The 228,319-nt window shown below is 69.0% G+C and carries 215 protein-coding genes and 13 pseudogenes (2 of these 228 cut by a window edge); 120 read left to right on the forward strand and 108 right to left on the reverse strand.

The window, feature by feature from the left end; all coding sequences use genetic code 11:
- The 10 genes and pseudogenes from ACFT32_RS03520 to ACFT32_RS03565 all read right to left on the reverse strand — a co-directional run.
- A pseudogene (locus ACFT32_RS03520) lies at positions 1–230 on the reverse strand (SAM-dependent methyltransferase); its annotated part reaches 595 nt to the left of the window's first position; the annotation flags it as partial.
- A gap of 60 nt (positions 231–290) precedes the next feature.
- Positions 291–1,520, reverse strand: coding sequence for an acyl-CoA dehydrogenase family protein (locus ACFT32_RS03525; RefSeq protein WP_382485338.1), 1,230 nt, complete (start codon positions 1,518–1,520; stop codon positions 291–293).
- A gap of 87 nt (positions 1,521–1,607) precedes the next feature.
- The gene (locus tag ACFT32_RS03530) at positions 1,608–2,264 is read right to left on the reverse strand and encodes a GAF domain-containing protein (protein ID WP_382485340.1); all 657 of its coding nucleotides are present in this window, start codon (positions 2,262–2,264) and stop codon (positions 1,608–1,610) included.
- On the reverse strand, positions 2,264–2,890 hold the full coding sequence (locus ACFT32_RS03535; protein WP_382485342.1) for an ATP/GTP-binding protein: 627 nt from the start codon (positions 2,888–2,890) through the stop codon (positions 2,264–2,266). Before ACFT32_RS03535 ends, ACFT32_RS03530 begins: the two co-directional genes overlap by 1 nt.
- Positions 2,880–3,284 (reverse strand): DUF742 domain-containing protein, encoded by a 405-nt coding sequence (locus ACFT32_RS03540; RefSeq protein ID WP_382485344.1) that lies wholly within the window; start codon positions 3,282–3,284, stop codon positions 2,880–2,882. Before ACFT32_RS03540 ends, ACFT32_RS03535 begins: the two co-directional genes overlap by 11 nt.
- Positions 3,284–3,775 (reverse strand): roadblock/LC7 domain-containing protein, encoded by a 492-nt coding sequence (locus ACFT32_RS03545; RefSeq protein ID WP_382485346.1) that lies wholly within the window; start codon positions 3,773–3,775, stop codon positions 3,284–3,286. The genes ACFT32_RS03540 and ACFT32_RS03545 overlap by 1 nt, the downstream gene beginning before the upstream one ends.
- Before the next feature lie 60 nt (positions 3,776–3,835).
- A complete protein-coding gene (locus ACFT32_RS03550) occupies positions 3,836–5,185 on the reverse strand; it encodes an ATP-binding protein (protein WP_382485348.1) in 1,350 nt (449 codons plus the stop codon).
- Positions 5,186–5,446: 261 nt separating this feature from the next.
- Positions 5,447–6,052: an ATP-binding protein gene (locus tag ACFT32_RS03555; RefSeq protein ID WP_382485350.1), complete on the reverse strand. Its 606-nt coding sequence runs from the start codon at positions 6,050–6,052 to the stop codon at positions 5,447–5,449.
- Positions 6,053–6,339: 287 nt separating this feature from the next.
- Positions 6,340–7,527, reverse strand: coding sequence for a helix-turn-helix domain-containing protein (locus ACFT32_RS03560; RefSeq protein ID WP_382485352.1), 1,188 nt, complete (start codon positions 7,525–7,527; stop codon positions 6,340–6,342).
- A gap of 106 nt (positions 7,528–7,633) precedes the next feature.
- The gene (locus tag ACFT32_RS03565; RefSeq protein WP_382485354.1) at positions 7,634–8,275 is read right to left on the reverse strand and encodes an HAD family hydrolase; all 642 of its coding nucleotides are present in this window, start codon (positions 8,273–8,275) and stop codon (positions 7,634–7,636) included.
- Positions 8,276–8,451: 176 nt separating this feature from the next.
- Here ACFT32_RS03565 and ACFT32_RS03570 point away from each other — a divergent pair, with 176 nt between their 5' ends.
- Complete coding sequence (locus tag ACFT32_RS03570; protein WP_382485357.1) at positions 8,452–8,820, forward strand: ATP-binding protein; 369 nt, start codon at positions 8,452–8,454, stop codon at positions 8,818–8,820.
- On the opposite strand, the gene ACFT32_RS03575 is transcribed toward ACFT32_RS03570, so the two are convergent.
- Genes ACFT32_RS03575 through ACFT32_RS03590 form a run of 4 tightly spaced genes read right to left on the reverse strand, consistent with a single transcriptional unit; the run spans position 8,761 to position 12,375 of the window.
- A complete protein-coding gene (locus ACFT32_RS03575; RefSeq protein WP_382485359.1) occupies positions 8,761–10,191 on the reverse strand; it encodes an amidase family protein in 1,431 nt (476 codons plus the stop codon). The two genes, ACFT32_RS03570 and ACFT32_RS03575, sit on opposite strands and share 60 nt — an antisense overlap.
- Positions 10,188–11,396, reverse strand: a complete 1,209-nt coding sequence (locus ACFT32_RS03580; protein ID WP_382485362.1) for an MAB_1171c family putative transporter — start codon at positions 11,394–11,396, stop codon at positions 10,188–10,190. The genes ACFT32_RS03575 and ACFT32_RS03580 overlap by 4 nt, the downstream gene beginning before the upstream one ends.
- On the reverse strand, positions 11,393–11,899 hold the full coding sequence (locus ACFT32_RS03585; RefSeq protein WP_382485364.1) for a hypothetical protein: 507 nt from the start codon (positions 11,897–11,899) through the stop codon (positions 11,393–11,395). Before ACFT32_RS03585 ends, ACFT32_RS03580 begins: the two co-directional genes overlap by 4 nt.
- 35 nt (positions 11,900–11,934) lie before the next feature.
- Positions 11,935–12,375 carry an XRE family transcriptional regulator gene (locus tag ACFT32_RS03590; protein WP_382485366.1) on the reverse strand — a complete coding sequence of 147 codons (441 nt, stop codon included), beginning with the start codon at positions 12,373–12,375 and terminating at the stop codon, positions 11,935–11,937.
- Between the two features lie 862 nt (positions 12,376–13,237).
- On the opposite strand from ACFT32_RS03590, the pseudogene ACFT32_RS03595 reads away from it, so the two are divergent.
- From ACFT32_RS03595 to ACFT32_RS03615, 5 genes and pseudogenes are all read left to right on the forward strand, one after another.
- Positions 13,238–14,134 (forward strand): annotated as a pseudogene (locus ACFT32_RS03595) (helix-turn-helix domain-containing protein).
- Positions 14,135–14,136: 2 nt separating this feature from the next.
- Positions 14,137–14,832 carry a hypothetical protein gene (locus tag ACFT32_RS03600; RefSeq protein ID WP_382485368.1) on the forward strand — a complete coding sequence of 232 codons (696 nt, stop codon included), beginning with the start codon at positions 14,137–14,139 and terminating at the stop codon, positions 14,830–14,832.
- A 157-nt stretch (positions 14,833–14,989) separates the two neighbouring features.
- The gene (locus tag ACFT32_RS03605; RefSeq protein WP_382485371.1) at positions 14,990–15,631 is read left to right on the forward strand and encodes a WhiB family transcriptional regulator; all 642 of its coding nucleotides are present in this window, start codon (positions 14,990–14,992) and stop codon (positions 15,629–15,631) included.
- Entirely contained in the window at positions 15,628–17,268 is a 1,641-nt protein-coding gene (locus ACFT32_RS03610; protein WP_382485373.1) for a hypothetical protein, read from the forward strand. Before ACFT32_RS03605 ends, ACFT32_RS03610 begins: the two co-directional genes overlap by 4 nt.
- A complete protein-coding gene (locus ACFT32_RS03615) occupies positions 17,265–17,456 on the forward strand; it encodes a hypothetical protein (protein ID WP_382485376.1) in 192 nt (63 codons plus the stop codon). The genes ACFT32_RS03610 and ACFT32_RS03615 overlap by 4 nt, the downstream gene beginning before the upstream one ends.
- A 151-nt stretch (positions 17,457–17,607) precedes the next feature.
- Here the strand turns inward: ACFT32_RS03615 and ACFT32_RS03620 are convergent, their stop codons facing one another.
- Positions 17,608–17,745, reverse strand: coding sequence for a hypothetical protein (locus tag ACFT32_RS03620; protein ID WP_382485379.1), 138 nt, complete (start codon positions 17,743–17,745; stop codon positions 17,608–17,610).
- A gap of 29 nt (positions 17,746–17,774) precedes the next feature.
- Here ACFT32_RS03620 and ACFT32_RS03625 point away from each other — a divergent pair, with 29 nt between their 5' ends.
- The 4 genes from ACFT32_RS03625 (at position 17,775) to ACFT32_RS03640 (ending at position 21,612) form a co-directional block, all read left to right on the forward strand.
- On the forward strand, positions 17,775–18,371 hold the full coding sequence (locus ACFT32_RS03625) for a plasmid mobilization protein (RefSeq protein WP_382485381.1): 597 nt from the start codon (positions 17,775–17,777) through the stop codon (positions 18,369–18,371).
- A 17-nt stretch (positions 18,372–18,388) separates the two neighbouring features.
- The gene (locus ACFT32_RS03630) at positions 18,389–20,128 is read left to right on the forward strand and encodes a relaxase/mobilization nuclease domain-containing protein (protein WP_382485383.1); all 1,740 of its coding nucleotides are present in this window, start codon (positions 18,389–18,391) and stop codon (positions 20,126–20,128) included.
- A gap of 382 nt (positions 20,129–20,510) precedes the next feature.
- A complete protein-coding gene (locus tag ACFT32_RS03635; RefSeq protein ID WP_382485386.1) occupies positions 20,511–20,954 on the forward strand; it encodes a hypothetical protein in 444 nt (147 codons plus the stop codon).
- A 79-nt stretch (positions 20,955–21,033) separates the two neighbouring features.
- Entirely contained in the window at positions 21,034–21,612 is a 579-nt protein-coding gene (locus ACFT32_RS03640) for a hypothetical protein (protein ID WP_382485388.1), read from the forward strand.
- 234 nt (positions 21,613–21,846) lie between these two features.
- Here the strand turns inward: ACFT32_RS03640 and ACFT32_RS03645 are convergent, their stop codons facing one another.
- From ACFT32_RS03645 to ACFT32_RS03670, 6 genes are all read right to left on the reverse strand, one after another.
- On the reverse strand, positions 21,847–22,317 hold the full coding sequence (locus ACFT32_RS03645; RefSeq protein ID WP_382485391.1) for a hypothetical protein: 471 nt from the start codon (positions 22,315–22,317) through the stop codon (positions 21,847–21,849).
- A 492-nt stretch (positions 22,318–22,809) separates the two neighbouring features.
- Positions 22,810–23,631 (reverse strand): DUF317 domain-containing protein, encoded by an 822-nt coding sequence (locus ACFT32_RS03650; RefSeq protein ID WP_382485393.1) that lies wholly within the window; start codon positions 23,629–23,631, stop codon positions 22,810–22,812.
- Positions 23,632–23,646: 15 nt separating this feature from the next.
- The gene (locus ACFT32_RS03655) at positions 23,647–23,937 is read right to left on the reverse strand and encodes a hypothetical protein (RefSeq protein WP_382485395.1); all 291 of its coding nucleotides are present in this window, start codon (positions 23,935–23,937) and stop codon (positions 23,647–23,649) included.
- A gap of 103 nt (positions 23,938–24,040) precedes the next feature.
- On the reverse strand, positions 24,041–24,394 hold the full coding sequence (locus ACFT32_RS03660; protein ID WP_382485397.1) for a DUF317 domain-containing protein: 354 nt from the start codon (positions 24,392–24,394) through the stop codon (positions 24,041–24,043).
- Positions 24,395–25,059: 665 nt separating this feature from the next.
- On the reverse strand, positions 25,060–25,284 hold the full coding sequence (locus ACFT32_RS03665; protein ID WP_382485399.1) for a hypothetical protein: 225 nt from the start codon (positions 25,282–25,284) through the stop codon (positions 25,060–25,062).
- 176 nt (positions 25,285–25,460) lie between these two features.
- Positions 25,461–26,027 carry a 2'-5' RNA ligase family protein gene (locus ACFT32_RS03670; protein ID WP_382485401.1) on the reverse strand — a complete coding sequence of 189 codons (567 nt, stop codon included), beginning with the start codon at positions 26,025–26,027 and terminating at the stop codon, positions 25,461–25,463.
- Between the two features lie 549 nt (positions 26,028–26,576).
- Here ACFT32_RS03670 and ACFT32_RS03675 point away from each other — a divergent pair.
- Positions 26,577–27,182, forward strand: coding sequence for a dihydrofolate reductase family protein (locus ACFT32_RS03675; protein WP_382485403.1), 606 nt, complete (start codon positions 26,577–26,579; stop codon positions 27,180–27,182).
- Positions 27,183–28,036: 854 nt separating this feature from the next.
- Here the strand turns inward: ACFT32_RS03675 and ACFT32_RS03680 are convergent.
- From ACFT32_RS03680 to ACFT32_RS03755, 16 genes are all read right to left on the reverse strand, one after another.
- Positions 28,037–28,525, reverse strand: a complete 489-nt coding sequence (locus ACFT32_RS03680) for a hypothetical protein (protein ID WP_382485405.1) — start codon at positions 28,523–28,525, stop codon at positions 28,037–28,039.
- Between the two features lie 30 nt (positions 28,526–28,555).
- A complete protein-coding gene (locus tag ACFT32_RS03685) occupies positions 28,556–29,428 on the reverse strand; it encodes a DUF317 domain-containing protein (RefSeq protein ID WP_382485408.1) in 873 nt (290 codons plus the stop codon).
- The gene (locus ACFT32_RS03690; RefSeq protein ID WP_382485409.1) at positions 29,425–30,654 is read right to left on the reverse strand and encodes an acetyl-CoA carboxylase biotin carboxylase subunit family protein; all 1,230 of its coding nucleotides are present in this window, start codon (positions 30,652–30,654) and stop codon (positions 29,425–29,427) included. Before ACFT32_RS03690 ends, ACFT32_RS03685 begins: the two co-directional genes overlap by 4 nt.
- Positions 30,655–30,701: 47 nt before the next feature.
- Complete coding sequence (locus ACFT32_RS03695) at positions 30,702–30,989, reverse strand: hypothetical protein (protein ID WP_382485412.1); 288 nt, start codon at positions 30,987–30,989, stop codon at positions 30,702–30,704.
- A 32-nt stretch (positions 30,990–31,021) separates the two neighbouring features.
- On the reverse strand, positions 31,022–32,257 hold the full coding sequence (locus tag ACFT32_RS03700; RefSeq protein ID WP_382485414.1) for an MFS transporter: 1,236 nt from the start codon (positions 32,255–32,257) through the stop codon (positions 31,022–31,024).
- On the reverse strand, positions 32,254–32,733 hold the full coding sequence (locus ACFT32_RS03705) for a regulator (protein ID WP_382485416.1): 480 nt from the start codon (positions 32,731–32,733) through the stop codon (positions 32,254–32,256). The genes ACFT32_RS03700 and ACFT32_RS03705 overlap by 4 nt, the downstream gene beginning before the upstream one ends.
- Positions 32,730–33,572 carry a winged helix-turn-helix transcriptional regulator gene (locus ACFT32_RS03710; protein WP_382485419.1) on the reverse strand — a complete coding sequence of 281 codons (843 nt, stop codon included), beginning with the start codon at positions 33,570–33,572 and terminating at the stop codon, positions 32,730–32,732. The genes ACFT32_RS03705 and ACFT32_RS03710 overlap by 4 nt, the downstream gene beginning before the upstream one ends.
- Before the next feature lie 43 nt (positions 33,573–33,615).
- On the reverse strand, positions 33,616–34,029 hold the full coding sequence (locus ACFT32_RS03715) for a hypothetical protein (protein WP_382485421.1): 414 nt from the start codon (positions 34,027–34,029) through the stop codon (positions 33,616–33,618).
- A 152-nt stretch (positions 34,030–34,181) separates the two neighbouring features.
- On the reverse strand, positions 34,182–34,580 hold the full coding sequence (locus ACFT32_RS03720) for a hypothetical protein (RefSeq protein WP_382485423.1): 399 nt from the start codon (positions 34,578–34,580) through the stop codon (positions 34,182–34,184).
- Positions 34,581–34,595: 15 nt separating this feature from the next.
- Positions 34,596–35,048 (reverse strand): hypothetical protein, encoded by a 453-nt coding sequence (locus ACFT32_RS03725; protein ID WP_382485426.1) that lies wholly within the window; start codon positions 35,046–35,048, stop codon positions 34,596–34,598.
- Entirely contained in the window at positions 35,045–35,530 is a 486-nt protein-coding gene (locus ACFT32_RS03730) for a hypothetical protein (RefSeq protein WP_382485428.1), read from the reverse strand. Before ACFT32_RS03730 ends, ACFT32_RS03725 begins: the two co-directional genes overlap by 4 nt.
- A 359-nt stretch (positions 35,531–35,889) precedes the next feature.
- Positions 35,890–36,642 carry a hypothetical protein gene (locus ACFT32_RS03735; protein ID WP_382485431.1) on the reverse strand — a complete coding sequence of 251 codons (753 nt, stop codon included), beginning with the start codon at positions 36,640–36,642 and terminating at the stop codon, positions 35,890–35,892.
- A gap of 21 nt (positions 36,643–36,663) precedes the next feature.
- The gene (locus ACFT32_RS03740) at positions 36,664–37,371 is read right to left on the reverse strand and encodes a hypothetical protein (RefSeq protein WP_382485433.1); all 708 of its coding nucleotides are present in this window, start codon (positions 37,369–37,371) and stop codon (positions 36,664–36,666) included.
- A 19-nt stretch (positions 37,372–37,390) separates the two neighbouring features.
- Positions 37,391–37,876 (reverse strand): hypothetical protein, encoded by a 486-nt coding sequence (locus ACFT32_RS03745; protein WP_382485435.1) that lies wholly within the window; start codon positions 37,874–37,876, stop codon positions 37,391–37,393.
- A complete protein-coding gene (locus ACFT32_RS03750; protein ID WP_382487021.1) occupies positions 37,873–38,433 on the reverse strand; it encodes a DUF4913 domain-containing protein in 561 nt (186 codons plus the stop codon). The genes ACFT32_RS03745 and ACFT32_RS03750 overlap by 4 nt, the downstream gene beginning before the upstream one ends.
- Positions 38,434–38,669: 236 nt before the next feature.
- On the reverse strand, positions 38,670–39,425 hold the full coding sequence (locus ACFT32_RS03755) for a DNA-methyltransferase (protein WP_382485437.1): 756 nt from the start codon (positions 39,423–39,425) through the stop codon (positions 38,670–38,672).
- 516 nt (positions 39,426–39,941) lie between these two features.
- On the opposite strand from ACFT32_RS03755, the gene ACFT32_RS03760 reads away from it, so the two are divergent.
- From ACFT32_RS03760 to ACFT32_RS03805, 10 genes are all read left to right on the forward strand, one after another.
- The gene (locus ACFT32_RS03760) at positions 39,942–41,060 is read left to right on the forward strand and encodes a C40 family peptidase (RefSeq protein ID WP_382485439.1); all 1,119 of its coding nucleotides are present in this window, start codon (positions 39,942–39,944) and stop codon (positions 41,058–41,060) included.
- Positions 41,061–41,151: 91 nt separating this feature from the next.
- Positions 41,152–41,466, forward strand: a complete 315-nt coding sequence (locus tag ACFT32_RS03765; protein ID WP_382485441.1) for a DUF6112 family protein — start codon at positions 41,152–41,154, stop codon at positions 41,464–41,466.
- Positions 41,466–42,158 carry a hypothetical protein gene (locus ACFT32_RS03770; RefSeq protein ID WP_382485444.1) on the forward strand — a complete coding sequence of 231 codons (693 nt, stop codon included), beginning with the start codon at positions 41,466–41,468 and terminating at the stop codon, positions 42,156–42,158. Before ACFT32_RS03765 ends, ACFT32_RS03770 begins: the two co-directional genes overlap by 1 nt.
- A gap of 16 nt (positions 42,159–42,174) precedes the next feature.
- Positions 42,175–43,554, forward strand: a complete 1,380-nt coding sequence (locus ACFT32_RS03775; protein ID WP_382485447.1) for an ATP-binding protein — start codon at positions 42,175–42,177, stop codon at positions 43,552–43,554.
- A gap of 81 nt (positions 43,555–43,635) precedes the next feature.
- Positions 43,636–45,108, forward strand: coding sequence for an SCO6880 family protein (locus tag ACFT32_RS03780; protein WP_382485449.1), 1,473 nt, complete (start codon positions 43,636–43,638; stop codon positions 45,106–45,108).
- A 105-nt stretch (positions 45,109–45,213) separates the two neighbouring features.
- The gene (locus ACFT32_RS03785) at positions 45,214–45,675 is read left to right on the forward strand and encodes a DUF6238 family protein (RefSeq protein ID WP_382485451.1); all 462 of its coding nucleotides are present in this window, start codon (positions 45,214–45,216) and stop codon (positions 45,673–45,675) included.
- A gap of 28 nt (positions 45,676–45,703) precedes the next feature.
- On the forward strand, positions 45,704–47,218 hold the full coding sequence (locus ACFT32_RS03790) for a VirB4 family type IV secretion system protein (RefSeq protein ID WP_382485453.1): 1,515 nt from the start codon (positions 45,704–45,706) through the stop codon (positions 47,216–47,218).
- 87 nt (positions 47,219–47,305) lie between these two features.
- Positions 47,306–47,806 (forward strand): hypothetical protein, encoded by a 501-nt coding sequence (locus ACFT32_RS03795; protein WP_382485456.1) that lies wholly within the window; start codon positions 47,306–47,308, stop codon positions 47,804–47,806.
- A gap of 514 nt (positions 47,807–48,320) precedes the next feature.
- Positions 48,321–49,166, forward strand: coding sequence for a hypothetical protein (locus ACFT32_RS03800; protein ID WP_382485459.1), 846 nt, complete (start codon positions 48,321–48,323; stop codon positions 49,164–49,166).
- A gap of 54 nt (positions 49,167–49,220) precedes the next feature.
- Complete coding sequence (locus tag ACFT32_RS03805) at positions 49,221–50,270, forward strand: hypothetical protein (protein WP_382485461.1); 1,050 nt, start codon at positions 49,221–49,223, stop codon at positions 50,268–50,270.
- Between the two features lie 191 nt (positions 50,271–50,461).
- Here the strand turns inward: ACFT32_RS03805 and ACFT32_RS03810 are convergent, their stop codons facing one another.
- Positions 50,462–52,738, reverse strand: a complete 2,277-nt coding sequence (locus ACFT32_RS03810) for a hypothetical protein (RefSeq protein WP_382485463.1) — start codon at positions 52,736–52,738, stop codon at positions 50,462–50,464.
- Between the two features lie 520 nt (positions 52,739–53,258).
- Between ACFT32_RS03810 and ACFT32_RS03815 the strand changes: the two genes are divergently transcribed.
- The 16 genes from ACFT32_RS03815 to ACFT32_RS03890 all read left to right on the forward strand — a co-directional run bounded on the left by ACFT32_RS03815 (position 53,259) and on the right by ACFT32_RS03890 (position 65,184).
- Complete coding sequence (locus ACFT32_RS03815; RefSeq protein ID WP_382485466.1) at positions 53,259–53,603, forward strand: hypothetical protein; 345 nt, start codon at positions 53,259–53,261, stop codon at positions 53,601–53,603.
- Positions 53,604–53,615: 12 nt separating this feature from the next.
- Positions 53,616–54,113: a hypothetical protein gene (locus ACFT32_RS03820; RefSeq protein ID WP_382485467.1), complete on the forward strand. Its 498-nt coding sequence runs from the start codon at positions 53,616–53,618 to the stop codon at positions 54,111–54,113.
- A 99-nt stretch (positions 54,114–54,212) separates the two neighbouring features.
- Positions 54,213–54,638, forward strand: a complete 426-nt coding sequence (locus ACFT32_RS03825) for a hypothetical protein (protein ID WP_382485470.1) — start codon at positions 54,213–54,215, stop codon at positions 54,636–54,638.
- The gene (locus tag ACFT32_RS03830) at positions 54,635–55,474 is read left to right on the forward strand and encodes a relaxase/mobilization nuclease (protein WP_382485472.1); all 840 of its coding nucleotides are present in this window, start codon (positions 54,635–54,637) and stop codon (positions 55,472–55,474) included. The genes ACFT32_RS03825 and ACFT32_RS03830 overlap by 4 nt, the downstream gene beginning before the upstream one ends.
- Positions 55,475–56,141: 667 nt before the next feature.
- A complete protein-coding gene (locus tag ACFT32_RS03835) occupies positions 56,142–56,900 on the forward strand; it encodes a hypothetical protein (protein ID WP_382487022.1) in 759 nt (252 codons plus the stop codon).
- On the forward strand, positions 56,897–57,556 hold the full coding sequence (locus tag ACFT32_RS03840) for a hypothetical protein (protein ID WP_382485474.1): 660 nt from the start codon (positions 56,897–56,899) through the stop codon (positions 57,554–57,556). The genes ACFT32_RS03835 and ACFT32_RS03840 overlap by 4 nt, the downstream gene beginning before the upstream one ends.
- Before the next feature lie 15 nt (positions 57,557–57,571).
- On the forward strand, positions 57,572–57,976 hold the full coding sequence (locus ACFT32_RS03845; protein WP_382485477.1) for a hypothetical protein: 405 nt from the start codon (positions 57,572–57,574) through the stop codon (positions 57,974–57,976).
- Positions 57,977–58,250: 274 nt separating this feature from the next.
- Positions 58,251–58,634 (forward strand): hypothetical protein, encoded by a 384-nt coding sequence (locus ACFT32_RS03850; protein WP_382485479.1) that lies wholly within the window; start codon positions 58,251–58,253, stop codon positions 58,632–58,634.
- Positions 58,631–59,434: a DUF317 domain-containing protein gene (locus ACFT32_RS03855; protein ID WP_382485482.1), complete on the forward strand. Its 804-nt coding sequence runs from the start codon at positions 58,631–58,633 to the stop codon at positions 59,432–59,434. The genes ACFT32_RS03850 and ACFT32_RS03855 overlap by 4 nt, the downstream gene beginning before the upstream one ends.
- Before the next feature lie 28 nt (positions 59,435–59,462).
- Positions 59,463–59,807 carry a hypothetical protein gene (locus ACFT32_RS03860; RefSeq protein WP_382485484.1) on the forward strand — a complete coding sequence of 115 codons (345 nt, stop codon included), beginning with the start codon at positions 59,463–59,465 and terminating at the stop codon, positions 59,805–59,807.
- A 2-nt stretch (positions 59,808–59,809) separates the two neighbouring features.
- Entirely contained in the window at positions 59,810–60,655 is an 846-nt protein-coding gene (locus ACFT32_RS03865; RefSeq protein WP_382485486.1) for a DUF317 domain-containing protein, read from the forward strand.
- 74 nt (positions 60,656–60,729) lie between these two features.
- On the forward strand, positions 60,730–61,347 hold the full coding sequence (locus ACFT32_RS03870) for a hypothetical protein (RefSeq protein ID WP_382485488.1): 618 nt from the start codon (positions 60,730–60,732) through the stop codon (positions 61,345–61,347).
- Between the two features lie 26 nt (positions 61,348–61,373).
- The gene (locus ACFT32_RS03875; protein ID WP_382485491.1) at positions 61,374–63,164 is read left to right on the forward strand and encodes a type IV secretory system conjugative DNA transfer family protein; all 1,791 of its coding nucleotides are present in this window, start codon (positions 61,374–61,376) and stop codon (positions 63,162–63,164) included.
- 336 nt (positions 63,165–63,500) lie between these two features.
- Positions 63,501–63,872: a hypothetical protein gene (locus ACFT32_RS03880; protein WP_382485493.1), complete on the forward strand. Its 372-nt coding sequence runs from the start codon at positions 63,501–63,503 to the stop codon at positions 63,870–63,872.
- Positions 63,873–63,916: 44 nt separating this feature from the next.
- Entirely contained in the window at positions 63,917–64,561 is a 645-nt protein-coding gene (locus ACFT32_RS03885; RefSeq protein ID WP_382485495.1) for a hypothetical protein, read from the forward strand.
- A 125-nt stretch (positions 64,562–64,686) separates the two neighbouring features.
- Positions 64,687–65,184: an alpha/beta hydrolase gene (locus tag ACFT32_RS03890; protein ID WP_382485497.1), complete on the forward strand. Its 498-nt coding sequence runs from the start codon at positions 64,687–64,689 to the stop codon at positions 65,182–65,184.
- 134 nt (positions 65,185–65,318) lie between these two features.
- On the opposite strand, the gene ACFT32_RS03895 is transcribed toward ACFT32_RS03890, so the two are convergent.
- On the reverse strand, positions 65,319–65,534 hold the full coding sequence (locus ACFT32_RS03895; RefSeq protein ID WP_382485500.1) for a hypothetical protein: 216 nt from the start codon (positions 65,532–65,534) through the stop codon (positions 65,319–65,321).
- Between the two features lie 371 nt (positions 65,535–65,905).
- Here ACFT32_RS03895 and ACFT32_RS03900 point away from each other — a divergent pair, with 371 nt between their 5' ends.
- The 4 genes from ACFT32_RS03900 (at position 65,906) to ACFT32_RS03915 (ending at position 70,609) form a co-directional block, all read left to right on the forward strand.
- Positions 65,906–66,784, forward strand: coding sequence for a hypothetical protein (locus ACFT32_RS03900; RefSeq protein ID WP_382487024.1), 879 nt, complete (start codon positions 65,906–65,908; stop codon positions 66,782–66,784).
- The gene (locus ACFT32_RS03905; protein ID WP_382485502.1) at positions 66,781–68,052 is read left to right on the forward strand and encodes a DNA cytosine methyltransferase; all 1,272 of its coding nucleotides are present in this window, start codon (positions 66,781–66,783) and stop codon (positions 68,050–68,052) included. Before ACFT32_RS03900 ends, ACFT32_RS03905 begins: the two co-directional genes overlap by 4 nt.
- The gene (locus ACFT32_RS03910; RefSeq protein WP_382485504.1) at positions 68,052–69,176 is read left to right on the forward strand and encodes a DnaB-like helicase N-terminal domain-containing protein; all 1,125 of its coding nucleotides are present in this window, start codon (positions 68,052–68,054) and stop codon (positions 69,174–69,176) included. The genes ACFT32_RS03905 and ACFT32_RS03910 overlap by 1 nt, the downstream gene beginning before the upstream one ends.
- A 65-nt stretch (positions 69,177–69,241) precedes the next feature.
- A complete protein-coding gene (locus ACFT32_RS03915) occupies positions 69,242–70,609 on the forward strand; it encodes a DUF317 domain-containing protein (protein WP_382485506.1) in 1,368 nt (455 codons plus the stop codon).
- A 387-nt stretch (positions 70,610–70,996) separates the two neighbouring features.
- Here ACFT32_RS03915 and ACFT32_RS03920 read toward each other — a convergent pair whose 3' ends face one another.
- From ACFT32_RS03920 to ACFT32_RS03935, 4 genes are all read right to left on the reverse strand, one after another.
- Positions 70,997–72,283: a metallophosphoesterase gene (locus ACFT32_RS03920; RefSeq protein WP_382485509.1), complete on the reverse strand. Its 1,287-nt coding sequence runs from the start codon at positions 72,281–72,283 to the stop codon at positions 70,997–70,999.
- Between the two features lie 753 nt (positions 72,284–73,036).
- Positions 73,037–73,249, reverse strand: coding sequence for a hypothetical protein (locus ACFT32_RS03925; protein WP_382485512.1), 213 nt, complete (start codon positions 73,247–73,249; stop codon positions 73,037–73,039).
- 511 nt (positions 73,250–73,760) lie between these two features.
- Positions 73,761–74,318 (reverse strand): pyridoxamine 5'-phosphate oxidase family protein, encoded by a 558-nt coding sequence (locus ACFT32_RS03930; protein WP_382485514.1) that lies wholly within the window; start codon positions 74,316–74,318, stop codon positions 73,761–73,763.
- Between the two features lie 124 nt (positions 74,319–74,442).
- Positions 74,443–75,132, reverse strand: coding sequence for a FadR/GntR family transcriptional regulator (locus tag ACFT32_RS03935; RefSeq protein ID WP_382485516.1), 690 nt, complete (start codon positions 75,130–75,132; stop codon positions 74,443–74,445).
- Between the two features lie 220 nt (positions 75,133–75,352).
- On the opposite strand from ACFT32_RS03935, the gene ACFT32_RS03940 reads away from it, so the two are divergent.
- From ACFT32_RS03940 to ACFT32_RS03965, 6 genes are all read left to right on the forward strand, one after another.
- Positions 75,353–75,883: a flavin reductase family protein gene (locus tag ACFT32_RS03940; RefSeq protein ID WP_382485518.1), complete on the forward strand. Its 531-nt coding sequence runs from the start codon at positions 75,353–75,355 to the stop codon at positions 75,881–75,883.
- 63 nt (positions 75,884–75,946) lie between these two features.
- Entirely contained in the window at positions 75,947–77,119 is a 1,173-nt protein-coding gene (locus ACFT32_RS03945) for an acyl-CoA dehydrogenase family protein (protein WP_382485520.1), read from the forward strand.
- 34 nt (positions 77,120–77,153) lie between these two features.
- Positions 77,154–77,999 (forward strand): fumarylacetoacetate hydrolase family protein, encoded by an 846-nt coding sequence (locus ACFT32_RS03950; protein WP_382485522.1) that lies wholly within the window; start codon positions 77,154–77,156, stop codon positions 77,997–77,999.
- Between the two features lie 50 nt (positions 78,000–78,049).
- On the forward strand, positions 78,050–78,970 hold the full coding sequence (locus tag ACFT32_RS03955) for a VOC family protein (RefSeq protein WP_382485524.1): 921 nt from the start codon (positions 78,050–78,052) through the stop codon (positions 78,968–78,970).
- Between the two features lie 23 nt (positions 78,971–78,993).
- A complete protein-coding gene (locus tag ACFT32_RS03960; protein ID WP_382485526.1) occupies positions 78,994–79,368 on the forward strand; it encodes an antibiotic biosynthesis monooxygenase family protein in 375 nt (124 codons plus the stop codon).
- 568 nt (positions 79,369–79,936) lie between these two features.
- Positions 79,937–81,061, forward strand: coding sequence for an IS30 family transposase (locus ACFT32_RS03965; RefSeq protein ID WP_382485529.1), 1,125 nt, complete (start codon positions 79,937–79,939; stop codon positions 81,059–81,061).
- Between the two features lie 16 nt (positions 81,062–81,077).
- On the opposite strand, the gene ACFT32_RS03970 is transcribed toward ACFT32_RS03965, so the two are convergent.
- A complete protein-coding gene (locus ACFT32_RS03970) occupies positions 81,078–81,830 on the reverse strand; it encodes a transposase family protein (protein ID WP_382487026.1) in 753 nt (250 codons plus the stop codon).
- A 217-nt stretch (positions 81,831–82,047) separates the two neighbouring features.
- On the opposite strand from ACFT32_RS03970, the gene ACFT32_RS03975 reads away from it, so the two are divergent.
- From ACFT32_RS03975 to ACFT32_RS04000, 6 genes and pseudogenes are all read left to right on the forward strand, one after another.
- Positions 82,048–82,908, forward strand: a complete 861-nt coding sequence (locus ACFT32_RS03975) for an MBL fold metallo-hydrolase (protein WP_382485532.1) — start codon at positions 82,048–82,050, stop codon at positions 82,906–82,908.
- Positions 82,909–82,957: 49 nt separating this feature from the next.
- Positions 82,958–83,596: pseudogene (locus ACFT32_RS03980) on the forward strand (transposase family protein); the annotation flags it as partial.
- Between the two features lie 233 nt (positions 83,597–83,829).
- Entirely contained in the window at positions 83,830–84,477 is a 648-nt protein-coding gene (locus ACFT32_RS03985; RefSeq protein ID WP_382485534.1) for a hypothetical protein, read from the forward strand.
- A 23-nt stretch (positions 84,478–84,500) separates the two neighbouring features.
- The gene (locus tag ACFT32_RS03990; RefSeq protein WP_382485536.1) at positions 84,501–85,151 is read left to right on the forward strand and encodes a hypothetical protein; all 651 of its coding nucleotides are present in this window, start codon (positions 84,501–84,503) and stop codon (positions 85,149–85,151) included.
- Between the two features lie 131 nt (positions 85,152–85,282).
- The gene (locus ACFT32_RS03995) at positions 85,283–86,392 is read left to right on the forward strand and encodes a hypothetical protein (protein WP_382485538.1); all 1,110 of its coding nucleotides are present in this window, start codon (positions 85,283–85,285) and stop codon (positions 86,390–86,392) included.
- Between the two features lie 241 nt (positions 86,393–86,633).
- Positions 86,634–86,813 (forward strand): annotated as a pseudogene (locus ACFT32_RS04000) (IS5/IS1182 family transposase); the annotation flags it as partial.
- 13 nt (positions 86,814–86,826) lie between these two features.
- Here the strand turns inward: ACFT32_RS04000 and ACFT32_RS04005 are convergent.
- Positions 86,827–87,630 carry an IclR family transcriptional regulator gene (locus tag ACFT32_RS04005; protein WP_382485540.1) on the reverse strand — a complete coding sequence of 268 codons (804 nt, stop codon included), beginning with the start codon at positions 87,628–87,630 and terminating at the stop codon, positions 86,827–86,829.
- An 88-nt stretch (positions 87,631–87,718) separates the two neighbouring features.
- Complete coding sequence (locus ACFT32_RS04010) at positions 87,719–88,213, reverse strand: VOC family protein (protein WP_382485542.1); 495 nt, start codon at positions 88,211–88,213, stop codon at positions 87,719–87,721.
- 106 nt (positions 88,214–88,319) lie between these two features.
- Between ACFT32_RS04010 and ACFT32_RS04015 the strand changes: the two genes are divergently transcribed.
- The 3 genes and pseudogenes from ACFT32_RS04015 to ACFT32_RS04025 all read left to right on the forward strand — a co-directional run.
- A complete protein-coding gene (locus ACFT32_RS04015; RefSeq protein WP_382485545.1) occupies positions 88,320–89,162 on the forward strand; it encodes a fumarylacetoacetate hydrolase family protein in 843 nt (280 codons plus the stop codon).
- A 544-nt stretch (positions 89,163–89,706) separates the two neighbouring features.
- On the forward strand, positions 89,707–90,561 hold the full coding sequence (locus ACFT32_RS04020; RefSeq protein ID WP_382485548.1) for an oxidoreductase: 855 nt from the start codon (positions 89,707–89,709) through the stop codon (positions 90,559–90,561).
- Positions 90,562–90,651: 90 nt separating this feature from the next.
- Positions 90,652–91,380: pseudogene (locus tag ACFT32_RS04025) on the forward strand (helix-turn-helix transcriptional regulator); the annotation flags it as partial.
- A gap of 265 nt (positions 91,381–91,645) precedes the next feature.
- On the opposite strand, the gene ACFT32_RS04030 reads toward ACFT32_RS04025, so the two are convergent.
- Entirely contained in the window at positions 91,646–93,235 is a 1,590-nt protein-coding gene (locus tag ACFT32_RS04030) for a bifunctional 3-(3-hydroxy-phenyl)propionate/3-hydroxycinnamic acid hydroxylase (protein ID WP_382485550.1), read from the reverse strand.
- A gap of 741 nt (positions 93,236–93,976) precedes the next feature.
- Between ACFT32_RS04030 and ACFT32_RS04035 the strand changes: the two genes are divergently transcribed.
- Positions 93,977–94,732, forward strand: coding sequence for a CoA transferase subunit A (locus ACFT32_RS04035; protein WP_382485552.1), 756 nt, complete (start codon positions 93,977–93,979; stop codon positions 94,730–94,732).
- Positions 94,732–95,376, forward strand: coding sequence for a CoA transferase subunit B (locus ACFT32_RS04040; protein WP_382485555.1), 645 nt, complete (start codon positions 94,732–94,734; stop codon positions 95,374–95,376). Before ACFT32_RS04035 ends, ACFT32_RS04040 begins: the two co-directional genes overlap by 1 nt.
- Before the next feature lie 92 nt (positions 95,377–95,468).
- Here ACFT32_RS04040 and ACFT32_RS04045 read toward each other — a convergent pair whose 3' ends face one another.
- The 4 genes from ACFT32_RS04045 to ACFT32_RS04060 form a co-directional block, all read right to left on the reverse strand.
- Entirely contained in the window at positions 95,469–96,569 is a 1,101-nt protein-coding gene (locus ACFT32_RS04045) for an alcohol dehydrogenase catalytic domain-containing protein (protein ID WP_382485557.1), read from the reverse strand.
- 22 nt (positions 96,570–96,591) lie between these two features.
- The gene (locus ACFT32_RS04050) at positions 96,592–97,575 is read right to left on the reverse strand and encodes a hypothetical protein (RefSeq protein ID WP_382485559.1); all 984 of its coding nucleotides are present in this window, start codon (positions 97,573–97,575) and stop codon (positions 96,592–96,594) included.
- 42 nt (positions 97,576–97,617) lie between these two features.
- Positions 97,618–98,364, reverse strand: coding sequence for a dienelactone hydrolase family protein (locus ACFT32_RS04055; RefSeq protein WP_382485561.1), 747 nt, complete (start codon positions 98,362–98,364; stop codon positions 97,618–97,620).
- Positions 98,365–98,477: 113 nt separating this feature from the next.
- Entirely contained in the window at positions 98,478–99,455 is a 978-nt protein-coding gene (locus ACFT32_RS04060; RefSeq protein ID WP_382485563.1) for a TAXI family TRAP transporter solute-binding subunit, read from the reverse strand.
- 158 nt (positions 99,456–99,613) lie between these two features.
- Here ACFT32_RS04060 and ACFT32_RS04065 point away from each other — a divergent pair, with 158 nt between their 5' ends.
- Positions 99,614–100,069 carry a MarR family winged helix-turn-helix transcriptional regulator gene (locus ACFT32_RS04065; RefSeq protein WP_382485566.1) on the forward strand — a complete coding sequence of 152 codons (456 nt, stop codon included), beginning with the start codon at positions 99,614–99,616 and terminating at the stop codon, positions 100,067–100,069.
- Position 100,070: 1 nt separating this feature from the next.
- Here the strand turns inward: ACFT32_RS04065 and ACFT32_RS04070 are convergent, their stop codons facing one another.
- The gene (locus tag ACFT32_RS04070; RefSeq protein ID WP_382485569.1) at positions 100,071–101,615 is read right to left on the reverse strand and encodes a DUF4038 domain-containing protein; all 1,545 of its coding nucleotides are present in this window, start codon (positions 101,613–101,615) and stop codon (positions 100,071–100,073) included.
- A 155-nt stretch (positions 101,616–101,770) separates the two neighbouring features.
- Positions 101,771–102,571 carry an SDR family NAD(P)-dependent oxidoreductase gene (locus ACFT32_RS04075; RefSeq protein WP_382485571.1) on the reverse strand — a complete coding sequence of 267 codons (801 nt, stop codon included), beginning with the start codon at positions 102,569–102,571 and terminating at the stop codon, positions 101,771–101,773.
- A gap of 74 nt (positions 102,572–102,645) precedes the next feature.
- Here ACFT32_RS04075 and ACFT32_RS04080 point away from each other — a divergent pair, with 74 nt between their 5' ends.
- Together ACFT32_RS04080 and ACFT32_RS04085 are read left to right on the forward strand one after the other, a co-directional pair.
- Complete coding sequence (locus ACFT32_RS04080) at positions 102,646–103,101, forward strand: MarR family winged helix-turn-helix transcriptional regulator (protein WP_382485573.1); 456 nt, start codon at positions 102,646–102,648, stop codon at positions 103,099–103,101.
- A 78-nt stretch (positions 103,102–103,179) separates the two neighbouring features.
- Positions 103,180–104,154 carry an Lrp/AsnC family transcriptional regulator gene (locus ACFT32_RS04085; protein WP_382485575.1) on the forward strand — a complete coding sequence of 325 codons (975 nt, stop codon included), beginning with the start codon at positions 103,180–103,182 and terminating at the stop codon, positions 104,152–104,154.
- A 184-nt stretch (positions 104,155–104,338) separates the two neighbouring features.
- Here ACFT32_RS04085 and ACFT32_RS04090 read toward each other — a convergent pair whose 3' ends face one another.
- The 4 genes from ACFT32_RS04090 to ACFT32_RS04105 all read right to left on the reverse strand — a co-directional run bounded on the left by ACFT32_RS04090 (position 104,339) and on the right by ACFT32_RS04105 (position 109,538).
- Entirely contained in the window at positions 104,339–106,759 is a 2,421-nt protein-coding gene (locus ACFT32_RS04090; RefSeq protein WP_382487028.1) for a DHA2 family efflux MFS transporter permease subunit, read from the reverse strand.
- Between the two features lie 246 nt (positions 106,760–107,005).
- A complete protein-coding gene (locus ACFT32_RS04095; RefSeq protein WP_382485578.1) occupies positions 107,006–107,380 on the reverse strand; it encodes a DoxX family protein in 375 nt (124 codons plus the stop codon).
- A gap of 63 nt (positions 107,381–107,443) precedes the next feature.
- Positions 107,444–109,054, reverse strand: coding sequence for a CocE/NonD family hydrolase (locus tag ACFT32_RS04100; protein WP_382485580.1), 1,611 nt, complete (start codon positions 109,052–109,054; stop codon positions 107,444–107,446).
- Between the two features lie 37 nt (positions 109,055–109,091).
- Positions 109,092–109,538, reverse strand: a complete 447-nt coding sequence (locus ACFT32_RS04105) for a MarR family winged helix-turn-helix transcriptional regulator (protein WP_382485582.1) — start codon at positions 109,536–109,538, stop codon at positions 109,092–109,094.
- Positions 109,539–109,748: 210 nt separating this feature from the next.
- Here ACFT32_RS04105 and ACFT32_RS04110 point away from each other — a divergent pair, with 210 nt between their 5' ends.
- From ACFT32_RS04110 to ACFT32_RS04155, 10 genes are all read left to right on the forward strand, one after another.
- Positions 109,749–110,696 carry a fumarylacetoacetate hydrolase family protein gene (locus ACFT32_RS04110; RefSeq protein ID WP_382485585.1) on the forward strand — a complete coding sequence of 316 codons (948 nt, stop codon included), beginning with the start codon at positions 109,749–109,751 and terminating at the stop codon, positions 110,694–110,696.
- A gap of 229 nt (positions 110,697–110,925) precedes the next feature.
- On the forward strand, positions 110,926–111,786 hold the full coding sequence (locus tag ACFT32_RS04115; RefSeq protein WP_382485586.1) for a hypothetical protein: 861 nt from the start codon (positions 110,926–110,928) through the stop codon (positions 111,784–111,786).
- The gene (locus ACFT32_RS04120; protein ID WP_382485588.1) at positions 111,786–112,808 is read left to right on the forward strand and encodes an NAD(P)/FAD-dependent oxidoreductase; all 1,023 of its coding nucleotides are present in this window, start codon (positions 111,786–111,788) and stop codon (positions 112,806–112,808) included. Before ACFT32_RS04115 ends, ACFT32_RS04120 begins: the two co-directional genes overlap by 1 nt.
- A gap of 13 nt (positions 112,809–112,821) precedes the next feature.
- On the forward strand, positions 112,822–113,154 hold the full coding sequence (locus tag ACFT32_RS04125; RefSeq protein ID WP_382485590.1) for an indolepyruvate ferredoxin oxidoreductase subunit alpha: 333 nt from the start codon (positions 112,822–112,824) through the stop codon (positions 113,152–113,154).
- 2 nt (positions 113,155–113,156) lie between these two features.
- Positions 113,157–114,341 carry an FAD-dependent monooxygenase gene (locus tag ACFT32_RS04130; RefSeq protein WP_382485593.1) on the forward strand — a complete coding sequence of 395 codons (1,185 nt, stop codon included), beginning with the start codon at positions 113,157–113,159 and terminating at the stop codon, positions 114,339–114,341.
- 19 nt (positions 114,342–114,360) lie between these two features.
- Complete coding sequence (locus ACFT32_RS04135; RefSeq protein ID WP_382485596.1) at positions 114,361–115,056, forward strand: class II aldolase/adducin family protein; 696 nt, start codon at positions 114,361–114,363, stop codon at positions 115,054–115,056.
- Positions 115,053–116,147 carry a cupin domain-containing protein gene (locus tag ACFT32_RS04140; RefSeq protein ID WP_382485598.1) on the forward strand — a complete coding sequence of 365 codons (1,095 nt, stop codon included), beginning with the start codon at positions 115,053–115,055 and terminating at the stop codon, positions 116,145–116,147. Before ACFT32_RS04135 ends, ACFT32_RS04140 begins: the two co-directional genes overlap by 4 nt.
- Positions 116,144–116,980 carry a fumarylacetoacetate hydrolase family protein gene (locus tag ACFT32_RS04145; RefSeq protein WP_382485600.1) on the forward strand — a complete coding sequence of 279 codons (837 nt, stop codon included), beginning with the start codon at positions 116,144–116,146 and terminating at the stop codon, positions 116,978–116,980. Before ACFT32_RS04140 ends, ACFT32_RS04145 begins: the two co-directional genes overlap by 4 nt.
- The gene (locus ACFT32_RS04150) at positions 116,970–117,707 is read left to right on the forward strand and encodes a maleylpyruvate isomerase family mycothiol-dependent enzyme (protein ID WP_382485603.1); all 738 of its coding nucleotides are present in this window, start codon (positions 116,970–116,972) and stop codon (positions 117,705–117,707) included. Before ACFT32_RS04145 ends, ACFT32_RS04150 begins: the two co-directional genes overlap by 11 nt.
- A 34-nt stretch (positions 117,708–117,741) precedes the next feature.
- Positions 117,742–118,392, forward strand: coding sequence for an MBL fold metallo-hydrolase (locus tag ACFT32_RS04155; RefSeq protein WP_382485605.1), 651 nt, complete (start codon positions 117,742–117,744; stop codon positions 118,390–118,392).
- 99 nt (positions 118,393–118,491) lie between these two features.
- On the opposite strand, the gene ACFT32_RS04160 is transcribed toward ACFT32_RS04155, so the two are convergent.
- On the reverse strand, positions 118,492–119,694 hold the full coding sequence (locus tag ACFT32_RS04160; RefSeq protein WP_382485608.1) for an MFS transporter: 1,203 nt from the start codon (positions 119,692–119,694) through the stop codon (positions 118,492–118,494).
- Between the two features lie 546 nt (positions 119,695–120,240).
- Here ACFT32_RS04160 and ACFT32_RS04165 point away from each other — a divergent pair.
- Positions 120,241–120,927, forward strand: coding sequence for a hypothetical protein (locus ACFT32_RS04165; protein ID WP_382485610.1), 687 nt, complete (start codon positions 120,241–120,243; stop codon positions 120,925–120,927).
- A 111-nt stretch (positions 120,928–121,038) separates the two neighbouring features.
- Here ACFT32_RS04165 and ACFT32_RS04170 read toward each other — a convergent pair whose 3' ends face one another.
- The 5 genes from ACFT32_RS04170 to ACFT32_RS04190 all read right to left on the reverse strand — a co-directional run bounded on the left by ACFT32_RS04170 (position 121,039) and on the right by ACFT32_RS04190 (position 126,038).
- Positions 121,039–122,472, reverse strand: a complete 1,434-nt coding sequence (locus ACFT32_RS04170; RefSeq protein WP_382485612.1) for an aldehyde dehydrogenase family protein — start codon at positions 122,470–122,472, stop codon at positions 121,039–121,041.
- Positions 122,469–123,608 (reverse strand): NAD(P)-dependent alcohol dehydrogenase, encoded by a 1,140-nt coding sequence (locus ACFT32_RS04175; RefSeq protein WP_382485614.1) that lies wholly within the window; start codon positions 123,606–123,608, stop codon positions 122,469–122,471. The genes ACFT32_RS04170 and ACFT32_RS04175 overlap by 4 nt, the downstream gene beginning before the upstream one ends.
- Before the next feature lie 124 nt (positions 123,609–123,732).
- A complete protein-coding gene (locus ACFT32_RS04180) occupies positions 123,733–124,275 on the reverse strand; it encodes a hypothetical protein (RefSeq protein ID WP_382485616.1) in 543 nt (180 codons plus the stop codon).
- Positions 124,272–125,015, reverse strand: a complete 744-nt coding sequence (locus ACFT32_RS04185; RefSeq protein WP_382485618.1) for a hypothetical protein — start codon at positions 125,013–125,015, stop codon at positions 124,272–124,274. Before ACFT32_RS04185 ends, ACFT32_RS04180 begins: the two co-directional genes overlap by 4 nt.
- A 222-nt stretch (positions 125,016–125,237) precedes the next feature.
- The gene (locus ACFT32_RS04190) at positions 125,238–126,038 is read right to left on the reverse strand and encodes an IclR family transcriptional regulator (protein ID WP_382485621.1); all 801 of its coding nucleotides are present in this window, start codon (positions 126,036–126,038) and stop codon (positions 125,238–125,240) included.
- A gap of 113 nt (positions 126,039–126,151) precedes the next feature.
- On the opposite strand from ACFT32_RS04190, the gene ACFT32_RS04195 reads away from it, so the two are divergent.
- The 3 genes from ACFT32_RS04195 to ACFT32_RS04205 are packed head-to-tail and all read left to right on the forward strand — an operon-like array spanning position 126,152 to position 127,772.
- A complete protein-coding gene (locus ACFT32_RS04195) occupies positions 126,152–126,433 on the forward strand; it encodes a nickel-binding protein (protein WP_382485624.1) in 282 nt (93 codons plus the stop codon).
- Entirely contained in the window at positions 126,426–127,388 is a 963-nt protein-coding gene (locus tag ACFT32_RS04200) for a TAXI family TRAP transporter solute-binding subunit (RefSeq protein WP_382485627.1), read from the forward strand. The genes ACFT32_RS04195 and ACFT32_RS04200 overlap by 8 nt, the downstream gene beginning before the upstream one ends.
- 15 nt (positions 127,389–127,403) lie before the next feature.
- The gene (locus ACFT32_RS04205) at positions 127,404–127,772 is read left to right on the forward strand and encodes an antibiotic biosynthesis monooxygenase family protein (protein WP_382485630.1); all 369 of its coding nucleotides are present in this window, start codon (positions 127,404–127,406) and stop codon (positions 127,770–127,772) included.
- A gap of 585 nt (positions 127,773–128,357) precedes the next feature.
- On the opposite strand, the gene ACFT32_RS04210 is transcribed toward ACFT32_RS04205, so the two are convergent.
- Together ACFT32_RS04210 and ACFT32_RS04215 are read right to left on the reverse strand one after the other, a co-directional pair.
- Positions 128,358–128,492 carry a hypothetical protein gene (locus ACFT32_RS04210; RefSeq protein WP_382485633.1) on the reverse strand — a complete coding sequence of 45 codons (135 nt, stop codon included), beginning with the start codon at positions 128,490–128,492 and terminating at the stop codon, positions 128,358–128,360.
- A 71-nt stretch (positions 128,493–128,563) separates the two neighbouring features.
- Entirely contained in the window at positions 128,564–129,559 is a 996-nt protein-coding gene (locus ACFT32_RS04215; protein ID WP_382485636.1) for a fumarylacetoacetate hydrolase family protein, read from the reverse strand.
- A 120-nt stretch (positions 129,560–129,679) separates the two neighbouring features.
- On the opposite strand from ACFT32_RS04215, the pseudogene ACFT32_RS04220 reads away from it, so the two are divergent.
- A pseudogene (locus ACFT32_RS04220) lies at positions 129,680–130,112 on the forward strand (hypothetical protein); the annotation flags it as partial.
- A gap of 206 nt (positions 130,113–130,318) precedes the next feature.
- On the forward strand, positions 130,319–130,654 hold the full coding sequence (locus tag ACFT32_RS04225; RefSeq protein WP_382487097.1) for a hypothetical protein: 336 nt from the start codon (positions 130,319–130,321) through the stop codon (positions 130,652–130,654).
- Here ACFT32_RS04225 and ACFT32_RS04230 read toward each other — a convergent pair.
- The 6 genes from ACFT32_RS04230 to ACFT32_RS04255 all read right to left on the reverse strand — a co-directional run bounded on the left by ACFT32_RS04230 (position 130,605) and on the right by ACFT32_RS04255 (position 135,574).
- Entirely contained in the window at positions 130,605–131,456 is an 852-nt protein-coding gene (locus tag ACFT32_RS04230; protein WP_382485639.1) for an NAD-dependent epimerase/dehydratase family protein, read from the reverse strand. The genes ACFT32_RS04225 and ACFT32_RS04230 overlap by 50 nt on opposite strands.
- 101 nt (positions 131,457–131,557) lie before the next feature.
- Entirely contained in the window at positions 131,558–132,517 is a 960-nt protein-coding gene (locus tag ACFT32_RS04235) for an amidohydrolase family protein (protein ID WP_382485642.1), read from the reverse strand.
- A gap of 104 nt (positions 132,518–132,621) precedes the next feature.
- On the reverse strand, positions 132,622–133,164 hold the full coding sequence (locus tag ACFT32_RS04240; RefSeq protein ID WP_382485645.1) for a VOC family protein: 543 nt from the start codon (positions 133,162–133,164) through the stop codon (positions 132,622–132,624).
- Positions 133,165–133,212: 48 nt separating this feature from the next.
- Complete coding sequence (locus ACFT32_RS04245; protein ID WP_382485648.1) at positions 133,213–134,448, reverse strand: NAD(P)/FAD-dependent oxidoreductase; 1,236 nt, start codon at positions 134,446–134,448, stop codon at positions 133,213–133,215.
- A gap of 5 nt (positions 134,449–134,453) precedes the next feature.
- Positions 134,454–134,648, reverse strand: coding sequence for a ferredoxin (locus ACFT32_RS04250; protein ID WP_382485651.1), 195 nt, complete (start codon positions 134,646–134,648; stop codon positions 134,454–134,456).
- Positions 134,645–135,574, reverse strand: a complete 930-nt coding sequence (locus ACFT32_RS04255; protein WP_382485654.1) for a fumarylacetoacetate hydrolase family protein — start codon at positions 135,572–135,574, stop codon at positions 134,645–134,647. The genes ACFT32_RS04250 and ACFT32_RS04255 overlap by 4 nt, the downstream gene beginning before the upstream one ends.
- Positions 135,575–135,627: 53 nt before the next feature.
- Here ACFT32_RS04255 and ACFT32_RS04260 point away from each other — a divergent pair, with 53 nt between their 5' ends.
- Positions 135,628–136,593, forward strand: a complete 966-nt coding sequence (locus tag ACFT32_RS04260; protein ID WP_382485657.1) for a LysR family transcriptional regulator — start codon at positions 135,628–135,630, stop codon at positions 136,591–136,593.
- A 181-nt stretch (positions 136,594–136,774) separates the two neighbouring features.
- Complete coding sequence (locus ACFT32_RS04265; RefSeq protein WP_382485660.1) at positions 136,775–137,302, forward strand: cupin domain-containing protein; 528 nt, start codon at positions 136,775–136,777, stop codon at positions 137,300–137,302.
- Positions 137,303–137,374: 72 nt separating this feature from the next.
- On the opposite strand, the gene ACFT32_RS04270 is transcribed toward ACFT32_RS04265, so the two are convergent.
- Positions 137,375–139,003, reverse strand: a complete 1,629-nt coding sequence (locus tag ACFT32_RS04270) for a bifunctional 3-(3-hydroxy-phenyl)propionate/3-hydroxycinnamic acid hydroxylase (protein WP_382485663.1) — start codon at positions 139,001–139,003, stop codon at positions 137,375–137,377.
- An 11-nt stretch (positions 139,004–139,014) separates the two neighbouring features.
- On the reverse strand, positions 139,015–139,998 hold the full coding sequence (locus ACFT32_RS04275) for an amidohydrolase family protein (protein WP_382485666.1): 984 nt from the start codon (positions 139,996–139,998) through the stop codon (positions 139,015–139,017).
- Positions 139,999–140,191: 193 nt separating this feature from the next.
- Between ACFT32_RS04275 and ACFT32_RS04280 the strand changes: the two genes are divergently transcribed.
- A complete protein-coding gene (locus ACFT32_RS04280; protein ID WP_382485669.1) occupies positions 140,192–141,010 on the forward strand; it encodes an IclR family transcriptional regulator in 819 nt (272 codons plus the stop codon).
- A 706-nt stretch (positions 141,011–141,716) separates the two neighbouring features.
- Here the strand turns inward: ACFT32_RS04280 and ACFT32_RS04285 are convergent.
- Entirely contained in the window at positions 141,717–144,071 is a 2,355-nt protein-coding gene (locus tag ACFT32_RS04285; protein ID WP_382485671.1) for a SpoIIE family protein phosphatase, read from the reverse strand.
- A 566-nt stretch (positions 144,072–144,637) separates the two neighbouring features.
- A complete protein-coding gene (locus ACFT32_RS04290) occupies positions 144,638–144,763 on the reverse strand; it encodes a hypothetical protein (protein ID WP_382485674.1) in 126 nt (41 codons plus the stop codon).
- Positions 144,764–144,940: 177 nt separating this feature from the next.
- Between ACFT32_RS04290 and ACFT32_RS04295 the strand changes: the two genes are divergently transcribed.
- The 11 genes and pseudogenes from ACFT32_RS04295 to ACFT32_RS04345 all read left to right on the forward strand — a co-directional run bounded on the left by ACFT32_RS04295 (position 144,941) and on the right by ACFT32_RS04345 (position 157,767).
- Entirely contained in the window at positions 144,941–146,806 is a 1,866-nt protein-coding gene (locus ACFT32_RS04295; protein ID WP_382487030.1) for an APC family permease, read from the forward strand.
- Between the two features lie 115 nt (positions 146,807–146,921).
- Positions 146,922–148,760 (forward strand): putative nucleotidyltransferase substrate binding domain-containing protein, encoded by a 1,839-nt coding sequence (locus tag ACFT32_RS04300; protein WP_382485677.1) that lies wholly within the window; start codon positions 146,922–146,924, stop codon positions 148,758–148,760.
- A 313-nt stretch (positions 148,761–149,073) separates the two neighbouring features.
- Complete coding sequence (locus ACFT32_RS04305) at positions 149,074–149,529, forward strand: MarR family winged helix-turn-helix transcriptional regulator (protein WP_382485680.1); 456 nt, start codon at positions 149,074–149,076, stop codon at positions 149,527–149,529.
- Between the two features lie 135 nt (positions 149,530–149,664).
- Complete coding sequence (locus ACFT32_RS04310; protein ID WP_382485681.1) at positions 149,665–151,026, forward strand: DUF3533 domain-containing protein; 1,362 nt, start codon at positions 149,665–149,667, stop codon at positions 151,024–151,026.
- A 48-nt stretch (positions 151,027–151,074) separates the two neighbouring features.
- Positions 151,075–151,449: a winged helix-turn-helix transcriptional regulator gene (locus ACFT32_RS04315; RefSeq protein ID WP_382485684.1), complete on the forward strand. Its 375-nt coding sequence runs from the start codon at positions 151,075–151,077 to the stop codon at positions 151,447–151,449.
- A gap of 49 nt (positions 151,450–151,498) precedes the next feature.
- Positions 151,499–152,600 (forward strand): annotated as a pseudogene (locus tag ACFT32_RS04320) (PP2C family protein-serine/threonine phosphatase); the annotation flags it as partial.
- Between the two features lie 332 nt (positions 152,601–152,932).
- The gene (locus tag ACFT32_RS04325) at positions 152,933–153,067 is read left to right on the forward strand and encodes a hypothetical protein (protein WP_382485686.1); all 135 of its coding nucleotides are present in this window, start codon (positions 152,933–152,935) and stop codon (positions 153,065–153,067) included.
- Between the two features lie 66 nt (positions 153,068–153,133).
- Positions 153,134–153,805, forward strand: coding sequence for a DUF998 domain-containing protein (locus ACFT32_RS04330; RefSeq protein WP_382485689.1), 672 nt, complete (start codon positions 153,134–153,136; stop codon positions 153,803–153,805).
- Positions 153,806–153,891: 86 nt separating this feature from the next.
- Positions 153,892–155,964: a glycosyltransferase gene (locus ACFT32_RS04335; RefSeq protein WP_382485691.1), complete on the forward strand. Its 2,073-nt coding sequence runs from the start codon at positions 153,892–153,894 to the stop codon at positions 155,962–155,964.
- Positions 155,933–156,637, forward strand: a complete 705-nt coding sequence (locus ACFT32_RS04340) for a response regulator transcription factor (protein WP_382485694.1) — start codon at positions 155,933–155,935, stop codon at positions 156,635–156,637. The genes ACFT32_RS04335 and ACFT32_RS04340 overlap by 32 nt, the downstream gene beginning before the upstream one ends.
- A 23-nt stretch (positions 156,638–156,660) precedes the next feature.
- The gene (locus tag ACFT32_RS04345) at positions 156,661–157,767 is read left to right on the forward strand and encodes a sensor histidine kinase (RefSeq protein ID WP_382485696.1); all 1,107 of its coding nucleotides are present in this window, start codon (positions 156,661–156,663) and stop codon (positions 157,765–157,767) included.
- A gap of 83 nt (positions 157,768–157,850) precedes the next feature.
- On the opposite strand, the gene ACFT32_RS04350 is transcribed toward ACFT32_RS04345, so the two are convergent.
- From ACFT32_RS04350 to ACFT32_RS04365, 4 genes are all read right to left on the reverse strand, one after another.
- A complete protein-coding gene (locus ACFT32_RS04350) occupies positions 157,851–159,056 on the reverse strand; it encodes an MFS transporter (RefSeq protein WP_382487032.1) in 1,206 nt (401 codons plus the stop codon).
- Between the two features lie 249 nt (positions 159,057–159,305).
- Positions 159,306–160,655 carry an amidohydrolase family protein gene (locus ACFT32_RS04355; protein WP_382485697.1) on the reverse strand — a complete coding sequence of 450 codons (1,350 nt, stop codon included), beginning with the start codon at positions 160,653–160,655 and terminating at the stop codon, positions 159,306–159,308.
- Between the two features lie 47 nt (positions 160,656–160,702).
- Positions 160,703–161,635 carry a VOC family protein gene (locus ACFT32_RS04360; protein WP_382485698.1) on the reverse strand — a complete coding sequence of 311 codons (933 nt, stop codon included), beginning with the start codon at positions 161,633–161,635 and terminating at the stop codon, positions 160,703–160,705.
- 262 nt (positions 161,636–161,897) lie between these two features.
- Complete coding sequence (locus ACFT32_RS04365; RefSeq protein WP_382485636.1) at positions 161,898–162,893, reverse strand: fumarylacetoacetate hydrolase family protein; 996 nt, start codon at positions 162,891–162,893, stop codon at positions 161,898–161,900.
- Positions 162,894–163,014: 121 nt separating this feature from the next.
- On the opposite strand from ACFT32_RS04365, the gene ACFT32_RS04370 reads away from it, so the two are divergent.
- Entirely contained in the window at positions 163,015–163,920 is a 906-nt protein-coding gene (locus tag ACFT32_RS04370) for a LysR family transcriptional regulator (RefSeq protein ID WP_382485699.1), read from the forward strand.
- A 312-nt stretch (positions 163,921–164,232) separates the two neighbouring features.
- Here ACFT32_RS04370 and ACFT32_RS04375 read toward each other — a convergent pair whose 3' ends face one another.
- The 9 genes and pseudogenes from ACFT32_RS04375 to ACFT32_RS04415 all read right to left on the reverse strand — a co-directional run bounded on the left by ACFT32_RS04375 (position 164,233) and on the right by ACFT32_RS04415 (position 175,477).
- A complete protein-coding gene (locus ACFT32_RS04375; protein WP_382485701.1) occupies positions 164,233–164,547 on the reverse strand; it encodes a hypothetical protein in 315 nt (104 codons plus the stop codon).
- 242 nt (positions 164,548–164,789) lie between these two features.
- A pseudogene (locus ACFT32_RS04380) lies at positions 164,790–164,927 on the reverse strand (amidohydrolase family protein); the annotation flags it as partial.
- Between the two features lie 542 nt (positions 164,928–165,469).
- The gene (locus ACFT32_RS04385; RefSeq protein WP_382485703.1) at positions 165,470–167,233 is read right to left on the reverse strand and encodes an RICIN domain-containing protein; all 1,764 of its coding nucleotides are present in this window, start codon (positions 167,231–167,233) and stop codon (positions 165,470–165,472) included.
- A gap of 235 nt (positions 167,234–167,468) precedes the next feature.
- Complete coding sequence (locus tag ACFT32_RS04390) at positions 167,469–169,346, reverse strand: RICIN domain-containing protein (RefSeq protein ID WP_382485706.1); 1,878 nt, start codon at positions 169,344–169,346, stop codon at positions 167,469–167,471.
- Positions 169,347–169,401: 55 nt separating this feature from the next.
- A pseudogene (locus tag ACFT32_RS04395) lies at positions 169,402–171,165 on the reverse strand (amylo-alpha-1,6-glucosidase).
- Between the two features lie 54 nt (positions 171,166–171,219).
- Positions 171,220–172,062, reverse strand: a complete 843-nt coding sequence (locus ACFT32_RS04400; protein WP_382485709.1) for a carbohydrate ABC transporter permease — start codon at positions 172,060–172,062, stop codon at positions 171,220–171,222.
- Positions 172,059–173,033 carry a carbohydrate ABC transporter permease gene (locus tag ACFT32_RS04405; protein ID WP_382485711.1) on the reverse strand — a complete coding sequence of 325 codons (975 nt, stop codon included), beginning with the start codon at positions 173,031–173,033 and terminating at the stop codon, positions 172,059–172,061. Before ACFT32_RS04405 ends, ACFT32_RS04400 begins: the two co-directional genes overlap by 4 nt.
- A gap of 31 nt (positions 173,034–173,064) precedes the next feature.
- Entirely contained in the window at positions 173,065–174,309 is a 1,245-nt protein-coding gene (locus ACFT32_RS04410; RefSeq protein WP_382485713.1) for an extracellular solute-binding protein, read from the reverse strand.
- A gap of 109 nt (positions 174,310–174,418) precedes the next feature.
- A complete protein-coding gene (locus ACFT32_RS04415) occupies positions 174,419–175,477 on the reverse strand; it encodes a LacI family DNA-binding transcriptional regulator (protein WP_382485716.1) in 1,059 nt (352 codons plus the stop codon).
- 914 nt (positions 175,478–176,391) lie between these two features.
- Here ACFT32_RS04415 and ACFT32_RS04420 point away from each other — a divergent pair.
- The 3 genes from ACFT32_RS04420 (at position 176,392) to ACFT32_RS04430 (ending at position 178,511) form a co-directional block, all read left to right on the forward strand.
- Complete coding sequence (locus ACFT32_RS04420) at positions 176,392–177,330, forward strand: ATP-binding cassette domain-containing protein (protein ID WP_382485718.1); 939 nt, start codon at positions 176,392–176,394, stop codon at positions 177,328–177,330.
- A complete protein-coding gene (locus ACFT32_RS04425; protein ID WP_382485720.1) occupies positions 177,327–178,172 on the forward strand; it encodes an ABC transporter permease subunit in 846 nt (281 codons plus the stop codon). Before ACFT32_RS04420 ends, ACFT32_RS04425 begins: the two co-directional genes overlap by 4 nt.
- A gap of 120 nt (positions 178,173–178,292) precedes the next feature.
- Positions 178,293–178,511: a hypothetical protein gene (locus ACFT32_RS04430; RefSeq protein ID WP_382485722.1), complete on the forward strand. Its 219-nt coding sequence runs from the start codon at positions 178,293–178,295 to the stop codon at positions 178,509–178,511.
- 79 nt (positions 178,512–178,590) lie between these two features.
- On the opposite strand, the gene ACFT32_RS04435 is transcribed toward ACFT32_RS04430, so the two are convergent.
- Positions 178,591–178,755 carry a hypothetical protein gene (locus tag ACFT32_RS04435; RefSeq protein ID WP_382487100.1) on the reverse strand — a complete coding sequence of 55 codons (165 nt, stop codon included), beginning with the start codon at positions 178,753–178,755 and terminating at the stop codon, positions 178,591–178,593.
- On the opposite strand from ACFT32_RS04435, the pseudogene ACFT32_RS04440 reads away from it, so the two are divergent.
- Positions 178,733–179,032 (forward strand): annotated as a pseudogene (locus ACFT32_RS04440) (histidine kinase); the annotation flags it as partial. The gene ACFT32_RS04435 and the pseudogene ACFT32_RS04440 sit on opposite strands and share 23 nt — an antisense overlap.
- 357 nt (positions 179,033–179,389) lie before the next feature.
- On the opposite strand, the gene ACFT32_RS04445 reads toward ACFT32_RS04440, so the two are convergent.
- From ACFT32_RS04445 to ACFT32_RS04465, 5 genes are all read right to left on the reverse strand, one after another.
- Positions 179,390–180,100, reverse strand: coding sequence for a GntR family transcriptional regulator (locus tag ACFT32_RS04445; RefSeq protein WP_382485725.1), 711 nt, complete (start codon positions 180,098–180,100; stop codon positions 179,390–179,392).
- 136 nt (positions 180,101–180,236) lie between these two features.
- Positions 180,237–181,076 carry an amino acid ABC transporter ATP-binding protein gene (locus ACFT32_RS04450; protein WP_382485727.1) on the reverse strand — a complete coding sequence of 280 codons (840 nt, stop codon included), beginning with the start codon at positions 181,074–181,076 and terminating at the stop codon, positions 180,237–180,239.
- A complete protein-coding gene (locus ACFT32_RS04455) occupies positions 181,076–181,882 on the reverse strand; it encodes an amino acid ABC transporter permease (protein ID WP_382485730.1) in 807 nt (268 codons plus the stop codon). The genes ACFT32_RS04450 and ACFT32_RS04455 overlap by 1 nt, the downstream gene beginning before the upstream one ends.
- A 34-nt stretch (positions 181,883–181,916) precedes the next feature.
- A complete protein-coding gene (locus tag ACFT32_RS04460; RefSeq protein WP_382485733.1) occupies positions 181,917–182,789 on the reverse strand; it encodes a transporter substrate-binding domain-containing protein in 873 nt (290 codons plus the stop codon).
- Positions 182,790–183,177: 388 nt separating this feature from the next.
- Complete coding sequence (locus ACFT32_RS04465) at positions 183,178–184,044, reverse strand: LysR family transcriptional regulator (RefSeq protein WP_382485736.1); 867 nt, start codon at positions 184,042–184,044, stop codon at positions 183,178–183,180.
- A gap of 70 nt (positions 184,045–184,114) precedes the next feature.
- Between ACFT32_RS04465 and ACFT32_RS04470 the strand changes: the two genes are divergently transcribed.
- The 6 genes from ACFT32_RS04470 to ACFT32_RS04495 all read left to right on the forward strand — a co-directional run bounded on the left by ACFT32_RS04470 (position 184,115) and on the right by ACFT32_RS04495 (position 191,150).
- On the forward strand, positions 184,115–184,711 hold the full coding sequence (locus tag ACFT32_RS04470; RefSeq protein WP_382485739.1) for a short chain dehydrogenase: 597 nt from the start codon (positions 184,115–184,117) through the stop codon (positions 184,709–184,711).
- Positions 184,712–184,959: 248 nt separating this feature from the next.
- Positions 184,960–186,204 (forward strand): NAD(P)/FAD-dependent oxidoreductase, encoded by a 1,245-nt coding sequence (locus ACFT32_RS04475; protein WP_382485741.1) that lies wholly within the window; start codon positions 184,960–184,962, stop codon positions 186,202–186,204.
- Between the two features lie 150 nt (positions 186,205–186,354).
- On the forward strand, positions 186,355–187,269 hold the full coding sequence (locus tag ACFT32_RS04480) for a dihydrodipicolinate synthase family protein (RefSeq protein ID WP_382485744.1): 915 nt from the start codon (positions 186,355–186,357) through the stop codon (positions 187,267–187,269).
- A complete protein-coding gene (locus ACFT32_RS04485) occupies positions 187,269–188,375 on the forward strand; it encodes a proline racemase family protein (protein WP_382485746.1) in 1,107 nt (368 codons plus the stop codon). Before ACFT32_RS04480 ends, ACFT32_RS04485 begins: the two co-directional genes overlap by 1 nt.
- The gene (locus ACFT32_RS04490; RefSeq protein WP_382485749.1) at positions 188,375–189,865 is read left to right on the forward strand and encodes a gamma-aminobutyraldehyde dehydrogenase; all 1,491 of its coding nucleotides are present in this window, start codon (positions 188,375–188,377) and stop codon (positions 189,863–189,865) included. The genes ACFT32_RS04485 and ACFT32_RS04490 overlap by 1 nt, the downstream gene beginning before the upstream one ends.
- A gap of 217 nt (positions 189,866–190,082) precedes the next feature.
- Positions 190,083–191,150 (forward strand): proline racemase family protein, encoded by a 1,068-nt coding sequence (locus tag ACFT32_RS04495; RefSeq protein WP_382485751.1) that lies wholly within the window; start codon positions 190,083–190,085, stop codon positions 191,148–191,150.
- A 64-nt stretch (positions 191,151–191,214) separates the two neighbouring features.
- On the opposite strand, the pseudogene ACFT32_RS04500 reads toward ACFT32_RS04495, so the two are convergent.
- The 5 genes and pseudogenes from ACFT32_RS04500 to ACFT32_RS04520 all read right to left on the reverse strand — a co-directional run.
- A pseudogene (locus ACFT32_RS04500) lies at positions 191,215–192,121 on the reverse strand (transketolase); the annotation flags it as partial.
- Between the two features lie 145 nt (positions 192,122–192,266).
- Complete coding sequence (locus ACFT32_RS04505; protein ID WP_382485754.1) at positions 192,267–193,421, reverse strand: substrate-binding domain-containing protein; 1,155 nt, start codon at positions 193,419–193,421, stop codon at positions 192,267–192,269.
- A gap of 166 nt (positions 193,422–193,587) precedes the next feature.
- Positions 193,588–194,814, reverse strand: a complete 1,227-nt coding sequence (locus ACFT32_RS04510) for an ABC transporter permease (RefSeq protein WP_382485757.1) — start codon at positions 194,812–194,814, stop codon at positions 193,588–193,590.
- Positions 194,814–196,382, reverse strand: coding sequence for a sugar ABC transporter ATP-binding protein (locus ACFT32_RS04515; RefSeq protein WP_382485760.1), 1,569 nt, complete (start codon positions 196,380–196,382; stop codon positions 194,814–194,816). Before ACFT32_RS04515 ends, ACFT32_RS04510 begins: the two co-directional genes overlap by 1 nt.
- A 204-nt stretch (positions 196,383–196,586) precedes the next feature.
- The gene (locus tag ACFT32_RS04520; RefSeq protein WP_382485762.1) at positions 196,587–197,381 is read right to left on the reverse strand and encodes an IclR family transcriptional regulator; all 795 of its coding nucleotides are present in this window, start codon (positions 197,379–197,381) and stop codon (positions 196,587–196,589) included.
- A gap of 181 nt (positions 197,382–197,562) precedes the next feature.
- Between ACFT32_RS04520 and ACFT32_RS04525 the strand changes: the two genes are divergently transcribed.
- From ACFT32_RS04525 to ACFT32_RS04550, 6 genes are all read left to right on the forward strand, one after another.
- On the forward strand, positions 197,563–198,525 hold the full coding sequence (locus tag ACFT32_RS04525) for a cyclase family protein (protein WP_382485764.1): 963 nt from the start codon (positions 197,563–197,565) through the stop codon (positions 198,523–198,525).
- Entirely contained in the window at positions 198,525–199,592 is a 1,068-nt protein-coding gene (locus tag ACFT32_RS04530; RefSeq protein WP_382485766.1) for an NAD(P)-dependent oxidoreductase, read from the forward strand. Before ACFT32_RS04525 ends, ACFT32_RS04530 begins: the two co-directional genes overlap by 1 nt.
- On the forward strand, positions 199,589–200,545 hold the full coding sequence (locus ACFT32_RS04535) for an NAD(P)-dependent oxidoreductase (RefSeq protein WP_382485768.1): 957 nt from the start codon (positions 199,589–199,591) through the stop codon (positions 200,543–200,545). The genes ACFT32_RS04530 and ACFT32_RS04535 overlap by 4 nt, the downstream gene beginning before the upstream one ends.
- Before the next feature lie 2 nt (positions 200,546–200,547).
- Entirely contained in the window at positions 200,548–201,435 is an 888-nt protein-coding gene (gene gnd / locus ACFT32_RS04540; protein WP_382485770.1) for a phosphogluconate dehydrogenase (NAD(+)-dependent, decarboxylating), read from the forward strand.
- Between the two features lie 78 nt (positions 201,436–201,513).
- Entirely contained in the window at positions 201,514–202,962 is a 1,449-nt protein-coding gene (locus ACFT32_RS04545; protein ID WP_382485772.1) for an MFS transporter, read from the forward strand.
- A gap of 67 nt (positions 202,963–203,029) precedes the next feature.
- On the forward strand, positions 203,030–205,141 hold the full coding sequence (locus ACFT32_RS04550) for a multicopper oxidase family protein (RefSeq protein WP_382485774.1): 2,112 nt from the start codon (positions 203,030–203,032) through the stop codon (positions 205,139–205,141).
- A 105-nt stretch (positions 205,142–205,246) separates the two neighbouring features.
- Here the strand turns inward: ACFT32_RS04550 and ACFT32_RS04555 are convergent, their stop codons facing one another.
- Positions 205,247–206,719 (reverse strand): gluconokinase, encoded by a 1,473-nt coding sequence (locus ACFT32_RS04555; RefSeq protein WP_382485776.1) that lies wholly within the window; start codon positions 206,717–206,719, stop codon positions 205,247–205,249.
- A gap of 225 nt (positions 206,720–206,944) precedes the next feature.
- On the reverse strand, positions 206,945–208,195 hold the full coding sequence (locus ACFT32_RS04560; RefSeq protein ID WP_382485777.1) for an MFS transporter: 1,251 nt from the start codon (positions 208,193–208,195) through the stop codon (positions 206,945–206,947).
- A gap of 293 nt (positions 208,196–208,488) precedes the next feature.
- Here ACFT32_RS04560 and ACFT32_RS04565 point away from each other — a divergent pair, with 293 nt between their 5' ends.
- The 5 genes and pseudogenes from ACFT32_RS04565 (at position 208,489) to ACFT32_RS04585 (ending at position 213,957) form a co-directional block, all read left to right on the forward strand.
- A complete protein-coding gene (locus ACFT32_RS04565; RefSeq protein ID WP_382485779.1) occupies positions 208,489–209,373 on the forward strand; it encodes an NAD(P)-dependent oxidoreductase in 885 nt (294 codons plus the stop codon).
- A pseudogene (locus ACFT32_RS04570) lies at positions 209,370–209,680 on the forward strand (SDR family NAD(P)-dependent oxidoreductase); the annotation flags it as partial. The gene ACFT32_RS04565 and the pseudogene ACFT32_RS04570, both read left to right, overlap by 4 nt.
- A 547-nt stretch (positions 209,681–210,227) precedes the next feature.
- The gene (locus tag ACFT32_RS04575; RefSeq protein ID WP_382485781.1) at positions 210,228–210,989 is read left to right on the forward strand and encodes a hypothetical protein; all 762 of its coding nucleotides are present in this window, start codon (positions 210,228–210,230) and stop codon (positions 210,987–210,989) included.
- A gap of 580 nt (positions 210,990–211,569) precedes the next feature.
- On the forward strand, positions 211,570–213,297 hold the full coding sequence (locus tag ACFT32_RS04580; RefSeq protein WP_382487034.1) for a P-loop NTPase fold protein: 1,728 nt from the start codon (positions 211,570–211,572) through the stop codon (positions 213,295–213,297).
- A 339-nt stretch (positions 213,298–213,636) separates the two neighbouring features.
- Entirely contained in the window at positions 213,637–213,957 is a 321-nt protein-coding gene (locus ACFT32_RS04585) for a hypothetical protein (protein WP_382485783.1), read from the forward strand.
- An 876-nt stretch (positions 213,958–214,833) separates the two neighbouring features.
- Here the strand turns inward: ACFT32_RS04585 and ACFT32_RS04590 are convergent.
- Complete coding sequence (locus ACFT32_RS04590) at positions 214,834–215,799, reverse strand: pirin family protein (protein ID WP_382485785.1); 966 nt, start codon at positions 215,797–215,799, stop codon at positions 214,834–214,836.
- A gap of 58 nt (positions 215,800–215,857) precedes the next feature.
- On the opposite strand from ACFT32_RS04590, the pseudogene ACFT32_RS04595 reads away from it, so the two are divergent.
- The 3 genes and pseudogenes from ACFT32_RS04595 to ACFT32_RS04605 all read left to right on the forward strand — a co-directional run.
- Positions 215,858–216,119, forward strand: a pseudogene (locus tag ACFT32_RS04595) (hypothetical protein); the annotation flags it as partial.
- Positions 216,118–216,501, forward strand: a complete 384-nt coding sequence (locus ACFT32_RS04600) for a MarR family transcriptional regulator (RefSeq protein ID WP_382485786.1) — start codon at positions 216,118–216,120, stop codon at positions 216,499–216,501. The pseudogene ACFT32_RS04595 and the gene ACFT32_RS04600, both read left to right, overlap by 2 nt.
- Positions 216,502–216,551: 50 nt before the next feature.
- Positions 216,552–216,914 (forward strand): tetratricopeptide repeat protein, encoded by a 363-nt coding sequence (locus ACFT32_RS04605; RefSeq protein WP_382485788.1) that lies wholly within the window; start codon positions 216,552–216,554, stop codon positions 216,912–216,914.
- A gap of 100 nt (positions 216,915–217,014) precedes the next feature.
- Here ACFT32_RS04605 and ACFT32_RS04610 read toward each other — a convergent pair whose 3' ends face one another.
- Positions 217,015–218,424, reverse strand: coding sequence for a PepSY-associated TM helix domain-containing protein (locus ACFT32_RS04610; RefSeq protein ID WP_382485790.1), 1,410 nt, complete (start codon positions 218,422–218,424; stop codon positions 217,015–217,017).
- Positions 218,425–218,603: 179 nt separating this feature from the next.
- On the opposite strand from ACFT32_RS04610, the gene ACFT32_RS04615 reads away from it, so the two are divergent.
- Together ACFT32_RS04615 and ACFT32_RS04620 are read left to right on the forward strand one after the other, a co-directional pair.
- Complete coding sequence (locus tag ACFT32_RS04615; protein ID WP_382485792.1) at positions 218,604–219,248, forward strand: peptide deformylase; 645 nt, start codon at positions 218,604–218,606, stop codon at positions 219,246–219,248.
- 186 nt (positions 219,249–219,434) lie between these two features.
- Positions 219,435–221,027, forward strand: coding sequence for an ABC-F family ATP-binding cassette domain-containing protein (locus tag ACFT32_RS04620; RefSeq protein WP_382485794.1), 1,593 nt, complete (start codon positions 219,435–219,437; stop codon positions 221,025–221,027).
- A 61-nt stretch (positions 221,028–221,088) separates the two neighbouring features.
- On the opposite strand, the gene ACFT32_RS04625 is transcribed toward ACFT32_RS04620, so the two are convergent.
- Positions 221,089–222,519 (reverse strand): dihydrolipoyl dehydrogenase family protein, encoded by a 1,431-nt coding sequence (locus ACFT32_RS04625; protein ID WP_382485796.1) that lies wholly within the window; start codon positions 222,517–222,519, stop codon positions 221,089–221,091.
- A gap of 119 nt (positions 222,520–222,638) precedes the next feature.
- On the opposite strand from ACFT32_RS04625, the gene trxA reads away from it, so the two are divergent.
- A complete protein-coding gene (trxA, locus tag ACFT32_RS04630) occupies positions 222,639–223,025 on the forward strand; it encodes a thioredoxin (protein ID WP_215116988.1) in 387 nt (128 codons plus the stop codon).
- A 113-nt stretch (positions 223,026–223,138) separates the two neighbouring features.
- Here trxA and ACFT32_RS04635 read toward each other — a convergent pair whose 3' ends face one another.
- The 3 genes from ACFT32_RS04635 to ACFT32_RS04645 all read right to left on the reverse strand — a co-directional run bounded on the left by ACFT32_RS04635 (position 223,139) and on the right by ACFT32_RS04645 (position 226,632).
- A complete protein-coding gene (locus ACFT32_RS04635) occupies positions 223,139–224,575 on the reverse strand; it encodes an aldehyde dehydrogenase family protein (protein ID WP_382485798.1) in 1,437 nt (478 codons plus the stop codon).
- A gap of 257 nt (positions 224,576–224,832) precedes the next feature.
- Positions 224,833–225,882, reverse strand: a complete 1,050-nt coding sequence (locus ACFT32_RS04640; protein WP_382485800.1) for a LacI family DNA-binding transcriptional regulator — start codon at positions 225,880–225,882, stop codon at positions 224,833–224,835.
- An 81-nt stretch (positions 225,883–225,963) separates the two neighbouring features.
- On the reverse strand, positions 225,964–226,632 hold the full coding sequence (locus tag ACFT32_RS04645) for a TetR/AcrR family transcriptional regulator (protein ID WP_382485803.1): 669 nt from the start codon (positions 226,630–226,632) through the stop codon (positions 225,964–225,966).
- A gap of 131 nt (positions 226,633–226,763) precedes the next feature.
- Between ACFT32_RS04645 and ACFT32_RS04650 the strand changes: the two genes are divergently transcribed.
- Entirely contained in the window at positions 226,764–227,327 is a 564-nt protein-coding gene (locus tag ACFT32_RS04650) for an NADPH-dependent FMN reductase (protein ID WP_382485804.1), read from the forward strand.
- Positions 227,328–227,411: 84 nt separating this feature from the next.
- Here the strand turns inward: ACFT32_RS04650 and ACFT32_RS04655 are convergent, their stop codons facing one another.
- Positions 227,412–228,319, reverse strand: partial view of an XdhC family protein gene (locus tag ACFT32_RS04655; RefSeq protein ID WP_382485806.1) — the 3' portion only. 217 nt of this gene lie beyond the right edge of the window; only the last 908 of its 1,125 coding nucleotides appear in the window; its start codon lies off the right edge, out of view; the stop codon is at positions 227,412–227,414.

Below are 228,319 nucleotides of genomic sequence, written 5' to 3' on the forward strand. Positions count from 1 at the left end.
GCGGGGGGGGGGGGCGGGGGGGGGGGGGGGGGGGGGGGGGGGGGGGGGGGGGGGGGGCGCGGGGGCCGCCCCCCCCCCGGGGGGCGGCCCCCCCCACGGCCGGTCCTGGCCTCGATCCCGGGCCGCCGTCCGGTCTGGGAACGAGGGGTGGGCCCTGCCACCGGAGAAAGGGGGGCCGGTGGCAGGGGGCCGGGCCCGTGCACGTCAGTGGAAGTCAACGGGGCTGCCATGCACGGGGGGTCAAGGGTGGGTCGGAGTGTTCAGGCGGGGGCTGGTCGGGGGTTGGTCGGCTACGCGGTCTCGGCGGCGTGGCGGTCGGACCACTGGATGTGCGCTGTTCCCAGGGCGGCTTTGGCGAGGTGGATGCGCTGGAATTCGCCGGTGCCGGCGGGTGGGTAGGTGTGCTGGATGTCGCGGAACAGGCGCTGGAGCGGGTAGTCGGCGTCCAGTGCGCGGGCGCCGTGCAGTTCCATCGCGTCCTGGGCGCTTTGCGCGGCGAGCTGGTGGCCGGTGTGCTTGGCCCCGATGAGCTGGCTGTCGCAGGCCAGGCCACTGTCGAGGAGGTGGACGGCGCTGTAGGCGGTGGTCATGGCGGTCTGGAGGCGACCCTGCATCTCGCCGATGCGGTGTTGGATGACGGGCTGGTCGGACAGATGCCCGCCGTAGCGGCGCCGGGTGCTCAGGAACTGCACGGTGGTCTGGACGAGTGCTTCGTGGATTCCGAGGCTGAGGGCGGTGAGGTTGGAGCGGCCGTAGAGGATGCTGGCGCTCTGCGCCACATACAGGCCTTGGCTGACCTCGCCGAGGACGTTGGCGGCAGGGATGCGGACCCGGTCCAGGATCAGGCGCCCGGCCGAGAAGCCGTGCAGGCCCAGTCGCGCCCGGTGCTCAGCGACGGTTACCCCCTTGCGGTCGTTCTCGACCAGGAACGCGGTTAGGGCCTGCGATGTGGGAACACCGGGCAGAGCGGTGCGGGCGACGACCAAATGGAGGTGGGCCAGGTGGGAGTTGCCGATGTGGAGCTTCTCGCCGGTGATGACCCACTCGTCGTCCCCCACCCATTCAGCGGTGGTCTCGATGCCGCCCATGTGACCGCCGGCGTCCGGTTCGGTGACCGCGATCGTCAGCAACGCTGTGCCGTCGGCCACCTGCGGGAGCCACCGTTGCTTCTGCTCCACCGTGCCCCAGTGCTGGAGGGCCCCAACGGGGATCAGGGTGGCCTGGAGGATCGCCGCCGCCGAAGCGGAGACCACCCCGAGGCGATGGATCAGCACGGTCTTGGCGACATGCCCCGCCTCCATCCCCCCGTACCCCTGCTTGGGAAGGGTCACTCCGAACCAGCCCCTGTTGGCCATGAGTTGGGGCAGCTCGCGCTCCACCTCGTGCGGGGAGGCCTCCATGAGCGGCACCCGAGCAGCAACGTGGTCCGCGGCGAACGCATCGGCCTCGCACCACAGCTGCTCGTGGGCAGCGGTCAGGTAGGGGCGCAGTTCTGGGGGTGTGGTGTCGGTGGCGGTCATGGTCGTCTCCCTCTCCCTGTGCGGAGTGCAAGGCGGCGGCCGGGTCCCCGGTTGTGGGGGTGCCGGGTGGGGGGGTGATGTTGGAACTCAGCGCGCGGACGTACCTGAGGTGAGGGCGTGCATGACCTCGGCGGCGTCGGCCTTCACGGCCTCCAGGAGGCGGCGTGCGTCGCTGCGGGGCCGGGCTTCGGGGTCGATCGCGCACACGGTGCCCAGCGTGATGCCGGTCTCGGCGTGGATGAGCGGGGCGCCGAAGTAGGAGCGGATGCCCACCGCATCGACCACGAAGTTGCCGGAGAAGCGTGGGCTGGCGTGCACGTCGGGCAGGGGCAGCGCCTTCCTGCGTTTGACCACGGCGGGGCACCAGCCGTGATCGCGGTTCATGGTGCGGCCGAGAATCAGATAGCCGCTGTCCGGCGGCGGGTTGTGCCGGCCGACGAAGGTCTGCTCGGTCAGGAAGACGTTGACAAAGGCGTAGAGCATGCCGGTCGTCTCGGCAAGATGGGCCGCGAACTGGTCCATCAGGTCATCCGGCCCGGTGGGCACGCCGAGGCGCTGGATCAGCTCTTCGCGGGCGCGTTGCTCGGCCATCGCCTGGGCCGTGGCCGAGCTGACCGTCTCCTGCCCCGCGTGGATCGCGCCCGGGCCGGAGACGAATACCTCCTGCCGGGTGGGGACGGGCTGTAATCCGGGCTGGCGGCGGGCGAGTGCCGGTGCGTGGGTGGCGGGCGTGTGAGGCGTCATCAGGCGTCCAGGTGAGTGAAGGCAGGAGCCGGGTTGGGATCCGCTGGGGTGTGTGCGAGTGCGTGGTCGACGAGGCGGAGCAAGACCTTGACGACCGCTGCGGGCACTCGGGCGTCGACGGTCACGACGGGGATGCGGGGGGCCAGGGCCAGGGCCTGGCGGATCTCGCCGAGGGGGTAGCGGTGGGCGCCGTCGAACTCGTTGACGGCCACCACGAACGGCAGCTCTGCGCGTTCGCAGAAGCTGAGCGCGTCGAAGCTGCTGGCCAGGCGGCGGGTGTCGGCCAGTACCACCGCGCCGACAGCTCCGCGGGCCAGGTCGTCCCACAGGTCCATGAACCGGTCCTGGCCCGGCATTCCGAACAGCATCAGCTCGATCGGCATCGGGACATCGAAGGTGACCCGGCCGAAGTCGAATGCCACCGTCGTGGTGCGCTTCTCCGCCACGCCGTCCAGGCTGTCGGTGGGAGCGCTGGCCTGGGTCAGGTACTCCTCGGTGGACACCGGTTCGATCTCGCTGATCGCGCGCACAGTCGTGGTCTTGCCGACTCCGAAGCCCCCCGCGATGAGGATCTTCAACACGGACGGGGCCTCTGGGAGGGCGCCGTCGGCCGGTTCAGCCGGCATGGCGGACGAGGCCGACACGGAGTGCCTCCAGGAGCTGTCGGGGCGGGCGATCCCCCACCGGGGACGGGGAGTCGGTAGGCGTATAGGCAGCGGTGGCGAGCGACACCACCAGGACGCGGGCGTCGACGAGGTCGGAGATGAGGACGCGGGTCGCGCTGAGCGGGAGGCGGATGGTGCCCGCCAGCTCGGCCAGCGACCGGCGCCGCTGCCGGCACAGCAGCACGATCTGCTCGTACTCCCCCTCCCTCAGTCCCGCTCCCGCTCTGCCGTTCCCGGCTTCCAGCTCGGTTTCCGGGCTCATCCAGTGCCGGGCCCGTGCACGGCCCCGTGTGACGAGGTAGGGCCGGACGAACGCGGGATCGGGTGGCGGGGTGTGGCGAGAGGGCCTGGTCATCAGGCGCTGCGCACGGGCGCGAGCATGTAGGGGGCGAAGCGGTCCACCAGGACGCCCATCTCGTATCCGACCGTCGTCACATTGGCGTCCGGTCGGGCAATGACGGCGAGCACGGTGTCGACTACGCCCTGCGTGTTGCCCGGATGGGTTGGGAAGGCCACGCTTTCTCCGGCGATCGACGCGAGGATCACGGCGTCCTCACGCTCGACGAGTACCAGCTTCAACGCCTCCCTGCCGCCCGTCGGGCCCGGGATGCTCTCGCATAGGGAGGCCAGCGAGCCCAGGGTGGCCGCCCACGTGTCGGCCCAGTCCCTGTGGACGTCACTGTCTACCAGCTTCAGCCCGTCCCGCGAGATCAGCAGCGTGTGCGTGACACCGGGCACGTTCTCGACGAAATCCGTCAGCAGCCCGGCCATCTGCGCCAAAGCCTCCTGCCCAGGCGCAGCAGCCGCCACTACGCTGCCTTCGGGGTGGGTGGTGTCGTAGGTCATGGGACTCGCTCCTGCCGATAACGGACCGGCCTCCGGCTCGGGGCCAGTCAGGGGTGGGGGTTAGGAGTGCGTGGTCGGAGGCCCGGAAGGACCCGAGGAGGCGTCCGGCCTGGCCGCGGGGGCGGTGTGGTCCTGAGCGCGGGCGGCTTTGATGCCGTCATGGAACGCACCCGCTAGGCCGTAACGCGGCCCCGTGGACGGCGGGTTGGCACGAGAGGGGCGGCCGGGCCGCTCCGGCGACCCACCGACCACACGCTGAGGCAGCGGGGGAGCCTCCAACGTCTTCCGGATCCGAGCGGCCGACGCCGCCTGCGCCTCCGAGGCAGAGGCCTGGTTCGCCCGGCCCGGCGCGGATGCCTGCGCGGGCGTGGCCGCCGGGGTGGCGGTCGGCGGCCCGGCAGGAGCGGCGGCCACAGGAGCCGGCATCGTGACGAGCAGCCGTTGCGGGACCACGACCAGGGCGGTCGTCCCCCCGGTCATGTTCTCCGTCAGCTTGACGGATATCCCGTAGTTGCGGGCGATCAACGCCGTGGTCAGCAGGCCGAGCCGTCCATCGCTGACCTCGGCACTCACATCGACCTGATCCGGTTCGGCCAGCAGACGGTTCCACCGCGCCCGGTCGGTGTCACGCATCGGAATCGCGACGCGGTCCTCGACCTCGATCGCCAGCCCCTTGGCCACCCGCTGGGCCCTCAGCTGCACCTTGCTGGCCGGATCGGAGAACTGCGTCCCGTTCTCGACGAGTTCGGCCAGCAGATGCGTCAGGTCAGGACCCACATGCCGGGGAAAGCCGAGCTCGATACCTACCGCTCCCTGGGTGACCGTCACCCGCGAGTAGTGCAGGATCTCCTGGACCGCACCCCGCAGAACCTGCATGACCGTCACCGGCTCCCGCGCACTGCGCAGCGACCGCCCACCGGCAACCGCCTTGCTCTCCACCCAGCGGCGCATCCTCGTCACCAGGTGATCGAGCCTGTAGAGCGTGTCCAGCTGGTCAGGATCCTCAGTCCGGTCCTGCAGATGATCGAGCATCTCCAACGCCCGGTCGATCAACGCGTGCTCGCGCTTGGAGAACTGGTGCAGCATCGACAGCAGAACCGCCGACCGCGATTCTTCCCGCACCCGGATCATGGAGGCAACGGCCTGCAACTGCACCTCACCCAGCCGCTCCACCACCTCATCCGCCTGGCCCGTCTCCCCCAGCAGCGGAAGGCTGTCGGGCAGGGCCGGTGTGCCGCCCCGGCACAGCTCGTCCGCCGACCACACCACCGCCTTCTCCAGCGCCTCTGCCGCCTCAGTGACCTGCCGTAGCTGGGCCTGATAGATCCCCTCAACGGCCCTGGCCACGGTCCGCGCTCGCACCGGCCCGACCACGGCGGCCACCAGCAGTCCGCCGGTCAGCCCGGCCAAGAGCCATCCAGTTCCGGCGTGGACGGTTTGCCAGGCTAGGACGGCGCCGCACAACACGGCCAGGACGATCACCAGAGGGGCAGCGACCGCCAACCGAACCTGCTTCAGCACATCGTGGTCTGTATGCGAGCGGTTCCGTGGGCGACGGTGCGTGGCCGGGCGGGTCGGGGACACGCGGGCAGGCATGGTGGATTCCTCAAGAGTCGGGTTCCAACAAGGTGAAATAGAGTGCAAGCAAGTGGAGGTGTTCGCCCCTCCAAGTCAGCGGTCGGCTGACTGCATCCGCACCTGGACCGTCTTCCCACTGTCGACGTCGGGTGTCCCCCAGGTGATCTCGCCCCCGAGGGCTCGTACGAGCCCGAGCCCAGATCGCTTCTCCGCAGCGACCGCCTCAGTGAAGCCTTCGAACTTCGGGTTCGGATCCGATACGCAGATCACCAGGTTTTCGTCCTCATCGAGGACCAAGGCAAGCTCGACGCATCCCTGCGCGTTAGCCGCAGCGGCGTATTTCACGGCGTTGTCCATCAGGACAACAACGACGATCAGGGCCTCGTCTAGGTCGCCGGCCCAACGCCAGGTCGTAAGCCACGTGCGAGCATGGATCCGGGCCAGTCTCACAGCTGTGCGCTGTAGAGACCATCGACGCGCGAAGTTCTGCGGGCGGCGAGCTAGGGGACCGGACGCGGTATGCCAAGACGTCACCTTGACCTCTTCAGCCTCAATCGGTTCGTCGTCCGCCGGAGGAAAGGCCAGGGCGACGCTCACCATCTGTCTCACAGGAAAACCCCCTGATTCGGCATCGGCGGGCAGACCCGAACCTCTCTGCGAGTTCTCGCCCGGCCCGCAGCTCGTGTTGGCGGCGGTCATGCAGCAGCGCATTCGCTCCTGCATCCGCACGTGACGACCTGCCACACGCGACCACTGCTGCGGACTACGACGTTTCCCGCCGCGCGCAGGGTCTTGTTGACAGCACCGCAGCCAAAGCACGCCTCACCGTGTAGTCGGGCGATGCTCACGCGTCCGACGACGACCGATTGGGTGGGCGAGAGTACGTTCGACATCCCCGACTCCCATCTGCTGGCTCCTGCGGGTGCAACAGATGGTGAGGGTTGGGAAGTACGACAAGTACCCCTACAGGGGGTAGTCGGGACTGCTCAGGTCGCAGCGCACCACTCGGCGAAGTTGGTGAGGGTCTCGGAATCGGCCCGCTTCAGACGGCGCAGCGTGGCGGCGTCTTCACGAACCCACGGGTGTTCCCGGGTGTGCTGGGGAGCAATGTGCCGGGCGACCTTGAGTGACTCGAAGGAGTCTTCTGCGAGCCCGGACCACAGTTGTGCACGGGCGAGTTCGATGTAGAAGCCGGAGCGCCTCTCGGCTGGCAGGTCTCGGGGAGGCTTCCATTCATCGGCAACATCGAGGGCACGGCCAACGTGCTCGTCGCCGAGGCTGACAGCTACGGACACCTCATGGATGCGGACGGAGTCGGGCCCGAAGGCCGTGCCGTAGTACACGTGCTCGTGCACTTGATCCGCCAGAGCACGGGCCTCTCTGAGGTGCGATACCGCGGCCTCCTTGTTGCGTACTCGGCCGGCGATGACCGCGGCCCGCATGTGGAGTGCCCCCCGGGCCGCCACCTCAGTCCTGCTGACGGGCGAAGGAACGGAGTCCAAGGCCTGTTCCAGGGCTTGCAGCCCTGATGTATAGCGACGGGAGGCGAAAAAGGTCTCTGTACGTACGTAGGCGACGGATGCAGTCAACAGCGGATCGTCAGCTTCGGGGGCAGCCCAGCGCATGAGTTCGATAAGGCGGGCAGAAAGGTCGTGAGCCCCGAACTTATAGGCGACAGCGTCCGCGGATCGGTAGGCCCGGACCAGGAGCTGAGCCAGCTCGGACCGTTCTTCTTCGACGGACAGATGGTACGCACGAGAGAGATCGACGAGCATCTCGGGGATCTTGCGGGCGATCCGCGTGTACTGGGCTCCCAGCCGCCACCTGCCGACCTCGTTGACAGCTGACCGCAGCTCATGCACAGGACGAAGCGGCCCGTCCTCGGGAAGGTCGTACGCCGCGAGGGAGGCCGAGATCGCAGGGAGCGAGTCGTGGACGCGGGTGTGAGTCGGAGCGCGGTCGGTGCGCAGACGAATGGGGTCAACTCCGAGGGCGTCCGCGATGGACTCGAGCGTGGCGTCGCTGACACCACGCTCCCCTCGCTCGATCTTGCGAATGGTGCCCAGCGCCACGCATGAGGTTTGTGCAAGCTGCTGCTGCGTCATCTTCGGACGCATGACGCTGCGGTAGTAGGCGATTCGTGCGCCGACTCCGCCCTTGCCGCCTGTGGACATACCGACTCCAGTTCCACCCTTCCAGATGCGAACCGTACCCGAGTAGTTGCCCTGCGTGCACATCAGTACGGCGGTCAACACTTCGACGGAGGAGGTACGTTGTTGGTCAACGTCCAACGATGGCGGTGAGCTGAGTAAGGCTGTCGATTCGCCAGTCCGACGCCTCTACGACCTCGCCGGAGTCCGCCCAGAGGTGCCCCCATGGGCCGCGGCGAATGTGCGCCGTACGCAGCCCGGCCGCCTTCGCCGGGAAGATGTCGCTGGCCGGATGGTCACCGACATACAGAGCGGTGCTCGGAGCAACCTGAGCGGCCGACAGTACTCGTTGAAAGAACTCCGGCTGGGGCTTTGCCACGCCCAACTCCCCTGAGGTGATGACGAAGTCCGCCGGAAGGTCCAAAGCACGCAGCAGCTCGCCCGCACGAATCGTCTGATTGCCAGCGACGATCACGCGTGTACCCAGTTCTCGCAGCGAGGACAGCGCCGGGCGGACATCGTCGTAGAGGTCACTCTCGTCCAGGTACTCACCACGGCCGGCGGCTTCTCGCGCGTTGTACTCGGCGGCCAAGTCGACGGCCGGTCGCGCGAGGCGGATGGCATCGGCGTTATCGCGCCCCTGGGCGACCACGGCCCCGACGAGCGCAGACAGGGTGTGCCGAGGAATGTCCAACCAATCCGCCCAGGAGGCCCAGTAGCGATCGTCTCGGGTAATCGTCTCGCCGACGTCGAACACGATGGTCTCAATCACCCTTGGAGCGTACGAGGCGGCGCCTCGACTTCGGCCCTTGGGCAGGTCCTTCTACTCAACCACACGGGTGATTGCCATCGCTGAGTCGTGCCCGGCATGGTCCCCCTCGGGGCCCGGTGGCGTCACCGCCGAGAACGCCTGCCGGGTCTACTCTCGAAAGGTTCGCTGGTCCCCGCTTGTGCTGCGCCCAAGCCCTGCACTGGCTCCACGCCAGCGCATCGGTCATCCTGTTCGGCCCGGTCGGCGTCGGCAAGACGCACATCGCCCAGGCCCTCGGCCACCTCGCGATCCGTCAGGACGCCCACCTCCGCCTAGCCAAGGCCAGCCGGATCCTGGCGGAGCTGGAAGGCGGCCACGCCGACCGCACGTGGGAGAAACGGATCCGCGAACTCGTGCGGCTCGATGTCCTCAGAGTCGCTGGCAAGGCCATCGGCATCCTCCGCTGCGGCCCGGTCCGGGCCATCCGCAAACGGGTCCACGCTTACTCAACGCACCTGGGTCGGCATTCCAAGGAAAGGCAGCAGTTCTTGAGCCAGGGCGATTAGGGATCGGTCGTCGTACGCCGGGCCGACAAGCTGCACGCCGATCGGGAGACCTTCCTCGTTCCGCGCAACAGGTACGACCAGGCTGGGCAGGCCGATGTGGCTGGTGAGATTGGCCCAGCCGGTCTGGTCGAAGAAGCTCCGCTCGATGCCGTCGACCGAGAGCGAGCGGCTGCCTGCTGGGATCGCCGGGGTGGGCGCGGCCGGCGTGATGAGGACATCGTGCTCTGCGTCGGCGAAGAACCGCTGCCAGGTCCCCCGAAGCCGGAGGCGTTCCTCGTTAGCGCGGAGCCAGGCGCGGTGTGTCTGCGTCCGGTGGCGCAGAACAGCGGCCCGTGGGCTTGCATCATCGCCCGGAAGGTCTCGCGCTGCCGCGAGCTCGGCCGCGCCGGACTCGTCGTCGGTGGCGGCCGTCGCGGTGGCGTGGAGGAGCTGCTCGAACAGTCGGAGGGAGTCGGCGAAGCTGACGGGCCCTGCGGTGCGGCGGATCTTCGTGCCGGCGGCGGCCAGTGCCTGCTCGACGGTGTCGAGAGCCTGGGCCGTCGCGCGGTCGACGGGACAGCTCGGGTCCTCGGCCCACACCGCGACGCGGAGCTGGCCGATCCCTCGGCGCGCGGCAGGCAGCCGGACGAGCCATGGACTGTTCTCGGCGGGCGACGGTGTCGTGAGTGCGTCGAGCAGCAGGCCGAGGTCACGAGGGTGGCGGGCCAGCGGGCCGGGGGTGAGCATGTCGCTGCTGGTGATCCACCCCGGCGGGCGCGGGATGTGGCCCCGGGCTGGGACGAGTCCGAGTGTGGGCCGCAGGCCGTAGACGCCGCAGTAGTGGGCCGGAAGCCGGAGCGAGCCGGCGAGGTCGCTGCCGAGGTCGGCGGGAGTGAGGTGGGCGGCGACGGCCGCAGCCGGGCCGCCGGAGGAGCCGCCGGTGGTGTGGTTCGGGTCGTGCGGATTGAGCGTGGGGCCGAACAGGCTGTTGTTGGTGTGCAGGTCCTGGCAGTACGCGGGCATGTTGGTCTTGCCCATGATCACGGCGCCTTGATGGCGGAGCCGAGCAACGGCGTCGGCGTCGCGCGCGGGGACGTGATCCGCCAGATCCTCCGCACCACTGGTGGTACGCAGGCCGGCCGTCTCGAAGCTGTCCTTGATCGTGATGGGAAGACCGTCGAGAGCCCCACTGTCCTCGTTGTGGGCGCGGCGTTCGTCGGCTGCCTGCGCGGCGGCCCGGGCAGCGTCGTCGTCGCGCGTGATGACGGCGTTGACTTGGCTGGTGTTGATCTGGTCGAGGTGGAGGTCGAGCAGCTCGCGGCTGGAGATCTCTCGGCGGTCCAGCGCCTGGAGCTGGACGTGAGCGGGCTGGCGGGAGAGGTCAGTCGTCATGTGGAGACTCGCTCAAGGTGGGGGGCTCGGGCGGGTTGGCGGGGCAGGTGACGTGCGACGTCGAGGAGGGCGTCGATGTCGTCCATCGGGCGTACGGTCTGACGTTCGGCGTCGGCGTAGTCGGTGAGCTGGTCGGGCGCTGGACGGGTGCCTTCGGCTCGGGCAGCGATGCCGGCCATGATCTGGTCGGCCGTGACGGCGGCGGATAGCTCCTGGCCGTGAAGCCCTCGTGCTCGGTGGTGGTCTTCGCTGCTCTGGCGGACTGCGGCATCGAGGTACTGGCGGATCACGAATCGGCCGTCGTGGATCTCGACTGCCCGCCGGTAGAGCTTGATCGCGATGCTGCGGAAACGTCGCCGCTGAGCCGGATCAACTCGGTCGACCGGCAGTTGGATCTCGGGGGCTTCGGTGTAGAAGGCCAGCCACAGGGAGCGCAGTCGGTAGTAACTGCGGTACTGCTTGATCCGGTAGTGAATGCCTTGGGCTTGGTCACTGATCGTTGGGACGAGCCAGCCGATGAGCGTGAGCATGGCGCCGACGTCACCGCAGGTCCAGGCGAAGCCTTCCCAGTTGGCGAGGGAGGTGTCGAAGACGCCGGCGATCACATTGCCTATACGGACCGCGCTGTATCCGAGCGTGACGGTGGCGCCGAGGGCGACGAGCCGCAGGCCGAGTCGGACGGACCCACGAGGGCTGCGGCGGGCAAGGCGCCAGCAGGCGCGGGCGAGGAACAGCTCTCCAACGGTGTAGGCCGTGACATACAGGGTGAGGTACGCGGCGTACCAGTCGTCGTGGGCGTAGTACAGCGTGAAGTCGACCGGTCGCTGCGCGCTGGGCGTCAGCAGGGCGAACAGCACCAGCAGTCCTGCGATCACCGCGAAGCCTGCCATGAGCCAGTTTCGGCTCCTCCTGCGGGCGACTTCGGGCGGTGACCCCCAGTAGGTCAGGACCACCTGCTGGCAGGCCAGCAGCGCGACCACGCATCCCTGCGCCAGGGGCACCGAGAGGTTGACGGTGCCGAGCACGTGGTCGAGGTACTGCCACATCGGCGTGATGGAGAACAGGAACGACAGTGCGGACAGCAGGAAGACGGCGGCCAACGCAGTGGAGGCGGGGTCTCGGCGGCGTGTCGGGACATCCCGCAGGAGGCAGAGGAAGCCGAGAGCGGCGACGATCAGCGTGACCGGGTGGAGCAGATCCTTCACTGCTGTGCCTCCCGCCTGCGCAGCAGTGTGTGGGTGACCCGGTCTTGGACCGGGTCACCGGAGGCTTCGTCGCTGCGCAGCCAGCGGTCGATGATCTGGCGCTGGAGCAGCGAGGCGAGGGATTCCGTTTCCCGCTCTTCGGCTTCGTCGTACTTGGTGCGGCCCAGCATCATCTGCACGGTGGCCGGGTCCACGCTGGTGATGAAGGCCGGCGACAGGGCGGCGACGGGGCGGGTTTCGTGGTGGCCGAGCAGGAGGTGGCTGAACTCGTGGGCGATGATGTGGTCCTGGTGGAAGCGGCTGGTCCGCGGGTCGTAGAACACGTGGACGGCACTCTCCGTGACAGCGCAAGCCCCACACACCGAGGGCGCCTGCTCCCGGGGCTCCAGGATCACCGTCCGTCCTGTGCGGCGTGAGACCTCGCCGCACAGATCGCGGATGTTGGTGACGTGCGGGAGTTCGGCCAGGAGGTCGGGCTGACTCCTCCTGCGGGCAGACCACATTGCATTTCCTTGATCATTTACTGAACTGAAGCCGTTTACGTACCAGTTGAGGGCGGCAACCCCTCTGACTTCCGCACGCTGTCGACGATCCCCAGGACGGCATCTTTTCCATCCGCGGACACGTCAGAGAGGCGCAGAAGTACGTTCTTGATCTTCGAATCGCGAATCAGGGCGAGCAACTCAAGCTCCTGAACGGTCTTTTCAGCGACACCTTCGTCGAACCAATAGGCGGGGTCCACTCCGAAAAACGCTGCGAGCGCTTCCAGATGACGCTTCGTCGGATTGTCCCGCTGCCCGGTCCGCAGGAGCCACAGGTACTGACCGGATACTGTCCCGAGCCCGCGCTTTGCCATCAGCTCGGCCACTTCGGCATTGCTGTACGGACCGCGATCGGGTGGGTGCACCGTGTCGAACAGGCGGTTTAGCCGGTCCATGAGCCCTTGGGGGCTCACCTGGCCTTCGGTCGACTCTTCCATGATCCTTCCCCGGCGGGTTTCATCGTCACTCTAACCAGGCTACCCCGCGATAAACACCAGTTTGACGACCCGATCCCGCGTATGGAAAGTTCTTCCACACCAGCGCGTTTCCGCGTGGCCTGCACAACCGGCTTCAGCCTGACTATTTCCGCCGGAACGGAGCCCGCCGGGCAACGTGTCAAAAGCCACATGCGTCACGTCTGGTATGCAGGGTCTTGATCTTCGACTGGAAAGCGCGTGGCGGCCGTGGGAACACCTCATCCACATCGCGGTTCCGTCCCGGGCAATACCAGGCACCCGCTCAAATACGGACAGATTGGCACGCTTCCAGTCTTCAGGCTGACTGCCGGAACAGAGCCCACGGGTATCGGGGAGCAAGTTGCGCCCGCCCTCGCGAGCACCTGCGGCCACGCATCAGCCGGTTACTTTCTGCAACCACTACAGAGTTTAAGAACCAAGTCTGGATCTTGACACGGGTCCGTGCGTATGTTCGTCGTCCCCGGGCAGCCCGCCCACGGCGACGAACATGAGGAGACCGCAAGCACGGACCGGACCCCGAAGGTCCACAAACAGCGACGGCGCCCGGGAGCGGTAACTCACGGACGCCGAACGCTAAGCGGCATACCCGCCCCGGCAAGGGCGGTGATTGCCCACCATCACCACGCTGAGTCCTTCCGAGGGGCGCGTCAGCGTGGCAACACTGCAAAGGGGAGTATCGCATGCCTCCTGTCCTGCGCAAAAGGCCCTTCGGCCTGGCCTGCGCGGCAGCCACCTCCGCCTCGGCGCCTCAGCACTCCGAACCGGACCGCACCATCCTGGCCCCGGCAAGCCGCCGGACCCGCCCGCTCGTAGGGAGCGGCCGATGAGCAGCGATGCCCGCGAGTGGGTGTGGGAACACAGCTCAAGCCGGGGGAACGCGCGCCTGGTCCTGCTGTCGATAGCCGACCGGGTACCCGACGAGCAGTGCGTGTCCTGGGCCTCGCTGTCCAGCCTGGCCGAGCGCACGCGCGCCTCCGTGTCCACGGTGCGCGAAGCCATCAGCCGCCTCCTCCTCGATGGTGAGCTGGAGCAGCACGATGACCTCACCGGCCCCCGGCGCAGCACGGTCTACCGCCTGCCCCTCGCCGCCATGGCCGCCGCCGCGCGGGCCTCGGAGGAAGAGCAGGAGGACAGTGACGACGCCTCACCCGATGAGCCCGAGGGCCTCCCGAAATTGCGGATCTCAGCCCTGCGACGGTACGGAATCCGCCCGCGCGAGGAGCCGGAAACCCCCGCGAGGGTCCGGAAACCGGCACTAGCGGAAACCGGCAGGTCCCGACGGAAACCGGCACCTCGACGTAGCGGGAACCGGCACAGCGATGTAGCGGAAACCGGCACACAGAACCGTAGTGAACCGGAATTGAACCGTAGGTACAGCAGTAGTGGTGCTGCCGTCCTCTCGGCTGCCGAGTGGCAGGTCGACCCAGCCAGCCACACCTGGGCTCGCCAGCAGGGACACCTCGACCGCCTCGGCGAGGAGGGCCTGCAGGCCGCCGACGCGAAGTGGCGCCTGCACCGAGCCGACTTCAAGCCCCGGCCCTCGGACGCCTGGGCCGCCGACTAGCGCTCCTGGGTCGCCCGAGAGCACCCCCCGGCTCGCCGGAGCATCTCCGCCGTGCCCGATGGCGGATTCCGACCAGCGCACGGCATGACCCGCGCTGAGGCGCACCAGGCCGCCCTCCTCGCTGCCCTCGACGAGCCGACCGGAACGGAGGGCTGACCGTGGACCGCCGCGAAATCGCCGCCCTGCTGGCCTACATCGGCCGACTCGACCCCCGCACCACCCGCACCGACCAGGGCGAGGCCCGCGACCAGCTAGCCCAGTGGCACGAACTGCTCGGTGACGTGCCGATGGCCACGCCGTACGGCTGGGACGCCCGTGTCGCCGCCCGCCAGCACATCCGCGTCTCGCCGTACCAGATCCTGCCCGCAGACGTCGTCCGCCCCTGGGAGAGCTACCGGCGCGACCGCCTCAGTCGGCACACCGACCCCACGCCGTCCGTCGACCCGGACGACCAGGCGGCCTGGACCGCCGAGCTGGTCGGCACCCGGCGCGCCGTCGCCGCCGGCACCGCACAGCCCGCGCAGTCCCGGGCGATCACCAGCGGTCGCGACGGGATCGACCCGAGGTTGGAAGCGAGGCTGCAGGAGATCGGTTCCTGTATCCCGCCCGCCGCCCGCGCCGCTCTCGCGCCCTACCGTCCCGCCCGAGCAGCACGAGAGGAGGCCGTCGCCCAGGGACAGAGCGACGCCCTCAGCGTCCACTGCGAGTGGTGCTTGGCCCAGCCCGGTGAGCCGTGTCGCCGCCGGAGGCTCGGCCCCGACGACGGACCACGGGGAACCACCCCGCGTGCCGCCCCGCACCCCGGCCGCCGCGACCTCGCCGTCGCCCAGCAGGCCCAGCCCGCGATGGCCTGACCGGCTCTCAAGGGTGGTGCACCTGTTCGGTGCACATCCACCACCACCGTCCCGCCCCGGCTGCGGCACCCGCCCTCGCGCCGCAGCCGGCACCCGACGCCGCACCCGCCGAGCACCGCGCCGGCCGGCCGGCGCGGCAGCACATCGGAGACCCGCCTTGCGCCACATCACCACCCACGACGCGCCGGCCACCGGCCTGCGCGGCATCGGAGACACCAGCTGGCACACCCGCGGAACGTGCCACGGCATGGACGTCGAGGACGCCGATGCGGTGTTCTTCCCCGGGCCCCGGGACCACGAGGAGATCGCGGAGGCGAAGGAGCTGTGCGGCTGGTGCCCCGTACGCCGCGAGTGTCTCGACTTTGCTCTGGAGAACGTCCTCAAGGAGGGCGTCTGGGGCGGACTCACCGAAGCGGAGCGGCGCCCGCTGCACGACGGCCTGCACCAGCGCCTGGACTACCGACGCGTGACCGCCTTCTTCCAGGGGCGCGACGTGCACCTGACCGAGGCCGAGCGCCAAGTCGTCGTCAATCACGCCTACGTCCGGGGCTGGCGGCCCGACCAGCTCGCCGCCGCCCTGCAGATCAGCCACAAGCACGCCCGCGACCTGCTCCGGCAGGCCGCCAACAAGGTCTTCGACCGCGACCGCAACTACGGCGTGCCCCGCCCCAAGAAGAAGCGGAAGAAGACCTCCAACGCCAAGGGCACCCCGACGCCCGTAGCTCCCGGCACTCAGCAGCCGGCAGGCGGCCCGGCAGCGTCGGCCTCGGCGCACGCCCCTCTCGGAAAGGCAGCATGACCCACGCCGTCCTCGCCTTCGGTGCCTCTTCGGACCATCCTCTCCTCCTGGCCGCCGTCGTGCCCGCCGCCCTTGCGGTCGCATTGACCGCCTGGACCGTCCGGCGCAGGGGAACCCGTTCGCAGAAGCGTCTCGGCGGCCCGGCGGTCAAGGTCGCCGCCGTTGCCGCCCTGGTCTGCACCGCCTACAGCGCGGACACGAGCTGGCGCTTCGCCGCTGACTACCTCGACATGGCCGGCACCGTCGAGCGGGCCGGCATGTTTGCCGCAGCCGAACTCGCCTTGTTCGCCACCGCGCTGATGGCACGGCAGAACCTCGCTGTCCAAGGCGCTCCCGGTCTGCCGGGCACGCTGGTCTGGGTGATCACCACGGTACAGGTGATCCCCGCCTACGCCGAGAGCGGCCCCATCGGCGGCACGGTCCGTGCCTTCGTCGGCCCGGTCATGGCGGCGATGCTGTGGCACCTGGCCATGGGCATCGAGCTGCGCCTGCGCTCCCCCGGCGCCGCCTCGAACGGGCTAATCGCCGTCCTGGGTCGGGAGGCACGCGAACGGCTGCTGTCCCGCCTGGGCATCGCCGCGCGAGACCGCGAAGCTGCGCAGATCACCCGGGACCGGGCCACCGCCCGCGTGGTCACCCTCGCCGCCCGCCTCGCCGAGCGCACACCCGAGCAGCAGCGAAGCCGCCGCGGTCGGCGGCTGACCCGACGCCTGTCGAAGGCGATCGGCAGGGCCTCGGTCGGCACCGACCCTCTCCAGCGGGCACAGCTGCTCGACCAGCTCGCCGCCCGCCGACACGCGCTCGCGCTCGCCACGGTCCCGCTTCCCTCTCCCTGGTCCCCCGCGCACAGCAGCGCATCGGTGGTCACGGTCCCCGCACAGCCAGCATCGAATGCGCCGGTCCCCGTCCCCAGTGCCGACGGTTCCGACGAGCCGGTCCCGGACCGAGGACCGACGGCTCAGCGGGGACCGGTCCCCGAGGAGGCGGCCCCGGAAGCCAAGGTCGGCGCAGGGACCGAGGGCGACGAAACGGGAGGTCTCGCGGGTACCAAGCCGCCTGAGGTCGGCGCGGTCCCGGGGACCGGACCCGCCGATCCGGAAGCCGCAGCACGAGGCGCCGGGACCACGGGGGCCAACCTCAATGTGCGAGAGGTACCAGCTCAGGGCGCAGATTCCCGCCGGGGACCGTACCTCGCGAAGTCGGGGACCGAGAGCACCGAGGACCGAGGACCGACCGCCACCCAGTCCGGGACCGAGACCACCCAGGACCGAGGACCGACCGCCACCCAGTCCGGGACCGAGACCACCCAGGACCGAGGACACCAGGTCCCGCTCCACCGGAAGCCGGCGAGGAAGTCCCGGACGAAGAACAAGGGCAAGCGCGCCCGGTCTCACTCTCCGCAGACGGAGCGCCAGCCACGTGAGCTGGGCGAGTCCGAGCGCCAGCTCGTCCACGAGGTACGTCCTCACGTTCCTGCCCTGCTCGAACGGGACGGCAACGGAGCGATCACCCGAGTACAGCTGCGCGAAATCATCCGCCGCGAGGGCCTAACCGGTGTCGGGAACGACCGAATCGGCCTCGTCCTCCAAGAACTGCGGAGCGAGGACATCACGACGACAAGGAACACCGCGCGATGAAGACCTGCCACCAGTTCAACACCGTCCGCGCGGAGTACGAGCGAGAGATCGGATTCATGGTCGCTCACTCCGAGCGGCACGCGGGCAGGCCGGCGGCGAAGTCCAGTGCGAAGCAGGCTGCCTCGGCGAAACAGCGGATGGCTCGCGCGCTCAACAGACACATCGGGCGCTGCCCCGAGTGCGGCTGAGCCGGAAAAACCCCAGTTCAAACCCCATACCCGTAGAGGTGGCCCGGATCCGTTCCGGGCCACCGCCCCGCTTAGGAGGTACGCCGTGATTCCGCGTCCACCTCGTTCTTCCGAATCCACCGTCGCCGAGGCCGATGCGTGGGCGGACGTCCTAGTCCGCCGACGACTCGTCCACGCCGTCGTCCGCACGCCGACCGGGCAGTGGCTCGTCCAGGACCGCCACGGCGGATCGGTCCACGTCCTTGCTTGCCCGGCCGACGTGCTCGCAGTGGCCGCAACCATCCAGCAACGCACCCACTCCATGAGGCCCGAATCCCGATGACGAACGCCAGCAAGAACAGCACCACCCCGGAACCTGCTCCCGACTCCAATTCGGTCTCAGGGCGAGCAAGATGGAGGTTCGGACACTCCCCCGAGGGGGCAGCGTCCGAACCTGTCCCCGCCCCTGGGGTGGCGGGGCCTGTCTGGCACCGGGGGGTGCCAGACGGGAAGGCTGCGACCGAGGGCGGATCGCAGCCACGAGCCGCCCACACGGGGCGGCCCAAGGGGCGAGCGCGTCCGCGCGACAAGAAGCAGCGCCGCGCGCACAGCGTCCGCCTCAACCCGTCCGAACACGCCCTCATCCAGACCGGAGCAGACGCCGTCGGCATGAGCGTGGCAAGCTTCCTCGCCTACGCCGGGCTAGCCATGGCCCGTGACCAGTCCCGTACCGCCGTCGCCATTGCAACCGAACGCGATGTGCTCACCGAACTGTTCGCGATGAGGCGGCAGCTCGGCTGGGCCGGGAGCAACCTCAATCAAGCCGCCAAGATCCTCAACTCCGGCGGCGACGTCCCCCAACTGACTCAAGTGATCGCCGACGTTCACCGGGCCGCCGACGCGGTGAGAAGGGCCGCCGAGAAGGTAGCCAACTGACAGACGGACGAGGCACCTTGATCCCGCAGATCCACAAGCAGGGCGCCAACACCTTGGGCCTGCTGTACTACCTCTACGGCAAGGGAACCCACGAGGAACACATCGACCCGCATCTCGTCGCGTCCTTCGACGGCATGTCGCCCGACCCCGGACGCGATACGACCGCGACCAAGAAGGACCTCGGGCAGCTGCTCGACCAGCCCCTCCATCTCCTCACCGCAGACCAGCGCCCCGACAAGCACGTGTGGCACTGCTCGGTGCGGGCAGCGCCCGACGACCCGATCCTGGCCGACGAACAGTGGGCGGACATTGCCCACCGCATCGTCGCCGCCACCGGCATCGATCCCGGCGACGGCGCGGGCTGCCGCTGGGCGGCCGTGCGGCACGCCGACGACCACATCCACATCGTTGCCACCCTCGTGCGCGAAGACGGCCGGCGCCCCGACCACCACCGGTCCGGTAAACGGGCACAAGCCGAAGCCCGTCTCATCGAGAAGGAAGTCGGCCTGCACCAGGTCGCACCCGGCGACGGCACCGCCGCACAGCGGCCCACCAGCGCCGAACGCCACAAGGCCAAACGCCAGGGCCGCGAGCGCACCGCCCGCGAGGAACTGCGCGAAACCGTACGGCGCGCGGTGACCGGCGCGACGAGCGACGAGGAGTTCTTCGACCGGCTCGCCGCCGCCGGCCTCCTGATCCGCAAGCGCGCAGCTCCCTCCGGCGACCTCCTCGGATACAAGGTCGCCCTTCCCGACGACCGCAACGCCAAGGGCGAACCGGTGTTCTACCCCGGCGCGCGTCTCGCCCCCGACCTCTCGCTGCCCCGCATCCGCGAGCGCTGGTCCGGCGACGCCCAGGACGTTCCGGCTGCAGGGCGGGAGGAAGCGATCCGTACGGGGCCGGGCACTCCGGCCGCCGCACGCCGCAGGACGGCATCGGCCGTCTGGCAGGCCGTACTTGTAGTCGAGCACAGCGACGATGCGGTCGCCGCCGCCCACATCGCAGCGGCCGGCGAAGTCCTGGACGCACTCGCGAAGACATCCGCCGCCCATACCCGCCACGAACTGCGCGACGCCGCAACGGCCTTCGAAAGGGCCTCGCGCTCGCACATCCGCGCCGTACGCGGGCACGATCGAGCACTGAGACAGGCCGCCCGCGACCTCGTCCAGGGCGGCCCGGCCCTCGGCCTCGGCGAGGACGGCGCCACCACGGCGATGGCGATCGACATGCTGTTCTTCCTGATCACCGCCGCCGCGCACTGGCACGCTCGCAGGGGCCACGCCCAGCAGGCCGAGGCCGCCACCCGGGCCGCAGAGCACCTGCGCACCGCCTACCAGGCCGCCGCCGCCCAGCCCCTCAGCGTGCTCTACCAGCGCGGTCGACGCCTGAGCCGGCCGATGCTCCAGCGGCAGACCGTACTGGTCCGTGAGGCGCTGCCGGAGCTGGCCGAGCAGATCCTCGCCGAGCCCGGCTGGTACGCCCTGGCCGCCACCATCGCGGAGGCCGAAGCCGCCGGCCACGACCCGGCCGCCCTCCTGTCCAACGTTGCCGCACGTCGCGAACTCGGCACCGCGGACTCCGTCAGCGACGTACTCGTGTGGCGGATGCGGCGAACAGCCGGCCTACCCGCCGATACCTCCCACCTGCCCGAGACCAGCACCGCAGGGCGCCGGTCCGCAACGCGCGGGACGACCACCGGGCCCTCCGCCCCCGGCAGGCTGCGCAGCGGTGAGGAGAACTCGCGTCAGACCCGGTAGGGCTGCCGGATGCCGGCACGCGGCCTCAGCACATCACCGAGAGGAGGGGGACAGCGCCACCGCTCCGCCCGCCATCCACAGCATGGTCATCTGCCACATCGGGCCTTGGTGGCGACCAGGCCCAATGTTGAGCCAGTAGACGTCGCGAAGTTGAGCAGTCGAAGGAGGCGACGGCGTGTCATCGGGCACACCGCGGCAACGCTGCAGTGCCGTATCGAGACACACATCGCGCCAACTCGTCATCTGGGCAGCCGAGAAGCCGAGTACCCCTGCCGAGCGTGCCGGAGGGGACTGTGGACTTTGTGAATTGAAACCGCCAGGGGCGTGGGGCACGATCATGAAACGCGCAGGACAAGGTGACGAGGTAGAGGAGGACGCCAGGGTGTTTCACCGAATACGCCGCCGTGCCAAGGAGCCGTGCGAGGCTCAGAGGCGGTTCGCCGAGCTGCACGCACAACTGCAGGACCAGGTCCCGCCCGGCTTCGGCGTACGGGCGCCTGAGCCGGAGCTCGCGGCGCCAGCCGCCGTCGGGGACGACTTCCTACCGCCGGAACTGCGCGTGCCGAGCCACGACCAGCTCAGCGGCAGGATGATGCCGTGGAAGCAACCCCTCTTCCTCGACAGCGAGATGGCCGCCTGCGCCGAGTGCGGCGCGTACCGGGACTGGCTCATCCTCTCCACCCGCGGCGAGATCTGGCTGCGCTGCAGGGCCGGCCACCAGCAGCAGGAGACCCGCATCGACACCGCCTGGTACAACCGGCACTCCGGGCCGGCGGACGCGACGCACGCCACGTTCGAGGAATGCCTGCGCCACCTCGGGCACTGACCCCCACTCCTACGACCCCACCGGGCCCTCGGGCCCGCACTGACCACCCGTCGCCTAGCACCAAGGGGTCAGTTCCGTCATGCGCGTTCGCGTCGCCACCATCGCCCTCGGGATCACCGCCGCCATCCCTTGCCCTGCCCGCCTGCTCGACCAGAGCGACCTCGGCAGCGGCTACCTGCCCGAACCGGAGCGTCCGGCCCAGCACGACGACGTCACCGTCCTCGGCTGCCCGGCTCTGAGTGAGCTGGGCGGCGACGCGGCGACCGGCGGCACGCTCACCTTCCCTCACAAGGCGAAGGCGGTCTTCGCCTACGGCGGCAGTTCCTCGGAGATCTCTGAGGACCTGTACAGCAACAGCGCGAAGAAGCTGTCCGACGGGGCCAGCCGGATCTTCGACGCCATGACAGGCTGCCCGACCTATCAGGTCATCGCGGGTGGCACGCCGATCGACATGGCCGCGCAGGAGCTGTCCGCACCCCACGGCATCGGTGACGAGCAGTGGAGCCAGCTCCTGACGTTCACCGCCGGAGGACGGAGCACCGTGGTCAAGCAGACCGCGATCCGCGACGGCAGCCTGCTGCTGATCGTCTCCGGCTCCCCCGCCCTCGTCGACCGCCACCTCGAGACGGTCCTCGCCAAGGCCATGACGACGGGCTGACACCGAATCGACTGCCCCGGCCGCCACCGTGCGGGGGCCCGACATACCGAAGCTTGCGAATTGGAGTTCACGCGGGATCCTTGAGTCGTACCTCGGTTGCATCAACGCAAGTATGCAGGCGAGCACCCTGCACCGGGCGAAACAGCGAGCGTGCGAGGTTCTCGCACAGCCAGGCAGATTCCGCGAACGGAGTCAGGAACTTGCCCGTGCGCTCGGGAATTCAGAAGTCGCGCGTCAGGCAATCCACGCCTCACCGTGTCGGTGCCGGTCCAACCCCACTGCTGAGAACTCGTCCTCTCCAGCGCGGGCCACTACGCCCAACCGCCGCAGCGCTTGAGAGATCGGACTGCCAACAGGCGGAAAAGGCTGTCCCTCCTCCATGTGGAGCGGTCCCAGCACTATGGTGCCGCCGCTCCACACGGCAGCCCGCTGCTCGCCTACGCCGCCGAAGTACTCAGCTTCCATGTACGCCACCGGCCCACCGGCTGACCAGGCAGCGAGGGTCTTCTCGAACCCACCCGGAAACCTCCAGAACCCCAACGTGCCGACACCGCTGCCGTCTGCGACGGAATCGAACAGCGCGTCCGTCATCGGCATCAGTGAAAGGCCCTGGCCGATCGACGCCAGTCGGGCGGCAGGCAGGTCCCGCGCCGCGCCACGCAGCGCCTCCCCATCAGCGATCACTGCTCGCAGGTCGTAACCCATCCCAAAGCCCCCTCCAGATCGGAGGCCCCATCTTGTCCCACGCGGCGAAGCGGAACCCGCACGGTACCGCCGCCCAGAACCACCACACCCCCAGCAGGTTCTCAGCGGAGCACCGGCAAGACCCCCCGAACCCGCTGGTTTCCGTACACGACCCGCCTGAGGCGCACCGTGCCCCGCGTCCATGCCCTTCACTGGCGACGCCACCATGCACGAAGCCCGGCCTCCCTGTATGGAGGCCGGGCTTCGTTGGGCTCGGCGAGGCGGGCGGGGCAGTGGGCGCCACTCCCACGTCGGGGCTCAGGGCCGAGGGGAACAACGGGCGTACTGCAGTCCGCCCGCCTCTTCCGTTCTGGCCGAGAGTGGAGTCTTCACCGTCCGGCGGTGAACACCTCCGCCCCCGGTTGGAGCGGGCGCGTGTCGGCGGACCAGTCGCATACGGCTATAGGCAAGCAGCCACCTCCGATTGGTAGGAGAGAACGAAGCGTCCGAGTCCTAGCTGGCCGGGGCGCGCAGGAGGCGCTCTCGGGTGGCCTCGGGCAGCACCCGGCGCAAGACTGGTGCGGTCGAGCTGAGGGACGCGGCGAAGGCGGCGACGAGATCGTGCGGGACGCTGGCGGCGAACGATGCCGCCCACAGACACGGTGCGCTGAGCGCGGGCTCAGCCCACGCCTGCCATCCTGCCGGTCTCGTCTCGTCGGCCTCGGCGGTCAGGGCGCGCGGGTCGGCGTCCTGGATGAGGGGCGGCACCTTACCGAGGCTGATGTGCGAGGTGAACGTCGGGTCCGTCGCTGCCGCTTGGGGCCGGTCGATGTCACGGATCCATCCGTGGGCGGCGACAGCGTCGAGGACGAGCTCGGATCCGGCAAGCTGCACGGCAGGCTGATTGCGGGCGTCGAGCGCGACGAGGAAGTCGGCCACCGCCTCGCCGGGAACTTCGCGGGTGAAGTAGGCCGACCATTGAGCGAGCGGGCTGCTCGCCTCGGCCCGGGCGGAGATCTGCCAGGCGATCGGCAGCTCTCCCAGGTGGAACGGCTCGTCCGCCAGGCTCCACTGGGCCCAGCACAGGGAGTCGGGGCTGATGTGCAGGACGGTGCTGCGCAGAACCTGACGGTCCTCCGGCGCCTCGCCCGGCTCGTGCCGTCCGCGGACAATCGTCAGGCTAGTCCAGCCCAGGTCGGCGAGCGCGTCGGCGACGACGTCGTAGAGGCGTCCATCATCACCGGCAAGGTGCCGCGGACCGACCCAGAATGCGGGCTGGCCGCCACGCGGGGTGGAAGGGTCGGGCGGGACATCGGGGTACAGGGGCGCCTCCAAGGGCTCGGTGCGTATCTAGTTGCCGCCGGCACGGCGGCGGGGACGGCGCGGGGGCGCCTGGACAGGGCCCTGCCACGTCAGGGCGATGGCGACCTCGGGCGGCAGGTAGCCCAGCTGTGCGGCCGCGTCCCGCCCTTCGGCGAGATAGACGACGGTCCGGCCGGTCTCGTCCACCGACTGCACGACCTGCGCCAAGCGGTGTGCCATCGGGAAGAACGGGTTCATGGCCTGGCAGACGGCAGCACTCCGGTCGCAGTCGGACAGCAGATCGATGAGATCGCTGACGGTCATCTCCGGGGACGTCACGAACAGCCTCCTGGGTTGCGGGGAAACGAGGAGCGTCAGAACGGGCCAGCCGTCGGTATAGCCGGCCGCTCACAGGACAGGCATCACACCTCGGTGTCCGCTGTCAGGGGCGGCGTGAGGTCTCCAGCACGCGCGCTACGGCGGCGGCGACGATGTCGGCCGGTGTCTCGGTGTCGAACGACAGCTGGTAGCCACGGACCTTGGCGGTGCCCGTGACGGCGATCTTCCATCCCTCGCCGTCAGTGCCCTGGCGGCCGAGCGGGAACCAGCCGAGGTAGAACCTGCCGTCCTTGGAGCCGACGTGCACGTCCCCGCGATCATCAACGATCAGATGGAAGTCCTCAGCGGAGAACTGGTCCAAGACCAGCGTCGGCTGGCCGGGGCCGAGCTGCCACTCCCGCAGCCGCAATGCTTCGACGGTGGTGGAGAAACCGGGGCCCACCGGGGCTACGGCCACAGGCAATCACCTCTCTGACCTGGGGTTTCTTACAAGGTCGTCTACGTTGACATGCCCTCGCACCCGTTGGCCAGTCTTTCCGCGACCTTTCCTATCTGCCCCCGGCGAACTGCTGGCCCTTGTCATCTTGTGGGATCTCAGATCCGGCTGCACAATCTCACGGCCCGCTTCATATCGACCGCACTTGTGAAGCGGGCTGTGAGACACCGCAGGTCAGCGGCTTGTCCGTCCGGCACCGTCTCAGCGACCGGCGAGGAAATGCAGCGGAGCTGAGACAGCGGGCCGGTGAAGCACCGTGAGACAGCCAGAACAGCGCAGGTCTCAGCACCGCCGCATGAAGCAGAGCCCGAAAACCTACACATCTGGGGATCTCAGACGGCGTGGCTACGTCTCACGGTCCTTGGCCATCTTGTGGCCGATTGGCCACGGATGTGAGACTTCTGGTCGCCCAACGTTGAGATCCCACACAAGCAGTGGTCGCCATCACCGTAGTTGGCGGGCCCCGGGCCGGTAGCGCTTCACTGAGCCCACGGTAACCCCGAGGTCGCACGCGGCTGCCTTCGCCCTGTCTCGGTAGGCGCGGTCAGCGCGGGCGATCATTGCCGGGGAAGGCCGGCTGGCGGCCGGGGTCTTCGGTGCGGAGCCGATCCCGTGTCTCTCTGACGTCAGTCGGCGCTGAACACGTGGGACGGGCCGCCGCGCCATTCCACCCGCTGCGGGTCGTCCAGGATGGCCTCGGGGGCGGTGATGCCTGCGCCTTCGAGGAACACCACCAGGTCGTGGTCGCTGTAGGCGGTGCCGAGGATCTCGTCCCGGCCGCTGCTGTGCACGGTGACCCTCCGGCCGCCCGAAGGGGAGGGCCGGTGCACGACGATCGGTGCGCTGGTCACGCCTTCCAGCGTGCCCGGGACGGCTCGATGAGCCAGTCAGCCCAGGGCATCAAGGAGTGTCGCCGGTCCGGTCGAAAGGCCGGTCGTCGCTCGCACCCGTCACCTGCCCCCGTCGTGGACCGCCTCTCGCACTACCCCGGCCTCGTAGTCTGATGGCGCGTCAGTGGGCGTGCGGGTCAGGCGGTGAGGTCTTTCCTGACGAGGGGCGTGAACGCGGTGGCCGACGCCTCCTGTTGCACGTCCACGCTGGGAGCAGCTCCGCTGGCCGAGGGGAGCCTGAGCGCTTTGACCTCGGAGGCGGGGAAGTCCTCCCGGGCCAGGCCGAGCGTCACGTGGGGCCAGAAGCCGTCCTCCACGATGTTCAGGTGCTGGGTGATGTCCTGCTGGATGCGGGCCAGCTCAGGGCTGTGTTCGACGCCCAGGCGGACTTGTTCCCCCTTTTGCACGGTGGCCTCGTCGTACCGGTAGGCCGGGTTCTTGGCCAGGGTCCAGCTGCCGTGGCGTACCTCGCCGGTCAGGCGGACAGCAGGCGCAGACCATGTTCCTTCGCTGATGAAGGAGCGGGCGTCGGCCAGTCTCCGGTCGTCCGCGCCGTGCAGGAAACCCAAGGTGATGTGAATGTGCTCCGGGTTCTGCGGATCGACGCGGTCCTGAAACCCGCGTTGCAGGTCGACAAGATCGTCCACCAGCTCGGACGGGACCCTCAGGCAGATGAACGCATTCGTCGTCCGGCCACTCACCATTGCTTTCCTCCGTGTTCACTCTCCACGCCCACAGCGGATTCCCGCCCGCGGGCGATCTCCTCACCTCGGCTTCACCATGCGAGCGCGCCCATCCTGAGCTACGGCCCTGGCCGTCAAGCGCCGGATCCGCCCGACCGAGGCGGACGAATGTCCCTCCAAGAAACCAGCCCCGCCGCCCCCACGCACCTCGGACCGTCACGCTGAGTTATGGGCCCAGCCCGCCGGTCGAACAATCCCCTGCGGATTGGCGCACGGCCTCGCGACGCCGTTGCGAGGCGACGTGAGATGTGGGCCCATGTAGTCCTAGGTTGCTCTAAACCGGCTCGGAGCGGCGAGATGTGGGGTGCCGGGGCGCGGTGACGCAGTGCGTCGACGACCTTCGGAGCGATTCGTTTCCTTGCCGGTGCCTCCGCCCTCCGAAGCAGTGCCGCTCCGCCAGCCTGATCGGCTGCAGCGTCATGGGCTTTCTGGTTACGCCACAGCGCGGGCCGATGAGTTTGTGGGTCCCGGCCGGTCCAAGCTCGTGACACCCCAGGAAAGGACACCGCCATGTCGGAGCTTCTCGTCGACTTCATCACCTCCCTCGATGGCTACGCATCGGGAGAGGGATGGCCCGGGTTCTGGGGCCTCGAGGGCCCGGAGTACCTCGCTTGGCTCGGCGAGCAGCCCGAGGCCACCTACCTGATGGGAGCGAAGACCTACCGCCTGATGTCGGGCTTCGCCGCAGGCGAGGTCCCGAGTGGCCAAGACGAGTTCAGGCCCGAAGAAGAGGCGTCCGTCGACGAGCTCACGCAAGCGTCCAAGGTGGTGTTCTCGTCCTCACTCGATGAGCCACTGACGTGGGCCAACTCCACGCTCGTCCGCGACGATGCCGTCGAGGCGGTCCGCGCCATGAAGTCGGATGGCTCGGGACTCCTCAGCACGATCGGCAGCCTCAGCCTGTGCCGGTCCCTGCTACGAGCCGGACTCGTCGACCGCTTCCGGGTCGTGATGCTCCCGGTGATCACCGGGGCCACGGGCGAAGAACGCATCTACGACGGCTATCCGGACGTTGCCCTCGAGATGATCGAGCACCGCACTTTCGACGGCCGCATCCAGCTGGTCGAGTACAAGCCTCGCGTGCTCGAGCACCCGCCCCTCGGCGTCCCTGCGTAACGTTGCCCCGTCCACCGGTCTGGATGGCCGCCCGGGGCCGGACTCGTTTATTCGGAACGTGGGTCCGTGGGGCGTGTTGAGCGGAACGGGACGGGCGGTTGCCCGCGTTCGGAGAACTCGACGAGTCCTGAGCAGACAGCAGGCGCCTTTCCTTGGAGGTGGGATTACGCCGTAGCGGGCGCGGGTGAGCACCGGCGAGGATGCCCACCCTGACCGCGGACCAGAAACTTGCCCCGCTCCGCTCCACCCGCGGTGTTCGGCGCGAGAGCGGCCATCGGGCTGCTGGGCGGGATGATCGGGCTGGACGGTGCCGAGTTCCCCCTGCCACTGCTCTTCAACCCCTTCGGGCTCGCCGCACTCTCGGCGGTCATCCTGAGCAAGGCGATGAGCCTGGTCGCGGTCGTAGCCGCGCTGCCCGCCCGGCTGGTGGCGGTCCCGGACGGCGAGGCCGCCGCCCGCTGGCCTGTCGCGGTCAACCTGCTGGCCGGCGCCCTGCTCGGTGCGGGGCCGGTGCGTACCCCCGGTCCACGTACTGCTGCCGCACGGCGACGCCCTCGGATCCTGTCACCGACACCTTGCCCAGCATCACGGCGCGGAGGGTCGCCGGGCAGCGACGAGGGCTCGATCACTGCGGCAGCCTCACGAGGCATCGACGTGTTCGAGGACGACAAAGCCCCTGGACTCCAAGCTATGGAATCCGGGGGCTGTGTCGCAAAGAGGGCGGGGTGGGGGTCAGCTCTCGGTGGCGTCGTCGGTGGGGCCGTCCGTGCGGCTGCGGCGCACCATGGCGAAGGCGCCTGCGCCTGCCGGGATCAGCACTGCCGCACCGCCGATCAGGGGTTCGGGACGAGGGCTCAGCGCGTGCGGGCCCCTGCGGGAGTAGCCGGCTGGGCTGGAGTGCTGCGCGGGGTACGGCCGGCTGCGCGCCTGGGCGCGGACGCGGCCCGGGCGCCGGGGAACCAGACGGCGGTGTACTGCTCGATGGCGTCGCGCAGCCCGGCGGTGACGGCTCCCTTCCACGGCGGCTCGCCGGGACGGTGGTGCTTGTCGAAGGTGCCGTACTGCTTGGTGTTCGGTGGGGTGTTGGTGGCTTCGTCGCGGCGGTGGAAGGTGCCGTGGTCAAGGAAGCTGAGGGCCACCGCGTCGATCTCGCCGCGGTCCGGGTGGACGACTGCCAGGCGCAAGCCGCCATAGGTGTCCTCGTAGATGGTGCGGCTGAAGTCGATCCGCAGCCGCAGGGGCGTACCCGGGACGGGGGCGGCGTAGTAGGTGTTGGCCACGACGGTGTGGTCGTGGAAGGGGAGGCACAGCTCGGCGAAGAACTCGGGCGCCATCAGGGACATGAGGGATCTCCAGTCGAGGTCGGGCCAGTGTCAGCGGCGTGGGCCGGGAAGGGCTGGCCAGCTGGTGGTGCTCCAGCGCGGGACGCTGGACGCGGGGAGCGCGGTTGGGCGGCGGGATGCGGCGGCCCGCTGCACGTCGAGCGGAGTGGGGGCCGGCGGGCCGGGCGGGATGATCGGGGTGAGCTGGGCCATCCCCTTGAGGTAGCTGAGGGTCTCCTCGCGCCATCGGGGCAGCGGGGCCGGGTCGGCGACGCACTCGGTGACGGCGGTGAGCAGGGCGACGGGGGTGTCGGTGCTGGCCGTGGCGTACCAGGCGGGCCGGTCGATGGACGTGCCCGCCCACAGTTGCCAGCGGGCGTCCCGTGTCGTCAGTTCGGCTTCCGGGTCGAGGTCGCCGGTGGTGAACTCCATGCTGGCGAGTCCGTCCGGGGCTTGGACCGCGAAGACGCCCCAGCGCGGTCGGTTGATCTCCCAGCCCTGTTTCAGGAGCGGGACGATGGCGAGGAAGGGATCGTGCTCGTCGACCCCGGAGACAGGCCGGGCGAGGTAGGCATCCGGCCCCTGCCCGTACACCGCGGCCAGGACGGTGGTGAACGCGGTCACGAACTCGGTGGGGACACGGTCGTTGAAGCAGACGCCCCATGTCGGCGGGCCGAACGGATCCTTGTAGGCGTTGATGCGCCAGAGCCCGTCGTCCTCGCCTTCGGGCAGGTAGCCCAGACGTACGCGCCGGTCGGGGGCGCTGACGTAGACGTTAGCGAGTTCGTCGTACTGGAGGTCCCAGCCCAGGTCGAGCAGCGGGGTGAGGGCGGGGTCACCGGTATAGGTGCTGCTCGCGAGGTGGCGCGGGGAGACGTAGACGTCGCCGTCGATGTCGCGGCGTGGATCGGGCCGGGTGTTCATCGGTCCGCCCTCGTCGTGACGGTGATCTCGTCGGCGGCGGTGTCGAGGCGCTCGGTGACCTCGGCGGTGTTGCGGCCGGTGACGTTGTAGAACCCGGCCCGGGCGGTGAACAGGTCGCCCTCGGGTAGCAGGACGAGCTGGTCGCCGATCTCGCGGAGCCACTGCACCTGGCGCAGCCAGGGGGTGTGGGCGGCGAACGGCTGGTTGATCTGCCGCTCCATGAGCGTGCCGGAGGCGTCCGGGTAGAGCATGCGGATGCCCGCGGCCCCGTGGCGGGTCGGGGTGAGGTCCGGGGCTCGACCGCAGGCGAGGTCGGCTGCGGCCTTGAGCAGGTCGATGCCGGTGGCGAGGCGGACGAGGTGGCCGATCATGTCGCCGCCGACGCGCGCGTTGACTTCGATCAGCCGGGGCCGGCCGTCAACGAGGCGCAGCTCGACGTGCTGCACTCCGTCGGTGATCCCCAGCGCCTTGACCGCGGCGACGGCGGCCGGGGCGACCTGTGCCACGAGCGGGTCCGCGGCATCGACGGTATGCCCGGTCTCGTCGAAGTACGGTGCGGGACCCAGGTGCTTGCGGGTCACGGCGACCGCCGTGGTGACGCCGCGGTGGGTGACGCACTCGACCGAGACTTCCGGCCCGTCGAGGTACTCCTCGACCAGGACGCCGGTGTCCTCGCGGCTGCGGCTCGCGCCGAAGGAGGCGAACGCGAAGGCGGCGGGCAGTTCTTCGGGCCGGTCGACGCGGATCACACCGATGCTTCCGGCGGACGCGGCGGGCTTGATGACAGCGGGATAGCCCAGCGTCGTCGTCGCCAGAGCGGCTTCCCGCAGGGTCCGCGCCTTCATTGAGGCGGCCGAAGGCACCCCGTGGCGGGCGAACAGGCTACGGGCGATCGCCTTGTTGCGACAGCCGCGCACTGCCTCGACGGACGTCGAGTACCTGCCGAACGCGCGGGCGAGGCGGGCGGTGGGGACGAGACACCACTCGTCCCAGGTAACCACGCCGGCGAGGTCGTGGCGGGCCGCCAGGCTCCGGGCAACAGTGAGCAGGGCTTTGGTGTCGTCCAGATCGGCGACGGCGTGGTCGACGATGTACGGCCTCTCCCACGTCGGCTCAGCGCCGGTGAGCAGGACAATGTCGTACTCGGCGGCCACCTGCTCAAGGCAGTAGCCACGGTAGGTCTCATCGCCGGGCGAGACGACGAGAACACGGGGGCGTGCGGACAAGAAAGGTTCTCCGAATTGGTGCGCGGCGGGATATGGGACGGGTCCTGTCAGTCGGCACGGCGGCGGCGCAGCTCGAACGCGCCGGCCCCCTTGGGGTGGGACCCGATCAACCGCCAGGCGTAGAGGGCGGTGACGTTGTTGCTCAGCCCAGCCACGCCGTACGGGAGCTGGCGGCGCAGGTCCTCGAACAGGTACTTCAAGCTGACCCGAGTTGCGCCAGCGGCCAGGCGTTCCAGGGCCTTGGAGACGAGCGGGTTGTGGGCGTCGAAGGCGTGGAACTGCTCGGTGATGGTGCGACCGGTCGCGCGGTGCGATCCGAGGGCGGCGATGGACATGCAGTTCTCCACAGGCTGGGGGCGCAGCGCGGTCAAGTGCGCAGGGCAGGATCGGTGCGTAGGCGGGCGAAGGCGCAGAACAGGCCGAGGGCCTGCAGCGCGGCGCAGATGGTGATGACGTGGCCCAGCGCGTCGGGCGAGGTGATCGCGGTCAGTACGCCGGCGATGGGGAAGGGCAGCAGGAGGATGAGGATGGTTGCCGACAGGGTGCTGGCGAACCGGTCGGGTGGGATCAGGCGGGAGCGCAGGGTGCGCAGGACCACCGTCATGCCGCCCTCTGCCGCCATCAGAACCGCGACCATGACCAAGTAGCAGAGGTAGTCGGGGGCTTGTGCGGCTGCGAGGCAGGCGAGTGAGGCGACGGCGGCGCAGGCTGCTCCGACCGGCCACAGGCCCAGGCGGTCGATCGCGAACCGGCAGAGTGTGACGCTCAGAAGCGTGGCTGCCGCGGCTGCGGACCAGACCAGGCCGACGGCGGTGGTCGAGTGCCCGAAGTGCTTGACGACGATCACCGGACCGGCGGCCTGGAGGAAGCCGATCGCGAGGTTGGAGAGGGTCAGTCCGGTCACGAGCCAGCCGAGCGCGGGCAGGGACCGGATGGTGCGCCACCCGGTGAGCAACCCGGCACTCGCGCCGTCCTTCGAAGCCCGGACAGGGGCATCGGACGAGGGCGGTGTGCGCAGGGCGAGCAGCGCGGCGAGAAGCGAGAGCACCGTGATCACCGCGAGCATCTGCGGCGGGCCCGTGAGCAGGAGCAGTCCGGCGAGCGCCGGTCCGGCCAGGGTCGCGGTCTGGTCGATCCCCAGCAGGACGGCCTGGACACGGTGGGCCCGCGCCCCCGCTCTACGGCCGGCAGCGGCGCCTGCGGTCTCGGCCGCGATGTAGCTGAACTCGGTGAGTACGCCGGTGGTCGCCGCGAGCACCATCACGGTCGCGCTCGCCACCATGCCGGACGGATGGAGGCGGAGCAGGGCCGCGCCTGCGGCGAGGGCCAGCGCGCGTCCCAGGGAGGCGAGGTGGAAGACCCTCGCGGCCCCGCGCCGCTCGACAACCGGTCCGGCCCACCCGAACGCAGCCAGCCGCGGGAGCCACTCCAGGGCGAACGCGAGGCCCGTCAGCGCGGCGGAGCGTGTCGTGGCCAGGACGAGCAGCGGAATGCCGTAGGTGGACATCGCGAACGCCAACGCGTCCGCCGTGCGCGGCAGGTAGATGCTGCGCATCAGCCCGGTGGTGTGGCGTGCGGGCCGGGGTGTGACCGCTTGGCTCACGCGACCGGCTCAGGTTCGAACATCCTGGCCACGTGGGGGTTGTCGGCCAGCCACTGGATCAGAAGCGTGTGGAGACGGGCCAGGCCCACCTCCGCACCATCGGCGCGCTCGGTGGTCAGCGATGGTGCCAGCAGGTCGAGGACGCACCGGATGCGGCTGCTGAACTCGCTGACGAGGGCCGGGACGGCGTGGCGTCGGGCCCAGCGAGCGATCGCGTCGTACAGGTCGGCCAACTCCATCCCCGCCTCAGTCAGTTCCAGACCGGCGCCGGGCGCCAGCCGGACGAGACCGAGGGCGCGGGCCGTGTCGGATGCGCTGCGAAGTTGGTGCGTGGAGAGGTCGGGCAGGGTGCCGGCCAGCCGTCGCGGCGCTATGGCGCCGTTGTCGTCGATCTCGGAGACGAGACGAACCAGGGGCCGCGAGGCGAGCACTTCGACGATGCGCTGCGCGTCGGCCGAGGTGAGAGGGGTGCTCATCGGCGCGGGCCTCCCGCCGGGATGGCTGCCTTCGGGCGGGCGGTCGTGGCGTGCGAGAAGAGATCCCCGTTGTCCCAGGCCGGAGAGGACGGGGCTGTCCGTGCGGGTGGGAGCGCCGTGCGGGCCGGCCGGGACTGGCTGCTGACCCACGGCCTCGGCGCGGGCTTCGCGTGCGGGTTCCCCCAGATCGGGTGCTGGGCCGGCCGGTCGAGGGGCTGCCCGGCGGACCAGGCGGACAGGGTTCCGAGCAGGGGGCCAAGGCCGTCGCCTGCGGAGGACAGCCGGTAGGGCCTGCCGATGCCGTCCGTGTCGACCAGGCCGTCGGCGACGAGTTGCCGCAAGGGCGGATAGACGTTGGTCCAGTCGCTGCGGGGCATCACGAGCCGGGCCAGGGCCCGGCCGCTGACCTCCTGGCGGGCCTTGAGCACCCACAGGATGGCGGCGGCGTGGCGCCGGGTGAGCAGAGTGAGGGTGTCCTCGATCTGCTCGATCGCGGGCAGCGGGCGGTCCGTCTTCTCCAGGTGTTCCTCGGCCCAGGTGACGCTCATCGGCAGGATAGGCAGCAGGGCAGCGCCACGTTCGGTGTGGCCGTAGGTCACGTGCCGTGCGGTGTGTTCGGTGCGTTCGACGAGTCCGGCCTCGCACAGCGCCTTGAGCTTGAGGTGGGTCTGGCTGTTCTGCAGCCAGGACACCTTGCCCGCCAGTTCCCTGTAGCGCAGTGGCGGGCCGGAGAGGGCCAGGAGGATCCTCACGTTCCAGCGCGGGGTGATCATGGCGAGGGCCTCGGCGACCCGGGCGATGTCGGCGTCGGTGTCAGGAGGCAGAGCGGTGATGGCCAAAGGAGGAACTCCTGGGTGAAGGAGAAGGGGGATCGCCTGCGGGTCAGCGGCTGTGCGCCGGACTCGGCGCCGCATGAGGCGGAGCCGGAGCTGGCGGCAAGGGAGCCGGCGGGGTTGGCATCGGGGCCGGGACGCGGGCCAGGCTCTGCAGGACGGCGGCGACCGATTTGGCCTGAACCTCGCGGACGGCGACGGCTTCGGCGAGGCGGCGGGTCCCGTCGAGGAGGTGGGAGACCTCGTGCGGGCCGATCTGCCGCTCGGGGTGGATGAGCCGGGCAAGGCGGTCACGCTGGAAGTCGATGCTGCGCTCGGCGAGGGCGAGGTCGTCGTGCATGCCGAGCAGGGCGGAGAGCATGCCGGGCGGCTGGTCCTGGGCGTGGGCTTCGAGATCGGCGAGCGGTGCGCCGTACAGGTCCTCGATCCGTCCGGCTATCTCGGGGGACGTCGGATGGGGCAAGCGGTGGCCTTCACGGTCGGCGGGGCCGGGCCGCCCCGGCGCGCGAGGGTGCCGGGGCGGCCGGTCGCCGGGCGGCCCCCGATCGGGGCAACACGGCGGTGACACGCCTTCAGGTAGGTGTCACAAGGTGGCTTCAGGAGGAGGGGCAGCTCCTACTTGATGAACTGGTGCCAGGCCCCGCACCCCGTGGGCTTGTGGCCGCTCTTCACCACGCAGACCCGCATCTTGAAGTTCACGCCCGAGTAGATCGTCGGCGTCTTCCAACTGCCCCGACCATTGGCCAACTTGTCCGTGACGTCGGTGACGTAGTAGCCGTCGCGGACGGTGCGGACCTGGGTGATCGCGCTGTACCCATCCTTCTTGAGGTCGTTGGCAAAGACCTGGCTGGTCGCGCTGTTGTAGTAGCCCTCGGCGCGGTTGCCCGGGGAGGTCCACCAGCCCGAACTCGCCGCGGAGGCGGGCGTGGCTGCCAGACCCGCGGTGAGGGCGAGGCCCAGGGTCGCTACGGCCGCTCCCGTGCGGATACGCGGGTTCTTGATCAGGTGTGACATGGGGATCTTCCGTTCTTAGATGTTGTGGCGCGCAGCTCTGGACGGCTGCGGATGTCCGGTCAGTCCGGCTGCCGTGGGAGGGGGCAGGGTCGTGAAGACGCTTGCCTGCATGAGCCGGACAGGCCGGGGCCGCTGGCCGGGGGGCATGGTGCGCAGCAGGTCGTCCAGGGCGGCGCGGTAGCTGTCGCGGGCGACGAGGCCCGCGTCCAGCCACTGCGCGTCGAGGCGGAGCTGTGCGGCTGACAGCTCGGCCATGTCGCGTTCGGGTGCCATGTCGGCGTGTACGCGGTCGCGGACTCGGGCGACCTGTTCCTCGGCGAGCGCGAGGAAGGAGCGCAGTTCCAGGGCGCGCGTCAGCGCAGGAGAGCAATCGGCGCCGGTCGCAGCCGCGTACAGCTCGGGCACGGGGGCGCCGAAGACCTCGGCCAGCCGGCTGTCGATGGTGCTGGGCTTGAGCCGGACGCTCATCGCTGCGCTGCCCTGCCCGTTCGCGATGCCATTGCCGGCTCGGTCGCGGGGCGGCGCGGGGCACTGGTCTGCGGGGCCGGGCCCTTGTGGGTGGCGCGGTTGAGTCGGGCGAGCCGGTCGGCGGCGAGACTCTGCTTTCCCGGGGCGTTCGGGTCGAGGAGCCAGCGCACGACTAGGGCCCGTCCGTCCCGCGTGGTCACGGCCGCGTTGACGCGGTGGGCGAGGTCCATCGTCGGGTCGTCCACCTCGCTGGGCTGTGTGTGCAGCGCGGCGACGAGGGCGTCCTCGGCACGGTCGAGTGCCGCCTGGGACTCGGTGAGCAGGCCGTGCCACCTGACGATGTCGGTGGCTTTACGGTTGGCTGCGGGGGCTGCGGCGACCGCTGCCTTCAGCCGGTCGAGATCCATCCCGAATCGCGTTTCGATCTGTTCGGTGAGCACCCCCACGATGTCCGTGGCGGCTTCGGCTATTTCGTCAGGCAAGGAGAGCTCCTCCGAAAAGGGCTCAGCGGCCCGGTCGTTCAGGTGTCGGGAGTCGTGAATGCGATGAACTCGGCAGCGCCACATTCCGGTTGTCGCGAAGCCAGTGACGTGGTGGTTGGGGGCGCCGCGCAGCTGGTGGTGGGGCCGCCCGCAGGGGGAGAGCGATCGCGCCGATCACCGCGGCGGTTTTGAAGGGTGGGGTCGTGTGCATGCGGAAGAGATCTCCGTGCAGGCATAGGGATTGCGTGGAATGGTGCAGCGGGGGTTTTCCCTGCGGCCCCATAAGAGTCCGGAGAATCGCCGGTTTGGCTAACCGGCGATCGTCGGCTATGTTGCGCCGCTCTCCTCGGCCTCGGCGCTCAGCGCGAGCGGCCGGGAGGGCGCGGAGCAGGGGCCTTCGGCACGCCGGCCGGGCGGCTGGCTGCGGCTGCCGGGCGGACCGGAGGGAGAGGGCTGACCTCGCCGGCGAGGCGGTCGCGGCACCACTGCAGTGCCTCGCCCACCGTGTCGAAGCCGCCCTCGCGCAGGGTGTAGGACCACACCTCGGTGTCGACCTCCTCGACCACGACACGAAACGGGGAGAGGGTTCGCTCGTCGAGGGCACGCAGGGCCACCAATGTGACCATGTCGTCCAGGTCGTCCCGGGTGTAGGAGTAGCCCATCGCGAAGTGGTCTCCGTCGCCGACAAGACGCTGTTCCAGGGCTCGCGTCATCTCGTCTGCCGGCGGCGGGCCCAAGTCCGCCGCAGGGTTGAGTCCGATGGCATCGGGAGGGCATCCGCGGTGGATCAGCCAGGACTGCGCCATCGCGGGCAGCGGCAGCAGAGCATGATCCCAGTCGAACGTCTTCCTCGTCTGGTCCCGCTTCAGGTGCACGGCGATGTACTGAGGAATGCCTGGGTGATCGTAGGTGGCGGTGCGGTCGAACAGGACGTAGTAGCTGTGCACGCCGTCAGGGGTGTGGTGTTCGGCGAGGGGGACGAGCATGTCCTCGCGCACTGCGACATGGCGGTAGAAGTCGCGGTAGACCCCTAGGTCGGCGTCGAGATCGTCCAGGTCGAAGACGACTTCGGGGACGTCCTTCCCGGTGAGTGCAGGGTCGATGGGAGGCAAGAGGAATCTTTCGGTGCGGGGTCAGCGCCGGGGTGCCGGAGTGGATGGCCATGAGCCGGGGCGAACTGTCCTATCTGGCAGAGGGGTTGGAGTCGGCTGGGGGCGAGCGGCGCGCAGGGCGGCGCGTCCGGCGTCGGTCAGGACAACGGGTTGTCCGGCGTGTACGGGATGGGCGGTGTCGCGAGAGGCGAGTCCGGCGTTCTCCAGCCGCTGCAGCTCGGCGTACGGGATGCGCGCGCCGGAGGCGCACCTCACGGACATCCGGTGGGTGAGCAGGTGCTCGTAGAACTTGGCGCCACCCGCGATCGCGAGCAGGGCTGCCTGGTCAGCGGCCGATAGCGCGTCAGCCTTGACCGTCGGTGAGGCGCTTGCGGCGGCGGCCTCGATGAGCTCCAGGGCGGCCAGCACCCGCTGCACGGCGGCGGCGCGTACGTCGGCAGCTTCTTCCAGCTGGTCGACCGTGCGGTCGAGGCGCTGGAGCAGAGCGCGATCGACGGGGAACTCGCCGCTGAACAGACGGTTGAGGAGCTGCCGGTGGAAGGTGACGCCGGTTTCGGCCTGGGTCAACTCGCGATGCTGGTCGACGAGGCGGGCGTGGTCCTCGTCGAGGACGCCGCGCTCGCGATGGGCCCACAGGGTGTCGACATCGTGGCCGGTGGCGGCCTCGATGCGGTGGTCGAGCGCGGAGAGCGCACGCCGGCCTTGGGCCGGCGCGGGATCAGGGGCCATAGGCGAGATCTCCGGGTGGTCAACGGGATTGGTCGTGCGAGGCGTTGTGCGGCGGGCGGGGCAGGCCAGGTTCTACGGAGGGCGGCGGTCCCGGCCTGGGTGCCGGTGCGCGGGTGGTGAGCTGGGGTGAGCGGGAACGGGCCGCGTGCGTGCGGGCGCTCAGGGGCCGGCGGGGCATTCCCAGGCGGCGGCCGACCTCGTCGTAGACGTCGTTGCCGGCCCGCGGGCGGACGGCGACGACGTGGATCTCCCGCCGGTAGCCGGACTCCGCCGGTGCGGGGCGCACGCCGTAGACGACGCGCCAGTCCTTGCGGGAGTCGACGAACAGCTTGCGGTAGTCCTCCAAGTCACCGGTCAGCCGCAGCCCGAAGCGCTCCGCGTTCACCACTTCCTGCAGGTAGGCGAGGGTGAGGTCCCGGATGTCGCTCGGGGCCTGGAGGAGATCGCTCAGCGCGCGCGGGTCGAAGCTGAGGCCGAAGGCCGCCCGCTGCTGGCCCCCGCTCACGCCGTCAGCTGGTAGGACTCACCGGACCCGGAAGGTGCCGCATCGCTCGCCGGCGCCTTCTCGCCACGGGCTGAGGGAGGCGGGCCGGGCAGGAGGCGGTGAGCCGGGCGATCCGGGGAGGTCATGCATGCCGACAGCGGCCCGCCGGGCGCACGGATCGCGGCCATGGCGTGGGTGAGGAAGTCGCGGTGCCACACGAACAGCCCGGACAGGCCCGACTCGGGGTCCCTGTGCTGCTGGTAGGCGAGCCACAGGGCGTGCAGCCACGCCACCACCACGTCGTGCTCCTGCCATTGCAGGCACCAGGGCGCCGCGGTGGTGACCTCCGCCCCGTAGACGGGAAGGAGGAAGTCGTCGACCCAGTCCGACAGGGAATCGAGTTCGTCCTCGCGTTCCTCCCCGTCCAGCTCCAGGATCGGACGCGGCTCCGGCGGCGCGGCCGGGGGCGGTCCGGTGAGCCCTGGCATACCGAACGCCGCGAACGGCTGGGCGGGACCGGGTGACGGGGCAGAGGCGAGGTGGTCGAGCTGCTGGGCCTGCTGCGCCGACTGCTCCATCAGCCGCCGGACGCTGGCCTCGATCCCCTCCAGTTCAGAATCCGGAATGCGCACCGGCTCCGACTCCCCATCAGCCGGGGGTTCTACGGGTTCAGACACGAAAGGATGACCTCCTGGCAGGGTTGGAAATAGGAAAGCGGACACGGCGCGGGGCACCATTCACCCGGCCACGAGAAGGGCGTGTCGCAGCAAGGAGTCCCGGAATGGGCTAAAGGGGGGCCCTTGCCGTTCCCGCCTCAGACGGTGAGAACCACGTCGTCCTGCGTGAGGGTTTCGCGGATCGTCTCGGTGAGCCGGTCGGCCGCGATGGATGCGTAGTGCTCGGTCTTCTCCACACCGATGAAGTCCCGGCCTTCGAGCAGGGCAGCGACCCCGGTCGAGCCGGATCCGGCGCAGAAGTCGAGCACCGTGCCGGCTTCGGGGCTGATCTTGACCAGTTCGCGCATCACCTCGACGGGCTTTTGCGTGATGTGCTGGCGCTTGACGCCGGAGGGCTGCGATGCCGAGTACATACCCGGCAGATAGACCGGATTCCGGGCGCTGTCGATCGGACCCTTCGACGCCCAGACGATGAACTCGCAGTTCTGGGTGAACCGGCCCTTCTGGGGCCTGGCCTGCGGCTTGTGCCAGGCCAACACACCTCGCCAAAGCCACCCGGCCGCCTGGATCGCGTCCGTCGTGGTCGGGAGCTGGCGCCAGTCGGTGAACAGCAGAGCCGTCCCGCCGGTCTTGGTGAGGCGGTGGGCTTCCGTCATGATCTGCGTCAGCCAGAAGCCGTAGCTGCGCTGGTCCATGTTCTCGCCGGTGAAGTCGGCGAGGCCGTTCTTGGAGTCGGCGGAGGTGTACTTCTGCTTCGCGGAGCGGGTGGTGCGCTCCTTCGCTGTCCTACCGCCGGAGTTGTACGGCGGGTCGGTGATGACGGAGTCGACGCAGCCGTCCGGAAGGCCGGAGAGAACAGCCAGAGCGTCGCCCTGGTGAAGGGAAAAAGGCAAAGAGGGACCCCGATTCGGGTGCGGAAACGCGGAGAGAGAAAACCGCCTCGCACAGGAGTCCTCTCGGGCCGGAATTGGGCATGCAGAAACCCAGGGCCGCATACCGAGGACGGGCGAGGGGAGTCCAAAAACTGTAGAGGCGAAACCGCCGACGACCAAGAAGTGCCCTATCGAAGTGCCGATTTCCGGCACCTCACGCCGACTTTTTGGTCAACCGCCAATCCGCACCTACTGTTTTTGAACCGCCCGGCGCACACCGCCGCTGGCCACTCCCCCGCCAAACCTCACGGAGGTACCCCCTGCCCCGGCACACCTAGCTCACTACCCAGCCACGCGGAGCAAGCGGCAACTCGCCCCGCAGCGGCCCGCCTCCGATCGCCCACCCCGGCCGCCGCGCCCTTCCATCTCGCCACGCGTACGCGGCACGCCGGACACCGCACCCCGCAAGGACACATTCATGACGTCTCGCTACCCACCCACGCCCGACACCGCTGACCGGCGAGCGGTCCGCTCCGGTTGAAGGCGCTCGCCGCCGGCATCGGCGTCGTCGTCATCACTCCTTTCCTCCTCGGCGGCGCGGCCATGATGATGGTCAGCTCCAGCGCAGCCCCCACCAACTCCAGCGCCGTCGGCCCGTGCCTGCCGGGCCTGGACACGGACAAGGTCACCGACCAGGTCACCAAGATCCTCGACGGCGCCGACGCCTCCGAGGTCCGCATCAAGGGCCTGGACCTGCCCGGTGAGCAGATCCCGCACGCGCAGACCATCGTCGACACCGGCATCAGCCTCGACGTTCCCAAGCGCGGGCAGATCGTCGCGCTCGCCACGGCGATGCAGGAGAGCCGGCTGCGCAACCTCGCCTACGGCGACCGCGACTCCCTCGGCCTCTTCCAGCAGCGCCCTTCCCAGGGCTGGGGCAGCGCCGAGCAGATCCGCGACCCCACCTACGCGAGCGAGCAGTTCTACCAGCACTTGCTCAAGGTGAGCGGGTGGCAGCAGATGACCGTCACCCAGGCCGCCCAAGTCGTGCAGAAGTCCGGCCTGCCGGACGCCTACGCGCAGTGGGAGAAGCTGGCCACCGCGCTGCAGGCCGCCATCGCCAAGACCTTCCCCGGCGGCGGCAAGGACGCGGCGCAGGACAAGGGGCCGTCGACCCGTACGACCGGCTGTACGCCGGGACAGGACGGTTCCGGGTTCGGCCGCATCCCCGAGGGGAGCGTGCCGAAGGGCTACGCGATTCCCGAGGACGTCGATCCGAAGGCCCGTAAGGCCCTCACTTGGGCGATGCAGCAGCTCGGAACCCTCTATCAGTGGGGCGGGTCCTGCACCAACGCGCACGGCCCCGATCCCATGGGCCGCTGCGACTGTTCCAGCCTGACGCAGCAGGCGTACGCGCAGGCCGGCGTCACCCTCACCCGCACTACGTACACGCAGGTGGGCGAGGGAAAGGCCGTCTCGCCCGCTGATCTCACGCCCGGTGACCTCATCTTCAGTCGCGGTACCGCCGCATGGCCCGAGCACGTCGGCATGTACATGGGCGAGGGCCTCGTGATCGAGGCGCCGCGCACCACCAAGCCGGTCCGGATCACCCCGGTCAAGGACTGGACGATTCTGGCCGCCCGCCGCGTCCTGTGACCTCGCCCGCGCCCCTCGCGCACCTCCCCCTTCGTCTTCCCTTCCCGTCGGCCCTCGCGTGGCCGCGTATGCAAGGAGCCCCGCCACACGTATGTCCGTCCCTCTCGCAGACCGCGTCCTCCAGCTCGCCTACGACCCAGGAATCTCGCCGAAGGGCGGCGGCCTGCCCGGTTTGAGCGTGCTGAAGAACGTCGTCAGCAGCATCAACATGTTCGGGATCATCGCCGTCGTCGGCGCCCTCGCCGTCTCCCTCGGAGTGTGGGCCTGGGGCCACCACACCGGTGGCCACCAGGCCGAGGCCAACGGAAAGAAGGGCACGACCGTCTCCGCGGGCGCCGCGCTCGGTCTGGGAGCCGCGAACGGAATCGTCGCGTTCTTCTCGAACCTGGGCTCACAGGTGCACTGATGCGCAAACGATCCCCCGCCCTGTCCCTGTCCTCCTACGGCACGGGCTGGTCGGCCAACCGGCGCATCGCGATCGTCGCCGCGGTCGTGGCCGTGCTGCTGGTCATCGCCGGGATCGCCGCCGTAGTGACCGGCAGCGGAAACGGCCAAAGGGCTCCGGACACCGCCGCGCCCGCCCCGGCCGGCAGCCCGTCCGCCTCCGAGGCCGCCCCCGAGCCCTCCTCCGGCCCTGGGTCGGTGCCCACGCCTCCGCAGATCTCCGAGCCGGTCGCCTACGCCAGGGCAGCCGCCCAGATGCTGTGGTCCTACGACACCCGCGACACCAGCCGCGACCAGCAACTCGCCGGCATGCGTGCCTGGATGACCAAGGAGTCCACGTACGCCGACTGGGCGTCCGTCTCCGGCCACGTTCCCGACCCGCTGCTGTGGTCGCGGATGGCCGACCAGAAGCAGCACGCCCGTGCCACCGTCGCCGAAGCCCACTATCCCGCTGCCTTCCAGCAGGCCCTGGCGGAGAACCCCTCGGAGATCACCAAGGCGTACATCTACGCCGTCACCGTCACGGGCAAGCAGAGCATCGCCTGGCAGAAAGGCGGGGGCGGAGCCGAGGAACGGGCCGTGACCCTGGCCATGCAGTGCCGGCCCTCGTCCAACTGCTCGCTCGTCGCCATCGCCCCGCGCGTCGCGCCCTGACCGAAAGGAGCTGCTCATGGGGTTCTGTGAACTCCCCCTGGCGGACAAGGTCTGCGCGGTCGGCCAGGCCGTGGACTTCGCCTCCGACCCGGGCAAGGCGATCGGCGACTGGATGGCCAAGAGCGCCGGTGAACTGGCCGCTGCCGCGGCCGACCTTGCCGCCAGGACCGTCGATGTCACCACCCGCGTCGACCTCAACGCGGGCTGGTTCCGCGACAACTACGAGATGATCCTGCCCATCGGTCTGGTCGTGCTCGTGTCCACCTTCTGCGCCCAGCTCGTCCGCGCCGCGATCCGGCGTGACGGCCAGGCCCTCACCCAGGCGTTCACCGGCACCGCCTCCGGGGTGATCTTCGCGTTCGCCGCGATCTCCCTGACCACCGTCGCGATCGAAGTGGTCGACGCCCTGTCCGCCGGCCTCTTCCAGGCCGCGAACACGGACATCGCCTCAGCGGTGCGCCGCATGGTCAAGGTCAACCAGATCCCGGGACTGGCCGGACTGGGCTGGCTCGTCGCCGTCTTCACCGCCCTGGCCGCCGCCGTCGGTGCCCTGCTGTACTGGTGCGTGATGATGGTGCGCAAGGTCGGCATCCTCGTCATGGTGACCCTGGCTGTCTTCGCCGGTGCCGGAGGCGGCTGGGAGGCAGCACGCCGCTGGCGCCGGGGCTGGATCGAGGCCACCGCGACCCTCGTCGTCTCCAAGCTGCTGATGACGGTCGTCTTCGTGCTCGGGATCGCCGCGATGGGCAAATCCGAGGCCAAGGACGGGCTCTCCGCGCTCGCCGATGTGATGGCGGGCATCGTCATCATGATCTTGGTTCTGTTGTGTCCGTACGCGACCTTCAAGTTCGTCCACTGGGCAGCAGACGGCTCCGACGGCGAGTCCCTCCACCGCGCCGGTGGTGCCGGAGCCCAGCTCGCCAAGGCGCACGCCGAAAACGGCGCCCGCAAGGCCGCGGCAGCAGCGGCCACCGCAGGGACCGGCGGTGCGGCAGCAGGCGCAGGCGCCGCACTGCAGGGCCCCGACGCCGCGGGCGGAGGGGGCTTCCCCGGCGACATCGCCGCCAACCCGACCGGCGGAGACGCAGAGGGCAAGGACGGTTCACAGGGCGGCGGAACAGGCGTCTCACCCGGTGGCAATGCCATCAAGTCCGGTCTGGACAAGGCCGTCCAGCCCGCACCGACCAGCGTGTCCGACGACACCAGCGGACAGGTGGGCGGCAGCCCGGGACCGGGCGGACCCGGGGCGAACACCGCCTCCGGCCAGGGCAACAGGTGGCGATCCAGCCCGCCGACCACGACCCCGCCGCCGCAGGGCGCTCCGCCGTCCTCCGGCTCACACAACGCCGCGAAGAGCGAAACGGCGGGACCGCCGCCGCCTCCGACCGGTCTCTGATTCCCTGCCCGTCTACCGGGGGCGGGACGTGCCCTGCACTTCCCGCCCCCGGGTTCCACCCGCCTCCCCAGGACCCGTCCTTTGACTGATCTCTCCCTCGCCCCGGTCACGGTGAAGTTCCCTCACCGGTCACGCCGCGGCATCCTCCTCGGCCTCTCCCTGCCCCAACTCATCCTCGCCTCCAGCACGTTGGCGCTGCTGCTGATGACGCTGATCTCCACCGGGCTGCTCGGCGCCGTGGCACTGGCCCCGCTGTGGGCGGCATCCGGTGCCCTCATCGCCATCCGCCGGCACGGCCGCTCCCTGATCGACTGGGCACCAGTCGTCGCCCGCTACGCACACCGCCGCCGTACCGGCCAGACGCTCTGGCTCGCCCGGCCTGTCACGCGGCCCCGGCAGGAGGGAGTCCTCCACCTGCCCGGCAGCGCCGCCTCGCTGAAGGTCGTCACCCCCGGCGACTCGGCCACCGGCGCTGCCGCCGTGCACGACCCTCATCAGCAGACCCTCACGGCCGTCGCCCGGGTCAGCAGCCGCGCCTTCGCCCTTCTCGACCCCGCCTCACAGAACCACAACGTCACCAGCTGGGGCCGCGCGCTCGCGGGCATCGCCCGCACCGGGCACATCGCCACCGTGCAGGTGCTGGAACGCACCGTCCCCGACAGCGGCGACACCCTCACCCGCCACTGGACCCAGCACGGGCAGCCCGAAACACCGGTCGCCGGACAGATCTACTCCGAACTGGTCACCTCGGCCGGCCCCGCCGCCGCACCCCACGAGACCTACCTCGCCATCTCCCTCGACCTCAAGGCCGCCCGACGCCTCATCCGCCAGGCCGGCGGAGGGCTGCCGGGAGCCTTCACCGTCATGGAACAGACCACCGCCTCCATCGCGCAGGCCGCCCGCAACGCTGGGCTGATGGTCACCGGGTGGCTGACCTCGCGGGAGATCGCCGCCGTCATCCGCACCGCCTACGACCCCAACGCGCTCGCCGCACTCCAGCAGTGGTCCGACACCGGCAGCGCCGAGGCCGATCCCGCAGCCGCCGGGCCCGTCGTCCAGATCGAGGAGTACAACCGCCTCGCCACCGACAGCGCGCGGCACGCGACGTACTGGGTGGAAAACTGGCCGCGCACCGAAACGAACGCCGGGTTCCTTCACGGGATCATGTTCACCGCCGGCGTCCGGCGCAGCCTCTCCCTCATCTACGTGCCGCAGGGGCTCGAGTCCGCTCTGCGGGACGTACAGCGTCGGAAAGCCGCCATCATCGCCGACGCCAACGAGCGCGCCCGCCGCGGGCAGGTCGATTCCGAAGAGGATTCCGTCGAGTACACCGACGTCAAGACCCGTGAACGCCAGCTCATCGCCGGCCACGCGGACGTGGCCCTGACCGGACTGGTCACCGTCACGGCCGCCACCGACGCCCTCCTCGACGCCGCCTGCGCACAGATCGAGACCCACGCCGTCACCTCCGGCGTCGATCTGCGCAGGCTCAACTACCAGCAGCCCGATGCCTTCGCCCTCGGCGCGCTCCCCCTCGCCCGGACCGCTCTGTGAGCTGGCCCCATCCCACCGGCCGGCCCCCTGGCCCGCCGTTCTTCGCTCATCCGCGTCGGACCACCCGCCGCCAGCCCTGCCGCCCGGCAGGAAGGACCGCCACCCTTGACCTCACGCACACCCGCGGGCGACGCGCACCCCTACCTGCGCGCCGCGAGCGCCGGAGTCCGCCACCACACCCGCGCCCTCGCTCCGCCGGACGCCGCCCCGCCCCCGCCGGCGGACCGGCAGCACCTCGACGTGCTCCACGCCCACCTCACCGCCCTGCTCCACCTCCTGGACCGGCTCGCCGAGACCACCCGTCCTCCCCATCCCGCTGCCAGCCGCCTCCTGGCCGCCGCGCACACTCGCCTCTGGCAGGCCACCAACGAAGTCCACAGCGCGTTCCACCTGCTGCCCACCGACACCGCGGCGGACGCCGAGGCACGCACATGCCGACCCGAACGGCTGCCCGAAGGGCCGCCTGTTCTGACGATCTGCCAGCGCCACCTCGCCGCCGGGCACAGCATCCGCCGCAAGACCACCCCCACCGACCTCCGCCCGCACACCACGGCCTGCGCGCGATGAGCACCACCCGCAGAATCGAGGGCCCCCGATGAGCCACCGGCCCGCCCGTCGCGCCCGCCGCGCTTCCGCCTCCCCCTTGTTCACCGCCCACGGCACCGACCGCGCCAGCCGCAAGGCCGCCCGCCGACAACTCGCCGAAGCCACCGCCAAAGCACGCGCCGAAACCAGCACCCACCCCGCCCAGGCCACAACCGCCGAGCACGAGACACCCGCCCCGCTCTACCCGACGAGCGGCAGACCCGGGCCCGCCTCCGCCCGCGGGACCCGGCTCAAACTCCCCGCCCACCGCATGACGACAGCCGTAGCCGCCGGCGCGTACCCGTTCCTGGCCGAAGGCGGCCTCGGCGCCGAGGGCATCTACATCGGCCGCGACGTCCACGCCGAAGCGAGCTTCGTCTTCGACCCGTTCGCGCTGTACGGCAAGGTCGAGGGGTTCACCAACCCGAACCTGCTGCTCGCCGGCGTGATCGGTCAGGGCAAGAGCGCTCTGGCCAAGTCCTTCGCGCTACGGTCGGTCGCCTTCGGCTACCGCGTCTACGTACCGTGCGACCCGAAGGGCGAATGGACACCGGTGGCGCAGGCTCTCGGCGGCCGGTCCGTCGCTCTCGGGCCCGGACTGCCCGGACGGTTGAACCCCCTGGACGCGGCCCCGCGCCCACAGAGCGTGTCCGAAGCCGACTGGGCCGGCGAGATCCGCAAGCGGCGCCTGCTCTTGCTGGGCTCCCTGGCCCGGACCGTCCTGGGCCGGGACCTGAAGCCCATGGAACACACCGCCCTGGACATCGCTCTCGACTCGGTCGTCACCCGCGCCGCCGCCACCGGCCGTACTCCTCTTCTCGGCGACGTCGCCAGCGCCCTCAACAACCCTGGCGCGCTCGACGAAGCTGCCGGGATGATGTCGGGCCGGCTCGGCGACGCCGCCCGCGACCTCGCCCACGCCATGCGCCGATTGGTCCACGGTGACCTGGCCGGCATGTTCGACGCCCCCTCCACCGTCGCCTTCGACCCGAGCGCGCCGATGCTCACCATCGATCTATCCCGGCTCGGCGGCTCCGGCGACGACACGGCCCTCGTCCTGGCGATGACCTGCGCGAGCGCCTGGATGGAATCCGCCCTCTCCAACCCCGGAGGCGGCCGGCGCTGGATCGTCTACGACGAGGCGTGGCGCCTGATGCGCCACGTCGGCCTCCTCCAGCGGATGCAGGCCCAGTGGAAGCTCTCCCGTGGCCTGGGCATCGCCAACCTCATGGTCATCCACCGGCTGTCCGACCTGCTCACCGCCGGCGACGCCGGATCACAGGGCCGCGCCCTGGCCGAGGGCCTCCTCGCCGACTGCAGCACCCGGATCATCTACCGCCAGGAGACCGACCAACTCCACGCCGCAGCCTCCCTGCTCGGCCTGACCTCCGTCGAGATGGACGCCATCGCCCACCTCAACCGAGGGCGCGGCCTATGGAAAGTCGCCGGACGATCTTTCATCGTCCAGCACCTCCTGCACAGCCACGAACTGGCGCTCTTCGACACCGACGCACGCATGCACTGAAACAGCAAGAGGCCCGTGAAACCCGACTCTCAACGCGACCTGATACCACGCGACGACGCCCTCCACCTTATCGGCGCACTCAACGCGATGAGGGACAAACTACACAACGCCGCCCAGCAGTGGGAGCTTCTCGACGAGAACGGACGCGTTCCGACCGCGCCCTCCTACACCGCACTGCTCCAGCACGCCGCCGGCGCACAGGACCTCTCCCGCCACGTGGTCCGGATGGCTGCTGACTTCGCCCGGAGCCCGCACCGCATCACCCGCACCGGCAGCACCCTCCTACAGCATCTCGCCACGGCGGCGACCATGTCGAGCCACGCAGCACCACACTTCGCCGAGACCGCAGAGCGCGCCCTGTCCCTGGCACGGTCCGCCAACCCGACCGACCGGCACTACCTCAGCGACCGCATGGTTATCGATCACGCCTCAGCGCGCGCCTTCCTTCAGCGCACCTCGGAATCCCTGCGCGACGCGGCCAAGGAACTCGACGAACACCTCGGTTTCCAACGCTTCCTCTCGACGCTCACTCGTCGGGAAAGCCCGTTGTCCCTGCCTCCGCCCAGACCAGGCGGTCGCCACCGCTAGCCGCACCGGGTCCCGAACCGTTCGTGACGCGCTCGTACAGCGTGCGAGACAGCTGCGCAGTGGCTGGACCTGTTCCGTTTCGGACACGAAGACCGTTCCGAAACGGAACATCCCGCGCGTTCCGAACCGGAACGAAACAGGCAGCGCAATCCGGCAGCCGAGCGTCCGCACGACCCGCCGCCCAAACGCGACGTCGCCACGCCAACGAGCCGCCGCCCCACTCATTTCAGCGACGCCGACTGGGCCGAGTACCAGCAGTGCCAAGCCGAACACGACGACCTCTTGGCGCAGGTCGCCAACCGTGAAGCCCAGCAGGAACACGACCTGATCGCCGCCTACGACGACTACGACATCGACTTCAGTCTGGTTCCGAAGCAGGAGGACGACCCCGCTCGCCGAACGCCTCCGCCACATCGGACACCCGTGTCCCGCAGGAGAAGCCGTTGACGCTGACGAGGCGAACGCTACAGACGCCCGCACGGCTGCTCTCGCGCCGCTTCCCGACCACCGCAACGTGAACACGCCGTGGTGGCAGGAGCTGTGGCGTCGCCACGCGCACATCACCACGCCGCTGCGAGCGCGCGGACTGCAGTGCGACATCGAGTTCGGCCTCAGCGCCTACATCGTGCGCGTCTCGCTCCCCGACGACAGCTATCTGATCATCAGTCCGCCGCAGGAACCGCCCTCGGAGCGCACGCCCGGAGACCCCAAGGGCTGGATCGCGACCCGCGAGCACCCTGACGACCAGACGCGGTTCGAGGTCCTCTACGACTCGGCCCCCTCCGACGACCTCGATGCTCGCCAGCGGCCCGAAGCCCGCCACGGCGGCAGCGCCCAACCCCTGATCGAGGCGATCGACCGCCGCCTCGCCCAGCTCGGACTGCTACCCCACGCCTCCCTGCCCCACGAGAGCCATCACGTGAAACCAACCCAACCAACACCCCCTGCCCGGGACGTCCCGGGCACATCAAACCGTGGCTCCGACTACGTCTACGGCGACGCGCTGCGCGCGCTGACCGATCGGCTCAACGGAGCCGAGTCGCACGCGGATGCCGCTGACCTGCTGCATCAGATCCTGGAGCCCACCGACGGCCTGCTGGCGCAGCTCGGCGAGTTCTTCGAAGCAGCCGGCGAGAAGGCCAAGGAAGCCGAGGAGGACGACGGCTTCGACCTGTCCTACGACCTAGCCGAAGCCGCCGCCGAGATCCGCAACCTCGGAGAGGTCCTGCACGTGGCTGAGGACCGGATGCGGGCGCTGACCCCGCAGGAGCCAGCACCCCGAAGGCCGGCATCGCCGACGCGCCAACCGGCCCTTCCCCCGCCTGTCCACCCGCCGGGCACGCCGCGGCACATGCGCTGACACCGCGCTTCCTCTCCCCGCTTCCCCTCCCCTACCTCAACCTTGGAGCCTTCCATGCGCATCCCCCGACGCACCCGGCCGCTGCTGGCCGGCACCGCCTGCCTCGTCTTGGCCCTGACCGGCTGTGCCACCGACCACGCCACCTCCTCCGACACCAGGCAGTCCCCCAGCGCCAGCACCGCGCCGAGGCCCGCGCCCGCCCTCACCGCCGCCCAGGCCCGCGACGTCATCGCCCGCTACTCGAAGATCAACAACAAGGCCAACGCCACCCGGAACCGGCCCCTGCTCGACACGGTCGAGGACCGTCCGCTGTACGCGATGTCCGTCTCGGACTACACCGAGACCGAAGGGCTCCCCGCAGCGGACCGCAAGCCGTACAAGCCGTGGTCCTACGACTCGGCCAACGCCAAGCTGTACATCCCGCGCCTGGCCGTCGGGCAGGACCGCTGGTTCGCCGCCGCGCTCTCGTCGCAGAAGGGCAAGGCCCCCTCGCGGCTGGCCGTGTTCGCCGAACGCCCCCAGCCCAAGCGCTGGGAGATGGTCTCCGTCATCGACCTGGACAGCCGGAAACTGCCAGACATCGCCCGCGACCGGGACGGATACGCGACGGCCGTCGCCGCCGACGGCAACAAGCACCTCGCGGCCGACGCCGCCCTGCTGCGCACAGGCGTGCTCGACAACTTCTCCACCGGAGGTGTGAAGACCGGGACGAAGGTCTTCGCGCCGACCAAGGCGAGCAAGGAGCAGATAGAGGTCCACAACGAAACGGGCACCCGCTACGGGGACCAGGGCACGACCGTCTTCGCCGGCGCCGACAACCGCTACACCGACGCCTACGCCCTCAAGACCACCGACAGCGGCGCGCTGATCCTCTTCTCCCACACGCACACCCAGACCGACGCCGTCGCGCACTCCGGCCTGCAGATCAACCCCGGCAAGGACGACCGGGCCTGGCTCCACGACGTGCCCCGCACCTCCATCCGCTACACGTTCGTGTGCAACGACGCCGCCACTGTCCCCGCGAGGAGCAAACCGTCCCGGCTGATCGGCTACAACTGCGCCCGCACCGACGCCTCCGGCCCTCCGGTCGCCATCCGCATCTGATGCCGAAGCTGCCGTCGTCACACCCACGCGACTGGGCCCGGACCGGATCGCCTACCTGCTGGAGCGGGCAACTTCCCGAGCTCGGGATTTCGTTGCCGGGCCCGCCTGTGCGCGTTCGGTGGCGCCGGCACAGTAGCGGACGGGCAGAGCCGGTCGCCGTCTGTCGCTGTCTCCTTCGACCTCGTCGTGGATTACTGGGTCGCGGCGTCCTCGGCTCCTTGGGCCTGGTCCGGTGCCGTCTGATCGGCCGGAGGGAGTCCGGCACGAGCGCGCACAGCGTCGTTTCGCGCGTGGATCAGAAGTGCGACGGCTCGGATGACGGCAGCTGCACTCATGCCCACGGCGGAAACCAACGCACCGATGGCCGTGACGACCTGGGCGGTCTCTGACGGGCTGAAGGCGTCTTGCGTAGGGCGGCCGACCACCGGTTGTCCGGTGAGGTACGCAACGACGTACCCGAGCAGGGCGGCCTGGGCCAAGGTCTGCACGCGGTGCCACGGTGTGGTCGTGAGAGGGCGCCGAGTGCTCCACAGCATGTACCCGAGGATCCCGAGCGCCGCCGTGCACACACCTCCGGCGACGGCAGTGGCCAGTGAAGCTTGGCCAGAGCCGACAAGCCGGTTCCCGATCAGCAGGCCGCCCGAGGCCGCCGCCGCGGCCCAGATCCATCGGCACTGCCGCCATCGGTGGTGAACCCGGCGCCGAACACGTCCGGCCTCCAGATAATCGCATTCCTCTGCACTCAGTTCGCTGCCACGCTCACTCAGCCAGCCCAGAGCCGCCTCCAGCGTCTCGGGCTCCGGCAGGAGGCCGGGTGCGCGACCGTAGCTCTTCCAGCGCTCCATGTCGTGCCGTAGGGACTCCCGCCAGGTGAGAAATTCACGGTTCTCCGCCACCCACCTGGCCAGCCTAGGGCAGTCGGTGATCAACGATGCATGAGCGAGTTCCACGGTCGCAGTGCCCTCGGCGTCGCAGCCGATGACCAGCAGTCTCGCGTCCACGAGCCGCTGGGCGACGTGCCGCTCTTCCTCCCCCAGTTCGGAGCACAGCGCCGTGCGGGGCATCGCAGTGCCGGTGCCCCACGGGATCCGGACCAGCCTGGTGAACAGCCGTCGGGTTTCCTCCATATCGCCCGACCGCGCGAAACGTGCCAAGATCTGCTCAGCGTATGTACTCAACGCTCCTGTAACGCCGCCGAGTTGGTCGTACGCCTGGTGCGTCAGCAATCCATTCCGCTGCCGACGCCACAGCTGCTCAAGGAGGAGGCCGAGTGACGGCAACCTGCCCGGCTCCGCTCCCACGTGGCCAAGGATGCGCTGCGAGAGACCGGGTTCGTAGCGGAGTCCAGGAACGGAGTCGTTGGGAGCGTCCACGACTTGACGGAGCTGGTCGGCGTCCATCTGCCCGAGCTGATACACCTGCTGCCGGGTGAGGACGTGTCCGAGACGCGGATGGGCCAAGACTGCCTGGACGGCGTCGCTGCGCAAGGTGGTGAGCACGCGTACCGTCTCAGGGAGACTGTCGGCGAACAGGACGTGGGCCGGCTCGTCGGTTTCTGTGCCGGATCTTCTGAGCGCGAGCAGCTTGTCCAACTGGTCGATCACGATGAGAAGGCGCCCACTGCCGGTGCGCGTCAGGAGGTCGGTCACCACCGGGGCCAGACCCTGACCGGCCAGGACTGCGGCCAACTCGGCAGTGCGGCGGATCCGGTCCGTCTCGGGCAGGTCGGGCGCAACCAGCGGCAGCAGCGCTGCGGCGAGCGCGATCAGCGGCTGGCTTGAGGCGGGATCCAGTACGGCCACCGCAGTGCCGGTCTCCCGCAACCGCGGGACCACTCCCGCCAGGACCAGTGAAGTCTTGCCTGAACCGGACGGGCCGACGACAGCGGTCCACTGATGGTGGGCCACCATACTCACGAGCGCCGAGCACTCGGCCCTTCGGCCGTGGAAGACCGTCGCGTCGGCCTCCGTAAACGGCGACAGCCCCCGGAATGGGAATACGTTGGGCAGCAGCCGCAACAGTTCGGGGAGTCGAGCAAGTAGATCAAGCGTGGTGACCAGGAGGATCTGGGGACCGCCGGGGCCATTGATTACTTCGGCCATGCCGATCACGGCCCCCAGCTCTGTGTCCCAGACCGGGCTGCCGTTGAACCCAGCATCCACGGGCGCTGTGTCCGGTGCGTCCAGCAACAGGTGTGCCGGCCCCAGCGCGGTAGCGCGGTCCAGGCGCCCGGCGAACCAGCAACCGCCCGGGACATGGCGTGGAAAGCCTGGCACTCGAAGTGCGTGGCCCGATGGCCAGCCGGCGTCGGCCATCCCCAGCGGACGCCCATCCGGCAAGGCCGCCTGCAACCGGAGAAGCGCGATGCCGCCCACCTCATAGGCGCGCTCCGGTACCCGATACTCGACCACATTCGCCCGAACCTCGGTCACCGTGCCTGTCGCGGTGAAGGGCACATCGACGCTCACTCTGCTGCCCGCCACCGACTCGTTTCCCAAGGGCAGGCCAAGGGCGCTCCCGACTGCTGCAGCGCTCGTCAGCACTATGTCGGGGGCAATGAGAAGACCGGCACCGGCCGGGGATCCGTCGGGACGCCGGAGGCGCACCACCGCTGAGTCAAGTGCTTCCAGCCCTCGCGCCTCGGGCACTGTCCCGAACTCCTCCCGTGTCACACCGCCTCCACACAGCACCGTCACCAGATCAACCCTGTCCGGGTCATTCATAGTTGGGCGCCGTACGCCATGCAGGACATTTCCCTGCCATACACCCAGACGGACTGGCTGGCACGAACGTGTCTTGTGTTCCTGACTGAGCAACGTCACCGCACGGGCGGAGGAGTCGGTGGCAGCCTCCCGAGAGCAGGTGCATGGAAATCTAAAACCCCGATCGCCAAGGAGTGAGACTACGGGCCGCTACTCGCAGTGACTACCAAGGTGCCCAGGCAAGGAAGTTCTACCGGGCCCGTTCGCGGCCACCGCCGCGGTCGCCGTGCCCGGCGCCATCCTGACCGTCGTGGTCACCTGCACCTACGTGAGCACAAACGCCCTTACCCCGGCGGGCCGGACCAGCGAGGCGTACGCGTGCCTGATTCCCTCGATCGGCGTCGGACAGTCCGCCGGTACCGCCCTGGCCGGACACCTCGCCGAGCAGCCGCTCGCCATCGCCGCGCTCCCCGCCGCCGGCGCGGCCTTCGTTCTCGCCGTCCTGCTCGCCGCGCACCGACAGCTCCGCCCCGCGGTGGAGCTGCCCCGCGGCCGGCACCGCCGCCCACTCCGAGGCCGGCACAAGACGCCCTGCTCAGGGCGCAACCCCACCACTTTCGAACGCCTTTGAGGAGACCGATATATGGCCGTGCGTACGCACTGGACCGTGGAGCACGCATGCTCCCACCGTGTGGATCATGACCTGTCCAACCGTCCTGCCGACAAGCGGGCGGGCTTTGCCCGCTGGCTCGCGTCGAAGGACTGCACCGACTGCTGGAAGGCGGCACGCGACACCGACACGGAGTCGAAGGAGGAGTGGCTGGCGGCGAGGCGCGCCGCCGAGCAGGAGGCTGCCGTCGCGTGGGCCGAGCAGTTCGACATGCCGCAGCTGGAGGGCCCGGAGAAGGCCCGGGACTGGGGCGAGCGCTCCCGCCATCAGCTGATGACGTCCGCGCACACCGCGCTGGTCATAGAGGGCAGTTGGGACGAGGCGGACTGGGCCGAGCTGGAGGAGAAGGCCCGCTGCCTCACCCGTGCCGGATGGTGGATCGACCAGCGCGACGCCGAAGGCATTGACCTGCTCGAACTCCTCGACGCAGCCGCCGAGGCGGACCGCGGGACGGAGAACCCGTTCCGCTGACAGAGACGGAACATAGCCGGGAAACGCCGGTTAGCCAAACCGGCGTTCCTCAGGACTATTGATGCTCCCACCCCGCTAGCAACTGCGTGGAAGGAACTCATGTCCCATCCCCCATCCACCTCGGCGTTCGCACCGACGCCCGACCCTCTCACCCCCGACCGGGACATCACCCACGCGCACTTCCAGGCCGGTGACACCGTCGTCGTCCTGAAGGGGATGGCCGGCGGGGAACTGTGGGGCGCCGCGATGCGCGTCGTGGCCCCGTCCTGGCACACCCCGACCGACGAGGACGGATGGCGGCTGCGGGATTCGACCGGCGGCGCCCAGTCCTACGTCACCGCCCACCCCCGCTACCTCGTTCACCTCTCGCGCCGCTGCCCGGACTGCCTGATCCACCTGCGGGCCATGGAGAACGCCCTCCTACCGAAGTACGCCGGCCGCGACGAGCTGATCGACTGCGGCTGGTACACCACCACCGCCCTGGGCCAGCTCGTGCACATCGCCGACGTCCGGGGCGGCCGGTGATCCCCCGCCTGTACGAGCGGACACACACACCGCACGACCCGCTCGAAGAAGCGCTCGGCCGGCCGGTCTCACCCCACGAGGGCCTGACGCTGTACACGGTGGTCGCCCACAGGCCGGGCCTGGATCGCTTCGCCCTGGACGAGGAGCAGAAGACCTGGACGTCCCTCCAGTGGGCCAAGCACCTGGAAGACCCCTACGCGGAGCGTCCGTTCGCTACCGGCCCGGACGGTGACCGGCGGGCGATCCTCCACCTCGACATCCGCCTTCACCCGGACGACCGGGTCCTGACCGGACCGGAGTGGGCCGAGGTCGCTCACCGGCTCGCGCGGGCCGCGGGCATTGAGGTTCCCGGCAAGGAGCATGGCTGCCGTTGGATCGCCGTTCAAGCCCAGCACGGTCGCCTCGATCTGATCGCCAACCTGATCCACTCCGACGGCGCGTGGCACGCCCCGCCCACCGACATACTGCGGCGCCTCTCGGACGAGGCGCGCCGTAGGACCTCCACCTGGTCCCCGTACGCTCCGGACCCGCTCCGCGGCATGCCATCCGCACGGCACCGACGGCATCGGCCCAGCTCGCGAGCGTCCTCACTCAGCTCGCCGACGAGCAGGCCGGGCCCGCTGGCCACGGTCCGCGGGCTCGTGGAGCACACGGCGCACCGGATCGCCCGCCAGCCGGGAGCAGTCGGCAACGACACGGCGCACCGTCTGGAGCTGATCGCCCGCCGCCTGCACACCATCCAGCAGGACCTGGACACCACCGCAGCCCGCCTACTCCAGCCCCCTGCCGCCGCCGTACCGCCCGCCGTCCGGCACACGGCCCACCGATCGCCGTAGGAGAAACGTCTCTTTGCCCCGTTCCGACCGCGTCCTGGACATCCGCCGCGACCCGCACTCCGACGAACTCCTCGCCCGCGGCGGCGACTCCGAGGCACACAGCATCCTCCAGCGCACCGGGTTCGTCGACGTCGTCCGCGTCCACGAGACCTACCACCGCGCCCCCACCGGCCTGACCGTGGACGACGAAAGCCGCCTCGCCACCGACGCCGTCGCCCGCCTCCGGGTCGCCGGATATCACGTCGACTGCGACACGGACTTCGACACCGACGCGCGTCCCGCCAGTTACCTGCCGCTGGGCGCCTCTGTCACTCACCTCGCCGAGCGGATCCGCGAGGCCACCACCACGGACGAGGCCGCCGACGCGCTGACCGAGCTGACCGCCGCCCACGACGGCGTCCTCGCCGCGCTGGACGAAGCGGCTCCGCCACCTCGCCGACGAGCATCTCCGCGTCATCCACGGCGACCTCTCCTACCTCCGCAACCAGCTCGCCGACCGGCACGCCCCACACCCCGGCCGCAGCACCTGCACCGGGGAAGTCCCCGCCACCGAACACGAGCGCTCCGCCGTGTGCGCCTGCCCGCCCCCGCCGCGCAAGCTCCCGGCCCCGCCACGCCCGGTGGCCGCCGGACTGCGGCGCTGATTCCCACCTCGCTCAAGGACACCATGCACGACCACGAAAACTCCGAGCGCCTCGCCTCGTACGCCGACGTCCTCGCCGGCGAACTCCCCGGCACCTGGACCAGCTCCCACCTGCCGCCAGACGCCAAGGACGACCTGATCGAACTCGCCGAGCGCATCTGGGACCTGGACCTGATCGCCGCGTCCCTCGCCGAGCATCCGCTGAAGCAGGCCGCCGTCCTCACCCGCACCGACGGCGCGCAACTCGTCCTCCTCGACCGCCATGACGGCCGTGAGGGCTTCCTCATCGCCGCCGTCGCCCCCAGTGAACTGCCCGACGAGGCATACCGAGGCGTGAACGAGCCGAACGGCATCGCCCTGGCGGACGACCCCTTCACCGGCGCCGAGCTGGTCGCCGGCGACCTGCTCGCCCGCTACGACGCCGCGCTCGCGCAGGCCCGCCTGAACGCGACCGAAGAGGTGCTGCCCTCGCAGGCGGACCGCCTGGTGCTGACCTGGCAGCCGGACGGCAGCGTCGCCACCGCGCCCGTCGACGACCGTGCCGGTGCGATCCTCGTCGCCAACGGCTTCGTCCAGGACCCGCAGAGCGGCGTCTACCGCCTCAACGGGGATGACACCCAGGCGCAGGCCCGTGCCCTGCGCGAGCTCGGCCCGCAGCTGGAAGCGATCGGTATCGGGACCGGCCTGCAGCATCCCGCAAGCCGGACCGCTCCCACCTCCGTCCCGGCTTCCGCTCCGCCGGTTCCAGCGGGCACCCGCACACCGGCAGCCCGAGGGCGATGAAGCAGACGGAGCCCGACTTCTGGGTGCTGGAGTACGTCACCATCACCAAGGACCCCCGCACCGACCTGGTCGTCGCCATCGGCGGCACCGAGCAAGCAGCGGACATCCTCCAGCAAGCCGGCGGCTTCCTGACCGCACCCGGACCCCGCGGGGACTACCACCGGCTACCCCACGGCCTGCCCCTCGAGCAGCAGCGCCGGAAGGCAACCGCCGCCTCATACGCCCTCCTCGCCACCGGCCACAGCGTCCACCTCGACCCCGCCCTGAACACGCTGGCCACACCGGACGCAGAACGCGACGCGACCCTGCACTACCTGGCCCGGCTCGCTGAGCGGGCCTCTGACGCCGAGACCAGCAGTGAGGTGGCCGAGGTCCTGACCGAGATCGCCGCCCCGGTCCACGGGCTCCTGCCCCTGACCAGGGAGGTGGTCGTCCGGGCCTGGATCGCCGCCGGCGGCCTCCAAGGCGCCGCCCCCGGCGAGGAACCCGAACCCCCCACCCAGCTCGGCGACACCGCCAACTCGCTCTCCCGCACCGCGTACCTCATTCTCCTCGCCCGCAACCACGCCGCACACGCTGCGCACCGGCATGAGGCCGCCCTGGTTCCCCCAGGCCCTGCGCTGCCTCCGGCCACCCCGGCGGCCCGCCGCCGCTGAACCGAAACGAGGTCCATGGCCAACCTGGCCGACGAATACGGCACCGATGTCGAGATCTACATCAAGCCCCTGACCACCACCATCCACGCCGACACCGCCTCCGGCTCCCCCGCCGCACTCCACGACCTGCTCGACCAGCTCGGTCTGAAACGCCACGAATACCCGGCCGACGCGCCCCTGTATATCTGGCACACCGTGCCCGAACGCCTGGACGCAGATCAGCAGAAGCGTCTGGCCAGCAGGGCGATCCCCGCTCTGCTGATGGCCGGATACGAGGTCGACTGCACCTCCGAGGTCTTCGACAACAGCGCCTACCAGCAGGCCGTGCACGAGATCCGCTCCCGTACATCCCGCCCCGCCCCAGAGCAGGCCCCCGCTGCCCCGGCCGTACAGCCCGCACCATCCCGGCGCGCCCCGTAAGCGCCTTGGCGGCCCCGGCAGCGTGCCGGGGCCGCCCACCTTCCCGACCGAGTCCCGGAGAAACCCGTAGCAACCCGCACACCCCCACCGATCAGCAACCGGCTCAAGCCCCGACTCGCGACCGCCCTGATCCGCCGCTATCTGCGCGCCTGCATCCCCACCGGCCCCGACCGAGCCTCCCCGCTGGCCGGCGCCCGCCCGGAGGCCGTCCTCGCCGAGGCACAGCGCGTCGGGCAGCGCCACCACCACTGACCGTCCACCGACCCGGAGGAACATGACCCACCCCGCCCCCGATCCGGTGAGACTGGCCGGCGAGATCACCCGCCAGCTCGGCCAGCTCGCCGACCACCTCTCCCAACTGCCCCCTCGCGAGGCCACCCAGGTCATCGCCCGCATCCTCGACCCGGACAACGGAGTCCTCGGCGGCATCACCCACCTCGTCGCCACCGGCAGCGTGTTCGCCAAGGACCAGGCAGAGCGAGGCGCACTCCCCGCGGAGGTGTGGCTCGCTCTGGGCCGTGCCGCGAACGAACTGCACGACATCACCCTCGACCTGGACGAACACAAAGACACCCTGCAGCGCATCGGCGCCCATCCCGCTACTACGGCGGCGAAGCCCCCGGCACCCGCTCCGCTCGTCGTCCGGCGGCGCCGGTGAAGAAGAAGCAGTGGCAGGGCTGGGGGCCCGGCGAGCAGGCTGAGCAGCACTACCTCGTACAGCCGCGCGCCCTCGCCGGCGGCGGCGATGTCCGGCACGTCTCGGAGTTCCTGCGCGCCTCCGGCTGGCGGGACAAGTCCAAAAAGGGCGGCCCGCTCACGATGGAGAGCCCGGACCGCGCCGTCCGGGTCGCCTACGACCCCTACGTCCTGCCCGGCGGGTGGACTATTCACGGAACCGCGGACGGCCCCGGCGACGCGTGGTCGGCGCACCTGGGCCAGCAGGCGCCGGTGGAGATCGTCGCCGGCCTCACCGACGCTCTCACCCGTCCCCAGTCCGCTCATGCCCCCAACGTCTGGGGGCCCTTGGAGGAGCAGAACTGGCCGACCCGTTTCGAGGGCGGGCACTACATGGCGACCAGCCCCGACGGGACCGTGTGGATGCAGTACCGCCAAGGCGCGGACGGCGAGGCGATGTGGTGGACCGGAGGGAAGGACAGCCAGGGCTACGGCTGGGCGGCGAGCTTTACGCCGAATACGCCGATGTACCTGGTGCAAGCCTTCTCCGCCGAACTCGCCAGCCCCGAGCCCGTGATGCGCCCGCGCGGACGCGTGCCGCAGAGCCCGGAGATCCGCACCTGGTCAGTCTCCGTCAGACCGTCCCAGCTCAGTGCCTGGCAGCAAGCCCGGATCACGGCCGCCCGCGCAGCCACCTGGGCACGCACCAGCGCCCGACGTACCCGGCCGCGCACCACAGCCCGGCCTCACACCCCGGCCGTCAGCGCCCGCACCCGCCGCTGATCCGACGCCCACCGTCTAGAGGAGCCCGATGCCCGCACTCACCCCGAACGCCATCCACGCCTTGACCGAAACGCTGGCGGACCTCACCGACTACCTGCGCGAGAACCCCGACCCCGCGGAAGCCCTCGCCCTCGTCGAGCCCCTCCTCGACGAGTACACGGGCCTGCCCGTCCAGCTCGCCGACACCCTGCGCGCCCTCGCCCGCGCCGTACAGACCCACCCGGACACCCCGCGCACCGCAGAACTCGGCCTTCTGGTCACGGAACTGCGCATTGCCGCATCGGAGCAGGCAGACCAGCACACCCTCCACTACGTGCTCGACCAACTGCGCGCCCTGCACGGCAGTTCGCCGGCGAGCGAGCAGGAGGGCTGAGGGTGCCGCTGAGCCAACGGCAACTCGCCGCGTTCGCCGACAAGCACGCCGGACGCATCCCACACGACACCAACCCTCGCCACCTCGCAGGTTTCGGCGACGCCCGCCACGTCACCCACGGCCTAGCCGCCGCCGGCTGGTCCGCGGTCTCCGACCCGCTGAGCGCCGAGATCGTCCTGCGCAGCCCCGACCTGCGCCACCGGCTCCAGTTCGACCCGCAGTCCACCACCTCCGCATGGTGGCGGCTTAAGGCCGAGCCCACCGACACCGAGCCCGGCTGGTACGCCGAGTTCGGCGAACACGTCCCCGCCGAAGTCCTCGCCGCTCTCACCGACGCGCTCATCGCTCCGCCGCCCACCGGCCCGACGAGTCCCCTGCCCGTGCTGGAAGCCGCGGGATGGCTCATCGACGGCCGCGGCATCGCCTACAGCGCCCCGCCGGGATGCAAGGTGTTGCGCCTGCCCGAGAACAGCGCGGGCACGGTGCCCTGGCGCGAACAGGCGCACGTCACGTGGCACATCGACGTCCGCGACCGCTACGACGACGCCAGCCGTGGCACCCACCTGTGGCACGCCGCCTTCAACCGCCACACCCCCGAGCACCTCGTGACCGCCTTCGTCGCCGCGCTCGCACATCCCGCGCCCCTGCAGCGCGGCACGTTCGACCACACCGCTATCCACCACGTCGTGCAGAACCCCAGCTCGCTCACCGCGCAGCAGACCGTCGACGCGCACACCACCCGAATCAAGGCACTCCGCGCGCAGGCACGCTCCGCACGCCGGCAGCAGACGAAACCCACGATGCCCCCGGCACACGCCGACACCGCCCAGCCGACCTCCCGCCGCTGAACCGACAGGACCCCCCGCCCATCTCTAACGATCACCGCGCACACCGGGCTTTCCTCCGCCACCTCGACCGCTACGTGCGGGACAGCGAGAAGATCCTCGACGCCTGGGACGTCTACTCCGACGAGCACACCGACCTCGACGGCTGGCCCTACGACGACCACGCCTACGGCATGCGCAAGAGCCAGCGCGACGCCGACACCGCCGAAGGCTTCGAGCCGCTCCGCTACGGCGCCCGGCACCTACTGGCGACCGCCGAGACACAACTGGCCCAGCTGCCCAAGAACACGGTGCAGAGCCGCTGGGTCTACCAGCTGGGCGTCCTGCGCTATGCCCTGGACCGGCTCGACGCACTGCACGAGCAGTGGCTCATCACCCGCGACGCCCTCCCCGCCACCGCCAAGCCCGGAACCCCAGCCTTCGACGACGCCCTCGCCGGACATCACGGCGAATCCTGGAGCTACCTCGACGACTGGGCCACCCACGGCAAGGCACTCCGCGAGATCAACACCGCCGCCCGCAAAGCCCCTTCGCCACTGCTCCCCGGCCGCCACGCCCGGCCGCCGAACCACGGCACGGAAGTGACCATGCCCCCGACCCCCGAGACCGTCGAGTCGACTTCGTCATCCCGCGCCACCTCGCCGACGGCGGTGACCCCGCCTGGATCACCGTCCCGGCACGGCCACAGCCACTGACCCTCCCCGCCCGGAGTACGTAGCCCTTGCCACCTTCATCCTCCAGCAGCAACACCGACGGATACGACCTCGTCCTGCGCCTCCTTCTCGGCGTGCTCGCCGTCGCCGTCCCCCTGTCCCACCTGGCCTGGCTGTCCGGCAACATCACCGCCTATCTCACCGGCACCAGCTGGGCCCGGTACCAGCCGACCAAGGTTCTGCTCCATCCCGAGCAGGTCTGGCCCGCCGCAGGCGAAACGTCCCTGCTGATCGGCGTCCGCATAGTCCCCGTTCTCCTGCTCATGGCCCTCGGGGCGGGGGCGGGCGTCCTGTGGGCCCTGCACAAGAACAGAGGCGGCGGCCGTAAGAAGATCACCGGCATGGCCAAGGCCCGGGACATCGAGCCCCTCATGGCCAAGGCGATCACCGACAAGGCCCGCTCGCTGCGGCCAAGCCTCAAGGGCACCAAGCACATCGACGCCAAGGACACCGGGATCCTCCTCGGCAACCTCCAGGGGACCCGCCACGAGGTGCGGATGGGGTACGAGGACGTCGCCGTCGCGATCATGGCCCCGCGATCAGGCAAGACCACGAGCCTCGCGATCCCGTCCATCCTCAACGCGCCCGGACCCGTCCTCCTCACGTCGAACAAGGCGGCCGGAGACGCCTACACGGCGACGCTCGACGCCCGGTCGGAGGTGGGGCGGGTGTGGTCGATGGACCCGCAGCAGATCGCCCACGCTGAGCGCGCGATGTGGTGGAACCCTCTTGCCAGCGCAACCACCCTGGACGGGGCGAACCGGCTCGCCGGCCACTTCCTCGCCGCCTCGGTGGACGCCTCCCAGCAGGGCGACTTCTGGTCGAAGGCCGGCAGCAACATCCTCTCCCAGCTCCTGCTGGCCGCCGCGCTCGACAAGCGTCCGATCACCGACATCATGCAGTGGCTGGCCTTCCCCGCCGACCGGACCCCGCTCGATGTCCTGCGTGATCACGGTTTCGCCGCCGTGGCCGCTCAGCTCAAGGGCACCGTGGAGGGGCCGCCCGAGACTCGGGACGGCATCTTTGAGACAGCCCGGCAGTACGCCGCCGCGCTCCTGAACGCGGAGATCGCCGCGTGGGTAACCCCGCAGAAGGACGTCCCGCAATTCCGGCCGGAGCAGTTCGTGACGTCCACCGACACGCTGTTCCTGCTCAGCAAGGATGGCGGAGGCGGCGCCTCGGCACTGATCGCCGCGTGCGCGGACTCGGTGATGCGGGCCGCGACCGCGCAGGCCGAACGAGCAGGCGGACGCCTGGACCCGCCCATGCTGGCGATCCTCGACGAGGCCGCCAACGTGTGCAAGATCAGCGATCTGCCGGACCTGTACTCCCACCTCGGCAGCCGCGGGATCATCCCGATCACCATCCTGCAGTCCTACCGCCAGGGCCAGAAAGTCTGGGGAGACGCAGGCATGGACGCCCTGTGGTCCGCCTCGACCGTGAAGGTCATCGGCTCCGGCATCGACGACCCCGACTTCGCCGACAAGCTCTCCCGCCTGATCGGCGACCACGACGTGGAGACCACCTCCACCTCGCACTCCGAGTCCGGGAAGTCGACCTCGGTCAGCATGCGGCAGGAGCGAATCCTGCCCGCCGACGCGATCCGGGCCCTGCCCAAGGGCACCGCGCTCTGCTTCGCCACCGGCATGCGCGCCGCGATGCTCAACCTACGCCCCTGGTATCTCGAGCCCGGGGCCGACGAACTCTCCGCCGCCTCCGCCCGCGCCTCCAAGAGCATCACCGCCCGCGCCGTCGCCAAGGCCGCACCCCAGCGGACCGACTTCACGAAGACCGCCTGACCGCGCCCGCCCGAGCGGCTCCGAATCTCCCGGGCAACGCGATCCACATATCCAACTGCCCCGCATTTCGCTGGCAGTTGTTCAGCAGAGAGATACCCCCGCAGAATCACATGGCTTTTACCGACCATCCTGACGTCTTCGTCGGCTCGACCGACGACGCCTGGACCTTCGTCATCCTCAACGGCCGTATCCCCGGCGCCGCCCGCATGCTGACCGGGGCGGGCTTCACCGCCCGCCAGCACCTGGGCCGCACTATCTACGTCCTGCCACCCGAGACCGCTGAGGACGCGCACGAGCGTGCCGGTGTCGCCGTCTACGGGCTGATGGGCCCACACGATGAACCTCGTCGACCTCGCCTGGACTACCCACCACCACGGGCCCCAACGGGCCGAACCCGACGTGTCCATCCGCTTCGCCGACGGCACCGTCACCGCGACCGCGGCCACGGAACAAGCCGCCCGTGTCCTCGCGCAGGGTGGCTTCACGTCGGCGGGATCCGAGGCACAGTACGCGCTGCGGCCCGGGCAGGGTGAAGACGACGCGCTCGGCGCTGTCGTCCGCGCCGAGTCCCACCTCTTCGCCAGCGGCATGAGTGTGCGCGTCGACCTCGGCATCGCGACCTTGCGGGACATCCCGCCGGCCCCCTCCCACGCCCAGGTCGCTGCCGCGAAACCGTCCACCCCGCCGGCCAAGCGGCGCAGCCGCTGAACCTCGTCCGCCTCCCCAGGAGTAGCACTCTGCGTCAGATCGACATGACCGCCGAAGTGGGCCGTCTGCGCCACCTCGGCAGCGACTTCGAAGTCCTTCTCGGCGAGATCCGCTCGCTCACTCTGGCACCGGGCACAGACGCCCGGCAGCAGCTCACACGGAGGGTCGTCGCCACCCACGACCCTGTCCAACGCGCCATGGAACGCCTCGCCGCCCTCGATGGCAGTCAGTACACTGCCGTCCCCGGCAGCCGTCCGACCATGGAAGCGCTCGCCTCCGTCGTCGACGCCGCCAGTGTGGCCGCGTCCGACCTGGCCAGGGCCCTTCTCGCCAACCCGCTCGAGGGCGCCCCGTTTCCCGGCCCGCCCACCGATGAAGCCGCAGTGCGCCGAGCACGCCACGCGCAAGCGGCTCCCGCCATGGCGGAACATCTCGCGGACGCCGCCCACCAGATCGACCTCGCCCACACAGGCTGCTCCTACCTCGCCAACGGCATCACCCGCGACCTGAAGCATCACACCGAACGCAACCGGTCCGCCTCCCCCCTCCTCAGGGCCAGCCACAGCCCTGCCGTCAAAGACGCAGCACACGGCGCGCCCCACCCGATGACCCTTCCCGCGTCTTCCTTCGCCAGCGGGTCAGCGGCACCCGACGAAGCGGCACCGAACCCGCCCAGCGGTTGGCGCTGACCGCCGGAGTCGCGTAAGCCCTCGGGGCGCCGCTGCGACAGCGCGGTCCGGCGCGGTGTCCCGGCAGGCATCGACCAGCCCGGCACGGTTGCCTGCAGCGATCACAGCCCGGAGTTCCCTCCCCCATGCCCAAACCACTCACCACAACACGAGTGTTGCCGGTCCTCGCCACGGACGGCACACCCCTGTCCGTCTACCGCGATCCGCCGGCGCGCCCTCGTCGCAGCAGCGCAACGGTCGTACTGGTGCACGGCGCGTCGGTCACCGCCGACCTGTGGCGCCTGCACACCCGTCACCTGAACGAGCTGGGCCTGGACGTCCTGCGCTACGACCAGCGTGCCCACGGCCACACGCCCCGAGGCACGGCACCACTGACAATCGCGCAGCTCGCCGACGACCTGCACCAGATCCTGACCCACCTCCAGCTCACCGGCCCACTCGTCCTCGCCGGCCACTCCCTGGGCGCCCTCGTCCTCCAGGAACTCGCCGCCGCGCACCCGCAACTCCTCGACCGCGTCCGGGGCATGATGCTGCTGTCGCCCACCGCACGCGGTGCGACCTTGCTGCCCGGCCGCGGCCGCGGGCCCTGCTGCTCGCCGCCGGCCGCAGCCTCACCGCCCTGACCTGCGGCCACGCACCCCAGCTCGTGGATCTCCTACGCCGCGCACTGCCCGCCACGCACCCTCATAGCCTCATTCCACGCCCCGCACACGGGGCCTACGGGCCACCACCGTGCCGCCGCGGCGTCCGCCACACCTCAACCGGTGATCTCGCCGCCCTGTGGAAGGGCCTGCACGAATACACCCCACGCGACCTGACCGCTCTGGACAGGCTCGGCAACCGACTGCTGCTCATGGCGGGAGCCGACGACCAGCACATCCCCGCCGCTCACACCCGGCAGATGGCAGCCCAACTCTCCGACGCTGGGCTGGAGGTCCTCCCCCGCACTACGCACGCCCTGCCCATCCGCCACCCGGCTCTCATCAGCTCTCACATCGACCGCCTCGCCGCAGAACCAGGCGGCTCGCAGCCGTGGAACCTTCCCTATCCAAGTTCCCCGCTTTCCGCACCACTTCGCTAGCTGCTGATCTAGAACAGCGCCGGGGCCACTCCGCCACGCACCAGCCACCCCTCACCGCTGCGCGGCCCCACCTCAAGACCAAGAGCTACCGGAATCCGGTCGCCCATGCTGCAAAGCCGCACGGCGCGCTGACCGGTTCTGACGCTGCAGCCCATCTTTCCGGACTGCCCTACCCCCACGCCCGCGCAGGGGCGCACGTCCGAACGCAAGGAATTAAGATTTCCACCTCCCCCACAATCCGCTGCCTCTCTCTCGGCGCCGGAATTCAGTCCAGCACCACGCTAGCCCTGTCGGCGGAAGGAATTCTCCCGAAGGTCGACTATGCGATCTTCGCGGACACCGGCTGGGAACCTGCAGCCGTATACACCCATCTTGACCGCCTGGAAAAGGAGATTGCCGGACCCGCCGGAATACCCGTGCTGCGCGTGTCCTCCGGAAACATACGCAACGACGCACTCGACCCTGGCCACAGATTTGCCTCCATGCCGCTCCACATTCTGAATCGGGACGGCAAGGCAGGAATGACCAGAAGGCAATGCGCCGGCGAATATAAGGTAAAGCCGATCAAGCAGAAGGTTCGCGAACTGCTCGGGTACCCCTATCCGGCCCGCATCCCGAAGGGGGTGTTCGTCGAACAGTGGGTAGGAATCTCCACGGATGAATTCCACCGCGCGAAGGACGCCGACGTCAAGTACATGCGCAACCGGCATCCCCTTCTGGACATATCCTGGAGCAGGGCCGACTGCGTGCGATACCTGGCCTCGCTCGGTCTCGCGGATACGCCGAAGTCGAGTTGCCTGGGATGCCCGTTCCACGGAAATGCGCAGTGGAGGCATATCAGGGACACCTCTCCGTCCGAGTGGGCGGACGTCGTCGAATTCGACGCGGCCATCCGGCAGGGCAATGCACGCGCCAACGCATCGGGCAGCAGACTGCTCGGCCAGGCGTTCCTGCACCGCTCCCGTGTCCCGCTGAGCCAGGCGCCGATCGACCACGTCACCGCAGCCGAGCGGGCCGCCCTGCGCATCAGCGCGGACGAGGCAGACGCACTGGAGAACGGCGTCGAGGACGGCTGCTCTCCCTGGGCGTGCCGCGGCGACGCCGACGCGCTGACGCAGGACGACTTCGGGCTGGCCACGTGATACTCGACCTCTTCGCGGGGCCGGGCGGCTGGAGCAGGGCACTGCACGTCCTCGGCGTGCGCGACGTCGGGCTGGAATGGGACCAGTGGGCGTGCAAGACCCGTGCCGCGGCTGGGCAGTTGACCATCCAGACCGACGTGGCGATGTATCCGACCTGGCACTTCACCGGCCGCACCCGCGGTGTGATCGCCTCACCGCCGTGCCAGGCATGGAGCATGGCCGGCAAGCGCCTCGGCCTGCTCGACCAGCCGCTGGTGCACGCGGCGGTCGAGGACCTGGCCGCCGGGCGCGACACCCGCGAACGCCTCCTGGCCGCCTGCCGTGACGAGCGCTCCCTGCTCGCCGCCGAGCCAATGCGCTACCTCTACGCCCTGAACACGGCCGGCGAGCCCGACTGGGTCGCCATGGAAGAAGTACCCGACGCACTGCCCCTGTGGAAGCAGTACGCGGCCATCTTGCGCGGGTGGGGGTTCTCCGTCTGGTCCGGGATCCTCAACGCCGCCGACTTCGGCGTCCCCCAGACCCGGAAGCGAGCGATCCTCCTGGCCTCCCGCGTCCGGACTGCGCAACCACCCACGCCCACGCACGCCCAACTCGCCGAGCCTGAATCACTGTTCGGCCCGGGCCGCACCCGCTGGGTCAGCATGGCCGAAGCCCTGGGATGGGGCGCGACCGACCGCCCCGTCCCCACCGTCTGCGCGGGCGGCGGCCCCGGCGGCGGACCCGAACCGTTCCCGTCGGGCTCCCGCAAAACGCTGTCCGACGCCCGGGAGCGCGGCACCTGGATGCCCCGCCCGGACGAAGTAGGCCAGCAGTCCCGCCACGAAGGCACGGGGTGGGCAGCCCGGCACGGCACCCGCGAGAACCGAGCCGCCGACGCTCCAGCGCCGACGTTCACCGCCGAGGCCCACCGCTGGTCCTGGTCCCTGCGCAACAACAACCAGGCCAACGCCACCGTCCGTCCCCTGTCCGAGCCGGCCGGCACGCTGTTCTTCGGGCACCGCGCTAACGAGTGCACCTGGGTCGCCGAGCCCACCGCACCTCCGGCCGAGGACGCCGACACGCTGGCCGTTCCAGAGCCGACCCGGATCACCGCCCGCGAAGCCGGCCTCCTGCAGACCTTCCCCGCCGACTACCCCTGGGCCGGCAACAAGGGCCAGCAGTTCTCCCAGATCGGCAACGCCGTACCGCCGCTCCTCGCCGGCCACCTCCTCGCCCCGCACCTCGGCCTCACCCTCGACCCCGACGACTTCACCCTCGCCGCCTGATGCCCCACGCCCCCGAACCCGATCAAGACGACCTCGACACCATCGCACCGCCCCAGCCCGTGTTCCACGTCGAGCAGGCCCTCCTCGGTGCCCTCCTCCTCGACCCGCACCGTCTGGACGACGTGAGCGGCATCGCCGCCGACTCCTTCTCCACCGCCGCGCACGCCGCCCTGTACTGCGCGATCACCACCCTGCCTCGGCCCGACCCCGCCCAGCACGCGAAAAACACCCAGTGGCTCGACCACGTGCTCGCCACGAGCCGGGAGCAGGCGCGCGGACTGACCGCCTCCTACCTGCACACCCTCGTCCAAGTCTGCCCCTGGCCCTGCCACGCCCCCGCCTACGCCCGGATGGTCGAGGCCGAACACGCCCGCCGCCGCCTGCAGACGGCCGCCGAACGCCTCGTCCACGCCGTCCACGACGCCTCCCTCCCCCACCCCGTACAGACGGCGCTCGCCGAGGCCGACGCACTCGCCGCTGTCGTGGACGACATCGCCAACCGCTTCCCGCCACGCGCAGGCGCACTGCCCCGCACCACGGCACCACCACCTCCCGCCGCGCCCGACCCCACAGAGGCAGTCGAGGAGGAGCAGATCCTCCTCGCCACCGCCACGGCCTACCCCTCCGACATCGACGCCGCACGGTGGCTGCTCCCCGACGACCTCACCCTGCCCCTGCACGCCGGCCTGTGGCAGTGCCTGACCACCCTGGCCCGCCGCCACGAGCCCGTCGACCCCGTCACCGTCCTGTGGGAAGCCCAGCAGCGCGGCCTGCTGGACCACGGCAGTGAACCCGGTGAGGTCCTCGGCATACTGGCCGAACCCGCCGGCTCCGTCGAGTACTGGGGCGAGCGCGCCCTGCAGCGCTCCCTTCTGGCCACGGCCGAGCACACCGGCCGACGCATCAAGGCATACGCCGGCGACCCAGCGAACACCCCGTTCCAGCTCGTCGTCGGCGCCCGCCGCGCCCTCGCCGACATCGCCGCCGTCCGCACCCGCTGGCAGCACACCACCGAACCCCTTAGTTGCCCGCCCCCACGCCGGCGAGCGGCGCCCACCACCCGCGCCGGCCCGCCAACCACCACTGCCGCACACGCCGCCCGGACCACACGAGCAACCCGATAGCCCCCGCGCACACCGGTGGCCGGACCCCAAGGCCCGGCCACCGGCACAAGAGACGAGACTTCCACGTGACTACCGCCGTCGACGCCCAGGTCCGCCTCGACACCCACCCCACTCACCCGAGCGCCGTGCAGGCCGCCCTAACCGGCAGCCAAGCCCGCGTCGCTCTCAGGGCTCTGGAGGCTGCCGACTGGACCGTCGCCGCCACCAACGTCCTGGTCCTGGCCCGCATCGATCACGAGGAGCCCTACTGGGCCGCCGACGCCGCCAAGCACCTGACCGCTGAAGGCATCACCGTCGAGATCACCCCTCGGCTCCAAGAAGCCATCGACGAGGAATGGACCTGGGCGAACTACCCGATGTCCTGGTGCACGCGCAGCGAAATCCGCGAGGTCTCCAACCAGGCGCAGAAGATCCACGACGACATTCGCCACGGCCAGCTCCTCATCCACGCCTACGCCCACGACGGCCACACCACCGTCGCGGTCGGCACCTACCTCCACCTGGGCGGCAAGTCCGTCTACCTACACGGCGAGGACCACATGCGCCAGATCGCCGACACCTTCGACTCACCCGCCCAAGCCTTGCTCGCCTTCGAGAAGGTCCACGCAGCCGAGATGCGCCCCGGCCCAGCTCCCCTGACCGATACCGAACGCGCCGCCATCGAAGCGCGCTCCGTCTTCGACGTCACCGCGGCAAAGTCCGAACCCTTGCGCCCGGAGCCGGAGACCGTCCCCGTCTACCTGGCCGATGCCGGCGACCACGACGCGCTTCTCGACACCTTCCTCGACGCGCACGGCGAGTTCGAGAAGTGGCGGACCTGGTCGGATGACACCACCCACGCCATCCACGAGTCGCAGACACTGCGCATCGAGCGCGTCCACGAAACCGCCGCCCACGAGACCGCCTGGACCGTAGCCGCCTATGAGACACCCGTCTCCGACCGCATGTGGGTCCTCACCGCGACCGGCGCCACGCCCGCCCCCGTGCTGCAGGATCTGCTCACCCACCTCGCCGACGGCGACGGCTGGGACACAGCCATCAGCACCCCGGTGGACGAGAAGATGGTCACCGCCGCCACCGAGCCGCTCTCCGGCACCGGATGGCAGCACACCGTGGACGGGCGATGGATCCGCTGGACGTCCCCTGACGGGGACGCGGGCGTCCACTTCGACGCCTTCGCCGCACAGCACCCGAATCAGAACCTGGCCACCTGGACCATCTGGTCCGGACCCGGTCCGGACCGGCCCATTTGGGCCATCACCGCGTCCCCGCACACCCCGAGTTCGCTGCTGACGGGTCTCTCCGAGTCCCTCGCGCACGAGACCGGCACGCGACAGGCCCAGCCGGGCCGCGAGCACAAGACCCGCCTCGCCACCAGTGCACCGGCAGCTCCGGCGGTCACGGCCGGTCGCCCCGCCAGTCGTTCACGCTGATCATCCGCCCCCGCGAGCGGGGCAAGCGGTGCACAATCCGGGCGACGTGCTGCTGGATGTGACGTTCGCCGTCGCTTGGGCTGGGTCTGCCTGGCCGACGTTCGGGTCGCCGCGGGCCGAGCAGGCGGTGTTCGGGCCGGGGGCCTCCGACCCGATCGTCTCCCGGCTCATCGGCCCACCCGCCGCCGGCGGCAAGCGCTCCCTGGTAGCGATCAGGACCGCACGACCGAACTATGCCAACACGTCTGAACGTTGGCCGACGAGGCAGTGCCGGACGCGGACACACCGGATGCGTACCCTCCCGCAGCCTGCGCCAGCAGTCATGCCCGAGCCGAAGCCCAGGTCCTGCCGCAGGTACTTCCCTTGGACAGCGTGGGCCAGGGGTTGCTAGATCAGAAACGAGGAGAGTTCGACGACGGTGATGTCGGACGGTGCGCCTACCCGGGTCGGAGGTCCCCAGGCGCCCGCGCCGCGGCTGACGTACAGCTGGGAGTCGCCATAGCGTTCGAGGCCGGCGACGGTAGGGTTCTCCTCCGCGGCGATGAGGTTGCCGGGCCAGAGCTGGCCGCCGTGACTGTGGCCGGACAGCTGGAGATCGACTCCGTGCTTGACGGCTTCGTGGATCTGTACGGGCTGGTGGGCAAGGAGGACGGCGGCTCGGGAGGGGTCCCGGTCGCCGAGGGCCTTGGTGTAGTCGGGTCCCTGGCCCTCGTCCTCGCCCGTCAGGTCGTTGACGCCTGCGAGGTCGAAGCCCGGCATCTCCGTGCGTGCGTTCTCCAACGGGTGCAGCCCCAACCTCCGTACTTCCTCCACCCATTGCTCGGCGCCGGAGATGTACTCGTGATTGCCCGTGACGAAATATGAGCCGTGGCGGGCCCGCAGTTGAGCCAGCGGCGCGGCTGCCGGTCCCAGGTCTTTCACGCTGCCGTCGACCAGGTCGCCGACCACCGCGATCAAGTCGGGCTGAGTGGCGTTGATGGTGTCGACGACTGTCTGGGCGAAGCTCCGGCCCAGGATCGGACCAAGGTGGATGTCACTGACAACGGCGATTCGGAAACCGTGGGCGGAGCGGGGCAGTTTTGCCAGCGGGATGCTGAGGCGCTTCACCCTGGGACCGCGGAGCACGCTGTAAGTGCCGTAGCCGACGGTTCCGACGGCGACCGCAGCGGCGGTGCCTGCGACGGCGCGGGAGACGAACTGACGGCGTGACGGCGCGGTGTGCGGACGCGCCCCCAGCGTATCGGACTCGGCCGTGCCCGCCAGCCTATCGGAATCAGATCGATCCACCCTCGCAGGCGAGGGTTCGTCCACCAGCGCGGGTTCCCCTGCCTGGCCCGCGCCGTCCGCGCCCGTCCCCGCGTCCCGCCGCGCGATCCAGCGCCGAAGTAGCGGGCGCACTGCCTCGCCCACCAGCAGCCCGAGCATCAGATAGAGGAACGTCGCCAACCACAGGTAGCCGGGCCAGGCCAGGATCTGTTCGAGGCGGAACGGCGCGCCCATGACGGAGGCCCCCAGGGTGGCCGCCGTGAGCAGCGGACCGGCCACGAAAACCACGTTTCCGGCACGGCGGAGGACCGACCCCTTGGCTGTCGTGTCGCCTACGCTGCGGCGCCACGCGTACCAGTGGAGCGCGCCGAACGCCGCCAGTATGGCGACTACGAGGATGATGACCACGGAAAAGCCGACCTTCTTTCGGGGGTTCAGGGCGCTGTGCTGTTGAACGAGGAGGAGAAGTCGGCCCGGCCCTTCTGGTGCTTGGCGTCGCCCCTGGACGTCGATCGCATCGTGACTCTTGGCTGACCACGGAAACTGTGTGAGAGCGGGCGCCGGCAAGGAGTGCGACAGAGGGCAGGGGCCCACTTGCCTCTGGAATGGTTCGTCACGCCACAGCCCTGCGGGAGCGGGCGGTTGCCGCTCGGGAGGGCGATTTCGGCGGCAGCCAAAGGGGTAGGGAGCGCCGCCATCTGGTCCTCTAGGCCAGGGACACAGATCGCTTCGCCCAGCCGCGCACCGGCCAGACTGGCTTGGGCCACAACCTCCACGGTCATGGCAGAGGCAATGTGACATGCCTGAGCGTCGACGAAACACACGCGGGCGGACCGTCTGGATGCTTAGGCCGGTGTCGACGAAGCCTAGGACGAGACGGGCGAAGGCCATCTCGGAAGCCGTCGCCGCCTCGTACAGGGTGCGGGGCGGCATATCCGCGTCGGCCACTCCGGCGCTCAAGGCCGGCAGTGAAGCAGCAGGAGCGACGGTGCCCTCGCCGACGGCCCGCATGCCGGGAAGGGCGGCGGGGACGAGTTGGGCGGGCTCGACGGCCTACCATGGAGTCGATCTTGTCCGGAGTGGCCTCGGCAAGGAGGCCACCGCCGCCGACTCCCGCATCGCTGATCAGCAGTCGGACATCGCCGACCTTCACGCGCTTGGTCACTGCGGCGAGGCCTTCAGCCGTCCCGAGATCCGCAGCCAGGACCTGATCCCCACCATGGCACTGACCGCGCCGGGTTCGTCCGCCAGATCTGCAGGGCGATCGGGCCTCCGCGCGGCCGGCACGAGTTCGTGGTCCGGGTCGCGATGGCGGGCGCGAGCGGCACCCACGCCGGAGGAGGCGCCGGTAGTGAGTGCAAGGGTGCGAGACACGAGCCTATAATTATTCAGATGGCTGTCTAGCGTCAACATGGTTGATAGCTACCTTGTCGTACCGTCCCGGCCTGAGACAGGATGACGAGGGATCGACCGCTGCCAATACGCCGGGCAGGGGGACCTGGGCGCTGCGGCGGGCTGAGTGGGCGTGCAGGCCCACAAGGACCAGCGGCTACAGCCGCTGGGCATCCCAGCCGCACAGCGCAGGCAGCGGCCTCCCGACCCGCCCGCCCGGAGGCATTGATGCCCCGGCGGGCGGCCTCGCCCTACAGGGCAGCCTTGAGCTCGCCCTGACGCAGGCAGCGATAGAAACGTCGAGATCGTCACGCTGTCGCAGCCTCCTTCCCCGACGAGTAACGGCTGCTGCAGACCGAGCTCGTGCGGTCGCGGATCCTGGGCCGACCATGACCCGGGCCCACTGAAGATCGGTCCGATCGCCACCCTTACTGCCGTCACGCCGAACACCTAGCCCCATATCACCGGCAGTCTCGCCTGACGACACTCGACTTCAGCCCTGGGGAAGAAAGAGCTCAGCGTAGGGCCGCTTCGCGGACAGCCTCCTGCCGTCAGTGGTGAAGTCGAGGAGCGTCCGCCACATCAGCCCCACCCGGTGGTCCGCCCACACGGCTTCTACGGGGTCGATTCGGAAGAAGACCTGCTGCCCTCCCTCCGGTCCCCGGACATTCTCGAACATCCCCGAGTGGGCGGCCCACGGAAACTGCTCGCGGCTGCGCCGAGCGGCCAGAGCGATCTCGTCCGGATCGGTGACCAGAGTCGCCCGTCCCTTGACCTGAAGGGAACGGGTCTCGAAGCGATCGTCGTAACCGCCCGGCGGGAGGTGGTCGACGGCGTAGCTGACGCGCTCGTCGGCGATCATCTCCGTCCGTTTCCGGGTCCGAGCGAAGGTGTGCATGTAGACGCGCAGCCCCTCGGCTGCGATGTGCATCGTCGACGCAGACGGCGCACCGTGCGGGTCCAGGACGGCCAGTGTGGCTATCTCTTGCGTGCGGAGCAGGTCCACGATCGCCGCCTCGATCTGTTCCAGGCTCGGCTCGGTCCGCGACATTGGGGCGCCTCCAAAGGTGTCTGTGGGCCCGACTCTGGCCCTATGACCGAGGAAATAGGACAATGGTCCTCCTATGCAAGACGCATGCAGGCACCTATTCCGACAGACCGCCGACATCCAGGGCTCACCCCATGTCGACGGCCGTGGTCGTGTCGTGTTCGGCGACGAGTCGCATGAGCTCCTCCTCGTCGCGTTTGTCGAGGGCGTCGATCAGCGCGGCGTGGAGCCTGCAGCGATCCCGGACATGCTGCGCGAGCGGAACGCCCCCTTGCGGCCGAACCCCGAGTGCGTGCCGCTCGACCAGCTCCAGGAGTGCCACGTACAGCGAACACAGCAGGGCGTTGGGGGTGATGTCGGCGACCCGGGCATGCAGCCGCCAATTGGCCCGCACGAACCCGTCCGCGTCGCCCGCCTCTACCGCGCCGTCCATGCGCTCGAGATGAACCCGCAGGTCCCTGATGTCGGCCGGCGACGCGTGCCACAGCGCGTCCTGCCACAGGAGTGGCTCCAGCGCGTTGCGGATCCGCAGCGCCTCCGTCACGTCCGCCCGGGAAGCGTCAAGGGCCAGGACGGACTGCGCGAGCCGCGCCATCGGGGTCTGCTCGGCGGCGAACAGTCCGCCACCCGGGCCGCGCTGCACCGTGACCACCCCCCGCGCCTGGAGCAGTCGGAGGGTCTCGTTGAAGGTGCCGACCGATACCTCACAGCGAGCGCGGAGCTCGTCCTTGGTACCCAGTCGAGTACCGGGAGGAACTCGCGCGGCAAGTTCGGCCACGATGTCCGCTGCCGCCTCCGCGCGCGACGCGCTGGCCACCTGACCCCAGTCCGAGCGCCTCAGCGCCGGTGGGTCCGCACTCCTGCCCGCGACCACGTCCCGCTCCCCGCGCCGAGCGCCTTCGCCCTGTGCCGCCACAGCCCCTCCAACCTCCGACCAAGCACTGCCAATTCATTATGACGAATATCGTCGCACCTCTTGACGTCCTCCGAAACCCGGATGCAACATCGCCATAATCATCATGATGAATGGAGTGCCTATGGCCCCCCTCCTTGGTGAGCAGGAGTTCCGTGATCTCATGGCCGGAGTCTGCGCGCCGGTCACGATCGTCACCGCCACGGCCGAAGGCCTCCCCCACGGCACGACGGTGAGCGCCTTCTCGTCGTTGTCGCTGCGGCCCCCCATGGTCACTGTGGCCCTGGACCGGGCGTCCGGAGTCCTCTCCCGCATCACTACGACCGGGCGCTTCGGCGTCAACGTCCTCGCCCAGTCCCAGGATGACCTCGCGCTGGCGTTCGCCCGCCGCGGGGCCGATCGGTTCGCCGGTGTGGACTGGCACTTCGATCACGGTCTGCCCCGTCTGGACTCGGCAGCGGGGTGGCTGGTGTGCGAGGTGAGCGAGGTGGTGGAGGGCGGTGACCACCTGCTGCTGCTCGGCACCGTCACGCACGCCAGGACCACTCCCGCGGCGCCACTCGTCTACGGATTCCGCACGTTCGGCACGCATTCGGCCTATGCGAGCCTCACCCGCCGCGGCATCCGCGAACACGTCGCCGCCTGCGCACGCTGACCCTTCTTCCCGCTCCGGCACCACGGACCCCGTCCCGCCGACCAACAGAAAGAGCGCACCACGATGACGACCAACGAAGACCTCGTCGCCCGTGCCGTGGCCCTCCAACCGCTGCTGCGTGAGCACGCGGCCGCCACCGAGACCGACCGCCGGGTGCCGGACCCGGTGATCGACGCCATCGCCGAAGCCGGACTGTTCAAGCTCGCCACTCCCCAGCGGTACGGCGGCCACCAGACGTCCATGCGCACCATGCTCGACGTGTCGGCCGCACTGGCCGAGGGCGACGGCTCCACGTCCTGGGTCGTCACCCTCGTCAACGTGTGCAACTGGCTCACCAGCCTGTTCCCGTCCAAGGCCCAGGACGACGTGTTCGGCGCCAACCCGGACGCCCGCGTCACCGGAGTTCTCAGCCCCACCTCCACTGCCACCAAGGTCGACGGCGGCTGGCAGGTGTCGGGCCGCTGGTACTACAACTCCGGCTCCCCGCACTCCGACTGGGCCGTACTCGGCGTACCCCTCACGGACGAGGACGGCACCGTGGTCGACCAGGGCCTGGTCCTCGCGCCCCGCACCGACCTGTCCCTCGAGGACACCTGGTTCGTGGCCGGCATGAAGGGCACCGCGAGCAACTGCCTCATCGCCGAGGACATCTTCATACCCGAGCACCGCGTCATGTCGGTACCCGCCGCCATCGAGGGCACATACCCGACGGAGCACACCGACGAGGTCCTGTCCCGCTCGGCCTTCGTGCCGATCCTCGCCCTCGTCCTGGCCGGCCCCCAACTCGGCCTGGGACGTGCGGCGTTGAAGTACGTCACGGAGAAAGCGACCCGCAAGCCGATCTCGTACACCTTCTACGAGACCCAGGCCGAGTCGGTCGCCGTGCAGATGCAGATCGCCGAGGCCGCCCTGCGGATCGACACCGCCACCCTGCACGCCGAACGCGCCGCCTCGTCGATCGACCGGGCAGCACAGAACGGCACCTACCTCGACTTCACCGAGCGAGCCCGCGTGCGCGCGGACACCGGCTGGGCCATCCAGAACGTCCTCGAAGCCATCAACACCCTCGTCAGCGTGCACGGTGCCGCTTCCTTCGCCGAGGTCAACCCGCTGCAGCGGATCTGGCGTGACGCCAACACCGCCGGCCGCCACGCGGTTGCCGCCCCGACGGTCGCGATCGAGGTCTACGGCAAAGCCCTGCTCGGCATCGAGGAGAAGATCACCCCCCTGGTCTGACCGCCTCACCCTCACCTCACTCAAGGAGCAGCACGTGCGTACCGCCAATCTGTCCGGGCGTCTCGTCATCGTCACGGACGACGACACCGCCGTCGATGTCGAGGAGGCCAGCGACGGCCGGTTCGGACCCGATCCTCAGAGCGTCTACGAGCACTGGACCGCATTCCGCGTCTGGGCCGCGAACGCCGACCTCTCCACGGGACGCCCCTTCGCCGGCACGGACCTGGGCTCACCCGCCCCGGCACCGCGGCAGGTGCTCGCCGTAGGTCTCAACTACCGAGCGCACGCGGACGAGTCAGGCTTCGGGGTTCCGGACACGCTGCCACCCACGTTCACCAAGTACGTCTCCAGCATCACCGGGCCCGTGACCGACGTACGGCTCCCGAAGGACGGACACACGGACTGGGAGGTCGAACTCGTCGCCGTCATCGGCGAACCGGCCCACCAGGTGAGCGAGGACGACGCCTGGCTGCACGTCGCCGGGCTCACCGTCGGCCAGGACATTTCCGAGCGCATCACGCAACTCTCCGGGCCCGCACCCCAGTTCGGCCTGGGTAAGTCCTTCCCCGGATTTACCCCGATGGGGCCCTACCTGGTCACGCCGGACGCTCTGGCCGACAACGACGACCTCGAACTGGGCTGCTCCATCAACGGCGAAGAGGTTCAGAAGGGCCGCACCCGCGACCTCATCTTCTCCGTACCCGCGCTCATCGCCCGCCTGTCCGCCGTCCTGCCGCTGCTGCCTGGCGACGTCATCTTCACCGGCACCCCAGCGGGCGTGGGGATGGGACGCACCCCGCAGCGCTGGCTCGCCGACGGCGACGTCCTCGTCAGCTACGTCGAGGGCATCGGCGAGCTCCGCCAGACCTTCCACGCCTGAGCCCGGTCCCACCCCAGCAATCGCGTACTTCCCGCGTCCAGGAGTTCCGAATGGCTTTGCACCGTCTGTCCTCGATCGTCATGGGAGTCCCCAATACCGCCGAGACGGCCTCTTACTACACCGACTTCGGCCTCAGCCCGGAGTCGGACGGCTGGTTCAGCACACGTGACGGCGGACGCCAACTCCGCGTCGTCCACGCCCCCACACGCCGCCTCGTCGAGATCGTCATAGGTGTCGACACCCCCGACGACCTCGCCGCGGCCGCCGCCCGGCTCGACCGGCTCGGCATCCACGCCCAGCAGGAGGCCGACACCCTCACCGCCTACGAGAAGATCACCGGCGTCCGCGCCGTTCTGCGGATCGAACCCCGAGTCGAGCAGCCGAAGACCCCGCCCACCCCCTACAACGGTCCCGGCCGCGCCGAACGCGTCGGAACCCGCGCACCCGGCATCCTGCGCGACCAACCGGTCCGGCCGCGGAAGCTGGGGCACGCAGTCCTGGGGACCACCGACTTCGAGGCCACCACGGGATTCTTCCGCGAGGGACTCGGTTTCAAGGTCTCCGACCTGATGGGAGACATCGGCGCGTTCATGCGCTGCTCGACCGACCACCACAACGTCCTCGTGCTCTCCGCGCCGGTGGCGTTCCTGCACCACACCTCCTGGCAGGTCGACGACGTGGACGAGGTGGGCCGCGGCGCCGCGGCCATGCTCGAGGACCACCCCGAACGGCATGTGTGGGGCCTGGGCCGACACCACGCCGGCTCCAACTTCTTCTGGTATCTCAAGGACCCCGCCGGCAACTTCTCCGAGTACTACTCCGACCTTGACTGCATCCTCGACGACCAGTTGTGGAAGCCGGAGGTCTTCCAAGGCGCCAAGGGCCTGTTCAACTGGGGGCCGCCCCCGCCGCCCTCGTTCATCAAGCCCGACGACCTGGCCGGGCTGATGACCGGCTCACACAGCAACTGACCCTACGTCCCAGTGGAGTTCACGTGATAGAGCTCAGAGATCTCGACACCTCGGCACCGTTCCTCACGCAGCTCCAGGGCCTGGACGACGGACAGCCCATCACCTTCGTCAACACCTTCATCACCCCCGAAGGGCAGATCGACAAGGTCATCGACGTCTGGCGCCAGGACTCCCTGATCATGAAGGCTCAGCCCGGCTTCGTCTCCGCCCAGCTCTACCGCGGCACCGGGGACAGCCGCGTCCTGACGAATGTAGCCGTCTGGGAGACCCTGACCTCCCTCAAGAACGCGTTCCTGCGCGAGGAATTCCAGAACACCCTGCCGCTCTACCCGGACGGCACACTCTGTCACCCGCTCGTCGTGCGCGCGGCGTCGGTACCCGGAGTATGCGTCGCATGACTTACAACGTCCGCGACACCTATACCTCTTCGACATCCTGATTGCCCGCCGGTGGCATAAGGCGAGATCATCGAGTGTCGGCTCCGGCACACTCAATACACGAGACCTGGCCTGGCTTCATCAGGACTCAGCTACACCGCGTAGTACGTCTTCGTAGCGTGACCGCGGCGTTCGGACGGCGGCACAAGCACCACCCGGACGCCGCACTTCGTGAGCCCGCGCATCGAGCCCTTCTCAACTCCACCGCACGAAGACAGCCCGATTTCGCCAGCCGGCGATCACGGTCACCGGCAGCGATTCCAGGTCTCGCAGCACATTGTTGAAGTGACGGACCGGCTTGCCCGCCTCGACTCGGGCGATCCTGCCGAGCAGCGCTCGCAGGATCGCCTCCCCCCTCCAGGCGCGCCTGGTTCTGGGAGTGAGTCTTGCCCCCACGTACGGGCTTGGGTTCTAGAGGTGGTCGCAACACCATGCCCTGAGGGGTGTTGCATTGACCAAGCCGCGGCGGACCTATAAGAAGCGTGGACCTGCCCCGTTGGCGGAGAAGCGTGACCAATACCGTCGGCTTATGGCGCAGGGATTGAGCAACTCGGCCGCGTGCCGAGGGGTGGGCATCAACCGCAAGACGGGGAACCGGTGGAGGTACGGACGGAAGGTCGTCGACCGGTCCGGCCGTGAGCACGTCTACCTCCCCGTCACCGAGGAGCGGGACTCCGGCGCGGGCTCGCCGGGGTTCCTGTCGGAGGACGAGCGGATCGTCATCGCCGACCTGCTGCGGGCCAGGAAGTGTTTGCGCGCCATCGCCCGCGAGCTCGGCCGGGACCCGGCCACGATCAGCCGCGAGGTGCGCCGCAACCGCGATCCGCGCACCGGCAAGTACCACCCGTTCCAGGCCCAGCGGCGAGCCGCCGTGCGCCGCGCCCGCTCCAAGGAAGGCAAGATAGGCCGCGATCCGGAGCTGAAGGAGTTCATCCAGCAGCACCTCGACCGGCGCTGGAGTCCGGAGCAGATGAGCCAGGTCCTGCGCTCGGCCTTCCCGGATGAGCCGGACCGCCACCTGGCCCACGAGACCATCTACCAGGCGATCTACCTGACGCACCGCGGCAGCGTGGAACGCACGCCCGGTGTGCTGCGCACCGGTCGTCGTGCCCGACGCCGCAGGCGCCGCCTCGACCAGCGCACCACCCGGTTCGTCTACCCCGGCGAGTCGGTAGGCCAGCGCCCGGCCGAGGTCGCTGACAGCCTGGTCGCGGGACATTGGGAGGGCGACCTCATCGTCGGCCAGGGCAACCGGTCGGCCATCGGCGGCACCTTGGTCGACCGCACCACCCGCTACGTCAAGCTCCTGCACCTGCCCGACGGCCGTACCGCCGAGCACGTCCGTGACGCCCTCGTGCACACCTTCGCCGGCCTGCCCGCCCCCGCAGCGCGGCAGCGCAGGCACATCTCGCTGACCGGTTCGTCGTCCTCGTTGAGATGCAGAAGCTGGGGTGCGGCCTGCTCACACATCCCGTGGCCCTCGCACCGGACCCTGGCGGCCAACAGCCGGCCTGCTTCCCGTTGCCCCATCGCAACTCCCCGCACAGCCCGTTCCGGCGCCGGCGCATGCCCTGAATCTGAATCACTTCGAAAGCCACGATCAGGTGACCTAAGATCAATGCGTGCGTCGTATAAAACAGGACACCGTCAGTGAGCCCTTTCCATCTTGATCAGGTGGCGAGTTCGAGGGCGACGACGGCACGGACGGCGGCTGTGATCCGGGGGGTGCTGCAGCGGAGCTTCCGCAGGAGCCGCCAGGACTTGAGTATGGCCATGGCGCGTTCGCCGAGGCTGCGAATCTTGGCGTGATCGCGGTTGTGGTGTCGGCGCCAGCCGCGGAGGTGCTTGCCACGGATCGGGACACGGAGCGCAGGGCCGGCGCCCTGGTACGCCTTGTCGGCCCAGCACTTGATGTCGTCTACGGCGAGGGCGGCGGGTATGCCGTGGTTCCGGGCCGCGGTCAGGTCGTGTGTGGCTCCCGGCAGTGCGTCCGAGGCCCAGATCAGACGCCCGGCGGGATCGGCGAGGACTTGCACGTTCATCCCGTGGTGCTTCTTCTTCCCGGAGTAGTACGGCTGGTCGGCGGCGATACGGTCGATGGGTAGCACGGTGCCGTCGAGGATCACGTATGCCTTCTTCCGGACGGTCGTCATGGCCTGTTGCAGCGTGGGCGCGAGGGCGGCCAGTAGGTCGACGGCCTCGCGTATGTAGCGGTAGGCCGTGGCGATCCCGATGCGGAAGCCCGCGGCAAGGCGGGCGTAGGTGTCGCCGCAGCGTAGGTGGGCCAGGACGAGCAGGGCCTGCCGACCGCAGGTCAGGCGACGCCAGCGCGAACCGATCCGACGACGGTGACCTGCGAGAAGACCGGAAAGATGCCGCAGAGTGCGGCTGGACAGATCGATGCCGGACGGGTAGACAAGCAGCGAAAGCTCCTGGCGGACTGGTGATCTTGGTCGTGAACCCGTGAGCCTCTTCCAACCTGAAGTGCCATCTCAGGGAACTCAGCTGACGCGGGCTGAACCCTGATGAACCTCCGTGGACGGTCTCGCCATAGGGAGTCGCCATCACACACCCCGTCCGGTTGTGTTGATGTGCGCCAGACCCTCTGGCAGGGTGCGGACATCAAACGGGGAGGGACCCATGCTGAAGCAAGTCGCCGAGGGTGTGCTGATCCACCAGAGTGAGTTGCTCGAGAACAACACCGTTGTCGTGCAGGGCAGGGACGGCGTGCTACTCGTAGACGCCGGGATTACCGGTGCCGAAATGACCTGCCTGGCGAACGACCTTCGAGAGCTGGGCCGGCCCGCGGTGGCAGGGTTCTCGACGCATCCTGATTGGGATCACGTGCTCTGGCACGCCGAACTCGGCGAAGCGCCCCGTTACGGAACAGCCCGCTGCGCGGACTTTATGCAGGATGTGTTGTCGAACGCGGACTGGAAGGCCGGCGTCGCCGAGGGGCTGCCGCCGGAAATCGCCGAGGACACACCGCTCGACCTGTACGGCCTGATCACTGGTCTGCCTGCTGAAACCGCGCAGCTTCCCTGGGACGGCCCCAAGGTGCGGATCATCGAGCATCCGGCACATGCCCCGGGCCATGCGGCCCTGTTGATCGAAGAACGCCGAGTTCTCATCGCTGGCGACATGCTCTCCGACGTCTTCGTTCCCATGCTCGACGACACCGATAACCCGATTGAGGACTACCTCGTCGGGCTGGGGCTGCTTGAGGGAGTAGCGGACGACGTCGATGTCCTCATCCCCGGACATGGGTCCGTCGCCAGGGATGAGGAGGTACGCGCAAGGATCAAACTGGATCGAGCGTACGTGGAGGACCTACGTGACGCCCGGGTTTCCAGCGACCCACGGGTCGTATCGCCCAAACCCGGCTGGGAGTGGGCAAGCGACATTCACGAAGGACAGGCCCGAAACCTCGCCCGACGAAGCAAGCGCGAAAGGACGCCCGACCAGAGAGCTGCTTCCGCCACAAGACGCCCCTGCCAGTGAGCCTCTTCTCAGCTGATGGCGAGTTGGACCGTCCTGCGCAACCGTGGCACGTCAGGCCCTGCTCGCCCTGGCCCACCTTCGGTGCGGTGACACCTACGCCCAGCTCGCAGCCGGGTTCGGCATCGGAATCGCAACCGTCTACCGCTACATACGTGAAGCCATCGAGGTTCTGGCCACCCTCGCCCCGATCTTGACCGAGGCGATGAAGACCATCCGGACCAAGGCGTTCGTCATCCTCGACGGCACCCTGCTGCCCATCGACCGCATCGCCGCCGACACCCCGTACTACTCCGGGAGACACAAACGCCACGGCATGAACGTCCAGGTCCTCACCGATCCGTTCGGACGGCTGCTCTGGGCCTCGCCGGCTCTGCCCGGCTCGACCCACGATCTGACCGCCGCCCGGCAGCACGGGATCATCGACCCCCTCGCCGCAGCGGTGCTCAGGTGCTGGGCGGACAAGGCGTACCAAGGAGCCGGTGGGCACGTCCGGGTCCCGTTTCGGGGCCGTCGCCTCAAGGAGTGGAAGCGCCGCCACAACACCACCCACGCCAAGATCCGTTGCCTTGGCGAGCAGGCCATAGCCACCCTCAAGGGCTGGCGGCTCCTGCGGAAACTCCGGTGCAGCACCAACCGCATCACCAACGTCGTGAAGGCAGTAGTCGTCCTTCACCACGCATCAGCGTGAGGTTGGAAAACGCTCCGTCTACCAGGAGCTTTCTTCATGCCCTCCGCCAGGGCTGCCAGCCCAACCACCCGTCAGGTTGGAAAGGCTCACTGCCCAAGATCCACTTTCGATACACGGCCTAGCAGGCCGGGCCGGTTCGGTGGACCTCGGCAATCCACTGGCGCGAGGGCGCTTTCGGCTCATATCCTGATCCGTTCTTCGATGATCAACTACCACACGGAGGCTGCGAGTTGATGGACGTAGCGAGGATGATGGCTCAGCTTGATGAGCTTATTGCTGAGTACCGAGAAATGATCAGCACCCGTACCGAAGGAGTACTGGCCTCTGATCGAGCCAAGCTCCTTGTGAGCCGTCTCGAAGCCGCTATCGATCGCTTGGCGCCTCCTGGTAGTAGCTACGTAAGGCAGCTAGATGTCTATCGGGAACAAAAGCGAACCTCGCTGAAGATTCGCGAGGTCTTTAGCATTGCTCTTGGCCTCCATCACGATCTGGCATCCGGATGGGTGGAGACAGTTCTTGAGATGGTGCACGCTGACACCCATAGCGATTACCTGGATATGGCAGAGACGTTGTTGCAATCGGGGTACAAGGACGCCGCAGCTGTCATCACAGGTACGTCATTGGAAGTTCATGTGCGAACGCTCTGTGCTAAATATGGCGTAGACACCGAACTGGCCAGTGGTGTACCGAAGAAGGCCGACGTCATGAACGCCGACCTTAAGAAGGCTGACGTCTATGACGGACTACGGCAAAAGCAGATTACGGCCTGGATGGACCTGCGCAACAAGGCGGCTCACGGTGACTACCAAAGCTACGACGAACACCAGGTACGTATGTTCATTTATGGCGTGCGGGACTTCATGCTGAAGTACTCGGCATAGCGCGCAGACAAGGGGACTAAACGATGGCCAACATCGACAAGGTAGTCGAGCAGCTCAACTTTCTGATCAAGGCTTCCGAAAACTACGCACGGAACGATAACTGGTCTCTCCTGCATGACGGGGCAGACGACCCCGTTGTTCTCAGCAACCGGCTCGAAGCCGCAATCGAGCGAGCTACGCGACCGACCTCTATGTATATGAAGCAGCTTGACACTGCCCGCCGTAGAGTACAGCCTTATCGACTCAGAGAAGTGCGCATCGTCGCACTGGCACTACGTGACGATTTGGTCGCCGGGTGGGTTGAATCGGTCGTCGAGCTGGTGCACGCCGACACCTACCGCGATTACTTGGAAATGGCGGAGGGGCTGCTTGCCAAGGGATACAAAGACGCCGCGGCCGTCATCACGGGAACGTCCCTCGAAGTTCATGTGCGCGCTCTGTGCGCGAAGAACAATGTGACGACGGCAGTGGCAGGCAAGCCAAAGAAGGCCGACACTATGAACGCCGACCTCAAGAAGGCTGGAGTGTACGACGGCTTGCAGCAGAAGGAAGTTACCGCCTGGATGGACCTCCGGAACAAGGCAGCCCACGGGGACTACGCCGACTACGACCGCGATCAGGTACGTCGGCTCATCGGTGGAGTAGAAGCCTTCATGAGGAAGTACCCAGCGTAGGCGAGCCCAATAGGTCAGGGGTAGGTGTGAAGATTTCTCACTAGCAGCCACCCTTAGCGTACGGATGACTTGGGCCATTGTGATGATGTCAGGTGCGCCGAGAATGATTCTGATCGAAAGAAGAGGGAATAATGACAGTTCAAGATGATGTGGTGGCGCTCGGCATAAGAAGTGATGCTGCCTATGTCGGCCGGTTCAGTCGCGATTTGGGTGCATCGAGAGCCTCCGGACACAGCGGTACCATCATGTTCTGTTTGGCGCCGTACCTGTCACTGTTTGTACATGAGTCGTATAGCAAGCTCAAGCGCATTGATCCCGCCTTGCCCGCCTTGTTGTCGGCTGACGCCGAATCAATCGTGGCGCGTTCACGCCACAGTTTGAAGCTTTTCGAGGACAACCGGCGCGGCATTGAAGGGCAGCTTGCGTACTTCCGTGACGAGATCTCGCCTGCACACGCGGATAGGTTCCTGAACAACACGTGGCTTAAGGCCGCCCGCTTTCTAGAGACAGACTTGGGTCTCTATAGCTACGACGGAAGGATTATCTCGACAACGCATGCCGCCACGTTCCATCTGGGATTTGATCCTGTCGCACTACTGGAGGAGGGGTCGGGTCCGAATCTGCAATCCGTCTACGAAGAGTACGGCCGTTACTTCCGCGGGCTGGGCGCGAGGACCGATTCAGGCGCGAAGACCTTTGTGAGTCATCTCGATCCGATGCGCTTTGATCAGCGGGACAACGACGTTCGATCGACTAAGTACTACGGTCGGGTATTTAATGGCAAGGGTACGCCAGACATCAACCGGCTACTGATGGTTTTCCGGGGTTTGATGAATTTCGTCGACTCGATGGTCGGGCTGGGCGCAGATGCGAATGAGGTCGAGTACACCGTATTCAAGATACGCTTTCTGACCCTGTACCAGGTTCTTGGCAGCTTGCAGATGCTTCATGACGAACGACCCGGTGACCTCACCACGCAGTCCACGAGGCTTATCGAGAAGATCACGGGCACGTGGTCGGCAAGCCTGATTATGGATCGCTCAGCAAAGCCGTTCCGCAACACCCTGATGCACTACAACCTAGACTCTCGCGTCGACCTGGCGAGAGTGGATGCAACTCAGCCACTCTTTGGACTCGTGCCGATCTATTTTCCGTCGCACGACGCTGCATCGTTCGTCGAGGCCGTTGACAGCTGTATCGAGGAAACTGCATCGGTCATAGAGGAGTGGGCTACTGCCTGAGCAGTGAGCGCGGAGTTGGTTCGGCGGGCACGGGAACTCGACCGTCTGCACATAGAACAGCCCTGCGGCCACTGATCGCGGGGTGCTTGGCTTGCGCGGCTTGTTCAGGAGGACCTGGCAGGCGCGGCCGGCGCAGGGTTGGTCGGCTCGATCTATGCGGCCGTCTCCAGCTTCCCGCTCCTGGTGTCTTTGACGGCAACGCTGACGGCTACGACACCGATCAACCACCGTCTACGGCTGTCCTGCCAGAGGCCGTTGGCAGCGCCGGCACAACAGCACACACGCCAAGATCCGCTGCCTCGGCGGGCAGGCCATGGCCACCCTGAAGGACTGGCGCCTCCTACGAAAGCTCCGTTGCAGCACCAACCGCATCACCGCGATCGTCCAAGCCGTCCTCATCCTTCAGCCCGCCTCCGCGTGAGGTTGGAAAGGGCTCATTCCCCGGCCACCGCCAGCCGATCGCTTATGTGCCCCGCGGCGGCGCGCACGGACTTGACCACTTCGCCGAGCCGGCGGTCGGGGACCCGATGCTCCAAGGCGGCCACGCTCAACGCCGCCACGACAGCCCCGGAGGCTCCACGCACGGGGGCAGCGATACCGAGAATGTCGGCGTCGAGTTCACCCCGGCTGACGCAGTGTCCCTCGCTGCGGATCTCTGCGAGACGGGCAAGCACCACATCGACGTCCGTCATGGTGCGTGCGGTGAATCGCTGCAGCCGTTGCCCCTCAAGTAGTTCCCTGCACTCCTTCTCGGGCAGCCACGCGAGCAGCGCCAGGGCAGAGGCTCCGGCGTTGGCCGGCAGAATACTGCCGCGCTCGTACGAGATCCGCACCGGGTGCTCCGCCTCACACCTCTCGACGCAGATGGCGGCTCCTCCGGCGCGGCGCGTGAGCAGCACAGTCTCACCAACCTCGGCGGACAGGTCCCGCATCACGGGCAGGGCGATCTCCGACAGGCCGTAGCCACGCCGGGCCAGGCGTGCCAGTTCCAGTACCCGGAGCCCCAGACGGAAACCGCCACCCGGATCCTCTTCAAGAAAGCCGCTGCCGACGAGACTCTGCAGATAGCGGTAGGCGGTCGAGCGCGCCGTCCCCAGCGAAGTGGCGACTTCTTGCGCCGAAACGGACAGCTTGCTGTCCGAGAACAGCCCGAGGATGTCCAGCGCTCGGTCCGCGGTCGAATTGCGTTCCCGGTACTGACTGCCTGGAGCTGCTGAATCTGACTTACGTCCTGTCATGCAGGACATAGTAAGGGGCGACCCCGCTTTGCGCATACAACAACGGAGCCGCCCCCAAACAAGCTGGGAGGGGACGGCTCCGCGGGATCTACTGGACGGGCTGGTAGGCAGCACCACCGTCACTGAGCAGCCGTTCAGCCTCCGCGTAGATCTCCTCGGGAGACTTACCGAAATCGATACTCTTGCGGAACGGCTGCCGCACGTCCCGCTCGATTCGCAGGTAGACCTCGTTGCGGTTGCCTTCGGGGTCGAAGAAGTAGATGCCGAGGGCGTTCCCGTGAGTCACCTCCTGCTGCACCTTGACCCCCTTCTCCTCGAACCGGCGATGGAACGCACGCAGGTCCTCGACCGACTCCACACGCCAGGAGATCTGGTGCTGCTGCTTATCGCCGATGGGAGAGGTGCGCCCGGCCTGCAGCACGAACTCGTGGTGTTCCTCGTCCGGCTTCGCGCTGAAGAACACGATCTCGAAGCCGTCGTCTTCGTCTGTGACGGTCAGCCCCATGATGCGCTCGTAGAAGTCCCGCATCTTCGGTAGGTCGTACACCCAGAGTCCGGTGTGGCCGAGTCCGGTGATAGCCATGCTGCCACCCTTTGCTTGTCTCGTTATGCAGGACATCTATCCTGCTATACATACCTAGCGTACGATCGGTGTTCGCATAGGTCAATCAAGGAGAGGTGCACCTCACATGCGACTTGCGACTCTGCGAGTGGGCGACGGGACGCGAGCGGCTCGGCGCGAGGGGGACTCGTATGTCCTGCTTCCGGACGCCGATCTCGGCGTCCTGCTCGGCTCCGGCGGCGACTGGGCCGGGGCGGCGGCGGGCGCGGAAGGCGAACGCGTGGCAGCCTCCGACGCCGTGTTCGCCCCTCTGGTGCCGCACCCGAACAAGGTCATCTGCCTCGGCCTGAACTACGCCACACACATCAAGGAGATGGGCCGGGACACGCCTCAGTACCCGACGCTGTTCGCGAAGTACGACGGGTCGCTCATCGGCGCGTACGACGAGGTCACGATGCCCCTCGTCAGCGACCGGGTCGACTGGGAAGCCGAGTTGGGTTTCGTGATCGGCCGGGCGGCTCGTCATGTCCCGAAGGCGAAGGCGTTGGACTACGTCGCCGGCTACACCGTCGTGAACGATGTGACGGTACGTGACTACCAGCGCCGTACACGGGAGTTCCTGGCCGGCAAGACCTTCGAGGCGACCACTCCCGTGGGCCCCGAGTTGGTCACCGCGGACGAGTTCGGCGGCGCGGAGCCGGACCTGGAGATCCGCTGCGAGGTGGACGGTGAGGTGATGCAGCGCTCCCGCACGTCCGACCTGCTGTTCGGCATCGGCGACATCGTGTCCTACATCAGCGACATCATCACGCTGCTGCCGGGCGACCTGATCTGCACGGGGACACCCGGTGGCGTCGGCGACGGGATGAATCCCAAGGTGTACCTCAAGGAAGGTCAGGTGCTGCGGACCGTCGTTGAGGGGCTCGGCGAGACGCGCAACGTGTGCGTGCAGGAGACGACGCCTGCCTGAGCAGGCTTCACGCGTCGCTGTACAGGCCTACTGGTCGCGTCCAGGTTGCCCCCCTGCGCTCGCCAACAACTGCCTTCCCTCTTCGGTGAGGCAGGGCTCGACGAGTTCTCGCAACGCTCGGCCCAGCTACCAACGAGGAATCTGACCGGCGTCATACGGCGTCGTATTCTGCCGTCTTGAATGCGACGGCCATTCTCTCGATCATCGCGCGGCCACGAATCCTTCCAGCGGCACGGCCATGAAGCCGATATAGATCTCCTGCTGGATGCCCAGCAGGAGATCTTCCTTTCACAAGGAACTCAAGGAGTATCCGGGCACGTTCCACTGCCGGACCAGCGCCGAGTCGGTGGAGAGCCGCTACATGGCCGACTGACTGGCTGAACGGCTCGGCAAGGCGCGAGCTCAACCATGTACTGGCATGCCATGGATAAACGCTCCTCTCCTACTTCCCACGGGCCGCGCCCATAGTGGACCAGGGGAAGGTCCGCCCGGTTCAGGGTTCGGGACACTCCCCCACCATCCCTACAAGGAGAAGAGCCTGATCGTGGCCACCGAGAAATGGACCCCCGCCCCGCTCCCCGACCTGAGCGGGCGCACGGTGGTGGTGACCGGAGCCTCCAGCGGGCTCGGCGCAGTCACCGCCCGTGAACTGGCCAGGGCCGGGGCGCGAATCGTGCTGGCCGTGCGGAACCTGGCCAAGGGCCGGTCGGTGGCCGAGGGCATCAAAGGCGACACCGAGGTACGCGCTCTGGACCTGGGCGACCTGGCCTCGGTGCGCGCCTTCGCCGACTCCTGGTCGGAACCGCTGGACATTCTGATCAACAACGCCGGAATCATGGGCGTGCCACAGGGCCGGACGGCCGACGGTTTCGAGCTGCAGTTCGGCACCAACCACCTGGGGCACTTCGCGCTGACCAATCTGTTGCTTCCGCACATCAGCGACCGGATCGTCACGCTGTCCTCGGGCCTGTCCTTCATGGGGCGCATCCAACTGGACGACCTGAACTGGCAGAACCGCCCCTACAAGCCCATGCGCGCCTATGCGCAGTCCAAGCTTGCCAACCTGTTGTTCACTGTCGAACTGCAGCGCCGCCTCACCGAGAGGAGCAGCTCCGTACGGGCGCTGAACGCCCATCCCGGTGTGGCCACCACGCCACTCGAACAGCATCTGCGGGGCCTCACGGGTGCCTTCACCCGCTTCAGCTATCTCTTCTACGCGCAGAGGAAGGCCGAGTACGGCGCGCTGCCCGTCCTGTACGCCGCCACCCAGGACGTGGCCGGAGGCTCCTACGTCGGGCCCAGTGCCGCAACGGTGAGCGTCCTCGCATCGAGAAGCGCACCGCACGCGACACCGACCCCTCCATGGCGCGTCGCCTGTGGGACCGGTCCGAGGAACTGACCGGGGTCTACTATGGCTGACCATGCCCCGTACCCCTCAAGAGGACGCGGCATACCCACCTCGGACATCCACCGACGGAATAATGACAAAGTGGACCGATCCCAGCTTGCCGACTTTCTGCGTCGGCGCCGCGAGGCCCTGCAACCCGAGGACGTCGGCCTCACCAAAGGCCCGCGTCGCCGCACCCCCGGCCTGCGTCGCGAAGACGTGGCCGCGCTGGCCGGCATGTCGGTCGACTACTACGTCCGGCTCGAGCAGGAACGTGGTCCGCAACCGTCCGAACAGATGACCGCGGCTCTCGCTCGCGGCCTGCGTCTGTCCCTGGATGAGCGCGACCACCTCTTCCGCCTGGCCGGCCACGCCACCCCCGGACGCGTCTCCCGCAACGACCATGTCAGTCCCGCCATGATGCGTGTCCTGGACCATCTCCAGGACACGCCCGCCCAGGTCGTCACGGACCTTACCGAGACTCTCGCCCAGACCCGCCTGGCTACGGCCCTCCTTGGCGACCAGACCCGCTTCACTGGTCCGACCCGAAGCATGATCCACCGCTGGTTCACGGACCTCGGATGCCGTTCCGTCTTTCCCGAGGCCGACCACGACATGCACAGCCGCATCTTCGTCTCGCGCCTGCGCTCCGTTCACGTCGCTGGCGACCAGAGCCCCCGAACGACTGCGCTGATCCGACAGCTCACGGACACAAGTGCCGAGTTCACCCGGCTGTAGAACCAGCACGAGGTGGGTGTCCCCAAGGACGAGTACAAGACCGTCGTCCATCCCGAACTCGGGGAACTCCATCTGCACTGCCAGACCCTGCTCGCCACCTGCCGGGCCCGCAGCGGATGGTCGGCTGCGGGCCCGGCAGGTGTGCGAGGCGATGGACCTGGCGGTCGCGCCCAACAACATCAACAGCGTCCGCCTCAAGCTCAAGCGGCTGGCCGGCCGCGGGATCCTGGCCGAGACCGAGCCAGGCTTGTTCATCCAGCCTCGGCCATAGCCGACCGACGTCGCCACGAACCTGCCCGCTCGTCCCGCACGAAACGAAGAATCGGGCATCAGGTCTCATACCACCCTCTCAGGACTGTCATACGGTCCGAGTCCGCAGAGCCGCGGCGACGGCGGGGATGTCGTCCGGCCCCATGACAGCGGCGATGTAGCGGTCGGGTTTGACCAGGACGAACCGGTTGCGAGCGCTCGCGAGTGCTTCCTCCAGGCGCCCGTCGGCGTCCGCGACGGCTTCGCGTGTTCCATCGGCGGGTGGCAGCCGGTCGTCGAGCAGGACGTCGATGCGTTTGATGGCCAGCTTGCCGTCCGGCCAGCGGGGGCCGTCGAAGCGTCGCCAGGCTGCGTCGGGGACGTTGATACCCAGCAGGGCATACGACTTTCCGAGCATGTCGTCCAGCAGCTGAGGATGCAGACTCGGCGGGACCAGGACCCGCGGCTGCGGCATCTGCGTTCCCGTCAGGGGATGGGTGCCGACGATGAGTCCGGCCTGGTGACGTGCGCGGGGCCGGAACTTCATCTCGGTGAGGTAGCGCCTGCCCGGCGCCGTTCTCAGGAGGGTCCGGGCTGCTATGTCCCGCAGGAGCGCGCGTCGCCGATCGGTGGTCATGACGATGTCGCCGAGGCGTTCGGAGTAGCGGACCATGGCCGTGGCGTGGGGACGACGCTCAGCCTCGTAGGTGTCGAGCAGGCTTTCCCTTGCCCGGCCCTGCCACACGTCGTCGATCTTCCAGGCGAGGTTCGCGGCGTCCCTAACGCCTGAGTTGAGCCCTTGGCCGGCGAAAGGCGGCATCATGTGCGCGGCGTCGCCCAGCAGCAGCACGTGCCTGTCACGCCACCGGTCGGCTACCACGGCGTTGAAGGTATAGGCCGTGCAGCGCTCCACCTGGTCCTCTGCGAGCGAGCGATAGGGCGCGACCAGGGTGCGCAGGGTCTCGAAGTCGGGCTGAACTCCCTTCGCACCCTCTCCTGCGTGGAGGAGGAACTCGTAGCGGCAGCGGCCGCCTCGACCGGGCACGATCACGGTGGGCCGGTCGGGAGTCCCATGGTGCATGCCATAACGCTCGTCGTGGTGATCGCCGACGGTGTCGGCAACGAGCCAGACATGGTCGTGGCTGGTACCCGTCATACCGATACCGCACAACTCGCGCACACTGGAACGCCCGCCGTCGCAGGCCAAGACCCAGCTGGCATCGAGGAGTTCTGATTCGGTGTTGCCGGGCGTGCGGACGGTGGCGGTGACACCGGTGCCGTCCGCCTTCTCCTCCAGGGTGACCAACTCGGTGGAGAAGCGTACGTCAGCTTCGGGACGGGACTTCAGGGCGTCCAGGAGCAGCCTTTCCAGTTCCGGCTGAGCGAACTGGTTCTTGAACGGGAAGCCGAGTCGGTAGGCCTGCGGACCGCGGGCGTGGAAGAGGGATCGGCCCTTGCGGTCGTAGTAGCGAGTGCCGGTACCAGGAACGACGATTTCCAGAACCTTGTCCGCGAGACCCGCCGTCTGCAGGGTTCGCAGTGACTCGTCGTCCAGGCTGATGGCTTTGGCCTCGTCACTGGTGGAGGCGTTGCGCTCCACCAGGACGAGGGGCACACCGCGGGCCGCGAGGAGATTGGCGACGGTGAGGCCGACGGGACCACCACCCACAACGAGTACCGGATGCTGCGCCGGAGTCATAGGGTGACCACCGCCGACCTGAGAGAGGGCCTCATTGCGAGCTCCTGTCCTGGAATGAAGGACTAACGTCCTGAACTACAGCAATCATAGGAGCCGGAGCGCCGAGATGCGAGGCTCGAGACCGCGAAAGCTCTAGCCCTAGAGGCTTTTCGTCTCGACAAGAACAACTCATATCCTGTCTTTCACCCCCAATGCTCCACCCCTGCACCGGCCTCGAAGGGTTCGACCGGCTTCATTCGGAAGGCCGGCCTGGCAACTTCCAGGGGCGGGCATCGATCAGGCGTGATGGAGCGGCCCGCGGCTGCCCTTCGCCGACGTTGGCCCCATCGCCACTCGCTGGACGCGGCGCGAGTATCCGAGGGGGTGACCGCGGGCGGCCCAGCCTGCGGGCAAGGCCGGGACACAGGGGGTAGTGGTCCCCCGTGGGGCGTGATTGGCGGGGTCACCGTCAAGCCGCCACGGAAGCCGGCGGGAACTGAGGCCGCGTCGGTCATGTCGAGCCGCGCGTCGGTCGCCGCCACGCCATCGCCTCGGCATTCGGACTCCCCCAGCGACCGCCGCTGATCGCAGCCGCCGGAGGGGCCCTCGCGATCAAGATCCACTCGGCCCGTTAGCACCTTGACGGCATCAGCTGCAGCGCCACATTATCAATGTAATCATCATGGCGAATTGGCGCGCACCACCGCCCGCCCGCCGGTCCCCGTCTGCCTGCGCCGGCTGACCCATCCGAGGAAGCACCCTATGGACAAGACACTGGCCACCGCCGAAGAGGCCGTGGTCGACATCGCCGACGAATCCACCGTCGCCGTGGGCGGGTTCGGCCTGTGCGGCGTCCCCGAGACCCTCATCCGCGCCCTGCACGCGCAGGGTGCCCGCGACCTGGAGATCGTCTCCAACAACTGCGGCACTGACGACCACGGCCTCGGCATCCTGCTCGCCGACGGCCGCATCAACCGAGTCACTGGCTCCTACGTCGGCGAGAACAAGGAGTTCGCCCGCCAGTACCTGACCGGCGAACTCGAGGTCGAACTCACCCCGCAGGGCACACTGGCCGAACGCCTGCGCGCAGGCGGGGCCGGGATCCCCGCCTTCTACACCGCGGCAGGAGTGGGCACCCAGGTCGCCGAGGGCGGCCTGCCCTGGCGCCATGCGGCCGACGGGTCGGTCGCCGTCGCCTCACCGGCCAAGGAAGTACGGGGCTTCAACGGCGTCTCCTACGTCCTGGAACGTGCCATAACCACCGACTACGCCCTCGTCCGCGCCACACGCGGCGACCGGCACGGCAACCTCGTCTTCGACAAGTCGGCCCGGAACTTCAACCCGCTCGTGGCCATGGCCGGGCGCATCACCGTCGCCGAGGTCGAGGAACTCGTCGAACCGGGCGAGCTCGACCCCGACGAAATCCACCTGCCGGGCGTGTTCGTTCAGCGGGTGATCGCCCTCGCCCCCGGCCAAGCAGCCGACAAGCCTATCGAGAAGCGGACGGTACTGGCCTGATGTCCTGGACCCGAGACGAAATGGCGGCCCGCGCCGCCACCGAACTCCACGACGGCGACTACGTCAATCTTGGCATCGGTCTGCCGACCCTCGTCCCGAACCACATCCCGCCCGGTGTGGAGGTCGTGCTCCACTCTGAGAACGGCATCCTCGGCGTGGGTCCGTACCCCCGGGACACCGACGTTGATGCGAACCTGATCAACGCGGGCAAGGAGACGGTCACGGTCCTGCCCGGAGCCTCCTTCTTCGACTCCGCGCTCTCCTTCGGCATGATCCGCGGCGGTCACATCGACACCGCGATCCTCGGCGCCATGCAGGTCTCCGCTGCGGGCGACCTCGCCAACTGGATGATTCCCGGCAAGATGGTCAAGGGCATGGGCGGCGCGATGGACCTCGTACACGGTGCCCGCCGCGTCATCGTCCTCATGGACCACACCGCCAAGGACGGCACCCCGAAGATCGTCCAGGACTGCACGCTCCCCCTCACCGGCCGTGGCTGCGTGCACCGCATCATCACCGACCTCGCCGTCATCGACGTCACGGCCGACGGCCTGACACTCATCGAGACGGCTCCCACGGTGGCGGCGGACAAGGTGATCGCGGCGACCGCCGCCAATCTGAAGGTGTCTCCCAACCGCGCGTAGCGTGGTGCCCCCGCAGTGACCGAGGCATAGCGCAAGGGCGGTACTGGATCCGGTACCGCCCTTGCGCCGTTTTCCCGGACGCGACCGCACTGTTAGGGATTCACGACCGCCATCCAGATCGGTTCGGTCCGGTTCTGCATCGCGGCCACGGCCTCTTTCACCTCCGCGAGCGGGTAGCGATGGGTGATGAGTTCCTCCACGTCGAGGGAGTCTCGGGCGAGCAGATTGAGCACCTCCTGGGCATCGGTGCGTGTGCAGGACCGCGTGCCCACGATGCGCCAGCAGTTGACCATGATCGCGATCATGGGGATCATCAGCGGGCTGCGGTTCGCACCCATGTGCACGAGGGTGCCACCGGTGGTGAGTGCTGCCAGCGACTGGGCGGTGGCCGGCCCGTCCGGCACGTAGTCCAAGACGGCGTCCGCCCCTTCGGGAACGAGGGCGCGCAGGGCATGGGTCAAGCCGCCCTCCTTGGCCCAGTTCGCCGGGAGTTCTTCGAGCGCCACGGTGTCGATGCGGATGTCACCGGCTAGCGGACGGACGGCTGCGAGCCGTTCGGCGCTGCGCCCGACGAGGATCAGCCGGGACACACCGAAGTACCGGGCGAGCTTGATGGTGGCGGTGCCCATGGTGCCGGTGGCAGCGGTGACCACGAGGGTCGCGCCGAGCGGCAGGTCGGCGCACTTCAGGGCACGGACGGCGTTGGCCAGGTCGTGGACCTTGGCGCCGACGTCGAAGGACACGTTGTCGGGCAGCGTATCGACGAGCCGGTGCGGAATACGGATGTACTCGGCCAGGCCGCCGTCGTGGTAACGGTCGTACAGCGGCATGGGAACGTCACCGAACGCGGCATGCCCGATCATCGCCTGCTGCGGGCACATCATGTCCCGGTCGGAGCGGCAGTAGTCGCACGTGCCGCAGTTGAGGTTCGGGTGCACGCGTACGCGGGTGCCGACGGCGGCCGCATCGATCTCGCTGCCCACAGCCACGATCGTGCCGGCGGCCTCGTGTCCGAGTGTGGTGGGCAGGTGTTTGAAGGCGCCCTGGGCGAGCAACGCCATCATGCCGGGGGCGAGGCCGGCGGAGGCCACCTTCACCAGGACGTCCTGGGGTCCGAGCTCGGGGGTGGCGATCTTGTGTAGATGGAGCGCGCCGGAGCCTTTCTCGGCGCGCGCTGCGAGCATGGCGGTCATGGTGTGCGGCTCCTACGTCGTGTCAGGCCTGCAGTGCGGCCAGGAATTCGGGGGTGTACGGCTCGGCGGTCCTGGTCGTCTCGGCGATCTGCGGAAGCTCGCGGTCGGAGAACAAGGCGATGTGCTCGCTGTCCTCGGCGCACACGCTCGTGTAGGCGATGCCGAGCGGGACGCGGACGAAGTCGCCCGGCTCGAGTTCGACGATTCCGCGCTGGCTGACAAGGGTGCGGCGGCCGCTGATCTGGTACTGGACCTCGTCGGCGTCCAAAGTGCGGCGGTACACCCGCTGGGCTCCGGGCGCCAGCCGGACCGTGCCGAGGCGGAAGCCGGCGGAGCGGTACAGCCAGGTCATGCCCAGGTCGCCGCTAACGGTGAGAACCTGGAGGCGTTCCTTGTCCGTGTGCACCTGTTCCAGCAGCCGCAGTTCGTCGACGGGGGTGACGGTGATGTCGTGGCCCGGGGTGCCCATGCACTGGGTGACTGCCTCGTTGACCTTGCCCGGTTGCCAGCCGGGAAAGGCGGGGAAGACGGCTTCCGACTTCCGGACGGGGTTGCGCTCCTCCCGGACCGGGGCGGGCGCGTAAAAGAGGAGATGACTCTCACGGCGCCCGTAGTTGTCGTGGGCGACGCCACGGGGCAGCCGGGAGAACTCGCCGGGACGGTGCTCGACGACGCCGAGTTCGGTCATCAGAGTGCGGTCACCCGCGATCTGGTACGAGATCTCGTCGACGTCGCAGTTGCGGTGGTAGAAGGGCTGGCGGTTGTCCATCGTCTGCCACTCGACGCGGAGTTGGGCGCTCTCGTAGATGCCTCGCGGCGGCGCGAACGGCACGGCCTCGTACACCTGTGGGAAGTGCACCACGCTCAGCGGCTCGTGGTCCCTCCACAGCTTTACCGGGAAGGGGTTGGGGTGGGGAGGTGAGAGCAACAGGTGCTCGTCCCGTTCGACCAGACGGGACGGCTCGTCGGAGCAGACGACCGCGATGACTTCGGTGACGTTGGCCATGAAACTTCCTTGTTGCGTTTGTTTCGTCGGGAAGAGGACTGCTCAGGCGGCCGCAGGCAGGTGCTTGTCGAGGAAGGCGTGGGTGCGCTGCCAGGCAGTGGACGCCCTGTCCTCGACGTACATGTGCGGACGGGCGTCGCAGGCGAAGGCATGCCCGGCGCCGTCGTAGACGTGGCTCTCGAACTGGACCCCTGCGCTGCGCAGTGCCTCGTCGATGGCCGTGACCTGCTCCGCGGGGATGGTGGGGTCCTCGGACCCGACGTGCAGCAGCACGGGGGCGTCGATGTCCTTGGCCCGGTCGACGACCGCGTGCGGGCCGGCTGCGATGCCGGGGCCGTAGAAGACGACGATGGCCCCGAGCCCGCCGATCCCGGTGGCGGCGGTGAAAGCCGCTCGGCCGCCGAAGCAGAACCCATTGATCGCCGTACGGGAGGCCGGGACGCCTTCCTGCTCCGTGAGGTGGGCGACGACGGATTCGACATCAGTGACGATCGCGTCCGGTCCGATGGCGCCGATCAGCGGCATGGCCTCGGCGTGCTGTTCGTAGGCGAGGGTGCCGACACCGTTGCGGTGGAACAGGTCGGGTGCGAGGGCGAGGAAGCCTCGGGCGGCGTAGCGGCGGGCGATGTCCTGGATGTGGTCGTTGACCCCGAAGGCCTCCTGGAGCACGACCACGGCGCGGTCGGCGGGCTGCGCGGGGCGGGCGGTGTACACACGCATGGGTCCCTCGGCCGTGGAGACCGTGATCCAGTCGGCCGTCGGGGTGGCGGGGTTGTGCTGGTCGTTCATGGTGTTGAGTCCTTCGTCGGAGGCAGTTGATGCCGCGGCCCGTGCGGGGAACGGCGGACGGTTCAGGGCATGGAAGGCCTAGCCGGCGGGGCCGCAGCTGACCTGATCGGATGTCATGCCACGGGCAGCGCGGTGTAGTAGCGAGCTGCCCCGGGGTGCAGTGGGATCGGGGCCTTGCCCATGGTGACGGGGTCGAGAGGGTAGGTGATCGGGCTGCGTTCGGGAGCCAGGTGCCGGTACTGGCCTTCGATGATGTGCCGGGTCTCCCCCAGGACCCATGCGATCGCATAGGCGACGTCATCGGCGAGATCGGCGCGGGTGAGCACGAGGAAGTCGGAGAAGTCGAGGGTCTTGAAGGCGGACCGGCCGGGGAAGTAGCCGTCGTCGACGACGGACGCCGGCCAGCCGAAGTCATCGTGCAGGCCGTCGAGAACGCCGTCCTCCACTTCGAGGAAGTTCATGTCGCGGCCGAACTCCTGCCAGGCGGGCAGCATGATCGCCTCGTGCACGATTGCGTTCGCCCGGCCCTCCTTGACGTGGTCGAGCGACTCGAACGGCCGCTCATCCTCGAGCAGTTCACCGCTCCAGCCAGTGATGTCGACGCCCGACCTGGTCAGGACCTCGTGCGCGGCCAGCCCCACGTGGTTGACGCCGTCGTGGACGGAGGTTGCGAGCCGCAGTGCGGGCTTGTGCTCACGCAGTTGGGCGAAGGTGGAAACGCCCAGGTCCTTGTGCACGGCCACGACCAGACGGTCCCGTTGCGGCACCACACCGAGAGCCCGTAGGTCCGGGAAGAACTCGTCCGCGTACACACCGCGCCCGTCGAGTGCCGCGGTCACGAAGGCCGCGGGTGTGGCCACTGCCACCTGCACTTCACCGCGCCCCACGGCCCGTACGGCGTCACTGAATCCCCGACTGTTCCACGTGGCGATACGGGTGTGGGGACCGCAGCGGTCCGCGAGCTCCTGCGCGATCCAACCGCAGACCCGGTGCAGGTTGGCGCTGCCCCAGTCACCGCGAAGATGCAGGGTGAGAGAGCGATCGATCTTCGGCTCGGGTGGCCGGGCGGGCGAGGCGTTGGATGAACTCACGATGGCTCCGGTCCTAGATTTGAGGACAATGGTCCTGCCTTTCGGTCAGCATAGAAGGCGGGACGCCGAGATGCGAGAAGCGGGGCGCCATGAATCTAGCTATATACCTCTAGCGCTAGACTTGCCAATATACCTCTAGACCTATAGGCGTGATGCGAATGAGTCAGCGAAAGTCCGAGCAACTGCCCGTGGACCTGGTTCGCCTCGTGTGGACGCTGCACCGAGTACTCCGCCGGCGCCAGGCACCACCGCCCGGCGAGTCGGCGCGGCCGCTCGCCCAGGTGGAAGTGTTGCGCCTCGTCGACAGCCAGCCTGGCATCACGGTCCGTGAAGTCGCGGCTGCGCTGGGCATGCAGCCGAACAACGTCAGCACGCTCGTAACCCGGCTCACCCGGGATGTCTTCATCGACCGCCGACACGGGACACACGACCGACGGTTCGTCGAGCTCCACCCCACCGGCAAGATGCTCATAGCCGGTGGCGAAGTCAACGAGAGCCTCGACAAGGCGATCAGCGGAGCCCTGCGCCAGCTGCCGCCCGAGGCAGAGCAACGGATCAGCGCCGCACTCCCCGAGCTGTGGGAGCTGGCACGGGCTCTCGCTCGGACCTCCTAGATCACTCGTCGTAGCACACGAAGAGACGCGGCGCGCCGCCCTCGTCGGGGATGGTCGGGTCGTCCACGGCCCGGACGCCCTTCGCCACCGTCTCGCCTGTCCGGGGGTCGATGACCCGGTAGCCCCGTGGAAACGCCTGAGCGGTTTCGAACGGCAGCCACAGAGGGCCTCCGTGTTCGCTGTAGCCGATGTACAGGGTGCCGTCTTCGCTGGTCAAACCTCTCGCACCGAGGGCCCGTTCCCAACTCGGGCGCGCGTCGGTCAGCGGCAGTCCGTCCAGGATGCGGCCGACGAGGCCGACGTACCGGGAACCCTCGAAGTCCAGCGCTTCCCGCCAGCCGCATCCGGGGGCGAGGAAGAAGGGCACGTGATCGGGCTCGTCGGCGTGCAGCACCCACTGCCAGAGGCTGCCCGCGCCGTAGACGACGCCCATGGTGCCGCCGGCGCACAGGTTGGACCAGGCCTCGTGGCCCTGCCACCAACCGCCCGCCTTCCCTGTCTCCCCCGAGTTCTCGTACGTGGGCTCCCCGTTGGCGACGCCCTTGACCGGTTCGTTGCGCCACATGTCAGCGACCCGCTCGGGCAGATGCTCGCCGCGGTGCCCGGTCTGGCACCACTGGAAGTCGAGCCAGGCGGCGTCCTGGTGCGCACGGTTGTGGGCATGCGGCCGGTAGTGAATGCCGCAGGGCTGACCGTAGGCGTCCCAGGCCTCGATCTCCTCGCCACCAGCCCCGATCTGCGGCTCCTCACCGGAACCGTCGGCGCCCACCAGGTAGATCACGGGGCGGGCACCGTAACGGGCCACCAGGTAGCGGCAGTAGCGCGCATACTCCTCCGGCGGCACCACGGTGCCCGCCACCGACCGCCCCTTCCAGCCGAAGCCCTGGAAGACCGGCTGGAGGACGGGCACGATGCCGTGGTCACCAAGGATGGCCAACAGCCCGTCCAGGTACTGGAAGTAGGCGGGGTCGAGTTCTGTGAGGCGACCGTCCTTCAGGTCCTCGAAACCGACGCCGAAGCCTTCGTCCTGGGTGCGGTCGCGGGGGCCATGGGCGTGCATGTCGGGCTGCACGCTCATGAGGAGGACCGCGTTGAAGCCTTTCTCGGCGCGGTCGGACGCGTAGACGCGTGCGTCCTCGTGCGTGGCCCGCCAGGGCAGTGCCCATGCCGTGTCGGCGACCAGCAGGGCCGGCGTGCCGTCGGCGTGCACCAGGCTGCGGCCACCAGGCGACATGCGCCAGAAGCCGTGCCGTTGGAACCGGTCGACAGGCTCAGCCGATACGAGGACGAGTTCACCGGCGCGGCCCACAAGTCCGGGGTCGTCGACGTTGCCGTCCGTACGCCAGCTCCACCTGCCCGAAGCGAGCGGCGAGGTAAAGCGTATGCGCCAGGTGGAGCCTCCGTCCCAGAAGGCGGGGCGGCGCAGCATGGTGCCGGTGGGCTCGTGCGTGAAGTCAGCCCACAGGTCGACATCCAGGTACGGGTTGGCATAGTCACGTTCGGCAGTGAGCGGGAACTCGGCCTCGCGCCAAGCGGAGACGTTCATCGGTGGGATTCCTCGCATGTCCGGATGTCCTGCGGGTTTCATGACCCAACAGTAGTCACATGCGTCCCAATAATAAGGACAGTGATCCCGCCAATCAGTAACGGTGGCGGGGTTCGACAGGCCCCGCCAACCTTTCCCGCCCGACAGTCTCGCGCTCAGCGCGGGCGAGCCTGCGAATCGCTGTAGCGGGCTGCGGGGGTCGGGCGGTTACCGCCCGCCAGCAGGGCACCCTCGGCGACCAACAGGGCGTCCACTGCGGCGTCCCGCTCCTCGAGGCCGGGGACGCAGATCGTCTCCCCCAGACGCAGCCCCTCAAGGCTTGCCTGCGCCACACCTTCCGGGGTCATGGCGACGGGGATGTTCCGGCCGGCCCCACCATTGAAGTCCGTCGCCACGAGGCCAGGGCAGACCACCTGGGCATGTATGCCGGCGTCGCCGACCTCGTGGGCGAGGGTGCGAGCAAAAGCCACCGTGGCGGCCTTGGCGGCCGCGTACAGGGTACGAGGCGGCATGTGCGGATTACTCTGCCCCGCACTGAAGGCGAGCAGTGACGCCACCATGACGATCGCCCCCTCCCCCGCGGCCAGCATGCCGGGAAGGGCGGCCCGGGCGAGCTGGACGGGCGCGACAGCGTTGAGAGTGAGCAGCCGGGTGATCTCGTCCGGGGCGACGTCGGCGAGCGGAGCGTACCCACCGACACCCGCATTGCTGATCAGCAGCCGGACATCACCGACGGACAGACGCTTGGTCACCGCGTCGAGGCCTTCGGGCGCGCCGAGATCGGCGGGCAGGACCTCCACCGTGGCGCCGGCTGCGCGGAGTTCGTCCGCGAGTTCGCCGAGGCGCTCGAGCCGTCGAGCGACGAGCACGAAGTCGTGGTCGTCCGCGAGCAGGCGGGCATAGGCGGCGCCGATACCGGAGGAGGCGCCGGTGATGAGAGCAAGAGTACGAGACATGAGTTCATGGTTATTCAGACCCTTGCCTGGTGTCAAGGTGGTTGATAGTCGTCCACGTAGCGTATTCTCACGGTGTGAGTCAGGACGATGAGCGGCCCGTGGCCGCCGATGCACTGAGCCGGGTGACCTGGGCGCTGCGGCGGGCGGAGTGGGCCGTACAGGCCAGGAAGGAGCAGCGGCTGCGACCGCTGAGCATCGCGGCCGCGCAGTACACCCTGCTCATCTCCGTCCACACGGATCCCGGTCTGACCGGCGCGGAGCTGGCCCGGCGCCTGTACGTCACCCCCCAGGCAGTGGCCTCCCAAGTGGCCCGCCTGGAGGAACGCGGGCTGCTGGAGCGCCGGCCGCATCCACGCCACCGCCATGTACAGGAGCTCCACCTCACCGACACCGGCATGGAGGTGCTACGCCAGGCCGATGCCGTGATCATGGACATAGAACAGCAGATCACCGAAAAGCTCGGCCCCGAGCGCCACGCACACTTGACGGCTCTGCTCAACGAGGCGGCCGACGTCGTCCGGGAGGCGTAACCCCTCTTCACGGCTTCGGCGACGATCCTTTGCCGGACAGGCCACGGCATGCGCCGCGCTCCACCCTCAGGAGTACAGGTGGACTTCCCCACACTCGACCCCCTGGACCTGCAAGTGCTGCAGGCGTTGCAGCTCGACGGGCGCGCGCCGTTCAGCCGTATCGCGTCCGTCCTCGGAGTCTCCGACCAGACCGTGGCCCGGCGATACCGCAGACTGCACACCGGTTTCAACGTTCGCGTACTCGGCATGACGGACGAGAACCGACTCGGCAGGCAGAGTTGGCTCGTGCGACTGCACTGCAGCCCGGACGTCGCGGAGCAAATCGCGGACGCGCTCGCCAAACGCCCCGACACCTTGTACGTGAATCTCAGTTCGGGCGGCACCGAGATCATCTGCGGTATGAAGCCCCGCAGCCGAAAAGAGCGGGACGACCTGCTCTTCGACCGGCTGCAGCGCACCCGGCAGGTCGTCACCGTGACCGCCCACTGCCTCCTGCACCCCTTCTACAGCGGCCCGCACGGCTGGCTCAACAAGTCCAACGCCCTCTCTCCCGACCAGGAGGCCGCGCTGCGCCCGCCGGCTCCTGAGCCGCTCGATGCGCCCGTCACCCTGGACAGCGCCGACGAGGCACTTCTCACGCTGCTCCGCCGCGACGGCCGAACCTCCCTCACCGATCTCCAGAAGGACACCGGCCAGTCGGAGTCGGTGGTCAAGCGGCGGCTCGAGACCCTGCGTTCCACCGGCGTGCTGTACTTCGACGTCCAGTACGACCATGAGTCCTTGGGCCAGGACGTCCACGCCATGCTCTGGCTCACCGTCGCGCCCCGTGCGCTGACCGACGTCGGCCGTAGTCTCGCCGCGCACCCGGAGGTGCACTTCGCCTCCGCCACGACCGGTCAGTCCAACATTGTCGTCTCCGCGCACTTCCGCAGCACCGCCGAGTTGTACACGTACCTGAGCGAGAAGATCGGTCCCCTCGACGGCATCCAGCACGTTGAGACGGCCCTCATCCTGCGCCAGGTCAAACAGCTCACCTATGAACCGGGCCGCTGATCGCGGCAGGCGTTCCCGCCGCGTGGTGACATCATGGTCCGGGACCCCCGGGGGGAGTCGGGGTCCCGGACCACGCGCGGGCGCGCTCCCGTCCCCACGGACGCGCCCCTACCGTCCCGGCCGCTCGATCCGGTCCGGTAGCTCTGTTGCCTTCTCGGCGGGAAGTCGCTGATGGGGTGACCCGTCAGCCCTTCGGATGAGTCAGCTCCAGGTCGAACTCGATTGCCGGGCCATCCACCGCGACCGGCACGGCGACCGGCGGATAGCCGCTGGCAATCACCGAGTAGTCGCCCGCGTCCAGATCGGTGAAGGCATACTCACCGTCCGGCCCGGTGGTAGCCGTGCCGATCACGTTGCCCGCCTTGTCCACGAGCGTGACCCGCGCGTCGTCCAGCGGCCGGCGGTCGTCCCCTGCTCGCACGGCCCCCCGCAGGACCGCTGCCCGCCACAACGCCACGTCCAGGCGGGCGAGCTGAGGACCGAAGACCCGTACAGGAAGAGCGGCGGGCCGGAATCCGGCCGCGTTCACCACAACCGTGAGATCACCCTCCGGCAGCTCGCCGAAGGCGAACGCCCCCAGTGAGTCGGTCGTTTCGGCGGCCAGTGCCTCTCCCCGGACGTCGGTCACGGCCACGGTCGCGCCCTCCACGGGCGTGCCCTCTCCGGCCGTGATCACCGTGCCCACCAACCCGCGGTTCGCGGACAGCATGACGTCGTGGGCCAGCGGTTCGTCACCCACCACCACAGTGGACGCCTGCGGTTGGTGGCCCTCCGCCGCCGCGATCAGCACGTACGATCCCGCACTCGGTGCTTCCATTCGGTATCGGCCCTCGAAATGCGCCACGGCCCGGCCCAGTTGCCGTCCGGCCAACGAGATCAGTGTCAGCGTGGCTCCTTCGACGGCCGTTCCCGCAGCGTCGCGTACCCGGCCGTACAGCATGGGACCCGAACCACCGTCAGGGATGACCGCGTCACCGCCGGTCGCTGCCCCGGACGCGCCCACCCGCGGACCCGGGCGCCCTGAGCCCCCTCGTGCCCTGGCGCCGACCAGTACCGCCTCCGGCTCCACTTCGGCGAAGGTTTCAGGCTCCTCCGGTCCCGTCGGTGCCGCAGCGCCGGCCACAGCCGTCGTGGTGCCTTGCGGCGTCCGCAGCAGTACGGCACCCACGAGCGCTGCGAGCAGGGTCAGGCATGCGGCGACGATGAGGCACAGGTGGATACCGTCGAGGAACGACTCGGAGAGCGCGCCCAGGGCCCGGCCGGTGTCCTTCCCGAGGTCCATCCCGGCGACCGCTCCCAGGCCGTCCGTGTTCGCGACGTCGGTGATCCGGTGTGCCGTCGGCCCGGTGAGACCGACATCGCGAAGGTGGTCGGGCAGGGCGTCGGTGCTCTTGGTCGTCAGCAGGGTGCCCAGGATGGCCGGGCCGAGTACACCGCCGACCTGCCGGAAGGCGTTGTTGCCCGCCGACGCCATACCGGCCAGGTGGTGTGGCACCGCGGCGACGGCGGTGGCGGTCATGGGGGTGATCACGATCCCCAGCCCGAGGCCGAGCAGACCCAGCCGCCAGGCCAGCGGCCCGAAACCGGTCCCGGCGTCGATCGACGTCAGGGAGAGCAGTGCTCCCGTGGTGATCAGCAGGCCGGTGGTGATCATCACTCGTGGTGGGATCCTGTGCATCAGACGACCGGCCAGCGGGCCCACGACGAGGGACGTCACACAGACGGCCAGCAGCCGGTAGCCGGCGTGCAGGGTGTCGAGCCGCTGCACCAGACCGAAGTAGAGGCTGAGGACGTAGAAGAAACCGATCAGCCCCAGAAACGTGATCATCGCGATCAGTGTCGTCGCGCTGAAGGCCGGGCTGCGGAAGAGCGACAGATCCAGCATCGGGCTGGAGCTGCGGCGCTCCGCCACGACAAAGGCGATGATGCTGACCGCGGCCAGGGACAGGGCCGCGATCACCCGGCCCTCGGTGAATGAGCCGGCACCGCCCTCGATGACCCCGTAGACCAGCGCGGTGATCGCCACCGCCGCGGTGATCTGGCCGGGCCAGTCCAGTCGGCGCCCGCCGGGGGCACGGGAGTCGGTCACCAGCGGTGCCGCTACCACAAGAGTGACGACGGCCACCGGTATGGCCGGCAGGTAGATCCAGCGCCAGGTGGTGTGGTCAAGGATCACGCCGGCGATCATCGGGCCGACGGCCAGCGCGGCCATCAGGGACGCCGCCCAGAGTCCGACGAATGTGGCGCGCTTGCGCGGGTCGGGCACGGCATGGCTGATCAGCGCCAGGGTCGAAGGCAGCAGCGCAGCCGCGCCCAGACCGGCACACGCCTGGCCGACCCACAGAACCTCGACCGAGTCGGCCGACAGTGCGATGGCGGCCCCCGCACCGGCCAACGCGAGGCCCGCCAGGTACACGTTCTTGCGGCCGTGCACGTCGCCGAAGACCCCGGCAGTGAGGATGAAAGCCGCCATGGGGAGCTGGAACGCCGACTGGACCCAGGTCAGTTCGGAGGACGACGCGTGCAGCGCGGCCTGAATGGCGGGCAGGCTCACAGAGACGGTGGTCACTGGCAGGTAGGCGACGAACATGCCGAGGCAGGCCATGACCAGCGTGGCCACCTGCCGTTCCCTTGGCTCGTTCACCGATGGTGTGACGTTCACAGAAATCTCCCTCGTGGCGCGGCGGGGCCGCACTCGGCTTGCAGAACGACACCTTCCGCCCGCTCCTCCCGCGCGATCCAGCCACAGCCTCCAAACCCAGGAAAATCGACATCCTGAGCGTGCCTTCGAGGGATTTCCGACGGCCGTGACGAGGCGGCCGGCCTCCCGGCAAACCGGTCGACGACCCCGCTAGAAGGCGTACGGGCCGAACCGGCCCCAGGCCACGATCACGGCGAGCAGACACAACGCGAGGTTCGGCACGATCATCGTCGCCTCCTTGCGCCGGAGATGGACGATCGCGGCCCCGATCATCATGACGGCAAGGCCGAGCGCCGCGAGCGGGACGAAGACCGGCAGGATGTCCAGCACCGCCGGCAGGGTCAGTCCGATCGCGGCGGCGACCTGGAGACCACCCATCGCCTTGATGGCACCGGGCGAGAAGTCTTCCGCCCATCCCATATTGGAGGTGGCCAGCTTCTCTTTCGGTTGCAGGATCTTCGTCAGACCGGCGCCGAGAAAGGCGACCGCGAGAACGCTCGCGATGATCCACAGGGTGACGTTCATGGGGGTTTCTCCAACTGTCGTTCAAATGGCAGGTGATGGGTGACGCCGGTCGTACACGCGGCTTCAACGGGTGGGAAGGACGACGGCGGACGGGTGCTCCGGGTCGTGGAAGACGAGTTGATCCGCGGCACGGAGGGTGGTGGCGGTGGCGCGGGGTTCGCCGGTGCCGGAGTTGCGGTTGTAGCGGGGGAACGCTCCGCTGGAGACCTGAACGCGCATGCGGTGGCCGCGTTTGAACCGGTACGCGGTCGGCCACAGCTGTACGACCGCCTTGGAGATCTCGTCGGCGTCGGTGAGGCTGATCAGCCCGTCGCAGACATTGGTCGAGCGGCCCTTTTCGTCCACGTCACAGAGGCGGACGAAGACATCGGCGTACGGCAGGCCGGACCGGAAGAAGATCTCGCCGCTGACCTCTCCGATCACTTCAATGTCCTCTTCCAGTACGGACGTTGTGTAGGTCAGGACGTCGGACCGTGTCTCCAGCTTGGTGTTGTCGACACGGCCTGCCTTCGTACCGAAGGCCAGCCGGACGCCGCCTGCTGTCGGGGTGGGGTCGGCAGGGTCGTAGCGGTAGCCGTCGGGGGCTGAGTCGGTGGGCGGCTCGGTCGCGAGGGCGCCGTCCGCCTGGAGGTGGAAGCGCCGGGGCTCGTAGCCGGGCGGGGGCCATGACGGGAAGTCGCGCCACTTCTCCTCGCCCATGACGAACAGGCGAACCGGGGCGCGCTCGACCGGCTTCTCGCCCCGCGCAAGGGCCAGGCCGAAGCCGAGGGCCTCGGCGGCGGTCGTCTGTCCCACGCCCGCGGAGGAGTGGACCCAGGGACCGACGGTGAGCCGGGCCGTCCGGCCGGCCTCCTGCAGCACGCGGAAATCGCGGAGCTGGCCGGGCAGGAAGATGTCGTACCAGCCGCCGACAGAACTCACCGGTACCCGTGTGTCGGCGACGCGGTGGCGGTGGTCGCCGTCCTTCCAGAACGGCGTGTCGGGTTCGTGGACGAGCATGTTCTGGATGTACTCGTGGCCATGCCCCAGCGCGACCGTGTCCGCTTGGCTCAGCGGCAGGGTACGCATGGCCCGTTGGGTCTTCCGCGCGCCCAGCAGCGAGCGCACCATCGCGAACCGACGCTCCTGACCGTCCACGAACACACCCCAGGAGAACGGGGTCTCCAGAGAGAAGCTGTCCTTGTGGAGGAAGTCGAGGAGGATGTCCGCCGAGGTGATCCCCGGGATCAAGGCTTTCACCTGGGGCCGCACGGAGTCGGCGACCGCCCACTGGGCGAAGCCCAGGTAGCTGGAGCCATAGAGGATCATCGACTCTCCGAACCAGGGCTGCTTGATCACCCAGTCGATGGTGTCGAGGCCGTCCGCACGCTCACGGCGCTGCGGATCCCACGGGCCGTCGGAGCCGAAGGTGCCACGGGTGCTCTGGATGAGCACCTGGAAGCCTCTTTCGGCGAACGGCCGGGGCTGGTCCGTGAAGAGGCCTGCCCTGCCGTAGGGGATGCGCATGAGCAGAGTCGGCAGGCCGTCGCCGCCGGTTCTCGGGGCCCAGCGATCGGCCAGCAGAACCGCCCCGTCACGCATGGGGACGCGCAGGTCGCGCTCTACGATCACGTCCCTTGTGAGAGGGGGCGGCAGGCGCAGGGTGCGCTGGACGAGATGGCTGTGCAGGTTCATCGTGCTTCTCCAACGGATGCCGGGCACGGAACGGCGGCTACTGCCCGTTTCCGGCTTCCAGGTTGCGGATCACTTTCGCGGTCAGGTCCAGATATATGGCGATCTCCGCGTCTGTGAGTCCTTCGGTGGCGGCCGCATTCACCGTGTCGGCCGCGGAGATCAGTTCCTTCTCGATCCCCCGGGCACGTTCGGTGAGGAGCACATGCGTGCGGCGCCGGTCGGACGGGTCGGAGACGCGCCGGACCAGACCGTCCCGCTCCATGCGCCGCAAGGTGTTCGCCATGGTCGGCTGCTCGATGCGAACCCGGTCGCACAACTCGCGTTGGGACAGACCGTCCTGTTCGAACAGGACGAGCAACTGGGCGAACTGCCCGGGGACGACCCCGAGCGACGCGATGCGGACAGCGAGCGCCTGAGCAAACAGACGAGCCAGATGGTTCATCTGGTAACCGAGCGACTCCTCGCGCGACCAGCCGTCCGTCATGTCCGTTTCCTCTCGTAGACGCCACCTCCAGATTTACATAGCAAGCTATGTAAATCAAAGGGACCGAGACGCCACCCCCTCCATGGCGCGCTTGTCATCCTCTCAAACAGGTTCCACAATAGAGGTCACTGTTCCGTATCGTGCGACATCAGCTCGCCGCACCCGTCGAGATCACTCCGGCCCCGTGAACCTCACATCTGGAGAACCCGCATGCGCATCGCCCGCTTCGACGACGACCGCATCGGTCTCGTACGGGACGGTCGTGTCCTGGACATCACCGACCACCTCACCGACCACCTCACCGCCCGCCTCACCCCGGGGCCGGGCAGCCTCGCCCGCCGTATGGTCGCGGACTTCGCCCACATCCGTCCGCTGTTGGAGGAACTGGCCGCCGGGGCCGGCCCGTCAGCAGGACTGCCGCTGGACGAGGTACGACTGCGCTCCCCCATACCCGATCCCACAAAGATCGTGGCCGCTCCGGTCAACTACCGCGATCACCAAGCCGAGATGAGCGAGGCCTTCCACGTCAGCGCGCTCGGCTTCTTCCTCAAGTCCCCGTCCTCGCTCCTCGATCCGGGCGGTACGGTCCGTCTGCCGTACTGCGACCGCCGCTTCGACCACGAGGCCGAGTTCGCCCTCGTCGTCGGCCGCCGCGCCACTCACGTCACCCCCGAGGAGGCCTTGGACCACGTCTTCGGCTACACGGGCCTGATGGACATCACCATGCGGGGCGGCGAGGACCGGTCCACACGGAAGTCCTTCGACACCTTCACGCCCATGGGGCCCTGGCTCGTCACTCCGGACGAACTCGGCTCGCCCGACGATGTCGACCTGGAACTGACCGTCAACGGCACACCACGGCAGAAGGCCAACACCCGGGACCTCATCTGGCCGGCCGCACGCTTCCTCGCCTACGTCTCGACGGTCACCGTGCTGGAACCCGGCGACGTGATCACCACGGGCACACCGGCCGGCGTCGCACCGATCCAGGACGGCGACACCGTCGATCTGATCGTGGACCGCATCGGCCGCCTCACCGTTGGCGTCACGGCCGAGAGCGCCGTCCCCTGCCCGACCGGCGGCGCGGAGCGGGGCCCGATACCTCCGGCGGCTCCGCAGACCGGTCCGTCGCAGCTTTCGGCGAGCAGGCCCTCGTGAGCTCCAGGCGTCGCCTTCTTCAGCCACGCGGAGCAACGTGTCCCAGGATTTTCCAGCCTTGCTCAGACATTCAAAAAGCGCCACACTACAGAACAGTGTTCCGTATGATGCGTCATTGCCACTGTCCTGAAGGAGCCGCCATGTTTCAGCGTGGGGACTTGCCCACCGCGTCATCGCCACCGCTTCTGCTCCGTCCGGACATGCCCAGGCCTGTTCGGAGGGCTCCCTCATGACCGGCGGGCTCGAGCGGTCGGAGGGCTGGGCTGACCTGCACCAGATCCGCGATCTCTTCGATCAGGGACTGCGCCGGCTCCTCACGAAAGAGGTGAGGTACACGATCCGGGCGGGGCACGGAGGTCTGGACGAGACCTCCTCCCTCTTCACCGGGGAAGCGGACATCGCCGTCGTCACACCGGCTGCGGCGCTGCGCCTCCTCTATCGGTTCGGGGACCTCAAGGGCTTGGTCGCTCTGGGGGTGATCCCACGTCGCGGCAGTCTTGTCGTCGCGGCCGACGCCGCCCTGCCGCTCGACACCGTCGCCGATCTCGCGGCCCACGCCGATCGCATCACCGTCGCGACGTCCGCCGACGACGGCGTCAGCCTCGTGGGATTCGCCGTGCACAGAGCATTGCGCATGGCCGGAGTGGGTGCCGGCGCGGTGGACTTCGTCTACGACGAGCGCCCCTCGGCCTGCTTCGCCTCGGGTGCGGCAGACGTCGTGATCCACGACCCGATGGCTACTCCCGACTGGCGGGAAGTCGTGACCGAACGGCCTGTGAGGTACCTGCCCTGGGGCGATCGAGTCCTCCACGGCTTCGCCCTGCAGGACTGGCTCCCCCGCCTGGTGCGAGCTGGGCAACTCCCCTTCCTCATGGAGGACCTGCCCGCACTCGACTGCTCCGACCTCGCCGTGCTGTGCCGCGAGGACCTGGACGAGGGACTCGCCCGCCTGACCGCCCGATATCTGGCGCGAGGCTGCCGCCCCTCTGAAACCGGCGCAGTGGCACGCACCCCGCTTCCGCTGCATCCGGGGGCCGCCCGTGCCTACGCCGAACTCGCCGCCGCCGACGTATCCCTGGGGAGCCGATGATGTCCGAATCCGTCCAGCGGTCGGGGCCGCCTGCCGCGTGCGAGACCGAACTCCTCGTCGTGGGCGCCGGCCCCGCGGGTCTCTTCGCCTGCTACTACGCGGGGATGCGAGGGCTCGACGTGACCCTTATGGACAGCCTGCCCCATCTCGGTGGGCAGGTGGCCGCGCTCTACCCCGACAAGGAGATCTTCGACGTCGCCGGGTTCCCGGCTGTCCGCGGACGCGAGCTGATCGAGCGTCTCACCCGGCAGGCCGAGACCGCCTCCCCGTCCGTCCTGCTCGGCGAGAGCGCCGTGGAACTGCGTTGCGAAACGGACGCGGTGCACATCACCACCGACGCTGGACGTGTCATCCGAGCGGGCGCCGTGCTGATCACCGGCGGCATCGGGCGCTTCACACCGCGACCACTGCCCGCCCTCGATGGGTTCACCGGGGACGGTGTGCACCACCTGGTGTCTCCCCCGCACGAGTACACCGGCCGCGAGGTGGTGATCGTCGGTGGGGGCGACAGCGCAGTCGACTGGGCCAACACCCTTGTCCCGCACGCCCGTCAGGTGACGCTCGTGCACCGGCGCACCCGCTTCCGCGCCCACGAGTACTCGGTGGCCCAGCTCATGGACTCCCCCGTGCGCATACTCACCAACAGCGAGATCGCCGAGGTCCACGGCGTTGAGTCCCTCAAGGCCGTGACCGTACGCGACTGCGGCTCCCAGGCCCTGGAAATGGTCGACGCCGATGTCCTGATCCCGGCCCTCGGCCACATCGCCTCACTGGGGCCCCTCACCTCCTGGGGGCTCATGCTCGACAGGCAGCAGATCCGGGTGGACACGGCGATGTCCACCGGCCTGGACCGCGTCTACGCGGCCGGGGACATCACCACCTACGCCGGCAAGGTCCGGCTGATGGCCGTGGGGTTCGGCGAGGCCGCCACCGCCGTCAACAACATCGCCGTACGGCTGCGTCCTGACGAGGACCTCTTCCCCGGCCACTCAAGCGAACGCCCGCCGATCCCGACCGCCTGAAGGAGGACACCTCATGGGCTACGTGATCAACGAAAAATGCATCGCCGAACTCGATGGCTCCTGTGTCGACGTGTGCCCCGTGGACTGCATCTACGAGGGCCTCACCAAGCGCTACATCAATCCCACCGAATGCATCGACTGCGGGGCCTGCCTGCCCGAGTGCCCGGTCGACGCCATCACCGCACCCGGCCCCAAGACCGATCCCACCTGGGCACAGGACAACGCCGCGTTCTTCTCGACGGTGTTGCCCGGCAGGGACGCCCCGCTGGAGAGCCCGGGCGGCGCGTCCGGAGCCGGCGCCATCGGTGTGGACACCCCGCTCGTCGACAACTGGACCAAGGAGTGACCGTGCAACACATCCCGCTGCTCATCATCGGAGGCGGCATAGGAGGCATGGCCACGGGCCTGGCCCTCGCCGAGGCCGGCTTCGAAGCCCACGTCGTGGAGCAGGCCGCGGAATTCACCGAGATCGGCGCCGGCATCCAGCTCGCTCCGAACGCCCTGCGCGTCCTCGACTCGCTCGGCGTTCTCGACGCCGTCAGCGAGGTGGCGGTGCGCCCGCGCAACCTGGTGTTCCTGCACGCCGACACCGGCCACCACCTGACGACGATCGACTTCGGCGCCGCCTTCCGAGAGCGCTACGGACAGCCGTACAGCGTGCTCCACCGCGGCGACCTGCTGGACGTCCTGCTCTCCGCCTGTCGGGAGCACCCCAAGGTCACCCTGGAGAACAACCGCCAGGTCGTCGACGTCGAGGACCACGCGAACGCCGCCGTCGTCCACTTCGCCGACGGCGAAAGCTACCGGACCGACGCCCTGATCGGCGCCGACGGCCTGCGTTCCCGCACCCGCCGGCTCCTGTCCGACGACCGGCCGGCCACGGACGCGTACGTCGCCTACCGCGGTGCACTGCCCATGAGCGAGATCGCCCTGCCCGTCGAAGAGGACGACGAGATCATCTGGATCGGCCCGAACAGGCACCTCGTTCAGTACCCGATCCGGCGCGGCGAGCTGTACAACCAGGTCGCCGTCTTCCGCAGCCGGCGCTACACGCCGGACATCGAGCACACCGACGAGTGGGGCGGGCCCGACGAACTCGAGCAGGCCTTCGCCACGTCGTGCGAGCAGGTCCGCGCATCCGTGAAGATGTTCAATACGTCCAGGCGCTGGCCGATGTACGACCGGGAGCCCCTGGACAACTGGACCCGTGGGCGCATCACCCTGCTCGGCGATGCCGCACACCCCATGTTCCAGTACCTGGCCCAGGGGGCCTGTCAGGCCATCGAGGACGCCGAGTGCCTGGCGCGGCAGCTGACCAAGTACAGCGGCGACATCGACGAGGCCTTCGCCGCCTACCAGGCGGAACGGATCCCTCGCACCGCGCTCGTGCAGCGCGTCGCACGCGGCTGGGGCCAGGTCTGGCACGCCGAGAACGGCACCACGATCTCGGCCCTGCGTGACCGTGTCTTCGGACGCCGCAGCGCCGACGACTACACCGACCTGGACTGGCTGTACCGGCCGTCCGCCGCCTGACCCGACCACGAGGACCGTGATGAAAGAAGAGATCGACGAGACCGTCCGGGCCAGCCGGGCCCTGGCCGCCGCCGGCCTGACCGACATGGTGTGGGGGCACGCCGCCATTCGCGACCCGGAGAGCGACGGTGCCTGGATGAAGGCCTCCGGCTGGGGGTTCGAGGAGATCGACGCCGACCGGGTGCTGCTGGTCAGCCGCTCGGGCGACGTCCTCCACGGCGAGGGCAAGCGGCACATCGAGTACCCGATCCACACCGAGATCATGGCGCGGCGCCCGGACGTCGGCTGCGTCGTTCACACCCACGCACCGGCCCTGAGCGCCTTTGCGTCCCTCGACGTACCGCTGCGGCCCATCTCCCACGACGGCGTCGTGTTCTGCGACCCGCAGCTGCCACGCTTCACCGACACGGGCGCGCTCATCGCGACCCGGGAACTCGGTGCCGCCCTCGCCGAGACCCTCGGCGACGCTCCCGCAGCCCTCATGCCGCAGCACGGCGCCGTCACGGCCGGCCCGGACGCGGCAACAGCGGTGATGTACGCCGTCCTGCTGGAGCGAGCGTGCCGCACACAGCTCATGGCCATGGCCGCCGGAGGGCCGAAGGTGTGGTCCGACGACGAGGAAGCGGCCTTCAAGCGCGAGCAGATCTGGAATCCCACTCAGCTCGGCGCGGGCTGGAACTACTTGGGACGCCTCTCGGAAAGGACCGACCGATGACGAACCCGAGGACCCCCGCGGCACCTTCCGGCCAGACCGAGGTCTCCGCCGCCGAGAAGCAGCTGTACGAGGACTTCAACCGGCTCGGACTCATCCCGCTGTGGACCGAGCGCGAGGACCTCATGCCGTTGACGCCCGCGCCTCAGGCCGTCCCGCACATCTGGCACTGGGGCGACCTGTATCCGGTGGCCGCCCGTGCGGGCGATCTCATCCCCGTGGGGCGCGGCGGCGAGCGACGTGCCATCTCCGTGTCCAACCCGGGCCTGTCCGGCCTCCCTTACGCGACGCCCACCCTGTGGGCGGCCATCCAGTATCTCGGCCCGAACGAGGTCGCACCGGCCCACCGGCACAGCCAGAACGCCTTCCGGTTCGTCCTCGAGGGCGAAGGCGTATGGACGGTCGTCGACGGTGATCCCGTCGCCATGCGCCGGGGTGATCTCCTGCTCACGCCGGGATGGCAGTTCCACGGGCACCACAACCCGCACCCGCAGCCGATGGCCTGGCTGGACGGCCTGGACATCCCGTTCGTGTCCGCCACCGACACCGGTTTCTTCGAGTTCGGCGAGGACGGGGTGACCGATCGGTCGACCCCGCACCGCTCCCGCTCCGAGCGCGTGTGGGGGCATCCCGGACTGCGCCCGGTCGCCTCGATCGGAAAGGACGCTCCCAACTCACCGCTGGCTGCCTACCGTTGGGAACACACCGACGCGGCCCTGACCGCCCAGCTCGAAGTCGCCGCCGAAGGACACTCTGAGGTCCTGGCGGAGCCCGGCCACGCCGCCGTGCGCTTCAGCAACCCCACCACGGGGGCCGACGCGCTGACGACACTGCGCACCGAGATGCACCGGGTCGCCGCAGGGCACCGCACAGCGGCCGTCCGCGAGACCGGTTCGAGTGTGTGGCAGGTCTTCGACGGCTCCGGCGCCATCAGCCTCGACGGACAGCGCACCGACGTCGTACGCGGCGACATCATCGCCGTGCCCTCGTGGTGCGAGGTCGCCGTCGAGGCCCGCACCGACCTGGACCTCTTCCGATTCAGCGACGCCCCCATTTTCGAACGGCTCAACCTCGCACGCAGGGAGTACTCATGAAGCTCGCCACCATCCGCACCGGCACCGGCACGGCTGCCGTCCGCGTCGACGAGACGGAGGCCGTGGAGACCGGTCACCCGGACGTCGGCGCGCTGCTCGCCGACGACGGCTGGCGCGAGCTCGCCGCCGGTGCCGACGGTGCCCGGCACGCCCTGGACGGGCTCGACTACGCGCCGGTCGTGCCCCGCCCCCAGAAGATCTTCTGCGTGGGCCTCAACTACCGTTCCCACATTCTGGAGATGGGCCGTGACCTCCCCGAATACCCCACCCTCTTCGCCAAGTTCCCCGCTGTCCTGATCGGCGCCTACGACGACATCGTGCTGCCGGCGGCGTCGCAGGCCATGGACTGGGAGGGCGAGATGGCGGTCGTCATCGGGGCGCGGGCCCGCAACGTCACCGCGGCGGAGGCCGACAAGCACATCGCCGGATATGCCGTCCTCAACGACGTCACGGCGCGGGACTGGCAGTACCGCACCAAGGAGTGGCTGCAGGGCAAGAACTTCGAGGCCACCACGCCGTTCGGCCCCGTCCTGGTGACCTCCGACGAGGCCGACGCCGGCTCCCGCACCCTCACCACCGAGATCGACGGGGAAACCAAGCAGCAGGCCGACACCGGCGACCTGGTCTTCGACCCGGCGGCACTGGTGTCCTACCTGTCGACGATCATCACCCTGGAACCCGGGGACGTCATCGCCACCGGAACTCCCGGTGGCGTCGGCCACGCCCGTACCCCCAAGGAGTACCTCGTCGACGGCACCGTCCTGACCACCCGGATCGAAGGCCTCGGCGAGTGCCGCAACCACTGTGTCCAGGAAAAGCCCCATGACGCCTGAGGACACCTCGCGCCCACTTCTGCGCAAGTGGCTCGACGAGGGGACAAGTGTGCTGCGCGGCCACCTCGATGAGGCTGACGAGGCATGGGTGACCGGCCCTTCCACGCTGCCCGGCTGGACCACGGCTCACCTGCTCACCCACCTGGCGCGCAACGCCGACGCCCTCAACAACCTGGTCACCTGGGCCGCCACCGGCGTGGAGACGCCCATGTATCCCCACGGTGCGGCGGGGCGCCTGCGCGACATCGAGGAAGGCGCCCGCCGGACCGCGCAGGTGATCCTCAAGGACGTCCGCGACAGCGCCGTACGCCTCCAGCAGTCCCTCGACGACCTGCCGGACGCCGCCTGGGCCCGCACCGTGCGCACCGCCCAGGGACGCCTCGTGGAGGCGGCCCTCATTCCCTGGTTGCGGATCCGGGAGGTGTGGATCCATCTCGTCGATCTGGGCACCGGTGTCACGTTCGCCGAGCTGCCCGAGGATCTGGCCGCGGCCCTGCTGCCGGACGTCTTCGCCACACTGGTCCGGCACGACGACTGTCCGGCCATGACCGTCCGTGCTTTGCCGGGCGGACTCGCGATGACGACAAGGCCCGAGGAGCCCCTCGCCACCACGACCGAAGTGAGGGGCTCCACTGCGGAGTTGCTGGGCTGGCTCACCGGCCGCACCGCCGGCGACGGCCTGACCGCCTCGCCACCCTCTCTGCCGACACTTCCCGCGTGGCTGTGATACCGACGATTCCCTCTGCCCACCGGAGTACCCGATGAAGATCACACATTTCGGACATGCCTGCGTGCTGGTCGAGATCGAGACAGACGGCGATACCGCCCGGCTGCTGTTCGATCCGGGCACCTACTCGACCGGCTTCGAGGACGTTCGTGACCTCGACGCCGTATTGATCACACACGAGCACCCTGACCATGTCGACGTCGAGCGCCTGGGACCGCTGCTCGGCGCGAACCCCGCGGCCCGGCTGATCGCTGACCCTGGCAGCAGCACGCTGCTGCGGGAAGCCGGTCTGCGGCACGAGACCGTCGGCAAGGACGACACCGTCACGGTCGCCGAGGTGCCGATCCAGGTGCTGGCCGGCGATCACGCGGTCATTCATCCCCAACTGCCCTGCGCCCACAACAACGGCTACCTGGTCGACGGTCGGCTCCTTCACCCCGGAGACGCCTTCGTTCTCCCGCCGCAGCCGGTGGACGTACTGCTGCTGCCGACCGGCGGGCCGTGGATGAAGGCCAGCGAGGCCATCGACTACCTGCGCGCGGTATCCCCACGCACCGCGATTCCCATCCATCAGGCGGGACTGGCCCCGGTCCACCAGCAGCTGCACCAGCAGCTGTTCCAGAACCTGGGCCCCGAGCAGTGCAGCGTCCAGGCACTGGACCACGGCACAGCGACCACCGTCTGACCGGCGGACCTCGGACGAGGTCCCGCCCGATCGCAGGGATCGGACGGGACCTCCGTCATGCTGAGGCCACTCTTCCCGACTCACTGGTGCCGAGCGGCATCAGGTGACTTGGCGGAGTTGCTCGGGCCCGGCACATGTGGCGGCCTCCGTGGTGTCGCGGCCCTGACTGCGGGCCAGAAGGAGGACGGCGAGCGCCCCGAGCCCGGCGGGGACGGCGAAGGCGTAGAAGCCGACCTTCGGCGATGTGAACAGCGCGACGGCAGCCGACAGATACATCGGACCGACGATGGCCCCGGCACGGCCCAGCCCCAGTGTGAACCCCATCCCGGTGGCGTGCAGCGCGGGCGGATAGTGCGCTGCCATGCAGGCGACCACGAGACTCTGTGTGCCCATCGAGCCGACGCCCGCCAGCGCGGAAAGCAGGAGGAGCAGAGGTCTCGGCTGATCGGTGCTCAGGGCCAGGAGGGCTGCCGCGCCGACCAGGAAACCGCCGACGGTGACGGCGCGCAGATGCCCTTTGTCGCCGAGCACGGACAGGCCGATGCTGCCGACGATGGCACCGAGGGTGAAGGCGATGAAGAACTCCATCGCCGAGTTCAGGTCGTAACCGGAGCGCATCATCACCGTCGGCAGCCAGGTGCTGGTGCTGTAGATGAGAGCGAAGGACATGAAGGTGGCCAGCCACAGGACCAGCGTGGTCCGGCGCTGCCCCGGCGCGAGGAGTTCGAGGGGCCGGGGCCGCTCGGCACGCGGCGCCCGGCCCGTTCCCGCGGAGGCGGGCAACAGGCGCCGGACAACGGGCACCAGCAGAAGGGGCAGCGCGCCCACCGCGAATATCCACTGGAAGGGCGTCTGCGGCAACAGAAGCCTGCCCATCACGGCCGAGACCGTGCCGCCTACCCCGATGGCGGCCATGACGACCGCGATGCACAGGACCCGCCTTCTTGCGGGAGCGTGATCGGCGACCAGCGCGGCGATGAGCGGTGCCAACGCGCCGACGCCGACGCCGGTGAGAGCTCTGGCGACAGCGAAGGTCGCGAGGTTGGGGGCCAGTGCGGCCAGCAGCATGGCTGCCGAGATCAAGGTGAGGAACAGCGTCAGCGGGCGGCGTCGGCCGTACCGGTCACCCATCCATCCGGCGAGCATCGAGCCGACGGGCATGCCCAGGGCTGTGATGCTGCCCAGCGTGCCGAGGGTGCTCGGCGTGACGTGCCAGTCGTCGTACTGGAGCAGCGAAGGGCCGACGGTGCCGAGGGCGAACAGGTCGTACCCGTCGATCAAGAGCACCGCGCCGGCAAGCAACAGAATTCCGTACGGTCTGTGTGGTCGCTCGAGGTTGGCAAGGCTGGCGGACATATGCGGCTCCGAAATGCCGTAGAACAACAGATCTTGCGGCCGGGGAGTGTTGTCTCCTGACCGGCCTCGCCTTCGGTGCGTCCCATGCCACAGGCATGACCGAAGTGACACCCCAGCAGCTCGGGGGATGCGGTGCTACCAGCGCCGGTCGGCCAGGGCGGAGCGCACGCGCGAGCACCAGAATCGGTTCTTGCGATCAGGTCCGGAAACAGACTTCCAATGTTTCACGATACGGAACACTGACCCGTTTCGTGGAACGCTAGCAGGCGGATTTCCGCCCACGCAAGCATCCGGAACACACCCAGCCTCTCCAGCACCCCTCCCTGACCCAACAGAGATTCCCGTGCCGACCCCTTGCCGCTGCATTCATTTTGGTGTCACTCTGGCGCCCAATGTTCCGCACCATGCGACATCAATCCACAGTGGAACCACGAACTACCGGTTGCTGCGCGTCGAAACCCGCGCCACCGTCATCGCACGGAGGACCAAGTAATGAGCATCCCCGACCTCTCGACGGCACGGCGCATCGCACCGCCCGATCCCGACGTCGAGCCGTTGAAAGTGAACGTGTACGAGCAGATGGCCAAGGCCGCCTCGCAACTCGCGCCACTGTTCCCCTACGACCACGCCGGCGCGATCGTGCCGTGCGGCAACGTCCTTGTCGGTGGTCCCGAACAGGCCTACGGACAGTTCTTCCACTGGAACACCGTCTCCGAGGTCGTCGTCTGCTACGGCTCCCACAACTCGCCCCTGGCTCCGGGGCAGATCATCGCCACCCAGAACCTCCACGGCGTCAACTCCCGCCTGTCCGACGAGACCGACAGCGACGCCGTCGCCGTCATCGTCGTCACCCAGCACCAGGCCGAAGAGGGCGACCAGACCGAGGCCATGATCGCCAAGTGTTCCGGCTGTCATGCGGAGCTGCTGCGGCACGAGTACGACGCGAGTCCGCCCCGCGCGCCCCACAAAGACATCCGCCAGTTCCCCACCACCGTCGGGTCGGCCCGCTTCGCCGAGCTGCGCAACACCGACGAGATCCGCACCTGCCGGGAGTGCGGCCTCGTCAATGACCCTTTCTCCGGCAACACTTGGGGCTGGGCCAGGCAGGTCGCACAGACCACAGCCGTTCAGGCCGCCCAATTGGCACTGCGTCAGGCGGCGCCGGTCTCGTCCACGTAGTGGGGTTCGACACGTCAGATTCTCTGAAAGCTCATCCCCCCACACCGCTCAGCGGCAGCCGTTCGCGGCAGTCGACCGGCACTCGACAGTCGTGCGAGGCGCTCCCCGAGGTCACACGCTGTGCACCACGTGCTTGACTTCCTGGAACTCGGCCAGCGCCCGAGGTCCGTTGAGGCGCCCGACCCCGCTCTGCTTGAAGCCGCCCTCCTCCATCTGGTCCCGGATGACGCCCCAGCCGTTGGTCCACACGGTTCCCGCGTCGATCTCACGGGCCACACGCAGCGGACGGTCCACGTCACGCGTCCAGACCGAGGCCGCGAGGCCGTACTCCGTCGCGTTGGCGCGGGCGATCGCCTCGGCCTCGTCGGCGAAGACCTCGAAGGTGGCCACCGGGCCGAATACCTCGCGCTGTACCAGGGGCGCCGACACATCGTCGACCTCGACGAGGCTCGGGCGCACGAACGCGGCCTCACCGTTCGGGTCGGCGAGTCCGCCACGTACCAGGATCTTGCCGTAGGACGCCGCGTCGGCGACCAACGCATCGATGCGCAGGGCCTCTTCGCGGTCGATGACGGGCCCCATGCCGGTGTCCGGGTCGTCGCCGGCGCCGACCACGACCTGCTTCAGCGCGGCCGTCATGCGATCCCGAAGCTCGTCGGCGATGCCCTCCTGGGCGAGGATGCGGCTACCCGCCATACAGAACTGTCCTGCGAAGGTGGTGACAGCCGCCGTGAGTACGGGAACCACGGCATCGAGGTCCGCGTCGTCGAACACGATCATCGGGGACTTGCCGCCGAGTTCGAGCGAGCAGGGCTTGAGGTGACAGGCGGCCTCCGCCATGATCAGCCGTCCGACGGCAGTGGAGCCGGTGTAGCTGATCACGTCCGTGCCAGGGTCCGACACCAGCAGCGGCGCGCCCGAGTTCCCGGACTCGGTGAAGGCGTTCAGCACCCCGGGCGGCAACGAGGCGGTCTCCGCGATGATCTCGTAGAGCAGCCCGTTGGTGAGCGCGGTCTGCGCGGGCATCTTCATGGCCACGGTGCAGCCGGCCGCGAGCGCCGGAGCGAAGGAGCGCACGGCGAGGATCACCGGGGAGTTCCACGGCACGATCACCGCAGCCACGCCGATCGGCTGATGGAGCGTCATGGAATAGGAGCCGGAGGCCAGTTCGGCCGCGCGGCCGGTGTCCGTGAGGGCGAGCGCGGCGTTGTAGCGGAGTTTGGGAATGGTCGAGTCGATCTCCATGGCGGCGTCGGCGAGCTTCTTCCCGTTCTCACGGGAGAGCAGAGCCACCAGCTCGTCGCGGCGTTGCTCCATCCGGTCCGCCATCTCCAGCAGCGCCCGTGCCCGCAGCTGACGGTCGCGCGCCCAGCCGGTGCCCGCGAAGGCCCGGCGCGCCGCGTCGATCGCCGCCCTCGCGGTCACTTCGCCCGCGTCGGCGAACGTGCCGATGACCTGGCCGGTCGCGGGATCGCGCGACTCGCCGATCGCATGACCGTCGCACCATGTGCCGTCGACGAGATTGCGTGCGTACAGGAAAGTCATGACCGCGTGCCCTTCGGTATGTCGCCGAAGCGGATCACCGGCTTGATCGTGCGGCCGGAGCGGGCTTCCGCCACGGCTTTGTCGAGCTCGTCCGGCGCGTAGAACCGCACGAACTTCTCGTATGGGAGCCTGCCTTGGCGTACGAGGCGGACCAGCGCGGGGATGAAGGTGATGCGGTCGCTACCGCCCTCGGTCACACCGCGGATCGTACGGCCGTCGATGAGCGCGTTGATGTCGAACGAAGCACGGCTGCCGGCCGCGGGTGCGCCGATCACGGCGACGGTTCCGTATGTCTTGATGGCGGTGGCCGCCAGCTCCAGGAGCGGTGGTGCGCCAGTCGTCTCGACGACGTAGTCGACTCCCACACCACCCGAGATCTCGGCGAGGCACTTGCCGAGGTCCTCGCTTCCGCTGTCGATGGTGTGGGTGGCGCCCAGTTCGGTGGCCAGGGCGAGGCGGGAGGGGACGACATCCGCGACGACGATGTCCCCGGCGCCGCTCAGCCGCGCGGCCATGACGGCGGAGAGTCCGACGGCGCCGGCGCCGAACACCGCGACCGTCTCACCCGGGTTGGGGCGCAGCAGGTTCAGGACTGCGCCGACTCCGGTCTGGATGCCGCAGCCGACGGGCGCGAGCAGGGCCAGTTCCTCCTCGTCGGCGGCGTCGACGCGTACGACGCTCTGCGCCGACACCAGCGCGTGCCGCGCCATGGACGACTGGCCGAAGAACAGGCCGCCGAGCGGTGTCCCGTCCTCGGTGTGGACGGGCGTGGAGCCGTCCGGACGTGCGGCGCCGAAGTTCAGCGGGAAGAACGTCCCGCACCGTGTGGGCGCGCCGGTTCGGCAACTGTCGCACCGGCCGCAGGAGTTGAACGAGAGGACGACCTTGTCTCCGGGGCTGACGCCGACGACGTCGGCGCCGACGGCCTCCACCACACCGGCTCCCTCGTGACCGAGGACCGCGGGCAGCGGGGTGGGCAGGCGCCCGGCGAGAACGGAGAGGTCGGTGTGGCACAGCCCGGTGGCGACGAGTCGCACCAGGACCTCGTCGGCACGGGGGTCGTCGAGCACGACGCGTTCCCAGTGGAACGTGTCCTCTCCGACCCGCGCCACGGCGGCCGTTGTCGGTGTGGGCAAGGGAACTCTTCTCTCTGTACGGAAACCCTGTACGGAAACCGAAGGGTGAAGGTGGAGCGCGGGTCCGGAGGGTCGCCGCTCCCTGCGGCGACCCACACACGTCGACGCCCGTCGGCGCGGGCCCTTAGGCAGGGACCGGACTCGACCAGCCGAACGCGGCGAGGTCAACCTGCGGGTGCACGGCCTTGCACGAACCGCAGGTACGGACGGTCTCGTCGGCCGAGAAACGCGCGCACGCGGCCGCGTAGAACTGGGAGGGCGACACCTCGTTGTCGTGCTCCCACTCGTAGCGGTGCAGCTCCGTGCGGCACTCCGGGCAGTACCAAACCGCGCCCTGGCGTCCGGCCTTCAGGGCCATGTACCGGATCACAGCTCCCGCCTCGACGGGGACGATCTGGTGCGGGGTGCCGGCGGGGATGTAGACGTGATCGCCGATGGACATCCGGAACCGGTTCACCGAACTGTCCCTCAGATGCACGTCGCTGCTGCCGGACAGCTGACTCAGAACCGTGTCCTTCTCACAGATCAGATGGAACGGCTGGGGCAACTCGTTGTGCGACAAGTAGAGCTGGGGATCCGTGTCCGCCGGCAGCACGGCCGCGTCGGCGTAACTGCCCAGCTCTGACGCGACCTTGAGCGCGTGGAGCATCCGTCGTCGGTTCGTCATCGGCCGGCCTCCTCGAGTGCGGGCTGCGCTGATTTCCGCAGCGCGTGGTAGGCGGCGTTCACCGCGGTCGTCTGGGCGACCTGGCGGGCCCAGCCCCACCGTGCGCCCGGGAACGGCGTGTTGACGTGGCCGCACTCCTTGCAGGTGCGCCCTTCGTCGGTGTTGCGGATGTCGGCGAACGTCGCCGAGCCGACCGTCGTGGCGAACTGATGGACCGGGTCGTCGGCGCTGCCGTACCGTGCGGCGTCGTAGCCGGGCAGCCCGAACGGTGTGGCGTCGTACTCGTGCCGCACGATCTCCGCCTTGCAGTTCTGACAGCGGGCGATCAGTGCCTCCGACTGGTCACCCTCCTCCGACTGGTGCTGGGTGACCACGATGACGGCGTAGGCACCCTCCTCCTTCTGGTCGCGGAGGTAGGAGTTGACACCATGCAGGTTCTGGGTCGCCATGATCTGCCCGGTCGCCAGCATGGACTGGTGCGCTCCGTAGACGACGACGACTTCGTTGACGGTGTTCCAATGGAAGAAGTGCCCGTACTCCGTCTCCGGGCCGCCGATGAGGACGTTGCCGCACGGCACGATGGCGCCGGCATGGTCGTAGGGGAACAGCGGCACCAGTTGCGCCGCGGCCTGAGCCATACGCTGGTACACGTTGACCTTGAGTGGTTCGTGGTTCGGGTTCGGCGGAGGGATCCGACTCGTCTCCTCCAGCAGCAACGTCTCGGTGTTGGGCTCGCTCATGGCAACCCCTCTCACGATGATGTATCACGATACGGAACAGCGATCGCTATTCTGATACCGAAATCGGTAACATGGCAAGCATCGAGCGACAAGAAAAGTGTCCGCCCGGAGGTTCCGCCCCTAGCGCAGCGAGATCAAAAAGCGCAGGTCACTCAGGATGCGCAGACGACGACGGCCGCCCCGGAAATCTCCGGGGCGGCCGTCGGTCGATGCCGGGGGGCGTCAGTCGATTCGCTCGCCGAGTTCCTGCGCGATGCGCGCGGTGGCAGCCGCCGCGACGGCGATCCACTCGTCGTCGACTCGGGACTGGGGTGCCGTAGTCGCTATGGCCGCACGAGCACGCCCACGCTTGTCACGGATGACCACGGCAACCGCGCTCACGTCGGCTTCGCTCTCGGCGTTGTTGATCGCGTAGCCGCGGCGTCGGACCTCGGTGAGCTGCTTACGGAGTTCATCGCGGGTCTGGGGCGCGCGCGAGGTGGGGGCCTGGAGATCCTCCGAGGGATAACGGACCACGAACTCCTCCTCTCCCAGCTCGGCGAGGAGGGCCTTCCCGGCCGCGGTCGCGTGGGCGGGCAGTGTCCAGCCGGTGCGACTGCCGGTGCGTACGACCTGATTGCTTTCGACGCTGTCGACGTAGAGCACCTCCGCCCCGCGGAGGGTCGCGAGGTGTACGGTTTCGTCGGTCTCATCGCGCAGTCGAACGAGGGCACCGTGGGCGAGCGTCCGGATGTCCATGTTCGCCACGACCGACAGACCGATGTCGACGAGCGCGGGCCCCGGCTTGTAGGCCCGGGAGAACTCGTCCTGCGCCACGAAGTGATGGTGGCTGAGCGTGGCCAGCATGCGGTGGACCGTCGAGCGTGACAGCCCCATGTCGCGAGCCACCTGATTGACCCGGATCATCTCGTGGTCCTCGAACATGCGCAGGAGCCGCAACACGTTGTCGACAGCCCCGATCAATCCGGCCGGACGGTCGGCGGAACTGGGCTCTTCGCTGTTGGTCCCCGGGTTCTGATCCACGCAGAGCACAGTAGCGCAGGGATTTCCAGTCTCCGCACCCCTTGCGGTTACGTTCCAACAAACGGGACAGTGTTCTGTATCATGACACATAGCTACGACGAGGGAGTCCTGCCATGCCTCTGTTCCTGAGCCTCCACCAGGCCCCGGGCCTCGCTGTGGAAGAGATCGCGGGGAACGCACCGGAAGTCGCCCAGCAGGTGCACGCGACCTTCCGGCAGCTGTACGTGAACACCGGGACCGGGTTCATCGTCTCCGTCTACGAGGCCGAGAACGCCAAGGCCGTCGAGGAGGAGTTCGAACGCATCGGCTTCCCCTTCGACGCCATCCACGAGATCGACTTCACCCAGAACTCCGCGGAGCTGGCCGAGATGGTTGCGCAGGCAGACCGTGTCTGAGGCACCCGTTGTCGATCGCCCGATCACGCTCCACTTCCGAGGAGACTGGGGCCAGGCCAACCTCCACCGGATCTGCGGCTGGCTCGCCCAGGAGATCGGCGATCGTGTCCCCGAAGGTTCCCGCTTCGCCGTCTGGTCCGGCCGTGGAGGCATGGACCAAATCGAGGCGCTGCGCGGCGGGGAGGCCGACATCGCCCTCGTCACTCCGACGGCCGCGGTGCAGATGCTGCACCGCGCCGGCGACACGAAGGGGCTCGCCGCGCTGGGGGTGGTCGGCCAGCGCGACCGGCTGGTCGTCGCGGTCGACGCGGCCCTACCGGTGAACACGGTGGCTGATCTCGCCGGCATCGCGGACCGGTTGACAATCGCGACCTCGCCGGACGACGGCGTCAACCTCATCGGCTTCGCCGCGCACAAGGCGCTGCGCCTGGCCGGAGTCGACCCCGACAAGCTCACCTTCCGCTACGACGAACGACCGTTCCCGGCGGTGGCCCGCTTCGCGGCGGGCGAGGCGAACGTCCTCATCCACGAGGCGGTGATGACTCCCGCGTGGCAACGCATCGAGCGCGTTCGACCGGTCAAGTACCTGCCCTGGGGGGATGAGGTCCTGCACGCCTTCGCGGCCGACGGCTGGCCGGACGCGGTGGTGGAGGCCGGATACCTTCCCGGACTGACCGACCATCTGCGCACGCTCGACTTCTCCGACTTCGCGGTGCTGTGCCGGGAGGACATGGAGGACGACGTGGCCGCCCTGGCCACCTGGTGCATGGTGATGACGCGCCGTGCCCTGGAGGCGCAATACGCCCATCTGCCGGCCGACCACTCACCGGTCACGTACCCGCTCGTTCCCTCCGACATGGCGCGAGCCCCACTGCCGCTGCATCCGGCTTCGGCGCGCGTGTACGAGGAACTGGGGGACAGCGAACTGGCCGACGGCGCCCCGATCTGGAAGTGACGAGGAGCAGAGATCATGATCCAGCTTGCCCATCTCGACGAGTCCACTCCCTACCCACAGCAGCTCCAGGGAGAGGAAGGCCCCATCGTCCTGATCAACACCTTCACGGCCCCCGACGGCAAGGTCGACGAGGTCGTCGAGGCATGGACGTGGGATGCCCGGTACTTCCAGAGGCAGCCCGGATACATTTCCGCCCAACTGCACCGCGGTACCGCCGGAAGCCGGGTACTGGTGAACGTGGCCGTCTGGGAATCGGTCGCGCAGCTCCGGGCGGCCTTCGCGACGGAGGAGTTCCAGAAGGCCCGCTCCCACTATCCCGACGGTTCGGTCTCCTACCCTCACGTCTTCCAGAAGGTCGCCGTGGAGGGCGTCTGCGTCGCGTGAACGACCCCACGCGCGTGAGGTGAGGTCCGTCGTACGACAGGAGCGCAGAGCCAACGGTGACTCTGCGCTCCTGCGAGCGCCCCGCGACGCGTCAGGATTCGCGCGGGGACGGCCCGTGGCAGATAGTCGGAACACCCCTCGCCAAGCCCCCGCGACCACCTCATCCGGAAGATCGGCGTAACCCCGGCGGTGTCGACGCCGAGGAGTTCACCCGCACGCTTGCGGAACTCGCCGTCGACGAGCACGGTGTGGACGGCGCTGGGTCCGGTGTAAAAGATCAGCGTGGTCACCGGGACGGGCTCGGACCGGGTCCGGGGAGATCACGGCGATGTCGGCCGCCTTCCCGGCCGCTAGCGTGCCCACTCGCCCTGGAGCCCGACCGCCCGCGCGCTCGACACCGGCCGCCCCGCCGCGCTCGACGAGTCTGCGCGCGGCGAACGAGCCGAGGCCCTTCCCGCCTTCCGTGCTGGGCGTGGTGACCACAGCGATGCCCGTGCGGGCCATGACGTCGACGTCGTCCTCGCCGAGGTCATTGCGGTGCGACAACACCGTGCCCTCGTCGAAGAGCCCCTCCTCCACCCCAGCTCAGCGCAGTGCGCCGTGACGAGCGCGGACCCCGAGCAGCCGGACGCGCGAGAAGAGCGACTGGGTGACGTCCGGAGACAGGTGGGCGGCCGTCTCCGGCAGCGCCGTTTCAGGAGAGGGGAGGCGTGGCCGCATCCCTGGTGTGGATGAGGTGCGTCGCCCGCCGCGTCACCGACGCCGACGAGGCGTTGCTCCAGGGCGCCTGATCACGAACTGCGCTCCGTGACACAACGGGTGCGCTGGACCCCGAGTCCGCCGATGGTCGACTCCATGACGTCGCCGTCGCGCAGCAGGATGCCCCGCAGCACGCCGTTGCCGGTCGGGCTGCCCGTCAGAACGAGGTCACCGGGGAGCAGCCGGGCGGTCTGGGAGACGTACGACACGACCTGCGCGATACTGAAGATCATGTCCTTGGTCGACTCGTCCTGCATGGTGTCGCCGTTGACCTTCAACGTGAGGCGCACATCCTGGGGATCGGCGATCGCCTCGGAGGGCACGATCCACGGCCCCAGCGGAGTGAAGCCGGGCGCGTTCTTGCAGCGCAGCCAGTCCGTGCCCATCGCGGGGATGTCCTTGCGGAAAATACTGGCACGGTCCGTGAGGTCGTTGGCGATCGTGTATCCGGCAACGCATTCCAAGGCCTCGTCGACGGACAGCTGATAGGCCGGCCGCCCGATGACGGCCGCCAACTCCAGTTCCCAGTCCGGCTTCCTGGCCCAGGCGGGAATGACGACGTCGTCGTACGGGCCGGTGATGGCGCCGGGCAGACCGATGAAGACGTAGGGCTGCTCCTCCACCGACCGCCTGTCCATCTCCCTTTCGAGGTCGGCTCGCGCCTCCTCGACGGTGCGCTTGTCATCGGCCGGACGGTAGATGATCTCCATCTCGATCGCGTGCTGCCGGTAGTTGCCACCGGCCTGGAAGACCTGGACAGGCTCCACAGGGGCATGCACGCGCAGCCCTTCCAGCGAGAGCCACTCACCCGAGGTGTCGCCCGCGAGAGCCTTCAGCCGGGGCAGCACCGCGTCCCAGCGTTCAAAGAGTGCACGGGTCGTCAGGGCCGGCTCGTCGAGTGCGATGCGGAGGTTCAGCACCCGCCCCGCAGGGATCACAAGCCCGGGGAAAGACTCCCGGTCCGGGACGGACAACGTGCCGAGGGCGAAGGAACCGGCGAAGGGCGCCAGCGTGGTCACAGCATTCATGTGTGTCTCTTCCTGCTCTGCCATGTATCTAATCTGGCCCGGCAATCAATAATCAGGGAAATAGATTCTTGGTATGTGCTTTATTGATGAAACCAATACCCCTCAGGGTCCGGGGCCCCGATGAGCCTCGCCAAGCTCGACCTCAACCTCCTCGTCGCGCTCCGCGCCCTGCTGGAGGAACGCAACGTCACCCGCGGGGGGGGGGGGGCGCTCGTCCGCGCGCTCCGTCAGGAGGCACCGCGGGTGCGGCTGCGGTTCACCCAGACACCGGCCGACATCGTCGCCTCCGCCGCGACCGTGCTGAGCGCCGTCGACGGCGTGCTCATGCCGCACGGGATCATCAGCGGGTTCTTCGCCGAGGACAACACCGAGGTCGGCGACCGTCTCCCCTGGACGACTGGCACGGCTCCCGTGGGTGACGTATCAGCGTGTCTACGACGCCCCATCCGTCCACCAGCTCGGGTTGCTGGGGATCGAGCCGAACGTCGGGATCTCTGTGGACAGTTTCCAGGTGCTGCCGTTCCTGGTGGCCGGCACCCACCGCATCGCTATGGATGCCATCAAGGAGTTCGGGCTGCTGCTCAAGGCCCTGACCCGCGAATCGGACCGCCGGATCAACGAACTGCTCAAGCCGCTGGAGATCACCGCGAGCCAGGCCGAGGCGCTGCAGCTGCTCGACCGGTACGGTCCGCTCTCCCTGGGCGAGTTGGGCACTCTGCTGATCGCCGAGGGCGGTCACCCGAGCGGCTGGTCGACCGCATGGTCGCCTCCGGACTCCTGCGCCGCGAAACCTCCAGCGACGACCGTCGCCGCGTGGAGATCTCCTGCACGGCCCGCGGCAGCGAACTCGCCCGGGCCGCACGTGAGCGCAAGGAGGTTTTCCGTTCCTGGGTGCGCGACCAGTTGTGCGGCCAGGACCTCACCGCCACCGCCGCGCTGCTGGAGAGCTGCCTGCGCGACACCCAAATGGCGGAGACGGTACGAGTCCGCCGCGAACGCGCGCTGGCCGAGCGGGACGCCGGATCCCTCGTCCGAACGGCGGCCGTCAGGGACCTGAGGGCTCGACGATCGGCCAGTGCGCCTCAGGACGCGTGAGGGTGAGCCCGAAGGCCTTGGTGACGGTGTCGGCATCGGTCGGGGCCATGGGGTGCGCCATCAGGTCGGCGACGGTGTGGGGCGGCCCCGGTACGGAGGCGGGCCGCTGCAGGGGCATGCGCTCGACCGGCACGCGATGCCCGTTGATCAGCTCGGGCAGGTCCGCGACCGCGAACTCGCTCGGGCCGACCAGCTCGTAGGTGCCGGCCACACCGCGCCCCAGAGCAGCCCGGGTCAGCGCGTCGAGAACGTCCGCGGAGTGGGTGGGCCGGAAGCGCTGAGTGCCGTCCCCGATGACGCGCACCGGGGCGCCCGGCGCCTGCTGGCGGAACAACAGCTCGAACGGGGCCGGCGCCTCACGCCCGCCGACGACCGCGTGAATACGGAAGATCACGTGGTCGCCGGCGATCCGTATCAGCTCTTCGGCCTGGCCTTTGGCCCTGACGTACCAGTTCTCGTGCGTGGGGTCCGCGCCGACGTAGGACACGTAGACGAGGCGCGCGGCGGGATTGACCGACTCCATCACCTGGCGGGTGGTGGCGACCATGCTGGCTTCGTAGGTCTCCCAGTCGGCAGCCGCGAACATCCCGCAGAGGTGGACCACCGCCGACGCCTTCGCCAGGACGTCGACGGCCCGCTGCGACCGCGTCCAGTCGTCGACGACCTCGTGGGCGGGCAGGTCCTGCGCGGTGCGGACGAACGCCACGACCTCCACGTCCTGCTCGGCCAGGCTCGACAGCAGATCGAGTCCGGTGCGGCTGTTGGCTCCGGTCACGACGATGGGACCGGTGGATTTCGACATGGGATGCCCCTTTCGATCTTCATATGGGCGAAATCATGATGAATAGCACATATTCACAGGGCATGCGTCCCTCGGCATGCCGGCCGTCCTGTCCTCCTGGCTCAGCCCAGGCCGAGGAGCTCGTCGGCGTTCGCGTGGGCGATGCGTGCCCGGACACCGGGTTCGAGAGCGAGGTTCTGGAGCCAGTCGGTGCCGCGCTTGTTGTCGGAGAACGGGTAGTCGACGGAGAAGATCACACGGTCGTCGCCGAAGGCCTCCCGGGTCAGCTGGAGCGGGCCGTCGAAGAAGTACGCGCTCGTCGTGACCCAGAAGTTCTCGCGGAAGTAGGCACTGACGGGCTTGGCGAGATTTCCGGCGAGAGGAGTCACCGTGTCCTCGATCCGGTCGAGGTGGAAGGGCAGGCCCTCACCCAGGTGCCCGAGGACGACCTTCAGCCCGGGATGGCGATCGAATGCACCCGTCACGACGAGACGCAGAGCGTGCAGTGAGGTCTCGTAGTGCCAGCCGTAGCCGGTGGTGGCCAGCAGGAGACCCAGCGGATGCGGCAGGTCGGAGTAGTAGGCACCCAGCACGGCCTTCGGAGGCACCCCGGGATGCAGGTAGAGCGGGACGCCCAGACGGGCGGCGGTCTCCAGGAGCGGGTCGAAGTCCGGGTGGTCGAGGAACCGGCCGCCGGTCGTCCCGTTGACCAGCGCTCCAACGAAGCCCAACTGGGTGACCGTGTGCTCGAGTTCGGCGACAGCCGCGGCGGGATCGCCCATGGGGAGGGTCGCGAACGCGGCGAACCGGTCCGGGTGACGGGCCACGACGGAGTCGTGCAGGCTCGTGTTCAGCGTGCGCGCCATGGGGATCGCCGTGTCCGCGGGCAGCACCTGCACGCCCGGACCGGAGGCGGACAGCACCTGGACGTCGACGCCGGCCGCGTCCATGTCCGCGAGTCGGGCATCAGCCGTGTCGATCAGCCGGTCGTGCGGGTTGTCCGCCATCCAGGAAAAGTCCACTCCTGTGGCCTGGAGCAGTTCGGGGGTCGAGTAGTGCTCTTCGATGGCGACGACGCGCATGGTGTCCTCCGAGGTGGTTCGACGAGGGGGTGAGGTTGGGGGGATGTGGGGGGGTATGGGGGGCGCCGGCCGGGTGGACGACCGCACCGGGACCAGACGTCCGGCTAGAGCGCGGCCTCGGGCGGCAGGAGGTCGAGCGGTCGCTGGTAGATGGTCTTGATCTCGTCCTGGGACAGGTCGTCCCGGCCGGTCAGATCCACCCCGGGATAGTCGAAGCGATAGGCGTAGCCCCCCTGCGGCAGGTGGCAGATCTCCCACCAGTTGCCATCCAGGTCCTGGAGGTAGAACGAGAACGTGCCGTGCTGGTTGACCGGCTTGGTGAGCTTCTTGATCCCGTACTCGTCCTTGACCGCCTTGAGCGCCTCGTGCGCCTGCCGCACTTCCTCCTCGCTGGCCAGATCGATGCCGTTGTGGTTCATCAGAGGCATCTCCTGGACGCTGCCCTGGGTCTCGACGACCGCGTAGCAGTGGTCGCTGCCCAGGCGGATGAACAGGGACATCGGCGCCTGCTGCACGACTTCGAGACCGAGCACCTCTTCGTAGAAACGGCGGGTGGTCGCGATGTCCCGGCACTCGAGGGTGCCGTGGGACAGGAAACGCGTCTTCAGCAGCGGCGGCTTGGTGGAGCGGTGGGTGATACCGGGCATGGGGACGTCACTCCTTGGGAAGGGTCGAAGGGGAAATCGGGGGAGAACTCAGGACGCGTTGGACAGGGCCGGATCGTCAGGTGCCGGACGGGCGCCGCCCACAGGCGCGGCGGACCTGACGGCCTCCCGGTAGGCACGCAGCCGATGGGGGCTGCCGACCAGCAAGGCGCCGGTCGTCCGGCCCGACCGGCTGTAGACGACGGCGCAGCGACGCTGCGTCAGATCGCCCTCGGCCACGGTCACCAGGTCGCCGGGGCGCGGGTGGCCGATCAGCTGAAGCTTGCAGTCGTACTGGTCGGACCAGAACATGGTGGTCTCGGCGAATGCCGCGGCCTGCCCGCCGGCCGCCAGCAACGTGGCGGCGGCGGCATCAGCCTGGCGCAGGGCGTTCTCCCAGTGTTCGACACGGACCAGAGTGCCGTCACTGTGATGGGGCCACCGTGCCACGTCCCCGGCTGCCACGATCCGGTCGGCGACAGCCAGGTCCGCCCCGCACAGCACCCCGTCCTCCACCGGGAGTCCGCTGCCGTGCAGCCAGTCCGTGGCCGGCCGGGCACCGACACCCACCATCACGACATCGGCCGGCACCACCTCACCACCGGCCAGGCGTACGCCGGTGACCCGGTCGTCCCCGGTGAATCCGGCCACCCCAGCGCCCAGGTGCAGCCGGGTGCCGTGATCGCGGTGCAGGCCGACCAGGGCCTCGCCCACTTCCGGGCCGAGGACCCGTTCCATCGGTGTGGCGGCGGCCTCGACCAGCGTGACGTCCAGGCCGAGGCTGCGGCAGGAGGAGGCGACCTCACTGCCCACGAAGCCGGCCCCGACGATGACCACGCGGGGTTCGTGTACCAGTTCCGCCCGGAAGGCGACGGCATCGGCGACCGTGCGCAGTACGTGGACCCCGGGCGGTGTTCGCATGGGCAGGGTGCGCGGGGCCGCTCCGGTGGCGATGACGAGACCGTCCACCGAGTGGGTGTAGTGGCGACCGCTGTCCTTGTCCGTCAGGAGCAGGCACCGCTTCGCAAGATCGAGACCCGTGGCCCGCACCCCGAGCTCGACCCGTACGTCTTCGGTTGCCGCGCGCATCCGGATGTCGTCCGGCTGAAGGTCACCGGCGGTCAGGAAGCGCTTGGACAGCGCGGGTCGCTGACAGGCCGCCTCCGGCTCGTCGCCGAAGACTGTGATCGGCCCCTCGAAGCCGCGCCTGCGCAGTCCGTGGGCCGCGCTCAGGCCGGCGGCGGAGGCGCCGACGACACTGACGTGGCGCAGATGTTCCCGAGCCATGGAACTCAGTCGTCCGTGACGAACAGGGCCTGCAGCGGACAGCTGCGTACGGCCTCCTGCACGTCGTCGTGCTGGTCGGGCGGCGGCGTCTCGTCGAGTATGACGAGGTCACCTTGCTCGTCGAGTTCGAAGACCTCGGGGGCGAGGCCCGTGCACAGGCCACTGACCTGGCAGGCCTCGTGGTCGACGTGTACTTTCATGAGGGTTCTCCTTGCGCACTGTGGCGGGCAACGACCGGGTTGCGGAGCCGGCCCAGGTTGCCGATGGTGATCTCGACCTGGTCGCCCGGCCGCAGGAACTTGCCGCGTGGCATGCCGACACCCGCGGGGGTGCCGGTGGCAACCAGGTCGCCCGGCTGGAGCGTGACCAGAGCGCTCGCGGCCGCGACCAGCTCATGCACGCTCTGGATCATCTCCTTGGTGCTGCTCACCTGTTCCTGACTGCCGTTGACGGTCAGGAGGATGGGAAGGTCGTGTGGGTCCGGCACCAGCCACTGAGGGGTGACACCAGGCCCGGTGGGACAGAAGGTGTCCTGCCCCTTGGAGGCCAGCCAGTCCCAGGCGAACGCGTCGTGGAAGGCATCGGTTCGAAAGTGCGGCCCGCGTGCCGAGACGTCGTTGACGATGGTGTAACCCGCGATGTGGGCGTCTGCCCGGTCCGGCGTGATGTCACGCCCGGCCCGGCCGATCACCACACCGAGTTCAGCTTCCCAGTCCACCTTCTGGGCCTCGTCGTCCTCGATCACGATGGCGTCATCGGGGCCGATCACACTGGTGGTGGGGGGCTTGAGGAAGAAGAACGGGCTGATTTCCGGTGAGCCGTCGCCCGACATCTCCGCCAGATGGTCACGGTAGTTCGAACCCGAGCAGAGGACGGACCGCGGGTAGGTGACAGGCGCCAGGATCCGCACTCCGACCACAGGGGCGGACAGGAGAGGCTCGTACGAGCGCAGTCTCGGTGCCAGCGCGTCCCAGTCCTGCAAGGCCTCGAACACCCCGGGGTATGCCCGAAGCTCGGGCACCTCCCACAGACTGTCCTCGCTCAGCGCGGCGCAGAAGGTACCCCGTCCCGGGGCCTCGACGGTGACCAGCGACCATGCCGGCCCGTGGTTGTCATGTGCGGCCATGGCCCTATTCGACGGCCGCCGCCGAGCCGGCGTCCAACACTCTTGAACGACCGATGACAGCCATCTACTGTTACGGCACTGTGGACCTCGACCTGCGATTGGTGCGCTACGCGGTCGTCCTTGCCGACGAGCTGCACTTCGCCCGCGCCGCCGATCGCCTCATGATCGCCCAGCAGACGCTGTCCGCGCAGATCAGCAGCCTGGAGACCCGACTCGGTGTCGCCCTGTTCGTGCGGGACCGGCGTCATGTGGAACTCACACCCCAGGGGGAACTGTTCGTCCGTCGAGGACGGGCGCTGCTGGCCGAGTCCCAGGATCTGCTGACGGAACTCTGCGAAAGCGCCCCCTCCCTGCGCCTCGATGTGATCACGGAGGGCCTCACGTCGGGCATCGTCGCCAAGGAGCTGCGCCCGCGACTCACCGATGTGACGCTGGAAGTCATTCAGGGGCAGGGATTCGCGGCGACGTTGACCGGCGTGGCCGAAGGCCGCGTGGACCTGGCGTTCGGACGGGTGCACGGGACGGGGAGGCCGCTCCCCTCAAATCTGCGGCACGAGTTGGTGCGCTGGGAACCCGTGGGTGTCGTACTGCCCGACGGACATCCACTGGTCAAGCGGGCTCGGGTGCCGATGGACGAGTTGGCCGGGTACCCCCTGGTGTTGCACACAGCGGAGGAAGCGACCGAATGGGAGGCCTGGAATGTGGAACTGGCCGCCGCATTCGGCTTGACGTTCGGCTGGCGACTGCACGGCCATGGCCGCGGGGCCGCCAACGCGGCGGTGCTGGCCTACCAGGCTCCGTCCTTCGGCCCGCTGGAGGCACCCGTTCCGGAGGGTGTCGTGGTCAGACCCGTGATCGCCCCTGTGCCCTTGTACCCTTTTTCTGTCATCTGGCGGTCAGGACGCACCTCGCTTGCGCTGCGGCGGGCCGTGACGGCGATCCACGAGATCGCCGACGAACACGGCTGGCTGGTACCACCGAAGACGGACTGGTGGCTGCCCGCCGACGAGCGCCCCTGACTCCATGGCGCCGCCCGCGCCGCGGTCGGATCATTCGTGACAGCCAGCGGCTGTCAGCCCGCATGCGATGTCTGTTGGACGTGGCCCGCGGCATGGCCGGACACTCCCCGAGGACGAAGAAGTCGACGCCCCACCAGGGGCGATTCCGGTCAGTCGCGGCCGGGGCAGAAGGAGAGTGATCATGTCGACGGGAGCAATGCTGGAACCCGGTGCCGGCAGGCTGATATCGGGCGGCGGGCTGCAGGCGACACTGAAGGTCCCGGGCGGTGCAGGGGCACTGACCTCGACGTTCGAGGTCGTGGTCCCCCCTCGGTACGACGTGGGCGCGCATGTGCACACCCAGGGCGAGGAGCTCTTCTACGTCGTCGAAGGGGAGCTGGAGCTACTGGCCTTCGAGCCGCTCGACCGGGCCGAGGGGGACTGGCACGTCTGGGAGTCCAAGTCCGGTCAGCGCTTTATGCGAGGCGGACCCGGAGCGTTGATGTTCGTTCCGGCCGGCTGCCCACATGCCTTCGCCAACCCCACCGACAAGCCGGCCACGATGCTCTTCCAGTCCGCTCCGTCCGGACACGAGAACTACTTCGAGGAACTCACCGCGCTGCTCCGGCAGAGCACACCGCCCAGCATCGAGGAGATCGTCGAGCTGCGACGCCGCTACGACATCGAGCAGCTCACCCCGCTGGGCGGTGATTTCGCGGCAGGTCGCTGATAAATCGAAGAAGGACGACAACCCCTTCGGGGGAGGGGTTGTTGAAGCGGCCTGTGGCAGTGGCGGGCGGGTTCACGGCCGAATTGTCTTGCCGACGGCCGCCGCAGAAGCCTCCGCAACGGCCGGCGGCGTCGGCTGGATCACCGATGCGAGCCTTTGCAGGAGCGCCGAGACGCCTTCTGTCGAGTCCGCCGTGCCGAAGATGTAGAAGTCGGGGCGCCACAACACAGCCGCACAACGGTTCTCGTCGAACCAGGTGCCGTACACGTCGTCCAGGTCCGCCACTTCGCCTGACCGGGCCTGCCCGGTGACGAGATGATGCACAGGCACTCCCAGTGCGTTGGCATGTCGAAGATCCCCGCTGTTCAGTGACGAGCCGTCACGGCCGTCGAGGAGCAGGACGAATCCGTGTTCCAGCACGGTGTCGAAAAGACCTTCCAGGCCGTCCCTTGCGACCCGCCCGTGGGGCATCAGCTGTCCAGCCGGTGAGTCCCCGTCACGCAGCCCGGGACCGAGCCCGGGGAAGCGCATCTTCTCGGGACGCCCGCCGGCCCGGCGCTGGGCGATCAGACGAGCGTCGCGCGCCGCGGCGACGACAGGGTCACGCGTGGTCTGGACTCCGCCGAGTTCGACACCCTTGGCGATGACAGCCCGTACGTGCGACTCACGTTCACTCTGGTACGTGTCGAGCAGCGCTTCGTGGGCACCCCGCAGCACGGCGTCGAGCTTGAAGGCGAGGTTCTGCGCATCCCGAATGCCTGAACACATGCCCTGCCCGAGGAAGGGTGGCATCTGATGGGCGGCGTCCCCGGCGAGCAGTACGGGGCCGACTCTCCATTGCCGGGCCACCAGCGAGCGGAACGTGTAGGTGGCGACACGGATGAGATCGGCCTGGTCCTGGCCGAGATATCCCGCCACCCGTGCCCACACCCGCTCCGGCACGCTCTCGACCGCGAAGTCCTCCACGGAGTCGAGCATGAAGCTGAATCTGTGGTGACGAGGCCCGAGAGAGATCACCGATACGGGCTGTGCCGGATCACAGACCTGGCGGGCCTTGGGCACACCCACGGGGCCGCTCAGGCGGAAGTCGCAGACCATCCAGGGTTCCGAGAACCCATAGTCGTCCAGGGCGACGTCCAACTGCCAGCGGGTGAAGCTGTTGCCGCCGTCGCACGCCACCACATACCGGGCCGAGACGGCTGTGTCCTCTCCCTCGACCTCGACGTCCACACCCTGCGGGGTGATCCGCAGGCCCGTGGCCTGGGAACTCATCCGGACTTCGACGTTCGGCATGCCGCGGACCACACCGTCCAGCGCGTCCTCCAGATCGGGCTGGTACATCATGTGCCACTCTGCCCAGCCCTGCCCGCCGATGGCCGCGAACTCGTGCTCGATGAGGAGCTCACCCGCGCCGTTGCGCCACTCATAGCTCGTCTGGACGTGCAGCTTCGGCAGCAGTTCGCGGGCGATGCCGAGGCGGTCGAAGGTGCGCATCGTCTCGTCGTCGAAGGTGGCCGCGCGCGGCAGGTTGTAGAGCGACGGGTAACGCTCCAGTACGACGACGTCGTGGCCGGCCTGCCCCAGCAGCGCGGCAGTGGTCATGCCCACGGGTCCGTATCCGATGACGGCGACGTCGTAGCGGTGCGGTGTCGGCCGCCCCTGCGCCGGGAGACGTCGGGCGGTGCTCTTCTGTCCGGTCATGGCGCCTCCGCTCAGGCCTGGACGGGCGCATTCGAGGCAAGGCCGAGGAGCAGCTCGGCATTGCGGTGGCCGATCTTGGTCCGATCCGCTTCGCTGATCGGCGCGTTGCGCAGGAACTCCGTGGCCGTGCCCATGTCTTCGAAGGGGTAGTCGGTACCGAAGAGAATGTGGTCGGCGCCGAGCGAAAGCAGCGCGGCGAGCAAGGGCGGAGCTGAGCAGACGCCGCTCGTGGTGACGTAGAGGTTGTGGCGGAGGTACTCGGAGGGGTTGCCGCGCTTCAGTTCGATACCGTGGTGGGCGTGGAAGCCCCACCGGGAATCCATCCGCCAGAGCGCGAACGGCAGCCCCTCCCCCATGTGCCCCAGCAGCAGTTTGGCGTTGGGGAAGTCGTCGAAGACGCCACCGAAGACCAGACGCAGGACATGAGTGGCCGTGTCGATGCCCCAACTCCACATCGGGCCGACCAGTTCGGGGTGGCCGGAGAAGACGTGGGCGGTGTCGACGCCGTTGGCCGGGTGCAGGTAGAGGGGCACATCCAGGTGCTCGGCGCGCTCCCAGACAACGCGCAGGAGCGGGTCGTCCAGGTACCTGCCCTGTGTGTGGGCATTGACGAGGGCCCCGCGCAGGCCGAGTTGAGTCACCGCGCGTTCCAGTTCGTCGGCCGCCGCCTTGGGGTGTTGCAGGGGCAGGGCCGCGAAGCCGGAGAACCGGTCGGGGTGGTTGGCGATCACGCCAGCCAGGAAGTCGTTGACCGTGGTCGCCTGTCGAACGGCCGCCGCCGGATCCGTCTCGGCCTGGATGCCGGGCGAATTGAGGGAGAGGACCTGCATGTCGAGGCCTGCGGCGTCCATCCCCTCCAGTCGCTCCTCGGTCAGGTCGAGAAGCCTCCGGGACGCCTCCGCCCAGACGTGTGGCTCGGCGATCGACGCCGAGGACGCGCCGTGGCCCACGAGAGCAGGGGTCACGAAGTGTTCTTCGAGGGCTATCAGTTTCATTGCGGAGTTCTCCTCGATCTGCGGGCGCGCCACCGTGCGCGCCTGGAAGTGGCGACAGCAGTCATCGAAGGCAGTTCACCAGAACGTAATGCGTTACGCAATACGTAATTCACAGCGAGGGAACGATGCTGCACCCCCGCGCGCTCCCGATAAGCTTCACGGACCCGTTCACCAGCACGGAGAGGCTTGTGGAGTGACGTCAACCGACCCGACACGGAACGCGAACGGCGACTCTCGGGCCCCGGCGTCCGACGGTGCCGGGCGCAACGGCATCCAGTCGGTCGAGACCGCCATGCGCGTGCTGCTGGCACTGGAGAGCGGTGGGGGCGCCCTGAGCCTGTCGGCCGTCGCGCAGGCGAGTGGCATGCAACCCAGCAAGGTGCACCGCTACCTCGTCAGCCTCGGCCGTATCGGCCTGACCTCGCAGGATCCGTCGTCAGGTCTGTACGACTTCGGTCCCGCGATGCGGCGCCTGGGTGCGGAGTCACTGCGCCGCACGAACGAGGTGGCCATCGCGGGCAGCCATGCGACGCGGTTGCGGGATCGCACCGGCCACTCCGTGAACCTATCGGTCTGGGGCGACCAGGGGCCCCTCGTGGTGAGCTGGGCGTACGGCACCCGGCCCCTGCCGCTCACCGTCAGGGTCGGGGCCACTCTGCCGCTGCTCGCGTCCTCCGTGGGCCAGGTCTTCCTGACTCATCTCCCCGAAAGCCTCACGGCCGAAGCTCTGGCAGTTGAGCTCGCCCGGAAGGACACGGACTGGACCAGCGATCGGGTGGTGGACGTCTGCGCGAGGATCCGCCGGGACGGGCACGCCGTCACGCACGGTGGTGTCGTCCCCGGCATCATCTCGATCGCGGCGCCCGTCTTCGCGGCCAACGACCCGCTGCCGCTTGCCGTGTCCGTCGTGCTGCCGGAGAGCGCCGGCACGCCGGACCATCTGACCGAGGTGACGGACGAGCTGCACAATGCCGTGAGGGCGGCCTCGCAGGAGCTGGGACATCTGTCATAGCACGTCGGAAAGCGCCACCAGGCGGAACCCGTGCCGAACCAACACCACTGGGCGGCTTTCGGCCGTCCCCGGCGGATGGTTCAGGACTCGGCGTCTCCGTCGGCGCGTTGTCGATCCGCGATCATTTCGATCAGCTCGTCGGCACTCGACCGCGTGGAGGTTGATCTGCGCCTCGACAGTCGGCCAGATCCGCTTGAGCATGACGTTGCCGAACGCGTCCCAGATGGTGAGGTGCTGGGCGACATGGGCTTGGTGGAGGCGCGCGGCGTCCTGTGCGCGATACGCGGCGCGGTACTCGTCCCATGCGGTCCGCAGTCCGCAGCATCGTCCTCCCTGATCCGTCGGGGGCGTCGACCAGGGCTCGTGCCGCGAGTGCCTCCAGGGCGACGCGGACGGCGGCGGTGTCGGTGATGAACTTCTCGTCGATCGCCATGACGACGACTCCGTGGTAGGGCTGCTGCTCCAGGAGTCCTTCGTGGATCAGCTGGTAGATGGCTTCACGCAGGGTGGGGCGGCCCAGTACCGCGACCAGGCGCCCCTCCTGGCACAGCGCCCGAACCTCCAGTCCGGCTCCCGGGGCCGGCAGGGTGCGCAGGAGCGCCGCGTCGCCCCCCCCTCGACGCAGGTCCGCTTCCGGATCCTCACTACGGTGCGCCCGTACGGGAGTGCCGGGATACCGCGGCACGACGCCCAGGCCGCATCCACGTCATGGTGCTGTTGGCCGTCGGGAACGTGCCTGGTCGAGCGTCTGTTCCGCCCAGATCGTCTTGCCGTTTCCGGTGTAGCGAGTACCCCAGCGCTGAGTGAACTGGGCGACGAGAAAGAGGCCGCGACCGCCCTCGTCGAAGTCCCGGGCGCGACGCAGGTGGGGAGCTGTGCTGCTTCCGTCGGACACCTCGCACACCAGGCTGCGCTCTCGGATGAGCCGTAGCCGAATCGGCCCGGCGGCGTACCTGATCGCGTTGGTCACCAACTCGCTGACCACGAGTTCGGTCACGAACCCGGTCTCCTCCAGGCCCCAAGCGGCAAGCCGGTCCGACACCTGCCGGCGGACCTCCGCCACCGCTGCGGGCTGGGACGCCACATCCCAGTCGGCGACCTGGCTCTCGTCGAGCATGCGTGGCCGCACCAGGAGCAGAGCCACGTCGTCGGTGCGCCGGCCGGAACACATGGCGTCCACGACTCTGTCGCTGAGCATGTCCAGCGACGAGACGGGCTGGGCAAGGAGGTGACGCAACTCGGCGAGGGCGGGATCAGGGTCTCGGTCCCGCGCTGTGATGAGTCCGTCCGTGAACAGAGCCAGCAGGCTTCCGGGGGGTGTGGCGATCTCGGCGGCTTCGAAGGGCAGACTGCCGAGGCCCAAGGGCGGCCCGAGAGGCAGGTCGAAGGCCTGGCTGGTGCCGTCGGGAAGAACCAGCACCGGTGGCGGGTGTCCCGCCCGAGCCGCGCAGCACGTCCCGGAGACCGGATCGTAAACGGCGTAGAGGCACGTAGCGCAGAAATCGCCCGGGACTTCGCTCATGGCGTCGTCGTCCAGCTCGCCCAAGCCGTGGGTCACGATGTCATCCAGGTGGGTGAGGAGTTCGTCCGGCGACAGGTCGATGTCGGCGAGGGTTCTCACCGCTGTCCGGAGCCGTCCCATCGTCGCCGCGGCATGGATGCCGTGCCCCACGACGTCACCGACCACGAGGCCGAGCCGCGCCCCGGGCAAGGGGATCACATCGAACCAGTCTCCGCCGACCTCCGAGCCGCCCTCGGCAGGCAGGTAGCGGGTGGCCGTCTCGGCCGCCGGATGTTCCGGCGCACTCGGGGGCAGCATGGCGCGCTGCAGGGTGAGAGCCACAGTTCGTTCCCGGGTGTATCGGCGCGCGTTGTCGAGGCAGATGGCGACACGGGCGACGAGATCCTCGGCCACGACCAAGTCGTCCGGTCCGAACGGGGCACGTGACCCCGTGCGCCTGACGAACAGCACGGCGCCCAGCGATGCGCCTCGGGCACGAATGGGGACGGCCACGAGGGTGGACCCGGCCTCGCCGCCGGCTATTTCGGAGAGGACTGCCCGCCCCTCGGTGAGACACTGTTCGACAGCCGACGACCACGCGAGCGGCGGTGTCCGTGCCTCGCTGCCGTCGAGCCCGGACCGGGCCGGTGACTGCGCCTGCGGTGCCCACTGAGAGGCCGCACTCCTGAGGGCCGCAGGAGCGGCGGCATCCGGTGACGACAGCTCTCCCCGGAACACCGGCTCCAGGAGTTCGACGGCGGCGTGGTCCGCGAAGCGCGGGACGGCGACCGCGACGAGCTCCTCAGCCGTTCCCGTGACGTCCAGGCTGCCGCCGATACGGGCCCGAGCCTCGCCGAGAAGGGCGAGCCGCTCCCGGGAGCCGTACTGTTCTGAATAGTCGTAGGCGGCGAGCCCGACCGCCCGGGTGCGGCCGGCCTCGTCCTTGAGCGGGAAGAGATCTACCGCCCAGGCGTGTGCGCGCGTCTCGCCGGGAAGCCTGACGAAGTTCTCCAGGGACTCCGGCGTCCCGGTGCGGGCAACCCTCAGGACACGTAGCTCGATCTCTTCGAACACGGGTCCGTGAAGCACCTCAGTCGTGCGCCGACCCCGCATCTGACCGGCTTCGCCACGCCCCGCCATCCGGAGCGCGCGGTTGTTGACAGAGAGAATCCGGCCCTCAAGGTCGAAGATCACGAGGACGGCGGGCTGCTGATCGAAAAGCGACCGCACGAACAGGTCGTCAGCTGAGGTGACCCGCTCTGTCGGTTCCTGGACTGCGAGCAGAATTCCGGTCTCCGGACCGGTTTCTTCCAACGGGCACAGGCGAAAGGCCAGGGTCATGACATGACCGTCACGATGCCGCAGCGTGTGCTCGTCGACGACCAGATCAGCCAGGGGTCTGTCGACGACCTCTCCCGGGGTGTACCCGAGCAGCGCCTCCGCCCCGCGGCTCCAGTACCTGACGCGCCCTTCGTAGTCCACCACAGCGACAGCGAGAGACTCGTCCGAAGCACCGGTCAGCCCGAGGAAGAGGTCGGTCTGCCGACCGCGTCTGTCCATGACCTTCCCACGCTTTTGAGCGAAGAGCCGAGCAAAATCCAGAATTACTGGAATTAGACGGTAAAGCAAGAAATACCGCTACGGCAGGCGCTCGCAGGTCGCGACCACCTCCCGTCACCGATCAACCACGCACTGTCCGAAGTTCCACGGCTCCGCTGACGGCTAGCCGTTCCCCAGGACCATGAGCGCACACGCCTGACCTGGCCACTTAGAAGCGTGCCCAGTGCGAGGTGCCGGTGTCGGCGAGTGAGCCGACCAGCTTGCGGCGTGAGGACTCGGACTACTCCGAAGTCCATGTCGACGCAGGAGCTGATGGAGGGCGAGCGAACTGGATCGGGTGGTGGACGCAGGCTCCGGTGATCAGCGCCGCCCCCCCTGACCGCTCAGCTTGAGAGCGACGTGACCGGGAGTGCGCCGGTGGGTTGCGATCAGGCGAGGGCCGGTCGCGGAACATCTGCTTGCGCGGCTCCTCCACGTCGTACGCGGCCCAGCACTCCCACTCGACGCGGGATGACCGCCAGGCTCCACCGGTGGCGGCGGTAGCAAGACCCACAACACGAGTTCGCCTACGGTCTGACCACCCCGCAGACCGCCAACGCCTGGGACAGGGAACGGGCCGCCAGCGGCTCCAGCGGCGGGCCCGCCGTCGCCGCGGACGCCCCGACCTGCTCCACGCCGCCTGCGCCCGGCATTGTCCGACGATCTGCAACAGATTCTGCCGCGCCTGTTGACCTTCCCTTTCCGGGAGCCTAACTTGCCCGCAGATTGTCTGACAAGCAGCGCATGGAAGGGTGCTCAGGATCTCCGCCGCACCGGCCGCATCCCGCTCGGCACCTCGCACCATGGACAGAGGAGTCACTGTGACAGACATGCAGGAATCGGTGCCGGTCGAGGGCGCGTATGAAGCCAGCGACGCACATCTGAAGAAACAGATCAGCCTCTTCGGGCTGATCGCTCTGGCCGTGAGCGTCCAGATCGGGTCCGGCTGGCTGCTGGCCACACTCGCCGCCGCCAGCATCGCGGGACCGGCCTCGATCATCACCTGGGTTCTCGGTGCGGTGTTCTTCGCCGTCATCGGCGTCACCTGGATGGAGCTCGGCACGATGCTGCCGAGATCGGGTGCCGGGGTCCGCTACCCCCGGCTGACGCACGGCGCGTTCCTCTCCTTCTTCAACGGCTGGGGCTATCTGATCGCCGCGCTCTCCCTGCCGGTGATCGAGGTCCAGGCGGTCATCACCTATGTCGGTGGCCACTGGCCGCAACTGGGCTGGCTCTCCGAGAGCGGCGGCACGATGGTGCTGTCGTGGCCCACGGGCATCATCGTCGGGTTCGGCCTGCTGTTCGTCTTCTTCTTCCTCAACTCGATGGGCGCCAAGCTGCTCAGCGAGTCGAACAAGTGGGTCACGGTGTGGAAGCTCGTCATCCCGATCGTGACCGCCGTCCTGATGTTCACGGCCTTCTCGTCGGCCAACTTCACGATCGGCGGCGGGTTCGCGCCGCAGGGCTCCGGCGCGATCTTCGGCGCCCTGGCGGGCGGCGGCATCGTGTTCGCCTACTCGGGGCTACGGCAGATCCTCGATTTCGGCGGTGAGGCGGTCAACCCGCAGCGCAACATCCCGATCGCGATGATCGTCGGCGGCCTGTTGATCCCGCTCGTGATCTACGTCGTTCTGCAGGTCGGCTTCCTCGGCGCCGTCAACTGGAGTGACGCGAATGTCGCTCCCGGCGACTGGGCCGGCCTGATGACGAGCGGCTGGGCGTCGGCCCCGCTCCTCAACGCCGTCACGGCAGCCGGCTTCGCATGGTTCGCGACGATTCTGCTCACTGACGCGGCCCTGTCACCGGCGGCGACCGGCTGGGTGTGGCTGGGCATCGGCGCGCGCTCGGTGTACTCGATGTCGGTCAACGGTGAGCTGCCCAAGGGCGCACAGAAAATCAACAAGTACGGCACGCCGATCGTCGGACTCCTGGTGTGCACCCTGCTCGGCTTCTTCTTTTTCTTCCCGGCGCCGAGCTGGTACTCGTTCGTCTCCCAGGTGTCTGTCGCGCTCACGCTGTCGTACGTCATGGGCGGCCCGGTGATGATGGTCCTCCGTCGCACCGCACCCGACATGCACCGGCCCGTACGCGTCAAGTGGGCATACTTCTGGGCGATCGCGGGATTCGTCGCCAGCCTGATGCTCATCTACTTCGCGGGCTGGGTCTCCCTGATCAACCTGTTCACGATCGTGTTCCTCGCCCTGCCGATCTACGGCGCGTACAACAGCGTGCGGAACGGCTGGAGCAAGCCCCTGGGCAGCTGGGTGGTGTCCGGGGTGTTCAGCGTCGCCTGGATCCTCATCGCGATCGGCGGCGGATGGCTGTTCAACCGCGACCAGAAGCAGGCGGCCGACGGGTGGAGCTTCCCCGTGTACTTCACAGCGATGACCGTGGCCGTCGTCGCCTTCATGGCCGGGCTCTACGCGGTGAGTACGGCCGAGGGGCGGCGCCATGTGCGCAGCGGCCTGTGGATCGTCGGCACCTTCCTCGCGATGCTGTTCATCTCCTACCTCGGCGAGTACGGCCCGATGGAGACTCCTGCTCTCGACGGTCCGACCGACCTGATCGTCATGGCACTCATCGCCGTCGGCAGCTTCGTCTGGGCGGTGCGGTCGGGCGGCCCGACGGAGGAGCTCAGCCAAGTACTGGCACAGCAACAGGCGGAGCAGAAGACCGCAGCCGCGGCGGCACCCTGACCGGAGCGGCCCCGCTCCACGGCCCCCCACGTTGGTGAGGCCGGGCGGCCCCGCGAGATTGCGGGGCCGCCCGGCCGTTACTCACCGGCCAGACGCTCGACCCAAGGAACCCCCGATGAATTTTGTCCATCCGGTCGACATCGATGCGCTGGTGGAGTTCCTGAGGCTCTGCCCGCCGCTCGACACCCTCGACGCGAAGCGCCTGGCCCGGGCAGCCGAGCGGGCCACGGTGACGCCCTACGGCACGGGCGAGGTGATCCTCGACGCCTTCGTGCAGCCCGAGCGTGGCCTCTACGTGGTGTGGCACGGCCGGGTCTCCGTCTGGACGAACCCCGACCGGATCCGGGAACTGCCCGCCTACCACCTCGGCCCGACCGAGATGTTCGGCTACGTCGCGACCCTGCTCGGCGAGGCGGTGGGGCCACGAGTCGCGGCATCCGGTGACGCCGTCGTCGTACACCTCGACCCCGACCTGGTCGATCCGGTCTTCGCGACGCGTCACGGCGCTCAACTGCTGGCGCGAGAAATCGGCACGAGCCGCCGGATGATGGCGCACGGCGCCATCCCGACCTACACCCTCGTCGACGACCTGATCGTGACCGCGCCACTGCTGGTCGAACCGACGACCACCATCGCCGAGGCGGCGGCCAGGATGGAGAAGACGGGACTGCCCTATGCTGCCGTACGCCAGGAGAACGGTGGCTACGGCCTCCTCACCGATGCCGACATCCGGCGGGCCATCGCCTCGGCGTCGCCGGTCACCGGCGAAGTGAGCACCGCGATGCAGACCGACCCGCCGTCCATACGTCTGGGCTCCTCCGCCGCCGAGGCCCTCATCACCGTGCTCGAATCCCACGGCGACGTCGTCCTCGTCACGGACCGCGCCGGCGGACTCCGGGGTGCCGTCGCCTCGCGCGACTTCGTCGTCTCGTCGACCACCGCCGGAGCCTCTCTGCACGAGCAGATCCACCGCGCCGAGACGGTCGACGACCTCAAGGACCGCTACCGCTCCGTGCCCGGCATGCTGACCGGCCTCATGGCCAGGGGGCTGGCCCCGAGCCGGATCATCACGGTTCACTCGGCCGTCATCGACGCCGCCGTACGGCGGACCATCGAGCTCGTCTCGGAGCAGTATCCGGACCTGAGCCCCGACGCGTTCACCTGGCTCTCCTTGGGCAGCAACGGGCGTCGAGAGGCCCTGCTGTCTTCGGACATAGACGCGGCGGCTTCCTTCGACAACGCCCTCGACGCCGGCGAGATCGCCAAGTATCGGCCCATGTTCCTGAAGATCGCCGAGGTGCTGGAACAGGCCGGCCTCGCGCACGACCGGCACGGGGTCAGCCCGGTGAACTCCAAGTTCGCGCGGACCCACGCGGACTGGGCCCGGGCCGGGCGGGACTGGATCACCGCGCCCGAAGTCGACGACGCCGTCATCATGACCTGCCTGCTCGTCGACGGCCGCCCGATACACGGCGATCGCGGACTGCCCCAAGTCACCCGGGTATTCGGTGACTTGCGGATGCACCCGCGAACGATGTCCATGCTGCTTTCGGCATCGATCGCACAGAGCAGCCGCCCGGCCCCGTGGCGCAGGAAGAAGATCGACCTGAAGGCCCAGTTCCTCCTCCCGATCGCCAACGTCGCGCGCTGGGCCGCCCTCAGCGTGGGCTCGACGGCGCTGCCGACGGACGAGCGGCTCCTGGCGGCAAGCGGCTCCGACATGCTCACCGAGCCCGACGCCACCGCCCTCGCCGACGCCTTCGACGCGGTTCAGGGCATCAGACTCGCCTGGCAGATGGAGCAGGCGACGGCCGACCGGACTCCGACCGACGTGGTCCGCCCGGAACACCTCACCCCGGTCGACCGCGCGATCCTCGCCGAGGCGACCCGCGTGGTCACCAGCAGCCAGCGCCGCATGGGCAACATGGCACGGTTCATCATGCCCGAAAGATAACAGGGACCGGATCAGCCGGATCTGCGAACGCCAGGGCATCCCCATCCTCGCCGACCGCGCCTACAGAGCTTCCTTGCTGCGGTGAGGGGTGACATCGGTGGCGTACGCTCCGGCATCAACGATGCGCGATCATGACGGACAGATTGTGGCAGACAACGTCGTACATCTCTCGGGCCACCCTGGCGCGCTGCACGGCAACCGCCAGCCCGCTGCGCTGATCGCGTTCGGTCTCCGGCCTCGGCGCTCGCTCTCGGGGCACACCCGGTTGCCTGAAGCCCCTATGAAGCTCTAGACGTAGAGGTAAGCTGGGACGGTGAGTGAGCAACAGACCGAGCAGCTTCCCGGCGATCTCGTCCGTCTCGTATGGACGCTTCACCGCGCACTGAACCAGCGCCAAGCGCCCCCGACCGGCCAGTCACCTCGCCCGCTCGCCCAGGTGGAGGTACTGCGCCTGGTCGACGGGCAGCCGGGCATCAGCGTCCGCGAGGTCGCGGCCGCACTGAGCATGCAGCCCAACAACGTCAGCACTCTGGTGACGCAACTCAGCCGCGACGGCTTCATCGACCGTCGGCCCAGCACCCACGACCGACGCTTCGCGGAGCTCTACCCCACAGGGAAGATGATCACGGCCAGCAGCGAGGTCAACGAGGGCCTCAACAAGGCGATCACGGAAGCGCTTGATCAACTGCCACCCCAGGCCGCACAGCGCATCAGCGCCGCACTCCCCGAGCTCTGGGAGCTCGCACGCACCCTCACCCAGGCGCCGTAACCCCGCAGGTGCCGGGACACGGCCTCCAGGCCAGGCAGATTAAAAAGTTCACCATGTCTCCACCCGTCGGAAGCATTACCTCTAGGATTAGAGCTATGCTCCTAGAGTCATACGGTCCACGACGGGAAACGACACATGCCTTCCGCACCCTCCGGCCACCCCATAGCCGTCACCGCCCTGCGCGTACTGCGCGCGCCCCGGGTGTGGCTCATCCCGGTCGGCCTGCTCACTGTCGCGCTCAGCCTCATCACGGTGCTCTTCAACGGCAGCGTGGCGAACCCTGGCGCGGACCTGCGCGACGCACCGATCGGCCTGGTCAGCCTCGACAAGGGCGCCACCCCCATGAAGGGTGACCACCAGAACATCGGCCGACAGGTCGTGACCGGCATCACCACACAGGATCAGAAACCCCACCAGAAGGTGAAGTGGAAAACCTTCTCCTCTCTCGACGAGGTGAAGGACGCCCTGGGACGCAATGAGCTGTTCGCCGCCGCTGTCCTGCCCAAGGACTACAGCGCGAAACTGCTCAGCCTCATGGGCACCCAGCCGGTGCGGCCCTCGGTCACGGTCCTGACCAACCACGGTGCCGGATCCATGGCCGCCTCCATGGGCGAACAGATCGCCGAGAGCGCGATACGCGGAGCGTCGTCCGGCGTCACCGCGGGAATCCTCCAGCAGGCCGAGAAGGCGGGCGCCAAGGTCCCGGCCGCCAACCAGGTTCTGGTCAAGGACCCCGTCACCGTCACCGCGAAGGCGGGAGTGCATCTGGGCGGCCGTACGGGGCAGGGGATGACCGCGTTCTTCTACGCTCTCCTCCTGATGATGTCCGGCTTCCTCGGCGCCAACCTCATCCACAACATGACCGACTCCGCGCTCGGCTTCAGCGCGAACGAGATCGGCCCCAAGCGTCAGCTGACCCTGCCGCAGCACATCAACCGTCGCCAGACGTTGCTCGCCAAGTGCCTCATCATGGTTGCCACTTCGGCCGTCGTCTCGGCTGCGATTCTCGCGGTGTCCACGTTCGCCCTCCACCTCGACCTGCCTCACTCGCTGCTGTTGTGGGTGTTCGGCACGGCAGCCGTCTCGGCCGTGGGCATCGGCACGTTGGTGGTGCTGACCGCCCTGGGCGGGCCCGGCGTCGTCGCCGCGATGATCTTCTTCATCGCGGCAGCCATCCCCACCTCGGGCGGCGCGATCCCATTGGAGGCGATGCCCGAATTCTGGCAGTGGCTCGCCCAGTTCGAACCCCAGCGCGCCTTGACCGACGGCACCCGCGCCATCATGTACTTCGACGCACAGGCCACCGCTGGACTTGGACGCGCCTGGATCACCCTGGGCGTCGGCCTTGTCGCCAGCCTGGTCACCGGATTCGCCGTGACGTGGTTCTACGACCACAAGGGCTGGCACCGGATCCAGCCCCATACCCTCACCCGGTTGCGGCACTTCCTCCACCACGAGAACAAGCCGACTCACGTGGAAGACACAACGTCCGCGTGACCTCAGGCCCGTGCCGGCGGCATGAACTTCCCTTTAGTGGAGACCACTATGACTGCCCTCCAGGGATCGGAAGTCCCACCCCTCACCGAGGCGTTGGCCAAGGCAAGTGTCCTGCTCGGCAAACGCTGGAGCGTACTGATCCTGGCCGCTCTCGCCAAAGGCCCAGCAAGCTTCGGCCGGACTCGTGAGCAGGTGCCCGGCATCAGCGACAGACTCCTCTCGGAGCGCCTTCGTGAACTGGCCGACGCCGGCCTCGTCGTACGAACCGTGTGCCCCGGCCGAGGGCCACGCTCACGCTACGCGCTCACCGATCACGGCAAGGCCTTCCTCATCCCGCTTGCCGCGCTGGGGGTCTGGGCGCAGGAACACCTGCCGCCGTACGCAGTCGGGGACGCGGCTCGGCGGGGCGCGGCTGCCTCCTGACAGCTTCTGCCTAGTCTGCAGGTCAGTCACCATATGTCCCGGAGTACCCATGCCCATTACGCGCCAGAAGAGACCCCCGCACGCCGGCGAAGCGATCGAGCCTCCCCGCGACGCCGAGGTCGTGATGGCCGTCATGTCGGTGACCGTCCTGGTGGTGTTGCTCGGTGTTCTGTCGGAGTCGACGGTGCTGCTGTTCGGACTGCTGGTGTTCCTGCCGAGCACGGCAGCCGCGCTGTGCACGGTGCGTCAGACGAGCTTCGTCGCCGGCTGGAGCGCGCTCGTCGTCAGTGTCGGCGTGCTGGCGCGGTACGGCGAAGGACAGACCTGGCTCGACCGGATCCTGACGGTGCTGCTCTTCCTCGCCTTGGGCGCGACCTCCGTGTACGCCTGTCATCGGCGTATCCACCGCGAGCAGGAGATGGTGCGGTTGCGCTCCACCGCCGCGGCCATGCAACGCCACATCCTGCACCCACTGCCGCTGCTCACTGACGATGTGCTGGTCCACGGGGTCTTACGAGCCCCTGCAGGAGGACCGGCTCGTCGGCGGCGACATCTACGACGTCGTCGAATCTCCCTGGGGCACTCGGGTGCTGATCGGGGACGTCCAGGGCAAGGGTTTGGCAGCGGTGGGTGCCGCGTTCGCCGTCATCGGGGCCTTTCGTGAGGACGCGTACCGGGAGCCCACCCTGACCGCGCTCGTAGACGCCCTGGACGCCTCCGTCGTCCGGCACAACTCCTACGCGGAGCAGACCGGCGAAGACGAACGATTCGTGATGGTCCTGATCGTCAACATCGGGGCGGAGACGGTGGCCCAGGTCATCAACTGCGGTCATGTTCTGCCCCAGTTGCTGCACGACGGCACCGTCACCACACCTGTCCTCGACTCCGGAGTCCCCCTGGGCCTCGCCGACCTCGCAGTCGAACCCGTAACGGTCGGCTGGTTCGACTTCCCACCCGGCACGACGCTGTTGCTGACAACCGACGGGCTCACCGAGACCCGCAGCACAGACGGCAGCTTCTACCCCCTTGAGGCCCGCGTCACGGAGCATCTCGCCCTCTCCCCGGGTGAACTGGCGCAGACACTGCGCGACGACGCCCGGGCGTTCGCCGGACACGCCGAACAGCACGACGACATCGCCGTCCTGTCGGTAGGTCACCACATCGCTGAACCGGTGCCGTGGTCGTCGGCAGGCGACGGCGGGGAAGTCATCGGGGCCCATGACGGCCGCGACGTAGCGGTCCGGCTTGACCAGAAACGGCGCAGTGGTCGTAGGTGTCGAGCAGCGTCGCTCCGGCCCGGCCGTGCCACACCGCGTCAACCTTCCAGGCGAGCTTCGCGGCGTCGCCCAGCAGCAGGACGTGCCGATTACGCCACCGCTCGGTGACCACGGCGTTGAAGGTGTAGGCCCGTGCACCACCTGGTCCTCGGCGAGAAACCGGTAGGGCGCGACCAACGTGTTGACTGAGCATTGGTGAGATGTTCATGGACCGCGGGACCGCCCTCCACGACATCATCACGGATACCGTCGCATCCCTCGAGGCCTGGGTCCTCTGCTTCAGCGCGCTGTTCACGCTGCACGCCGGGATTTCCGTCCTGCCGCCTGACTTCGGGTACTAGCGGCTTCACGGAAGCTTCATGTGCGCAGTGGTACGTGCCTTATGAGGCAGCTGTTGCCTGACGGTCATGCACGCGTTCCTCCTTCCACCGCCCGCCACGACCGACCACCCTGCTCTGCGGCAGCTGACCACAGCCGCTCAGACCACACTGTCCGGTGCCGTCGCCCTGGGCGCGCTCCTTCACCTGGGGTGGGCCGAACAGGTGGACCCGGTGCGGCAGACGCTCAGCGACTACGCACTGGATGAGACAACCGCGCGCCTGTTCAGCGCATGCGTCGGGGCCGCGGCGGCGGGGTCGGCGGCATTGCTCGCGGGTCTGCTGCACAGTCGGCCGCCGCTCGGTACCGCCGCACCGACGGCCTTGGGCGTGGGGTGCGCCGGACTCCTCATCAGTGCCGTCTTTTCAACCGATCCAAGAGACGGTGCCTCGTCGCCGGCCGGACTGGTCCACCGTTACGCGGCGGGGTCCTCGCTCGTCGCGATCCCCGCCGCCGGCTGGCTGGTGGCCCGACATCTGTGCCGTCATCCTCAACTGCGCGAACGAGCACAACGGATTCGTCGGCTGTCCTGCGCGAGTTCCGTGGCCGTGCTCCTCTTCTTCGGCACTCATGTGAGCGCGACCCGTCCCGTCACCCCGGCAAGGGCACGGGCCGCCGGGCTGCTCGGGCTGACCGAACGCGCTGCTCTGGGGCTGGACATGGCGCTGCTGCTGGCCGTGGCGAACGCCCTGCGGGTCTAGGCCCGGTGAGGCTCGCGCTCGCTGTCGTCCTGGCCGTACTGGGCGCGTGCTGTTACGCGGCGGGCGCGTGGCTCCAACACGAAGCCATGCGGTCGCGTCCGGACGACGAGGTCCGGCGCACGCCGCTGCGGGTCGTCGTCCGGCATCCCCGTTGGCTGACAGGACTGGCTCTGCTGGCGGCGGCCACGGCGCTGCACGTCAGCGCCCTCTGGCTGGCTCCGGTCACCGTCGTCCAGCCACTCGGAGTGACCGCTGTCGTCGTGAGTACGGTGTGGGGACTACGGGCACGCCGGACTCCGCTCAGCGCGGCCACGGGGCTCGCGCTCGCCGCTGTGGTCACCGGAACCAGCCTGTTCACGGTAGTCGCCGTGCTCGGCACGGAAACCACGCAGGTCACAGCGACGGCCCAGTTGTGGGCGGGGCTGCTCGTGTTGCCGGCCGTCCTCGGCTGCGGTGGACTCGCGCTCCTGCTCCGAGGCCCGAGCCGATGCCTGGTGCAGGCCGTCGGTGCCGGAATCGCCTACGGCTGCCTGCCCGTGCTGATGCGGGCCGCGGGCGAGGAGTTCACGTCGTACGGAGTGAGCGCGGCGCTGTGCGGCACCCTCGGCGGACTGGCGCTGGCCGGCCTTGCGGGCTTCCGGCTGTCTCAGGACTCCCTGGCCACCGGCCCGCCGGAGGTCACGGTCGCCTGCCTGACGGTGGTCGACCCGTTCGTCGCCGTGGTCCTCGGAATCGGCGTGCTCGGCGAAGCCCCCGGCTTGTCGCCCGTCAGCGCCGTCACCGGGTTGGCCTGCTGGACGCTCGCCTGCGCGGGCGTGCTGTGCCTCTCCCGTTCCACCCCTTCTCACCGCCCCTCCCCTGGCCGGCGTACACACGGCCGGTCCTCATCACGTCAGGAGTACGTCATGCACGAACCCCGTCCCGACCGCCAGGTCATCATGATCGGCGCCGACACCTTCCCGCCGGACCTCAACGGAGCGGCGAACTTCGCCCATCGGCTGGCCCAAGGGCTCAGCGGCCGTGGGCACGACGTCCATGTCGTCTGCCCGGCGACGGAGGCCGGTGCCGGGACCGACGTGGAGCAGGGGATCACCGTGCACCGGCTGGCATCCCACCGCACGCCGTTCCACCCCTCCTTCCGTGTCTGCCTGCCGTGGCAGGTCACCCGGCCCGCGACCCGGTTGCTGAAGGAGATCGAGCCCGATGTCGTGCACATCCAGTCCCACTTCGCCGTCTGTCGCAGCCTGGCGGCCGCAGCGCAGCGGCAGGGGACTCCGGTCGTGGCCACGAATCACTTCATGCCGGAGAACCTGCTGGGCTACACCCGGCTTCCGGCCCGGCTCACGGACGCGGCCTGCCGGTTCGCGTGGCGCGACCTGACGCGTGTGTTCCGCCGTGCCCGCGTAGTCACCGCGCCCACACCCAGGGCGGTGCGACTCCTGCACGACAATGGCCTCGCCGCCCCTGCCCAGGCCGTCTCCTGCGGACTCGACCTGGAACGCTTCTCACAACCGGCCAGGACCGATGACGAGCCGGGCACACGCGTACTTTTCGTGGGCCGACTCGACGAGGAGAAGCAGGTCCACCAACTGCTGCGCGCGCTGGCGCTCCTGCCCGAGCACCTGGACGTGCGGGGCGGGATCGTGGGTGACGGCTCCTGCCGCCGCGAGCTGGAGGAGCTGGCGGACGAACTCGGTATCCGGCACCGGGTCGATTTCCACGGCCTCGTCAGCGACCAGGAGGTACTGGACGCCTACGCCCGCTGCGATGTGTTCTGTATGCCGGGTACCGCGGAGTTGCAGAGCCTGGTCACCATGGAGGCCATGGCCGCGGGCAAACCCGTCGTAGCGGCCGACGCGATGGCATTGCCGCACCTGGTCCACCCCGGCCTCAACGGTTGGCTGTTCCCACCCGGCGACGTGCGTGCCCTGGCCGACCGCCTCACGGAGCTGCTCGAAGACCCTGCGGCCCGGCGCCGGATGGGCGAGGCCGGGCGACAGATCGTCGCCGGCCACGACATCCGTCATACCCTGACCACATTCGAGGCCCTCTACCTCCACGTCGCCGGTCACCCCGCGGCCACGACAGCCCTCCCTCTTCCCACCTCGGCGACGGAAAGCGAGAACGATGAGCACGCAGCGCGTTCTGGTCGTCGATGACGAACCCAAAATCCGCATGACCGTACGCGGCTACCTGGAGGCGGACGGGTTCAACGTCGTCGAAGCCGGTGACGGTCCAACGGCCTTGCGGGCCGTCACCCGCGACCGACCGGACCTCGTGGTACTGGATGTGATGCTTCCGGGGCTGGATGGATTCCAGGTCCTGCGCCGCATCCGGGAGACGAGCCGGATCCCAGTGATCCTTCTCACCGCCCGCGACGAGGAGGTAGACCGGCTGATCGGCTTCACGACCGGCAGCGACGACTACGTCACCAAGCCGTTCAGCCCCCGCGAACTGGCACTGCGCGTGCAAGCAATCCTCCGTCGCACCGACAGCCGGTCCGAGCCGCCCCACGACAGCCAGGTCCTTCGCTTCGACGGACTGCGCGTCGATCCGGGGACACGGACCGTCGTCCTCGACGCCGACCGGGCCGTAGAACTGTCCGCCCTCGACTTCAACCTCCTGTTCGCGATGGCCCGGGTTCCCGGGCGAGTCTTCACTCGGCGTGGACTGCTGGCCCAGGTGTGGGGTGAGGATTTCTTCGGCGACGAGCGCGTCGTGGACGTACATATCCGTACGCTTCGGCGCGCGCTGGGCGACGACGCGAGCGCGCCCCGGTTCGTGGGCACCGTCCGCACCATCGGCTACCGGTTCATCGGGCAGCCCGCCTAGCAGGCCAGGAAGGACACTCGCGCATGTGGCTCTCCGGCGCCCCGATCCGCGGATGGCGTGCGCGGCTGCGTCGACTCCAGTCCCGTCTCTCGCTCCGCAGCCGTCTGGTGCTCTCCCACGTCATGGTGCTCTTCATCGCGATGTGGGGCATGGGCACCACCAACTGGGTGGTCGAATCCCATCTCGGGCTCAGGGATGTCGAGCCCGATGTGATCCTGCAGGGCGGCCTGTTCCTGGGCCTGGTCGCGGCCTTCCTCGCGGCCATCGCCATGTCCCGGTTTCTGCTGCGCCCGCTCGACACAGTGCGCGCCGCCACACACCGGCTCGCCGAGGGACACTACGACGACGTCCTCGAACTTCCCAACGAACCGGGACTGGCGGCACTCGTCGAGGACGTGAACAGACTGGCGGCAAACCTCGCCGACACCGAGCGCCGTCGTGCCCGCCTGGTGTCCGAGGTCGCCCACGAAATGCGGACCCCCATCACCATCCTCCGCGGCCAGATCGAGGGCATGGCCGACGGAATCTTCGTCCCCGACGACGCGATGTTCGCCTCCCTCGCCGACGACCTGGACCGGCTGCAACGCCTGGCGAGCGACCTCTCCAGCCTGTCCCGGCTTGAGGAGGGCGCCTTCGCACTGCACCGGAAGCCCAGCGACGTGGCCCTACTGGCACGGGCCACCGTCGAGCGGCTGCGCCCCCAGTTCGAGGACCAGGGCGTCGTCCTCATCGCCAACGCGGACACGCCCGTCGTCGCTTTCTGCGACCCGGACCGGATCACCCAGGTCCTGGTGAACCTGCTCGGCAACGCGCTGGCCGCGTGTGATCCGTACGGGCATGTGGCCGTGTCCGTACAACACGGCCCACAGCCCGTCGGGCACGCCGTGGTGCGCATCATGGACGACGGCATCGGGATCGCCGAACATGACCTCGAGCGGATTTTCCACCGCTTCGAACGTCTGGAACATCCCGGCCGCTCCGCAGCCGCCGGCGGAAGTGGAATCGGTCTGACCATCGCCCGCGGCATCGCCCGAGCACACGGCGGAGACCTCACCGCGGAATCCCCGGGTCCGGGCAAGGGAGCATTGTTCGCCCTGCGCCTGCCCCTGGAGCCCGCCCAGGAGGAGTGACACGCCTCAGAGCGCGAGCCCCGCAGTTGAGCGGGCGGGGCAGCGCCCCCGCCCGCTCGGCAAGGCCAAGTCCCCCGGGCCCTTCAGGACAGGGCGGCTTGGGCAGCGCGCGCGGCGCCGACATCGCGGCTGCGCGGCAGGATGAAGATGGCCAGTGCTCCCAGCACAGCCGGGACCGCGAAGGCGTAGAAGCCGGCTTTCGGTGATGTGATCATTGCGGTTACCGCGGACAGATACAGCGGACCGACGATGGCCCCGGCCCGGCCCAGTCCGAGGGTGAGCCCCATTCCCGTGGCACGCACCGCGGGCGGGTAGTGCGATGCCATGCAGGCGACCACGAGGGCCTGCGTGCCCAGGGAGCCCGCTCCCGCCAGAGCGCAGAGGAGCAGAAGCAGGACCCGTGGCTGCTGGGTGCTCAGAGCCAGGAGGGCTGCCGCACCGACCAGGAATCCGCAGACGGTCACGGAGCGAAGATGGCCCTTGTCCCCGAGGAGGGACAGGCTGGTGGCCCCGATGCCGGCGCCGAGAGCGAATGCGATGTAGAACTCCATCGCCGAGGTCAAGTCGTATCCGGAGCGGATCATGACCGTCGGCAGCCAGGTGTTGGTGCTGTAGATGAGTGCAAAGGACAAGAAGGTGGCCAGGCACAGGACGAGCGTGGCCCACCGGCGTCCGGGAGCGACGAGTTCGCGGGCCCGGGCACGCTCGGCGCCCGACGCGATGCTCGTGTTCGCGGATACGGGCAGCAGCCGCCAGACGACCGGCACCAGAAGCAGGGGCAGCGCACCCACGGCGAATATCCACTGGAAGGGGGTCTGAGGCAGCAGGAGCCTGCCGAGCAGAGCCGAGGTCGCGCCTCCGATTCCGATGGCGGACATGCTTGACGCGATGTACAGGGCTCGTCGCTTGGCAGGGGCGTGATCGGCGACCAGCGCCGCGACAAGCGGGGCCAGTGCGCCGAAGCCAAGGCCCGTGAGCACCCTGGCGACAGCAAAGGTGGCGAGGTTCGGAGCCAGGGCAGCCAGCAGCATGGCCGACGAGATCACGCTGAGGAACAGCACCAGCGGGCGGCGCCTGCCGTACCGGTCGCCCATCCACCCGGCGAGTATCGAGCCGATGGGCATACCCATCGCCGTGACGCTGCCCAAGGTGCCAAGGGCGCTCGGGGTGACCCCCCACTCCTCGTACTGAAGCAGCGAGGGTCCCCCGTGCCGAGGGCGAAGAGGTCGTACCCGTCGATGAAGAGCACTGCGCTCGCGATGATCAGGACCGTGTAGCGTCTTCGTGATGGCGAGCGGTGGTCAGAACTGGCGGTCACGTGCGGCTCCATTTCGGAAGGTGGTGCACCGGAGATCCGGTGCGGCTCAGCACCTGTGCCGGCATGACTCACAGAGGCCGGCAGCCTGGGGGCCCCGCGCGAGCGTGGGGCGGTGTGGGACGCCTATGGCGTCGCACGGTAACGCGGACAAGGCAGAACTCCTCTGTGGCGCCGTCAGCGTCGCCCGCGGGCAGTGTGGAGGCGGCATGGTGGGGAGGCGTCAGGGGACGGGGATGGACGCAGGGTCTGCGGGGGACGCGGTGGACAGGCCCGTGTCGCCGAGTCGTTGGACCAGCGCCTGGCCCTCCCGGACGAGTTCGCTGTTGTCGATGAGGCCGCGTCCACCTCGCCTGGCCGGCTTTCCTGCAACCAGCACGGTGTCAATATGCGCGCGGTCCATCTGCAGGACGACGGTGCTGTAGGGGTCGTGCACCGGAGCGGTCTCGGGCTGGTCCGCACGCAGGATGAGCAGGTCAGCCTGCTTGCCCGGCGTCAGCGAACCGATCCGGTCGCTCAGGCCGAGGGTCTCGGCGCCGGCCAGGGTGGCATAGCGCAGGATGTCCTGAACGGTGAGCTGCCGGTCCGTCGGCTCATGGGAGGACAGCTGGCTGAAGCGGCCGGACTGGTACGCGGCACGCATCTGCGTGAACATGTCCGCTGCGGCGGTGACCTCGACGTCCGTACTGAGGCTGATGCGCAGACCCGCTTCGGCCGCGGCGGCGAGCGGCGGAAAGCCGTGGCCCATCATCATCTCGATGGCGGGCGCGATGGAGAGGCTGCTCCCGTTCTCCGCGATGAGCCGCAGTTCGTCGACATCCAGTTCAGTACCGTGGATGAACGTCGTGCCCGGCAGCAACGCGTCGAGCCTCTTCAGACGGGTCAGGTGCGGCTCGCCGGGGCGCGGCACGACGTGCCGAGCGGTGGGAACCGCGAGGTCACGGGCGAGCCGGGCGTTGTGGCGCTCTGCGTCGTCGTCGCCGAGTTCGGTGAGCAGGGCGAAGGTGACCAGGGCGGCTTCGTCCGACAACGACTCGGCGCGAATTCGACGCACGTCCTCCGGCAGCCGGCTCCCCTGGCTCACGGCCTGGGGGAAATCAAGGCCGTAGGCGAAGACGACGCGCAGGCCGGATTCCTTGAGTCCCTCGATCAGTGCATCCGAGTGTTCGGGAGTGGCCTGGATGTTGGAGATGTCCTGGACGGTGGTGACGCCGGACGCCAGCGCGGCTCGGGCGCCGAGCAGGCCAGCGAGACGCAGATCGTCGGCGGTGAGTGCTGGACCGAGCTCAAGGAGCACGTGCTGGAAGTAGTCCCGCAGTGTGTCGTGAGGTGTTCGGCCGCGCAGGATCGCCTGCCACATGTGGCGGTGCGTGTCGACGAAGCCGGGGATGACGATGCATCCCGTGGCGTCGATCTCCTCGGTGTTCGCGGGAGCGTCCAGGTGGGACGCCACAGCGGTGATGCGGTCGCCTTCGACGAGAAGATCACCGCCGCTGATGTCCCCGAGCTCAGGGGCCATCGTCAGGAGGTGCGCGTTGCGGATGAGCAGTGACGGCGCTGTCGAGGTGCTCATGGGTGCTCCAGATGCGTGGAGGGGTGGTCCCGAAGGTCTGACACGTGTCAGGTCGGCGGGGCGACGAAGCAGCCCCGGTCTGGTTCGTTGAACATCTCCGCGAAGATCTGCTCACTCGCCGGGCTGGCTGTACCCCACTGGTCGGTGACGTCCGGATCGGCGACGGAGTACACGTGCGGGTGCCAGAGGTCCTCGTCGATGGTCTCCAGCTCGGTGGTGTACTCGACGATGTTGCCGTGCGGGTCCCGGAAGTACGTGAAGGTGTTGTCACCCGCCAAGTGCCGCCCAGGGCCCCACATCGCGGAATGACCAGCGCGCATCAACCGGCCCGAGCCACGCAAGTACTCGTCGATGCCGCGCAGCTCGAAGGATATGTGGTTGACGGAGGTGTGCGGGCCCTTGGCGATGGCCATCGAGTGGTGGATGTTGCTGATCCGCATAAAGCGCATCACGTCGCCCATACGCGGGTGGCTGAGCGAGTCGGTCAGCCGGAAGCCGAGGTGGCGCTCGTACCACTCGCGGGTCCGGTCGATGTCGGGTGAGTTGAACACCACGTGCGACAGCTTGACCGGGATCGCCTCCTTCTCCTCAATCTTCCGGTGCTGCCGTGCTGTGACGTCGGCGGAGACCTCGACGGTGCGGCCGTCAATGTCGAAGAAGCGGAAGCCGTAACCCCCGCCGGGGGTGTCGACCTTGCCCGGCTGCGAGATCAACTGCACGCCCCCCGCGAGCAGTTGCTCGGCGATGGCGTCCACGTCGGCCACCGAAGCGGCGCCGTACGACACGAGGTCGAGCCGCTTCTCGTCGGCCTTCCGCAGCCGGACGACGTACTGCTCGGGCGAGCCCTCGGCGGCCAGGAAGGAGATGCCGGAGTCCTCGGCCACCTTGGTCAGGCCCCACACGCCGGAGTAGAAGTCGAGCTGCTTGTCGTAGTCGGGCACGGCGAGGTCGACGTGCCGCAGATGGGTGAGAAGGCCCATGGTGTTGCCCCTTTCATGAGCGGGGAGACGCGACCGCCTCCCCTTGGCGTGCGGGTGCGGTACGGCCCGCGCCGGGTCATGGACACCGAGGGGCCGTACCTCCAGGACGCGATCGAGCACGGCAGAGCCAGTACGACGCGGGCGGGCCTTCCGTCCGTGGGCAGGGCGGCCCGCGTCGCGCCGGATCGGTTGGATGCTGTGGGCAGTCACGCGCCGGGTCGGGTCAGGACACCTGGTACCGATGACCTGACGCCGCATCGGATCACGAACTGCGCTCCGTGACACAACGGGTGCGCTGGACCCCGAGTCCGCCGATGGTCGACTCCATGACGTCGCCGTCGCGCAGCAGGATGCCCCGCAGCACGCCGTTGCCGGTCGGGCTGCCCGTCAGAACGAGGTCACCGGGGAGCAGCCGGGCGGTCTGGGAGACGTACGACACGACCTGCGCGATACTGAAGATCATGTCCTTGGTCGACTCGTCCTGCATGGTGTCGCCGTTGACCTTCAACGTGAGGCGCACATCCTGGGGATCGGCGATCGCCTCGGAGGGCACGATCCACGGCCCCAGCGGAGTGAAGCCGGGCGCGTTCTTGCAGCGCAGCCAGTCCGTGCCCATCGCGGGGATGTCCTTGCGGAAAATACTGGCACGGTCCGTGAGGTCGTTGGCGATCGTGTATCCGGCAACGCATTCCAAGGCCTCGTCGACGGACAGCTGATAGGCCGGCCGCCCGATGACGGCCGCCAACTCCAGTTCCCAGTCCGGCTTCCTGGCCCAGGCGGGAATGACGACGTCGTCGTACGGGCCGGTGATGGCGCCGGGCAGACCGATGAAGACGTAGGGCTGCTCCTCCACCGACCGCCTGTCCATCTCCCTTTCGAGGTCGGCTCGCGCCTCCTCGACGGTGCGCTTGTCATCGGCCGGACGGTAGATGATCTCCATCTCGATCGCGTGCTGCCGGTAGTTGCCACCGGCCTGGAAGACCTGGACAGGCTCCACAGGGGCATGCACGCGCAGCCCTTCCAGCGAGAGCCACTCACCCGAGGTGTCGCCCGCGAGAGCCTTCAGCCGGGGCAGCACCGCGTCCCAGCGTTCAAAGAGTGCACGGGTCGTCAGGGCCGGCTCGTCGAGTGCGATGCGGAGGTTCAGCACCCGCCCCGCAGGGATCACAAGCCCGGGGAAAGACTCCCGGTCCGGGACGGACAACGTGCCGAGGGCGAAGGAACCGGCGAAGGGCGCCAGCGTGGTCACAGCATTCATATCTGCGTCTCTCCCTGATTGCCTTGTTGTTAAATCTGACCCAATTCAGATGATCAGGCAAATTGATTCTTTGTATAATGTTTATTGGTGGGACCGATACTACATAGGATCCGGAGCCTCCATGAACCTCGCCAAGCTCGACCTCAACCTCCTCGTCGCGCTCCGCGCCCTGCTGGAGGAACGCAACGTCACCCGCGCAGGGCTACGGGTCGGCCTCAGCCAGCCCGCGATGAGCGGCTCTCTGGCCCGGCTGCGGCGCCACTTCGACGACGAGTTGCTCACCCGCGTCGGCGGCCAGTACGAGCTGACCGCCCTCGGCCGAGCACTCCTCGACCGCACGGCCTCGGTCTGCGACATGACAGAACGCCTGTTCAGCAGCAAGGTCGGATTCGACCCGGCCACCGAGTCCCGCGAGTTCCACCTCGTGTGCTCCGACTACGCCGTGGCCGTGCTCGGCACGGCACTCGTTCGCGCTCTCCGCGAGGAGGCGCCGCGGGTGCGGCTGCGGTTCACGCAGACGCCTGCCGATATCGTCGCCTCCGCCGCGACCGTGCTGAGCGCCGTCGACGGTGTGCTCATGCCGCACGGCATCATCAGCGGGTTCCCCGCCGTCGAACTCTACGAGGACGAATGGGTGTTCCTCGTCGCCGAGGACAACGCCGAGGTCGGCGACCACCTCACCCGGGAAGACCTGGCACGGCTCCCCTGGGTGACGTATCAGCGTGTCTACGACGCCCCGCCCGTCCACCAACTCGGTCTGCTCGGGATCGAGCCGAACGTCGAGATCTCGGTCGACAGCTTTCAGGTGCTGCCTTTCCTCGTGGCGGGCACCCACCGCATCGCTCTCGCCCAGAGGCGTCTGGCCGAGCGGCTGCGCGCCAGTGCACCCGTACGGATCATGCCGGCGCCCTACGAGGCCGCGCCCCTCCGGGAGGCCCTGTGGTGGCATCCGGTCCACACCCATGACGCAGCGCACACGTGGCTGCGCGAGGCGGCAGCGCACGTCGCGGGCTTGGTAACGGCGTAGGGCTGGGTACGTTGCACAGTACATGTTCACACCACACGTCACACGGCGTCATGGATGCCAGTGCGGCCCACGGCACTGGCTGCCCGTGCCGCGCGCGAGCGCCACGAGGGCTTCCGTTCCTGGGGCGCGACGCGTTGTCCGGACAGGACCTCACCGCCACCACCGCCTCATGGAAGAGATGCCTCCTCCACAAGCGGCTGGCGAAGACCCTGCGGACTCGCCGCGAACACGCCCTGGCGGAGGAAAGACGCGTTCGCCCCGACAGACGCCGGACGTCAGGAAGGTGAGGGCTCCACGATCGGCCAGTTCGTCTCAGGCCGCGTGAGAGAGCCCGAAGGCCTTGGCTGCGGCATCGGCATCACTCGGCACCGTTGGATGCGCCAGCAGGTCGACGACGGTCGGGGGCGGCCCCGGTACGGAAGCCGCCCGCTGGACCGGCATGTACTCGATCGGCACGCTACGCCCGTTGATCGGCTCAGGCAGGTCCGCGAGCGCGAACTCGCTCGGCCCGACCAGGTCGTAGGTGCCGGCGCCGCCTCGTCGCAGGGCGGCCTGGGCCAGCGCGTCGAGGATGTCCCCCACGAACGCGGGCCGGAAGCGCTGGGTACCGTCGCTGATGATGCGCACCGGGGCGCCCTGCGCGTGCCGACGCCAGCACCTCGACGGCTCGCTGCGAACGCATCCAGTCGTCGACGACTTCCTGGGCAGGAAGATCCAGCGCCTCTCGGACCAGCGCTGTGGCCTCCACTCGGACCAGCGGAATTCGGCACAACCCGCCTCCCTACCCTTTCATGCATGTGACGGGAATTACATTTCACAGCATATGCCCGCAGAGTGGGCACTGGCCGTCGCCGTCCTGTCCTCCTGGCTCAGCCCAGGCCGAGGAGCTCGTCGGCGTTCGCGTGGGCGATGCGTGCCCGGACACCGGGTTCGAGGGCGAGGTTCTGGAGCCAGTCGGTGCCGCGCTTGTTGTCGGAGAACGGGTAGTCGACGGAGAAGATCACACGGTCGTCGCCGAAGCCAGTTCACTGACCACGAGCCCGGTCATGAATCCCGGCCTTCTCCAGGCCCCATGCGGCAAGCCGGTCCGACACCTGTCGTCGGATCCATGCCGCTGCCGCAGGTTCACACACCAGATACAAGTCGGCGGCCTGGTTCTCGTCCAGTGTTCGAGGCCCGACCTCAGGCAGAGCCAGGTCGTCGGCGCGTCGCCCCGAGCACATGGCGTCCACGACTCTCTCACTCAGTGCCAAGCCGCCTCGGGGGCCGTGACCACCACGGTCGGAGGGCGGCGACGCTACCGCCACATGCTCGACGCGGACGAGATCCAATGCCAGGCGGAGGACTGCCGCACCCTGATCAGCCAACTCGGCGTCAGCTACCTGGCGTCCGGTGAGTTCGTGCGCATCCCGCTCGGACACACCGAACGGCCCGAAACCTCGACAAGGAGCCTCAACTGCAGGAGACACTCGCCCATCGGTGAGGTGGACCGGGCAGACGAGGGGGGCTCCCGTACACGACCGGGAGCCCCCGTACGGAAGGGATCAGGTCAGCCCATGCCCTGCAAGCGCCAGATCTGGTTCCTCTTGTTGTTGAGCGCGCTCGCCGGGTCACACGGCCACTGGTGGATCTTCGCGCCGGCCGTGGTCGACACCTGGCTGACATCGACGCATTTGCCGCTGTTCACGGCGACCAGCTGGTAGTCCTTGCTGTTGCCGAGCGCGGTCACAGGGTTGAGGGTGAACATCTGCTGCGTGCCGCCATTGCAGGTCCACTGCTGGACGGCCGCACCGTCGGCGGTCGAGACACCCGCGACGTCCAGGCACTTGCCGCTGTGCTGGTTGACCACCGTGTACGTGTTCGCGCGGCCCGCGACCGGCTTGAAGTCCAGCATCTGCTGATAGCCACCCTCACAGTGGTACTGCTGATACTGCGTGCCATCGGCCGTCGACAGATTGGTGTCGTCCAGGCACTGACCACTGTGCTGCACCACCGCCACTGTGGAAACCGTGGTGTTCGACGGCGGGAGGAGTGTCACGGTGTAACCGTCGTTGGCGTCCGTCCACGGCACGTTCACCGAGGCCGAGTTACCACTGACTGTCAGGAGCTGGTCGGAGACGGTCACCGGTCCGGACACGGCGCCGCCCCCGTTGTTCGGGATGCGCTGCACGACCGCGCGGACTCGCCCGCTCTCCACCACCGAGGTGGTGTCGAGCCGGTTGAGGTTGACCGTGACCGTACCGGTGTTGCCGTTACTCCCCAGCAGGATCTTCGCGTTCCGCGCGGAGTTGTCCTTGGTCGCCAGGCCGTCGGTGTTCGTACCCGGTATGAAGTTCACGATGTTGCCGGTCTGGGAGCCGTAGTAGCGGTACAGGAACCACTCCCCCAGCGGCAGGTACTGGCTGCCGGTCTTCGTCAGCAGCTTCGCCTGGAAGTCGTGGAGGTTGGCGCCCGACGCCCAGTTGGCGCGCAGGCCGTCCGCTCCGGCGCGCTCCAGACGGGAGATGTACCAGCCACCACGGCCCGGATTCTGCTCGTTGGTGTTGCCGTACTCGTTGACCTGGAACGGACGGCTCGTCGTCATCGACCGCGCTGACAGCTTGGACTTCAGCGAGTTGCTGTCGGCGACCGGGTCTCCGGGGAGGTCGTGCCAGCTGTAGACGTTCGGCTCGACGTTGTTCGCCTTCACGTAGTCGAGGTAGGTGTTCCACCAGGTGTTGGAACTCGTGGGCCTGCCGCAGGTACTTGCTCCCACTATGACCGCGCCCGGGATGGCCGCGCGGATCTTCTGGTAGGCGCGCTTCCACATCTCCAGGTACTGGGGCTGGCCGGAGCCCCAGAACAGGTTGCAGTCGGGCTCGTTCCAGATGTCCCACTGGATGTCGGTCATGCCCGCGGCCCGGACGTCGGAGAGCAGCCGGTCGTAGAAGGCGTCGAAGCGGGACCAGTCGCCGTTGTCACCGGGGAAGGTGGGGGTGGTGGTGCCGTCGGCGCCCCACAGGTCGTGCGGCAGCATGACGAACGTTCCGCCCAGCGCCTTGGTCCGCCTGTACTGGGCCAGGGTGGAGTTCCATCGGCGGTCGTACTTGCCTGCGACCCAGCCGCCGGGGTTGTCCAGCTGAGCGCCGCCGGCCCGCATGAACTTCCACTTGATGTCCCGGTAGAAGTGGTCCTGGGGCAGCGAGCCGTTCTCGGTCATCCCGTAGATCGTCCCCGAGGCACGATAAGTGGGGGCGCCTCCGGCGGTGGAGAAGTCGACGGCGACAGTGGTGTCGACGGCTTGTGCCGACGTGCCGGGGAGCGCGAGAGCCACGAGTGATGCGAGCAGTGCTGCGAACGTGGTGGTCCTACGCAGACGCCGACCGTTTCGGGCGCCGGATCCGTTGAGGTGTTCACTTGGCGGAAGTGTCTGAGACGTACTCATGTGTTCTCCCGAGAAGGTGAGTGCTTCCTGGGCACGGCTGGCCCAGGTGGTCTTGGATGTGCGCTCACGTGCTGCGGCCCCGGGTCTCCGGGCAGTGCCCGGAGACCCGGGGATGCGGTGTGGATCAGCCCATGCCCTGGAGGCGCCAGATCTGGTTCCTCTTCGTGTTCAGCGCGCTCGCCGGGTCGCACGGCCACTGGTGGATCTTCGCGCCGGGCGCGGCCGCGACCTGGCTGACATCGACGCATTTGCCGCTGTGCACGGCGACCAGTTGGTAGTCCTTGCTGTTGCCGAGTGCGGTGACGGGGTTGAGGGTGAACATCTGCTGCGTGCCGCCATTGCAGGTCCACTGCTGGACGGCCGCACCGTCGGCCGTGGAGGCACCCGAGACGTCCAGGCACTTGCCGCTGTGCTGGTTGACCACCGTGTAGGTGTTGGCTAGGCCGGCCACCGGCTTGAAGTCCAGCATCTGCTGATAGCCACCCTCGCAGTGGTACTGCTGATACTGCGTGCCGTTGGCGGTGGAGAGGTTGGTGTCGTCCAGGCACTGACCGCTGTGCTGAACCACGGCCACTGTGGAGACGGTGGTGTTCGACGGCGGCAACAACGTGACGGTGTAGCCGTCCGAGGCATCCGTCCACGGCACGCCAACCGAAGCCGAGTTGCCGCTGACCGTCAGAAGCTGGTCGGAGACGGTCACCGGTCCGCTCACCGCGCCGCCGCCGTTGTTCGGTATCCGCTGGACCACAGCCCTGACTCGACCGTTCTCGACAACGGAGGTGGTGTCGAGGCGGTTGAGGTTGACCGTGACCGTACCGGTGTTGCCGTTACTCCCCAGCAGGATCTTCGCGTTCCGCGCCGTGTTGTCCTTCGTCGCCAGACCGTCGGTGTTCGTACCGGCCGTGAAGTTCACGAGGTTGCCCGTCTGCGAACCGTAGTAGCGGTACAGGAACCACTCCCCCAATGGCAGGTACTGACTGCCGGTCTTCGTCAGCAGCCTGGCCGCGTTGTCGTGGAGACCGCTCCCGGAAGCCCAGTTCGCACGCATTCCGTCCGCCCCCGCACGCTCCAGACGTGCGATGTACCAGCCACCGCGCCCCGGGTTCTGCTCGTTCGTGTTGCCGTATTCGTTGACCTGGAACGGACGGCTCGTCGTCATCGACCGCGCCGACAGCTTCATTCGCACGGCACCGGCGTCGGCGACCGGGTCACCCGGCAGGGTGTGCCAGCTGTAGATGTCCGGCTCGACGCTGTTCGCCTTCACATAGTCGAGGTACGAGTTCCACCAGCCGGAAGCGGCACCGCCGGGGCTGCGATAGGTGCTGGGGCCGACGATCACGGCGTTCGGGAACGCGGCTCGTATCTTCTGGTGGGCGCGCTTCCACATCTCCAGGTACTGGGACTGGGCCCGCCCCCAGAAGGGAGCGTTGTCGGGCTCGTTCCAGATGTCCCACTGGACGGTCATGTTGTTCGCCCGCACATCCGCGATGAGCTGGTCGAGGAAGGCGTTGAACCTGGTCCAGTCGCCGTTGTCGCCGGGCCAGCCCTGGCTGGTGGTGCTGTCCGCGCCCCACAGGTCGTGCGGCAGGAGAACGAAGGTGCCCCCGAGGGCCGCGGTGCGCTTGTACTGGGCGAGGGTGGAGTTCCAGCGGGTCTGGTAGGCGGCGAGGCTGGTGCCGTAGCCGCCGCTGTTGAGCTGGGCGCCGCCCGCCCGCATGAACTTCCACTTGATGTCCTTGTAGAAGTGGTCCTGGGGCAGCGAGCCGTCCGGGGTCATCCCGTAGATCGTCCCCGAGGCACCGTATCCGGGAGCTCCTCCGGCGGTGGCGAAGTCGACGCCGACGGTGGTGTCGACAGCGTGCGCCGAAGGGCTGGGCAGTACGACGGCGGCGGCGACCGACGCGCAGAGTACGGCGAGCACCGCGGCCTTGCGCGGTCGGGCTCCCGGACGCCGGGATCTGGTCGTGCGTCTGGGCAGGGGAAGTGTGAGGGCTGCGTGCATTGCGGTTCTCCCGAGGGTGGGTGGTTCTGCCTGGGCCGGCTGCCCAGGTGGTTTCTCATCCGTCGGCGTGCGCGGTGGATGACGGTGTGGTGCGCCGGAGTTCATGGGCTTCGGCGAGAAGGAGGTAGCCGGCAGCGGTCCAGGTGTAGGCGCGGTCGCGCAGTCCCGTTCCGGTCAGCGCGTCGAAGTTCTCCGCGAAGCCGAAGGTCTCGCACAGGGCACGGAAACGGGCACTGATCTCGTCCGCGAGTCGGTGATGGCCGGCCCGGCGCAGACCGTCCTCCACGAGGACAGTGGACGGTGCCCAGATCGGGCCGCGCCAGTAGCCGTCAGGGCGATAGTGAGGCGAGGAGGGCAGCTCGGTTGCCAGACCGTGCTCGGTGAGGTGGGTCTCGATCCTTGTGGCCAGCGTCTTGGCAATGGTCTCGGGCAGGTACTCGCCCAGGGCGATCGGCATCAGGTCGAGCAGACTCGACGTGCTCCAGGTCTCCGATGTCTCGACCCCACGGGCGACGAACCGATCGCCGGTCCACAGCTGGTCGAGCATGGCGGCCTGGGTCGCGTCGGCAATACGGGTCCAGTGGGCGGCGTCCTTCGACCGGTTCAACTTCCCGGCTAGGTCGGCGAGTTCGCGAAGTTGGAGGATGAGGAAGGTGGCGAGGTCGGCGGTGACGACGACGCGTTCGGGGTCGAAGGTGGTGGCGTTGTCCCAGCCGCTGTCGTTGCCGTGCTGGTAGTGGGGCAGGGCGGCGCCGGGGGCGCGGCGTGCGGTGAGCCAGAAGTCGGTCCAGCGCTCCAGCATGCCCTAGATCTCGGCGAGTTCGGTTCGGTCGAGGGGGTCGGGGAGTCGTCTTCGGAGGTGGCCGAAGGTCCAGCCGTGGATGGGGGGTTTGACGAAGTTGTAGAGGACCTCGGAGTGGGTGACCGAGTCGGGCAGTGCCCCGCTGGCGTCCTGGTGGTCGAAGGGCAGTGCGAACTGGTCCCGGGCCAGCTCAGGGCAACCGGGGGCCAGGGCGAGGGCGTTGAAGCAGTGGTCCCAGCTCCATACCTTGTCCATCCAGTGCTTGGACATCAGTACCGCGGGGCGGGTGACCAGGGCTGCCGGGCGCACGGTCGCCGACCACAGGACGTATGCGGCGAGTTTTGCGGCCGGAGTGGCGGACGACCGCCAGGGGGCAACAGCATCGACGAAGTCCGTGAAGGCATGTTCTGCCGCCCGCACGACCTGATCGAACGTCCGCGCGCAGGTGTAGGGGCTTCGCGCGCAGTCCAGTTCCTCGACAGCCGCTTCCCAGACTCCGCCGGCGTCCGGGGTGATCGTGAGGCCGCGCTCACCGCTGCCGAGCAGCTGGCTGCCGGACACATCGGTCAGCGCGCCGGACAGCACGGTGATGCGGTAGCGGCGTCCGGTCTCGTAGGAGGTGAAGACGTGCGCGCCGGTGTCCGGGGCGCGGTAGAAGTACGTGCCACGGAACGGTGTCAGGGTCTTCGCCGCTGCGGTGATGCGGAGGCCCAGCCCCTGGCCACGCAGACGGACGGTGTCCGGCGACTCGTAGGCGAGGCCGATACGTCCGCCGTCGTGAACCCACTCCAGCAGGCTCGGTATCGCCTGAACCCGGGTCTCGGCGCGTTCGCCTGTTGTCGGGTCGTGTGGGGTGAGGCGCAGGGTGGCGTGCATGCCGTTCTGGTGTGAGACGAGGTGGAGGTCTTCAGCGTGGGTCCTTTCGGCGAGGACGGGGGAGATGCCGAACCAGGAGCCGTGCGTGCTGAAGGGGATGTCGTGGAGGGAGAAGGCCGGGCCGGCGGGGGCGGCGGTCATGGAGGCGTGACTCGATTCTTCAACGGGGCTGGTGCGGCTGGATGGTGGCGACCGTCAGTCCTTGACGGCGCCGGCGGTCACTCCGGCGGCGACGTAGCGCTGCGCCAGGACGAGGATCACCGCGGCGGGCAGGGAGGCCACGACGGCGGTGGCCATGATGGCGTTCCACTCCTGGTTGTTGTTGCCGATGTACTGGTAGATGCCCAGGGTGATGGGCTGGTGGGTGCCACCGGAGGCGAGGGTGCTGGCGAAGACGAAGTCGGACCAGGACCACAGGAACGCGAACAGCGAGACGGTGACCACCGCGTTGCGGCTCATCGGCAGCACGATCGACCAGAAAGTGCGCAGGGTCCCGGCCCCGTCCGTCTTCGCGGCCTGGAGCAGCTCGCCCGGGACGCCGGACATGAACGCGGTGAAGATCAGCACCCCGAACGGCACGGCCAGGGTCGAGTCGGCGACGATCAGGCCGGGCACGGACTGGAGCAGGCCGAGCTGGAGATAGATGGCGTAGAAGCCCATCGCCATGATGATGCCGGGGATCATCTGGGCGGCCAGGAGGACGAAGTTGAGGATGCCGCCGCCGCGGGGGCGGAGTTTGGCCAGGGCGTAGCCAGCGGGCGCGGCCAGGGCCACGGTCAGGGCGACGGTGCCCAGGCCGACGACGAGGCTGGTGGCGAGGTAGGGCAGTTGCTGGTCGAACACGGCACGGTAGCCGTCCAGTGTTGCATTCGTGGGGAACAGGTCGGGCGGGCTTTTGCGCATGTCCTTGTCGCGGGTGAGGGACACATTCAGCATCCAGTAGACCGGGAACAGCATGACCGCGGTCAGCACCAGCCCGAGGCCGGTCTTCCACCACGAACGGCTGCCGCGAGGGCCACGGGGAGTACGGAGGCTCATGACATCCTCTGCTTCCGCTGGGCCCTCACGTAGACGAGGCCGAAGACCAGCGCCGCGATGACGAGGAGGTTGCCCACGGCCGCGCCGGGACCGAAGGCGGGCAGCAGGTTGCCGAAGCCGAGCTGGTAGGACCAGGTGGCGAAGGTGGTCGACGAGTCCGCCGGGCCGCCCTTGGTCATGATCCAGATGATGTCGAACACCTTCAGCGTGTAGACGAGGCCGAGGAGCAGCGTGATCGCGGAGACGGGGCGCAGCAGCGGGAAGGTGATGCGCCAAAATCGCTGCCAGGCATTCGCCCCGTCCAGGGCGGCGGCCTCGTAGAGGCTGGTGGGGATGGACTGCAGGCCGCTGTAGAGGACGACCAGGTTGAAGGGGACGCCGATCCAGATGTTCGCGACGATCACCGAGGTCAGCGACCAGTCCGGGGAGGTCAGCCAGTTGACCGGCCCGATACCGACGGTGCCCAGCGCGGCATTGACGATTCCGGAGTCGCTGTTGAGCATCCACGACCAGGTCGACGCCGAGACGATCAGCGGCAGCAGCCACGGCACCAGGAACAGGGCGCGCAGGGTCGCCGAGAGCCGGAAGTGCTGGTTGAAAAAGACCGCCAGCACCAGCCCGATGGCGTACTGGAAGACCAAGCACACCGCCGTGAACACCACCGTGTGCACAAGTGCCGGGGCAAAGGTGGGGTCGTCGAAGACGGTCAGGTAGTGGTCCAGGCCGGTGAAGGGGGCGTTGCCTTGGACGAAGGAACGGACGGTGTAGTCGCGCAGACTCAGGTCGAGGTTGCGGTAGAGCGGATAGGCGTAGAAGGCAGCGAGGTAGAGAGCGACCGGGGCAAGGAAGGCCCAAGCCGCCCACTGCGGGGATCGCGGGCGACGGCGTTGCCGTGGTGGGGCGGCACTGGCCGCCGTCCCACCCGGGCCGCCCACCGGAGGGGAGTCCGGCAGGCACGTCGTGCGGTTCATCAACAGGCCTCGGGGGGTTGGCACTTGACGGTCACTTGACGGCGGACTGCGCGGCGGTAAGCGCATCCTTCGGCGACTGGGAGCCGCTCAGCGCTGACTGGACCGCCTTCCACAACTGCTCCGAGATCTTCGGGTACTTGGTGCCCAGGTCGTCGCTGGTACGTCCCCTGGCCGCCTTGACTGCCTCGACCCAGGGCTTCAGCTTGGCGTCGGAGGCCACCTGCTTGTCCTGCACCTCGCTGGTCGGTGCCACATAGGACAGGGTGGTGTCGGTGTCGTACAGGTTCTCGGTGCTGGTCAGGCAGGACACCAGCTTCTGAGTAGTGGCGTAGCGGCCGGTGTCGCCCTGGACCGGGACGGTGACGAACTCGCCGCCGGTCGGGGCCGCGGCGTTGCCCCCGTCGGCGCCGGGGATCGGCAGGACGCCGTAGTCGAAGCCGGCCTTCTCGGCGTTGGCCAGCTGCCAGGTGCCGTTCTCGGCGAAGGCGTAGTCGCCGCTGGCGAACTCCTGCCAGCTGGTGGTCTGGGTGTTGTTGATGACCGAGTTCGGCGCGTACTTCTTCTTCAGCCAGTCGCTCCACAGGGACAGGGCCGAGACACCCTGGGCCGAGTCGAGTTCGGTCAGCTTGGCGCCCGAGCCCCAGAACCACGGCAGGAACTGGAAGCTACCCTCCTCCGTGCCGATCGCGGAGAAGGTGATGCCCTTCTTGCCCGCCTTCTTGACCTTCGCCAGTGCCGCCGTCAGTGACTTCCAGTCCTTGACCGAGGCGATGTCCACGCCCGCGGCCTTCAGTAGGTCCTTGTTGTAGTAGAGCGCGAGGGTGTTCGCGCCGATGGGCATGCCGTAGGTCTTGCCGCCCGACTGGCCGGCCGCGAGCAGGTTCGGGTCAACCTTCGAGGTGTCCACCTTGTTCTCGTCGGTCGTGGTGAGCGTCCCCGCCTCGGCGAGCGTCGACACCACGGGGTTGTCGAGGATGAGGACGTCCGGAGAGTTGTCCTGCTGAGCGGCCAGCAGCGCCTTGTTCGTCAGGTCGCTGGTGTCGAAGGCCGTCCGCTTGATCTTCACCCCCGCCTTGCTGCCGCAGGTGTCCAGCAACTTCGCCCAGTCGGAGCCCTTGGCGAACTGCGGGTACGGGTCCCAGAGGGTGTACTCGCCGCTGTCCTCCGCCTTGGTGGACGTGGTGCCGTCACCGGAGGAGCACGCGGTGGCGCCGACGGTGAGGGCCACGACGGTCATGGCGGTGGCGGTGAGACGGCGTCTGCTGGGTCTGTTCATCGAGTGGTTCCTTTTGATTTTTGGCATGGATACGCCAGGAGAGCCAGAGCAACGGCAGGACGAAGGACTCTTCGAGGCGCAGGTGGGCGGGAGGCAGAGGGGTGACCGGTCAGCCGGTCGCGTCGGAGTCGAGTTCCTTGCAGGTGTCCGCAGGTGAGCCGGTGCCTCCGGGACCGGTGCTGGCCCGGAGGGATATGGGCGGGGCGAGCAGATGGTGGCGAGGCGAAGCATGGGGATGGTCGAGTCGCTCGACGAGCAGGTCGACGGCGAGGCGGCCCATCTGCGCCGCCGGCACGTCGGCCGCCGTGAGCTGGGGCGTGACCGTCTCGGCCCAGCGGGCGGCGACGACGCCGGTGACGGAGAAGTCGCGCGGCACATGGCGCCCGGCCTGCGCCAGCCCCCGGTAGAGACCGCCGAGCGCGGCCTCGTTCAGCGTGACAAGAGCGCTGGTGGCGGGGTCGTCGTGCATGATCTGCTGCAGACAGGCCTCCCCCGAGGGCGCGTCGTCCTCGCAGTTGTACGTGCGAGTGGTGAGCCCGCGCTCCGCGGCGGCCTTAGTGAAGCCCTCGAGCCCACGGTGCGCGGACTCGTACCCGGCGCGCAGGAGTCGCTCGGGCCGGTTGACCAAGGCGATCGTGCGGTGGCCCAGGTCCGCGAGGTGTTGGACACAGGCCGCCGCCAGTGCGGTGTGGTCCAGGCCGACCCACCAATCACCGTCCGGCCGCGCGGTGCGGCCGATACAGACGGCGGGGAAGTCCTCGGCCAGCAGGTGATCGACGCGGTCGTCGTCGAGCCTGATCTCCATGAGGATCGCGCCGTCGACGCGTCGCTCACCCAGCAGCCGCTGGAAGGAACGGTCACTGTCCACGCCGCTCGGGGAGAGCAGTACGTCGTAGTCGTACGTGGCCGCGGCCTCCACCACACTGCCGATGAAGTCGAGCTGCATGCCGGTGTAGTGATTGCCCGCAGGCGGGAACACCAGACCGATCGTGCTGGTCCGACCGTTGGCCAGAGCCCGTGCGCTCGCGTTGGGTCGGTAGCCCAGGTCGTCGATGACCCGCTGGATCTTCTCGCGGGTGTCGTCCGACACCGGACGCTTGCCGCTGAGCGCATACGACACAGTGCTCCGTGAGACGCCTGCCCGCTGTGCAATTTCACCGATGTTCACGGGAACCCCTCAACCGAATTTATCGAACCGGTTCGCTACGCCCCGAGAGGGCAGGAAAGCACCAGCCGAACAACACAAGGTACGAGCCGAGCGGCGATCCGACTGTCGAACCGGTTCGCGTGAAGGGAACGTAGGAGCTGACCGCACATGCGTCAATGCTTTGCGCACACTTCCCGAAGCACGCGAGAAACCCGCGCGGCTGGGCCGTGGCTGTCTCCAATTCTCGGCCAACACCGCCCTCACCAGGCACATCTACTCCGCGTCAGCCCCGGCCCCACTGAGCCACCGGCATCAGGAGGAGAACCGCGTCGAGAGTATTGCCGAAGAAGTTCCGCAGTGTTAGTTTCCGGCGAACCGGTTCGACTTGCTCACATCAGCAGCAGACCCGCTGCCCCATCTTCCGAACGGCTCGCCTGCGACAGTGAGTCGGACGGTGGGCTGTGCCATCGAACCGGTTCGACAAGTCCCTGATCGGTCTCGGCGCCGCCAACCGGGATCCAGCCCGCTGGAACGAACCCGACCGATTCGGCCTGGCAGGCGATCCCCGGGACACATGGGTTTCGGCATGGGCGTCCGCCAGTGCGTCGGCCAGCATGGCGCTCGACTCGGGCCACCAGGGAGGTCAGCAGCGCCTCGGCCCCCGCTCGAGCGGATCCACCGTTCAGGGCCCGCTCTCAGCGCGGTGTGCACGGCGCTTCCTGCGCCAGGATACCCCGGCTGCGCTGCCCGGGATCTTCGGAGTCAGCGGTCGATCATGTCCGACCACAGTGAGCGATGGCGAGCGTCAATCCACGGTCGCTACTGGCAGCGGCTGCGTACTGCGGTCGTGGTATGCGCAGTGACCGCTGTAGGGCGACGCGGAAGCCCGCCGTGCTGCAAGAACCTTGAGTCCTCAAACAGCCCGGAGGTGGATTGTGATCGAGGTGAACGACCTCAGTAAGAAGTACGGGGACAAGCTCGCGGTTGATGCGCTGAGCTTCAGCGTGCGTCCCGGGGTGGTGACGGGCTTCCTCGGGCCCAACGGCGCGGGCAAGTCGACGACGATGCGGATAGTCATGGGACTGGACCGGCCGTCGTCTGGAACGGTCCGCGTCAACGGCCGACCGTACGAGCAGCACAAGGCCCCACTGCAGGAGATCGGGGCACTGTTGGAGGCGAAGGCGATCCACCCCGGCCGCTCGGCGTACAACCACCTGTTGGCCCTGGCCGCCAGCAACGGCATCGGCAAGCAGCGGGTTCTGGAAGTAATCGACATGGTCGGCCTGACAGAAGTGGCCCGCAAGCGGGCGGGCGGTTTCTCGCTCGGCATGGGCCAGCGGCTGGGCATCGCCTCGGCGCTGCTCGGCGACCCTCAGATCGTCATGCTGGACGAGCCGGTCAACGGCCTAGATCCCGAAGGCGTGCTGTGGATCCGCAACCTGCTGAAGGACCTCGCGGACCGGGGGCGGACCGTCTTCGTCTCCTCCCATCTGATGAGCGAGATGGCGTTGATCGCCGAGGACCTCATCGTGATCGGGAAGGGTCGGCTGCTGTCGGCCGGTCCGCTGACCGACTTCGTCGCCCAGTCCTCCAGGCGCAGCGTACGGGTGCGCTCGCCGCAGGCCGCATCCCTGCGTGATCTGCTGTTGGGTGACGCCGTCTCGGTCACCAGCGGCGGGCCCGACGTCCTGGACGTCCAGGGGCTGGAGGCCGCCGAGATCGGGGAGCGCGCGGCGGCCGCCGGCTTGGTCCTGCACGAGCTGTCCCTTCAGGAGGCGTCGCTGGAGGAGGCGTTCATGGAGCTGACCCGCGATGCCGTCGAATACCACGCCAACACTGCGGCGTTCGCCACCACGGGAAGGACGAACCCATGAGTACCACCGACCTCGCCCCGCAGGAGACACAGGAGACGACCGGGAGCGCCGGCCGGAATGCAGGCAGTCTGCGGGTGACCTTTCCGCGGGTCGTCCGCATGGAATGGATCAAGCTGCGGTCGCTGCGCTCGACGATGTACACGCTGGCGATCACCGTGGTCCTCGTCGTCGGCTTCGGACTGCTGTTCAGCAGTCTGGTCGGCTCGGGAGATGGTCCGGGGGAGGACGATTTCGGTGACCCGACGTCGATCAGTCTGGGCGGGGTGACCCTTGCCGCGCTGGCCATGGCGGTGCTGGGGGTGCTGATGAGTGCCGGTGAGTACGCCACCGGATCCATCCGCGCCACGCTCTCAGCGGTCCCGGCGCGTCTGCCGGTGTTGTGGGGCAAGGCCGTCGTCTTCGCCGCGGTAGGTCTCGTGCTCATGTTGGTCGCCTCGCTGGGTGCATTCCTTGCCGGTCAGGCAGTGCTGTCTTCCCGCGACATGGCCACTGCCGCGCTGTCGGATGCGGGGGTTTTCCGCGCGCTGGTCGGCGCGGCGGTCTACCTGACTGGTGCCGGGCTCATCGGCTTGGCGGTCGGCGTCCTGCTGCGCAACACCGCCGGGGCGATCACCACCGTGGTGGGCGCGCTGTTCGTGCTGCCCGGTCTGATCCAACTGCTGCCGAGCAGCTGGAACGACGCCATCGGCCCGCACCTGCCGTCGAACGCGGCGAACGCCCTCATGACGGTGCAGACGAGCAGTGACTCGCTGTCGCCCGGGGCCGGGCTCGCGGTGTTCGCCGGTTACATCGTCGTGCTCCTGGCCGGCGCGGCCGTCCTGCTCAAGCGGCGCGATGCGTGAGCCCGGTCGACGCCGGGACCCCGCCGGCCCGCCCGTACCCTTCAAGGCGTACGGGCGGGCGGCCGCATCCGCCCCAACGAAAGACCCGAACGAGGGACCCGTACGACGAACGGTGACGCCGTGATCGGCCCGGCATGGCTGGCGCGAGTAACCCACGCGCATCCGCGCCTGCTGGATGCCGGCCTCGCCACCCTCGTGGGCGGTGCCGGCACGCTGCCCCTGCTGTTCGGAAGCTGGCCCGACGGCGAACGAGTGTCGGGCGCCGACGCCGTTGCCGCCGGGGCCGCGTTCCTGCTTCTGCTGGCCCGCCGCCGGGCACCACTGCCGTCCTGGCCCTGACGGTACTCGGTGAGGCCGTCTTCACCATCCTCACGTCGTATCCGTCGCGCGCGCTCAAGGTCAGCACATTGATCGTGGTCTACACCGTTGCCCGCACGGCCCGTCGGCGGACCGCGATGATCGCCACCGTCGGCACGGCCGCCGTGCTGTATACCGTCATGGCTGGTTCGATGAACTCGGCCGACAGCCCGCAGGCCGTCGCCATGTTCGCCTGGACCGGAATGTGCGCCGCTGTCGGCGGCACCGTACGCACTTGGCACGACTACCTGGCCGCAGTGGAGGAGCGAGCGGTACACGTGGAGGCGAGCAAGGAAGAGGAGGCCCGCCGTCGGGTCGCCGAGGAACGCCTGCACATCGCCCGGGAACTCCACGCCGTGATCGCCCACCACATTGCCCTGATCACCATTCAGACGGGGGTCGCCCGTCATTTCCTGAGAGGCCGACCGGATCAGGCGGAGATGGCGCTCAGCCACATCCATGACATCGGCCGCACCGTACTGGACGAACTGAGTTCTCTGCTCTACGTGCTCCGACTGTCCGGCGACGAGACACAACCGACCGAACCCGTCCCCAGCCTGTCCCGCCTCGGCCGGCTCCTCGAATCGCTGACCGCCGCCGGGCAGAGCATCCGCCACCGGCAGGAGGGACAGCCGGCCACCCTGCCACCTCGTACACATCGGCCCGACCCCGGCCATGGCCTCGATGGGCACAGGACACGGGCTGACAGGCATGCGCGAGCGCGCACACACCGTCGGCGGCAGCCTCCGTGCCGGAGCGGACGTCGACGGCTGCTTCCTCCTCGACGTGCGTCTGCCGCTTCCCGAAGCCGGCACACCGTCGGGCATCCGCATGGGGCTCCGGTCGTCCCCCGCAGCCCCTCAGGATTCGCCGTCTCCTGCTTCGCGCTGTCGTTCGGCAATCATTTCGATCAACTCTTCGGCGCTGGACCGCGTGTGGCGTTCCACCTCGGCCTCGATGGTCGCGGGGTCACCGCCCAGAATGGCGTCGATCAGTCGTTCGTGGACGCGCAGAGCCCGGTCGGGATCGGATCGGGTGCTCTCGTCGACCGTGATGGCAAGGTTGATCTGCGCTTCGACGGTCGGCCAGATCCGCTTCAGCATGGCGTTGTCGGAGGCCTCCCAGATGGTGCGGTGCAGGGCGATATGGGCCTGGTGGAGGCGTGAGGCGTCCTGTGCACCATGCGCGGCGCGGTACTCCTCCCATGCAGCCTTGAGCTTCGCTGTTCCGGAGCCGTCGGGAGCCTCGACCAGTGCCCGTGCCGCGAGCGTCTCCAGTGCAACGCGGACGGCCGCGGTGTCGGTGATGAACTTCTCGTCGATCGCCGTGACGACGACTCCGCGGTAGGGCTGCTGCTCCAGAAGTCCTTCGTGGATCAGTTGGTAGATGGCTTCGCGCAAAGTCGGACGGCTGACGCCCAGCTGCTGGGCGATGTGCACCTCGCGCAGAGGTCGGCCGGCCTTGAGCTCTCCGGCCAGGATCGCTCGACGGAGCTCGTCCACCGCCGCGTCCCGGCGGGTCTGGGTGGTGACCGGCCTCGGACCGGCCGCCTGGGCTCCCTGCTCGCTCATGAATCCTCCGCAGATTGTCAGACTGCATTCTATGGCGGCGGCGGGAGCGGTCGGACGACACCACGTACGCCCGATGGCCGCGATACCGTCGCCCTCCGCACCACTTGCCCGGAGGAGCAGCGGAATCGCGGCACGGTCAGAATCGGATGGCGTCGATGAACGCCTTGAGGCCTGGCGTTCGAGGATTGGTGAATGCCTCGCTGGGGAGGGCGTCCTCCTTGATCACGCCGTCCTCGAAGAAGCAGAGGCGGTCGGCGGCCTTGGAGGCGAATGCCATGTCGTGGGTGACGATGACGCAGGCGATGTTCTCCTCCTGCTTCAGCTTGGTCAGCACGCCGAGCACCTCGGCTGCGACCGGAGGGTCGAGCGCGGATGTGATCTCGTCACACAGCAGCAGGCGTGGGCGCATCATCAAGGCTCGTGCGATCGCCACCCGCTGACGCTCGCCTCCGGACAACTGCGTGCAGCGGCTGCGCAGATGGCGCGCCATACCGACCTCGGTGAGGGCCTGCTCGGCCCGCTCCAGCAGTTGGGCCCTGCTCTCGCCCAGGACCTGCCGGGGGGCGAGGGTGAGGTTGTCGAGGACGTTCATGTGGGGCCACAGAGTGTAGTTCTGGAAGATCATTCCGATCTGGCCCCGGAGTTCCTTCCACGCTTCCTGGTACTCACCCTCCTGCACGACGGGCTGGCCGTCGAGGTGGATGTCGCCGGCGTCAGGCTCCTCCAGCCCGGCTATGACGCGCAGGAGGGTGCTCTTCCCGGATCCACTCTTACCGATGAGCACGGCGATCTCGCCGCTGCCGATACGGAAGTCGGCCTCCTTCAGGACCTGACGTCCGTGGAACGACTTGCTGACCCCGCGGGTGTGCAGGAACGCCGTGTCATGCGTCGGAGGGCCCTCCTGGACGCCGGTACCGGCCGCGTGGTCGGGTGTGCCCTTGCTCAGAGCTGGGGGGTTGGATTCCTGCGTCGCCATCAGGCACCTTCCGGCTGGGACATCGAGGTGGAGGAGTTAGCCACGACGGGCGGCCGGTAACCGGGCCGCAGACGGCCGAGCGCGGTGCGGAGCGGAGACGAAGGCGGCGGAGCGCCCCGTGATCCGGACGTGATCAGGCGCCGTTCGATGTAGCTGGTAAGGAGTGTCGCGGGGAAAGCGATGACGAAGTACATGAGGGCGACCAGCGTGAAGATCTCCATGGGCCGGTAAGTCTGACTGGAGAGGACATTGCCCTGGAAGGTCAGGTCCGCCTGGCCCAGCGCGGAGACCAGGGAAGTGTCCTTGAACATGCTCACGTTCAGCGACAGGATCGTGGGGATCTGCTGGCGGAAGGCCTGCGGCACGATAATGTGCCGCAGGATCTGGACTCTGCCCAGCCGGAGCATCCGTGCTGCCTCGATCTGCTCGACGGGCACCGACTGCATTCCGGCGCGGTAGGTCTCCGCCATGAAGGCGGTCAGGTGCGCGGTCAACGCCATGATGATCGACAGCTTCGCCGGGAAGGTCGTCTCCAGGAGTGCTGGCATGGCGTAGAACACCCACAGCAGCTGGATCAGGAGCGGCGTACAGCGGAACACCTCGATGTAGAACTGGGCCGGCCAGCGGATGACCTCGATCTTGGACATCCGTGCCACGGCCAGCGGGAAACCCAGGACCGTGCTCGCGGCGATCACGATTGCGGAGATCTCCAGGGTCAGCCACAGGCCGTCCAGGAGGGTGGGCAGCGAGGGACCGAGGACACTCATGTCCAGCGTGTAGGCGAGGTCGAGGGAATGGGGTTGCATCGCGGACTACCTCCGGATGGGCGTCGAGGCTCGGTCAGGACTTGATCTCGAGGTCACCCAGCGAGTCCGCGTCCCGGTAGCCGGCCTCGGCGAAAGCGCGGTCGATCTCGCCACTCGCCACCGAGTTGTCGATGGCCACGTTGATGATCTCCATGGAGCGGGAGTCAATGGTGGCGGGGACGCCGTAGGCCACGTGGCGCACGAGGAGCGCGGGATCGGGAATGACGATGCCCAGGGACTTGTCCTTGGTCGCCATGTCTACGGCCGTCGGCAGGTCGGCGAAGACCCCGCTGGCGCGGCCGGCCTTCACCGCGGAGGCCGCGTTCTGGAAGTTGTCCACCCGCAGTCCCTTGGCCTTGGCCTGCTGCAGCGCCAGGTCCGCGGTCGACCCCTGCGGCACGGCGACCGGCTTGGACGCGGCGAGAATCTGCTTGCTGGTGGCGTATCCGCCGCTTCGTTCCACCAGGAACACCCCGGAGTAGGACCAGGAGGGGTGGGTGAAGCGGATCGCCAGGCTTCGCTCGACGGTCTGGTCGAGGTCGGCGGCGACGTCGTACTTGTTCGCCTGCAGCCCGGCGACGATGTTCTGCCAAGTCGTCGAGGTTGTCTTGACCTTGACGCCTATGCCGTCCGCGAGGTTCTGCAGCGGGATGAGGTCAGGACCGGTGCAGGTGCCGTCCGACTTCACGACGATGGTGGGCGGCGCGTCGGCACAGCCGACCCGCAGCACGCCCGCCTTCTTGATCTTGTCGATCCAGGCCGCCTTGCTGGAGGAGGCGGACGAGGCCACGGCCTGCGACGAGCCTCCGTCCGACCCCGATTGTCCGCCAAGGTATCCGGCGATGAGGGACAACAGGAGGAGTCCCAGCACGTAGAAGGTGTATCTGCTCTGCTTGGTGAGGGCCATGACGTACTCCGGAGGCTGAAGGGCGAGTGAAGGGGAGCGTGCGCTCGCCGCGGAGGTGAAGGTGAAGTGGGGGTCTCATCCGCAGGGCGGGGCCCGTGATGGGGCGGGCGGATACGAGCCAGCAAATTGTCTGACAAGCAGCAAGTTGGGGGAAGGTTAAGGAGGTGGTTCCGCGCTGTCAATGGACGAAGCCGTGATGATTCGCGGCAGCGCCCAAGCCGCTTGCGGCGACCGCCATCGGTTACGTGCTACCTACATCAGGAGCTTGACCTGGTGTTACGCGAGTAGGTTGAACACGAGCGGTGGCCCCAGAGGCACGCCGGCCTCACATGGGGTTCCCTTCTGAAATCCGTCGTTCGTAACCCGGCCGTTGCCTTGCTGGCGGTGACTACGCCTCCAGACCCTGGGCGCCGGCCATGTCTCGCAGGTGCTCGAGGAAGGCGAGGGTGGCCGGATGCGTCGGGGTGCGTGGCCAGACCAGGCGGACCGTCACGGGAGGCGCGTCGGCGAGGGGCAGGTAGCGGATGCCTGGGTGCGGATGGCTGTGCTCGGTTGCCTCGGCGGTGACGCCCACCGCGTCACCGGTGGCGATCACCGTGAGCCATTCGTCGACGTTGGCCACCTCGAACGTGCGGGGTCGCCGCCCGTCGGGCCAGAGGTTGGTCGTCGTGGCGGCGGTGGCGCAGAGCACCACCGAACGGTCGGCGAGATCAGTCAGGCGCACGATTGGACGACGGGAGAGAGGGTCATTCTCGGGTACGGCGACCAGGCGCCGTTCCCGGAACAGCGGCTCGACCTCCAGTCCAGCGCCCGGGCCGGGCATGGTGCGCAGGAGCGCCGCATCGATCTCCCCGCGGCGCAAGGCCGCTTCCGGGTCGTCGCGGCGGTGCACCTGCACCGGGGTCTCCGGGTGTGCCTCGCGCCAGGTGCGCAGCAGTGGCACGGTACGGTCGCCGAGTGCCGCCCAGGCGAACCCGATGCGCAGCGGCCGTATCCCCGTCGCGGCCTCCGCCAGCGCATCGTTCACCTGATGGAGTATCAGATGGGCGCGCTCGTAAAGCCGTTGGCCGACACCGGTGAGGGCCAGGGCGCGGGTGGTCCGGTCCACCAGGCGCACGCCGATCCTGCTCTCCAGCTGCTCCAGGGTGCGCGAGAGCGCGGGCTGGCTGATGTGGAGCACGGCCGCGGCACCCGTGATGGTGCCCTCGTCCCCGATCGCGGCGAGTGCCCGCAGGTGGCGTAGCTCCACATTCATAACCCTGGAGCATAAGTGCTCCAGGGAAGGTATTTCCCGCACGCCTCCAGGCGGGCCTAGCGTCGCACTCATGAAGATTCTCCTCATCGGTGCCACCGGAACGCTCGGCACGGCCGTCCACAAGGCACTCGCCGACCGCGGACACGAGGTCCTCACTGTGGGACGCAGCGGCGGTGACCTGCGCTACGACATCACCGACCCCGCACAGATCGCGGAACTGTACGACCGGGCCGGCCGGGTGGACGCTGTGGTCGGTACCGCTGGTGACGTGCCGTACAAGCCGGTCACCGAGATGACTCCCGAGGACTACCTGGCCGCTTTCCGGGGCAAGGTGCTCGGCCAGATCGACCTGGTGCGGCAGGGGGTCCCCCGCATCGCCGAGCGCGGCTCCTTCACCCTGATCACCGGCATTCTGACTCGCGAGCCGATCCCCACCGGCAGCGCGGCCTCCATGGCCAACGGCGCACTGGAGGCGTTCGTGCGCGCCGCCGCCATCGAGATCGCCCCGCAGCGCATCAACGCGGTCAGCCCCACGGTCTTCACCGAGAGTCTCGCCGACTACGGGGACTACTTCCCTGGCATGACGTCGGTCGACCTCGCCGACGTCGCGCGGGCGTATGTCCGCTCTGTCGAGGGCGCCCAGACCGGACAGATCTACGCTCCGTAGACACTCTTTCCGCAGTTCAGGGGCCCCATGCAAGTGGGGCCCCTTTCGTGTGCGCGCCTGCGCATGCGCGTGGCAGTCGCCGGAAGGCAGGAGCAAGCTCATTCACAACAAGTTCGCCCCAACTTATTGACTGGGCGGGATGGCGAGCCTAGCGTCAGTCGCAGATTGTTTGACAATCTGCGGCGGGTTGGAGTTGCCGCCCGCCGCAAGAGGCGCCCGACGCGCCCTGTCAGGAGGTACACGACGCCATGCGGATCATTGTTGTGGGCGCCGGGGCCGTCGGCCTGGCGAGTGCCTACCGGCTGGCCAAGAGCGGCTGCGAGGTTGTGGTACTGGACGCCCGGCGTGCGGGCTCTGCCGCCACGCACGGCAACGCGGCCAAGATCGCACTGGCGGAGAGCGGCCCCGTGCCGGCCCCTGGAGTCATCCTCCAGTCCCTGAAGTGGATGTTGAAGCCGGACAGTCCGCTGTACGTCAAGCCCTCACTCGCCCCGGGCTTCGTGAAGTTCATGCTGACCATGGCCCGGCACTGCACCGCCCGGGACTTCCGCCGCGGGCTGGAAACCCAACTGCGCCTCGCCGAGGGGACCATGGATCTCCTCGACGACTGGAGCCGAGACGGTATCTCCTTCGAAATGCACAAGGCCGGCGTCCTGCTGGCCTTCGAGACCCGGGAGAGATACCAGGACCAGTGCGCGTCCCTCGACGTCTTCGAACGGTTCGGCATGGTTCCCGAGCACCTGCACGGAGACGCCGTCCAGACTTGCGAACCGGCACTGAACAGCCGGATCCGCCACGGTCTGTACTTCCGGGACGACCGGCAGGTGGAGCCCGATTCCCTCACCCAGGGCCTGGTCAAGCGCTGTCAGGAACTGGGCGTGGAGATCCATGAGCACACCCCGGTACAACGCTTCCTGCGGCAAGGCGACACCGTCACCGGAGTGGTGACCGACAGGGGCGAGATCACCGGCGACTCCCTGCTCCTGGCGGCCGGCGTCTGGACCGGCCGTATGACCCGCGAACTGGGCGTCCCCCTGCCCATCCGCCCCGGCAAGGGCTACAGCGTCGACTACGCGCCCGCCCCCCTGCAACTGCGCACCTCCCTCACCCTGGAGGACGCTCGGGTCGCGGTGACACCACTGAACGGATTCCTGCGTCTGGCCGGCACGATGGAGTTCGGCGGCCTGGAAGAGAACATCAACCTCCGGCGCATCGCCGCCATCAAGAGGGCAGCGGCCGATGCTTTCACCAGCTGGGGCAACCCCCCGGGCGAGGCCAGTCCCTGGGCGGGCCTGCGGCCTATGACCCCCGACGGGCTTCCCCTCATCGGGCGGCTCCACCCTCTGCCCAACGTCTACGTGGCCTCGGGCCACGGCATGCTGGGCCTCACCCTGGCCCCGGCGACCGCCGAGATCATCACGGAGGCCATCACCCAGCAGCGTCTCCCCACCGCCGCCGAGGCGGTCTCCCCGCTCCGCTTCACCCACAGGTGACGTATGCGGGCGCCGTGACCAGGTCCCCTTCCCACAGCACCTCCGCCGCGACGCCGGGGCCGGTCGCCCTCGGTCCGAGGCGGCCCACCCCCGCAATGCCGTTTCTTCCCTCGCCCCTTACATCCCTCCACTGACTTCAGGAGATCGCCCATGAGTACCCCGCAGTTCACCGGCATCCTCGCCGCCGTCGTCACCCCACTGACCTCGGACGGCAGCGCCGTCGACGCCGCGGGTGTCAAGCGCCAGGCCGACCACATCATCTCCGGCGGCATCCACGGCCTCGTCCCCGGCGGAAGCACTGGCGAGTTCACCACGTTGACCCTTGACGAGCGCAAGCAGGTCACGGAGCTGTACGTCGAGGCCGCCGACGGGCGCGTCCCAGTGGTCGCCGGAACCGGCGCACTGAGCACGGCGGAGACGGTGGAACTCAGCGTCCATGCCGAGAAGACCGGTGCGACCGCCGTTATGATCGTGCCGCCGTTCTACGACGCCCCGTCATTCGAGGAGCTCCTCGCCTATTTCGGCACGGTCTCGGAGGCGATCGACATCCCGATCATGTACTACAACATTCCCTCCGCCACCGGCGTGCAGCTCACCCCCGAAGAGCTGGCGAAGCTGGCCCGCGAGACCGCGGTGACGTCCTACAAGGACACCGGCGGAGACTTCGCCTGGCTCACCGCCGTCCAGCAGCGGCACGCAAAGGACATCGCCGCCCTCAACGGCTGGGACACCCTCACCTTCGCCGCTCTCGCTAGCGGAGCCAAGGCCGGTGTGTGGGGCACCGCCAGCGTGATCCCCCGGCTGTGCGCCGACCTGTACGACGCCCTCGCCGTCCGAGCCGATCTGCACGCAGCACGCGAGCTGTGGGCCAAGATCTTCCCGATCTGCCGTTTCCTGGAGTCCCACAACTACGCCTGCGGTATCAAGACCGGGCTCGACCTCATCGGTGTGGGCGCCGGACCCATGCGCGCCCCCGTCCTGCCGCTGGCCCCCGAGTACCGCGAGGAGCTGCGCACCCTGCTCACCGCTGCCGGCGTCGAGACCGCCGACCCCGTGGCTGCGTGATGACCACGCAGCATCGCCGCGTCCACGCGATCGACGTCCACGCCGAGGGCGAACCAGGACGCGTACTGATCGGAAGCCACCTGCACGTGCGGGGTGCCACCATGGCCGAGCGGCTGCAGTACTGCGAGAAACACCTCGACGACCTGCGCCGGCTCCTGCTGCGGGAGCCTCGCGGCTACCCAGCCCTGTGCGGCGCCCTGGTACTGCCCCCGGCCGACCCGTCGGCCGACTTCGGCCTGGTCGTACTGGAACAGGGCGGCTTTCGCCCCATGTCCGGCTCCAACCTGATCTGCGCCGTCACCGCCCTGGTGGAGACGGGGGCGGTCCCGGTCACCGAGCCGGTCACCGAACTCACCGTGGACACCGCGGTCGGCCTCGTCCGGGTCCGCGCCGACGTCGCAGGGGGAAAGGCCACCCGGGTCACCTTCGCCAACGTGCCCGCGTTCACGGTCGCCCTCGACCACGTCCTGGAGCTGCCCGAGTACGGGTCCGTGCCGGTCGACATCGTCTTCGGCGGGCAGTTCTTCGTGCAGGCGCGCGCCGCCGACCTGGGTATCCGTCTCGATCCCTCCGCCGCCAAGGAGATCGTCCGCGCCGGAGCTGTGCTACGGACCGCCGCCCAGCAGCAGGTGCCGGTCAGCCACCCGCTCAATCCGGGCATCAACCAGATAGCCCTGACCATGATCCACGGCCCGTCTCCGACGCCGGGCGCAGCCGGCCGCAACGCGGTCGTCCTGCCGAACGGCGAGGTGGACCTGGCCGATCCGGCGACCTGGACCGGCACGCTGGACCGCTCCCCGTGCGGCACCGGCACCTGCGGCCGCATGGCCGCCCTGCACGCACGCGGCGAACTCCCCCCGACCACACCGTTCGTTCACGAATCGATCCTTGGCACCACCTTCACCGGCACCCTCCTGGGCACCACCCGGGTCGGCCCCTTCGAGGCCGTTCTGCCGACGATCAGCGGCCGCGGCTGGATCACCGCGTTCAGCCAGTACGTCCTGGACGAGACCGACCCCTTCCCGCACGGCTACACGCTCGGCGACCTGTGGGGCGAGCCGAGCCCCCCGCCCATCGGGCCGGACGAGACCGAACTGGAGCACTGATGGAGACCACCGGACAGCAGTTCATTGCCGGGAAGCGCCGCTCCGGCACGTCCGGCGAGCAGTACTCGGTGACCAACCCGGCCACGGGCGAGGTCCTGGCCACCGACACCCTGGCCGGCCCGGAGGACGTGCGCGAGGCGGTGGCCGCCGCCCGCGCCGCTTTCGCCGCATGGTCGCGCACCACGCCCGCCGAACGCTCCGAAGCCATGCTGCGCTGGGCCGACCAACTCCAGGCCCGCAGTGAAGAGTTCGCCGACACCGAGAGCCGCATCGGCGGCAAGCCGATCAGGTTGACCCGCGGCTTCGACGTCCCGGGCTCGATCGACAACGTCCGGTTCTTCGCCGGTGCGGCACGGAACCTGGAAGGCCGTGCCTCAGCGGAGTACTCCGGCGAACACACCTCCACCATCCGCCGCGAACCCATCGGCGTCATCGGCTCCATCGCTCCCTGGAACTACCCGCTGCAAATGGCCGCCTGGAAGGCGCTGCCCGCCGTCGCCGCCGGCAACACCGTGGTCCTCAAGCCGTCCGAACTCACCCCACTCACCTCGGTGATGTTCGCCGAGGCGGCCCAGGAGGCCGGGATCCCCGACGGCGTCATCAACGTCGTCACCGGCACCGGCCCTGTCGCCGGGCATGCCCTGGTCACCCACCCCGACGTTGCCATGGTCTCCTTCACCGGGTCCACGGCGGTCGGCCGTCAGATCGCCGCGCAGGCGGCCGGGTCGGTCAAGCGGGTCCACCTCGAACTCGGTGGCAAGGCTCCCTTCGTCGTCTTCGACGACGCCGACCTGGAGGCCGCCGCCCGCGGCGCCGTGGCCGGCGCTCTCATCAACGCCGGCCAGGACTGCACGGCCGCCACCCGCGCCTACGTCCAGCGTCCCCTCTATGAGGCATTCGTCGAGCGGGTAGCCGCTGTCATGGACGGCGTACGCCTGGGCCCGGTCGACGACCCCGACACCGACATGGGCTCACTGATCTCCTTCCAGCAGCGCGACAAGGTCGCCGCCATGGTTGACGCCGCCCGCAAGGCCGGAGCCACGATCGTGCGCGGCGGGAGGATCCCCGACGGGCCGCTGGGCCGGGCCGCCTACTACGAGCCCACCCTCATCACCGACGCCGCGCAGAACTCCACCATCGTCCAGCAGGAGATCTTCGGTCCGGTCCTCGTCTGCCTGCCCTTCGACGGCGACGACGACGCCATCCGACTGGCCAACGACACCCCGTACGGGCTGGCCGCCTCAGCCTGGACCAGCAACGTCTTCCGCGCCGGACGCGCGAGCCGCGAGATCCAGGCAGGCTGCGTCTGGATCAACGACCACATTCCGATCATCAGCGAGATGCCGCACGGCGGATACAAGGCCTCCGGCTTCGGCAAGGACATGTCGACCTACTCCTTCGACGAGTACACCAACATCAAGCACGTCATGTCGGAGATCACCGGCGAGCGACACAAGGCTTGGCACGAGGTGGTCTTCACCAGCCACTGACCTGCTCCCGATGCAGCGCGTCCACCCCGGCTGAGCGGGGGCGGTCTTCCGGCCAGGAGACCGCCCCGCGGCACGTCTGTCCCGTGGTCCGGCCTCCCGGGAGGATTCATGAGCACCCAGCCCATCACCGTCCTCCTAGCCGTCTTGCCGAGGACTACCCGCCCGGCAGGCCCCCGACAAACCAGAAGCAGTGTCCGAATAAGCGGAGCTGGTCAACATGCGCTGGAACAAGACCCTCACCGTCGTCGACTGTCACGCCGAGGGTGAGAGTGGCCGCGTCGTCGTGGGGGGCGTCATCGGCATACCCGGAGAGACCGTATTCGACATGCGGACGTATCTTGCCACCCAGCAGGACGACCTGCGCCGCATGCTCCTCTTCGAGCCGCGCGGCGCCGCGCACCACAACGCCAACATCCTCGTCCCCTCCCGCCACCCCGAGGCTCAGATGGGGTACATCATTCTGGAGTCCACGGAGTACCCGGCCATGTCGGGCTCGAACACCATGTGTGTCGCGACCGTGCTCCTGGAGACGGGCATCCTGCCGATGACCGAGCCGGTGACCAACCTGGCCCTGGAGTCTCCGGCGGGGCTCATCCGCGTTGAGTGCGACTGCGAGGACGGCAAGGTGGTCCGGGTCCGCTTCGTCAACCAGCCGGCCTTCTGCTATTTCCTGGAGAAGCCGGTCAAAGTCGAGGGACTCGGTGAGATCGTCGTCGACATCGCGTACGGCGGGATGACGTACGTCCTGGTGGACGCTGAGAGGATCGGCGTCGAGCTGCATCCCTCCGAGGCGCGCACGCTGTGCGAACTCGGACAACGGATCAAGAAGGCCGCGGCCGAGCAGATCATCGTGTGCCATCCGGACAACCCCGAGATCCCCGGCATCACGAACACCGAGTTCACCGGCCCACTCCGCCGGGAGGAGGGCATCCTCACCTCCCGCAACACGGTCGTCGTATCGCCCGGACGAGTGGACCGCTCCCCATGCGGCACCGGGACATCAGCTCGGCTCGCCACCATGCATGCCAGGGGGCAGATCGCGCAGGGCGAGCCGTTCATCCACGAGTCCCTCATCGGGAGCAGGTTCGAGAGTTCGGTGCTGGATACCGCCACGGTCGGCCCGTACGACGCGGTGGTTCCCAGAGTCGCCGGGCAGGCATGGATCACCGGGCTCTATCAGATGGGCGTGGACCCGACCGATCCGTTCCCACGCGGCTTCACCGTCGCCGATACCTGGATGCGGTCGATCGACCACCTCGGGCCTGTCTGGTCGGCTGCCGAGTAGAAGACGAGTTCTCAGCGAGGGCACCACTGTGCAGCTGGGCGGGCCTGGCCGCACAGTGCGTCCCGACCTCGAAGTGCTGCTCCGGGGCGAAGCCGAGGACACGCTTGGTGGCCGCGACCTCCTCCTCGCCCAGCGCCCAGCCGTGCGCGGCCTCGGTGTTCTGCGCGTTCGGGGCGGGCCAGGCGATGATCGAGCGCATCGCGATGAAGGACGGCTTGTCGGTGACCGCCTTGGCCTTCTCGATCGCCTCGAACAGCGCCGCCACATCGAGGGCGCCGTTCTCCTGGGGCTCGACGCGCTGCACGTGCCAGCCGTACGCCGCGTACCGTCCGGCGACGTCCTCGGAGACGGCCGTCTCCGTGTCGCCCTCGATCGAGATGTGGTTGTCGTCCCACAGCAGGACCAGGTTGCCGAGCTTCTGGTGGCCGGCCAGCGAGGACGCCTCGGCGGAGATGCCCTCCTGGAGGCAGCCGTCACCGGCGATCGCGAAGACGTGGTGGTCGAAGGGGGACTCGCCCGGCGCCGCGTCCGGGTCGAACAGGCCGCGCTCGTAACGGGCGGCCATCGCCATGCCCACCCGCGTTGGCGACACCCTGGCCCAGCGGGCCGGTCGTCGTCTCCACACCGGCCGTGTGCCCGTACTCGGGGTGGCCCGGCGTCCTGGAGCCCCAGGTGCGGAACGCCTTCAGGTCATCCAGCTCCAGGCCGAAACCGCCCAGGTACAGCTGGGTGAAGAGAGTCAGGGACGAGTGGCCCGCGGACAGCACGAACCGGTCGCGGCCGGTCCAGGCGGGGTCGGAGGGGTCGTGGCACATCACCTTCTGGAAGAGGGTGTACGCGGCGGGCGCGAGGCTCATCGCCGTACCCGGATGGCCGCTACCGACCTTCTGTACGGCGTCGGCGGCCAGGACGCGGGCGGTGTCGACGGCTCGCGTGTCCAACTCGGTCCACGCGAAGGGGGCCACGGGAATGCGGGAAGCTGCGTCCACGGGCGGGGACGGGGTCACGAGTGAGCTCCAGAGTGGTGAAGGACAGCTGGGAGACGACGAGGAGAGGCAGGCGCGGCGCGTCCCTCCCGCCGGGCGGAGCGGGAGGGGCAGGCCGTCACCGTGCGGATCACTTCCCCCAGAGCTTGCGGTACGCCTCGCGGTATCCCGTGGGGTCCCAGGAGGACTTGCCGCCGCTGTTGGCGGCCGTGGTGATGTGGGCCGGAGCGACGTAGCCGCTCGCGGGCTTGTCGGCGAAGGCCCGGTTGAACTCGTCGACGATCTGCCAGCCCTGCTCGGACAGCGGCTCGGGAACCGTCGCCGCCTGGAACTGCTTGCTGTTGATGCGCTGGAAGGCGGACGGGTCGCCGTCACCGGCACCGATGCTGAACGGGGCGCCGTTGCCCTGCTTGCCCGCCGCGCGGAGCGACGGGGCGGCGTCGGCGAAGTAGAGGTCGTTGATGGCGACGGAGTGCGTCCACTTGGTGCCGTAGCGGGACAGCAGGGCTGACACCTCCTGCGGGGTGCGGTTGCTGGCGTCGGCGATGGGGATGTTGGACGTCGTCAGGACCTTGACGTCGGAGCAGGTGGCGAGTTCCTTCTCGATCAGGTCCGACTTGCCCTTGGCGAACGGTATGGAGGCGTCGGTGAAGACCACCACGCCCGCCCGGCCGTTGGACTGGCTGATGATCCAGTCGGCGCTGATCTTCGCGACGTCCTGGACCTTCGTGGTGACGTTGGTGAAGAGCTTCGGGTCCTTGCTCGGGCCGGGGGTGTCGACGGCGTGCCAGCCGATGAGCGGGATCCCGGCGGTGTTGGCCTGGGCGACCTGCTGGGCGGTCGACTTGGGGTCGAAGCCGGACAGCACGATGCCGTCGGGCTTGACGGCGACGGCCTGGCTGAGGGCGGCCTGGATACCGGCCGGGGTGCCCTGGCCGTCGATGATCCGCGCCTTCCAGCCGATGGCCTTGGCGGCTTCCTTGACGCCTTCGGCGGCGCCGGCGACTCCCGGGTTGGTCATGCTCTGGGCGACGTAGACGATGGTCTTGCCGGAGGCCGCCTTGAGGCCGGTGGTCGGTCCGTCCCAGGGGGCGTTGACGTCCTCGGCCGCCTTCACCGCCTTCTTGGCCTCGGCGAGGACGGCGGGGCAGCCGGCCTTGGAGGAACCGACGTTGGTGGCGGCCCCGCTCTCCGAACCACGGGTGCAGCCGACGGCGGAGGCGGTGACCAGGGCGAGGACGGCCGTGGCTCTCAGGGATGCCTTACGAGTGAGGTGGTGGGACACGTGCGGGCTCCTTGCTGGCGAACAGGGGCGGCGGGAAGCGCAACAGGGGTTGGTCGGGCTCATGACGGCTACAGCGGCCACGGCCTGTGGCGGGGCGGGAATGCGTCGCGGGGCGAACCCGGGCAGGGTTCGTAGCGGGGCGAAACGGGCCGGTGATCGGTCGTGGTCAGGCCTGGTCCGCTGTCGCGGTCGGCTGCGGGGGTTCTCCGTCGGGGGCTTTGCCGGGGGCTGTCGCGGGCACCGGCGCGGAGGACATCGGTGGCTCGGACAGCGACGTGCGGGTGGCGGTGGCCCCGGCGCGCAGCCTGCGGCGGGCCGAGTAGCCGGCCAGGCCGACAGCGACGAGGAGAGTGCCGCCGTTGAACAGGGACGTGGCCCAGAACTCGGCGCCGAGCTGCTGGATGCCGGCGAGGCCGATGGCGAGGACGGCGACGGCGACGACGGTGCCGGCGGCGTTGGCCCGGCCGGGTTTGATGGCAGTGGAGCCGAGCAGCGCGCCTACGAAGGCGGGGAGCAGGTAGTCCATGCCGACACTGGGGTTGCCGATCTGCTGCTGGGCGGCGAGCAGGACTCCGGCGAAGCCGACGACGATGCCGGAACCGGCGAAGGCGTAGATGCCGTAGCGGCGGGTGGGGATACCGACGAGGTCGGCTGCTCGGGCGTTGGAGCCGATGACGTACAGGTATCGGCCCAGCGGCAGTCGTTCCAGCAGCAACCAGAGCAGGACGGCGAGTCCGAGGACGTAGAAGGCGGGCACGGGCAGGCCGAGGAACTTCGAGTCGTAAAGGTCCGTGAAGGCCGGGGGCAGCCCCTGCGGGCCGGGGACGATGCGCGCGCCGTCGGTGATCCAGCCGGTGAAGGCGTACAGCACGCTGCCGGTGCCGAGGGTGGCGATGAAGGAGTCGATCCTGGCGAACTCGACCAGCAGGCCGTTGAACACGCCGATGAGGCCCCCGCCGAGGATGACGACGAGGCAGGCGAGCGGCCAGGGCCAGCCATTGTGGACGATGAGCTGCATCGCCAGCACGTGGGCGAAGCCGAGGCCGTAGCCGACGGACAGGTCGAACTTGCCGGTGACGATCGGGATCATCGCGCCGAGCGCGAGCATCGCCGGGATCGACTGGTTGGACAGGATTGAGGAGGCGTTGTCCAGGGTGGGGAAGGTGTCCGGCAGGGCGAGGGAGAAGACCAGGAACAGCAGGACGACGAGGGTGAGCAGGCCGTAGGTGCCGATCAGGTGGCCGCGCAGTCGGCCAAGTCGGCCACCGGTGCCCGTGGAGCGGGAGGGCCCGTCGGGAGTGGTGCCGATCGTGCGGGCAGTCGGGGGCGTGCTGGTGCCGCCGCCGGTCGTGGACCGCTGTGCGCGGCGGGCGGACTCTGTCTCGGTGGCCATCAGTGGTTGCCCGTTCCGGTCAGCGCCGGCATGGCCGACGCGGCGTGGGTGAGTTCGGTGACGGTGAGGGCTTCGCCGGACAGTTGTGCCGTCACGCCGCCCCGGACGAAGACCAGGGCGCGGTGGCACACGTCGGCGACCTCCTCGAAGTCGGTGGAGATGAGCAGGACGGCGAGCCCTGCGGCGAGGGCGTCGTCCAGGAGCCGGTAGATCTCGGCCTTGGCGCCGACGTCGACTCCGGCGGTGGGCTCCTCGAGGATCACCACGCGTCGGCTCAGGCGCAGCCAGCGGCCGATCATGATCTTCTGCTGGTTGCCGCCGGACAGGGTGGCGATCGGTGCCTCGGTGTCGGTGGGGCGTACTCCGAAGCGCTTGATGAGTGACGTGGCTTCGGCGCGTTCGCGTGCCGGGCTGATCCAGCGCCATGGGGTGCGGGCGTCGGCACGCGGGTTGGCCAGGAAGTTCTCCCGCACGGTGAGTTCGAGGGCGCAGCCCTCCTCCTGGCGGTTGCTGGTGACGAAGCCGACGCCCGCGTCGACGGCGGCGGCGACCGATCCGGGACGGTACGGCCTGCCGTCGAGCAGCACGTCGCCGCCGGTGAAGGGCCTGGCTCCGGAAAGGGCGCGGCCGAGGTCCATGTGGCCGGCTCCGGTGAGGCCGACCATGCCGAGGACCTCTCCGGCGCGCAGTTCCAGGTCCACGGGGCCGACGCCCTCGGCGGTGACGCCGGTCAGGTGCAGCATGGTGGCGGCGGGGGCGCCCGTGGTGTGGGGGGCGGGCGGCCGGTGGCTCTCCGGTTCGTGGCCGACGATGTCGTGCACGATGCGGTCGGGGCCGTGGTCGGCGAGGAGGCCCTGGCTGATGAGGTGGCCGTCACGCAGGACGGCGAAGCGGTCGGCGACCTGGTAGACCTCGTCGAGACGGTGGCTGACGTAGACGATGGCGTGGCCGCGGTCGCGCAGGGTGTGCAGGACGTCGAAGAGCCGGGCGCAGTCCGCGGCGGGCAGGCTGGCGGTCGGTTCGTCGAGGACGATGAGGCGGGCCCGGGTGGACAGCGCGCGGGCAATCGCGACCAGGGAGCGTTCGGCGCGGGTGAGGTCGGCGACGGCCGCGTCGGGGTCGAGGTGCCCGGCGACGATGTCCAGGGCCTCGGTGCAGCGCCGGCGTACCTGCCGCCAGGAGACGAGGCCGCCGCGGCGGGGGTAGCCGGTGCCCAGGGCGACGTTCTCGGCGACTGTCATCCACTCGACCAGGCCCAGGTCCTGGTGGATGAAGGACATCTCGGTGGACGCGGCGTCGGTGCCGAGGGGATGGCCGGCCACGCTGACCTGGCCTTCGTCGGCGCGGTAGACCCCGGCGAGGATCTTGATGAGTGTGGATTTTCCGGCACCGTTGTGCCCCAATAGGGCAAGGACGCTGCCGCTGTGGATGTCGAGGTCGACGTCGGCGAGGGCGAGGGTGCCGCCGAACCGCTTGCGCAGTCCACGGATGGTCACCAGCGGATCCGGGGCTGCATGGCTGTCGAGCGGCGGGGCGCTGGGGGCTGTGTCATCGGGAGCGTCGTTCACGGACTTCTCTCCGGGATCTACAAGGCCGAGGACCACTTCATCGGCTCGCCCAGAATCCTGAACTCATACCAGCATGCTGGTCAATACTCCCGTCCGCATTTATTGCCCCAAAGTTACGGCGGCCGTACGGAAAGTTCCGTACGGCCGCCGTGAAGCCACCGATCAGCCGGCAGGGCCCGTCCGCGCGGAGGGCCCCGCACGGTCTCATCCGCCGCCCGCGGGTACCCCCTGCGGGATCATGGGGTTCTCCAGCCCCGTCACGATGGCACGCAGATCCTTGAGCAGCGCCTCGCGGAATTCGTCGTCGAGCCGCGCCTTGAGCACGGTGACGCTGATCGCGAAGGGTGCCGAGTCGGTACGGAAGCCCGTGACCGGCACGGCCAGACAGACGATGCCCGCCGTGGCCTCCTCGTCGTCGATCGCGTAACCCCGCTCCCGGGTGACCGCCAGGTCCGCCAGCAGTCCGGGCGCGGACGTGAGGGACCGCTCGCTGAGCGCGGGCAGGGTACGGCCGCGCAGCCGGTCCTCGGCCACCGCCGGATCCAGCGTCGACAGGATGGCCTTTCCGGTCGCCGTGCAGTTGGCGGGGAAGCGGTCACCGATGTTGGCGGTGAGCCGCAGCGGCTGAGTGCCGTCATACCTGGCCAGGTAGAGCACATCGAGACCGTCGAGGACGGCGACCCGGGCGGTCTCGCGGGAGATGTGCGTGCTGCGCCGGCACAGCTCGTAGAAGTCCCGCAGCTGGTCCACAGTGGACAGGTAGCGGCCTCCCAGTTCCACCAGCTTGCGCCCCAGGCCGAAGCCCGTCCCGTTGCGCGTGATCATGCCCGCCGCCTCCAGGGAGGCGCAGAGGTTCCCCGTTGAGGACTTCGGCAGGCCCAGGGCACGCGCGATCTCACTGACCGACAGCGGGCGGCCCTCCGCCTCACCGAGCGTGTCCAGGATCGCCACGGCCCGCGTCACCGCCGGGACGAGACTTCCCGGGTCGCTTGCGCTCACCGTCAACTCCACCCATCATTCTGTTCGACGTTCAGCATGTTGTTATTGTCCCTCGTGTCGTCCCGAACGACAATGCCGTCGGCGCACGCTTTTGCTGTCGAGTCTCCCAAGATTCCCGACCGTAGCGCGCCTTCCGGGCCGGCCGACGCCACCCTCCAAGCCTTGGAGCGCTGAGCAGCACATGACTGATTCCCCGCCTCTCCCCTCCGTGCCCTCCATGCCCGACAACGGGCCCCACGTCTCGCGCGAGGAGTTCGACTCCCTCTTCGACACCGTCAGGACCTGGGGGCGCTGGACCCCCGCGGACCGGGGCGCCTGGAACCGGGTGACCGCCGAGCACGTCCAGCGGGCCACCGCACTGGTACGCACCGGGACCGTCGTCCCGATGGCGCTGCCGTGGAACACGGTGCCCGGCCCGGACAACGGCAAGCCGGCCCTGCACTACATGTCCGAGCTGGGCGACATCGAAGCCCCGGAGCCCACGTGCCACAAGGACTTCATCGCCGTCGACTACCACGGCAAGGGCGTCAGCCACCTCGACGCGCTGTCCCACATCGCCTACCAGGGGCAGCTGTACGACGGCCGCAGTGCCGACGAGGTCGTCGACGCCAGGGGGGCGCACTTCGGCGCCGTCTCCTCGCTCGGCCCCCTGGTGACCAAGGGCGTCCTGATCGACATGCCCGCCGTCCTCGGCACCGACTGGCTGGAGCCCGGCCGGGCGGTGCACGCCGACGACGTCCTCGCCGCCGAGAAGGCGCTCGGGGTGACGATCGGCGAGGGTGACGCGGTGCTGCTGCGCTCCGGCCACTTCCGCCGCCGCAGGGAGCTCGGCGCCTGGAACCCGGACAGCGCCAGCGCGGGCTTCCATGTGGACGTGATGCCGCTGCTGGCCGAGCGGGAAATCGCCCTGCTCGGCGGCGACGGTGACAGCGATGTGCGGCCCTCCCCGGTCGAGGGGGTGTCCTCCCCCGTGCACGCGCTCGCCATCACCGCGATGGGCGTGCCGCTGCTGGACAACCTCGACCTGGAGGCGCTCTCCACGGCCTGCGCGGAGGCCGGCCGCTACGCGTTCATGATGACCGTGGCCCCGCTGAACATCCCCGGCGGCACCGGCTCGCCCGTCAACCCGGTGGCGGTGCTGTGATGGGGCGCGGGACCATCCGCGTCGGTGTCAGCGGGGACTTCCTCGACGCCGACGGACGCAGCGTCTGGGGCGACATCCGCCTCGGCGAACTCGACTCCGCCGGCGTCGACTGGCACTACCTTCCGCGCACCACGGACGAACTCCTCGCCGCCGACGTCGACGGACTGGACGCCGTTCTGTTCGCGGCGCCCGCCGTGACCGAGCGCACCTTCGCAGGGGCCGCTCGGCCGCCCCTGCTCTTCGCCCGCTTCGGCGTCGGCTACGACACCGTCGACCTGGACGCGTGCACCCGGCACGGCGCCCTGGTCACCATCACCCCCGACGGCGCCCGCCGCCCCGTCGCCACCGCCGCGCTCGCTCTGCTGCTGGCCGTCCTGCACAACCTGGTCGCCAAGGACCGGTTGGTGCGCGAGCGACGCTGGGCCGAGAAGGAGCAGTGGATGGGCCAGGGCTTGACCGGCCGCCGTATCGGCCTGCTCGGGCTCGGCAACACCGCCGGCGACCTGGTGGAACTGCTCCGCCCGTTCGGGGTCGAGATCATCGCCTACGACCCCTACTGCCCGCCTGCCACAGCCGAGCGGCTCGGGGCCCGGCTGACGGACGCCGACACGGTGATGGCCGAAGCCGACGCGGTGATCGTGATGGCCGCGCTGACCGAGGAGACCCGGCACCTGGTCGACGCCCGCCGGCTCGCCCTGATGAAGCCCTCGGCCGTCCTGCTCAACGTCGCCCGCGGCCCCATCGTCGACGAGGCCGCGCTGATCGAGGCGCTGCGCGTGGGCCGAATCCGCGCCGCGGGCCTCGATGTGTTCGAGAGCGAGCCGCCCGCCGCGGACAACCCTCTGCTGACCATGGAGAACGTCGTGCTGAGCCCACACGCGCTGGCCTGGACGGACGAGATGTCGCGGGGCAACGGCGGCAGCGCGGTGCGGGCGATCCTGGACATCGCCGAAGGACGCGCCCCCCGCTTCGTCGTCAACCGCGACGCCCTTGACCTGGCCACCGTCAAGGAACGGCTGGAGACGCTGGCGGCCCGTGGCCCGGCCCCGCTGGGAGCCTCCTCATGACGGTCACGACGGCGATCGCACCGAAGACCGTCGGCTTCCTGGGGCTCGGCGCCATGGGCCTGCCGATGGCGACCAACCTCGCCAGGGCCGGGCTCGACGTCGTCGTCTGGAACCGCAGCCGTCCTGCGCTCGAAACGGCCGGCGCCGCCGGCTGCCGTACAGCCGGCGACCCGGCGGAGGTGGCCGCCGCCGCGTCCGTGGTCATCACCATGCTGCCCGACCTCCCGCAGGTCGACGCGCTGCTCCGGGCCGAGGACGGCCTCCTCGCCCCGCCCGAGCGGGCGATGGACACCCTGGTCGTGATGGGCACCGTCTCCCCCGTCCGGGTCCGGGCCCTCTCCGAGGACCTCACCGCTCGCGGTGTCACGGTCGTCGACGCCCCCGTCAGCGGGGGCGTGACCGGCGCCGTACACGGCACCTTGTCGATCATGGTGGGTGCCGACCCGGCCGCGTACGACAGGGTTCTGCCCTACCTGAGGGCCATGGGCGGGACGGTGCGCCGCATGGGCGGTGTCGGCGCGGGCTCGCTCACCAAGGCGTGCAACCAACTCGTCGTCGCCGGGACGCTCGTCTCCCTCGCCGAGGCGGTACTGCTCGCCGAGCGCGGCGGGCTGGACACCGGGACGGTGCTGGACGTGCTGGCCGGCGGCCTCGCCCGCTCGGAGGTGCTCGCCCAGAAACACCACCACCTCGCCCACAGCGACTTCACCCCTTCCGGGCCCGCGCGCTACCTGCTGAAGGACCTCGGTTTCGTGCAGGACAGCGCCGCCGACGAGGGAGTCCGCCTCCCGCTCGCCGACACCGTCACCCGGCTGTACGAGGCCGTCGAGACACAGGGGCTGGGCGACTTCGACAACAGCGTCGTCCTGAAGCTGCTGCACGAGCTGGGCGCCGACACCACCACCCCCGCGGGCACCGCTGAGACTCGGCGCCCTCACAACACAAGGGACTGAACATGCAGGTAGGAATCGTCGGACTGGGCCGTATGGGCGGCAACATGGCGGCGCGCTGGCGCGACCGCGGGCACGAGGTGTTCGGCTACGCCCGCACCAACCCCGACCGCGACGTGAACACTCTCGAAGAACTGATCTCCAAGCTGGCGGCTCCGCGCGTGGTGTGGTTGATGCTCCCGGCGGGTGACCCGACGCGCAATGCCCTGCGGCAGCTGGCGAGTCTGCTCTCGCCCGGCGATGTGGTCGTCGAGGGCGGCAACTCCCGCTTCAGCGACGACACCGAGCACGCCGCGCTGCTCGCCGAACATGGCATCGGATACGTCGACTGCGGCGTCAGCGGCGGAATCTGGGGCAGGGAGAACGGCTACGCCGTGATGTGCGGCGGCACAGACGAGCACGTCAAGCGGGTCTGGCCGCTGCTCGAGACGCTGGCCCCCGAGGAGGACGGCATCGTCCACGCCGGTCCGGTGGGCGCGGGGCACTACGCCAAGATGGTCCACAACGGCATCGAGTACGGCATGATGCAGGCCCTCGCCGAGGGCTACGAACTGCTGGAGGCCAGCGAGTTCGTGCCCGACGTGCCGAAGGTGCTCGCCTCCTGGCGGCACGGCACGGTCGTGCGCTCCTGGCTTCTCGACCTGCAGGTACGGGCGCTGGAGGCGGATCCCGAGCTGGCCGCTCTGTCCGGCCGGGTGGACGACTCCGGCGAGGGTCGCTGGACGGTCGAGGAGGCCGTACGCCTCGCGGTCTCCGCTCCCGCCATGACCGCCGCGCTCTTCGCCCGGTTCGCCTCCCGCAAGCCGGACGCCGCCCAGCTGAAGGCACTCGCGGCAATGCGGCAGCAATTCGGTGGCCACGCCGTCCACGCGGCCACCTCCAGCAGCAACTGACGGCCCATCAATCGAGTCCGGGTTCCGCGCCGACGGGGCCCGGCACGTATGCAGCAGGCACGCGGGAGGGATACCCGGATGGGCGCAAGGAACAGCAGAGCAGCGGCCCTGCTGGTGGCCGGGGCCTTCTTCATGGAGTTCCTGGACGGCACGATCATCTCCACCGCGGCCCCGGACATGGCCGAGTCCCTCCACGTCCGCCCGGTCGACATCGGCGTCGCCATGACCGCCTACCTCGTCACCGTCGCCGTACTGATCCCCGTCAGCGGGTGGGCCGCGGACCGGTACGGCGCCCGCCGGGTGTTCACCTGGGCCATCGGGCTGTTCACTGTGGCCTCGCTGCTGTGCGCCACAGCCACCAGCCTCCCGGAACTAGTCGTCATGCGAGTGCTGCAGGGCGTGGGCGGCGCGATGATGGTCCCCGTCGGCCGGCTGGTAGTGCTGCGCGGTACCGCCAAGTCGGGCCTGATGTGCGCGGTCGCGTACCTCACCTGGCCGGGCCTTGTCGCCCCCGTGCTGGCGCCCGTGCTCGGCGGCCTGTTCACCACTTACGCCTCCTGGCGGTGGATCTTCCTGGTCAACGTGCCGCTCGGGGTACTGGCCCTCGTACTCGCGCTTCGGCTCGTGCCCGGCGGACAGCGGGAGCCGGACCGCCCTCCGCTGGACCTGGTGGGCTTCGTGCTCGGCGGGGCGGGGGTCGCCGCGCTGGTCTACGGCATGGAGCTCTTCGGGGCCCAGCCGCCCAAGTGGGCCGTCGCGGGCAGCGTGACGGCGGCGGGAGCGATGCTGTGTGCACTGGCCGCTCGTCACCTGCTGCGTGCCGGGCATCCGCTGATCGATCTGCGGACCCTGCGGGTGCGGACCTTCCTCGTCTCGAACGCGGGCGGAGCGCTGTTCCGCGCCGCGATCACCGCGGTGCCGTTCCTTCTGCCGCTGATGTTCCAAGGGGCCTTCGGCTGGAGCCCCGCCACGTCAGGTCTGGCGCTCATCAGCGTCTTCGCCGGCAACATCGCCGTCAAACCGTTCACCACGCCGCTGTTGCGGCGCTTCGGCTTCCGTAAGGTGCTTGTGGTCAACGGGGCCGCGACGGCGGTCACTTTCGTACTGTGCGGCCTGATCGGCGACCGCACACCGATGGCCGCGGTGGTCGCCGCGCTGTTCATCAGCGGTGTGTGCCGATCCATCTCGCTCAGCGGTTACACCACGATCGCCTTCGCCGACATCGAAGCGGACCGGACCAGTACCGCCAACGCCCTTTCCAGCACCGTCCAGCAGCTGGCAACTGGCATGGGCGTGGCCTTCGCGGCACTCGCCCTGCGGGCCGCCGACCCGCTCTCCTCACTCGCCGGCCTGCGGGGACCGGCGGCGCCGTACCAAGTGGCGTTCATGCTGCTGGCGCTGATCCCGCTGGTCACCGTCGCCGAGGCCGTACGTCTGGCACCCGACGCCGGATCGTCGGTCACCGGCTCCGGACCGGTCCGTCCGAACAGCGCACGCCACAGGGTGTTCGACCGCTCGGCGCACTGAGCCGCGTCCGCCGGGCCACACCACCTACACCACCGCAACCGTCGCCTTCACAACCTCAGGGGGTCGTATGTCCACGCACGAAGACAGGACAGGTCAGCCCGATCCGAGAGATCACGAACGCCAGATCGACGACACGGACGACACGACAGCAGGCTCACCGCGGCCACCGCTCAGGCGCCGGACGTTGCTCACCGCAGCCGCCGCCGGCGTCACGGTGACCGCCACAGCGGGAAGCGGCGGTCCGGAAGCGGCCGCCACGTCGAGTACGGCCGTCTCGGACATCGCCTCGTCGGGCCCGGCCCGGGCCGCGGCCTCCACCGCCGGCGCGTCGAGTCCATTGCGCCCAACGGGCGGCACACCGCGTCCCGTCAAGGAACTGACGCCGTTCCTGGACCCGTTGACCATCCCGCCGACCGCCCGCCCGACGCGTGGCTCCGACGGCGTCCGTAACCTCAGGGTGGAGATGCGCACGGCCACGGTCTCCCTGCACTCGCAGCTCCCGCCCACGACCGTGTGGGCGTACGAGGGACACGCGCCGGGACCGACCATCGAGGTCCGCCGCGGCGAGCGGCTGCGCGTCGCCTGGGTGAACAGAATGACCGGCACAATGCCGCTGACGGCCGTTCAGGTGCCGAACACCAAGCAGACCCCGGCTGTGTGGGACCAACCGGGCCGGGGCGGAGCCGCGCCCATGGAGGAGGTGCGGAAACTGCGCCCGTGGCCCGTGACGCACCTGCACGGTGCCATCACCGGCAGCGGCAACGACGGCTGGACGGAAAACGTCCTGCAGCCGGGTGCCGCCCAGTTGGCGGAGTACCTCAACGACCAGCCGGCGTCAGCGCTCTTCTACCACGACCACGCCATGGCGGTCACCCGGTGGAACGTGATGGCCGGGCTGCAGGGGCTGTACATCGTCCGCGACGACGAGGAGGACGCCCTGGGCCTGCCGAGCGGCCCCTACGAGGTACCGCTGCTGCTGGCGGACCGCAATCTGGAGACCGACTCCGACGGCAACCTCACCGGCCGCCTGCTGCACAAGACCGCGGTCATCCAGAGCGAACCCCTGCTGTGGCTGCGTGCCTTCACCGGCCCGTTCACCATGGTCAACGGCACCATCTGGCCGTATCTCGACGTGGAGCCGCGCTGGTACCGCTTCCGGGTCGTCAACGGCTCCAACACCCGGCAGTACCGGCTCGCGCTCGTCGACGAGGGCGGAAACCTCATGCCGTCGGGCAGCGTCCACCAGATCGGCACGGACGGCGGGCTGTTGCCGCGACCGGTCCCCGTCGAGGACGGCGTCACCCTGGGCGCCGCGGAGCGCGCGGACCTGCTGATCGACTTCTCCGCGTTCCGGAATCGGCGGCTGCGGCTGGTGAACACCAATGGCAACCCGGATCCGGGACCGTGGCCGCAGGTGATGGAGTTCCGGATCTCCTCCGCCCGGGTGAATGACCCGTTCGCGCTGCCCAAACGGCTCTCGCGCAGCTACAAGCGGCTCACCGAGAGCAGCCTTCCGGAGCACACCGACCGCCTCGTGGTTCTGACGCCGCAGGGTCCGGGCCAGGCGCTGTGCTGGGAGATGGAGAAGACCGAGGACGTCCCCGACATGCTGCCGGCCGACGGCATCGTGCAGGTGGCGGAGAAGGACGGCAGCGTCACCACCTACCGACGCACCGCGGCGGACTTCTACGACCCCGTGCGGTTCTTCGTCCGGGCCCGCAGCTGGGAGCGGTGGCGCTTCCTGCACGTGGCGCCGTCCGGCTGGCCGCACCCGATGCACATCCACACGATCAGCTTCCAGGTCCTGGACCGGCAGACCTATGACGTCAGCGGCTTCAAGACCTTCCCCATGGCCGACGGGAGCCTCGGCTGCGGCACTGCCACTCCGGTGGTGTGGACCGGCACCGGCACCGTCTCACCCGCCGAGGAGGGCTGGAAGGACACCGTGCGGGCGAACGCCGGCGAACTGGTCTCCGTCGCCGGGTACTTCGGCGACACCTCGGGCAAGTACGTCTACCACTGCCACATGCTCGAGCACGAGGACATGGGGATGATGCGGCAGTTCGTCATCCTGCCGGGGCAGATCCACGACGTCATGGCATGCATGGCGCACACGGGCATGAGTCCAATGAGCAGCTCAGCGGCATCGATGGCGAGCGACGACAGCAGGAAGTCGTAAACGTCCAGCGCCCACCGGGAGTTGTCGAAGGCGAGCGGGAGCGCCACACAGTTGCGGAGGGCGTCGAAGTGCCGCTCCGTGCTCAAGGCGCCCCCGGTACGGACGCTACGCGTAGAGCTCCCGCACTGTCGCGTACAGCCGCTCGACCCGCGGCCGCGCCTCGGCCATCCCTCGGACGGCGACCGGGTTCGGCAGTGCGATGCGGTGCGGTCGGGACCAGACGTCGGCGGGCAGCGCGGACAGGTCGGGAACGGCGCCGAGCGCACGCCAGCCGAGGAGTGCGGCGCCGAATCCGGAGCCGGCGGTGTCGTCAGTGATGCCAAGCGGCATGTCGAGAGCCGCCGCGACGATCTCCGCCCACAGCGGCGACCGCAGCGCTCCGCCGGTGGCCCGCACGGAGGTGATCGGTGCTCCGGCGGCGACCACCGAGTCCCGGACCAGGGCAAGTTGCTGCCCGACGCCCTCGATCATGGCCCGGGTCATGTGCCCCCTGCCGTGTCCGCGCCGCAGCCCGATCAGGGCGCCACGGGCGTCGGGGTCCCAACAGGGGGCACGTTCGCCGAGGAGGTACGGCAGCGCGATGAGCCCCTCGGATCCGGGATCGACTTCCGCCGCCTCCTTCAGGAGGTCGGCGACATCGATGCCGCCGAACGACTCGGCGGCCCACTGGGCGACGACTCCGGCGTTGCTGACCGCTCCGCCGAGCACCCACATCCCGTCGGCAAGGTGGTAGCAGAAGACACGGCACCTGTCGTCCACGCCCGGACGGTCCCGTACGACGCGGAGCGCGCCGCTGGTGCCGAGCGACAGCGCCGCCGTTCCCGGGGCGGTGGCGCCGACCGCGAGGTTGGCGAGCGGTCCGTCTCCGGCGCCCGCGACCACCGGCAGCCCGGCGGGCAGGCCCATCGCGGCGGCCGGCTCGGGCAGCAGCGGGAACGCGGCCGTCGGCGACACGAGTTCGGGCAGTCGTCCGACCGGGACTCCGGCAGTCTGCAGGGCCGAGCCATGCCAGTCGGTGGTCCGGAGGTCCAGCAGTCCGGTGGCGGAGGCACAGGAGTGGTCGGTGACCCGCCGGCCGGTGAACCGCGCCAGGACGTAGTCCTTCATTCCGCACCACACAGCCGCGCGCCGGAAGAGGTCCGGTTCGTGTGCGGCGAACCAGGCAAGCTTGGCCAGGGGCGCCATGGGGTGCACGGGGGTGCCCGTCGCCCGGTGTAGTTCCTCGGCGCGCAGTCGCCGGGCGATGTCGGCCGCGCGGGTGTCGGCCCAGCTCAGGCCAGGGGTGAGTGGTTCGCCGCAGGAGTCGAGGGCGAGCAGAGTGTGCAGGGCCGCGCTGAAGGACAGGCCCCGGACGACAAGACCCAGGTGCGCGCAGTGTTCGGTGCTCTCCCGCACAGCTTCGACCACGCCAGTCACTACGGTGACGGGGTCGTGGACGGCTTCGCCGTCCCGCCCCGTGCGTAGAGGGGCTGGGCGTTCGACGGTCGACACCGGGTGGTAGTCGGCGTCCACCGCGACCACCTTCGTGGCGGTGGTGCCCAGGTCGATGCCGAGCACCACCTCGCCGGCGTGATTCATCGATGTCTCCGTTTCGGCTTGGTTCCGCTTGGTTCCGGGCCCGCGGGTCGAGTGGCTCGGCAAGGGGTTGGCTGGGATGCCCGCCCGGCGCCCCGGCCGGGGAACCCGGGGCGGCGGGCGGGCTGACAAGGGCGGACGGCCGCGTGGCCGACCTGGATGCCCGCCCCGCACCCGGGGCAGGGATGTCGGGGCGCGGGGCGGGCGGCTCGGGACGTCGGATGAGGTTCAGCGGGCGTCGGCGGGATCGGTAAGGTCCCGTCCGCGTGTCTCCGGCGTCGCGAAGGTCGTCAGGAAAGTGATGAGAGAGAGCACCAGCACGTAGCCGGCGAGCGGCCACCAGGAGTCGTTGAAGGCGAGCAGAAGCGTCGCGCCCAGCAGCGGGGCCACACCACCGGCGACGATCGCGCTGAACTCCCGGCCGATGGCCACGCCGGTGTAGCGGTGCCGCGCGCCGAACAGCTCGGCCAGCAGGGCGCATTGGGAGCCGAGCATACCGTTCACGCCGACACCGATACCGACGGTGATCGCGACACAGATCAGCACCGTGTTGCCGGTGCTCATCAGCGCGAAGGCGGGGATGGCGAACAGAGCCTGGAACAGGGCGGCCCAGCGGTACAGCGGGACGCGGCCGATCCGGTCGGACAGCATCCCGAACAGCGGGATGGTGACGATGCCGGCGATCGAGGCGCAGGCCACTGCCAGCGGGCCGACCGAGGAGGAGACGCCGACCACCGCGGTCACGTAGCTGATGCTGAACGTCGAGTACAGGTAGGAGGTGCCGTTCTCGGCCATCCGCAGGCCGAAGGTGATGAACAGGTTGCGGCGGCTCTTGACCATGAGGTCCCGCAGCGGGCGCTCGCTGACCTCTCCGGTCTCCTCCAACTGGGCGAAGGCGGGGCTCTCCTCCAGCTTCAGACGGATGTAGACCGCGACCAGGATCAGCACCGCGCTCAGTAGGAACGGCACCCGCCACACCCAGCCGAACAGGACGTCCTCGTCCAGCTGCGCCAGGGGGACGAACAGGGCGGTGGCGAGGAGCATGCCGACCTGGATACCGACGAAGGGGAGGGCGGCGTAGTAACCGCGCCTGTGGCGCGGGGCGTACTCGGCCATCAGTGTGGAGGCGCCCGCCTGTTCGGCTCCGGCACCGAAGCCCTGCAACAGGCGTAGCACCATCAACAGGACGGGGCTCCATACTCCTGCGGTGTGGTAGGTGGGCAGCAGCCCGATGGCGAAGGACGACCCACCCATCAGCGCGACGGTCACGACCAGCACCGTCTTGCGGCCGTGCCGGTCGCCGAGCGAGCCGAAGAACAGACCACCGAGGGGGCGGGCGAAGAAGCCGACCGCGTACGTGGCGAAGATGGCCACGAGCCCGACTGCGTCGCCGAGCCCCGGGAAGAACAGGTGCTTGAACACCAGGGCCGAGGCAGTGCCGTAGATGGCGAAGTCGTAGTACTCGAGGGCGCTGCCCACCGAACTCGTAAAGAGCGCACGGCGGAGCCCCGGGTCATTGTGAGTGCTGTCTCCTTCGGCGGAGCGGGAGGATGTCGTCGTCGGCAGCCTCATGGATGCCGGCCTTCCGTCTCACGGACGTGTCACACGCCGTTCATCTGGGGACGACGGGACCGTAACAGCATGCGGCACTGTTGCCAATATCCTGTACAGACCTGAGAGCCATCTTCCCCTTTCCGCCACTGAGCTTGCCAGCCCGCACCCAATCAGTCCAATACGCTGTCCCCATGACAGCATTTTGTTCAGGAGGTCCGGTGGCAGGACAGAGTGACGTGGGCATCGCCGGGCTCGGGGTCATGGGCTCCGCGATCGCCCGCCGACTCCTCAGGCGCGAACGCGCGGTGCGCGTCTACGACATCCGGCCGGCAGCGGTCGTCGAACTCACCCAGGACGGTGCCACCACCGCCGAGTCGCCCGCCCTGCTCGCCACCTCCGGAGTGGTGATCCTCTCCCTCAACACCGCCGACATCGTGGAGCAGGTGGTCTTCGGACCGGACGGCGTGTTGAGCGCGGCACCGGACGGTGTTCTCGTGATCGACATGTCGAGCATCGACCCGGCACGCACACGCGAGTTCGCCGAACGCGCCGCCAAACTGGGCGCCGGCTGGGTCGACGCCCCTCTCTCCGGCGGCGCGCCGGGAGCAGAGCGCGGTGAGCTGACTCTGATGCTCGGCGGGGAGGAGGAACACGTCGAACGCGCCCTGCCCGTCCTCGGCGCCCTGGCCTCCCGGCTGACGCATCTCGGCCCGGCCGGGTCCGGTCAGCTCGTGAAGTCCGTGAACCAGGTGCTGGTCGGCTGCGGTTTCGCCGCCCTCGCCGAGGCGGCTGCCCTGGTGCGGGCGGCCGGCCTGGCGCCCCAGCAGGTGCTCACCGCGCTCAGCGGAGGCAGGGCCGACTCGGCGCTGCTGCAGGAGTTCTTCGTCAAGTTCGCCGAGGCCGACCTCTCCCCCACCGGACGGGTCAGCAACATGGTCAAGGACCTGGAGGCCGCCCGCGACTACGCGCGCTCGGCCGGAGTGCCGCTCCCGGTCACCACCTCCGTCGCCGAACTGCACCGCTGGCTCACCGCGGCCGGGCACGGCGACGCCGACAACGCCGCGCTGATGCACTACTACGCCCCCCTGGAGATACGGCCGTGAAGGCTGCCGCCCTGTTCGACCTCGCGGGCCGCCGGGCCCTGGTGACCGGCTCCAGCAAGGGCATCGGGGCCGCCCTGGCCACCGGACTTGCCGAGGCGGGCGCCGAAGTCGTCCTCAACGGCCGCGACACCACGGCACTCGAGCGCGCACGGGAGGAACTGGCCGAGCGCACCGGGGCCAAGGTGCACGCGGCAGACTTCGACGTTACCGACAAGGCGGCCGTAGGCCGCGCCGTCCAGGAGATCGAGGACGGCATCGGCCCGCTGGACTGGACATCCTTGTCAACAACACTGGTGTGCAGCACCGTGAGCTGGCCGCTGTCGACCAGTTGCCTGCCGACCCTGCAGCGGCGGCCGGCCTGGTCGATCGCGGCCCACCAGCCGTCCGGGGCGAGCGCACCGCTGTGGGTGACGAAGTACGCCGCGTCGAACAGGGCGCCCAGGTGACACAGTTCCAGCGCGCCGGCGGCGAGGCTCGGCACCCCCTGTGTTAGGTGGACGGGGTAGCCCCTCCGAAGGAAGGCGTTCGTCGTCTTCTTGGAGGGGTGTTTGTGCTCCGGGTTCTTCTTGGGGACGGACGCGAAGGCTGTCCCGACCTTCGCGGACTGCCCCTTGGGACCAAGTAGTCGGTTGAGGACCGACGGACTGACGTTGCGACGGCTGCCGTGGTGAGGTACCTGAACAAACCTCAGATCACCAGGCTGGAAGCCGTCCGCTTCCAGAACATCGAGAGCCTGGCCGAGGGCGGGAATCCCTGCGAGTGGTCTTACTTGAACGCGCCCGAACGTTCCGGGTACAGCACATCCACTCCCGAGCCGCTTCACGCATCCGTGGAAGACAGCGGGGACGCGTAACGTGCTGTGGCTCGATGACTACGAGCGCCGGGCGCGTCTCGCGCCCGGCCTTCTTGCGCTGCTGTCGATCAATGTAACTTTGGCAGTCCTAGGGCTCAGCAAGGCGCCGGTGGTTGTATCCGTCGTTACGGCGCTCTCACTGGCCGGCGGTCCCGTCGCCCTGGCGGAAGTCGTGCGTCACCAAGGACGCAAGGCTCAGGAGGCGCTCTGGGCGACTTGGGGCGGCTCGCCGGCCATCCAGAAGCTCCGCCTGCGGGAAGAGGGGCAGAACACGCTGCAACGAGAGATCTGGCGGAAGGCCGTGTCATCCGTGACGGGCGTCACCCTCCCGTCGCTCCGTAGCGAGAACGGAAACCCAGTGAGGGCCGACGAGACGCTCGAGGTCGCTGTCGGTCAACTGCGCAACCTGACGCGAGATGCCGAGAAGTTCCCTCTCATACGCGCCGAGAACCGAAGCTACGGCTTCCAGCGGAACATCTACGGCATCCGGTGGGTTGCACGGGCCATCGCGTTCGGAGTGGGACTCGGCGTCCTGGCGTACATGCTGTGGCTCGCCAGAATTGACCATCAACCTGCGCTCACCCCGGTGAACATCCTCGCCCTGGTCGCCACTGGCGGATGCCTCGTGATGTGGTGGCTTCTCCCATCGCCCGGGCGGCTGGAGAGTGCGGCAGAACGGTACGCATACGAGCTGCTCCAAGCTGCGGTTGTGCTCGATGCTGAGAAGGACGCAACTCCCGAAGCCGCTCAACAGCAGCCTTAACGAACATGCACACGATAAGAGTTCGGGCACGCCGACGGATCCTGCTGTCAAGCAGCCAGGCCGTGACCTGCCATGCATGCATCTCCGGGAAGCGTCAATCCTTATCCTGACGCAGTCGTTAGCCCACGTCAGTCGCACGGTGTCAGCAGTCACGTATGTTCGAAGTTCGATACCGTCCCGTTCAGTCCGGCGGGTGATCAGCACGTGGTGTGCGGTGCCACTCCCGTCGGGTCCGGCGCACCCGTCTACGTCGACAGCCCTGAGAGGCAGCCAAACGACGTCTTCCGGAGGTTGCTTGAACGGTACCCGCGGTTGCCGAAAAAGCTGAAGTCGACCAGCGAGCGCAAGACCGCAGGGCTGCGCGCGTCGAACCTGTTCCGCCCTGACGCCTACGTGCTCGGGCCCCCACAACTGGTTGCCGTCCCCGGGGTGGAGCGCGCTGCGAAGCGGCGTGCGGAAGCTAGCGGGTGATGTTCGGCAAAGCGGTGCAAGGATTCCGCGATGATCGTATTGTTGGCCGGTGAGTTACCCGTGGGACCGGCTTACGGCCAACTACCAGTAATTTCACGCCTTGGTCACCATGCTGCTGCTGCGAGTGGATCCTCGCGCACGCGTGCCTTCGGACGGCGTCGGGCGACCCGATGTCGGCGTCGACGTGGTGGCGGAGACAGAGGCCGGCGAACGCGTGGCCTATGAGATCAAGGCCTTCGCTGGGACCATGACCACCAGCCGCCGTCGCCAGATCCGCCAGGCCCTGGAGAGAGTGGCGGGCTGGAACCCTCCGGACAAGTGGTACTTGGTGTGCGCCGTGGACCCCACGCCAGGTGATCTGCGGTGGTTTCACGAACTGCGCGGAAGGTTCCCGTTCATCGGTGACTGGTTGGGGGCGAACTGGCTCGATCAACAGCTTGATGCACACCCCGATATAGTGCGCTCGGCCCTTCTCGACCCCTCTGCCGATCTCCTGGTCCGCTTCGAACGCGAGCGGCTGGAGCGGGAGGCCGCTCTAAGGGTCTCGTCTGACGGGTCAGCCTTGCATAAGGGCGCCGTGCACTTCAGAGGCTTCGCCGACCGGCCGGCCGGCAGCGACCTGCTAGATCGCACGGCCCTGGTGTCCGCGGTGGCCGACCTGCTCACGCCGACCGAGGCAAGCACCTCGCCGGCTGGTGGACTGATTGCGGAGGACGGTACCGGCCCCTCCGTCGTCGCGATCGAGGGACCGTGGGGGTCAGGCAAATCCACGATCATGCAACTCATTGAGAAGGAGGTCATTGCCCGCCAGCAGGACCTGATTCCGGCCCACGTAGGCCGCCGACAGCGCTGGAAGAATCAGGCACACAAGTGGACGCTACGGCTGCGCCGTCGCAACCTGCCCGTGCGCTCCGCCATCAGACTGCTGCTCAGCCCGCCCCGGTCGGATGCCAATAGCAAACGCAGCAGGTGGCCTCTGCTGTACGGCACGCCTTCCCCTCCAACAACCCCTCGCACAGTGGTAACGGTCCGCTTCAATCCATGGGCGTATCAAACCAGCGACCAGATCTGGGCCGGGCTCTCTCGCGAGATCGTGGAAGCCTCACGCGGCGCGCAAGGCACAGCCGGCCGCGCCCGCGAGGCATACTGGCTACGCCGTAACGCAGAACGGCTCGACCGCCATCACCTGCGCCGTACCGTTAGTCGGCGGCTTCTGTCACCGTTTCTGCGGGTGGGCGTCTTTGCCCTGGCCGTCCCCATCGTGGCGCAACTGGCCAAGGCAGACACGCACTACACGTGGTCAGGGCACAGCGCAAACGCCCCGCTCCTGGCCATCGGGCTTCCGCTGCTCATTCTGCTCATGGGGCTCGTGCACACGGTCCTTCGATTCCTACTGGGCCGGGCACACTCCTTCCTGCCAGGAGAGATCCTCGACGGCCCCGTGCTTAGCGGTGCCTTTGCCGCCCCGGCATCCGGATCGGACAACGCGCTACGCGACCCCTACTACAACGCCCGGTCCGGCTACCTCTTTCTCGTCCAGCACGACATCAGCTACCTCCTGGAAACAATCTGGTCCAGCGGTCGCGAACTCATCGTCTTCATTGACGATCTGGACCGCTGCTCTGCACGCGCAACCGCCGAAGTATTCGAGGCCATCAACCTCTTCCTGTCCGGAGCACTGCACTCCTTGCATCGACGCGTCGATCCGGATGCAGTGCCATGCCGCTTCGTTCTCGGACTTGACTCCGCCGTCGTCGCAGCACACCTCGACCGCGCTTACTCCGATCCCGCCTCAACGCAAGGAAAGGCAGGCCACCAAGACCCTTCCTGGGGATGAACCTTCCTGCGGAAACTCATCCAACTCCCTGTCACCCTGCCACCGATCACCCGCCACAGTCTCGTAGGCGCTATGAGCGGCCTGCTGGGACCCGTTGACCAATCGCCCGAGCTCCACACCTCATCCACCCAGCCAACTGCAGCTTCAACCGCAGCAGTCGGCCCCCCCCCCCCCCCCCCAGCAATGAACTTGGCGTCGGCCGAGCCAGCAGCTCCGCAGCCCGAGCTTGAAACCCAAGTACTCGCCCTGGAAACACACCCAGTCATACGTGACCGCCTGCAGGACAGACTGAGCGCCCAGCGCCACCTGTCCATTCGAGAGGCCAAGAGGCTTCTGACCGTGTGGCAGTTCTACTTGCGCGTCCTCGCCTACAAAGAGGGCACCACACAAGCCGTCGAAGACGCCATGCACCTCATCACCCTCGCCGAGATCACAGCCCGCTGGCCCGCTCTGCAAGGTGCCCTCACCACCAGAACTGAGGGCGAAACCGGCCTGGCAGTGCTCACACCCCACACCGGCGACGATGTCAGCTGGGCTAAAGCACTGCGAAGGACGGGTATGGACTCCTCAGCTCATACCGACGCCTGCACAGACCTCCGCGCCCTGCTCGCCACCGCTGACGGACCCGCGGTTGCCGACCTTGCACAACGACTCTTCTGAGGCCGGTAGCCCTGGGATCTCACTCATTGACCAGCCATCGGCCACGAACATCCCACAAGCACGGGTGTAGGCCGCGATGTTGCCCCGTTCGTCCAGCTTCCCCCCCCCCGGCAGGCAGGGAGGCAGGGAGCAGCCGACACCATCCGGTTGGTCGTTCGCCAGCACGGGAACACCGCTTGAGGAGCACATTACCTCCCGATCTCGTCTCGCGAGTCGGAAAACAACCCCGCGGGCGGGGAGGGCAGCCCCTCGCACGTGCCCGTGATGAGTGGGACCGTGCGCTTCCTTGACTACCAGCGGCAGCTGCGTCGGTGAGCGGGCGGCTCGGATCACTCGTCCGAGACCAAGATCCGGGCCATACGCGGACCATAGCCTCAACCGCCCACCGGTACCGCACCGTCACTGCAGGTCAGCGCGGGTACTGCTCGTGTACCACCCGCAGACGAAGAACCTGCTGGTACCGCTCAGCCGCCTCTGCGGCATTCTTCGAGAAGCGCCATACGGCAAACGCCAGTCTTGTCGTCTCCCTACAACGTCACACGGAGAAGGCCTCGCGCCTCGGTCCAGGCGAGACCGCCCTCAGCCCCATAGTCAGCATCAGTCCGGCCAACACTGAACCTGCAAACACCGCCGGACTCGACGGAGCTGCGAAGAGAGCAGCCTTGCGGCAACTGACTAGGCGTCAGGAAAGTCAGCATCAGGTCAGCAACCGTCCTGCCACAGACGCCCACAGACGGCCACACCGTGGAATCGTCCGCCACCCGAAACCACTCCCGACACGTACTTGGCCGCGCTCCCGCCAGTGATCCAAGAGCGGGAAGCAGGGTCCGGCCGCCTCCCGCTCGTCAACCGCGCGACTTCAGACATTCCTGCAGGTCAGCGCACCCTTCCCCGCGGCTTCAGCGCCACCGCCGGCAGTTCAGGGGCCGGCAGTGGAGCCCCGTCGTACCCCTTCACCTCGCCGAACCGCGACCCTTCCATCCAGTCCTGACGCGCCTGTACGATCTCTTCCTGAGATCGCCCGATCCAGTTCCAGAACATGATCAGCTCCTCCTCGAACGGCTCGCCGCCCAGGAGCATCAGGCTCGCGTCCGACTCCGCCCGCAGGGGCAGTTCGCTGCGGCCGCAGCCGAGGTAGAGCATCGAGCCTGGCAGGACCGGGACGCCGTCCACGTGGGCTTCGCCGGACATGGACAGGACGGCGTACTCGAAGTCCGGTTCCAGAGGGAGGCGTACGTCCGCGCCTCGGGTCAGGGACAGGTCGGCGCCGACGATCGGGGTGAACGCCGTGCCGGGCGAGGTCGCGCCGTCCAGTTCGCCGAGGATCAGCGTGGCCTCGATGCCGGGTGCCGTGACGACCGGCAGGTCGGCGTGGTGTTCGAAGCGCGGGTCGGTGTGGCGGTGGCCGTCCGGAAGGGCGACCCACAGCTGCGCACCGTGCAGGAAACGGGCATGCGGGCGAGGGCTCTCCTCGGAGTGGCTGATCGCCCGGCCGGAGGTCATCAGGCCCAGTTCGCGCGGGCGGATCGTCTGGAGGCTGCCGGTGGAGTCGCGGTGCAGCACCTCCCCCTCGTGCAGCCAGCTCACCGTCTGCAGCCCCATGTGGGGATGCGGCGGCACCTGCATGCCGGGTTCTTCGGCGATGTCGTCGGGCCCGTAGTGGTCGACGAAGCACCAGGCCCCGACCATCCGGCGGCCGAGGTTGGGCAGCAGCCGGCGGACCTCGCTGGACTCGCCCAGTTTGACGCGCCGGGGACTGAGGAGTTCACGCACCGGCTCCGCCACCACGAAGCCCCGGCCACCGCAGAGAGCGGGGGCCGCCTCGCGCTCAAGATTGCTCATGGCCACAACCTAGTCCGGCGGGAGGTCTCGCGTCAGCGCGTCACCCCGCCACTGCGTCATCCGGGCGGCCCTCCCCTGGACACCCCCTGAGCACACACCTGAAGGCGCGACGCCCGGGTTCCTGGTGTGGCGGCTGTCGATTAAGTGGCGGGTGGCCGTCGACCACACCGGACTCGAGCCGCTCTACCTGTCGAAGCTCGCCCGCGCACTGGAGACCGCCGGCCTCCTGGAACGCACCCGGGGAGCCGCTCGGCGGTCTCGACAGCGCGCGCACAAGGGAGTTCGCGCGCGACCTGACGGCCTTGCTCGACGCACCGCTTGCAGTCCGTCACCCTCCGGCTCGCGGCCGTCGCCGACGGCCCGGTGAGGCGCGAGCAGCTCGTCGACGGGGTCACCGGGGCGCTGAAGATCGACGCGACGGAAGTGCACGGAGTGATCGACGAGCTGACCGCCGCGCGGCTGCTGACCCCGGACGAGGCATCGGGCATGCGGATCACGGACGCCGGGCGGGAACTCTACGACAGGACCTCCGGCGAGACGGCGCCCATCACCGGCCGGATCTACGACGGCATCCCGGCGGAGGACCTGGCCGTCGCCGGCCGGGTGCTCAGCCTGATCACCGAGCGGGCCGACTCCGAGCTGGCCGCCCTGGCCGACCTTGCCGACCTTGCCGACCTGCCGACCAGCGGCCTGCCTAAGTAGTGGAATATTGAACCGACCGGCCCGGTTGTCGGCCTCGAAGGAGGCTCCGAGTGAACACGACCTACGACACCACCTACTACGCCCATGGAACACCGGCGGAGCGCTGGGAGCGCGCTCGGTTGTTCTTCGACGCCAAGGACTACGCCGCCGCCGCGCGCGTCCTGGTGGGGCTGGTCGAGGAGGTGCCCGAGCAGACCGGGCCGCGGCTGCTGCTGGCGCGTTCCTACTACCACTCGGCCCAACTGTGGCGTGCGGAGACCGAGTTGCGGACGATCGTAGAGCGCGACCCCGTCGAGCACTATGCCCGGCTGATGCTCGGCCGCACGCTCCAGCGGCAGGGGCGGTACGAGGAGGCGGAGTCGCACCTGCGGATCGCCTCGGCGCTCGCGGGTGGCTTCGATACTCGCGGGTGACTTCGCTGCTCGCGCCTGGCCCGAGCAGCGCTGACCGCCGGTGGCACGGACGGTGCCCGGCTCCGTGCGGAGCCGGGCACCGGTGTCGGCGGGCCGTCCGCTACCGCGCCGGTGTCCCGGTTCCGTACGACCGCCGTCCCCGTCGGTAGGCGATCTCGCCCAGGACGATGTCGACGGCCAGGAAGGCCGCCAGCGGGATTCCGAAGAGCGGCAGGAAGTAGCCGAGCACGGCGACCCCGGCGAGCAGCGGGACCAGGATCTGCGGCGGTACCTGCTGCCAGGCGCCGCGCGGGATCGGCCGGCCGAAGGCGGAGCCGCGGCCGCGCTGCCACCACATGCGGTAGCCCCACACGATCAGCAGGATCAGGGAGAGCGTGAGCAGCATCAGCACGATCTGGTTGGCCAGGCCGAACAGGATGCCGGTGTGCAGGTCGATGCCCCACCGGGTGAGCTTCGCGAGCAGGGGGTAGTCGGCGAACCGCAGTACGTCCATGACCTCGCCGTTGGACGGGTCGATCGCGACGGAGTCCTGCTTCTCGGGCCAGCTGCGCTGTACCTGCTTGACGACGTACGCCGAGGTCGCATCGGCCGGCGGGACGATCTCCACCGGATCGCCGAGGCCCTCGGCCCGCGCCGCCGCCAGAACCTTGTCCAGGCCCACGCCGTGCGCGGCGTCTCCCGCCTGCCCGGCCGCGGAGCCGTGGCCGGCGTGTTCACCGCCCGCCGCCGCCGACACCGACGGGGTGGCGTGGCCCAGCGAGGTGCGCAGCTCGTCGATGTTGGCCCCGGCGTAGGCCGACCAGGTGAGACCGGTCGCCGAGAGGAAGAAGAACCCGGTGGCCGCCCAGACGCCGACGCTGCCGTGCAGTCCGAGCGTGCGGCGCCGCCCGTTCGTCCCCCGCACCTTGCGCAGGGCACGGCGGCGGGAGAACCACAGCACCAGCCCGCCGGCCGAGATCACCCCCAGCCAGCTGGCCGCCAGCTCGCTGTACAGCCGCCCTGTCTCGCCCAGGTGGAGGTCACGGTGGAACTCGTCGATCCAGGTGCGCAGCGGCAGCGCGCCGGTCGAGCCGTACTGCTCGAGGGAGCCGCGCACCTTCGCGGTGTAGGGGTCGACGAACACGGCGAGCGCGTGGCCCTCGTCGACGCCCGGGACGCCGGACAGCATGACCCTGGTCGTCGCGTCCGCCTCGGGTGAGGGGCGTACGGCCGAGATGGTGCCCTCGGGGTGGGCCTTGCGGGCGGCGGCCACCTGCTCGCTGATCGGCAGCTTCCGCTCGCCGACGGGGACGGTCAGTTCGTGGTCGTACACGATCTTCTCGGCCTGGAAGGAGGCGGCGTACAGCAGGCCGGTGACGGCGGCGACGAGGAGGAACGGCGCCACCAGCACCCCGGCGTAGAAGTGCAGGCGAAGCACCAGTGGGCGCAAGGGGGCCCAACTGCTCTTCGACGGTGCCGGGGTGGCTGGCTGCGGGGCCTCGTCCGTGGTGGTCGAGGGAGCGGTGGTCATCGGCGGGCTTCTCCGGGGGACGTCTTCTTGGCCGTTGCGGTGCGGTGCGGTGGTGATCGTTCGCGGTGCGGTGGGGGTTGTTGCGGTGCAGTAGTCGGAGCGGCGGGGCGTTCAGTTCCCGACGAGCGCATGTGACGTGCGTCACGCGAGCGGGGAGGGTGCCGTGCCATCCTGACGCGATGGGAACTCCGAGTGATCGCGCACCGCTGGCCGAGCGGGTCGAGGAACTCCTCGCGGAAGGCGTCCCGTTGACCATCGTCGCGGCCGGGGACCCGGTGCTGCGGCGGGGCACCGAGCCGTACGACGGTCAGCTGGAGCCCGCGCTGCTGGCCCGGTTCGTCGAGGCCCTGCGGGTCACCATGCACGCGGCGCCGGGGGTCGGTCTCGCGGCGCCCCAGGTCGGGGTGCCGCTCAGGATCGCGGTGATCGAGGATCCCGCTCCGGTGCCGGACGAGGTGCGTCTGGCGCGCGGGCGGGTGCCGCAGCCCTTCCGGGTGCTGGTCAATCCCGTCTATGAGCCCGTCGGCGACGCGCGGGCAGCGTTCTTCGAGGGCTGTCTGAGCGTGCCGGGCTGGCAGGCGGTGGTGGCACGCCACGCAGAGGTGCGGCTGACCGGGCAGGACGAGCACGGGCGCGCGCTGGACGAGGTGTTCTCCGGCTGGCCCGCACGGATCGTGCAGCACGAGACGGACCACCTCGACGGCGCCCTGTATCTGGACCGGGCCGAGCCGCGTTCGCTGGCGTCCAACCTGGCGATGGCGGAGCGCTGGGCTCAGCCGACGCCGGAGGAGGCCGCTCGGGCCCTCGGGTTCGAGCTGCCGTAGGGCACAGAAAACCGGAGGCGTCCTGCGGGGCGCCTCCGTTACCGTGATTCCCATGTCTACGCCCCGAATTTCCTAGCCGAGGACCCGCTTCCACGCCACCCGTGTGTCCTCTTGCTGATTCGGAATTTTTGATCGGAATTCCTGATCGGAATTCCTGATCGGAATTCTCCTTCGGAGCGTTTTCTCATGATCACCGTTCGTGACGTCGACGTGCGCGTGGGCGCGCGTCTGCTGCTGGCCGGCGTCTCCCTCCACGTCTCCCCCGGCGACCGCATCGGCCTGGTCGGCCGTAACGGCGCGGGAAAAACCACCCTGTTGCACACCCTGGCGGGCGTCCTGCAGCCCGCCGCCGGAACGGTCGCCCGCACCGGCGACGTCGGCCATCTCCCGCAGGACTCCCGCGCGGCCGACCAGTCGGTCACCGTCACCGACCGGATCCTGTCCGCGCGCGGCCTGGACCGCGCCGTGCGGGAGCTGCGCCGCGCCGAGGCCGCGATGGCCGACGGCGCGGAGCGGTCGATGAACGCCTATGTGCGGGCCGAGGCCGAGTTCCAGGCGCGCGGCGGCTACGCGGCCGAGGCGGAGGCCGCCCGGGTCGCCGCCGGGGTCGGGCTGCCGGCGGGCCTGATGGACCGGCCGCTCAGCGCCCTGTCGGGCGGTCAGCGCCGGCGCGTGGAACTGGCCCGCATCCTGTTCGCCGGGCACGGCACCCTGCTGCTGGACGAGCCGACGAACCACCTGGACGCGGACTCGGTCGCCTGGCTGCGCGGGTTCCTCGCGAGCCATCAGGGCGGGCTTGTGATGATCAGCCACGACACGTCCCTGCTGGCCGGCACCGTGAACCGGGTGTTCCACCTGGACCCGGGGCGGGCCGCGCTGGACGTCCACAACACCGGCTGGGACGCCTATCTGGCCCAGCGGGACGCCGACGAGCGGCGACGGGCCCGCGAGCGGGCGAACGCCGAGCGCAAGGCGGCGTCGTTGCACGCCCAGGCCGGCCGGATGCGGGCCCGGGTGTCGACCGCGGTGGCCGCCCGGAACATGGCCCGCCGCGCCGACCGTATGCTCGCCGACCTCGAACCGGCCCGGCGCGCCGAGAAGACGGCCAGGATCCGGCTGCCCGAGCCGGCGCCCTGCGGCCGGATCCCGCTCGGCGCCGTGAGCCTCACCAGGTCGTACGGCGGACAGCACGTCCTGCGGGGGGTGGATCTGGCCCTCGACCGGGGCAGCCGCCTGGTCGTTCTCGGCCCCAACGGCGCGGGAAAGACGACCCTGTTGCGCATCCTCGCGGGTCGGGACACACCCGACAGCGGCCGGGTGGTCCACGGGCACGGGCTGCGGCTCGGCTACTTCGCCCAGGAACACGACACGCTGGACCCGGAGCTGACGGTGCGCGAGCACCTGGCCGGTGCCGCCCCGCACCTCACCGACGGCGAAGCCCGCCAGGTCCTGGGCTCGTTCCTGTTCACCGGCGACGACACGGGCAAGCGTGTCGGCGTCCTCTCCGGCGGCGAGAAGACCCGGCTCGCCCTCGCCGGCCTGGTGCACTCGGGCGCCAACGTCCTGCTCCTGGACGAGCCCACCAACAACCTGGACCCGGCCTCCCGCGCCGAGGTCCTGGCCGCGGTGGGCACCTACCCGGGCGCGATCGTCATGGTCACCCACGACGAGGGGGCGGTGGACGCGCTGCGGCCGGACCGGGTGCTGCTGCTGCCCGAGGCGGAGGAGGACCTGTGGAGCGACGACTACCGGGAGTTGGTGGTGCCCGCGCACGCGTGACCCGGTCCGGCGGCGACCGGTGGCCTCCGGGCGGGCCCGCCGCCCGCCCGGGCGGGGCCGGTCAGGCGTCCCGGTACGCCTCCAGCAGCCGGAGCCACACCTCGCTGATCGTCGGATAGGACGGGACCGCGTGCCACAGGCGGCTGACCGGGACCTCGCCGGCCACGGCGATCGTCGCGGAGTGGATGAGTTCGCCGACGCCCGGGCCTACGAGGGTCACGCCGCGCAGGATCTCGCCCTCGAGGTCGACGACCATGCGGGCGCGGCCCTTGTAGCCGTCGGCGTACAGGCCGGCCCCGGCGACGGAGGACAGGTCGACGTCGACGGCCTTCACGCGGTGGCCGGCCTGTTCCGCCTCGGCCAGGGACAGGCCCACCGCGGCCGCCTCCGGGTCGGTGAAGACGACCTGGGGGACGGTCGCGTGGTCGGCTGTCGCGGCGTGGGCGCCCCAGGGCTCGGCGAGGAGCGTTTCTCCCGTGGCCCGCGCGGCGATGGCGGCGCCCGCGATGCGCGCCTGGTACTTGCCCTGGTGGGTGAGCAGGGCGCGGTGGTTGACGTCGCCGACCGCGTACAGCCAGTCGTGGCCGGTGACGCGGAGGCTGTCGTCGACCGGCAGCCAGGAGCCGGGGTCCAGGCCGATCGTCTCCAGGCCGATGTCGTCGGTGCGCGGCGCGCGGCCGATGGCGAAGAGGATCTCGTCGGCCTCGATGCGGTCGCCCGCGTCGGTGGTGACGGACACGACGATGCCCTCGCGGGTCACCGATTCGACCGACGTGCCGGTGCGGACGTCCGTGCCGGCCTCGGTGAGCGCCTCGGCGATCAGTTCTCCGGCGAAGGGCTCCATCCGGGGAAGCAGTCCCTTGCCGCGGACCAGCATGGTGACCTCGGAGCCGAGGGCCTGCCAGACCGTGGCCATCTCGGTGGCGACCACGCCGCCGCCGACCACGATCAGCCGGCCGGGCACGCTCGGGGAGCTGGTGGCCTCCCGGCTGGTCCACGGCCGGACCTCGTCGAGTCCGGGCAGCTCGGGCAGGGACGCGCGGCTGCCGGTGCAGACGGCGACGGCGTGCCGGGCGGTCAGGAGGTGCTCGGCGCCGTCGGGGCCGGTGACCGTCACCGTGCGGGGGCCCGTGAGCCGTCCGTGGCCGCGGTACAGGTCGGCGCCGGTGCCGTCGAGCCACCGGACCTGGCCGTCGTCCTTCCAGTGGGCGGTGTAGTAGTCCCGGTGGGCGAGGACCGCGGAGGCGTCGAGGGGGCCCTGGACCGACTGGCGCAGGCCGGGTACCCGGCGGGCCTCGGCGCGGGCGATGACCGGCCGCAGCAGGGCCTTGCTGGGGGTGCAGGCCCAGTACGAGCACTCGCCGCCGACCAGTTCGCTCTCCACGACCGCGGTGGTCAGACCGGCCGCGCGGGTGCGGTCGGCGACGTTCTCCCCCACGGGCCCGGCCCCGAGCACCACGACGTCGTACACGTTGGTTTCCGTTTCCGTCATGGGGTCAGTCTGGTGGGTGGTGTGCGCCCTGGCCACACGGGTAGGGGCGCGGAATACCTACCAGGTCGGCCGTGTTGTGCCGACGGTTTGCCCCCACACCAGGAAGAGGGATTTACACCATGAGCAGCACCGTGGAGCTCACCAAGGAGAACTTCGACCAGACGGTCACGGACAACGAGTTCGTTTTGATCGACTTCTGGGCGTCCTGGTGCGGGCCGTGCAAGCAGTTCGCCCCGGTCTACGAGAAGGCGGCGGAGGAGAACCCGGACCTGGTGTTCGGCAAGGTGGACACCGAGGCGCAGCCGGAGCTGGCCGCGGCCTTCGGTATCCAGTCGATTCCCACGCTGATGATCGTCCGGGATCAGGTCGCCGTGTTCGCCCAGCCGGGTGCCCTGCCCGAGGCCGCCCTGACCGACGTCATCGGCCAGGCACGGGGTCTGGACATGGACGAGGTCCGCAAGGCCGTCGCCGAGCAGCAGGCCCAGCAGCCGCAGGGGACCGAGTAAGCCGCCCGGGGCGATCGGACGCCCCCCCCGCGCAACCGGCCCCGGGGCCGGGCCTGGCCTGCTGGGCCGGGCCCGGCCCCAGGTCGTGTCCGGGCCCGGGAGCCACGCCCGGCCTAGAAGGGGTACGGGGCCACGTCTCCGCGTACCGTCGTCCAGCGCAGTTCGGTGAAGGCCTCCAGATTGGCCTCGCCGCCGAACCGGGCGCCGGTGCCGGAGGCGGCCACCCCGCCGAACGGCGCCACGGCCTCGTCGTTCACGGTCTGGTCGTTGATGTGGACGATGCCGGTCGGTATGCGCTCGGCGAGGTCCAGGCCGCGGGCCGTGTCCCTGGTGACGATGCCCAGGGAGAGACCGTACGGGCCCTGCGCGGCCAGGGCCGCCGCCTCGTCGGCGGTGGTGAAGGAGCGGACGGGCGCCACCGGGCCGAAGACCTCCTCCGTGTACGCCGGGGTGCGCTCGTCGACATGGGCGAGGACGGTGGGCCGGTAGAAGAGCCGGTCGTGTGTGCCGCCCGCGGCGATCTTGGCGCCCGCCGCCCTGCTGGACTCGACCAGGCCGCTGATCTTGGCGAGCTGGCCGGAGTCGATGATGGGGCCCAGGTGGACCTGGTCGCGGTACGGGTCGCCGACGGCGAGGGAGTCCGCCTTGGCGGCCAGCCGCTCGACGTACTCGTCGTACAGGGACGCGTGCACCAGGTGGCGTCCGGTCGTCATGCAGATCTGCCCCTGGTGGAAGAACGAGCCCCAGGCGGCGGTGGAGATCACCGCGTCGAGGTCGGCGTCCGCCAGCACGATCATGGCCGAGTTGCCGCCCAGCTCCAGGTGGGCCCGCTTGAGGTGACGGCCCGCGGCCTCGCCGACGGCCCGTCCGGCGGCGGTGGAGCCGGTGAAGGAGATGACCGGCACACGCGGGTCGGAGACCAGGGCCTGTCCGGCGTCCGGGCCGCCGGGGAGCACGTGCAGCAGGTCCTGCGGCAGGCCCGCGGCGGCGAGGACCGCCGCGAGGGACAGTCCACCGCAGACGGCGGTGCGCGGGTCCGGCTTGAGGAGGACCGCGTTGCCCAGGGCGAGGGCGGGCGCGACGGAGCGGATGGACAGGATCAGCGGGGCGTTGAACGGTGAGATGACGCCCACCACCCCGGCCGGGACACGCCGCGTGTACGACAGGCGCGGCGCCTCGCTGGTCAGGACCTGGCCCGCCGGGCGGGAGGCGAGCGCGGCGGCCTCGTAGCACTCCTGGGCGGCGACGTGCAGTTCGAAGTCGGCCTTGCCGGGGACGGACCCGGACTCGCGGACGATCCATTCGCGCAGTTCGGCGGCGTGCGCGGTGAACAGGTCGCCGGCCTTGCGGAGTACGGCGGCGCGGGCGAAGTGCGGGGCGCGGGCCCACTCGCGCTGGGCGGCGGCCGCGCGCCCGGCGGCGGCGCCTACGTCCTCGGGGGTGGCGAGGGCGAGGGGGCCGAGGGCTTGGCCGGTGGCGGGCTCGGTGACGGTGTACCCGGGCCCCGCGAGGGCGTAGGGCTGCCAGGTCCTGGTGTCGAGCAGCGGCATGACGGCTCTCCGATCGATCGGTCACCGGCGTACGGGATGTGTGAACTCCCGTCAGAACTGGGCCGGTTCGGCGGTCACAGGGCGGGGCGCGGCGATCCGGGGCAGCCGTGTGTGCTGCGGCCGCGTTCGCACGCGCCCCCATTTTGTTGATGATGCAACATCCTAGTCATGCGCGGGGCGATGACCGGTGCCGCCTGCCGTCGGCCGGGGGGCCGGATAATTCCGGCCGTCCGCCGGGGAGTTGTCTTCCGGTCGGGTCAACTCGAGTCGCGGTGCAGCACCGTCGCGCCCAGCACCTTGTGCGTCTCGGGTTCGGTCCCGGGCTTGCGCACGGCGCGGTCGACCAGTTCGGCGAGTTCACGGCCGGAGGGCAGTTCGAGGTGGACGGTGCTCAGCCGCGGCCGCAGCAGCCGGCCGAGCATCAGATCGTCGGCGCCGACCACGGCCGTCTCCTCCGGGATGCGGATGCCCTCGTCCTGCAGGGCCCGCATCAGGAGCATCGCGTACTCGTCGTTGTAGGTGAACACGGCGTCCAGGCCGAGGGTCCGCCAGCGGGCGGCGAGGCGCGCCGCGGCCTGTTCCTCGTGGGCGAGGGGCAGTTCGGTCACGGTGGCGTCGGTGCCCCGCAGGGACTGGCGTACACCGTCGAGCCGGGGCGCTGAGAACGCATCGAGGCCGGGCTCCTGCGGGACGACGACGCCGATCCGGCGGCGGCCGCGGTCGTAGAGGTGGGCGCCCGCGCTGTAGCCGACGACATCGTGGTCCATGAGCAGGGCGTGCGCGCCCTCGATGGTCTCGGGACCGAGGGTGACGACGGCCCGTGCCCCGGAGCGTTTGAGCACGGCCACCCCGCGCGGACCGAGTCCGGAACCGGGCACCAGCACGGCCACGGGCCGCAGTTCGGCCCAGGCGCGGGCGGCGTCGTCGCCGTGCGGGCCGCCGGTGCCGTACTGCACGACCGTGTAGTCCAGGCCGCCGAGCGCGACCTGGAGGTCGCTGAGGAACCGGCTGTAGAGCGGGCCGACGGGGAAGGTCGGCGCGGGGATCAGGACCATACGGCTGTGCCCGGCGCGCAAGGAGCGGGCGGCCGCGTGCGGCACGTACCCGAGTTCCTTCGCTGCCTGGTGGACCCGGCGGCGGGTGGGCTCGCTGATCCGTACGGCGCTGGTGTTGTTGAGGACGTAGGAGACGGTCGCGCGCGAGACGCCGGCCAGGCGGGCCACATCGGCGCTCGTGGGCACGGAGCGCATCGGTGCGGGGGACGGGGGCGCGGGCGTTTTCGGTATCTGCACCATGACGTACGGCATCTTGGCAGAAGCCTCAATGCGCGCTTCCGGCGGGGGAGTTGTGACGAAGCCGTGAGCGTTCACGGAGGGCGGCGGGCGCCTCTAGGGGGTGGATTCCGTGCCCGTCAGCCGGTCGACCAGGTCGGTCCACGCCTCCTCGAGGCGGGCCAGGGGTATCCCGCACTGCTTGGTCAGGTGGTGGATCAGGGCCGGGTCGAGCTGGCCCATCAGGGTGTGGGAGAGGAGTTCGCAGTCCGCGTCGGGGATCGCCTGACGCAGGAGCACGGCCACATGGTGGCGCAGCACGCTGCGCGCCGGGCTGATGAAGCGGCGGTTCGCACCCGGCTCTGCCGCCAGTTGCAGCTCCAGATCTTCGGTCGACCGGTGCAGCATCGCGCAGCCGAACGCCCGCAGCCGCTCCACGGGCGGCGCGCCGGGTCCGAGCGGCGGCGGGCCGCTGAGGAACGCGGCCTGGAACTTCTTCTCGGAGTGGTCGAGCAGCGCCGTCAGCAGACCGGTGCGGTCGCCGAACCGGCGGAAGACCGTGCCCTTGCCGACGCAGGCCGCCGCGGCCACCGCCTCCATCGTGACGGCGTCGGCGCCGCGCTCCGCCACCAGCCGCCCGGCGGCCTCCAGCAGCCGGGCCCGGTTGCGCGCGGCGTCGGCCCGCAGGCACGGCTCGTCGGCCTCCGGGGCGTCCTCGAGCTGGAGCAGCTCGGGAAGGGCGACGGGCTCCTGGGGCGTCGGGAAGGGGGGCGGGGCGGTGGACATGAAGCCAGCGTAAAGCATCGGGAACAAAACTGGACCGCGGTCCGGTTAGGATGCTAGAAACAATAAACGGACCTCGGTCCGGATCGTAACGGCTGTGTTTCGCAGCAGTCTTTCTCTACGTGGGAGTCAGCATGTCTGTTCGCATCCTCGCGCTCGTCGGCAGCCTTCGCGCCGGGTCGCACAACCGCCAGCTCGCCGAGGCGGCCGTCAAGCTCGCCCCCGAGGGTGCCGAGGTGAACCTCTTCGAGGGCCTCGCCGAGATCCCCTTCTACAACGAGGACATCGACGTCGAGGGCACCGTTCCGGCCGCCGCCGTGAAGCTGCGCGAGGCCGCCGAGGCGGCCGACGGCCTGATCCTGTTCACGCCCGAGTACAACGGCACCATCCCGGCCGTCCTGAAGAACGCCATCGACTGGCTGTCCCGCCCGTACGGCGCCGGCGCCCTCAGCGGCCTGCCCGTCGCCGTGGTCGGCACCGCCTTCGGCCAGTTCGGCGGTGTCTGGGCGCACGACGAGACCCGCAAGTCCGCCGGTATCGCCGGCGCCAAGGTGCTGGAGGACGTCAAGGTGTCCATCCCCGGCTCGCTGACCCGCTTCGCCGAGACCCACCCGGCCGACGACGCCGAGGTCGCCGCGCAGCTGACCGAGGTCATCACCCGTCTGCACGGCCAGGCCACGGAGCCGGCCGCCGCCTGACCCGTCGCACGACCGGTGCCGAGGTGCCGAGGAGGGGCCGCAGCCGTTGCCTGCTGCGGCCCCTTCGGCGTGTTCCCGACGGTCTCAGACCGCTCGGGGCAGCTGCTCGGCCCGGTGGATCGGAGTCCCCGAGCCGGTGAGCGGCAGGCCCGTCCCGCCGCGCCGTGCCGCGACGATCTCCGCCGCGATGGACACGGCGGTCTCCTCGGGCGTACGGGCGCCCAGGTCCAGTCCGATCGGCGACCTCAGCCGGGCCAGCTCGCGCTCGCCGACGCCCGCTTCCCGCAGGCGCCGGTTGCGGTCGCGGTGGGTGCGGCGGGAGCCCATGGCACCGACGTAGGCGACCGGCAGCCGCAGGGCCTCCGTCAGCAGGGGCACGTCGAACTTCGCGTCGTGGGTGAGCACGCACAGCACCGTGCGCCCGTCGGTCTCCGTCGACCGCAGATAGCGGTGGGGCCAGTCCACGACGACCTCGTCGGCGTCGGGGAAGCGGGCCCGGGTGGCGAAGACGGGGCGGGCGTCGCACACGGTGACGTGATGGCCGAGGAGCTTGCCCGCCCGCACCAGGGCCGCCGCGAAGTCGATCGCGCCGAAGACGATCATGCGGGGCGGCGGCACGGCCGACTCCACGAGCAGGGTGAGACCGCCCGGGCAGTGCGAGCCGTCCTCGGAGAGCTCGACCGTGCCCGTGCGGCCGGTGTCCAGCAGGGCGCGGGCCTGGCCGATCGCAGTGCGGTCGAGGTCCGGGGTGCCGCCGAGACCGCCTTCGTGCGAGCCGTCGGGGCGTACGAGCACCGCCCGGCCGAGGAGGCCGGCGGGTCCCCGGGCCACCCGGGCGAGTGCCACCGGCTCGCCACGGGCGGCGGCCGAGAGCGCGGCCGTCTGGGGTGCCTTGGCGGCGTCGTACGGGGTGATCATGACGTCGATGATTCCGCCGCAGGTCAGACCGACGGCGAAGGCGTCCTCGTCGCTGTAGCCGAACCGCTCGACGA

This window comes from Streptomyces sp. NPDC057002 (assembly GCF_042673825.1).
Lineage (GTDB): Bacteria > Actinomycetota > Actinomycetes > Streptomycetales > Streptomycetaceae > Streptomyces.

Coding starts and splice junctions, on each gene's coding strand:
- ACFT32_RS03525 (WP_382485338.1), bottom strand. CDS start 1,520: ATGACCGCCACCGACACCACACCCCCAGAACTGCGCCCCTACCTGACC.
- ACFT32_RS03530 (WP_382485340.1), bottom strand. CDS start 2,264: ATGACGCCTCACACGCCCGCCACCCACGCACCGGCACTCGCCCGCCGC.
- ACFT32_RS03535 (WP_382485342.1), bottom strand. CDS start 2,890: ATGCCGGCTGAACCGGCCGACGGCGCCCTCCCAGAGGCCCCGTCCGTG.
- ACFT32_RS03540 (WP_382485344.1), bottom strand. CDS start 3,284: ATGACCAGGCCCTCTCGCCACACCCCGCCACCCGATCCCGCGTTCGTC.
- ACFT32_RS03545 (WP_382485346.1), bottom strand. CDS start 3,775: ATGACCTACGACACCACCCACCCCGAAGGCAGCGTAGTGGCGGCTGCT.
- ACFT32_RS03555 (WP_382485350.1), bottom strand. CDS start 6,052: ATGACCGCCGCCAACACGAGCTGCGGGCCGGGCGAGAACTCGCAGAGA.
- ACFT32_RS03560 (WP_382485352.1), bottom strand. CDS start 7,527: ATGTCCACAGGCGGCAAGGGCGGAGTCGGCGCACGAATCGCCTACTAC.
- ACFT32_RS03575 (WP_382485359.1), bottom strand. CDS start 10,191: ATGACGACTGACCTCTCCCGCCAGCCCGCTCACGTCCAGCTCCAGGCG.
- ACFT32_RS03585 (WP_382485364.1), bottom strand. CDS start 11,899: ATGTGGTCTGCCCGCAGGAGGAGTCAGCCCGACCTCCTGGCCGAACTC.
- ACFT32_RS03590 (WP_382485366.1), bottom strand. CDS start 12,375: ATGGAAGAGTCGACCGAAGGCCAGGTGAGCCCCCAAGGGCTCATGGAC.
- ACFT32_RS03610 (WP_382485373.1), top strand. CDS start 15,628: ATGACCCACGCCGTCCTCGCCTTCGGTGCCTCTTCGGACCATCCTCTC.
- ACFT32_RS03615 (WP_382485376.1), top strand. CDS start 17,265: ATGAAGACCTGCCACCAGTTCAACACCGTCCGCGCGGAGTACGAGCGA.
- ACFT32_RS03625 (WP_382485381.1), top strand. CDS start 17,775: ATGACGAACGCCAGCAAGAACAGCACCACCCCGGAACCTGCTCCCGAC.
- ACFT32_RS03640 (WP_382485388.1), top strand. CDS start 21,034: ATGCGCGTTCGCGTCGCCACCATCGCCCTCGGGATCACCGCCGCCATC.
- ACFT32_RS03645 (WP_382485391.1), bottom strand. CDS start 22,317: ATGGGTTACGACCTGCGAGCAGTGATCGCTGATGGGGAGGCGCTGCGT.
- ACFT32_RS03670 (WP_382485401.1), bottom strand. CDS start 26,027: ATGGTGAGTGGCCGGACGACGAATGCGTTCATCTGCCTGAGGGTCCCG.
- ACFT32_RS03675 (WP_382485403.1), top strand. CDS start 26,577: ATGTCGGAGCTTCTCGTCGACTTCATCACCTCCCTCGATGGCTACGCA.
- ACFT32_RS03680 (WP_382485405.1), bottom strand. CDS start 28,525: ATGTCCCTGATGGCGCCCGAGTTCTTCGCCGAGCTGTGCCTCCCCTTC.
- ACFT32_RS03685 (WP_382485408.1), bottom strand. CDS start 29,428: ATGAACACCCGGCCCGATCCACGCCGCGACATCGACGGCGACGTCTAC.
- ACFT32_RS03695 (WP_382485412.1), bottom strand. CDS start 30,989: ATGTCCATCGCCGCCCTCGGATCGCACCGCGCGACCGGTCGCACCATC.
- ACFT32_RS03705 (WP_382485416.1), bottom strand. CDS start 32,733: ATGAGCACCCCTCTCACCTCGGCCGACGCGCAGCGCATCGTCGAAGTG.
- ACFT32_RS03720 (WP_382485423.1), bottom strand. CDS start 34,580: ATGTCACACCTGATCAAGAACCCGCGTATCCGCACGGGAGCGGCCGTA.
- ACFT32_RS03725 (WP_382485426.1), bottom strand. CDS start 35,048: ATGAGCGTCCGGCTCAAGCCCAGCACCATCGACAGCCGGCTGGCCGAG.
- ACFT32_RS03740 (WP_382485433.1), bottom strand. CDS start 37,371: ATGGCCCCTGATCCCGCGCCGGCCCAAGGCCGGCGTGCGCTCTCCGCG.
- ACFT32_RS03750 (WP_382487021.1), bottom strand. CDS start 38,433: ATGGAGCAGTCGGCGCAGCAGGCCCAGCAGCTCGACCACCTCGCCTCT.
- ACFT32_RS03765 (WP_382485441.1), top strand. CDS start 41,152: ATGTCCGTCCCTCTCGCAGACCGCGTCCTCCAGCTCGCCTACGACCCA.
- ACFT32_RS03770 (WP_382485444.1), top strand. CDS start 41,466: ATGCGCAAACGATCCCCCGCCCTGTCCCTGTCCTCCTACGGCACGGGC.
- ACFT32_RS03775 (WP_382485447.1), top strand. CDS start 42,175: ATGGGGTTCTGTGAACTCCCCCTGGCGGACAAGGTCTGCGCGGTCGGC.
- ACFT32_RS03790 (WP_382485453.1), top strand. CDS start 45,704: ATGAGCCACCGGCCCGCCCGTCGCGCCCGCCGCGCTTCCGCCTCCCCC.
- ACFT32_RS03795 (WP_382485456.1), top strand. CDS start 47,306: ATGAGGGACAAACTACACAACGCCGCCCAGCAGTGGGAGCTTCTCGAC.
- ACFT32_RS03805 (WP_382485461.1), top strand. CDS start 49,221: ATGCGCATCCCCCGACGCACCCGGCCGCTGCTGGCCGGCACCGCCTGC.
- ACFT32_RS03820 (WP_382485467.1), top strand. CDS start 53,616: ATGGCCGTGCGTACGCACTGGACCGTGGAGCACGCATGCTCCCACCGT.
- ACFT32_RS03825 (WP_382485470.1), top strand. CDS start 54,213: ATGTCCCATCCCCCATCCACCTCGGCGTTCGCACCGACGCCCGACCCT.
- ACFT32_RS03835 (WP_382487022.1), top strand. CDS start 56,142: ATGCACGACCACGAAAACTCCGAGCGCCTCGCCTCGTACGCCGACGTC.
- ACFT32_RS03840 (WP_382485474.1), top strand. CDS start 56,897: ATGAAGCAGACGGAGCCCGACTTCTGGGTGCTGGAGTACGTCACCATC.
- ACFT32_RS03845 (WP_382485477.1), top strand. CDS start 57,572: ATGGCCAACCTGGCCGACGAATACGGCACCGATGTCGAGATCTACATC.
- ACFT32_RS03850 (WP_382485479.1), top strand. CDS start 58,251: ATGACCCACCCCGCCCCCGATCCGGTGAGACTGGCCGGCGAGATCACC.
- ACFT32_RS03860 (WP_382485484.1), top strand. CDS start 59,463: ATGCCCGCACTCACCCCGAACGCCATCCACGCCTTGACCGAAACGCTG.
- ACFT32_RS03880 (WP_382485493.1), top strand. CDS start 63,501: ATGAACCTCGTCGACCTCGCCTGGACTACCCACCACCACGGGCCCCAA.
- ACFT32_RS03885 (WP_382485495.1), top strand. CDS start 63,917: ATGACCGCCGAAGTGGGCCGTCTGCGCCACCTCGGCAGCGACTTCGAA.
- ACFT32_RS03890 (WP_382485497.1), top strand. CDS start 64,687: ATGCCCAAACCACTCACCACAACACGAGTGTTGCCGGTCCTCGCCACG.
- ACFT32_RS03910 (WP_382485504.1), top strand. CDS start 68,052: ATGCCCCACGCCCCCGAACCCGATCAAGACGACCTCGACACCATCGCA.
- ACFT32_RS03930 (WP_382485514.1), bottom strand. CDS start 74,318: ATGTCGCGGACCGAGCCGAGCCTGGAACAGATCGAGGCGGCGATCGTG.
- ACFT32_RS03940 (WP_382485518.1), top strand. CDS start 75,353: ATGGCCCCCCTCCTTGGTGAGCAGGAGTTCCGTGATCTCATGGCCGGA.
- ACFT32_RS03945 (WP_382485520.1), top strand. CDS start 75,947: ATGACGACCAACGAAGACCTCGTCGCCCGTGCCGTGGCCCTCCAACCG.
- ACFT32_RS03955 (WP_382485524.1), top strand. CDS start 78,050: ATGGCTTTGCACCGTCTGTCCTCGATCGTCATGGGAGTCCCCAATACC.
- ACFT32_RS03965 (WP_382485529.1), top strand. CDS start 79,937: ATGGCGCAGGGATTGAGCAACTCGGCCGCGTGCCGAGGGGTGGGCATC.
- ACFT32_RS03975 (WP_382485532.1), top strand. CDS start 82,048: ATGCTGAAGCAAGTCGCCGAGGGTGTGCTGATCCACCAGAGTGAGTTG.
- ACFT32_RS03985 (WP_382485534.1), top strand. CDS start 83,830: ATGGACGTAGCGAGGATGATGGCTCAGCTTGATGAGCTTATTGCTGAG.
- ACFT32_RS03990 (WP_382485536.1), top strand. CDS start 84,501: ATGGCCAACATCGACAAGGTAGTCGAGCAGCTCAACTTTCTGATCAAG.
- ACFT32_RS03995 (WP_382485538.1), top strand. CDS start 85,283: ATGACAGTTCAAGATGATGTGGTGGCGCTCGGCATAAGAAGTGATGCT.
- ACFT32_RS04005 (WP_382485540.1), bottom strand. CDS start 87,630: ATGACAGGACGTAAGTCAGATTCAGCAGCTCCAGGCAGTCAGTACCGG.
- ACFT32_RS04010 (WP_382485542.1), bottom strand. CDS start 88,213: ATGGCTATCACCGGACTCGGCCACACCGGACTCTGGGTGTACGACCTA.
- ACFT32_RS04015 (WP_382485545.1), top strand. CDS start 88,320: ATGCGACTTGCGACTCTGCGAGTGGGCGACGGGACGCGAGCGGCTCGG.
- ACFT32_RS04030 (WP_382485550.1), bottom strand. CDS start 93,235: ATGACTCCGGCGCAGCATCCGGTACTCGTTGTGGGTGGTGGTCCCGTC.
- ACFT32_RS04035 (WP_382485552.1), top strand. CDS start 93,977: ATGGACAAGACACTGGCCACCGCCGAAGAGGCCGTGGTCGACATCGCC.
- ACFT32_RS04040 (WP_382485555.1), top strand. CDS start 94,732: ATGTCCTGGACCCGAGACGAAATGGCGGCCCGCGCCGCCACCGAACTC.
- ACFT32_RS04045 (WP_382485557.1), bottom strand. CDS start 96,569: ATGACCGCCATGCTCGCAGCGCGCGCCGAGAAAGGCTCCGGCGCGCTC.
- ACFT32_RS04050 (WP_382485559.1), bottom strand. CDS start 97,575: ATGGCCAACGTCACCGAAGTCATCGCGGTCGTCTGCTCCGACGAGCCG.
- ACFT32_RS04055 (WP_382485561.1), bottom strand. CDS start 98,364: ATGAACGACCAGCACAACCCCGCCACCCCGACGGCCGACTGGATCACG.
- ACFT32_RS04065 (WP_382485566.1), top strand. CDS start 99,614: ATGAGTCAGCGAAAGTCCGAGCAACTGCCCGTGGACCTGGTTCGCCTC.
- ACFT32_RS04070 (WP_382485569.1), bottom strand. CDS start 101,615: ATGAACGTCTCCGCTTGGCGCGAGGCCGAGTTCCCGCTCACTGCCGAA.
- ACFT32_RS04075 (WP_382485571.1), bottom strand. CDS start 102,571: ATGTCTCGTACTCTTGCTCTCATCACCGGCGCCTCCTCCGGTATCGGC.
- ACFT32_RS04090 (WP_382487028.1), bottom strand. CDS start 106,759: ATGGCCTGCCTCGGCATGTTCGTCGCCTACCTGCCAGTGACCACCGTC.
- ACFT32_RS04095 (WP_382485578.1), bottom strand. CDS start 107,380: ATGAACGTCACCCTGTGGATCATCGCGAGCGTTCTCGCGGTCGCCTTT.
- ACFT32_RS04100 (WP_382485580.1), bottom strand. CDS start 109,054: ATGAACCTGCACAGCCATCTCGTCCAGCGCACCCTGCGCCTGCCGCCC.
- ACFT32_RS04105 (WP_382485582.1), bottom strand. CDS start 109,538: ATGACGGACGGCTGGTCGCGCGAGGAGTCGCTCGGTTACCAGATGAAC.
- ACFT32_RS04110 (WP_382485585.1), top strand. CDS start 109,749: ATGCGCATCGCCCGCTTCGACGACGACCGCATCGGTCTCGTACGGGAC.
- ACFT32_RS04115 (WP_382485586.1), top strand. CDS start 110,926: ATGACCGGCGGGCTCGAGCGGTCGGAGGGCTGGGCTGACCTGCACCAG.
- ACFT32_RS04120 (WP_382485588.1), top strand. CDS start 111,786: ATGTCCGAATCCGTCCAGCGGTCGGGGCCGCCTGCCGCGTGCGAGACC.
- ACFT32_RS04125 (WP_382485590.1), top strand. CDS start 112,822: ATGGGCTACGTGATCAACGAAAAATGCATCGCCGAACTCGATGGCTCC.
- ACFT32_RS04135 (WP_382485596.1), top strand. CDS start 114,361: ATGAAAGAAGAGATCGACGAGACCGTCCGGGCCAGCCGGGCCCTGGCC.
- ACFT32_RS04140 (WP_382485598.1), top strand. CDS start 115,053: ATGACGAACCCGAGGACCCCCGCGGCACCTTCCGGCCAGACCGAGGTC.
- ACFT32_RS04145 (WP_382485600.1), top strand. CDS start 116,144: ATGAAGCTCGCCACCATCCGCACCGGCACCGGCACGGCTGCCGTCCGC.
- ACFT32_RS04150 (WP_382485603.1), top strand. CDS start 116,970: ATGACGCCTGAGGACACCTCGCGCCCACTTCTGCGCAAGTGGCTCGAC.
- ACFT32_RS04155 (WP_382485605.1), top strand. CDS start 117,742: ATGAAGATCACACATTTCGGACATGCCTGCGTGCTGGTCGAGATCGAG.
- ACFT32_RS04165 (WP_382485610.1), top strand. CDS start 120,241: ATGAGCATCCCCGACCTCTCGACGGCACGGCGCATCGCACCGCCCGAT.
- ACFT32_RS04170 (WP_382485612.1), bottom strand. CDS start 122,472: ATGACTTTCCTGTACGCACGCAATCTCGTCGACGGCACATGGTGCGAC.
- ACFT32_RS04180 (WP_382485616.1), bottom strand. CDS start 124,275: ATGACGAACCGACGACGGATGCTCCACGCGCTCAAGGTCGCGTCAGAG.
- ACFT32_RS04185 (WP_382485618.1), bottom strand. CDS start 125,015: ATGAGCGAGCCCAACACCGAGACGTTGCTGCTGGAGGAGACGAGTCGG.
- ACFT32_RS04195 (WP_382485624.1), top strand. CDS start 126,152: ATGCCTCTGTTCCTGAGCCTCCACCAGGCCCCGGGCCTCGCTGTGGAA.
- ACFT32_RS04205 (WP_382485630.1), top strand. CDS start 127,404: ATGATCCAGCTTGCCCATCTCGACGAGTCCACTCCCTACCCACAGCAG.
- ACFT32_RS04210 (WP_382485633.1), bottom strand. CDS start 128,492: ATGCGGCCACGCCTCCCCTCTCCTGAAACGGCGCTGCCGGAGACGGCC.
- ACFT32_RS04215 (WP_382485636.1), bottom strand. CDS start 129,559: ATGAATGCTGTGACCACGCTGGCGCCCTTCGCCGGTTCCTTCGCCCTC.
- ACFT32_RS04225 (WP_382487097.1), top strand. CDS start 130,319: ATGGTCGCCTCCGGACTCCTGCGCCGCGAAACCTCCAGCGACGACCGT.
- ACFT32_RS04230 (WP_382485639.1), bottom strand. CDS start 131,456: ATGTCGAAATCCACCGGTCCCATCGTCGTGACCGGAGCCAACAGCCGC.
- ACFT32_RS04235 (WP_382485642.1), bottom strand. CDS start 132,517: ATGCGCGTCGTCGCCATCGAAGAGCACTACTCGACCCCCGAACTGCTC.
- ACFT32_RS04240 (WP_382485645.1), bottom strand. CDS start 133,164: ATGCCCGGTATCACCCACCGCTCCACCAAGCCGCCGCTGCTGAAGACG.
- ACFT32_RS04245 (WP_382485648.1), bottom strand. CDS start 134,448: ATGGCTCGGGAACATCTGCGCCACGTCAGTGTCGTCGGCGCCTCCGCC.
- ACFT32_RS04250 (WP_382485651.1), bottom strand. CDS start 134,648: ATGAAAGTACACGTCGACCACGAGGCCTGCCAGGTCAGTGGCCTGTGC.
- ACFT32_RS04255 (WP_382485654.1), bottom strand. CDS start 135,574: ATGGCCGCACATGACAACCACGGGCCGGCATGGTCGCTGGTCACCGTC.
- ACFT32_RS04260 (WP_382485657.1), top strand. CDS start 135,628: ATGACAGCCATCTACTGTTACGGCACTGTGGACCTCGACCTGCGATTG.
- ACFT32_RS04265 (WP_382485660.1), top strand. CDS start 136,775: ATGTCGACGGGAGCAATGCTGGAACCCGGTGCCGGCAGGCTGATATCG.
- ACFT32_RS04270 (WP_382485663.1), bottom strand. CDS start 139,003: ATGACCGGACAGAAGAGCACCGCCCGACGTCTCCCGGCGCAGGGGCGG.
- ACFT32_RS04275 (WP_382485666.1), bottom strand. CDS start 139,998: ATGAAACTGATAGCCCTCGAAGAACACTTCGTGACCCCTGCTCTCGTG.
- ACFT32_RS04285 (WP_382485671.1), bottom strand. CDS start 144,071: ATGGACAGACGCGGTCGGCAGACCGACCTCTTCCTCGGGCTGACCGGT.
- ACFT32_RS04290 (WP_382485674.1), bottom strand. CDS start 144,763: ATGCCGGGCGCAGGCGGCGTGGAGCAGGTCGGGGCGTCCGCGGCGACG.
- ACFT32_RS04295 (WP_382487030.1), top strand. CDS start 144,941: ATGCAGGAATCGGTGCCGGTCGAGGGCGCGTATGAAGCCAGCGACGCA.
- ACFT32_RS04300 (WP_382485677.1), top strand. CDS start 146,922: ATGAATTTTGTCCATCCGGTCGACATCGATGCGCTGGTGGAGTTCCTG.
- ACFT32_RS04310 (WP_382485681.1), top strand. CDS start 149,665: ATGCCTTCCGCACCCTCCGGCCACCCCATAGCCGTCACCGCCCTGCGC.
- ACFT32_RS04315 (WP_382485684.1), top strand. CDS start 151,075: ATGACTGCCCTCCAGGGATCGGAAGTCCCACCCCTCACCGAGGCGTTG.
- ACFT32_RS04325 (WP_382485686.1), top strand. CDS start 152,933: ATGGACCGCGGGACCGCCCTCCACGACATCATCACGGATACCGTCGCA.
- ACFT32_RS04330 (WP_382485689.1), top strand. CDS start 153,134: ATGCACGCGTTCCTCCTTCCACCGCCCGCCACGACCGACCACCCTGCT.
- ACFT32_RS04335 (WP_382485691.1), top strand. CDS start 153,892: ATGCGGTCGCGTCCGGACGACGAGGTCCGGCGCACGCCGCTGCGGGTC.
- ACFT32_RS04340 (WP_382485694.1), top strand. CDS start 155,933: ATGAGCACGCAGCGCGTTCTGGTCGTCGATGACGAACCCAAAATCCGC.
- ACFT32_RS04345 (WP_382485696.1), top strand. CDS start 156,661: ATGTGGCTCTCCGGCGCCCCGATCCGCGGATGGCGTGCGCGGCTGCGT.
- ACFT32_RS04355 (WP_382485697.1), bottom strand. CDS start 160,655: ATGAGCACCTCGACAGCGCCGTCACTGCTCATCCGCAACGCGCACCTC.
- ACFT32_RS04360 (WP_382485698.1), bottom strand. CDS start 161,635: ATGGGCCTTCTCACCCATCTGCGGCACGTCGACCTCGCCGTGCCCGAC.
- ACFT32_RS04365 (WP_382485636.1), bottom strand. CDS start 162,893: ATGAATGCTGTGACCACGCTGGCGCCCTTCGCCGGTTCCTTCGCCCTC.
- ACFT32_RS04370 (WP_382485699.1), top strand. CDS start 163,015: ATGAACCTCGCCAAGCTCGACCTCAACCTCCTCGTCGCGCTCCGCGCC.
- ACFT32_RS04390 (WP_382485706.1), bottom strand. CDS start 169,346: ATGCACGCAGCCCTCACACTTCCCCTGCCCAGACGCACGACCAGATCC.
- ACFT32_RS04400 (WP_382485709.1), bottom strand. CDS start 172,062: ATGAGCCTCCGTACTCCCCGTGGCCCTCGCGGCAGCCGTTCGTGGTGG.
- ACFT32_RS04405 (WP_382485711.1), bottom strand. CDS start 173,033: ATGAACCGCACGACGTGCCTGCCGGACTCCCCTCCGGTGGGCGGCCCG.
- ACFT32_RS04410 (WP_382485713.1), bottom strand. CDS start 174,309: ATGAACAGACCCAGCAGACGCCGTCTCACCGCCACCGCCATGACCGTC.
- ACFT32_RS04425 (WP_382485720.1), top strand. CDS start 177,327: ATGAGTACCACCGACCTCGCCCCGCAGGAGACACAGGAGACGACCGGG.
- ACFT32_RS04445 (WP_382485725.1), bottom strand. CDS start 180,100: ATGAGCGAGCAGGGAGCCCAGGCGGCCGGTCCGAGGCCGGTCACCACC.
- ACFT32_RS04450 (WP_382485727.1), bottom strand. CDS start 181,076: ATGGCGACGCAGGAATCCAACCCCCCAGCTCTGAGCAAGGGCACACCC.
- ACFT32_RS04455 (WP_382485730.1), bottom strand. CDS start 181,882: ATGCAACCCCATTCCCTCGACCTCGCCTACACGCTGGACATGAGTGTC.
- ACFT32_RS04460 (WP_382485733.1), bottom strand. CDS start 182,789: ATGGCCCTCACCAAGCAGAGCAGATACACCTTCTACGTGCTGGGACTC.
- ACFT32_RS04465 (WP_382485736.1), bottom strand. CDS start 184,044: ATGAATGTGGAGCTACGCCACCTGCGGGCACTCGCCGCGATCGGGGAC.
- ACFT32_RS04470 (WP_382485739.1), top strand. CDS start 184,115: ATGAAGATTCTCCTCATCGGTGCCACCGGAACGCTCGGCACGGCCGTC.
- ACFT32_RS04475 (WP_382485741.1), top strand. CDS start 184,960: ATGCGGATCATTGTTGTGGGCGCCGGGGCCGTCGGCCTGGCGAGTGCC.
- ACFT32_RS04480 (WP_382485744.1), top strand. CDS start 186,355: ATGAGTACCCCGCAGTTCACCGGCATCCTCGCCGCCGTCGTCACCCCA.
- ACFT32_RS04485 (WP_382485746.1), top strand. CDS start 187,269: ATGACCACGCAGCATCGCCGCGTCCACGCGATCGACGTCCACGCCGAG.
- ACFT32_RS04490 (WP_382485749.1), top strand. CDS start 188,375: ATGGAGACCACCGGACAGCAGTTCATTGCCGGGAAGCGCCGCTCCGGC.
- ACFT32_RS04495 (WP_382485751.1), top strand. CDS start 190,083: ATGCGCTGGAACAAGACCCTCACCGTCGTCGACTGTCACGCCGAGGGT.
- ACFT32_RS04510 (WP_382485757.1), bottom strand. CDS start 194,814: ATGGCCACCGAGACAGAGTCCGCCCGCCGCGCACAGCGGTCCACGACC.
- ACFT32_RS04525 (WP_382485764.1), top strand. CDS start 197,563: ATGACTGATTCCCCGCCTCTCCCCTCCGTGCCCTCCATGCCCGACAAC.
- ACFT32_RS04530 (WP_382485766.1), top strand. CDS start 198,525: ATGGGGCGCGGGACCATCCGCGTCGGTGTCAGCGGGGACTTCCTCGAC.
- ACFT32_RS04535 (WP_382485768.1), top strand. CDS start 199,589: ATGACGGTCACGACGGCGATCGCACCGAAGACCGTCGGCTTCCTGGGG.
- gnd (WP_382485770.1), top strand. CDS start 200,548: ATGCAGGTAGGAATCGTCGGACTGGGCCGTATGGGCGGCAACATGGCG.
- ACFT32_RS04545 (WP_382485772.1), top strand. CDS start 201,514: ATGGGCGCAAGGAACAGCAGAGCAGCGGCCCTGCTGGTGGCCGGGGCC.
- ACFT32_RS04550 (WP_382485774.1), top strand. CDS start 203,030: ATGTCCACGCACGAAGACAGGACAGGTCAGCCCGATCCGAGAGATCAC.
- ACFT32_RS04555 (WP_382485776.1), bottom strand. CDS start 206,719: ATGAATCACGCCGGCGAGGTGGTGCTCGGCATCGACCTGGGCACCACC.
- ACFT32_RS04580 (WP_382487034.1), top strand. CDS start 211,570: ATGCTGCTGCTGCGAGTGGATCCTCGCGCACGCGTGCCTTCGGACGGC.
- ACFT32_RS04590 (WP_382485785.1), bottom strand. CDS start 215,799: ATGAGCAATCTTGAGCGCGAGGCGGCCCCCGCTCTCTGCGGTGGCCGG.
- ACFT32_RS04610 (WP_382485790.1), bottom strand. CDS start 218,424: ATGACCACCGCTCCCTCGACCACCACGGACGAGGCCCCGCAGCCAGCC.
- ACFT32_RS04615 (WP_382485792.1), top strand. CDS start 218,604: ATGGGAACTCCGAGTGATCGCGCACCGCTGGCCGAGCGGGTCGAGGAA.
- ACFT32_RS04620 (WP_382485794.1), top strand. CDS start 219,435: ATGATCACCGTTCGTGACGTCGACGTGCGCGTGGGCGCGCGTCTGCTG.
- ACFT32_RS04625 (WP_382485796.1), bottom strand. CDS start 222,519: ATGACGGAAACGGAAACCAACGTGTACGACGTCGTGGTGCTCGGGGCC.
- trxA (WP_215116988.1), top strand. CDS start 222,639: ATGAGCAGCACCGTGGAGCTCACCAAGGAGAACTTCGACCAGACGGTC.
- ACFT32_RS04635 (WP_382485798.1), bottom strand. CDS start 224,575: ATGCCGCTGCTCGACACCAGGACCTGGCAGCCCTACGCCCTCGCGGGG.
- ACFT32_RS04640 (WP_382485800.1), bottom strand. CDS start 225,882: ATGCCGTACGTCATGGTGCAGATACCGAAAACGCCCGCGCCCCCGTCC.
- ACFT32_RS04645 (WP_382485803.1), bottom strand. CDS start 226,632: ATGTCCACCGCCCCGCCCCCCTTCCCGACGCCCCAGGAGCCCGTCGCC.
- ACFT32_RS04650 (WP_382485804.1), top strand. CDS start 226,764: ATGTCTGTTCGCATCCTCGCGCTCGTCGGCAGCCTTCGCGCCGGGTCG.